Genomic DNA, 230,686 nt, shown 5'->3' on the forward strand with positions numbered 1-230,686 from the left:
TTCCGGCCTTTTCAGGGGGGAGCTTTCCCTGGCCTGCTAATCTGACAGCGTTTACATAATGCTGATCATGGATCAGTTCCAATTCTTCATCGGTGGCCATTCTGGGCTTGATAATTTGATCATCACTGATGGCATGGTGTTTTTTTAGCAAATCCAGAGTGAGTTTAAGACGTTTTTGATTGAACGGATGCTCATCGTTGAATTTATAGGTGAGGAGTTCATCCGAATAGATAAAAAGGGATGCATCATTCATGGGAAATCCCCGGCAGACTAGGCCATAAAACGGTATAGCCTTCTTTCTTCAAATCCTCCACCACCATAAATGGATTCATCGTCTGCACACGAATTACAAGAATCTTATAATCGGTCCCATCTTTATCCGGGTAAACGAGAGTGCTCAGGATATTCGAATTGCGCCTTTTGAAAATATGGGCAATATCATGAAGGGTACCTGCCTTATCCGGGATTTTGATTTCGATTTGGGAACCGGGCTGATTGACTCCTGTCAACTCAACGTATGAATGAAGTAAATCAGAACCGGTTATGATGCCGACTAACTTCCTTCCTTTTAAAATTGGAAGGCAGCTGATATTGTTATCACAAAAAACAGCCCCGATTTCTTCCACGAAATCTAACGGGTGACCTGTGATTATATCCGTTCTCATGATGCTCGATAGTGGTTTTTGTAAATCACTTTTGTATTCTGCGGTGCGGAATATAGAAGGGGCAGCATCCCGTATATCACGGTCGCTGACTAATCCCACAAGTTGAAAGCTGTCATCGACAATGGGGATATGGCGAATGCGTTTCTCCTTGATGATCATGACAGCGCTATGGATTGTATCCGTTGGAGTGAGGGTGATGATATCCTCATTCATTATTGTTTCAACAATCATTTTCCTTCCTCCTCTTTTTCACCTCTTTAATACATATACCGATTCATGAAACGCAATTGGTCGAATTTCTGGATGGATTCGGGCGGTACTCTTTTGCCAATACGGGCCATCAGGCAGTTGGCAGGGTGGGAACTGATTTCAGGATCATCCGTTGCAAAGTAGACCAAGCCGCCGGCACTCATCATTTTTTCCATGACTTTGCGATAGTCCCAAATATTCAGCCCTGTCCCTTTCAAGTCCCAATGCCAATAGTATTCAGTGGTGATGATGATGAAGTCTTCAACCGAATCGTCTTCCATGGAAAGGCGGATTAAGTTCTTCCCGACGGAAGCACCCCGGTATTTAGGGATGACCTCGATTGCACCAAGCTCAATCAGATCCTTCATCTCGATTTCCGACCAGCGCTCCAAGGGATCGGGATATAAATAAGTTACATAACCCACGATCGTTTCATTTTCACGGGCGATGAAGATCCTGCCCTCAGGCAAGTCTGCAATCTCTATTAACGCTTTATGCTGCAAAGCAGGCTGGCGAAAGGCGACCAAGTCTTCGTGAAACTCATAAGCGGACATCTTTTCGCCGTTTAACGGCCCCTCGATGATGAGCGTTCCGCTTAATGTCTGCAGTTCCTTGGTATAAAAGGTCTTATTATATTCCATTCTTTCACCACCCTCATTATATAGTAATCTTACACTCTCGCATTCCGAAGCATAAGGAGCATTGCTTTTAAAACTGAACTCAATCGAAGCCTACATTAATTATACTTAAAAACAAGTGGCATAATTCAGAAAGTTCAAGGCATATATGAATCTTTTGTTACAGTACTTCTCATATACCCGCCATCGCTATGATGTCATCTTAACTATACCAATATACCTGTGTTTTTCAAAATTAGGCCAAGAAGGAATTTCCCTATTATGGAAGGTTTTAATATTTTAAAAATTGAGATAATTGGTTTCTTATACTATAATGAAAATATAGAGCCGAATAAAGGGGGAGTTTGTCGTATGAATGTGAAAGCGCTGCCAGTAGTGGAAGGTAATTTTAATTTAAAGAATTACGATGAGAAATACAATAAGTTTGACTGGTCTGAGACGGAAAAGGAATTCTCCTGGTCTGAAACCGGTAAAGTGAATCTTGCGTATGAAGCCATTGACCGCCATGTCGAAACATACAAAAAGAACAAAGTCGCCCTTTATTACAAAGACGATAAAAGAAATGAAAAGTATACATTCAAGGAAATGAAAGATTATACGAACCAAGCGGCCAATGTGTTCAAGAACATTGCCAATGTGGAAAAGGGTGATCGTGTTTTCATCTTCATGCCACGCTCCCCGGAGCTTTATTTTGCATTGTTGGGTGCGATTAAAACGGGGGCGGTCGTAGGTCCGTTGTTCGAAGCCTTCATGGAAGGCGCGATAAGGGATCGCCTTGAAGATAGTGAGGCAAGTGTGATAGTGACGACCCCGGAGCTTTTGCCGCGGGTCCCGGTAGAGGAATTACCCCATTTAAAACATATTTTCTTAGTGGGGGAAAATGTAAAAGAAGAAGGAAAGTATCATCACTTCAACAAAAAATTAAAAGAAGCGGACAAAAAATTCGAAATTGAATGGGTGGATCGGAATGACGGTTTGATTCTTCACTATACTTCCGGTTCCACGGGAAAACCAAAAGGCGTGCTTCACGTTCATAATGCGATGATCCAGCATTATCAAACGGCAAGATGGGTCCTTGATTTGCAGGAAGAGGATGTGTATTGGTGCACAGCGGATCCTGGATGGGTGACAGGGACGTCTTACGGTATCTTTGGACCGTGGCTGACAGGCACCTCGAATGTCATTGTAGGCGGGCGATTCAAGCCTGAATCCTGGTACAAGACCTTGGAAGACTTCGGTGTCACTGTATGGTATAGTGCCCCGACTGCCTTCAGGATGCTGATGGGCGCAGGTGACGAAATCGTTAAACGGTACGATTTGAGTTCTCTCCGCCATGTTTTAAGTGTCGGTGAACCGTTGAACCCGGAAGTGGTGCGCTGGGGAATGAAGGTATTCAATCACCGTATCCATGATACATGGTGGATGACGGAGACCGGGGCTCAGGTAATCTGCAATTATCCTTGCCTGGAAATCAAACCGGGCTCGATGGGTAAACCGATTCCGGGTGTGAAAGCGGCAATAGTGGATGATCAGGGCAACGAGCTTCCTCCGCATAGAATGGGGAACCTTGCCATCAAGAAAGGATGGCCTTCGATGATGAAGACCATCTGGAAGAATGAATCAAAATATGAATCTTATTTTATGCCGGGTGATTGGTATGTTTCCGGAGATTCCGCTTATATGGATGAAGAGGGGTATTTCTGGTTCCAAGGCCGGGTTGATGATGTCATCATGACGGCAGGGGAAAGAGTCGGACCTTTCGAAGTGGAAAGCAAGTTGGTCGAGCATCCAGCCGTAGCTGAAGCGGGGGTCATCGGTAAGCCGGACCCAGTTCGGGGAGAAATAATCAAAGCGTTTATCGCCCTCCGTGACGGATACGATGCAAACGATGAGCTGATTGAAGAAATTCGTCAATTTGTAAAGAATGGTCTCGCAGCACATGCGGCGCCGCGTGAAATTGAATTCAGGGATAAGCTTCCTAAAACAAGGAGCGGAAAAATCATGCGCCGTGTCTTGAAAGCTTGGGAACTGGATCTGCCAACTGGTGATTTATCATCGATGGAGGATTGAAAAGCTGAGTCATACTGATTATTGAGAAGGTAAAAAGGCATCCATGTCAATGCATGGATGCCTTTTTTGGAGTTTGGGTCATTCGCCAAACTAGTGTGGGAGATTAAAATGAAACAGGCTGCCGGGTCATCCCCGACAGCCTGTTTTACTTCAAAAGAGTGTCATTCTTCCACTTCTTCAGCTTTATCCGTGTCTTGTTCTTTATCGTTGACTGTATTCTGATCTTTGTTGGTTTCCGGATCTTCTTTATCTGTATTGTCTTTGTTTTGCTCTTCGTCTTGAGCTGGCTCTTTATCTTGCTCTTTTTCTATTACTTTATCTTGCTCTTTTTCTATTACTTTTTCCTTTTCTGGTGTAACGTTCACTTCTTTTGAGTCTGGTTTTTTATCTTCGTTAGTTATTTTATCTTTTCCTTGAGCATCTTTATTTTTTGTGGAATCTTCTTTTGAACCTTTCTTTGTTGCGCCGCTTTCAACACGTTGAGAAGGGGCGGATTCTTTACCGACTATGTCCACGGCCGTTACATAATAAGAACCGCCTGAGCCGACTTTGTAAACAAGATTCTCCCCAGCATTGATGCTCGCCACTTTTTTGCCGTCTTTATAGACACGATAACCGACGACATCACCTTCATGATGCAGCCCCCATGTAATCCTATCGTTACTTTTTGTTATGGATAGGGCATCCGGTGCTTTGCCATTATCATTCAATTTCGCTGTCGCCCCGACGACATTTCCCGATTTTTCGCCTCCAGGAATCACGGATCCCGGATCATCGACATATTTCAATCCGATATCTCCAAAGGAATCGGGATTCAACATGAACCCGCCGCTTGTGAATTCGCCTGGCGTTTGCGGAAGGGCTGCGTAGCGTTTGCTGCCGACTGATACATATTGTCCATTTATGAAACTATCATCTGCCTTGGATGGAGCATATTTGGCGATGAATAAATCTGATTTTACAAGCCCGGCCTTTTGGCATGAACTTGAAGGCAGCAGTCCTGAAACGCCACAGAAGGAACGGCTGACAATTCCGCCCGGCATTTCAAAGCGTTTATCGGGGTCGATGAGTTTAGGATCGACTTTGTATGCGGCATTGATCAAATCTGCCCAATAATACATATTTCGTTTATTATATTCCAGACCATTATAGGTCCCTTGCAAGGATTTCGGTGTGTCATAACCCAGCCATGTACCGAATGATACATTAGGGTTGGTTGCGACGAACCAAGCGTCCCAATAGTTTTGGGAAGTTCCGGTCTTACCTGCCCAATCACTTGAGAAAGCAAGTCGGTTCCTGACCGAAGCGGCCGTCCCGCTGTTCACGACATCACGCATCATATCAAGCGTCAGGTAAGCGGCTTGTGGAGAAAATACTTCCACTGGTTTCGCTTTATGCTGATAGATGACCTTGCCATCTTTCGATACGATTTTATCGATCATATAAGCATCGATGAAATCACCTGAGTTGGCAAATGTGCCGAATGCATTGACGTTTTCTTCAACGGTAACACCTTTTGACATAGCTCCCAATGACATGGAAGGGTTAGAGTAATCTTCTTTCGTCACTGTTGTAAAGCCCATTTTTTCCAAATAGGAAGCTGGACCATGGTTGATTATTTTCATGTAAAAGAGCGCAGCCGGAATATTATAGGAATTCTTCAGGGCTTCACGAGCTGTCGTTACCCCTGTATAGCTTCCGCCGCCATAGTTCCCTGGTCGCCACATTTTTCCTGCTGGAATGGAAATGGGGACGTTGGCCGATACGCTTCCAGGTGAGATCTTTCCTATCTCAATACCTGGGCCATATACGAGCAGCGGCTTCATCGTTGATCCGTTCGATCGCAGTGATGCGGTTGCATGGTTCGTCTGTTCCCGCTTGAAATCACGGCCACCTACGAAACTGATGATTTTTCCTGTTTTATTTTCGATTAGAATAGCTCCGGCTTCAACGGGCTCACTTACCGTTTTCATTGCTTTTGTATCCGGATCGACGACTTGTGCCGTTTTATCGTATCCGTAATTCGGATAGTTTTTCGTTACTTCCTGCATCTTGTCATAAATCTTTTTATCGATTGTCGTATAAATCTGATAGCCGTTTTGACGTAGCTTACGATCGGCAAGTGCTAGATATTGATTTTTTAAATCATCATTCTTTAAGTCTTTTTCTTCATATCCGTCTTCTTTTGCCAGACTGACAGATAGGATTTCGATGGAGCGTTTTTCTATTTCATAGGTGAGCCATGGGTATTTCTCGGATGGCAGCTCCTTTTTACCGATAAAGTCTTTTGTTATGTCGTATGCGGTTGCTTTATCATATTCTTCTTTTGTTATGTATCCATTACTATACATCCGCTTTAAAACGGTTTTCATCCGGTTGATGCCGGGTTCTTGATTTTCTTTCAGTTTCCCTTTCTGGGTATATGGTGTATAACCGAAAGGACTTTGCGGCAATCCAGCAATAAAGGCTGATTGGGGCAGTGTCAGATCTTTGGCCTCCACACCAAAAATACCTTCAGCAGCGGACTCGACACCAGCGATGTTACGACCGGAAGAATTTCGTCCCAAAGTGGAGACGTTTAAGTAGGTTTCCAAAATCTCTTCCTTTTCAAAGAATTTTTCGACCCGGAGCGCAAGAAGGATTTCTTTTGCTTTCCGTTCAAATGATACTTCGTTAGTCAGGACCTGGTTTTTAATGAGCTGCTGTGTTAATGTACTTCCCCCCGATTGGACGGATGCATTCGAAAATTCCTGGTAAATGGCCCGAAGGATTGCTTTCGGGACAACCCCGTCATGTTCATAAAAATACTCATCTTCGGTAGCGATGACGGCATTTTTAAGATGCTCGGAAACTTTATCGATGGACACCTCTTCACGCTCAAGGTCACTCTTAAGCTTGCCCAAATATACTTTATCAGCAAAGTATACTTCAGAGGTCTCTTCATAATTGTAGATGTCTTTTTTCAAATCTTCTTTCGAGCGTACCGGCTCATCATTGACGAGGGCAGCGAAATAGCCGGCTCCTACGCCGCCGGCGAATGAGAATCCTAGAATCCCGACAATAATGAGGATCAGCGTTAAATTCCAAATGACTTGGTAGGTAACCCGCGCGTTCTTATGTGTTTTTTCATTTTGGAAAAAACGGGTCAGCTGCTTCCATACTTTTTGAAATCTATCTTTTTGATTATTATTCATCGTATCATACCCCCTGAAATCACATATATTATAGCATATAACAGGTAGGGGAAAGGGCATCTTTCTTATTTTTCTAGAATCTGTAAGGGGGATGTTGACAAGAATTCCTATGTATGATAAAAGTTTATTAACAACAATAAATTGATTAAATGATCGCGATGATAGGACCCAGTAGTCAGACTATCCCTGTTTCAGAGAGCCGGTGGTTAGTGGAAATCGGTACAAATGGTTTGATGAATTACTTCCTGGAGCATTTGCTGTGAAATGATTAGTAGCAGGAAACGGCTGACGACCGTTATTCGTCTTGAGCGGAGGGCATATTATGTCCTCAAGTTGGGTGGTACCGCGAATTTATTCGTCCCTTCATATTTATGAAGGGGCGTTTTTGTGTGCTTTTTGCGGGGTTTTTCTAAGATGGAGGAGGAATATTTAATGGAATTGCTTAATGACCTCGAGTGGAGAGGGATTATTTATCAACAAACGGATGAAGAAGGTTTTAAGAACCTTTTAGAAAAAGAGAAAATTTCTTTATACTGTGGTGTAGATCCAACTGCGGATAGTATGCATATCGGACACCTATTGCCATTCTTGACGATGCGCCGTTTCCAGCAGCATGGCCATCGCCCCATTGTGCTAGTAGGCGGTGCGACTGGGCTTATCGGTGATCCAAGCGGTAAAAAAGAGGAACGCCAGCTGCAAACGTTGGAAAAAGTGCTCTATAATGCCGACTGCCTAAAAGGGCAGCTATCCCACATCTTTGAATTCGATGGTGAAAATGGTGCGGTCATGGTCAATAACTATGACTGGATAGGTAAAATCGATATGGTTACGTTCTTGCGAGATTACGGGAAATACATCGGCATTAACTACATGCTTGCAAAAGATACGGTTGCTTCCCGCTTGGATACGGGAATTTCCTTTACTGAATTTGCGTACACGATCTTACAAGGAATTGATTTCAGTCATTTATACAGCAATTACGACTGTAAATTGCAAATTGGCGGCAGTGATCAATGGGGCAACATTACGACCGGCCTTGAAATGATCCGGAAATCCAATGATGAGGATGCAAAAGCGTTCGGCATGACGATTCCGCTCGTAACGAAAGCGGACGGAACGAAATTCGGTAAAACGGAAGGCGGGGCTATCTGGCTTGATCCGGAAAAAACGACTCCTTACGAATTTTACCAATTCTGGATTAACACAGCGGATGCTGATGTCGTAAAATACTTGAAATTCTTCACATTCCTATCACGTGAGGCGATTGAAGAGTTAGAGCAATCCGTACAGTCCGAACCGCATTTGCGTAAAGCGCAAAAAGCTTTAGGGGAAGAAATGACCCGTTTGATTCATGGTCAGGAAGCTCTTGACCAAGCAATCAAAATCTCTGCCGCCCTATTCAGCGGTGAGGTGAAGAATTTAAGTGCAGCGGAAATCAAATTGGGCTTTAAAGATGTCCCTTCCTTCGATCGTGAAAGCAAGGAAGACATCGGTTTGGTCGATTTAATTGTTGAAGCGAAAATTTCGCCATCAAAGCGTCAAGCCCGTGAAGATATTCAAAATGGGGCAATCTCCATAAATGGGGAGAAAGTGACTGACCTGCAATATGTAGTGACTGAAGCTGCCAAGATTGAAGGGGAGTTCATCCTCGTTCGTCGCGGCAAGAAGAAATACACATTAGTGAAATGATTGTTCAAAGCCCGGCTGAATCCCAGCCGGGCTTTGTCATGCGCTAAAGTGTTTACACGCGAAAAAAAACCCCATCCAAGGATGGGGTTTTCGAAGTTATTAACGAGAGTAGAACTCAACGATAAGAGCTTCGTTAATTTCAGCAGGCAATTCAGAACGTTCTGGTAAACGAGTGAAAGTACCTTCTAATTTCTCAGCATCGAAAGTAAGGAAATCAGGAACGAAGTTAGTTGCTTCAACTGATTCTTTAATGATTGAGAAGTTGCGTGATTTTTCACGAACTGAGATAGTTTGTCCAAGAGACACTTTGTAAGATGGAATGTCTACGCGGCTTCCGTCTACAGTGATGTGACCGTGGTTAACAAGTTGACGTGCTTGACGACGTGTACGAGCTAAACCAAGACGGTAAACTAGGTTGTCAAGACGTGATTCAAGAAGAACCATGAAGTTTTCACCATGTACACCTTTAAGTTTGCCAGCACGGTCGAACATTGAACGGAATTGACGTTCAGTGATTCCGTACATGTGACGAAGTTTTTGTTTCTCTTGTAGTTGCATTCCGTATTCAGAAATTTTTCTACGTTGGTTAGGACCATGTTGTCCTGGAGCATAAGGGCGTTTTTCTAATTCTTTACCAGTACCTGTTAGGGAAATTCCTAAACGACGGGATAGTTTCCAGCTTGGGCCAGTATAACGAGCCATAGGATGACTCCTCCTTTAAATGTTTTTATTTTGGTAAAATAAAAACCGTGTGAATGTACGATCATGACCATTTTGTTTTCATGTACCTTCGCCCTAGCAGCAGAGAGTTACGAGATACACCTCTGTATTGAGGAACAAAATGAGAACATAAAGGCTGTCACATAGGCTGCAATATTTTACACAAGGAGTATTGTATAATATTCTGCTCATTGAGTCAAGGACAGTTACGATTAATTAACGGAAAAGGTGAAAGAGAATAGTAGACGGGAAAATACAATATATTTATATTGCCATGAATCAAGGGGGGACAGGGGACATGTACATGGGGTCCTGTAATGTTCAAAAGGGAGCAGGCGAGGATTGCCGCTCCCTTGAACTTTATAAATGTCTGGAAAGGATATCAGCGAACTTCTCCAGTCCTTGCTGATCGATTTCGTCAAATCGGTCCGTGACCGGGCTGTCGATATCGAGTACTCCGATCAATTTGCCATCCTTCATGAGCGGTATGACAATTTCAGATCTTGATGCCGCATCGCAGGCGATATGTCCAGGGAATTGGTGGACATCCTCGATGCGCAAGGTTTTTTCAGTTGCCGCTGAAGTCCCGCATACACCCTTACCCATTGGGATGCGGACACAGGCTGGAAGTCCCTGGAAGGGTCCCAGTATTAATTGGCCTTCCTCGTATAAATAAAAGCCAACCCAATTAATCTCATCGAGAAACTGATTAAGTAAAGCTGCCGCATTGCTTAAATTGGCTATCCGGTTGGTTTCATCCTCGATTAAGGCTGAAAGTTGTTTTTGGACCAGCTCATAATTTTTTTCTTTTTTTCCTTGATACATTTCGACATTAAACAAAAGCGTTCACCTGTCTTCCGCATTTTTTTACAGCACTTTCTAATCATGTTGCTTCATTGTTGGGAAATTGTCGAGAACTTACTAAAGGATTCAGGCTCTTCCTTGCAGAAATAGTCCACAAGACTTGTCTCAAAGAAAGCGAGGGATTGCCTAAATGAATCGCCAGACGCCAACGAAACAAGCCATTGTGGAAGCTGCACTGCATTTATTTCATTTAAAGGGCTATCATGCGACATCCATACGGGATATAGCGAATAAAGCGAAAGTGAACGCTGCCAATATTGCCTACTATTTCAAGAATAAGCAGGGATTGCTTGAATTCTGTTTCACTTCCTATTTAGAAGAGTATATCCTGGTCCTTGAGACGAACATGACACTGCTGGAGCTTAAAGGCCCGCAGCATTGCTTGATGAATCTAGTAAAGGATATTCTCACTTTCCAGAGGGAAAACTTCCTGGCTGCACGGTTCATATATGGGGAATCTTCACTCGATTCCAATTTGAACCGGGAAATTCATTCGACTTATTTTACAAAGGAAAAATTTTATTTTCAATATGTTTTGGAACAAGGGATTAAGAGCAGGAGTTTCCAGCAGGTCTCCATTCCCATGTATATGCTGCAGTTGAAGGGCCTGCTGACAGCTCCTGTCCTGCATACCCATTATGCGATGGATGTGCTGCATGTGTTCCCGCAGGAAGCCTATTACACGAATATTTATGCCAATGAAGTCGGGCGTTTCCTGCAAGATACCCTTTTCATTGCAGAAGACCTGCAGCCACTGTTAGCGGGCCGGCCTGTGTATACATGAGCTACCCATTGAAAGCTGTAATCAGTGCCTGATAGCCCTGACCCAAATCTTTAGCCTGATGGGCATCGGAACCGTAAATGAGCGGAATGCCGAGATCGAATGCACGTTTGGCAAACCGTTCTGGAGGATAGGGCTCACCGCAAAGCGGCTTTACAAGTCCGGCTCCATTATAATCAAGTTCATACTTTTGTTCCTTGATCATGTCCAGCACCTTGTAAACGCGGTCGTCAAAACTTAATGCTGGTGGATATCGATGCTGGAATTTATGGACAAGCGTAATATGCCCGATCCGTTTAGGTTTATAAATGCCTAAATCAGCTTTTATCGATTTTTCCAGTGTATCAAAATATTTGGCATACACCGATTCGATTGAACCTAGTTCATTTACGATTTCACCAAACCCATTTTCGCTGAAATCGAGGCAATGCCAACTGCTTTGATGCTTGATGAAGTGGACGGAAAGTATACTATCATCAAGGAATTCTCCGATTTCGTCGAGGAATTCTTTTGTTTCTTTTTCATAACCCTCTATAAAGTCAACCTCTAGACCACTTTTGATCAGGATTTTGTCTTTATAGCTTTCTTTCAGTACGCGGAGCTCCTGAAAGTAATCCAGGAGCAGGGCAGCGTCCATACCGCTGTCTTTTTCAGGCGTAGGATCTTGAAAATCTCGTGGCAAGGGAGCATGTTCCGTAAATGTGATTTCCTTTAATCCTAGCTCGATTCCCCGCGTAATATATTCATCGAATCTATCCGTAGAGCCGTGAGGGCAAAACGGAGTATGCACATGACCGTCAACTTTCATGGTCCTTCCCTCCCAAAAAACAGGTATTTGTAGCAATTTTCTACAAAAAAATCATTTTTGTCGTCAAAAATTATTGCTAACATGGTATCATAAAAGCATTAAATTTAACATTTTATAATTGATATATAAACGAGCAAGACTGTAAGGACTAGAACAGGGGGCTTACCATGGAGTACATACTTGGGGTAATTGTATTAATTTTGATTTTCATCATTTGGGGTTATTTTTTCAAAAAGAGATATTTTAAAGAAATCGATAAACTGGAATCCTGGAAAATAAGCATCATGCACCGCCCCGTGCTGGAAGAGCTTTCTAAAGTCAAACAATTGAACATGACAGGTGAAACAGAAGAAATGTTCGAAAACTGGCGCATTGAATGGGACGCTATCATTACGGACCATATGCCTGAAGTCGAAGTGCTTTTATTCGATGCCGAGGAATTCGTCGATAAATACCGTTTCAGCCGATCAAAAGAGGTACAGCGCAAAATTACAGTCAAGCTGAATGAAGTCGAGGAAATGATCAAAAAGATCCTTTACGAATTGAATGAACTCGTAGGCAGTGAGGAAAAGAATCGATTGGAAATTGAGGATATTAAGGAATCCTACCGACAATTGAAGAAATCCCTGCTTGCGCACAGGCATAATTACGGGAAAGCGGCTGATAAGCTGGAAAATTCCTTGGATGAAGTATTGCTGATCCTTCAGAAGTATGAAGAAGAGACTGTGAACGGGAATTATTTGAATGCGAGGGAGCTTGTCCTTTCCATTAAGGAAAAATTGGCGGTCTTGTCCGTTAAAATGGAAATGCTCCCAAAATTATTGGTTGAAAGTCAATCCGAGCTTCATTCCCAGCTTCATGAATTGAAGGATGGGTATGAGGAGATGTCAGGTCAGGGGTATATGCTGAGCCATATCCAATTCGAGCAGGAAATATCACGGCTTGAGGAAGAACTGGACCTATATAAAACTCAGTTGGATAATGCCGAAACGGAAGCTGTGGATAAAGGCATTAAAGATATGCACGAAAGCATTGAGGTGCTTTATGACCTTTTGGAGAAAGAAGTGCTTTCAAAACAGTATGTCTTGAAAAATGATGAAGTCCTCAGGAAAACGATAAGTGACCTTGAATATGAAAACGATAAACTTAAAGTAGAAACCATCCATGTTCAACATACGTATCATCTAACGGAAAATGAGCTCGATGCACAACGGAAAATGGAAAAGCAGATTGCCCAGATTTCGAAACGCCATCAATTGCTCGTCTTGAAGATGGAGGATAATGTGATGGCAAGCTCGCTTATCAGCGAAGAGATGCAGGGACTGGCTGTGCAGTTGAAAGAATTAAAGGAAAATCAGAAAGACTTTACCGTTAAATTACAGGCTTTACGAAAAGATGAAATGGATGCCAGGGATTCACTGGCCGAATTGAAACGCAAAATGGTCGATACTGGCCGTTTAATTGCAAAAAGCAATATTCCAGGTCTTCCCGAAGACTATAAAATGGTGCTTCAGGATGCCAAAGAAAGCATGGATGACGTTCAGGGGAAACTTGAAGAAAAACCGCTTGAGATGGCCGCTGTTTATATTTATTTAGAAAAAGCGGTCCAACAGGTGAATAAGGTCCACGAAAAAGCCCATGAATTGATCGAGCATATGTATTTGGCCGAAAAAGTGATTCAATTCGGAAATCGTTATCGCAGCAGTCACGAAATAGTTGCCGAGAGTCTCAGGGAAGCGGAAGCGAAATTCCGAAGCTATGAATATCAAGCTGCATTGGAAACGGCCGCCACGGCGATTGAAAAGGTCGACCCGGGAAGTTTAAGTAAAATTGGAGCGAACATAGAAGAAGTCCTATCCTGAAAACCCGCCATGGCGGGTTTTTTCTTTTACCGGATCCTAAATTAGTTTACTTCCGATAGCGTGGGAAGTTGAATATTCTGCAAGAATCCAAAGGAGGCAGGTCTCCTTTCATCCATGGTCCAGTGTTTTACATTCTCTTTCAATTTCAATTATGTTAATATTAGAAGTTGCAACAGCAACATTTGAAATGACATTTAAGAAGTATGACCATATAGATACAAAAACATGGAAGGTGAACCCATGATTTATTTTGACAATAGTGCAACAACTAAACCATATCCCGAAGTGATCGAATCGTTCATGAAGGTTACTTCGGACTATTTTGGGAACCCCTCTTCGCTGCATGGACTTGGGGTCCAATCCGAAAAACTGCTTTCTGCTGCAAGAAAGCAGATCGCTGATTTATTAAAGGTCAAGAGTTCGGAAATATATTTCACTTCCGGGGGGACGGAAGGGAATAATCTCGCCATTAAAGGAGCCGCCCACTCCCAGGGAAATCGGGGCAAACACATAATCACGACAGCGATCGAACATCCTTCTGTAGAAGATGCATGCCAATCATTGACGAAAATGGGTTATGAGATCACATATCTCCCCGTTAACGAATTTGGGCAAATTAATCTAACTGATCTTAAGCATGCATTGAGGGAAGATACCATTTTGGTTTCCGTCATGCATGTAAATAATGAAGTTGGTTCGATACAGCCGATTGCTGATATTGGAAAATTGTTAAAGCAATACCCACACGTACTCTTTCATGTGGATAATGTGCAGGGAGCAGGCAAAGTTCCTTTATCCTTACGTGATGCCAATGTGGATTTATGTACAATTTCGGGACACAAGGTTCATGGCTTGAAGGGGACGGGCATCCTTTATGTTCGTGAAGGCGTTCGGGTCGATCCGCTTTTTCACGGTGGCAATCAAGAAACGAAAATCAGGAGCGGCACCGAAAATGTTGCGGGAATCGTCGCTCTTTCCAAGGCTTTACGCATTAGTATGAACAATCAATTGCTGTATCATGATAAGCTGCAGCAAATCAAAAGTTATTTATATAAAGGTTTGAAGGAAATGGACGGGGTGCTGGTTAACAGTCCTGAAGCGGGAGCGCCCCATATTGTGAATTTTTCCGTTCCGGGACTTAAATCAGAGGTATTGCTTCATGCACTTGAATCGGAAGGAATATATGTTTCGACGACTAGTGCCTGTTCCTCGAAAAAAAGGACGGTAAGCAAAACGGTGGATGCGATGTTCCATAATCAAGCTCGCTCCGAAAGTGTCATCCGAATCAGTACTACCTATGGCAATGAGATGGAAGAAGCGAAGAAAGTTCTGGCGGCGATACAGAAAATAGTCGCTAATTTAGAAAAAATAATGAGGGTTGCAAAATGAAATTTGATCATATAATTATCCGTTATGGAGAAATCTCCACGAAAAAAAGAAACCGTAAAGGCTTTGTAGACAAAATGAAGGCACATATCCGCTGGAGTTTAAAGGATATTGAAGGCGTAGTGCTTACGGCCAACCGGGAGCGGATGTACGTTCTCCTGAACGGTGTGGACCATAAGCCTGTCATTGACCGATTGAAAGGCATTTTTGGAATCCAGTCTTTAAGCCCTGCGATAAAAATAGAGCGTGATCTTGAAGTGATGAAAACGGCAGCATTATATTACCTTAATCATACCCTTGAAGATGTAAACACGTTCAAAATCACGACAAAACGCGCAGATAAGGATTTTCCATATAATACAGATGAAATTAACAGGGCACTTGGCGGGCATTTGCTTCGGAATACAGAAGATTTAAAAGTGGATGTAAAGAACCCTGATTTGAACTTGCTAGTGGAAGTGAGACGCGAAGCCGTGTATTTGACGGGTGAAATCATCCAGGGGGCAGGAGGACTTCCTTTTGGTTCTAGCGGAAAGGCAATGCTGATGCTCTCAGGCGGGATTGATAGCCCTGTTGCGGGATTCCTTTCGATGAAACGCGGATTGGACGTAGAAGCGATCCATTTTTATAGCCCACCTTTCACAAGTGAACGTTCACGTCAAAAGGTCATTGATCTGGCGGGCAAGCTAGCAGAAATAAATGGAAGCATGAAAGTGCATATCGTTCCATTTACGGAAATTCAATTATTGATTCAAAAACAGATCCCGGAAAATTACTCAATGACTACAACTCGTCGTTTAATGATGCGGGTCGCCGATCAAATCCGTGAAAAAGAAGAAGCTATGGCACTGATAACAGGTGAAAGCCTTGGGCAGGTTGCGAGCCAGACCATGAGCAGCATGTTTGCCATCAATGAGGTGACGAATACACCGATCCTGCGCCCGCTGATTACCATGGATAAAACGGAAATCATCAAAATTGCAAGAGAGCTTGATACTTTTGAAATATCCAATCTGCCGTACGAAGATTGTTGCACGGTCTTTACGCCGGCAAGCCCAAAAACGAAACCCAAACGTGAAAAAGTCAATTACTATGAGAGCTTCGTCGACTTTGAATCTTTGATTGAAAAAGCGGTCTCCGAAACAGAAATATTGACGGTTAAACCGGGTCAGACATTCGATGAGGAAGAAGCGATGGAAGACTTATTTTAATATCCTGTAATTACCAATAAAATAGTGCGAATGAAGCCATGTGTTTTAACACACTCTATAATCACAAGGAGGTGAAAAACACATGGCAAACAACAACAGCTCAAACGAATTATTGGTACCTGGAGTGGAACAAGCTCTAGAGCAAATGAAATATGAAATCGCTTCTGAATTCGGCGTACAACTTGGTGCCGACACAACATCTCGCGCTAACGGTTCAGTTGGTGGAGAAATCACAAAACGCCTTGTTCAAATGGCTGAACAACAATTAGGCGGAGGATTCAAAAGATAATTTAATAAATATGGCTACAGAGAGCGGGTTCTTACACCCGCTCTCTTTATTTATTTGTAAAAATAAATGGATATATCAGAGAAGTATCTTGTATAATGAGTAGGTACTAAGAGTTCATAATTGGAGGGGAAGAAAATGAAGCGTGAAGATTTATTGGCTCCGGAACATTACAACTTAGTGAGTGAAATGGAACGTTATGCAAAAAATCCAGAAAAAGTTGCTGTACTTTGGGAGAACGAAACCGGAGATAAAAAACAACTTACATATGAGAATTTATTAAAGAGTGCAAATAAAATTGGAAATGCCTTCAAGAAAAAAGGACTGGGTAAAGGTGATACGGTCCTTATCATAATCCCTCGTTTGGTGGAAGCTTATCAAGTGTATTTAGCCGCATTGAAAATTGGCATGATTGTCATACCTTGTTCTGAAATGCTTCGTGCGAAGGACCTGCAGTATCGGGTCAACCACGGCGATGTAAAAGGAATTGTCAGTTATCATGAATATACCGAAGAATTGAATGAAATAGAGGGAGCGGAAAGCCTCCTGAAATTTTCGATCGGAAAACGGATGGAAAATTGGCTGGATTTGAATGAGCTTGCCGATGATGAATCCGATCAGCTGCCGATGGCCGACACGAAGAGTGAGGATATGGCGTTCTTATCGTATACTTCCGGCACGACAGGCAATCCAAAAGGGGTCGTCCATACACACGGATGGGCATATGCCCATTTGAAAACGTCTGCTGCAAACTGGCTGGGCATCAGCGAAGGGGATGTGGTTTGGGCAACAGCAGGCCCAGGGTGGCAAAAGTGGATATGGAGTCCTTTCCTGGCTGTTCTGGGAACGGGAGCGACCGGTCTTGCCTATCATGGGAAGTTCGAGGCGAAAAAATATCTTCAGTTGCTACAGGACTATAAAGTGAATGCGTTATGCTGCACACCAACAGAGTATCGATTGATGGCAAAGGTGAATAATCTTGATGACTATGATTTATCCCATCTTCATAGTGCTGTATCAGCGGGGGAACCTTTAAATCAAAAAGTGTACGAGGTCTTTAAAAACCATTTCCATATTGAAGTGCGCGATGGATATGGACAGACCGAAAATACCTTGTTGGTAGGTGTAACAAAAGGCATGGAAATTAAATTGGGCTCCATGGGCAAACCGACTCCGGGGAACCATGTGGAAATCATTGATGATTTCGGTAAACCCTGTGCTCCTGGCGTAGTGGGGGATATTGCCGTACATGTCGATACACCCGCTCTCTTTAAAGAATATTTTAAAGATCCCGAGCGGACATCGAAGCAATTCCGTGGGGACTATTATATCACCGGCGATCAAGCGAAAAAGGACGAAGATGGTTATTTCTGGTTTGAGGGTCGTTCTGATGATATCATCATCAGCTCGGGATATACCATTGGACCGTTTGAAGTGGAGGATGCACTCGTTAAACATCCATATGTGAAAGAGTGTGCCGTTATAGCAAGTCCTGATGAAATAAGGGGAAATGTGGTCAAGGCGTATGTCGTCTTGATGGAGGATATCGATCCGAACAGCCAAGACTTGATCAAGACGCTCCAATCGCACGTGAAAGAATTGACTGCTCCATATAAATATCCAAGGAAAATCGAATTTTTAAAAGAGCTGCCCAAAACGACATCGGGTAAAATCAAACGGGTCGATTTACGGAAAAGGGAAGAAGCACTCTTTAACAATTAATCGAACGCATTAACGTCAGCCCCCGGCTGGCGTTTTTTTTAACAGGGGCTGCTTAAAATCATAAATATGGGAATTCGTGAAATGAGATGGTAAACTTACTGCATATCTGAATAGCAAGAATCATTTTATAAGGAGTGTAAAGCCGGAATGGGAACGTTATGGTTCAATGGGTCGATTTATACGATGATTAAAGAAAAGGATCAAGTGGAGGCGCTCTACACTGAAAAGGGGGTAATTGTTGATACCGGAAGCATTGACTATTTAAAAAATGAATATGCCGGCAATATTTCCAGGGAAATCGACTTAAAAGGACAAACCATGCTGCCGGGGTTAGTGGATAGTCACCTACATTTGGTCGGGCATGGTGAAAGACTGCTTCGTCTTGACCTCTCCTTGATGGATAGCAGGGAAGCCATCATGGATGCCTTGAAGGAAAAGTGTTCTAAGACCTCGGCTGGAAAGTGGATTGTCGCCGAGGGCTGGAATGAAAATGAATGGCCCAGTCCCGAATTGATATTACGGGATGAGCTTGACGCGATATCGACGGAACATCCCATCATATTGAAAAGGATCTGCCGTCATGCCTTGGTGGTCAATTCCCGTGCCCTTTTGGAAGCGGGTATTAAAGAAGGTATAAAAGAACCGTCTGGCGGGGTGATCTGCCGTTATCCTGATGGACGGCTAAATGGTTTATTTAAAGAAAGCCAGGCGCAGAACCTGATTTTAGACAGCCTTCCTGGCATTGACCAAGACTATATCGAAACCGCACTCACAGAGGCCATAGAAGACGCATATAGGCTAGGTTTGACTGGAGGGCATACGGAAGACCTCCATTACTATAATGGCTTCATGCCGACATACCAGGCGTTTAAATCGGTAATCGAGGACAGGGAAATGGCCTTTCGCGCCAATTTGCTCGTCCATCACGAAGCGTTTGAAGAAATGCTGGCAGCAGGCGGCCGTTATCAAGAAGGTACGCAATATATCAAATTCGATAGCATGAAGATATTTACTGACGGCTCCTTAGGCGGACGCACAGCCCTGTTGAGCGAGCCTTATGTAGATCAACAGAATACGAATGGTGTCGCGATATTCACTGAAAATGAGCTTCAGGAATGGGTGGGAAAAGCAAGGGATGCCGGAATGCCGATTGCTGTCCATGCCATTGGCGATCTCGCTTTTGAATACGTCTTGAATGCGATTGAAGCCCTCCCCGTGAAAGAGGGACAGAGGGACCGGCTCATCCATGCGCAGATCGTCCGGCCGGAGCTGTTGGAGCGGGCAGCAAAGCTGCCGGTCATCTTTGATATCCAACCGGGTTTCGTCCCGTCCGATTTTCCGTGGGTGGAAGAAAAGGTTCCAGCCAATTTATTGGAATCCTCCTATGCCTGGAAAACCTATTTGAATTTGGGCATCATTTGTGCGGGCGGGTCAGATGCGCCCATTGAGCCATTAAATCCAATTTTGGGTATTCATGCAGCTGTCACAAGAACGAAAATCAACAGTGAGGACAGTACCGTATATGGCTTGGACGAAAGGCTTTCCGTTTATGAGGCCTTCGCACTTTATACAAAAGGGAGTGCTGCGGCAATCGGCCAGGAAAAACGCCGCGGTCAGATCATCAAAGGGTATGATGCCGATTTTACCGTGTTTAATCTGGATGTCTTTGCTGTTGCGCCGGATGATCTCCTAAAAGCTGAGGCGGTCATGACGGTCATCGATGACAGAATCATGTATGATAATAATTAACGGTTGCAAAAAAAGAAATGGATATACAAAATAGTTAAATGGAATTCGGTTAAAGGAATGTAAATGGAAAGAAGGCAGGTTATGAAAGTGGATGAACAAAAAGAAGGGGCGATCTATGCAGCCCTTTCTTACATGATGTGGGGAGTCGTGCCGATTTACTGGAAGTTCCTACAGGGAGTCGGTGCTACGGAAATTTTAGCTCAGAGGGTATTATGGTCTTTCGTTTTCATGTTGGTTTTATTGATGTTCATGAAAAAATGGCAAGCGTTTCTTGATTATGTCAAAATCATTTTGCGAAATCCCAAACTCTTTGCAGCATTACTAACGGCGTCACTGCTCGTTACTGCTAATTGGGGTGTGTTCATCTGGGCCGTTAACTCAGGACGGATCCTCGACACGAGCCTTGGATATTATATCAACCCGCTAGTCAGTGTACTATTGGGTGTGATAGTCTTAAAAGAAAAATTGAGCGGAGCACAAATCATATCGTTCCTGCTTGCAGGAATCGGAGTCTTGATCCTTGGCATTCATTTCGGTACGATCCCGTGGGTCTCTCTTGTTTTGGCCATGACCTTTGGATTATATGGTCTGGCAAAAAAAATGATCAAGGCCGAGTCGGCGATCGGGCTGACGCTCGAAACGATGATGGTAACGCCTCTGGCCCTGGGTTACCTGATATACTTGATGAACCAATCAGAAATGCAATTCTTTACAGCGGGAAGCACAAGCTTGCTGTTGGTGGGCGGTGGGATTGTCACGGCCTTGCCACTTTTATATTTTGCAAAAGGGGCGGAGAAGATCCCGTTATCGATGCTGGGAATTTTTCAGTATATCGCTCCGACCTTATCCTTATTGATCGGGGTATTCGTCTATCATGAAAGTTTTACCAAAGCGCATCTTTTAGCGTTTTTATTCATATGGTCAGCCTTGGCGGTTTATACGCTATCCATTACGAAATGGGGTCAGGCAAGTGCCCGAAGGTTTAAAGGCAAAGGGAATATTGGTGCGTGAATAAGAAAAAATGCTTGGGAGATCTCTCCCAAGCATTTTTTTATGCCGGTATATAATAAAACGGTTTTACGGCATAGGGGAAATGCCAGGGTCATGAAAGGTAAATCTTCGGACCTATTTCAGAAACAATACAATTGGAAAGGCTGACAGGACTGTGAACGGGCATTGCACGAGGGTTATTTTCCAGGAATTGGCTATAGAAGGAACTATCCAAGTTAATGATATGCGTTGTCAGGAATGCCGATATGGTGGCGTTCGGCTTTCTATTGCTATTTAATTCATCGATGATTCCCTGTGCAGTGGTAATCCCGATCCCGTGTCCATAAAAGAGGTTGTTCCCTAATAATATGGCATTTTCACCTTGCCATTCAGGAGTTTCCAAGTCGTGATCAGGGTTTTCGAAGTAAACGCAATCCCCTGGTAAATAATCCGTTCCTTGATGAATATCAAGAGCCATATTGCTTGGAGGGCGAAAGTTATATAGAAATACGTTTGAAAAAAGATAGTCAAAATTCCTAGGACCGATTAAATCCAAAATGGCCTTTAAAAAAGTGACGACTATCGCTGTACCGCATTCGAAGGCGTAAAGCCTTCCATTCAAGAAAATGTCCAGGAGTGCGGCATGAGGGGGAATCCCTGGCTGAAGGGTAAATGTGCCATCCTTTGAAACGCGCCAATATTGTTCATTGCTTGCCGATTCATCAAGCGTGGAAAATTCTGGACTGCTTTTATCTAACGAAATGGCGGCCTCGATGACTCGGTGCCTCAGTTGTATATCGAAATTAAGGTATCCGAAGTTCCGGTATTCAAAAACGTTAGAATCTTCCGCCAGCAATTGGAGAATTTCAAGCGATGTATCAGATGCTACACCTGGTTGGATTTGACTGACATCTAACCATTTGTGATTAATCTTTATCATGATCATATCCACCTTTTGTTTATGAAATGAAGGGTTTATAAAACCAGTACACAAAAAAGTCTACAGGTAATGCTCATTATATGAATGCATGCAAAGAAATGACCATTTGGAGCATTTCAGGCATCATGGCAACCGAGAATGATTGGTATGGCAAGAGGGATGATCATTTTGCTTACAATGATTATCATTTTCCAAAAAGATGTTTTGGTGGCTGTGCTAAACATTTAGGAGGAATACCTTTCCAATTAGGGAGAAGGAGCAAATTAGTATTCCCTTTTCTGAATGAATTGATATAATGAGAGAGAAAAGTTCATATGTGCGAGAAATGTAGGGGGGCCAGTAAAGCTGGCTGAGATTGCGTCCTTTAGATGCTGACTCTTTGAACCTGATCTGGATGATGCCAGCGGAGGGAACATATTATTACTGACTTTCTGTTTTGTATGTTAACGTCCGAATTCATCTTCGGGCGTTTTTTGTATTTTTATAGACCCTGGCGCCCCATTATGGTTCCGGCATATGGATCTTATATGATGTGTAGGAGGATAATAACTTGAATAAATTTTTACCACTGTTGACTTCGTTGTACCTTTTGGCTGGATGCGGTGCAGGCGGAACTAATGAAAAAGAAGAAGCATCTAAAAATGAAGGCAATAAAGAATTAAAAAAGGTATCGGTCGTGCTCGATTGGACACCGAATACAAACCATACAGGTTTGTATGTAGCCAAGGAAAAAGGATATTTTAAAGAACAAGGTCTGGATGTGGATATTATCATGCCAGGTGAAGCTGGAGCTGATAAGCTTGTCGCTTCAGGGAAATCCGAATTTGGCGTGGGCTACCAGGAGGGCATTACGCAGGCCCGCGTGCAAGGCGTCCCGATTGTTTCGGTAGCTGCTGTTATCCAGCACAATACATCTGGATTTGCTTCACCTGAGGCAAAAAACATTAAAACACCCAAGGATTTTGAAGGGAAAACATATGGTGGCTGGGGGTCTCCGGTTGAAAAGGCCATCATTGATTCACTCATGAAAGAAGAAAATGCGGATGTAAATAAAGTGGATATAGTGAATACAGGAGACACGGATTTTTTCACTTCGGTTAAAAGGGATATAGATTTTGCCTGGATATATTATGGGTGGACAGGTATTGAGGCTGAGTTGCGAAATGAAAAGCTTAATATGGTTTACTTAACCGAATACTCGGATAAGCTCGATTACTATACACCTGTTTTGACAACGAATGAAAAGATGATAAAAGAGGATCCCGAGACTGTTAAAGCATTCGTTCATGCAGCTTCGAAAGGGTACCAGTTTGCGATAAAGAACCCTGGTGATGCAGCAGACATGCTAATTAAGTCTGCCCCGGATCTTGATGCAAAACTAGTGAAGAAAAGCCAGGAGTGGCTTGCAGCTAAGTATCAGGATGATGCTCCGCGTTGGGGTGAACAAAAGCTTGAAATTTGGAAGAATTACAGTGATTGGATGACGGAAAATAAGCTTCTTGAAGGTGATTTCAATCCTGAAAAAGCATTTACCAATGAATTTTTACCAAAATAGGAGGAAATACAATGGCCAATTCATTAATTAGTATACAAATCATTCCTAAAGGGGATGTCATCCCTTTGGTCGACGAAGCAATCAAGATCATTGATGAATCAGGTGTCAAGTATGAGGTTCACCCGCTTGAAACGACAATGGAGGGTGAGCTTTCCGAACTTTTTGCCGTGATAGAAAAAATGAATGTAAGAATGATTGAATTAGGCTCGCCGAATGTCATATCCCAAGTGAAAATATTATTTCAGCCGAGCGGAATTACGATGGATACGTTAACGGAGAAATATCGGGCATGACCGGAAGGGGAATTTGGAAGAAGGGGGCTCCCTTCTTTCTTTTATTATTGTTGCTGATAATATGGGAGTCAGTGACAGTCTTATTAAAGGTTGAAAAATGGCTGCTTCCCGCTCCGTCGGCCATTTTCATTGAAGGAATTGAGTCGTCCCAGAATCTTTTTGGTCACCTTACATCAACAACTGAGCTTGCGTTATCGGGTTTTTTTATTGGAAGCTGCATTGGATTATTAATCGCGGCAATCCTACATCTGTTTCCAGGCGTGAAGGACGCGGTTTACCCTCTGCTCATACTATCACAAAATATACCTATCATAGTTTTGGCACCGCTTTTAGTAATTTGGTTTGGCTTTGGCATGATGCCTAAGTTAATCGTCATTTCGCTAGTATGTTTTTTTCCGGTTGCGGTTGCTTCATTGGACGGTTTTCGCCAGACACCATACGAACTCAAGCATTATTTCAAGATGATGGGAGCGGGAAAAAACCAGTTATTTTGGAAGCTTGAACTTCCTCACTCGATCCCGTTCATTTTCTCGGGCCTGAAAATTTCGGCCACCTATAGTGTAATGGGTGCGGTTATTTCGGAATGGCTTGGGGCAAAGTCGGGGATTGGTGTTTATATGACGCTCGCTTCCTCTGCGTTCAGGACAGATCGGGTGTTTGTTGCCATTTTCATCATTATGGGAATGAGCTTGCTCTTTTTTGGGATCATCACCTTCCTCGAGAAACACTTAGTTTCATGGAAGATAAAGGAGGGTGCAAAGGATGAAGCTGGAAATTAAAGATGTCTCCTATTCTTTCGATGGTAAACAGAATATTTTAGAGAATATGGATTTCCATGTGGGAGATGGGGAATTTGTCACAATCCTTGGGCCATCCGGCAGTGGTAAAAGTACATTGTTCCACTTGATAGGCGGTATTTTGAAGCCGGATCATGGCAACATTTCGCTGGACGGTAAAAAGATAAATGGCTTAAAGGGCCATATAAGCTATATGCCGCAGCAGCCTTCCCTTTTACCTTGGAGAACGGTATTGGAAAATGTTTTGCTTGGAAGCGAGCTTGCTGGGATCAGAGATAAAGAAAAGGCAAAAGCCCTTTTGGTGAAAGCTGGATTAGCAGAGTACGAGAAAGCATATCCGCATGAATTATCTGGAGGCATGAAGCAAAGGGCCGCATTCATTCGGAGTATCTTAAGTCAACAGGACTTGATGTGCCTGGACGAACCCTTTTCTGCCTTGGATGAACTGACAAGATTGCAAATGCAAAAATGGCTGCTGTCCGTTTGGGAAGAAAATCGGAGGTCGGTGCTTTTTGTTACGCATAGCATCGATGAAGCCGTTTTCCTTTCAGATAGAATATATGTGTTATCAGCAAAACCCGCTGCTGTCATCAAAGAAGTGGCAGTGCCATTTCCAAGGCCAAGAAGTGAAGAACAGCTGCTTAGTGATGAATTTTTCCATTTGAAGAGAGAATTATATGCAGCACTAAAGCCAACTGTTTCGACTTAATTAAGGAGGCGACTAAACTTGAGAATCATCGACAGCCATATCCATTTGGATAGGTATGAAGAAAGTGAGCAGAAGCAGATTCTAACTGATATGGACAAGGTTCATGTGGAATCGTTACTGACTGTTTCCATGAATTTGACCTCTTCCATTAACAATTATCAGCTTTCACGCAAAGATTCACGAATTAAGCCTGCCTTCGGTTTTCATCCAGAGCAGCCCCTCCCGAGTAATGAAGAAGTGGACGAATTATTGAACTGGATAAGGGTGCATGTGCACAATATGTTTGCTATAGGTGAGGTTGGGCTGCCCTATTACTTAAGGCAGGAAAATCCCGATATTGATCACTCAGCGTATATAGAGATACTGGAGAGGTTCCTGGCTTTAGCTAAAGAGGTTGAAAAGCCGGTTATTCTTCATGCCGTCCATGATGATGCACCTATCGTTTGCGATCTTTTGGAAAAACATCAAATCACAAAGGCACACTTTCATTGGTTTAAAGGTGATATCCGGACAATCGAACGAATGGCCGAAAAGGGCTACAGCATTTCGATTACACCTGATGTTTGTTATGAGAGGGAAATACAGGAATTGGTTTCGGCATACCCACTTAAGCTGATGATGATTGAAACGGATGGCCCATGGCCGTTTGAAGGAGTTTTCAAAGGTAAATGGACCCATCCCGGCATGATGCATGACAGTGTGCGTCAAATCGCTTCGGTTAAAAGATTGCCTGTTGAGGATGTCTATGAAATCCTTTATCAAAATACCAAAGATTTTTATCATATATAAAGGTACCGGATATCATATCCGGTACCTTTAGTTCGTTATAGAAAGGTCCTTTTAACCTTTTCCCAAAAGGAATTGTCTTTTAGCTTGACGGTCTTGATGACTTTACCGCTTAACCGGACCTTTACCTTTTCGACATGGTTGATGCTTAATGCTTCATTGTCCATTCCGATGATCGGATAGCTTGGCCCGTTTTGTTCAAGGTGGACGGTCAACGTCTTGTCTCCGCTCAGGATGAATGAAGAACCCAGGGTCCGATAGGTATTGTTATTGATGGAAGCAAGCTCACTCACTTGAAAGCAAGGGAGAAGGGGATCCACAACGGCCCCATTGACCGATTTATTATAGGCGGTGCTTCCGGTCGGAGTCGCAATGATGATACCGTCCCCGCGAAAAGTTTCAAAATGGAGTTGATCAATGAAAATATCCATGATGAACGTTTTGGTGATGGAAGACCGGATACTTAGTTCATTGAGGGCATAAAAGGAGGGCTGATCGTCCAATTGGATTTCGATGGTTGGATATTTACGCACCTCGATTTGCTCTCTTGTCATGGCATCGATCATTTTATCCGTGTCTTCCAAGTGGAAATCGCAATACATATTCAAGTTGCCTGTGGTGGAAATACCCGCATATAAACAGTCATCCCTGAATCCAGTTTTACGGGCTGCCTGTAAGAATGTGCCGTCATCACCGATGCTAACGATGATATTCGCTTTTGTGAAATCTTGGATGACTTCATACGAATGTTGCTTCGCCAAGCCTGATAAGTATTCGACCTTGTTAAGCATCTCTGCATTCGGAGCATGGAAAAAATAAATATTCCTTCGAGTGTTCATCATGTTCCCCCCTAGTATGAATAGTGATGAAAAGGCTTACTTTTTCCGCGACAAAGGAAAGCGAAAGTACAAAAGCGGCTACACTTCGTACACGTTTATGTGATTTATTTTAGCATGAATAAAGCACTTTTGTTATTCCTTTGAGGAAGGGTATCGAAAAGAAAGAATGTACACTCTTGCATGAATAAACGATGCTATTTTTTTTTTTTTTTTTCATGAGGGAGCAAACTTTTCTGCATCTATGAATTGTAACTTGAAAATAATATTTTTTCGCTGTATATAATGTTTCCCCCTAGAATGTGCAGTGATGAAAGGTCTTACTTTTTCCTGTTTAGGTAAATGCAGATCATGCAAAATGCACCAATTCATTTCCAATTTGAGGATTATTTGCTACAATTTTATATGTCTTGTTTTATCATGGAATGAAACATTTTTGTATGCAGTTCGTATGGTAAGAAGGATACATATATTTAAGGGGGAAAACAGATGAATGGAAAGCGTTGGGCAGCACTTGGAATTGCAGCCGTTTTATTTTTTGTTTCCATTGCTGTAGGGGTGTCTACGACTCTATTTACAGCGGATACGGAAAATATCATTGATGGATTATTTGCTTCCGAAAGTGCATTTTACGAGGAAGTCATAGAAGGCGATGATTTAACTAATGTCATTGCCGTATTTGATGTAGAGGGCACGATTCAAGATACAGGAGAAGCTTCATTACTGAGTTCGACAACATATAATCACCGTGCCTTCATGGATAAGTTGAAGATGGCAGAGGAAAATGATGATATCAAAGGAATCATACTAAGGGTGAATTCTCCAGGCGGCGGAGTCGTCGAAAGTGCGGAGATCCATGACAAGATCCTTGATATTAAAAAAGTGAAAAAACCTGTATATGTTTCAATGGGGTCGGTGGCGGCTTCCGGTGGATATTATATTTCTGCACCAGCCGATAAGATATACGCTAGCCCAGAAACGATGACGGGTTCACTTGGTGTCATCATGCAGGGGTATAATTACGAAAAGTTAGCCAAGAAGTATGGTGTTGAGTTCGAAACCATCAAAAGCGGACCACACAAAGATATAATGAGTCCGACCCGGGAAATGACTGGAGATGAACGTGAAATCCTCCAAGACATGATTGATAATTCTTATGATCAATTTGTAAAAATCATTGCAGACGGACGCGGTATGACAGAGAAGGAAGTAAGGGAAATCGCCGATGGCCGCATCTATGATGGGCGTCAGGCTAAAGAAAACCATCTAATAGATGATTTCGGCCATTTGGATGATGTAATTGCCGCGATGAAAACGGATATCGGTAATAAAGATGCACAAGTTATCCGTTATACAGATGAGGCAGGTTTCGGTTCATTATTCAGTATGGGAGCGCAAAAAATGTTGGGAAATGATGTGGAAACGGCAGTCTTGACAAAAATCCTTTCCTCTTCAAATTCTCCACGCTTAATGTATTTGTATGCGGAATAGGGGGGCTGAAGGATGACGGAACGAAATGAAAACAATGAACAAATCGCTTCATCCAATCTAAGGGCAGATCAAGGGGTTCCCGTTCAGCAGGAATTTACACCAGCCAAGAAGGCAGTGGATGATGGCGAAGTCATGAAAGTGCATTTTGCTGGTTTTTGGATGAGGTTTTGGGCCTATTTAGCCGATCTGCTGGTTATCGGAAGTTTGAACCGGATTTTGATTCATCCCATCTTCAAATTTTATGAAGGGACAGATGATCTTTGGTTTTCCGCAGAGGGTTTCTTAACAGGGATCGTATTTTTCTTATACTTTGTTTTGATGACCAAATTCTTGAACCAAACCCTTGGCAAGATGATTTTTGGACTGAAAGTCGTTGCATTGAAGGAAGGGGCAAAAACCATTACATGGGGTACGGTATTGTTCAGGGAGTTGGTTGGCCGCTATATTTCAAAAGTCACTTGGATTGGCTATCTCTTGGCAGGCCTATTACCGAAGAAACAGGCTTTGCATGATGTTTTTGCTGACACGGGTGTTGTTTTGATCAGAAGGTGATTTTCTTCCATTAATAAATCTGTAAGAGCGGATATTCGCTTTTGCAGGTTTATTTTTTTTGCATATGCCGATAATGATAGCTTGAAGGGGTGTGGGTGCATGAAGTGGCTTTTGTTGATTATGGGTATCCTCATTTTGGTGCTGCTTATTGTTGTTTTTACTAAAGTAAGATTGTCCATCGACTACAAACGTGTCCAAACGAATGACCGAATACATATTAAATTATCAGCTTGGTATGGGCTTTTTCACTATACATTCAAGGTTCCGGTCATCAAAATGGAAGCTGACTCGGCAACTGTAGTAGTAAAGGAAGAGCAAGAAATGAACGGAAAAACCGAAAAGAAAGAAAAGAAAAAAATCACACCCGAAGATATGCGTGACGGATTCGCAGACAGTCTGGAAATGCTTCAGCATATTGTCGGATTTCATAGGATCGTCCGTCAATTCGCAGGGAAAGTCCAAGTCAAAAAGTTCACCTGGCATAGTATGGTCGGTACTAAAAACGCTGCACACACCGGTGTTTTAACAGGAGCATGCTGGGCACTTAAAGGTTCAATCATCGGTTTGCTGACAACCTATTTCAACTTCCGGATCATGCCCTCATATTCCATTACACCCGACTTTCAGAGATGGCAGGCCAATACGTCGATTTCCTGCATATTACAATTTAGAATCGGGCAGGCTATGGTGACTGGAATAAAACTGCTTCGTTATTGGAAAGGCGGAAAGCCGCGTTTCAAGTCCAGGAAATTAGCGAAGCTATCAGGTGATTCCAATAAACAATCGTTCTAGAGTGGAGGAATTTAAATGTCAGATCATCCGATCCAAGGTTTAATGAAAGAAGCGATGGAAAATCTGAAAGAAATGGTCGATGTGAACACGATCATCGGAGATCCGGTGGAAACTCCGGATGGAAGTGTCATTTTAACCGTTTCCAAAGTTGGATTTGGTTTTGCAGCCGGTGGCAGCGAATTTGTTATGGATGGAAACCATCAAGGACAGCAAGGTGTTTCCAAGCAGCCTTTTGGAGGCGGTAGCGGCGGTGGGGTTTCCATAACACCAATTGCCTTTTTGATTGTCGGTTCCCATGGCGTGAAAATGATTCATCTGGATGAAGGGACGCACCTTCTCGAAAGAATGATGGATTTAGCTCCACAAGTCGTCGATAAGATTCAGTCCATGCTATCCAAGAAAGACAGTAATCAAAATCAAGGCAGTAATCAAGGCGGCAGTCAACCAGCTGTAAAGAGGTACCAAGAACCTAAACAGGATATAGATTTCTAACAGCGACTCGGCATCCGCCGAGTTTTCTTTTTGCTGCAGTCTGCATTACACCATAAAAAGCTTGGATGTCATTGCAAGCACCATTCACATTTCCCAATTCAATTAATTGCAAAATTCCGGTAAAACAAATATTATTATGCTTGTACATATAGCAGAAAAGGGAGGAATTATTAATGGCTTCAGTTACATTTAAAAACAACCCGATCACTTTAGTGGGACCAGAACTAAAAGTTGGGGACAAAGCACCGGATTTTACAGTATTGGCTAATGACTTATCACCGGTTACATTAAGCGACTCCAAAGGTTCTGTCCGCATTATCAGCGTGGTTCCATCCGTGGATACAGGTGTATGTGATGCACAGACACGTAAATTCAATGAAGAAGCGGCAAAATTGGATAATGTGAAAGTACTGACGATCAGTAACGATCTTCCTTTCGCGCAAAAACGCTGGTGTGCTGCTAGTGGCTTGGACAATGTTCAAGTTCTTTCCGATCACCGTGACCTTTCATTCGGTGAAGCATATGGTGTCGTCATGCAGGAACTTCGTCTATTGGCTCGCTCTGTATTCGTAGTGAACAGCTCTGATGAAATCACATATGTAGAATATGTGAGTGAAGGTACCAACCATCCAAATTACGAAGGTGCAATCGAAGCGGCTAAAGCGGCAAAATAAGATGCGAACTCTAAGAAACCGGGCACAAAGTGCCCGGTTTTTTGTTTTTAAGAGTGCATTGTGTTGTATTATTTTTTGACAGGTTCATTTTATTATATGCTGGATTTTGTTATGGCTCCAAAATCGGACCATTTAGTGGTAAAACAATCTTGCCAGACCACTCTTGACCATTAGGTGTACCAACTTTTATGTCAATTTCATTAGGCCACGACGGCATTTGTCGTCCTGGAAAAAACCCCGCTTGTTGCCCAGCTCGATATCCATCTCGATACCCTTGTCGATACCCTTGCCGAAATCCTTGTCTAAAACCTTGTTGAAATCCTTGTTGTTGCCTGTTGAATTCATCTGCTGACTGTGTATCATGTTGCTGATTTATCGGATTAACCGGCCCATGATAGTATTGATATTCATTATCCATATGATCACCACCTCCTGTATGGTATTCTGTTTGGGAATTCATTGAGCCTTTCCAAGCAATAAAAAATACAGGGCAACAACCCTGTATTTCAGTTTGTAGACAAAAGGGCTTCGGAAAACGTAACTGTGATAAAATGATGTTCCCGAACCAACTGACCCAAAGCAATATCTTCAACTCCTCGGGTATGGTTTATATCTAAATTTTATAACAAAGATGATTGGAGAGGAGGCTCCCAGACCGCCCGCGGAAAGCGAGTGCCTGGAGCGGAAATCAACGTCCAAATTGTACACCTTGTATTTCATTTACCTTTTAATTACTCATGGTTAAAAATTTTGAAAAAAGTGGCGCGCGAGAGATTCCTTATATACGGACTTTCATATAGGAAAACAGTACGTTAAACAAACGAAGGTTGATAAGTAGGGCGTCCGGCTTGTATCTCTTTCTTCTTACCTTTAAAATAGGGACAGAAGCAAACAGGAGGAATTAATAAGTGAAGTCTACCCCAGTTGAACAATTATTTTATGAATTTGATGAAACAGCCCAAATATTGCAAAGTGAACTATCATGTACGTATCTGGATGCCCTAGGTGAAACGGGCGAGAATTTCTTCCAAGGGAAAGTCCTGCAGGAGGAAATCAGTGAAGTATCGAAGAAAAGGTTAGTGAAGCATTATGCAGATTTTTCACCTGAGAAATATGAGAAGGAAGCAATTCGTAAAGCGTACCAGCTTGCTATTTTAAAAGGCATGCAGCAGAGTGTTCAACCGAATCATCATATGACCCCGGATGCAGTCGGCATGTTCGTCAGCTATTTAGTCGGTAAATTCACCAAGGATCAAAAAGAGTTAGTCATGCTCGATCCGGCCATCGGAACGGGGAACTTACTATTTGCGATCTTGAATCAACTTACAGATAAAAGCATCGCATCATATGGTGTCGAGATTGATGAAACCTTGATCAGGCTTGCTTATGCAGGTGCCAACCTGCAAGAACATCCGATGCAATTTTTCAACCAGGACAGCTTGGAGCCGCTTTTCATCGATCCTTCGGATGTTGTGGTCAGTGATTTGCCGATTGGTTATTACCCGAATGATGTGCGTTCAGCTGAATATGAATTGAAGGCCGATAATGGACATTCGTATGCACACCATTTGTTTATTGAGCAAAGTGTTAAACATGTCAAGGATGGCGGACACCTATTCTTCATTGTCCCGAATAACTTGTTCGTCTCGGAGGAAGCGCCGAAACTCAATGATTTCCTGAAGAAGCATACACATATCCAAGGGATGGTGCAACTGCCGCTTTCCATGTTTAAAAGTGAAGCGGCTGCGAAAAGCATCCTGATTCTTCAAAAGAAAAAAGAGGGTATCGAAGCCCCGAAGAAGGCACTGCTCGTACAACTCCCGAAGCTTTCGGATTTTGAAGCGACAAGGTCTGTCATGCAACAGATGGATGACTGGTTTAAAGAGGAAAAATAGTCTTTGAAAGCTGATGCCATAGGCATTGGCTTTCATTTTTTTTTGAAAGAGTGTTTTTTTTCATTTTTCATTATATTTGGTTGAATCCGCTTGCCATGATAAGATTGTACTATACACTGCACGGTCGTTGGAATGAACAATGGAAGTACTATCTTAGAGTAAAGGAGCAGGATGGATGTCGAAAATCATGGCTATTAATGCTGGCAGCTCATCATTGAAGTTTCAACTTTTTGTGATGCCAAGTGAAAACGTAATTACAAAGGGTCTTGTAGAACGGATCGGCTTGAAAAATTCCACATTCACTTTGAGCGTCGAAGGCGAAAATGTATCTGAAACGGTGCATATACCCAATCATGATGTGGCTGTAAGGCTTTTGTTGAAAAAGCTGATTGACCATCGCATCATTGACTCCTTTGAAGAGATAGATGGCGTAGGGCATCGGGTTGTGCATGGTGGTGAGGTATTCAGTGACTCCGTCTTGATTACGGAGGACGTACTCAAGGAAATCGAAAAGCTTTCCGAGTTGGCACCCCTTCATAATCCCGCCAATATCACGGGAATAAAAGCCTTCAGGCAAATACTTGGTGATGTTCCTGCGGTTGCCGTATTCGATACTGCTTTTCATCAAACGATGGAAGCGGGTTCATATTTGTACAGCTTACCCTTTGAATATTATGAAAACTATGGAATAAGGAAGTATGGGTTTCATGGCACTTCTCATAAATATGTGTCACAGCGGGCTGCCGAAATGATTGGCCGCCCAATAGAACAGCTTCGCTTGTTATCCTGCCATTTAGGGAATGGTGCAAGCATTACTGCCATAAAGGGCGGTAAATCGATTGATACATCAATGGGATTTACACCATTGGCGGGTGTTACAATGGGAACGCGTTCAGGCAACATCGACCCTGCGCTGATTCCTTATATCATGGAGAAGACGGGAAAAACAGCAGATGAAGTGCTGGATGTCCTGAATAAGAAAAGCGGAATTCTAGCCCTTTCCGGATTTTCCAGCGACCTGCGCGATATTCAGGTTGAAGCGGATAAAGGCAATGAGCGTGCTGAACTCGCACTTGAAGTGTTTGCAGATCGGATTCATAAGTACATAGGCTCCTATTCAGCTAAAATGGGAGGTGTGGATGGCATCATTTTTACAGCGGGCATCGGTGAAAACAGTCAAACCATTAGGGGGAAAATCTTGGAGGGACTTGAATTCATGGGGGTATATTGGGATAAGGATCTCAATCGCACTTTGGGTAAGGAAGCGTTCATCAATACACCATATTCCCCCGTGAAAGTTATGGTCATCCCAACTAATGAAGAAATCATGATTGTCAGGGATACCATGAAAATAGCTTTGGAAAACATGACTTCCTGATTTTTTTATTAGGATCTCCTTACCTATCAATCCTCTGGTAAGGGGGTCTTTTCTATGAATGCAGCGATTCAAATGATTTCCCCCCCAATAGCCGTCCTCTTATGGCTTTTCTTTATGGATATCTTTCATGAAACCCATCCTCTTGAACTCTGGATCCCCATCATCTATTCTTGAAAAGCCGTCCTCTATGGTATACTTAAGGGAGAATCCACCAATTCTGTACATAGGAGGCTTGATGCATGGAATTCACGAATCGGGAAATGGAAATTTGGAATGAAATTAGTGAATGGCAGGAAAATCTTTATCAGTATGAGCCAACGGATCTGGCTGCATTGTATGATAAATGGTTAGAGCAGGGGTTTGCCCTGCTTCCGGAAAACGTCCAACAACAGTTTTTTGAAAAGCTGGATACCTGGCTTTTTCATTTGCATGCCATGGTTCAGAGCTCACAAGTTCAAATAGATGCAAGAGAGCGGACTTTAGCATCTGCGCGTGTGTTTAATGAAGATATCGTAACGCTGAGTGACTTGAATCTCTTATCGATCGATCAGTTGAATTACATAGCCAACCAGCATATCGCTAAGCATCGCTTATATTCATTTGCACAAGGTGGGATAAGCGGATCGGGAGGCCTTCTCCTGCTAGGGAGTGATATTCCGGCCATGACGGTCATCAATGTCAGGACGGTACAGCTGATTGCGATGTCTTATGGTGTTGAGGTGAATACACCTTTTGAAATGATGATGGCTCTTAAGGTATTCAATGCAGGAGCGATGCCAAAGAGACTCCAAGGAATAGCCTGGGAAGAATTGATTCGGGAAGTCCAGAACGCAGAAGATGACTACTTTTATTTAGGAATCGAGGAACTCACGAATCCAAGCTGGATGGAACAGCCGCTGAAGCAGCTGTTGAAAGCCGTATCCATTACTGTCTTTCGAAAAAAACTGTTTCGGGGCATACCGTTCATCAGCATGGCCATCGGGGCTGGGTCCAATTATCAAATGACCCGGAGTGTCAGTGAATTTGCCCAGAAATTCTATCAATATAGGTATTTACAGGAGAAGAAGGCTGATGAATAATGAGTGTCAAGAATCATAAAAAAGCCATCACCGAGGCAGTTCGCTGCAAGGTGATAACCGTTAGCGATACGCGTAATGAAGAAACGGATAAAAGCGGAGCACTGATGATGGAATTATTGAAAACGAATGGGCATGAAGTGACGGAATATGAAATAGTAAAAGATGAGCGGGAAGCGATTCAAGATGCGGTCACTTCTGGCTGCCAAAGCAGTAAGGTCGATGTCATATTAACAAATGGAGGCACTGGCATTGCTAAAAGGGATGTAACGATCGAGGCGGTCAAAGAATTGATGACCAAGGAAATTCCCGGTTTTGGCGAGATTTTCCGAATGCTCAGCTATCAAGAGGATATCGGGTCGGCCGCCATTCTATCCAGGGCTAATGCCGGAGTCGTGAACAACAAAGCGGTTTTTTCCACCCCAGGCTCATCAGGGGCGGTTCGGCTTGCAATGAATAAATTGATTCTCCCGGAATTGGGACATGTCGTTGGTGAACTTCGGAAGGATTTATAAGAGGGATGCAAAAAAAGCCACAGTTTAAAACTGTGGCTTTTTTTGCATGGAATAGGCCTTAATTATGCATCTTTTCACTCACGGCTTGATTGGCACGATACCAAAGCCATAAATCATTGATGATGGAAGCCAGATCGGCAATTTCGGAATTGAGCTGGCATGATTTGGTGAAATTACTCTCATCGGATAGCTGAAACTGCTTTCGGTTAATGGTGGATTCCAGTTCCTTGATGCGGTCGGGGATGCTCCCCCGGATATTCTCCCAATGTACGAGTATTTGCTGTTGCTCGCCTTTTGTATATTCATCCCACTCCAGGTTGAAATCAGGAATGGGGATGCCAAGCCGTTCATCATAAGTAAATAGTTCTTTCATATTCCCTCCATTATTCGATTATTAATACTCCTAGTTTACTATATTCTTGCGGAAGCATCCAATGTGTGAATTTCCTTAAAATATTAACGGATTTTTTAGCGAAATCTTTAAAATACCCCTTGTATTCCTTTAATAAAGATGATAAAGTACTAATCATAGATTGAATAAAAATAACAAACGATGAATTTTTATTCATACGAAAGGACGATGAAAATGAAAAATCAAAAAGTTGTTTTAGCATATTCCGGAGGTTTGGATACTTCCGTTGCAATTAAATGGTTACAAGATCAAGGGTACGAAGTTGTGGCATGCTGCTTGGATGTCGGTGAAGGGAAAGATTTGGACTTCATTAAAGAAAAAGCGATTACTGTCGGTGCGGTAAGTTCTTATGTAATTGATGCGAAGGACGAATTCGCTGATGAATACGCGCTGACGGCTCTTCAAGCACATACTTTGTATGAAGGGAAATATCCTTTGGTATCAGCTTTATCACGTCCGCTGATCGCTAAGAAATTAGTGGAAGTGGCTGAAGCGGAAAACGCGGTAGCCGTTGCGCACGGTTGTACGGGAAAAGGAAATGACCAAGTGCGTTTCGAAGTATCCATCTCGGCATTGAATCCTAATTTACAAGTTCTTGCACCTGTTCGTGACTGGAAATGGTCCCGTGAAGAGGAGATTGAATATGCAGCGAAAAATGGCATTCCTGTTCCGATCGGCTTGGCAAGTCCATTCTCGATTGACCAAAACCTTTGGGGAAGAAGTAACGAATGTGGAATCCTGGAAGATCCATGGGCAGCTCCACCGGAAGAAGCGTATGATTTGACTGCAAGCCTTGAAAATACCCCAGATACTGCTGATATCATTGAAATTGGTTTTGAACAAGGTGTGCCGGTTACATTGAATGACAAAAACTATAAATTGGCTGACATGATTGTTGAATTGAATCAGATTGCCGGTAAACACGGAGTTGGACGTATCGACCACGTGGAAAATAGATTAGTTGGAATCAAATCACGTGAAGTCTATGAAGCACCCGGTGCGATGACATTGATAGCTGCACATAAGGAACTTGAAGATATCACGCTTGTAAAAGAATTGGCTCACTTCAAACCGGTGATCGAGAAGAAAATGACTGAATTGATATATGAAGGACTTTGGTTCTCCCCGCTTCAAAAAGCATTGGCTGCTTTCCTGAAAGAAACACAAGTGAATGTAACGGGTACAGTCCGTGTGAAACTATTCAAAGGTCATGCGATTGTTGAAGGAAGAAAATCAGAGTACTCCCTATATGACGAAAAATTGGCTACCTATACAAAAGCTGACGAATTCGATCATGATGCAGCAGTTGGTTTCATTAAGTTATGGGGACTTCCAACGAAAGTGAACAGCATGGTCAATAGCAAGAAGGTGACAGTGTGAGCAGCAAGCTTTGGGGAGGAAGATTCACGAAATCTGCCGAAGAATGGGTAGATGAATTTGGAGCTTCCATTTCCTTTGACCAGGAACTTGTGCTTGAAGATATTCAAGGGAGTTTAGCTCATGTAACCATGTTAAAGCAATGCAGCATTTTACCTGAAGAAGATGCGGATCAGATCATTGCAGGTCTGAAAAGTTTACAGGGAAAAGCTGAGAAGGGTGAATTGACTTTTAAGGTTGAGATGGAAGATATCCATCTTAACCTGGAAAGTATGCTCATAAGCGAAATCGGTCCAGTTGGCGGAAAGCTTCATACAGGAAGAAGTCGTAATGACCAAGTTGCAACCGATCTTCATCTGTATATGCGGAATCAAACGAAAGTGATTCTGGAACTCATCAATGACCTGCAAATAGCGATTTTGGGACAATCCAAGAAAAATGTGGAAACGCTAATTCCAGGTTATACACATTTGCAGCGTGCACAGCCCATTTCATTTGCCCACCATTTAATGGCTTATTTTTGGATGCTTGAGCGTGATAAGCAGCGCTTCACCGAGAGTTTCAAAAGGATCAATGTTTCTCCATTGGGTGCTGGGGCATTAGCTGGGACGACTTTCCCGATTGACCGTGCGCTCAGTGCCGAGCTATTGGGGTTTGAAGGAATTTACGAAAACAGCCTTGATGCGGTAAGTGATCGTGACTTTGCCATTGAATTCATGAGCAACAGTGCGACGATGATGATGCATTTATCCCGTTTCAGCGAAGAAATCATCCTTTGGTCAAGCCAGGAATTCCAATTCGTTGAATTGGATGATGCGTTTTCAACGGGAAGCAGCATCATGCCGCAAAAGAAAAACCCTGATATGGCGGAATTGATCCGTGGTAAAACAGGACGGGTTTATGGTAATTTAACGGGGTTATTGACTGTCTTGAAAGGACTGCCGCTTGCTTATAACAAAGATATGCAAGAAGATAAAGAAGGCGTTTTTGATACGGTTAAGACCATTGTTGGTTCACTTAAAATATTTGCCGGCATGATTTCGACAATGAAAGTGAAAACGGACGTCATGGAAAAAGCAACAAGAAATGACTTCTCGAATGCGACGGAATTAGCTGATTACCTAGCTTCAAAGGGAATGCCTTTCCGTAAGGCGCACGAAGTGGTCGGGAAACTTGTATTGTTCTGTGTCCAGAAGGGCTGCTATTTAGTGGACCTAAGCATTGAGCAATTCCAGGAAGCTTCCGAGTTGTTTGAACATGATATTTACGATGCATTAAACCCATACGAAGCCGTTAAACGCCGTAACAGTGCGGGCGGTACAGGTTTTGCCCAAGTGTTGCTCGCGATTGAAAAAGCGGAAAAACTTGTAAGTGAATAATCATAAAAAGCTCGTTCACCAATTTGGCGAACGAGCTTTTTATGATTATTTTTTACAATTCGTACGCACGACCATTACATCACAGTTTGAATGGCGAACGATGCCTTCCGACACGCTGCCGATAAGGAAACGTTCGACTGCGTTAAGGCCTGTTGCACCGCAAACAATTAAATCGATAGAATGTTTTTTCGCTAAATCCCTTGGAATTTGAACTTTAGGAGAACCATATGCAACTTCTGTTTGGACCTTTGCAATCCCGGATGCAATGGCTTCCGTTTTATACTTGTCCAATAGCTCATTGGCAAAGGTTTCAGAGTGATCACGGATAGTCATATCATAAGCTTCGACAGTGGGGAAATTCCTTGTATCCACGATATGTGTGAGCACAAGGGTAGCGTCACTGAGTTTTGCTAAATAGATTGCCTTTTTTAAGGCCCACTCTGCTTCTTCCGAGCCGTCCACTGCTACAAGAATATTTTTATAATCTATACTATTCAAGTGAATCTCCTCCTTCTATTTCATTCCTATTATACAATGATTTACCTAATGGATCTGATTTCAATTGTAACAAATTAGCGAATGTTTTAGCCAATGATCTGGAAATCGCAACATGAAAAAAATGATTCTAACCTTATTATGATGAAAAGATAACCACAATCATTGCATGAACGAAACTCTCGACTTTTTTACCTTATTTGTTCATTTATGGTAAATTTAATGGGGGAGGGGATTTTTTAATTTGAGTGTCTCAAGAATATTAAACTATGCATTATATTTATACGTGCTTTTGTATGCTTTGATCTATTTTATTTATATTTTTTACATCAATGCTGTACATGCTTCGATCAGTTTAATGAGTATATCAGCAATGCTGCTTCCATTTGTTCTTTTACTATTTTTCAATGGATTTCATGGAAATATACCGATCAGCATAATAAAAGGAAAATCAAAATTAGATTTATAGTCATATCGATCCTTGGCTTTTCTCTTTTATTTTATTGTGTTTTTTTGTTAGGGGTAAATGAAAATGAATCAAGGTTCACCACTGAAAGATGGTTAAATGATGATGAAGGAAGAGTATATCTGGTTGATGACTTAATGAATGAACATGAATTGATAGGCATGACAAAAGAAGAAGTGATCACGCTTTTGGGGTCCCCAACAGAAACGGAATATTTTAAAGAGAAAGATAATGTTGTTTATTTTCTTGGTGCCGAGAGGGGACTCATAAGAATAGATAGTGAATGGCTGGTCATTTGGTTTGACGGCCGTGATAAAGCAGTGAAGTATGAACTGCGGACAGATTAGTTGAAATGAATATTGAATAAATACCCCCGTCTTAAATGAAGGCGGGGGTATCTGGGTTTAGTTACATAAAATGGTAAAAGCGTGATTACTTTATGATTTGCAGGCTCTTCGGGAATTTGGTCAAAATCTCACAGCCAGTATCGGTGATCAATAGATCATCTTCAATTCTGACGCCTGCAACATTCGGAACATATATGCCCGGTTCGATCGTATAAACCATTCCGGATTGAAGCTCGAGGGAATTCGTTTCAGTCAAGGATGGGTATTCATGGACGCTGATCCCAAGTCCGTGGCCGAGCCTGTGCGGGAAGAATTCACCATATCCTTTATCCCTGATGATGTTTCTGGCAGTCAAGTCTATCTCGGAACAGGATACACCAGGTTTACTGGCTCTAACGGCAGCTTCTTGTGCCTTAAGTACAGTTTCATATATTTCTGCCTGTTTATCATTGATATCTCCGTAAGCGACCGTTCTAGTGATGTCAGAGCAGTATCCTTCATGAACGACGCCCAGGTCAAAAAGGACAAGGTCACCGCGCTGAACTTTCGTATTCCCAGGTGTGCCATGTGGGGAAGCGCCATTTTTACCGGTCAGGACCATGGTGGAGAAAGACATTTGGCTGACTCCGGCCTTTTTCAATTCGAATTCTATCGCTGCAAGGATTTCCATTTCCGTTTTACCTTCATGAATTTCGCTGACACCCACTTCAATCGCAAAGTCGGCAAGGCGGCAAGCTTCACGGATTTTGACCATTTCATCTTCCGATTTGATCATTCGCATCCTTTGAAGTTTTTCTTCTGCGGAAACGAGCTTTGGTGCTCCGAAGTATTGTTGGACCTTTTCATAGCGTTCTACATTCATATGCTCTTTTTCAATGGCCATTGTATTAATGCTTAACCCGCGATTCCCCACTGCTTGCTTAACTTTTTCCCATGGATTTTCAATGTCGGTGTAACCGATGATATCTCCAGCCCATCCAGCCTGTTTAGCATCCGGAACTTCCATCTGCGGGCAGACAAGGATTGGGTCGGCATTTGCAAAAATGGCAAGTGCTAGCAGTCTTTCGTGAGGATCACTAAAAAAACCGCTCAAATAGAAGATGCTCTCTGTAGATGTAAGTAAAGCGGCTTCCGTTTCATTGGCCTGTAGCCAATTTTGTAGTTCTCTCAAACGTTCATTCATGACGATACCTCCATTAATAAGATATAATTACCTTAGCAATATTTATAAGTATAGTAAATGGGAAAGGCCTGATAAGGCCATTTAAAAAGTGAGTAAGGGAAGGGAGCATCAAAAATGAAAGTATCTTTTCATGGACATGCAGTTGTAAAAGTCGAAACGAAGGGTAAAACGATTTTATTCGATCCGTTCATTACTGGAAACGCTTTGACCGATTTGAAGGTGGAAGATGTGAAACCGGATGTGATCATCTTAACACATGGTCATAATGACCACGTCGGTGACACGGTTGAATTGGCCAAGAGGCATGATGCACTTGTCATTGGCATAGCAGAGATTGCCGACTACCTGGGTGCTCAAGGGATTAGGACTCACGGGATGAGCATCGGCGGAGCTTTCGAGTTTGAATTTGGAAAAGTGAAATTGACGCCTGCTTTCCATGGAACGGGATTCGTTAACGGGGATGGACAAATCGTGTATTTGGGAATGCCTGCTGGCGTGTTGCTTACGATAGAAGGGAAAACGATCTATCATGCGGGGGATACATCTGTATATTCCGATATGAAACTGATCGGGGAGCGACATCCGATTGACTTGGCATTTTTGCCAATCGGCGACAATTACACCATGGGTCCGGAAGATGCCGCACTTGCAGCGAAATTCCTTCAAGCCAAACAAGTCGTGCCGATTCATTACAATACTTTCCCTGTCATCAAACAGGATCCTAACAAATTCATCGACCTGCTTGAAGAGGGAAATGGACTGATCATGGAAGCCGGGGATGAAATAGAATTTTAATAAGAGCGGGAGCCTACAGGGGCTCCCGTTATTTATGTGATGGAAGCCTCAGCCGGATAGTCGGCCGATATGACGGATTCCCCTGTATTATTGCCTTTTACTTATCTAATTACTTAATGAGGCATCGGAAAGTTAAGTCTCGTTAAGTATAAGTAGTCAAGTCTTTTTTCCTTTCACAGGCATAAAATGAATAGATGAGAAAAAAGGGGGGATTGGATGAAACAGAGGTTATTACTGTGTTTGCTTTTATGCGGTGTGATGCTGTATTATGCCGTGCCGCGCTTGTCGTTGGAAAGTGGCGGTCTGGAGAGTCTGTTTGCTGGGTCCTGGCTGTTGTTTGCCTTGTTGGCGGTGGCTGGCAACTTGACGGGGATACTATATTCCCCGAAAAAACAAAAGGTAAATCGCCTGCCGGAATACAAAAGGTTGCGCCAATACTAGTAGTTGTTTGATAAACTAGGCTCTTTGACCTTATAATGGGGAATAGGAATACCGTGAAAAGGGTGAAGCGCTTGGCTACAAAGCATGAACAAATATTAAAACATATCGATGGGCTCCCTGTTGGCGAGAAGATTTCCGTCCGTCAAATTGCGAAAGCATTGAATGTTAGTGAAGGTACGGCATATCGGGCAATTAAAGAGGCGGAGAACCAGGGCTACGTAAGCTCGATTGAGCGGGTAGGCACGATTCGTATTGAGAAAAAGAAAAAAGAGAATATTGAAAAGCTCACTTTCGCAGAGGTAGTTAATATCGTCGACGGACAAGTTCTTGGTGGGAAAACGGGACTTCATAAGACATTAAATAAATTCGTCATCGGGGCGATGAAGCTGGATGCCATGATGAGATATACGGGTGCAGGCAATCTGCTGATCGTCGGGAACCGTACCCAGGCCCATGAGCACGCGTTAAAAGCGGGTGCAGCGGTGCTGATTACCGGGGGATTCGATACGGAAGAGCCCGTTAAAAGGTTAGCCGATGAATTGGAGATGCCAGTCATTTCAACGAGTTACGATACCTTTACCGTCGCAACGATGATCAATCGGGCGATCTATGACCAATTGATCAAAAAGGAGATCTTGCTCGTGGAGGATATTTTGACACCCGTACAGGAAACGACCTTTTTAACAGTGGGTGACCGGGTCCAGACTTGGCATGAACTGAACCAGGAATCCGGACATAGCCGTTTCCCTGTTGTCGATGACAATATGAAGGTTCAAGGAATGGTCACATCAAAAGATATCATGGGTCAGGAAGAGTTGACGCTCATTGATAAGGTGATGACGAAAAACCCGATGACCGTAGGGGATAAAATGAGTGTTGCATCTTCTGCACATATGATGGTTTGGGAAGGCATTGAGTTGATTCCGGTCGTGAATGACAGTCATATCCTGAAGGGAATCGTGAGCAGGCAGGATGTGTTGAAGGCCCTGCAAATGAGTCAAAGGCAGCCTCAGGTCGGAGAAACGATCGACGATACGATCACGAGTCAGCTTGTGATGACTTCGAATCGTGGCAAGGGCGAGGAAGTGTATAACTATGGCGTCACTCCGCAGATGACCAATTACCTTGGAACCATTTCAAGCGGTGTGTTCACAACATTGGTTACGGACTCAGCGAACAGGGCACTCCGAAGCTATAAGCGCGGTGACTTGGTCGTGGAAAATATGACGATTTATTTCATCAAGCCAGTCCAGATTGACAGTACGCTTGAAATCCATCCGCGTGTCCTTGATGTAGGACGTAAATTCGGAAAAGTGGATGTCGAAGTGTTTAACCAAGGCAAACTAGTCGGCAAGGCGATGTTAACTTGCCAATTGCTTGATAGATCATGAAAAAAATCAAAAAGGATAATCGAAATTCGATTATCCTTTTTGATTTGCGGCTTCTTCAATTGCATGCGGCAGGTAAAATCTATACATTTTATAGCCTCCCCAAATGCTGAATAGACCAACGGAGATGAAAACGGCAGAAATGATATAAGTGGTGGTCGTGTGGAATAGAAAAAGCTGATTGATTCCGAATAGTGCGACAAACGCTCCAAGGGCAATGGAAGACTTCCCTGAAATCCACTTTTTCTCCATTGGCATTTTGGTTCGGACCATTTTAATTTTATAAAACAGATAGACCCCTAATGATAGAACGATCAAGGTGACAAGAATAGGCATTGTTTAAAATTCCCCCAATTTAACATATGTACCTTTTTATTGTAGCGGGAAATGAAAGAGAATGCCACAGTAAACAAGATGACTCTTCCTATTTCCGCAATTTTTTGATTAAATGAAATATATCATCTTTATTAGGCTCGATAATACATATGTTGAGGGGAGATCAATATGAAAGCTGAAATTTTAGCAGATATAAAGCGTTATGATACTATCATTCTCCATCGTCATGTCCGTCCAGATCCGGATGCTTATGGTTCACAGGGTGGATTGGCGGAAATCCTGAAGGCATCTTTCCCTGAAAAGCGCATTTTTACGGTTGGGAAAGAAGAACCGTCATTGAATTATTTAAGAAGGCTCGATGTGATTTCGGATGAAACATATCAAGGTGCATTGGTCATCGTTTGTGATACGGCAAATACGGACCGGATTTGTGATGCGCGTTATAAGACGGGGGATAAACTGATTAAGATTGACCATCATCCTAATGAAGATCCATATGGGGATATGCGCTGGGTCGATACATCAGCAAGTTCCGCAAGTGAAATGATTTATGACTTTTACCAGTTCGGTAAAGAACAAGGCTTGAAGATGAGTGATGAAGCGGCACGTCTTCTATATGCAGGCATCGTTGGCGATACAGGTCGTTTCCTATTCCAAAGTACGACTGAAAAGACATTTGCCTATGTCAGTGAATTGATTCACTATTCGTTCTCCCGCCCGCAGTTATATCAGGAGATGTATGACGTCAATGAAAGCATTGTCCGGTTGAATGGCTATGTGCTGCAGCATTTTGAAATCCTACCATACGGCACGGGGAAAATGATCATCACCAAAGATATTCTTGAAAAGTTCAATGCTTCGACATCTGAGGCATCTCAGCTCGTTTCCTCGCTCGGTTCAATTAAAAATGTTAAGTCTTGGGTCTTTTTCATTGAAGAGGATAAAGAAATCCGAGTCCGTTTCCGTTCTAAAGGGCCAATCATCAATACGATTGCCCGTAAATATAACGGCGGTGGCCATCCGCTTGCAGCAGGGGCTTCGATCTTTTCTTGGGATGAAGTGGATAATATCCTTGCCGATTTGGAAGAGTTGAATAAAGCGAATTAGAGTATGGTATACGATTTTTGTTAAAATGACTTGAAGACCAAATCAAAGTGATTTGGTCTTTTATCTTTGCGAAATTAAGGATTGTCAGAAATCGTTTTATCACGAATTTCTCTTTACTTTTATTTCTATGTTCATTTTCGTATAAAACATGATTTCCACGACTTCAAGATCATAACGCTTTTTATTGATGATCAGTTTTTTATTTTCGATGGATTTTATCAATAGCATCTTTCCGTTATATACACTGACGACATCTTTGGCGAGAAGAGAGGAAAGGTCGTCCTCTATCACATCCTCCGCTTCAGCAATACTCAACTGATCGAGACTGTATGTTTTTCCATTCGTTATCGTCACTTCGACTTCTTGAATCGTTAAGATCTCTTCGTTTTGCTGGTTCAATTTTTTATAATCCTGCTCCCAAATTGCGATTTCCCCGTTTAAATCCTTGATCTCTTCTCTTTGTTCGTGAATGGTCCTGATCTGCTTCTCTTGCTGGACCCCATGCATATAAAAGAACATCACCCAGCTGATCAGTCCGCCAAGCGCAGCTCCGGCAAAAAAACGCTGCCAGGTGGGTGCCCGGTGATAGGGGGGAATCCTCATGATGATATATGCTCCTGAGTAAACCAGTTTATGATCAGTGCTCCTGTCTGTGCTCCGCCAAGTGCAGATAGAATCAAAAGGACTTGCTTGACTATATCCTTCGTTTCTCCGTGGAAAATGCCGCGTTCGAAATTATAGACCATATCAAAGGTACCCCCGATGGCAGCGACAATCGCCCATATACGCAGGCTGTCCGATAGCCGGAACACAGTCGTCATCGGGGCTTGTCCAGTAAAAAAAGCGGCGAGGCCCCCGATTATCGAACCGCCAAGCAAAACGCCAAGCGATATGAAAAAGCTGTTGAGAAAGGCTGGAACAAAGGCTTCATTCATATATCATCATCCTTTTTTGCTTGATATTCTTCTATTCCATTTATATGGGAAGTGCAGAGGTATTATGATAGTCGGCTGAAATCAGGATGTTAAATTGCATTGGTAATGAGAACATATTTTCTTTTTTTGAAATAAACACTATAATGAAAAGAAACATGCCTTACAAAGGTGGGAGAAAAAACGTGTATACTCATCTCCATATTCAGAGCGGATACAGCTTGCTGACAAGTACGGTTAAAATCACTGAACTTGTGGCCAAAGCGAAAGAGGATGGCTGTGAAAGTCTTGCCTTAACCGATCGAAATGTTATGTACGGTTCGGTCTATTTTTATAAAGAATGCAAGAGACAGGGAATAAAGCCAATCATCGGCATCCTTGCAGATGTCCTTGATGAACAGGAATCGGCACATGGCCTTCTTTTATTGGCAAAAAACCTGCAAGGATATCAAAACCTGCTTAAAATAAGCAGTGCCATAAAAACGAAATCCCCGTCAGGCATTCCAATGAACTGGCTTAAAGCCTATTCCAGTGGCTTGATTGCAATCACACCGGGTGCGGAGGGGCAAATAGAAACACTTTTGAGAGAAGAAAATCCTGAAGAAGCCAAACTGGCAGCAGGGCGTTTCCTGCATATTTTTGGTCATGATAACTTTTTTGTATCCATACAGAGACTTTCGATTGCGGATGAGGAGAAACGTAACGAAGCCATTAGCCAGTTGGCGAGAGATTTAGAGATAAAGATTGTCGCTACGAATCCGGTCTATTATTTGAACGAAAGCGATGCACTCGCTCAAGAAGTCCTTCTGGCAATAGGAAATGGAGACAAGCTGGCGGATGAGGCGCATACGGTTCTTGAATCCAATCAATTTTATTTGAAAAGCCGGGCTCAGATGGCTGAACTATTCCATGACAGACCTGATGAACTCGAAAATACACTTCATCTAGCCGCGCAATGCAATCTGGAAATTCCGTTTCATCGTTCACTGCTGCCTAAGTATCCTACTGAAGAAGGAATAACAGCAGAGGAAATGCTCGAAGCCGTCTGTTTCCAAGGGTTGAAGAAAAGAATGCCGGAGCCATCCATTCAATATGAAGAGCGCCTTCGGTATGAATTGGATGTCATTGCCAAGATGAAATTCAGCGATTACTTTTTAATCGTTTGGGATTTCATGAAATTCGCTAAGGACCACCAAATCCTGACTGGACCTGGAAGGGGATCGGCCGCCGGATCGATGGTCGCTTATGTGCTGTCGATAACGGATGTCGATCCAATCGAACATTCCTTGCTGTTCGAGCGTTTCCTGAATCCTGAACGTGTCTCGATGCCGGATATCGACATTGATTTTCCGGATAACCGCCGTGAAGAAGTGATTGCCTATGTCGCGAAGAAATACGGGGAACTTCATGTAGCACAAATCATTACGTTCGGAACATTAGCTGCCAAAGCTGCCTTAAGGGACACAGGACGTGTTTTCGGCTTGAATTCAAAGGAACAGGAAGCGGTATCAAAAATGATTCCAGGCCGTCTGGGCATCACGCTTCCTGAGGCATACAAGGAATCGAAAAGGCTGAGGGAGTTCGTTAATGAGAGTGACCTTAATCAAAAACTTTTTCAAACGGCGTTATTGCTTGAAGGGCTGCCCCGACATGCTTCGACACATGCGGCAGGCGTCGTCATCAGCGATCAGGCACTCACCGAGCATATCCCGATTCAGGGAGGGCATGACGGTATCCATCTGACTCAATACCCAATGGACCTCCTCGAAGAACTGGGACTGCTTAAAATGGATTTTCTTGGACTCCGTAATTTGACGCTCATCGATAATATCTTAAAGAATATCCATAAAGGAACCGGGAAAAAGCTGGACCTGTCCCATATCCCAATGGATGACCCCGAGACGTTAGCCCTTTTAGGTAGAGGTGAAACAACTGGCGTGTTTCAATTTGAATCAGATGGCATCCGAAAGGTTTTGATCAAGCTGAAACCGAACCGATTCGAGGATATCGTTGCGGTCAATGCCCTATATCGTCCAGGTCCGATGGAAAATATACCGCTGTTCATCGAGCGGAAACATGGACTGGCCCCCATCGATTACCTGCACCAGGATTTGAAGGATATTCTTGAGCCTACATACGGAGTCATCGTTTATCAAGAACAAATCATGCAAATTGCTTCCCGCCTAGCCGGATTTTCACTTGGCGAAGCTGATCTGCTCCGCCGTGCCGTTTCGAAGAAGAAGAAGGATGTGCTGGATCAAGAGCGGCAGCATTTTGTGAGCGGCTCGTTGAAACAAGGGTATTCCGAAAGAACGGCAGATGAGATTTATTCCTTGATCGTCCGCTTCGCTAACTATGGATTCAACCGAAGCCATGCGGTGGCGTATAGTATCATCGCTTATCAGCTGGGTTACTTGAAAACCCACCATCCGGAATATTTCATGGCAGCACTCATGACGTCGGTCGTCGGGAATGATGAAAAGATTTCCCAATATATCCGTGAGGCAAAAAAGAAAGGGATAACGGTTTTGACACCCTCGATTAACCGGAGCGGATACCCGTTTTTACCAGAAAAGGAAGGGATCCGTTTTAGCCTTGGGGCCATAAAAGGAATAGGCGGTACGGTTTTAAAAGAAATCTTTGCTGCGAGACGGCAAAAGAAGTTCGCTGATTTATTCGATTTCTGTTTACGCGTTTCAGGAAAAATCGTAAATAGAAAAGTGTTGGAGGCGCTTGTGCATTCAGGTGCATTTGATGAATTCGGTGAAGACCGGGCAACATTGTTGGCGAGTTTGGACGTAGCGATCAGCCATACGGAATTGGTTAATCCAGATGATGATCTATTCGATATGTTTTCGGACGGCGAGTTTTCACTCAAACCGAAATACAACAGGGTCGAGCCTATTCCAATCGAGCACAAACTCTCATTGGAAAAAAGCGCCTTGGGGCTTTATCTATCGAATCATCCGGTGACCAGCTACAGGGAACTTTTTCAGTACTTCGGATGTTTGACCATAGACGAAGCGACCAATAAAAAGGAATCGAAAGTCTTACTTGGCGCATACATTACGTCGGTTAAAACCATAAGGACAAAAAAGGGCGATGTGATGGCTTTTTTGAGCGTTAGTGATGAAGAGGGAGACATTGAAGCGGTCGTTTTTCCAAATGTTTATAAAAACCACTCTGCCGACTTGAATAATGGACAACTCGTTATGCTGCAAGGGACATTTGAAGAACGGGATGGAAAAACACAGCTTCTGATCAGGAACGTATACCCGCTTGAAAAAGTGAAACAGATGAAAGAGGAAAAAAACGGAACGATATTCCTGAAAATTGAGGCTGGCAAGCAAACGAAGGAAACACTGCAAAAAATAAAAAAAATTTTAATGCAGCATAGCGGTGAAACCAAGGTGATGCTTTTTTACGAGAGGGAAAACCGCTATGTACAGCTATCTTATTGGGATTGGGTCAATCCTACAGATAGTCTGATGCAGGCACTATTTGACATGGTCGGAAAAGGGAATGTGGTTTACAAGAGCGAATAACTGTTTTACAACTTTAATAGTTATGTTATATTGAAAACAGGCCGCTGTGGTCTGACCACTAGATTTCAGCATATATGATTTGGGTTACCCAATTTGTTTTAGGAGTGAAACTATGACATTAAGAGAAGAAGCATTACATATGCATCGCTTGAATCAAGGAAAATTAGAAACAGTTTCGAAAGTACCGGTAAGGAATGCAGTGGATTTAAGCCTGGCTTATTCTCCTGGTGTCGCAGAACCTTGTAAAGAAATTTACGATAAGCCGGAAACCGTTTATGACTATACAATGAAAGGGAATACTGTTGCAGTTATTTCTGATGGAACGGCTGTGTTGGGACTTGGAAACATCGGTCCTGAAGCTGCTATGCCGGTTATGGAAGGAAAAGCCGTTTTATTTAAAAGCTTCGCTGGAGTGGACGCTTTCCCTATCTGTTTAAAAACGACGGATGTGGACAAAATTGTAGAGACCGTTAAATTACTCGAACCGACTTTCGGTGGAGTGAACTTAGAGGACATTGCCGCACCAAATTGTTTTGAAATTGAAGAACGTCTTAAGAAAGAAATGAATATCCCTGTTTTTCATGATGATCAGCATGGTACAGCCATTGTGACTGTTGCCGGTCTTGTAAATGCATTACGACTTGTGAATAAATCAATGTCAGAAATTAAAGTGGTAGCGAATGGGGCAGGCGCTGCGGGCATTGCCATCATTAAATTGCTTTATAGCTATGGAGTTCGTGACATAATCATGTGTGATACGAAGGGTGCCATTTATGAGGGCCGTTCGACAGGTATGAATGATATAAAAGAACAAGTGGCGAAAGTGACCAATCGAAATAAGATTTCAGGACCTTTGGAAACTGTCATTCAAGACGCTGATGTATTTATAGGTGTTTCTGCTGCAGGTGCATTGACCAAAGAAATGGTTTCTTCGATGAATCGGGATGCAATCATTTTTGCGATGGCTAATCCAGATCCGGAAATCATGCCGGTAGATGCGAAAGCAGCGGGTGCCAAGGTTGTTGGAACAGGTCGTTCGGATTTCCCGAATCAGGTCAATAACGTCCTTGCTTTCCCAGGGATTTTCCGTGGAGCGTTAGATGTACGTGCGACTCATATCAATGAAAAAATGAAGGTTGCTGCAGTACAAGCCATTGCCAGTTTAATACAGGAACATGAGTTAAATGAAGACTACGTTATCCCTGCTCCATTTGATGAGAGGGTAGCGCCTGCCGTTGCGGCGGCTGTTGCCAAGGCAGCGATGGAAACGGGAGTGGCTAGAATTAATGTGGATCCCGAGGAAATTAAAGAAAAAACCAGGAAATTAGCGATCATTGGAAAAAGTGAGGAATAATTAATTTGGCAGGTCGTACTTCTTCATCCAAAATTTATCTCGATGTCGTTGAGAGCCTGCGCAGCATGATTGAAGCGGACAGCCTCTTGCCGGGAGATAAAATCCCATCAGAACGGGAGTTATCGGATCGTTTTAATGTTGGTCGTTCCTCTGTCCGTGAAGCATTGCGTGCCTTAGAGCTATTAGGATTAATAGAAACAAGGCGTGGTGAAGGGACGTTTATCAGGGATTTCCAGGAGCATAAGCTAGTCGAGCTTCTGGGAACCTTTTTTTTGCAAGATAAAAAGGTTCAAGAAGATTTGGCTGAAACGAAAAGGCTGATTGAAATTGACTGTTTGCGGATCGTCGCCTTCTTCGCTAAGGCTGAGGACATCAAATGTTTAATGGGCTGGGTCAATGAGGATGAATTTCATGATGATGATTTCTTCTTAAGAATTGCCATATTGAATCGTAATCGATTGCTGGAAAGAATTTGGCGTATTGTCAACAGCTATGCTAGAACATCAGAGATGGAACAGGGTAATGTGAAAAAAGAAGACTATCTGGCACTTCTTACATATTTGCTCGAACGGGATGAAGAAAAAGCCATCGAAACGTATCTTATTAGAATTAGAAATATGTCGAAGGACGAATGACACCTTTTTACACGATACTAATTTTATTTCTGATATAGTTTGTACCAAGTATCATAAAATAGATAATTGGTGGTAAAGGGAGGATTAAGCTTGCTTAAAGAGCTATTTGCGAAGTCTAAGAAGAAATATGCAACAGTTCCTTTTGATCGGGAGAAACAAGATGTACCAGAAGGAATCATGACAAAATGCTCCGGCTGTAAAAAAATCATGTATACAAAAGAATTAGTGAAAAACAAGAAAGTCTGTCTGCATTGTGGGTTCCATCATCCGATGTCTTCCCATGAGCGTATCGAATGTTTATTCGACGCCGGCAGCTTTAATGAATTTGATAAAGAAATGATTTCAGTTAACCCACTTGAATTTCCGGATTACTTGGATAAATTGGAAAAAGATAAAAAGAAAGCCAAGATTAATGAGGCAGTTGTTACAGGAGTAGGAAGCATCAATGGGTACCAAGTTTCAACAGCCATCATGGATTCGAATTTCCGGATGGGAAGCATGGGATCCGTTGTTGGGGAAAAAATCACCCGTGCCATTGAACGTGCAGGCGAATTGAAGATTCCGTTTATCATTTTTACGGCTTCAGGCGGCGCTCGGATGCAGGAGGGTGTTTTAAGCTTGATGCAGATGGCAAAGACAAGTGCAGCACTTAAGATGTTCAGCAATGAAGGCGGACTGATCATATCAATGATGACTCATCCTACCACAGGTGGGGTTTCGGCAAGTTTCGCGTCACTTGGTGATATTAATCTAGCCGAACCTGGAGCCCTTATTGGTTTTGCGGGACGAAGAATCATTGAACAGACGATTCATGAAGAACTTCCTGAAGATTTCCAAACGGCTGAATTCTTGATGAAGCACGGCCAATTGGATGCAGTCGTCAACCGTACGGAAATGAAAGAAACCTTGACGACAATCCTTAAAATCCATGCCCCGGGTGGTGAATGGTCATGATTTACGAATTAGAGTTCGAGCGTCCCGTTACGGACCTGAGAAATAAGATTAAAGAACTTAAGGCAATTTCGAAGGATGCCGACGTAGACCTTACAGTTGAAATCGAAACGTTGGAAAAGCGTTTAGAGAAGCTGGAAGTGGATATTTATAACCATTTAAAACCGTGGGATCGCGTTCAGATTGCCCGGCATCCAGCCCGTCCGACGACGCTTGATTACATTCCGCTATTATTCAATGAGTTCATGGAGTTTCATGGTGATCGTTATTATGGGGATGATGAAGCAATTGTGGCTGGAATCGCAGAGTTTGATGGACTTGCCGTGACTGTCATCGGTCATCAACGAGGTAAGGATACGAAGGAAAACATCCGTCGCAACTTTGGCATGCCCCATCCGGAAGGCTATCGAAAAGCTTTGCGTCTGATGAAACAGGCGGAAAAATTCAATCGGCCTATCATTTGTTTCATTGATACAAAGGGAGCTTTCCCGGGTAAAGCTGCTGAAGAGCGCGGGCAAAGTGAAGCCATTGCGAAAAACCTTTTCGAAATGGCAGGGTTGAAGGTGCCGGTCATCAGTATCGTCATCGGTGAAGGCGGAAGCGGCGGTGCATTGGCACTTGGCGTTGGAGACCGAATTTTCATGCTTGAGAATTCAACATATTCGGTCATTTCCCCTGAAGGGGCTGCAGCCTTGCTGTGGAAGGATGCTTCTCAGGCCAAGAGGGCTGCAGAAACAATGAAAATCACGGCTCCCGACTTAAATCGCTTAGGAGTCATCGATGAGATCATTCCAGAAGTGAGAGGCGGCGCCCACCGTGATGCAAATGTACAGGCAGAAGCCATCAAGGAAATCCTTAAACGTTCATTCAATGAACTTCTGCCATTGAATAGTGATGACCTCATCAACCAGCGTTACATGAAATTCAAGAAAATCGGTGAATATGAATTTGCAAAACAACCTGAGGGCGAACCTAAGGAAGAAGTGGAACAGCATTCATAAACACATTTAGCAAAAGGAAAAACGTGCTGCCTGGGGCAACACGTTTTTTCATCCTTTCATTGAAGCAAGAGTATTCATTACAGAACGAGTGAAGAATATGGTTTGTGTGAAGAATGTAAACTTTTACGCCGTTTTACTTCAATTTCTGAAGAGAATCGGTTAGGCTTATAACATCAAGTGAGTATAAGTGAAACAGTTATTGCTTATTGAAGCTTGAAAAAGGGTACAATGATATAATGAAGCTTATAATTGATTAGTGCTGTAGAGAGGTGACATTTATGAAAAGAATTGGTGTATTGACAAGTGGAGGAGATTCTCCAGGCATGAATGCGGCAGTCCGAGCTGTTGTTCGGAAAGCGATTTTTCATGAAATGGAGGTCTTCGGAATTTATCATGGCTATCAGGGTTTGATAAATGGCAATATAAAGAAGCTTGAACTTGGGTCGGTCGGCGATATCATTCATCGAGGCGGCACAATGTTACATACGGCTCGCTGTCCGGAATTCAAGACGGAGGAAGGCCAGCTGAAAGCGATTGAACAATTGAATAAACTTGGTATCGAGGGCATTGTCATAATAGGTGGCGATGGTTCTTACCGCGGAGCGAAAGCTTTAACGGAAAGGGGCTTCCCTTGTATCGGCGTTCCTGGAACGATTGATAATGACATACCGGGTACGGACTTTACGATTGGTTTCGATACGGCACTGAATACGGTCATCGATGCTATCGATAAAATTCGGGATACGGCAACTTCCCATGAAAGGACTTATGTGGTTGAAGTGATGGGAAGAGATGCCGGCGATATCGCGCTTTGGGCTGGATTGGCTGGCGGAGCTGAAACGATTCTTTGTCCCGAATATGAATACGATATAGAAGAACTGATTGGGAAGCTGAATCGCGGACATGACCGTGGGAAAAAGCATAGTATCATCATTGTAGCTGAAGGTGTTGGAAGTGCCGTTGATATTTCCAGGAAAATTGAGGCGAAGGCAGGATTTGAAACCCGTGTAACGGTCCTGGGCCATGTTCAGCGCGGAGGATCTCCTTCTGCAAATGACCGGGTATTGGCAAGCCGACTTGGAGCAAAAGCTGTTGAATTGCTTCTTGAAGGCAAAGGGGGCAGGGCTGTTGGGATAGAACAAAATCGACTGGTTGATTATGATATCATCGAAGCTCTTGCCAAACCTCATACAATCGACCAAAAAATGTATGATTTATCCTCAGAGCTATCCATTTAATCAGTATTGATCAATGATAGGAACTGCTCTGGATGAAATTTAGTATTTGAAAGATGAGACTAAAACACTACGCCCCTGTCTTCAAAAGGTGGACAGGCGGCGAGTTTTCCTTAGAGGAGGATGACACTATGCGTAAAACCAAGATTGTTTGTACGATTGGCCCTGCAAGTGAAAGCATAGAAAAACTGGTTCAATTAATAGAAGCGGGGATGAACGTGGCCCGGCTTAACTTTTCTCATGGAAATCATGAAGAACATGCCGCTAGAATCCGCAATATCAGGGAAGCAAGTGAAAAAGCGGGTAAACAGGTCGCTATCCTGTTGGATACAAAAGGACCTGAAATACGGACAAATAATATGGAAAATGATTCCATTGAGCTGATGGCAGGCAATGAAGTCATTATTTCCATGAATGAAGTCCTGGGAACCCCTGAAAAATTCTCCATTACCTATGAAGGGCTTCTGCATGATGTCCACCCGGGATCTAAAATCCTTTTGGATGATGGATTGATCGGTCTTGAAGTGTTGAAGATTGATGAGGTAAGAAAAGAAATCCGTACCAAAATATTGAATAGCGGTACACTTAAGAACAAAAAAGGCGTGAATGTTCCAGGTGTTTCGGTTAACCTGCCAGGCATAACTGAGAAAGATGAACAAGATATCCTTTTTGGGATCGAACAGGGTATCGACTTCATTGCTGCCTCATTTGTACGTAGGGCTTCCGATGTGCTTGAAGTGCGTGAATTATTGCAGCAAAATGGAGCGGAACATATTCAAATCATCCCTAAAATCGAAAATCAAGAGGGCGTAGACCGGCTTGATGAAATCTTGGAAGTTTCTGATGGTTTGATGGTAGCCCGTGGCGACTTGGGAGTGGAAATTCCTGCTGAAGAAGTGCCATTAGTCCAAAAACAAATGATCAAAAAATGTAATAATGCCGGGAAACCTGTCATAACGGCTACACAAATGCTCGATTCGATGCAGCGTAACCCAAGGCCAACCCGTGCAGAAGCAAGTGATGTCGCCAATGCCATATTTGATGGAACGGATGCCATCATGCTTTCTGGTGAAACAGCTGCTGGTACCTATCCTGTCGAAGCTGTGCAAACGATGCATAATATTGCTTCACGTGCTGAAACTGCGCTTGATTATCGGGATATATTATCAGTCAGAAGCAAAGTGAACCGTCATAATGTCACGGATGCAATTGGTCAATCCGTTGCCCACACCGCGCTTAATCTTAATGCCGGAGCAATCATCACCCCTACAGAAAGTGGCCATACGGCACGAATGATTTCTAAATACCGCCCTAAAGCACCGATCATTGCCGTTACATCCAATGATCATGTTTCAAGACGGCTTGCATTGGCTTGGGGAGTCTATCCGCAGATTGGTCCTAAAGCGACGACTACCGATGAAATGCTTCAAACCGCAATAGATGAAAGCTTGCATTCCGGCTTAGTGTCCCATGGGGATTTGGTCGTCATAACAGCCGGTGTGCCTGTAGGTGAAACAGGTACGACTAACTTGATGAAAATTCATGTGTTGGGAGAAGTTCTTTTGAAGGCTCAAGGAATCGGCAGGAAGTCTTCGAAAGGTGAAGTGGTTGTTGCCAAGAATGCCAAGGAAGCTTTGGAAAAAGTGACGGCAGGCTCTGTATTGGTTACAATCGGTTCGGACCGCGATATGATGCCAGCGATTGAAAAGTGTGCGGCATTGATTACGGAAGAAGGCGGTTTGACAAGCCATGCCGCTGTCGTAGGAGTCACATTGGGCATTCCGGTCATCGTGGGTGCAGAGGACGCAACAAAAATTTTCACGGATGGGCAAAGAATAACAGTCGATGCAGGTCGTGGAGTCATTTATGATGGACATGCCAACGTTTTGTAAAACGAAATTTTGGCTGATTCCGTGCCAATGAGGTAAGATGGATGTACCGCACCAGAAATGGGCTGTGCAGGAGGAATGTAGATGAAATATTTTTTATTGTTTATCATTGCGATGCCGGTCGTTGAAATCATTGTCCTATTGCTGTCAGGCAATATGATTGGTTTTTGGCCAACGCTGTTCCTGATTGTAGCCACAGGTTTAATCGGAGCTTATTTGGCTAAACGGCAAGGGATGGAAACATGGAAAAAGGCACAGGAACAGATTCGTTATGGAATGATGCCTGGAAATGAAATCATTGATGGAATCTGTATCTTTATCGGAGCTGCACTGTTGCTGTCCCCTGGGCTCATCTCGGATATCATGGGATTGATCCTTGTGCTTCCGCCAACCCGGAATCTCCTCAAACCGATAGTTATCCGGTTTATCATGAACAGGATGAATAAAGGGAAAGTTACCATCATTCGGCATAAATAATACAAGGCTGTCTAAGGGCTCAAGCTTTTAGGCAGCCTTTTTGGTTTGGATAAAAAAAGAATTCATCAAAAGCATCCAAGGGTAATCATTGGATGTTTTTTTTGCATTTAATTGAAATGGGACAAGACATTGGGCAATTTAATGTATTTGGATTTTAACTGTTTCACCATTAAAAGATGATTTCAAGAGGTTGAAACAGTGTATAATAACAGAATTTTTGAATTTTTTATCCCGTGAAAACATTGATAAATTAGGCTTTTCCATTAAATAATTCTTTTTTTGAGATTTTTTAGAAAAAACTGGTGACAAATTTATACAACGTGTTATATAATACAAACAGGAAATAAAACAACTGTATTATAACATAGGATATTTGGAAAGGGTGTGGAGAGGCAACATGATTACGGGAGCAAAAGGCTTACAAATTACAGGCAACATTAAGCCTGGATATGAACAAATACTTACAACGGAAGCTCTTCAATTCATCGAAAGAATTGAACGGCATTTCGGTGAAAGAAGGAGAGAACTTCTAGAACGGCGTAAAATCGTTCAGGAAGAGCTGAATAAAGGTAAGCTGCCTGATTTCCTTGAGGAAACGAAGCATATTCGTGAAAGTGATTGGACGATTGCGCCCCTTCCGAATGACTTGCAGGACCGCAGGGTTGAAATCACTGGACCAGTTGACCGTAAGATGATCATTAATGCCATGAACTCGGGTGCCAATGTATTCATGGCTGACTTTGAAGACGCCAACTCACCAACTTGGGAGAACTGCATTGATGGTCAACTGAATTTGCGCGATGCCATCCGTGGTACCATTTCATTTAAAAATCCAAATGGTAAAGTGTATGAATTAAATGAAAAGACGGCTGTTCTAAAGGTAAGGCCACGCGGCTGGCATTTAGAGGAAAAACATATCATGTTAGATGGACAGCCTATATCAGCCAGCATTTTTGACTTTGGACTGTACTTTTATCACAACGCAAAAGCATTGGTCGAACAACAAAGCGGTCCATACTTCTACTTACCAAAAATGGAAAGTCATCTGGAAGCAAGATTATGGAATGAAATATTCGTGTATGCACAAAACGATTTGAGAATTCCGCAAGGAACCATCAAGGCAACGGTCTTGATAGAAACGATTCTTGCCGCATTCGAAATGGACGAAATTCTGTACGAGCTGAAAGAACATTCGGCAGGCCTGAACTGTGGCCGCTGGGATTATATCTTCAGTTTCCTGAAAAAATTCCGTCACTCGGATGATGTGATCTTCCCTGACCGGTTACAGGTCACGATGACCGTCCCGAACATGAGAGCTTATTCCTTATTGGCAATCAAAACATGCCACACCCGTAATGCTCCGGCAATCGGCGGGATGGCAGCGCAAATTCCAGTTAAAAATGACCCGATTAAGAACGATGAGGCTTTTGCGAAAGTCCGGGCAGATAAAGAACGCGAAGCAAGAGACGGTCATGATGGAACATGGGTTGCCCACCCAGGTATGGTAAGAACGGCAAAAGAAGTTTTTGACCTGCTTGTTCCAAAACCGAATCAAATTTTCCGCAAACGGGAAGATGTCCATGTAACAGCCCAAGAGTTGCTGGCTGTACCCGAAGGAACGATTACAGAGGCAGGATTAAGGACTAACATTAACGTAGGCATCCAATATATTGCCTCCTGGTTAAGTGGCAGAGGGGCAGCACCCATTAATAACTTAATGGAAGATGCAGCAACCGCTGAAATTTCAAGAGCTCAAGTCTGGCAATGGATCCGTCATCCTAAAGGCATTCTCGAAGATGGCAGGAAAATAACCGAAGAATTATTCCATCAAATCAAGGAAGAAGAATTAGCTGTCATTAAATCGGAAGTGGGGGAAGAAACTTTCAAATCAGGAAAGTTTGAAGAGTCTACTAAACTATTCGAAGAATTGATAGAAGCGGATGACTTTGCAGATTTCTTAACCAATCCGGCATACGAACAATTATCATAATATTTAAAATATTAAATATAAATTAGGAGGAAAATATAATGATGAATGAAAGAGCGCAACAATTAAAACAAAGCTGGGAAAATGACTCACGGTGGACTGGGATTAAACGTCCATATACGGCGGAAGAAGTTATTAAATTAAGAGGTTCTATCGATATTGAACAGACCTTGGCACGCCGTGGTTCTGAAAAACTATGGAATCTATTAAATACAGAGGATTTCATCAACGCATTGGGAGCATTGACTGGTAACCAAGCAATGCAGCAGGTGAAAGCTGGTTTAAAAGCAATTTACCTAAGCGGCTGGCAAGTGGCTGCCGATGCTAACATTGCAGGGCAAATGTACCCCGACCAAAGTTTATATCCAGCCAATTCCGTGCCGCAAGTGGTTAAACGCATTAATCAGACACTTCAGCGCGCAGATCAAATCAGCTTTGCTGAAGGAAAAAGTGATATCGATTGGTTCGCTCCTATCGTAGCGGATGCTGAAGCCGGCTTTGGCGGTTCCCTTAATGTCTTCGAATTAATGAAAGGCATGATCGAAGCTGGAGCGGCAGGCGTTCACTTTGAAGATCAGCTTTCTTCCGAGAAAAAATGTGGCCACCTAGGCGGTAAAGTTCTTCTGCCAACCCAAACGGCAGTACGTAATTTAGTTTCCGCCCGATTGGCAGCAGACGTAATGGGTACACCGACTATCTTAATTGCCCGGACGGATGCTGATGCTGCAGATTTGATCACCGATGATATCGATCCGGTCGATGCACCATTCATCACTGGCGAAAGGACTCCAGAAGGATTCTACCGTACCAAAGCAGGTCTTGACCAAGCGATTGCAAGAGGCCTTGCTTATGCACCGTATGCCGATCTTATCTGGTGTGAGACTTCTGAACCTAATCTAGCGGATGCTCGCCGCTTTGCCGAAGCGATCCATGCAGAGTTCCCGGGTAAACTCCTTGCTTATAATTGTTCGCCATCATTTAACTGGAAAGCGAAATTAAGTGATGAAGAAATTGCGAGCTATCAAGTTGAATTAGGTAAATTGGGTTATAGATTCCAATTTGTTACCCTTGCAGGATTCCACTCATTGAATCATAGCATGTTCAATCTTGCCCTTGGTTATAAAGACCGCGGCATGGCTGCATACTCAGAACTTCAACAAGCGGAATTCGCCAGTGAATCCGATGGCTACACAGCAACACGTCATCAGCGTGAAGTGGGAACAGGTTATTTTGATGAAGTGGCACAGGTCGTTTCTGGTGGTACATCATCCACTACAGCACTTGCAGGTTCTACTGAAACAGAACAATTCGAGACGTCAAAATAATTTTAGCTTGAAACCAAAAATCCGCCTCGTACCCGAGGCGGATTTTTATATGGAGATGGGAGAATGCTATAAGGTATAAAGATAGCGGGATTACTTATGTGGTTTTCTTTGTATCCGGACCGATGATGAAAGCCCATATGGCCTTGAAGACATTGGCACGCTGAAGTGTATTGAATATGACAAGAACGACAGGACCTGCGATCAGACCTAGGAAACCAATCAATTTGAAGCCGATGAACAAGGCGATGAGAGTGGCAAGCGGATCCAAACCAATACTGGAAGAAAGAACTTTTGGCTCTATTAACTGACGCTGGACAACAACGATTATGTAAAGGACGGACAAACCGATTGCGAGACTTGTATTTCCAGCGATGAATTCAAAGATGATCCAAGGAATGAAAATGGTTCCTGTCCCTAAATAGGGGATGATATCGACCAATCCGCATATCAGGGCAATGGTAATTGAATAATTCACCCCTAAAATGAGAAATCCGATTAGAATCGTAACGGTCGTCAATGAAACAAGAGTGAATTGTGCACGGATAAAACCAAACAAAGCACGTTTTAAATCCCTGAATAAACGCTTGGCACCTGCAAAAATCTTATCAGGCAACACTTTTCCGGTCATGCGCCCAAAGGTATCCCAATCTTTACTGATGAAGAATGTGCCCAGTAGGGTAAAGAGGAGTGCCGTTGCTGTAGTGGGAAACCATCCGATGATTGTCGGAATGTTCTTCAAGAACGCTTGAATGAAGCCGCTTACTCCGGTAGTGATGGATTCACCGATATTTTGGATATTCTTGAGGACTGTATCTTGCTGTTCGATATCCAAATTATTGAACATGGCAGCTATTTGATTATATAAAGGGATGACGGTGGACGCGATGTATGTTTCTATATAGTCCACGATAGTCTCAATGTGCTTTGGTATGACTCCGGCAAGGTAATTGGTCCCTGATATGATCTCGGTAACCAGTAAGGTGATAAGACCCGCAAATAAAAGGAAAATGAGTAAAAGGGAAACGAATACAGCCAATCCTCTTGGCAGCCTTCCTTTCCTTTCGAAAAAAGTGACCAGAGGGTTCATCAAGAAAGCGATTATCAAGGCAATGATGAATGGATATGTATATTTAGATAAATAAAACAAGGCAATTCCACCTAAGATTATCCCTCCGACGACCAGTAAAGAACGAATGAAACGATTTATATATACTGGATTCAAGACATATCCTCCTTCAATCATAAAGTTTGTATTATAATTGTAACGAGTATGGAAAAGAAAGGAAAGATTCTTTCGTCTTTCGCTTAAATTTTTTCCGATGATGCATTGCTCCAGAATTCGATCTTTTCTCAGGAAAGAGGGGAGTTTGTTATGTTAAAATAACAAAAATGACGAAAGAAGGTGAAGGGAGAATGATAAACGGTCCTGTTGTATTTTTAATTTTACTTGCAGCAATCGGTTGGTTTGGCAAAAATACGTCACTGATCATGGCTGCGGGTTTTCTTTTAAGCATGAAACTGATCGGCCTCGATACTAAAGTGTTTCCGTATCTGGAAGCGAAGGGAATAAACTTGGGCGTTACGATCATTACGATCTCCGTACTCATACCCATAGCGAATGGGACGATAGGTTTCAAAGAGCTCGGTGACGCCATTAAATCTCCTTATGCCTGGATTGCGCTTGCATCTGGTATAGCGGTTGCACTCATAGCGAAAAATGGGATTACCCTCCTATCACATGATCCGCACATTACCACGGCTCTTGTTTTTGGGACGATTCTTGCGGTCGCATTATTCAAAGGTGTGGCTGTCGGTCCGTTAATCGGGGCGGGAATTGCTTATTTATGCATGCAGATCTTCAATTTTTTTAAATGAAGCGTTGGCAAATGATAGATGGGGTCGTCAATCTTGAGAATAAAATTTTCTATCTAATGTTTCATTTATTCTGCTTTGTGGCATTTTTTCAAAATCCCATAAAAAAAAGCAAGAGAATATGTAGCTAATTTTTCTAATAAAATAATAATTTTTTCACATTTTAGGTGCTTTTCATTCCCAAAAAAGTGTTTATTGTTTATAATAATCATGTAACTGCTCTGATTTATTAAAAAGGGATTCAGAATATCATTGATATTTTGAGGAATCTTAAAAAAAAGATGTAGTTATTGAGCAAGCGCTCACTAGGAATAGCTACAAGCATTATTTTTAGATTTTCTTATTAAAGATTATCGTACATTTTACTATTGTTGGGGTCATATTCTGTGAACGCTTCCAATACAAGATGTATGTCTTCTGCTAAAAAATAGATGGTTGTATATAATAGCTAATTCCTTGGAAGCGCTATATTTATACGCAATGAGCAAGGGCATAGGGGAATACTTAGGAAAAGGAGAGATTTAGTATGACAGCAACAAAAGGTCTTGAAGGTGTGGTAGCAACAACTTCATCAGTAAGCTCCATTATCGATGATACATTAACGTATGTAGGATATGACATCGATGATTTGGCTGCAAACGCAACATTCGAGGAAGTAATCTATCTTTTATGGCACGGAGCTCTTCCGAACAAAAGCCAACTAGAAGAATTAACTAAACAACTTGCTGAAAATGCTGAAATTCCAGCTGAAGTGGTTAATCACTTTAAAACATACCCAATTGATAAAGTACATCCAATGGGAGCTCTTCGCACAGCAGTATCTCTTCTTGGTCTTTATGATGAAGAAGCAGATGTAATGAGTGAAGACGCTAACTATCGTAAAGCAATCCGCATCCAAGCAAAAATCCCTACATTGGTAACCACTTTCGCTCGCACCCGTCAAGGTAAAGAAGCGGTTGCGCCACGTACAGATTTAAGCTTTGCTGCTAACTTCTTATATATGTTAAGCGGTAATGAACCAACGGCAATCGAAGAAGAAGCATTCAACAAAGCATTGGTTCTTCATGCTGACCATGAATTGAACGCTTCCACATTCACTGCACGCGTTTGTGTGGCTACTTTAGCTGATATCTATTCTGGCGTAACTTCTGCCATCGGCGCTTTAAAAGGCCCACTTCACGGCGGAGCTAACGAACAAGTCATGAAAATGCTTACAGAAATTGGTACAGTGGATAACGTTGAGCCATATATCAACGAAAAATTAGCCAATAAAGAAAAAATCATGGGCTTTGGCCACCGTGTATACCGTAAAGGTGATCCACGTGCTAAACACCTTAAAGAAATGTCTCAAAAACTGACTGAACTTACTGGACAACCGCAATATTATGATATGTCCATCAAAATTAATGAAATCGTAACTGGTCAAAAAAATCTTCCGCCGAACGTGGATTTCTATTCTGCTTCCGTATACCATAGTTTAGGTATCGAGCATGACCTATTTACACCAATCTTTGCTGTAAGCCGTGCTTCAGGCTGGATTGCTCATATCCTTGAGCAATATTCAAACAACCGCCTTATCCGTCCGCGTGCAGAGTACGTTGGACCAGGTATGCAAAAATACGTACCGATCGAAAAACGCTAATTAAAAGTTTTTCGAGAAAATATTTTTTATTTCAACGAATTTGTAGTAAATTAATAGATGTGAGTAAAAAGGGTTAGTGGTTCTGCCTCAATTAATGGCAGGCCATCTAACCTTTGAATTTGAATCGGAGGTAAGAGACATGACACAAAGCCAAAAAATCACAGTTACTAACGGTGCTCTTAACGTACCAAACAACCCAATCGTTCCTTATATTGAGGGAGACGGAATCGGTCCTGATATCTGGGCAGCAGCTTCTCGCGTTTTAGACGCAGCAGTTGAAAAAGCTTACAATGGCGAAAAGAAAATCGAATGGAAAGAAGTTTTAGCTGGACAAAAAGCATTTGACCAAACAGGCGAATGGCTTCCACAAGAAACTCTTGATGTCATTAACGAATATCTAATCGCTATTAAAGGACCCCTTACAACTCCAATCGGTGGCGGTATCCGCTCATTGAACGTTGCATTGCGTCAAGTATTGGACTTATTCGTATGTCTACGTCCAGTACGTTACTTCGATGGTGTACCTTCACCAGTTAAACGTCCAGAAGACACTGACATGGTCATCTTCCGTGAAAACACTGAAGATATCTATGCTGGTATCGAATATGCAAAAGGTTCTGACGAAGCTAAGAAATTAATCGACTTCCTACAAACTGAATTCGGAGTTAAAAACATTCGTTTCCCTGAAACTTCAGGTATCGGAATTAAACCGATTTCTGAAGAAGGAACAAAACGTCTTGTTCGCTCTGCACTTAACTATGCGATCAAAGAAGGCCGTAAATCATTAACGCTTGTTCATAAAGGTAACATCATGAAATTCACGGAAGGCGCATTCAAAACTTGGGGTTATGAAGTTGCAGAACAAGAATTCGCTGAAAAAGTGTTTACATGGAACCAATATGACAAAATTAAAGATGCTGAAGGCACTGAAGCTGCTAACAAAGCACAATCTGATGCTGAAGCTGAAGGCAAAATCATCGTTAAGGATTCCATTGCTGATATCTTCTTACAACAAATCCTGACTCGTCCTAAAGAGTTTGATGTTGTTGCAACAATGAACTTGAACGGAGATTACATTTCTGATGCATTAGCTGCACAAGTTGGCGGAATCGGTATCGCTCCAGGAGCAAACATCAACTACGAAACTGGACATGCCATTTTCGAAGCAACTCACGGAACGGCTCCTAAATATGCTGGTCTTGATAAAGTTAACCCATCTTCAGTACTTCTTTCAGGCGTTCTTTTACTTGAGCACCTTGGCTGGAACGAAGCTGCAGATAGCATCACGAAATCAGTGGAACAAACAATCGCTTCAAAAGTTGTTACATACGACTTTGCCCGCCTAATGGAAGGTGCAACAGAAGTTAAATGTTCTGAGTTCGCTGACGAGCTTATCAAAAACCTTAAATAATAATTGCTTACATGCTTTCTGGAAAATTGCCTTAACGGGCTTCTTTCCAGGAGGCTTATATTATATGTGCATGAAAATGTTTAAAGTATTCCAAAAGTATTTACATATTTTAAGGAGGAAATTAACATGTCTAAACGAAAAAAAATCACAGTGGTTGGTGCCGGCTTCACTGGTGCTACAGCAGCATTCCTAGCAGCTCAAAAAGAACTTGGTGATATCGTTTTAGTTGATATTCCACAAGCTGAAAACCCTACAAAAGGCAAAGCTCTTGATATGGCGGAAGCAGGCCCGGTTCTAGGATTTGATGCTAACATCATCGGTACATCCGACTATAAGGATACAGCTGACTCCGACGTAGTGATCATCACTGCCGGTATTGCTCGCAAACCTGGCATGAGCCGTGACGACTTAGTGCAAACTAACCAAAAAGTTATGAAATCAGTAACTAAAGAAGTGGTTAAATATTCCCCGAACACGACAATCATCGTATTGACCAACCCAGTTGATGCAATGACTTACACTGTTTACAAAGAATCAGGTTTCCCTAAAGAACGCGTAATAGGACAATCAGGTGTTCTTGATACAGCTCGATTCCGTACTTTCGTAGCTCAAGAATTAAACTTATCCGTCAAAGATGTTACTGGTTTCGTACTTGGTGGACACGGTGACGATATGGTTCCTCTTGTACGTTACTCATATGCTGGCGGAATTCCTTTGGAAACATTGATCCCTCAAGATTGTTTAGAAGCAATCGTGGCTCGTACTCGTACTGGCGGCGGAGAGATCGTAAACCTTCTTGGGAACGGAAGCGCATATTATGCACCAGCTGCGTCTCTAGTGGAAATGGCTGAAGCGATCCTTAAAGACCAACGTCGCGTTCTTCCATCCATCGCTTATCTTGAAGGCGAATACGGATTCGAAGGAATCTACCTTGGAGTGCCAACTGTACTGGGTGCGAACGGTATTGAACAAATCATCGAACTTGAATTGACTGAAGACGAAAAAGCGGCACTTTCAAAATCAGTTGAATCTGTTAAAGCAGTAATGCAAGTTCTTCAATAAGGGATAGTGAAAACAATCTCTTGATCAGACTGCCCGGATACTGGAAGGGAAGGCCAAGGCCCCTTTCCAGTATCCGGGCAGTTTTTTTATCGGCTTAAAAAGGCGGCGGGAACCACTCTAGCGAGGTACTGAATGTAGGAATAACTTTCTATGTGTTTTTTTTATGTGTAAATTTCATATAATATTCTTTATAATGGAAGTGGATGAGTAGACTGAATTTGGTCTATGGGGTAATACATAATTCAGGAGGATCTAATGTCAAAGAAAATTCTCGTAGTGGATGATGAACAATCAATAGTTACCTTACTTCAGTACAATTTAGAACAAGCGGGCTATTCGGTGATTACGGCCTTGGATGGGGAACAAGGGCTCCAGGCTGCTGTGGATATACGCCCCGATTTAGTGGTATTGGATTTGATGCTGCCTAAAATGGATGGGCTTGAAGTATGCAAGGAGCTTCGCCAGCAAAAAATCAATATACCGATCTTGATGCTGACGGCAAAGGACGATGAATTTGACAAAGTGCTGGGACTTGAACTTGGAGCGGATGATTACTTGACCAAACCATTCAGTCCACGGGAGGTAGTGGCCCGGATTAAAGCCATATTAAGAAGATCCCAGTTTCAATCGAACGGCAGTGACTCAAGTCAGGATCAGGAAGATGGTCTCTTGAAATTAGGGGAATTGAAGGTATTCCCGGAACGATACGAAGCATTCTTTGATGAACAGCAATTAGAATTGACTCCAAAGGAATTTGAATTACTTTTATACTTGGCGAAGAATAAAGGAAGAGTGCTGACGAGGGACCAACTGCTCAGTGCGGTATGGAATTATGATTTCGCGGGAGATTCACGAATCGTCGATGTGCATATTAGCCATCTGCGTGAAAAAATAGAGAAGGATACAAAAAAACCTCTATATATTAAAACGATAAGGGGCTTGGGGTATAAGCTTGAGGAGCCTAAAAAAGAATGACGACCTACCGTAAAAAGCTCTTATATACCCTCATCACGCTCGTGATGGTCGTCCTGATGGCCGTGGGCTTTTTATTAGGACATTTGTTCAAAAGTTATTATATTAAAACGTTCAATGAGCGTATACAGAACGAAACATTTTTCATTTCTACATATATTCAAGAGCATGGGGGGATCGTGTCTTTTTTGGAAAAAGGCAAGACGGCAAAACTGACACCCCTTTTAGATTCGAACTTAACCATACTCTCCACGAATGGGGAAATATTATACGATTCGACATCATCCAATGAAATACTTAAAAGTCATGCCAATGTCCTTCGAAAAATAACTTTGGAAAAAGGGCTTAAGCATGGGGAAGGGTATGAAGTGGTTGAAGGGGAATCGGACCTCCATTATTATTGGAAGACGGTTGAAAAGGATGGCGAGATTGAAGGTTTTGTCGTTCATAGCAATGAAATAGAGGCCATCAATCAAGTGAATAAACAAATGTGGCAAATATTGATCATTTGTTTAGGAGTCGCCCTGATCATCATTCTCATGCTTGCGAGTAAAATCACTTCATATTATACCCGTCCGATCGAGGAAGCGACGATGGCAGCCATTGAACTGGCAAAAGGGAATTATGGAACTCGGACATTCGGGCGACATTCAGATGAAACGGGAATGCTGACAACTTCCTTGAACATATTGGCGAGGAATCTTCAGGAAACAGAGATAGCGAGGGAAATGAATCAGGATCGTTTGGAAACACTTGTTGAAAATATCGGTAGTGGAGTCTTGCTGATAGACAGTAAAGGGTATACCACCTTAATCAACCGTGAATTCAAGAAAAGCTTCCATGTAAACGCCGCTACGTTTTTGTTTCAGGAATATTACTCGGTCATTAAAGACCAGGAAGTGATTGCCATCATCGAAGAGATCTTTCGAACGGAAAAAACGATAAAACGCCAGGTGAAGATACCACTTGCCATCGAACGTAAACATTTTGAAATTTACGGGGCTCCAATCATCGGGAATCATGATGAATGGAAGGGGATTCTCCTCATTTTCCATGATATCACCGAATTGAAAAGGCTCGAACAGATGCGGAAGGATTTCGTGGCTAATGTGTCCCATGAATTGAGAACCCCGATTACATCTATTAAAGGCTTTTCAGAAACTTTGTTGGATGGGGCTTTAAAAGACGAAAAGACCTTAAAGCACTTTTTATCGATTATCCTGAAAGAAAGTGATCGGCTGCAAGAACTTATTCAGGAGCTTCTGAATTTATCTAAAATGGAGCAACAGGAATTCGTTTTGAACGCAGGCGTCGTGGATATTACGAAAGTGCTTGGCGAAATCCAAGAAATGCTTATTGGGAAGCTGAGGGAAAAAGAAGTCTCGCTTGAAATTAAAGCATCACGGGAACCGGTATTCATTGAAGGGGAATCTGACAGGATCAAACAGGTTTTCATTAATTTGATAACCAACGCATTGACCTATACACCTAATGGCGGGAGTGTCACCGTGAACATCTTGGAGAAAGAACAGACGGTTGATATTGCGGTTCAAGATAGCGGAATCGGCATCGAAGAAAAAGAACTGCCGAGGATCTTTGAACGGTTTTACCGGATCGATAAGGCAAGGAGCCGCGATTCAGGAGGAACTGGCATTGGACTTGCGATCGTCAAGCATATAATAGAAGTCCATAAAGGTAAAATCAACGTGGAGAGCACACCTGGAACGGGGACGACTTTTACAGTCACTTTAAATAAAAGCTTAAAAGGAAAAATGTAGTGGGTTTGTCAATTTACATTTCCTTTACAATTTCTTAAAACCCGCTTCATAATGCAGGGGTACAATGGTTGTACAACCCCTCATCCAAGGAGTTAAACATCGACAGAGACACATAGTCTCTGTCTTTTATTTTTGGCTATATTCCCCGGGAACCATTCCTCTATCCTATTTTCTTAGGAAAATATTTGATTTTTATGAAACTTTAGGCCCTTTCTTGCGTAAATAAGATATAACACAGCAAAGAAGGGGTGATACATATCGTTAGCTTAAAAAGGATATATACGATCACGGGACTAGTCTTTCTTATTTTAATTTTGGGTGTAGTTGCGATATCGACCTGGTACACGGTTGATGAATCCGATCAAGCTGTCATAATGACGTTTGGTGAGGTGGAGCAGACGATAACAGAACCGGGGCTTCACTTTAAACTGCCTTGGCCGATCCAAACGGTCGAGAAATTATCGAAAGAAACATTCAGTCTTAAATTTGGATATAAGGAAGAGGATGGAGAGGTGACGGATTACCCGAGTGAGACCAAAATGATTACGGGTGATGAAAATATTGTGCTGGCAGATCTAGTGGTGCAGTGGAAAATAACAGACCCTCCAAAATATCTGTACAATGCAGATGATCCTGAGAAAATTTTATATGATACGACGTCAGCCGCGTTACGGAGCATTATCGGCAGTACGAAAATCGATGATGCACTTACATCTGGAAAAGCGCAAATTGAAGCGGATGTAAGGGATTTGTTGTCACAGCTAATGGAAAAATATGATGTTGGGATTTCCATATCAGCGGTTAAACTCCAGGATGTGGAGCTACCGAATGAAGAAGTTCGGAAAGCATTTACCAATGTAACGGATGCCCGTGAAACGGCTAATACGAAAGTCAACGAAGCGGATAAATATGAAAATAAACGGATGAATGAAGCGGAAGGGGAAAAAGACGCCATCATTTCACAGGCTAATGGGGATAAAGCTGCCCGGACGGAAGCTGCCCGTGGGGATGTTGCGGTCTTTGAAAAATTACTCAGTGAGTATAAGGGCAATAAGGGGATTACGAAGGACCGCCTTATTATTGAGACCCTCGAAGGAGTATTGCCGAATGCGGAGATTTATATCATGAATGATGATGGAAACACAATGAAGTACTTGCCGCTTCGCCCGCTTGAAAAGGAAGAAACGAAAAAAACGCCTGCTCCTGATGAAGCCGCTACACCTGAAGAAGGAACGAAAAAAGGGAATGCATCGGAAGAAAAAGCGACAGGGGAAGGGGGCGTTAAACAATGAGCGGAAAAATAGTAGATTTCTCTGAGCTTAAAAAAGGTGATTTTCATTGGAGAGGCTATGTGAAATTTGGCATTTTCTTGATTATTTTCATCGCGTTGCTGCTAATCATCTTCACCAATGTATATATCGTCAAAGAGGGCGAATATAAAGTCGTCCGTCAATTCGGAGAGGTGGTAAGGATTGATAAGTCCCCGGGATTAAAGGCGAAGGTGCCATTCATTCAGAGTGTGATGACCTTGCCGAAGTATCAGATGAGTTCTGATGTATCTGAAGCGGAAATCAATACGAAAGATAAAAAGCGGATGTTGATCGATAACTATGCAGTATGGAGAATAGAAGATCCGAAGAAATTGATTACAAATGCAAGGACGCTCGAGAATGCCGAAACGAAAATGGAAGAGTTCATCTATTCGGCAGTTCGTTCAGAGCTTGGACAGCTGAATTATGATGAAATCATCAATGATGAGAAGTCATCCAGGGGAAGTCTAAACGACCGCATAACGGATAAAGTCAACGATCTGCTGCAAAAGGACAGTTATGGCATCAGCTTGACGGATGTCCGGATAAAGCGGACCGACCTGCCCGCCGAAAACGAAGCATCCGTCTTCAAGAGGATGATTTCCGAGCGGGAATCGAAAGCGCAAGAGTACCTATCCAAAGGTGATGCGAAGAAAAACCGTATCATTGCGGATACTGATCGGAAAGTGAAAGAATTGCTATCAACTGCAGAAGCTGATGCAGAAGTGATCAGGGCTGAAGGAGAAGGGGAAGCAGCGAAAATCTATAATAAGTCGTTTTCCAAAGACCCCGAATTCTATAAACTATACCGGACTCTTGAATCCTATAAAAAAACCATTGGAGATCAAACGGTCATCATCCTGCCGTCGGATTCCCCTTATGCCAGCTTGTTAATGGGAAATACTAAATAACCGCGTCGCCGTCATTTTTCTTTCCGCTTCTACTCATGGTAGAATAGAGAAAGAAAATGAACGGCTTTTTGCGTTTTTAAATAGAAGCTAAAACTACATAAACCTGTATTGACTGGAGGAAGACGGATTTGGATAAAAAGTTAGTACTCATAGATGGAAATAGCATTGCTTACCGTGCATTTTTTGCGCTTCCGCTCTTGAATAATGATAAAGGGGTCCATACGAATTCCGTGTACGGATTCACCATGATGCTCAACCGCATCCTTGAAGAAGAAAAGCCAACGCACATACTTGTTGCATTTGATGCGGGTAAAACGACATTCAGGCATGCGTCATTTAAAGAATATAAGGGAGGACGCCAAAAAACGCCGCCTGAATTATCCGAGCAATTTCCATTCATTCGCGAGCTGCTTGATTGTTTTCAAATAAAAAGGTATGAACTGGAGAACTACGAAGCCGATGATATTATCGGTACGCTTTCTTTACAAGCTGAAAAAGATGGTTTTGAAGTGAAGGTCATTTCCGGTGATAAGGATTTAACACAATTATCCTCCCCTAGTACGACGGTTTCCATCACGAAAAAGGGGATTACTGAAATTGAGGAATACACTCCAAAGCATATACATGAAAAATACGGTCTATCCCCCTTGCAGATCATTGACTTAAAAGGGCTGATGGGAGATGCCTCAGACAATATTCCCGGCATACCGGGTGTTGGTGAAAAGACTGCACTTAAGTTATTGCATCAATTTGAAACGGTGGAAAACCTTCTGCAGTCGATCGATGAGGTAAGCGGACAAAAATTGAAAGAAAAAATAGAAGAACATAAAGACCTGGCCCTATTAAGTAAAGAGCTGGCTACAATTACGAGGGAAGCTCCGCTTGAGGTTTCTGTAAATGAGACCGAGTACAGTGGCATAGATCAGGATCGAGTCATCTCATTCTATAAAGAGCTTGGCTTTTCGACTTTGCTCGATAAATTGGATGTAACGGAAAGTGAACCTCTTGAACAGGAAAAGATAGAGGTTCACACGGGTGAAATGACAGAAGGAATGTTTACAAATGAAAGTGCTTTATATGTTGAGACTTTAGAAGATAATTATCATCGTGCAGATATTATCGGGATTGCCATCAGTAATGAACAAGGTCATTTTTACTTCCATGGAGATGATGCCTTGAGTTCCGCGGCATTTAAAACTTGGGCAGAGGATGAAACAAAAAAGAAAACGGTTTTCGATGCGAAGCGTACGGTTGTGGCACTCCGTCATCGAGGCGTCGAAATAAAAGGCATCGATTTTGATGTGTTTTTGGCTTCCTATATCCTGGATCCGGCAGAGTCAGTGGACGAAGTGGCCGAAATCACGAAAACTCAAGGTACAATCCGTCTTGAAACCGATGATGTTTTTTATGGGAAAGGTGCAAAACGCAAGATACCTGAGCAAGCTGAACTAAGTGAGCATATCGCCAGAAAATCAAAGGCGATCCTTTCTCTTAAAGAACCGATGATCGATAAGCTGCAAGAGTTCGAGCAATATCATCTATTAACGGAACTGGAGCTTCCACTGTCGATCATCCTGGCGAATATGGAATGGCAGGGCATCAAGGTGGATATAGGCCGGCTTAAAAACATGGGGCAGGAATTAGCCATTCGTTTAAGAACCATCGAAGCGCGAATTTTTGATTTGGCTGGAGAGGCTTTCAATATCAATTCACCTAAACAGCTTGGGGCCATCCTTTTTGAAAAGTTGGAGCTTCCGGTCATGAAGAAAACTAAAACAGGTTATTCGACTTCAGCCGATGTGCTGGAAAAACTGGAGAGCCAGCATGATATCGTTAAGGAAATATTACTTTACCGCCAGCTTGGTAAGTTGCAATCGACTTATATTGAAGGCTTGCTTAAAGTGGTCAATGGTAAATCGGACAAGGTTCACACCCGGTTCAACCAAGCATTGACCCAGACCGGCCGGTTAAGTTCTACGGACCCCAATCTGCAGAATATCCCGATCAGACTGGAAGAAGGCAGGAAAATCAGGCAGGCATTCATTCCTTCCGAAAAGGATTGGATCATTTTTGCTGCTGACTATTCTCAAATCGAGTTACGCGTGCTGGCGCATATCGCCAATGACAGCGGATTGGTGGAAGCATTCCAGGCCGGGATGGACATCCATACAAGGACAGCTATGGATGTGTTCCATGTATCGGCGGAGGAAGTCACTTCGAACATGAGGCGCCAAGCCAAAGCGGTCAACTTCGGAATCGTTTATGGTATAAGTGATTACGGGCTATCTCAAAGTCTTGGTATCACGAGAAAAGAAGCTGGAGAGTTCATCGAGAAGTATTTAAGGAGCTTTCCTGGTGTTCAGGAATATATGGAAGAAAGCATACATGAAGCCCGTCAAAAAGGGTATAGCACGACCCTGATGCAAAGAAGGCGATATATACCTGAGATTACAAGCAGGAATTTCAACATCAGGAGCTTTGCCGAACGGACAGCGATGAACACGCCGATTCAAGGCAGTGCCGCGGATATCATCAAGCTTGCGATGATAAATATGAATAAGCGCCTGAAAAGTGAAGGGCTGAAAACGAGAATGCTTCTTCAGGTGCATGATGAATTGATTTTTGAAACTCCTCCTGAGGAACTCGAAATCCTTAAGGTGATCGTTCCTGAGGAAATGGAAAATGCCATTGAATTGAACGTGCCCCTTAAGGTGGATTATGCTTTCGGGCCGACATGGTTTGATGCCAAATAATAAAAGATAGGTGATTGCAATGCCAGAACTTCCAGAAGTGGAAACAGTCAGAAGAACGTTAGAGCAGCTCGTACTCGGAAAAGAGATCAAGGAAGTGTCCGTCTTCTGGCCAAAGATCATTAAAGCTCCTGAGCCTGTCGAACAGTTTCAGGATGCTTTAAGGGGTCAGACAATACAGAGTATAGGCCGTCGGGGAAAGTTCCTCATTTTCACATTGGATGATTATTCGATGGTTTCGCATTTAAGGATGGAAGGGAAATACGGGGTGCATCCAAAAGAAGAGCCTTACGATAAGCATACCCATGTAATCTTCACTTTCACGGATGGCAGTGAACTTCGTTACAGGGATGTCCGGAAATTCGGTACGATGCATCTGTTTGCAAAAGGGGAAGAACTTGAGCGGTTGCCGCTATTGCATTTAGGGCCTGAACCGTTATCTGAAGATTTTACTGTCGAGGGGCTTAGTGCGAAATTGGCAAGAACCAACAGGAAAATCAAGCCGGTTCTCCTTGATCAAACGGTTGTCGTTGGGATTGGGAATATATATGTGGACGAGTCGTTATTCCGTTCTGGTATCCATCCGGAGAGAATCGCTTCTTCACTAACATTGCAGGAAATAAAAACGTTGCATGCAGAAATCATTGCAACGTTAGCTGAAGCGGTGGAAAAAGGCGGAAGCACGATTCGTTCATACCTCAACTCTCAAGGGCAAATCGGCATGTTTCAGTTGGAACTGAATGTCTATGGACGAAAGGGCGAGAACTGCAAAACATGCGGCACGCCACTTGAAAAACTGGTTGTTGGAGGACGCGGCACACATATTTGCCCGTTGTGCCAGCCGCTTATTTAGCTAATGTTTTTTCAAACACATCGGATGGGCTCCTTCCATATACTAGGGTAGCAACGAGAAGGGAAGGAGTAATATTCCGATGTGGCTACAAATTATTTTTCTTGCTTTTGCAGTTAGTATTGACGGGTTTGGCGTAGGTTTGACATTCGGTATGCGGAAGATGAAAATCCCCTTAAAGTCAATAGCGGTCATCTCATTTTGTTCTGCATTGAGTTTAGGTATAGCGATGGTCATCGGACAATTCATCAGCCAGCTCATATCTATCGGGGCGGCTGAAAAAACGGGGGGCATCATCCTCATCTTTCTTGGTGCCTGGATGGTATACCAGTATTTTAAGCCTGAAAAAGATCTGAAAGATGATAGATACCATGAAAAGATCATCTTTAATTTTGAAATTAAATCACTTGGGGTAGTCATTAATATTTTACAAAAACCATTGAATGCCGATTTTGATAAATCAGGTACGATCACCGGTATTGAAGCGCTTGTTCTGGGGTTTGCACTTTCGCTGGATGCGTTCGGAGCTGGAGTCGGAGCGGCTATGATCGGGATTTCACCGATTATCCTCGCAGGATGCATCGCTGTTATGAGTTCGATTTTCATTTGGAGCGGAATTCAAAGCGGGAAATTGCTTTCAAATAATAAAGTTGTCCAGCATTTGACCTTTCTTCCAGGTGTACTATTGATCATCATCGGTTTATTCAAGTTATGATACGTGGTTTAAAAGGGGGAGCTTATGGGACAAATCATCGGAATCACCGGAGGCATCGCCAGTGGGAAAAGCAGTGTCAGCCTCTATTTACAGGAACTGGGATTCACGATTGTGGATGCAGATCTGGCTTCCCGTGCTGTCGTTGAGCCAGGTGAAGAAGCCTATCATCAAGTTGTGAAGGCATTTGGTGAAGATATCTTATTGAAGGATGGGAATATAGACCGCGCAAAGCTTGGGTCGATAATATTTCATGATCAGGAAAAGAGATTGCTATTGAATGGCATCGTGCATCCTGCCGTCAGGAATTGGATGCGCCTCAAGACGGAAGAGGCACTCGCTTCAGGGGAAGAAACTGTGTTCATGGATATTCCGCTCCTATTTGAAAGTAAGCTGACATTCATGGTGGAAAAGACGCTTTTGATATATGTGGATGAGCAAGTTCAACTGAAACGATTAATGAACAGGAATGGTCTTTCGGAGACGGAGGCACTTGCCAGGATCCATTCGCAAATGCCCTTGGCCGATAAAAAGGCTTTAGCGGATGCCGTCATCGACAATAATGGGGACATTAATGATACGAAGAAGCAAGTGAAGGCCATACTTAGCGATTGGCATGTAATATAATTGTGATAAAAGGAAGAAACCTCAGGGTTTCTTCCTTTTATGTTGAAAAAATAAGAACAATCCGCATTTTTATTAGCACAATTCAACTGAATTATGTTATACTAATTACATAAGAAAGGTAATAAGTATAACATTAATATTTTTTGGAGGGTCCGAACAATGAATTCAAGAATAGCGATTAACGGATTTGGGAGAATTGGAAGAATGGTTTTCCGAAAGGCCATATTAGATGAGAGTTTGGACATTGTTGCCATTAATGCAAGCTATCCTGCTGAAACTTTAGCCCACTTACTAAAATATGATACGATACATGGTAAATTCGACGGTATCATTATAGCGGAAGATGATTCACTTGTAGTGAATGGCCGCCGAGTAAAACTAATAAATAACCGCGATCCAAAGCTATTGCCTTGGAAAGAGATGAACATAGATATTGTAATTGAAGCTACGGGTAAATTTAATGACCGTTCTAAAGCGGCTCTTCATTTAGAAGCAGGGGCAAAAAGAGTGATTTTATCTGCGCCGGGTAAAAATGAAGACGTTACCATTGTCATGGGCGTCAATCAGGAAGTGCTGGAAATCGACAAGCATTTTGTCATATCCAATGCATCTTGTACAACTAACTGTCTTGGACCGGTTGCAAAAGTGCTTGATGAAAAATTCGGCATAAACAACGGTTTAATGACAACGATACATTCTTATACAAACGATCAAAATAATATCGATAACCCGCACAAAGACTTAAGACGAGCCCGTGCCGCTGCGGAAAGCATCATTCCTACCACCACAGGGGCTGCAAAAGCCATCTCCCTGGTGTTGCCTCAATTAAAAGGCAAACTTCATGGAATGGCGATACGCGTACCGACACCTAACGTATCTCTAGTCGATCTTGTTGTGGACCTAAACCGTGATGTCACGATTGATGAAGTGAACCAAGCGTTCATCGACGCTTCGGAAAATGAACTTAAAGGAATCATGGAATTCACGCTGGAACCTTTAGTTTCCAGCGATTTCAAAACTAATCCTCACTCTGCCATCATCGATGGTTTGACAACGATGATGATTGGGAACAGGAAAGTGAAAGTCCTGGCTTGGTATGATAATGAGTGGGGTTACTCCAACCGGGTAGTGGACCTTGTGAAATTAGTTGCGTCCGAGTTGAAAAAAACTTCAGAAGTCGAGTTAACAGTAAAATAATGAAAATAAACGGGCCTGCTAAATTTTTTTTAGCGGGCTCAGTTTGTAGACAAAAAGGTTCAAAATGGTGATTCCGAAACCTTTTTGATTTTTTATTGGATTTGAAGCAGTTATAGAGAATAGTTGACCCATCGCATATCATGTTTTTCTTTTGTATCTGCAGCAACTGCTTCTGGTTTTCCAATTTTCTCAATCACTTGTTCAACCAGAGGCTGATATGACTATCATCCGTATTTCCGGGTGTTACTATCGTCCTCAACACAAATCCATAACGGTTTGTTGCCGCATGAACCGAATAGGCAAACTTGTTTTTGTCGTTCATCTTTCACATAGTAGCTACTCACAGGATCAGTTGAATTGTCCTTAATCTCCTTGGTTTTCTTCCTTAAATAGACTGTGAGAGTTCCATCTTACTGTTAAAACAAAGTTGATTGGAGCGGGTGTACGAGACTCCTGCGGGAAAAGCGCGTCCAAGGGAGACCTCTCAGGCGCAATGGCGCCGAGGGCGGACCGCCCGCGGAAAGCGAGTGCCCTACGTTCCAATCAACGGCCAAATATTAAAAATCTAAAAAAACAGTAAGCAAACTCAATTATTATCGAGTTTGTTTACTGTCTGGGTCTGCTAAAATTTTTTAGCGGGCTATTTTTCATTCATTGATCAATCAATTCTGGCGGTTTTAAGGCGCTGAATAAACCGGAAAACAGTAATTTTCCTCCCATTTGACCCTTCACTATATCCCTATTACATTTAAAGTTTATCTTTCCTAAAATTCAATTTGGAGTTGCAAAAAAAATTCAAACCATATATACTATGAATCGTGAACTTCTTCAAAAGCGGTTTGCATGATGGCTACTTAAAGGGTTAGGACCTCTTTGGACTAACTTTCCCCCGTGGTAGTTATCAGACTTAATTTTTAATCATGGTAAGGGGGAAGCTTAATATGGAAACAGCTTACACTATGGAAACTATGGGTAGACATGTCATTTCTGAACTTTGGGGTTGTGACTTTGAAAAACTGAACAATATCGATTTAATTGAAAAGATTTTTGTTGATGCTGCTTTGAAATCAGGTGCAGAGGTACGAGAAGTTGCCTTTCACAAGTTTGCTCCACAAGGAGTTAGCGGGGTTGTCATCATTTCTGAATCACACTTAACGATTCACAGTTTTCCAGAACACGGCTATGCTAGCATTGATGTCTATACATGCGGTAACTTGGATCCGAATATTGCGGCAGATTATATTGCAGAAGCTTTGAACGCGCAAACACGTGAAAACATAGAATTACCACGTGGATTAGGTCCTGTACAAATGAAAAAAGCCAATATAAGTGCCCTATAAAAAACACGTATACACAGAGATGCCATGGGTGCATCTCTTTTTTAATTCAGCAATCTTGCTCCAATTTATAGGGTAAGATAACCATGAACACAAAGACTTTGATAAAGGTGCTTCAAGTGCATGACAAAAAGTGCATACTGCTGGAAGTTACACTTTTTACTTGTACTGGCCGTTCCTTTTAATATAAGATTAAGGTAGAAAAGTAATTCCTTGGGGAACATTTAGATAGGGGAGTCCTACATAAAATACGGAGCTGATAATGATGAAATGCCCATCATGTCAATATAACGGAACAAGAGTGCTCGATTCCAGGCCAGTCGATGAAAGTAAATCGATTCGACGACGCCGTGAATGTGAGGCATGTGGTTTTCGATTCACGACATTTGAAAAGGTGGAGGAAACACCTCTTATTGTAGTGAAAAAGGGCGGGACACGGGAAGAGTTCAGTCGTGATAAAATCCTGCGTGGCTTAATCAGGGCTTGCGAAAAACGTCCGGTTCCCTTGAAAGAACTAGAGCAAATTACCAGTTATGTAGAAAAAGAACTGCGCAATCAGGGCATAGCGGAAGTGAAAAGCGACAGTGTCGGCGAAATGGTGATGGATAAGCTGGCAGAAGTCGATGAGGTGGCCTATGTTCGGTTCGCATCCGTCTATCGGCAATTTAAAGACATCAATGTCTTTATCGATGAATTGAAAGATTTAATAAATAAAGAAAGAAAGTAGAGCTGAAGATTTACTTTGGCTCTTTTTTCACTACATCTTTTGAAAGGTTTGAATGGAGATGTCAATGCATTGGCAAGAATTGCTCCCAGCGGATTCATATTTGGTCTCATCTGCGGGGCTGCTTCATGATTATGATCGGAAAATACTGACCCGACTATATCAACCTCTTATTGGACCTATCTGTATCAGCCTTTATATGACGTTATGGAGTGAGTTGGAGGAAAACAGGCTATGGTCGGAAACCTCCTCACACTATCAATTAATGAATACCATCGGCCTTAAGTTAGGTGATATTTACGAAGCACGGCTTTTACTTGAGGGAATCGGTTTGTTGAATGTATATAAGAAATCGGAGAATGACACGAAGGAATTTATCTATGAGTTAAACCCGCCGCTTTCCCCCCAGCAGTTTTTCACGGATGGAATGCTGAATATCTACTTATACAAAAAGATCGGTAAAGTACAATTCAACCGGTTGAAGAGATTCTTTTGTGATGATCATATTTTAACGGATCAATATGAAAGTGTGACTAAATCTTTTGCGGAGGTATTCTCATCAGATCACTTGGACTCTTTATATGTAACGGATGAAGCGAAAAATGAATGGAAACCGATCCCTGAACAGCAATTCATCGATCGGGCGGATGGCGTCGAACCAACGGGGTTTGACAACTTATTTGATTTTGAACTTTTATTTGCCGGGATGAAATCCTCGATCGTACCGAAAAAGGCCTTTACCCCGAAAATAAAAAGTACGATTGCCAAGCTTGCTTTTTTATATGGCATTGATCCGCTTGAAATGCAAAAACTAGTAATGGATGCCGTTTCATTGGATGATGAGATCGATGAGGAATTGCTTAGGAAGGCGGCCAGGGACTGGTATCAGATCGAACGGCAGGCCGATATGCCTTCCCTTGTCAATCGTGTGCAGCCGATCCGTGAACGGACACAAAAAGAAGAACCGAAAACGCAGGAACAAGAGCTCATCCGTCATTTGGAGACGATTTCTCCAAGAGAGCGGCTGATGCAATTGTCAGGCGGTGCTGAGCCATCAAGCGGTGATTTGAAAGTGGTGGAGGGCGTGATGATCAATCAAAAGCTGAATCCGGGTGTCGTCAATGTCTTGATTGAATATGTCATGCTCAAAACGGATATGAAGTTCACGAAGGGCTATGTGGAAAAGCTGGCAGGCCATTGGGCACGGCTGAAGGTCTCCACGGTCATCGAGGCGATGGAACTGGCTAAAAATGAACACCGGAAATATCAGGACTGGGCTCAGGGAAGCAGGAATGTTGCGAAGGGCGGCCGGAAAAAGACGATACGGGAAGAAGTGGTTCCGGAGTGGCTTGAGAAAAAAGAAGAAGCACAGCAGGAGCAGACTGCGGATCAACCTGAATTGAATGCCCAGAAACGTGAGCTTCAGGAGAAATGGAAGCAGTGGAAAGCTGGAGGTGAAATGAACGATGGAAAAGATTAATAGATCCCTTAATAAATTGGCCAATACAAACCAATTTCAAGAGCGTTATGAAAAGCTGAAGCAGGAGATTTTTGAAGACGAACAGGTGCGGTTATTTTTGAATGCCAACAGTTCGACTGTCACGAAGGAAATGATAGACAAAAACTTGGGGAAGCTTTATGAGTTCACTTCACAAAGCAATAAGTGTGATAAATGTCCAAGCTTGGATGGCTGCATCAATATGATGCATGGGTATTATCCTAAATTGGTCGTTCAAGGGAAGGCCTTGAATCTGAATTATGAAATCTGCCCGCGGAAATTCGCAGAGGATGAAAAGCGAAAACGGGAAAAATTGATCCGTAGCCTTTACGTGCCGAAGGATATTTTAAAGGCGACCATCGAGGACTTCACTCAAACGGATGATGAAAACAAACGCTTGAGTGTTTTAAGTAAGGCGATGTCGTTCATTATGGAGTATGAGCCGGGTAAAAGGCAAAAAGGCTTATATATATACGGGAAATTCGGTGTTGGGAAAACCTATTTATTAGGTGCGATTGCCAATGAACTTGCAGAAAGGCAAATTTCCTCCCTTATTGTCTATGTGCCTGACTACTTGAGGGAACTTAAAGGGTCGATAGGTGATAATACGGTCAATGAAAAAATTGAGATGGTGAAAACGGCACCTGTCCTCATGCTGGATGATATTGGAGCGGAGTCCATGACGAGCTGGGGACGCGATGAGGTTTTTGGTCCGATTTTGCAATTTAGGATGCTGGAAAACTTGCCGACGTTTTTCACTTCGAATTTTGACATGAATGGCTTGGAGAATCACCTAACCTTTTCACAGCGTGGTGAGAAGGAAGAAGTGAAGGCGGCCAGGGTACTGGAACGAATTCAATATTTAGCGGAGCCCGTCAAGCTGGATGGCGTGAATCGGAGAAGATAAAGGAAAGTGGTCTCTTAATGGAGGTCACTTTTTTCTGATTACAAGGTCCATCCTACTTCTAAACACGTCCCCATCCCCATATACATGAAAAAAGAAGCAAGGGGGAAGGGGGGATGTCGTAGTGCAAATTTCGTTTCAAAACGATTCAGAGGCTTTGAAATTACTGAATTTCGTTTCTGCCCATCCGCTAGGGGCAGAATTTCAACCATACATTCGATTTCTTCCGCAACAAGGCATGCATGTGGATATGACGGAGTCTTCAGGTGATAAATGGCTAATTCTGCTTCGTGATGCATTTCATTCTTTTTTATTGGAAGAAAAGACGCTTCCTGTTCTGGAGCAAATAATAGTCGGTAAATTTTTTTATAGGGAACGGGAAGAAATTGAAGCCATCACTGAGATTGCTTCATCCATCATTGAAGGGGAACGTGCAAGGAATCAAGAAGAAGTATTCAGTACGGAGAAACGATTGATTGAGGAAGGACTACAAAGCATTTTGGCGGGGAAGGTATCTTTTTCATTCGATTCTTTTACGACCTTCCGTTTAAAATCATTTCAGCACACTTTGGAAAAGTATGTCGTCAAGGCGATTGATGAATACAAGTTGGAACAGGATTATCAAAATTTCATTGCCACTCTCCGTGATTGCCTTCAGGGGCAGGAGTCGAAATTAAGAAAGCTTCACCTCGTCAATCGGGATGGTTTTCACTTCTATGATCAGAAATTCAGCAAGCTCGACCGTCCAAAAATCAATAGTATGATCGACAGGAGGCTTCTTGCCAAAAGTTCACTTTTTCTAGATACGGTGATACTTGCCCCACTTTTATCGATTGCTCCTGAAAACTTGTGTATCTATACCGATGACAAGGAAGAAGGGCTGATCCAGACCATTTCAAGGATTTTCGAAGAACGGGCAACCATCTTGCCACTTTCGTCTTTTTCTAATGCATTTGAATGATCTTTCTTGTAAAAAAGAAAATTAACCTTGATTTTCACCGTATAACAAATTATAATTTCCTACATACTATTAAAAAACAAAAAGTTATGATGAGGACAAGGGTATTCTAGTCGCCGATTATCAGAGAGGGAAGCCAACAGGCTGTAAGCTTCCTATTCGCATGGAACACTTACCACCTTTAAACTTCGGCTCGGAAAGCAAGCATTCTGCGAATATGAGCTGACGGGAAGCTGCCGTTACCAAGTTACAAGTGCCGTTTTGCCGTGAAAAGCAAGATGGAACGAGGGTGGAACCGCGGGTTAATGATATTTATTACTAAGCTCGTCCCTGTTTTATACAGGGGCGGGCTTTTTGTGTTGTAATGGAATCAAAAACCCTTAATTTGTTTGAACAATAAGAAGGAGTGAAACTGTATGTCTGAATTACTGAAAATATCTTTTCCTGACGGAGCGGTCAAGGAGTTTGCTAAGGGCACTACAACTGAAGACATCGCTGCATCCATCAGTCCTGGTTTAAGGAAAAAATCCATTGCCGGAAAATTCAATGGTGAATTATATGATTTGAAACGCCCGATTGAACAAGACGGTACAATCGAAATCGTTACACAGGACGCAGCCGATGCTCTTGAAATATTACGTCACAGTACAGCACACTTGATGGCACAAGCGATCAAACGTTTGTACAAAAATGCTAAATTCGGTGTAGGGCCAGTCATCGAGGGCGGTTTTTACTACGATATTGATCTAGAAGAATCATTGACTCCCGATGACCTTCCATTGATTGAAAAAGAAATGAAGAAAATCGTCAATGAAAACTTGGAAATTTCCCGTATCGAAGTGAGTCGTGATGAGGCCATTTCCCGTTTTAAAGAAATAGGCGACGAGTATAAACTGGAGTTGATCGATGCGATCCCTGCCGATCAGCAAGTAACGCTCTATGAGCAAGGGGAATTCTTTGACCTTTGCCGTGGAATTCACGTTCCATCAACTGGGAAAATCAAAGAATTCAAGCTTTTGAGCATCGCTGGTGCATACTGGAGAGGCGATAGCAAAAACAAAATGCTTCAGCGCATTTATGGTACGGCTTTTTATAAGAAAGAAGATTTATCCGAACACTTACGTTTCCTTGAAGAAGCCAAGGAACGTGACCACCGTAAAATCGGCAAGGAATTGAACTTGTTCATGAGCTCACAAAAAGTGGGGCAAGGGTTGCCGATGTGGTTACCAAAAGGCGCGACAATCCGCCGGACAATCGAAAGGTATATCGTGGATAAAGAAGAACGCCTGGGTTATGACCATGTCTACACACCTGTAATGGGAAGCGTGGACCTTTATAAAACATCTGGACACTGGGATCATTACCAGGACGACATGTTCCCTGTCATGGAGATGGAAAACGAACAGCTTGTCCTGCGTCCGATGAACTGTCCGCATCACATGATGGTATATAAAAACAGTATCCACAGCTACCGCGAACTGCCAATCCGGATTGCCGAGCTTGGCTTGATGCACCGCTATGAAATGTCAGGTGCCCTTTCCGGCCTTCAGCGCGTACGTGGGATGACATTGAATGATGCGCACATATTCGTCCGTCCCGACCAAATCAAAGAAGAGTTCAAGCGTGTTGTTAACCTGGTCCTGGAAGTTTATAAAGATTTCGATATCAAGGATTATTCATTCCGTCTGTCATATCGCGATCCGCAGGATACAGAAAAATACTTTGATGATGATGCCATGTGGGAAAAAGCCCAAAGCATGTTAAAAGGTGCTATGGATGAACTTGGTCTGGATTACTTTGAAGCGGAAGGTGAAGCGGCATTCTACGGTCCTAAGCTTGATGTTCAGGTGCGTACTGCCTTAGGAAAAGATGAAACGCTATCCACTGTTCAGCTTGATTTCTTGCTTCCTGAACGTTTTGATCTTAATTACGTCGGTGAAGACGGCAAGCAGCACCGCCCGGTAGTAATCCACCGCGGGGTCGTTTCCACAATGGAACGTTTTGTCGCTTACTTGATCGAAGAATACAAGGGGGCATTCCCGACTTGGCTGGCACCCATCCAAGCACAAGTGATTCCGGTCTCACCTGAAGTGCACTTGGATTATGCGAAAGAAGTCCAGGAAAAACTTAAAGCGCAAGGCATTCGTGTCGATCTGGATACACGTGACGAGAAGATCGGTTATAAAATCCGTGAAGCGCAAATGCAAAAAATCCCGTACATGCTGGTTGTTGGAGACAATGAAGCCAAAGAAGGCAGCGTGAACGTACGTAAATACGGTGAACAAAAATCGGAAACGATCGCATTTGAAGATTTTGTTTCAGCGATTAAAGCGGAAGTAAGCCGCTAACAGCAATGGAGGGGCACATATTATTGTGTCCCTCTTATTAATTAAGGCATGATAAAATGAAACCATCATGTGAATATATGTACAGCAATGAAAAGGAGGGTCAGCATGAAAAAGAAATTCACTTATCTATTCGGGCCAACATTCCTTGCCATCATCATCTTATTGTTATTGGATGATTATCGGCAGTATGCCATTGTCCCGGTCCTGCTTTTTTGGATAGCCCTATTTTCTTGGGACAACATTGAGAAAAAGAAAAAGGCGAAAGAAAACTCTTGATTTTTGATGGCTTCGATCAGTATGGCCTGTAACCAAAGGGGGAGTGGGAGAAATGGAAATTCGAAAGGCTTCAAGGGAAGACGCGGGTAAATTGGCAGCTCTATTCAATCATGTTGAAGATTCCGGATATATGCTGTTCAACCCTGGGGAAAGAAAAGCGACGGGGAAGCAAATGGAAAAGCAACTGGAGCAAATCGAAAAAAATCCCCTTTCTGTTTTCCTCGTTGCTGCGAGCGGCCATGATTTGAATGGTTACCTAATATTATTGGGCAATCAATTGGGCCGAACCAGACATTCAGCCAAAATCGTCATCGGCATTGCCGAACAGGATAGAGGAAAAGGCATCGGTACGAAGTTATTTCAGAAAATGGAGGAGCATGCACGGACAAACGAAATCAGGCGCCTGGAATTGTCCGTAATTGCAACCAACGCTCCTGCGCTTTCCTTATATGAAAAGATGGGTTTTGAAAAAGAAGGAATAAAGCGGGAATCGCTGTTTTTTGGTGGAAAGTATCATGATGAATATTTTTTGTCCAAATTACTTTAAAAAAACGTATTGTCAAATAACAGAATGTCTGATAATATTAATTTTGTTGGAAAAACGAATAAATTAGCATTTGACAAGTCATCAGTGTTTATGATATATTTCTAAAGTGAATTGAATACGTGTTTGAGGAAAAGAAGAAGCACCCGCTTCTCACCTGGTTGACGCAAGCAATGCAGTTAACAGGTCATGATTTGATTATTTGGATCTTTCTGAATGAGTCTATCAGTGTGGGTGCAGCATGCATCCACACTTTTTTATTATGATTATATCCTGTAAGCGAGTTGTGAGCGTGACCGAATTGATTCAAATATTCGTATTCGCCAATATCTTTGGAGGTGGCTAACTATTAGTAAAGACGCGATGGTAAACGAGGGCATCCGAGCCCGTGAAGTTCGTCTTATTGACCAAAACGGAGAACAACTTGGAATTAAAACGAAATTCGAAGCATTGGAAATTGCCGCTCGTGTAAATCTTGATCTAGTTTTAGTTGCTGCAAATGCAAAGCCTCCGGTAGCCCGGATCATGGACTACGGAAAACACCGCTTCGAGCAGCAAAAGAAAGACAAGGAAGCACGTAAAAATCAAAAAGTCATCAGTCTGAAAGAGGTTCGTCTGAGCCCGACGATTGAAGAACATGATTTCAATACGAAGCTTCGCAACGGAATTAAATTCCTTGAAAAAGGCGATAAAGTAAAAGCTTCTATCCGATTCAAAGGACGTGCCATTACGCATAAGGAAATTGGTCAACGTGTACTCGTTCGTTTTTCTGAAGCATGTAAAGAAGTGGCTACAATCGAGCAACACCCAAAAATGGACGGACGCAGCATGTTCATTATCTTAGCACCGAAAAACGAAAAGTAATTGTAAAGTAATTTGTAATGAGGAGGAATACCTTATGCCTAAAATGAAAACTCACCGCGGATCTGCTAAACGTTTCAAAAAGACTGGATCCGGCAAACTTAAGCGTTCTAACGCTTACACAAGCCATTTATTTGCTAACAAATCTACTAAGCAAAAGCGTAAGCTTCGCAAAGCTAGCCTTGTAAGCAAAGGTGACTTCAAACGTATTCGTCATATGCTAGACAACATTAAATAAGTTCGATTTATCGAGTTAAATAGGAGGGAAATAACATGCCACGTGTAAAAGGCGGTACTGTTACTCGCAAACGTCGTAAAAAGGTAATAAAATTAGCTAAAGGTTACTATGGCGCGAAACATATTCTTTTCAAAGTAGCTAACCAACAAGTAATGAAGTCAGGAAACTATGCTTTCCGTGACCGTCGTCAAAAGAAACGTGATTTCCGCAAACTTTGGATCACTCGTATCAACGCTGCAGCACGCATCAACGGTCTTTCTTACAGCCGTTTAATGCATGGTCTAAAGCTTGCTGGTATCGAAGTGAACCGCAAAATGCTTGCTGATCTTGCTGTTGCTGACGAACAAGCTTTTGCTCAATTAGCAACTGCTGCTAAACAACAATTAGACAAATAAGTCTGACTGATATCAGCCACTCTCTTTTCAAGAGGGTGGCTTTTTACATTTAAAGGAGGGAATGAGGATGCAAGGAGTATGGTTCATTGTTGTTTATATGATCATCACGAACATCATGGGATTTGCCATAATGGGAGTCGACAAAAGGAAAGCGCGTAATGGGGAGTACCGGATCAGCGAAAAGAAACTTTGGTTTTGGGCGGTCATAGGTGGAGGGACAGGATCCTTTCTGGGGATGAAGCATTTCCGCCATAAGACGAAGCATGGCGCTTTTAAATGGGGCCTGCCTATATTGATGATTCTTCAAATAGGCTTATTGATCAAGATATTCATTCAATGGTAATATGTAGCCCGTATAATGTATATGCTTGTAGAAGCAGCAAAGAGTAGCTGGAGGGAGAGCATGAATGATAAACTGACACTTGTGATGAGCTACATTCAATCCGGAAGCGTGTTTGCACCACTTATCTTTATCACTTTTCATTTATTAAGGCAATTTTTATTCATTCCCGTCATTGTGGTTTGCATGTCTGGCGGAGTATTATTCGGGGCCGCTTTTGGGACCATCTATTCGGTAATCGGTTTGACGTTGTCCAGTATGGCCTTTTATTTCGTGATAGGCAAATTTCCGAAAACAAAGGAAAGGCTGCTGCGGCTTAAGAATAAGTTGTTTGGAAACCGAAAGCTAAACAGCCGGCAAATTGCAGTACTGAGATTAATACCATTCATACATTTTTACTTATTATCGCTTTGCTTATTGGAATCCAATAAAGGGTTGAAAAATTACTTTTATCTATCTTTCATGACTAATATCCCTGTAGCATTCGTATACACGGTTTTTGGCCACTATATTGCCGATTTCAGTCCAACACTGATCGTCATTATTTTATTATCATTAACCTTATTACTATATTTATTGAGAGAGAAGCAGACGGTCGTTCCCTGGAAGGAATTTTTCCGTTCCCATGATTAATATAGAGCCTTGAGTTCATTTTTCTCAAGGCTCTTTGTTGTGCGTGATATTTTTCATTTTTGCAAAAATTCCTTAACCGGGCTTTTCCAATCAATGACGGCATCCGGATATTGTTTTTTTATCGCTTCCTCGATTTTTAAAAAGTCATTTCGCTTCAAGCCTTTCAGGCCCGCAACTTTTTTAGGCCATATGAAGATGGATATGACCTCGAAGGAGCGCTCCGTCGTCCCTAAATACTTTTCCCCTTCAAACATCACCCCGTTGTACGTCAATAAAAAATTCTTTCGTATATTGGCTGTATCGTCGAGCAGAAAGAACTTTTTCTGTTCATGTGCCAGCTCTAATTTTCTTTTCGGGTTAAATAGGTATTTGATGACTGTATATATTAAGAAGATGATAAGAGCCAAAAGAATGAACCGCATGATCAATACCATGGAGCTACCTCCCTAAACAGAGTGATTCCCTTCATTTACGTATGGGTTTTTAATAAGTTTCATTTATTTGATATAATTTAAAGGAAGACGATAGAAAGTAGTGATGAAAATGAACATAGGTAAATTAATGGACATGCAGGCAGCGTTAGATGAGCATATACAATCAAAGCATGATTTGGGTGCTGAAGACTTGGTCGAACGGAAGATACTTGCTCTATTGGTGGAGCTTGGGGAGTTGGCTAATGAAACGAGATGTTTTAAATTTTGGAGTCTCAAAGGCCCCTCTGATAAAGAAACGATTTTGGCTGAATACGTGGATGGGATTCATTTCATTTTGTCACTCGGGATCGAACTGGGATTTGAACCTGAAGTTCCATCCGCCCTCAAGATGCCTCAGGAGGATTTGACGGCTCAATTTACTGCTATTTACGGCTACATCAGTGAATTTCGCACGCAATTGACAGAGTCATCTTTCCAAAAGGTTTTTGCTGAGTATTTACATTTAGGGGAGTTGCTTGGATTTTCAGCAGTGGATGTCGAAAAAGCATATGTAAGCAAAAATGAAGTAAACTACGAACGGCAAAAGCAAGGCTACTGATTGTTGATTGTTTATGCAATCGATTTTCTGTATAATTATTCTTGTAATGTAAGTAATAGGGAGGTAGAGGAATGACTCAATTAGACGAAACGTTAAGAATGCTGCGGGACTTAACGGATGCTAAAGGCATTGCAGGAAATGAAAGTGAAGTAAGAAAAGTGATGACCGAATACATAGCACCATTTGCCGATGAAATATCAACAGATGGCCTGGGAAGTTTGATTGCCAAGAAAACGGGTGATGAAAACGGACCGAAAATTGTCGTTACTGGGCATATGGACGAAGTCGGATTCATGATTACCCAAATTGATGATAAAGGATTTTTGCGTTTTCAGCCGGTAGGGGGCTGGTGGTCACAGGTCATGCTGGCCCAACGTGTGACGATCGTTACAAGTAAAGGTGATGTAACTGGCATTATCGGTTCCAAGCCGCCACATATCCTGTCAGCGGAAGCGAGGAAAAAGCCGATTGATATTAAGGATATGTTTATTGATATTGGTGCAGCAAGCAAAGAAGAGGTTAAGGAATGGGGCGTCAAGCCAGGGGATATGGTCGTACCATATTTTGAATTCACGGTCATGAATAATGAAAAGATGCTGCTGGCCAAAGCCTGGGACAATCGAATTGGCTGTGCAATTGCCATTGATGTACTTAAACAGCTGAAAGATAGCGACCATCCTAATGTAGTTTATGGAATTGGCGCGGTGCAGGAAGAGGTCGGGTTGCGTGGCTCTAAAACATCCACATTCAAAATTCAGCCGGATATCGGTTTTGCCGTCGATGTCGGCATAGCTGGTGATACACCGGGGGTATCCGATAAAGAAGCGATGAGTAAGATGGGGGAAGGTCCGCAAATCGTCATATATGATGCGTCGATGGTAGCACATAAGGGATTACGCGATTTCGTTACCGACACGGCTGATGAAATGGAAATTCCTTATCAATATGAATCGATTCCAGGTGGTGGGACGGATGCAGGCTCCATCCATTTAACGGCAAATGGAGTACCTGCCCTGGCGATCACGATTGCAACCCGCTACATTCATTCACATGCAGCAATGCTTCACCGGGACGATTATGAGAATGCTGTTAAGCTTATTGTCGAAGTGATCAAACGCCTCGACCGTGAAGCGGTTGATCGGATCATTTACGAGTGATATAGTGAAAGTTAAAAATGGAGAGGCCTAATTAGGTCCTCTCCATTTTTTCTTTTCCTTATTTCTATTTATCTTCTACGATTATATAGACAGCTCTGATGGGCCCATGGACGCCGACGACAAGGTCCATTTCAATATCGGCGGAATTGCTCGGTCCTGTTATGAAATTAATGCAGGAAGGAACGACTTCGCCACGGGTAATTTTTGAACGGATGGCCGCAGCAGCCTGGGTCATTCGCGGAACGATGGTGCTTTTTGGAATGATGGAAACATGGCAGGAAGGAAGGAAGCTGATGGAACGGCCGTGGTCCTTATCGCTGAACAAGACGACGGTCGCTGATTCTGCCAATGTCATTTCACTGAATGTGATTCCGATATTGGCACTCTCGGCTTTCTCGATATTTTCTTTCCCTGCTTGGTGATCCCAAACATGGACATCTTTTTCCTTTAGGATATCATCTAACTGATAGGCAGAAAATCGATCGTCCTTAGGGATGATCAAGGGTCCGTTTCCAAGTTCCTCGATAACCTGTTTCAAACACTGCATCACTTGCCTGGAGTCGGTAAGGTGAAACTGAGTATGTACCCTTTTGCACTGCTCCTCCAATTCCTCGACAAGATCATTTGGTGTCGCATGTTTCAAAACTTCTTTTTGGGGGGCATGCTTCCATACCGGAACGGAAATGCCTTCCTTAATAGGAGCCCTTCCCAGGTTTTTGGCAATATTGTTTAAAAACGTCTCTTCATTGTGGATGGTTCCATTCATGATGGTTTCCCTCCTTTTTCCCGATTTTTGAACCAGTCCCGAAAGCTTTCTTTTCCAGGAGCAGGGAACTCGCGGCTTTCTGTCCAAGTTTTGAGTGGCCCAGGTCCCTTTGAAATGAAATCCCCCGTTTTAAAAGGAGACATAGCTGATGGGGCCATTTTGGAACCGAACTTATAAAGCATAGGCGATGCCGCACCGATTCCGAAGGCTTTCATGGCCATCTTTTCTGAAAATGGAGCCATTTTTTCCTTTTCAACGATGACTTCACGATGCTTCCTCAGTAAATCGTGAAGAGGAATCTTTACCGGACAGGCATCTGTACATGCTGCACAAAGAGTTGAGGCATATGGAAGCTCCTTGAAATCATCATACCCTCCGAGCAAGGGGGAAAGCACAGCACCGATTGGTCCCGGATATATTGAACCATATGAATGGCCGCCAACCTGGCGATAGACCGGGCATACATTTATACAGGCAGCACAGCGAATGCATTGAAGAACGGATTGAAACTCAGTTCCCAAGATGGAGGAACGTCCATTATCTACAATCACAAGGTGAAATTCCTCGGGTCCGTCTGCATCGCCTTCATCACGTGGGCCGGTAAGTGCGGTGATGTAACTGGTCAATCTTTGGCCGACAGCGCTTCTTGTCAATAAGCTGACAAGGACTTCGAATTCATCGAATGTAGGCACAAGCCGTTCCATTCCCATCACGGTGATTTGCGTTTTCGGGAGGGCAGTGACCAAATCGGCGTTTCCTTCATTCGTCACCAAACCGATCGAGCCCGTTTCCGCAATTGCAAAATTACAGCCGGTTATGCCCACATCGGCGCTTAAGAAGTCTTTCCGCAGAATGCCCCGGACATGGGCAGTAAGCTCTTCCGGTTTTTCGGTTTGCGTGTAGGCGAGCTTCTCTTTAAAAACATCCCTTATCTGTTCTTTATTTTTATGGAGAGCAGGTGCGACGATATGGGAAGGGGGATCATGATCATCCACTTGTAAAATGTATTCACCAAGGTCCGTTTCGACGACATCGAGGCCAACCGCTTCAAGAGTTGCGTTTAAATTGATCTCTTCCGTGACCATCGATTTGGATTTCACGACTTTTTTGGCATTCTTCTTTACAATGACATCCTTGATGTATCCGCTTGCTTCTTCAGCCGTTTCAGCGAAGAAGACATGACCGCCCCTTTTCGAAACATTTTCTGCAAGCTGATGCAAATAGAAATCAAGGTTACTGAGCACATGCTGCCGGATTTCTTCACCAAGGGAACGCCAATCCTCCCAGTTTCCCAATTCATCAACGGCCGTCAGCCGCCGTCCGTGTAATCGTTCCTGGGCACTCGATACTGCCAATCGCATAAAATCATTATGTATTCCTTCATCCACCCGGTCTTTAAACTTGGCAGAGCTGGTTTTCATAGCCATCGTTTTTCCCTCCTCACTTTCTTTAAATACTATTCAGGACTTCCGCAATATGGAGCACTTTCACCGGTTGCCCCTTCCTTTGGATCCGTCCGCCGATATTCATCAAACATCCTGCATCCCCACCAATTAAAAAATCGGCCCCGGTCGCTTCAATATTGCAGACTTTCTCCTCCACCATTTGCCCGGAAATGTCCCCCATCTTAACCGAAAAGGTTCCCCCGAACCCGCAGCAATTCTGAGCATCGGGAAGAGGTGTCATTTCCAGACCCTTAACATGGCTTAACAAAATGGCAGGTGCTTCATTCACCTTAAGCAGCCGTGTCATATGGCATGAAGTATGATAAGTAGCCTTTCCCTTAAGGGTAGCTCCGACGTCGGTTACTTTTAAGACATCCACGATGAATTGGGTCAATTCATATGTTTTAGCCGCTAATGAAGCTGCTTTGTTTTCCCATTCGGCATCGCCTTTGAAAAGGACCGGATATTCTTTGAACATCGCTGCACAGGAACCGGAAGGGGTTACGATGTATTCAGCATCCGCGAACGTTTTAATCATCTTTTTCATAGCTTCCTTCGAATCCTTCGTATACCCGCTATTATATGCCGGCTGTCCGCAGCATATCTGGGATTCCGGGAAATCAATCTCACAGCCTAATCTCTCGAGCAGCTCCACTGTCGCCTTGCCGACATTGGATTGAAACAAATCAACCAAACAGGTTGCAAAGAGAGTAACTTTCAATCTGAACTCCTCCTTTAAAAAAATAGGTTAACAGGTCATCTGATGACTAAAAAATAGAAAAAGGAAATGGTTAAGAGAATATACCAATTTCCAAGATTTTTAAATGAAGTAATCGTTTTCAAAATAATATATCAATTTTATCTTTGTTTGTATAGGGTATTTTTCAAATTTAAAGGAAGGTCAACGATTCTTTTGCTGATTTTTTTGGATGACCCGGTTCAGTGATTCCTCGACGCTTTGAAGGTGAAACAGCATGGCATTGCGGGCTCCGGCTTCATCTTGTGCCACGATTGCATCATATATCCGGGCATGCTGCTGGTAAAGCTGCTTAAGTGTCATCTCTTCGGAATAAAGAGCAATCCGCCGGATATCACGCATCTTTTCCGTCATTAACTCTGAAACGTGGTTCATCAATGTTATCAGCAGCTCATTTTGGGAGGCATTTGCCACTGCGACATGGAAGGCGATATCCGCTTTATCACTAAGTTCTTCATCGTAGGATACCTTCTCAATATCAGAAAGCCTTTCTTTGAGGTCGATAAGGTCTTCTTCCGTTCTTTTCTTAGCTGCCACCTCTGCCGTGCCGGACTCAAGGATTTTCCGAACTTCCAGCAAATGCTGGATATTGTCTTGATCCATCAAAAGGGCAGCGGACAAGGGATGATTCATGATAGTAGGGTCGAAGGTTTTAACGAATGTTCCTTCCCCTTGTTTTATTTCAATGAGGCCCATTGAACTTAATGCACTTAATGCCTCACGGATGGCCGGGCGCCCAACTTGGAAATTTTCCGCAAGCTGCTGAATGGAATCCAATTGTTCACCTGGTTTCAGGATACCGGACCGAATCATTTCATAAAGTTCATCGCTGACTTCTTCATAAATTTTTTTCGGCTTTATTTTTTTATATACCAAGGGTAGCACCTCTATTTTCTATGAGTTTCTCTGGTTAATATTATATAACACAAATGATCTTTCACACTTCCAGAAGGTTAAAAATCAACAAAAAATAAAAAAAAAATCTTGATTTTATATTTTTAATCATTTAATTTTAATGAATACTCATCAAGTCATCAGATGACTTTGAATATTTAGATATGTAAGGGTTTTCAGTTGGTGGTAGATTTCTGAAATTTTAAAAAATTTATAGTAAATGGAGTCGAAATGAATGACATGGACACAAAACTTTACGCCGATCAACGATAATTTAGTTTTATCATCTCTTGTCGCACTCATCCCAATTATTTACTTTTTCTGGGCACTTACCATCAAACGGATGAAAGGGTACATTGCTGGTATAACCACGTTGCTTGTAGCAATTGCAGTGGCCGTATTGTTATATGGAATGCCGGCAGGAAAAGCGGTGATGTCTGCTTCACAAGGAGCGGTATATGGGCTGCTCCCAATCGGATGGATAATCATCACTTCAGTATTTTTGTACAAAATGACTGTTAAAAGCGGGCAATTCAATATTATTCGCTCTTCTGTGCTTTCGCTTACCGAAGACCGCCGCCTTCAGGCATTATTGGTGGCATTTTCTTTCGGGGCCTTTTTAGAAGGTGCCGCGGGATTTGGAGCACCGGTCGCCATTTCAGCCGCGCTTTTGGTTGGTCTCGGTTTTAACCCGCTATATGCTGCCGGGATTTGTTTGATCGCGAACACCGCACCGGTAGCATTCGGGGCGGTTGGCATACCGATCATCGCCATGGAAGGCCCAACTGGCATAGCCGCCATGGAGATTTCAAAAATGGTCGGCCGTCAATTGCCATTCCTTTCGGTTTTCATTCCGCTTTATCTTATTTTGATAATGACTGGATGGAAAAGATCGCTCGAAGTCTTGCCGGCAATTTTGGTTTCCGGATTTTCCTTTGCCATCACCCAGTACTTAAGCTCAAATTTCCTTGGGCCTGAATTACCGGACATCCTTTCTGCGTTAGTGTCACTATTTGCATTGGCGATTTTCCTTAAATTCTGGAAACCTAAAACGATCTTTCGCTTTGCATCCGAGGAAACGGCAGCAGCTGTCGAACCTTTGGATGATACAGCCGAAGCGGAAACAACGTACACGAAATGGCAGATTTTCCATGCTTGGTCACCATTCCTTCTGTTAACGCTTTTCATATCAATATGGGGGATGAACCCAATTAAGCCTGCGCTCTCCGGACATTATGAAGGCAACAATGTGTTACTTGGCGGAATCAATGAAATCGGGAAACTATTAACCTTCCAAATCGACGTGCCAGGTTTGCATAATGAGATAATTGGAAGCAACGGATTGCCGATTGCGGCTTTCTATAAAATAGAACTGCTTGGAGCAGCCGGAACTGCCATTTTGCTGGCAGCCATCGTTACGAAGTTCATCGCACATATGTCTGCAAAAGACTTTTTTAGCACCTTTGCGGAAGCGATGAATGAGTTGGCAAAACCAATCTTGATGATTTCATCCGTGGTGGCTTTTGCCTACATAACGAATGCTTCAGGCATGTCGACAACATTAGGGATGACCCTTGCAAAATCGGGGGATTTGTTTCCGTTCTTCGCACCGGTTCTCGGCTGGCTGGGTGTGTTCATTACCGGGTCGGATACATCAGCCAACCTCTTATTTGGCAGTCTTCAGAAAGTTACCGCACTTAAAGTGGGGATGGAGCCGGTCCTGGCGCTTGCGGCGAACTCATCCGGAGGGGTCACCGGAAAGATGATTTCACCACAATCGATAGCGATTGCTTGTGCCGCCGTTGGATTGGCCGGCAGGGAATCAGAATTATTGAGATTCACGCTCAAACATAGTTTATTCTTGTTGCTGCTTGTTTGCGTGATTACCTTCTTGCAAAATGGCGTCCTTTCCTGGATGATTCCATAAGTAGAAAGAGGCTCCCTTTCGAAAGGGAGCCTCGAAGTATTTTCCAAGCCCATTTAATAAAGGAGGACATATAATGCAATTGGCTGCCGTGGCAGAAAAATTGGTTCATGAGGTTCGAAAACTGATTGATGAGGAAATCATCATTATTGATCATGCTGGCACGATTATCGCAAGTACCGATGGCAGCCGTATTGGATCTTATCATGAAGGAGCCATCCACGCTTTCAACAATCGTGAGAAATTGATCATCAACAAACAGGATGAACGAAGTTGGAAAGGGGTGAAGGCAGGAATAAATCTACCTATTTTCTTTAATCAGGAAGCCGTTTGTGTAATTGGAATCACGGGAGACCCCAAACATGTTTCCCCCTATGCAGAACTTTTAAAAAAGATGACGGAGATGTTCATTCAGGAAAGCTATCATATCGAACAAGCAGAATCCCAATCACGTCTGATGGAATTCTTTGTATTTGAATGGCATCAGCTGCAGACGTTCAATGAGTCATTCCTTCAGAAGGCTAAGTTGCTTGGGATCGATGTTCATTCAGACCGGATCATAACCCTTGGTGAATTTAAGACTGAAAAAATCATCGAACCTCATGTGTGGAGAACGCTTCAGATATACATAAAACAGCAGCATCCCAAGGACATCGTGGTCCGTTGGGGGAGGAACCAATTCGTCATTCTTTCGATAGCCGATTTTATCGGTTCAAAAATCCAACAATTAAAGAAATTAAGTAAACTGATAAGAAATCTGGAAGAGAGTTCGGGTTATAAAGTGAGCGCAGGGGTTAGTTCACGTGCACCGGGATCCGCATTCAGGCAAGCATTTTTTAAAGCGGAACGTTCCTTGAAAATCGCGTTACCTTCATCGGGAATAATATTTGACGAAGACTTGAAGCTTGAGGTCCTGCTTGATGAAGTTACCCCTGAAACAAGACTTGATTATTTATCCCGGACTATTCAGGATTTGCTTCCTAATGAGGAGCTGCTTAAAACCCTTTCCATGTATTTTGCAAGTGATCTATCTTTGAAGGAAACCGCTGCAGCCCTGCATATCCATATCAATACCCTCCATTACAGGCTCAAGCGCATAGAAGAAATGACCCAGTTGAATCCTAGGAAGCTAGCCGATTTGGTCACTATGTATCTAGCACTAAGAGTATTGGATAAACATACAAATTAATTCTATGGAAAGCTGTAAATTCTATATGTTCATACATAGAAGGTTGAATGTTATTTTCTTATACTTAAATCATATAAAAAATATCGAATTCCATTTGTTTATATGAGGAGGATATACATGTTAACAAAGCAGGTTAAGCAACTACTTCTTACCATCGTTGGTCAGGAGAATTACGATGACTCGAAAGTTGAATGTCTTGTCTATTCATATGATGCCACGCCAGGGTTTCAAGCGATGCCGGATGCTGTCATTAAACCGGGCTGCACAGCTGAAGTCGCAGCCATCGTAAAAGTTTGCAATGAATACCATGTTCCGATCGTTCCACGCGGGTCGGGGACGAATTTGAGCGGGGGCACCTGCCCGACAGAGGGGGGGCTTGTCCTTTTATTCAATCGAATGAATTCATTACTCGAAATAGATGAGGAAAATTTAACGGCGACCGTACAACCTGGGCTCATCACATTGGACTTGATTTCAGCAGTTGAAGAGAAGGGCTTGTTTTATCCGCCCGATCCAAGTTCGATGAAGATCTCCACGATTGGCGGCAACATTAATGAAAACTCTGGTGGACTGCGTGGGTTAAAGTACGGAGTCACCCGTGATTATGTCATCGGGCTTGAAGTGGTCCTTCCGAATGGGGACATCATCCGAACAGGGGGCAAGCTTGCCAAAGATGTAGCAGGATATGATTTAACGAAGCTTTTTGTCGGTTCAGAGGGGACGCTGGGCATTGTTACGGAAGCGATCTTAAAACTGATTCCAATCCCGGAAACCACAAAGACGATGCTAGCCCTATATCAAGATCTGGATGCTGCAGCCCAGTCAGTGGCCAAGATCATTTCAAATAAAATCATTCCCGTCACACTGGAATTTCTGGATCGGCCGACGTTGATCGTGGTTGAGGACTTCGCGAAAATCGGTTTGCCCACCAATGTGGAGGCGGTCCTGCTGATAGAACAGGATGGTCCGCCGGAAGTGGTGGAACGTGATATGAAAAGGATGGCCGATATCTGCCTAGAGGAAAAGGCGGTTTCCGTGGAAATTGCCGAAACGGAATCTGACGCGATTGCCTTGAAAACGGCAAGACGGACAGCCCTTTCCGCACTGGCACGCCTCAAGCCGACGACCATTTTGGAAGATGCCACCGTTCCCCGGTCGGAAATTGCCAAAATGGTTAGGGCGATTAATGAGATTGCAAGCAAGCATAACGTGGACATTTGCACTTTCGGTCATGCGGGTGATGGGAACCTGCATCCAACGTGCATTACCGACGCTCGTGACCATGATGAAATGGAGAGAGTGGAGCTCGCCTTTGCCGACATTTTTGCCGTGGCTATCGACCTTGGCGGGACGATTACCGGTGAACATGGTGTAGGAGCGATGAAGGCCCCTTATCTTGAATGGAAGCTGAAGAAAGAAGGGATTGCCGCCATGAGAGCGATTAAACAAGCATTCGATCCCAATAACATCATGAATCCGGGTAAAGTATTTGCCAAGGAAAGCAGGAAAAGGGTGGTGGTATCTTCATGACGACAGCTCAGGAAAGGGAAACCATTGCCCAACAATTCGCGGGAAAAATGAATGAAGATGAATTGTTGAATTGTATGCGCTGCGGTTTTTGCTTACCCCATTGCCCGACATACATGGAATCGGGGTTAAAGGAATCCCATTCACCAAGAGGCAGGATTGCACTTATGAAAGCGGTGGCCGATGGTGTGATTGCACCCGATGAGGATGTTGAACGTTCTTTGAGTCTCTGTCTCGGCTGCAGGGCTTGTGAGCCTGTCTGTCCTTCAGGTGTGAAATATGGACATCTTCTAGAAGAAGCAAGGGATATCATCCATCAGAATAAGAAACACAGTCTCCCTGTAAAAACGATTCGCAAGGCCGTTTTTAGTGGATTATTCCCGCATCAGGAGCGGATGCAGGCCATGACGAGTTTGCTTGGCTTCTATCAGAGATCAGGACTCCAATATGTGGCCCGTAAAACGGGAGTCCTGAACATGCTTCCTGATAATTTGGCAACCATGGAAAAAGTGCTGCCGAAGGTCCCAAAAAAATCAGAGATGAAAAATAGGCCAACTGAGCTGCCTGCAATCGGAACAGCACTCAAAAAGGTGGCTTTCTTTTCCGGCTGCTTGATGGATACGATGTTTTTGGAAACGAACAAGGCTACACTAAAGCTTCTTCAGCTTGCTGGATGTGAAATCGTTATTCCGAAATCCCAGGCTTGTTGCGGGGCACTGCATGGGCACAGTGGTGAAAAAGAAGGGGCAAAGCAACTGGCCAGGCGTAATATTGAAGCTTTTGAAGCGGACGAAGTGGATTATATTATTACAAATGCCGGCGGTTGCGGAGCTTTTCTCATAGACTATGACCATTTGCTCCAAGATGAGCCGGAATGGAACGACCGGGCAATCGCATTTAAAAATAAGTTGAAAGATATAAGCGAGATCCTTGTGGACTTGCGTTTTCAGGAAAAAGTCCGTCTGAAACTGCCAGCACAATCAGTAACCTTTCAGGATTCCTGTCACTTACGGAATGTGATGAATACCTCCATGGCTCCGCGAATTCTCCTTCAATCGATAGAAGGAATCGATTTCAGGGAAATGAAGGATGCGGATCGGTGCTGCGGCTCGGCAGGGATTTATAATATTGTTGAATCAGAGATGTCCATGAATATCCTCGACACTAAAATGGAGCACACTAAATCGACACAGGCCGATATCGTTGTCACGGCAAATCCTGGCTGTCTGTTACAAATGCAATTGGGGATCGAGAGGGAAAACCTGGGGGCATGTACCAAAGCGGTGCATATAGTGGACCTGCTAGTGGAGGCCGTGGGTTTATAATAGAAGAAAAAAGATTAGATGAAAATAATGAAATGGGATTATTCGGATAAACATTACATTTTTAAAAATGGGGGAACCCTTATAATACCTGGATTTCATTTGAAAAATTGTTCTGTGCTGAGAACAAATTGTAATGATATAACATAAATGAAATATTGATTTCTCGTTTACTTAGGTGTATGGCGGGTAGAGTTTATATATAGCATCACTAAACCAGTCAACAAAACCTAAGGAGGAATGTAAAATGAATAAAACAGTATATGGAGTATATGAATCAAATGCAGAAGTGATCCAAGCAATCAATGCACTTAAGGCCAAGGGCTTTGAAGGGGACGATATTACGGTCGTCGCAGACAAGGAAGAAACATTGGATTTCACGAACCAGCAACGCGAAACGGATGTTCATACAATGACGAATGTTCCTAACGACGAATCATTCATGGACAAGGTGGCACGCTTCCTCATGCCGGAAGATACGGCAGACCTTTCAACAAGATTGGCGAATGCTGGTCTTTCGAATAGTGAAGCGGCTGAATATGTCTTTGATGTAGAAAACGGAAAAGTCCTGGTTCTGGTCGAAGAAGGTGAAGGGCACCTGGGGACGGCAAGAGATAAATTCACGACAGGAACAATGGACACTGCCGGTACAAGGCTGGATACGAACTCCGCCAACCCGCTTTATAACGGGACTGAAAAAACCGATGCACTGAATAAAGAAGATGTTTATGGAGTGAACGGGCAAGGCCGTGAATTGCCTGAAGATGAAAGGACGCTTAAACTTCGGGAAGAACAACTGAACATTGACAAAGAAAGAGTTCAGACAGGTGAAGTGGTCATTAATAAAGAAGTCAATGAACAACATAAAACGATAAATGTTCCTGTTGAACACGAAGAAGTGACGGTCGATCATAGATCGGTTTCAGGACGTGAAGAGAATCTGGAAACTGGAAGCATTGAAGATGGGGAAACACTACGTATCCCAGTAGTTGAAGAAAAATTGGAAGTTTCGAAAAAACCTGTTGTCACAGATGAAATTGTCATCAGGAAACATGCTGTACAAGAAACGGAACAAGTTCAGGATACCCTTAAAAAGGAAGATATCAAGCTTGATAGTACAGATGAATCGATCGTAAATGAGAAAAAGGCAACTGAACGAAGAAGCGACCGCTTCTAAGAAGTGATGGAAATGGCCTGCAGTTTTTAAAACTGCAGGCTTCTTTCTATTTTAAAGCCTGATAGAGGTTCGAACTTAGGGGAGGAGAACCTTTGAATGCCATTTTTTGTTTAATTAGCACCCATCGGGGTATAAATACAGATAAGAAGAAATATCGGAATAATAGGAGGAAGATGCATGGGAAAAACATTATATGGTGTTTTTAATTCGGAAGAAGAAGTAATCCAGGCTATACAATCCTTCAAGGAAAAAGGAGTCCATGAGGGAGAAATAACCGTAATGGCTGATAAGAAAGAAGATTTGGGTTTCGTCAATGAAAAGCGGGATCCGGATGTAGACGTCGTTACTAACTCGAACGACGATTCCTTCATTGATAAGATGAAACACTTTTTCCTGAACGAGGGTTCTGGAGATATAAGGAACCGACTAGGTGACTTAGGGCTTGCCGATAGTGAAGCCACCGCTTATATAAACGAAGTGGAAGCTGGAAAATTCCTGATTCTTTTAGATGAATCGGAAACTTTAACACAACGAGAAGGCGTAACTTCCAACGGCATGCAGGGTGCAGACGAACTACCTGCAGAGAATCCGCTTAAAACAGGGGTGGTGAACAATCCGGACCCGAACCTTTTTCCTGAAACAACTGCGAATGCATTTCAAACAAGGGAAGTGGAAGCACAGCCAGGAAGAAGCGAAGAACTTCACGGAAATTCTGCCAACATCTTTGATAAGGAAGAGCTGGATACGAAGCGAGCCCAAGAAAGGGAAATCAGGGGGAACTCCACCGAAAAGTATAAGGAACAAAAGCCAGGGGATCATAAGTCTCTGGATCCTCAAGGAGCACTGGATCGGACCTTAAGCCCGAATGCTAATAATGGGCAGCAAGAGAAAGAGGACATTTTGAAGGATGAATACATTAAAAATCGAATTAATACCGATAATCTATAATACGCAAAATAGCAGCCTGCACAAGGCTGTTATTTCAGTTTGTAGACAAAAGGGATTCTAAAAAGTGGAACGGGTATGCGAGACCCCGCAGGCGCCGAGTAGGCTCCCGGACCGCCCGCGGAAAGTCAGTGCCTGGAGGCAACGTTCGAATTGTACAAACCCTTAAAAAACTGTAGATAATTTTAATCTGAAACCTTTTAGGCAAAGGGTTCCCTCGTTTATTAGTCAGGAATTCTCAATAGACTATTTGCTTGTTTATTGATAAAGCCGCAAGGTATAATTACAAAGGAATTTTATTATAAGTAAAGTAACAAGGAGGGGGAAAAACATGGAAAAAAACATATATGGTGTTTTTGACTCTAATCCGGAACTACTTGCTGCAATTCAAGATTTACAAGCAAAAGGCGTGACTGGCTCCCAAATGACAGTAGCAGCTGATATAAAAAATGATGTGCAGCTTGGAAATGAACATACGGATATCCTGATCATCGCCAATCAGGATAAGGAGGATACTCTTTTTTTAAAAATCTTCCACTACTTCACTGATGAAGGATCTGGAGATTTACGCAGCTTTTTCACGAAATACGGCTACTCTTTTGCTGAGACAAAAGCGATGCTTAAAGAAGTGGGTGCTAAGAAATTCATTCTTCTTATCGATGAAGAAGTCTCTATCGAAGAATTGAAGGCTGGCGCCGGTAAAGTGGTACCAATGAAGAAGTAAGCTAACTAAAAAAATAACAGCCTTTGAGGGCTGTTATTTTTTTAATCCTGCTTCGAGGGCAGTGATCATTTCTTGTTTTTCCTGTTCAGATGAATTTTGCCAGATGACCTCGAATAATACTCCCAATCCAGGAAGCATTTTTTCCTCGCCATTCTGTATGGCATCGACAATCGTGTCTTCTAGCTGCTCTTGCGAATTTCCAGATACATTTTGGATAATCGCATTACGTAGGTTTAAATTCACAATTATTCCTCCTCTAACACATAATGACTGACATTAATAGCATTTCACAAACTCGTATGCAATATGTATGTGAATTGCGTTATAATAGGAAAATCAGTGTTAAGTTAAAGGAGCGTTTACCCTTGAAATATATCGAATCGGTAAAAAACCCGCAAGTGAAGCAATGGAAAAAGCTATTGACGAAAAAAGAACGAGATAAAACAGGCAAATATTTAGTCGAGGGTTTTCACCTAGTTGAAGAAGCCTTAAAAGAAGATATCGTCATGGAAGTGATCGTCAATGAAGAAACTGAAATGCCAGCCCATTTTAAGCTGGAAGGTACAGAAGTCATCTATGTGAAAAATGATATTATGAAAGCGATATGCGATACCGAAGCCCCACAGGGAATTGCAGCTGTTTGTGAACAGAAATCAACGAGCATGACGTCCATTAATCCGGATAAACTATTGTTGATCGATGCCGTCCAGGATCCGGGGAATATTGGAACGATGATCAGGACAGCGGATGCAGCTGGAATCGATGCGGTCATTCTTGGCGAAGGGTGTGCCGACTTGTATAATCCCAAAGTGGTACGTTCGACACAAGGGAGCCTATTCCATATGCCTGTCATTAAAGGGAACCTTTCCGAAATCATCGATGAGCTGAAGCAAATCGGCACACCGGTCTATGGCACGGCATTAGAAGGAGCATCCCCATTTGAAGAAGTGGAAAAGTCTTCCCGATTTGCCCTGCTGGTCGGCAATGAAGGCCAAGGAGTATCGAAGGAATTACTGGAGAAAACGACTAAAAACCTTTATATTCCCATCTACGGAAAAAGCGAATCTCTGAATGTGGGGATCGCTGCCGGGATTTTAATGTACCATTTACGAAAATCGATTTGAAACGGCCGTGGAATTATAATATAATAAAACAGAATTTTATATTGAAACAACGATGACAAAGAATAGTAACTTAAGTTATCCATATCCAGGGAAAAAATGCCTTGACTGAAAGCATTTTTATGGCACTGCTTAAGGGAATTCACCTTTCGAGTTGGCATTGGGAAGACAGAATGTCCGAAAAATGTTCCGGTGAAGAGCCGTTATTTTTAATGAAGTGAGTGCAGAAGTTTATTTGTTCATGCACTAATAAGGGTGGTACCGCGATACATAAACCTCGTCCCTTTAGGGATTGGGGTTTTTTTGTGTTCATTTTTACAAAAGGAAAATAAAGGAGGAAGACATGATGCAGGAACGTTTACTAGAACTGCAGGAAGAAGCGTTGCAAAAAGTTGCCGCCGCTTCCGAATTAAAGGAACTGAATGAAGTACGTGTCGCTTATTTAGGGAAAAAAGGACCAATCACTGAGGTATTGCGCGGCATGGGTAAATTATCTGCCGAAGAACGTCCGAAAATCGGGGCACTAGCCAATGATGTTCGGGAAGCGATCGCAACAAAGATCGAGGAGAAACAAAAAGCACTTGAAACTGCGGCGGTCAATGCTAAGCTAGCAACTGAAACGGTTGACGTCACACTTCCAGGACGTCCGGTTAACAAGGGGAATCTTCACCCATTAACACGTGTCGTGGAGGAAATCGAAGACTTATTCATCGGAATGGGTTATACGGTTGCAGAAGGTCCCGAAGTTGAAAGCGACTACTACAACTTCGAGGCACTTAACTTGCCAAAAAGCCATCCGGCACGTGATATGCAGGACTCCTTCTACATCACGGATGAAATCCTGATGCGTACGCACACTTCACCGGTTCAAGCCAGAACGATGGAAAAACATAAAGGTCAAGGTCCTGTTAAAATTATCTGCCCGGGTAAAGTATATCGCCGTGATAACGATGATGCGACACACTCCCATCAATTCCAGCAAATTGAGGGCTTGGTCATCGATGAGAACATCAGCATGAGCGACCTGAAAGGAACGCTTGACGTATTTGCGAAAAAAGTATTCGGGCAAGACCGTGAAATCCGTCTTCGTCCAAGTTTCTTCCCATTTACGGAGCCTTCCGTCGAAGTGGATATTTCTTGTAAAATTTGCGGTGGTAAAGGCTGCAGCGTATGTAAACAAACAGGCTGGATCGAAGTGCTTGGCGGCGGGATCGTTCATCCGAACGTCCTTGAAATGGCTGGCTTCGATTCCAAGAAATACTCTGGATTCGCATTTGGAATTGGCGTAGAACGGATTGCCATGTTGAAATACGGTGTGGACGATATCCGTCATTTCTATACGAATGATGTTCGATTCTTAAAACAATTCAACCATCACGAAGCATAAATTTTTATTTTAAAAAGGAGGACCTACCATGTTTGTGTCATATAAATGGTTACAAGATTATGTTGACCTTTCAGGCATCAATGCGACGGAGCTAGCAGACAAAATCACGAAAAGCGGCATTGAGGTTGAAGGGGTAGAAAAGAAAAGTGAAGGGCTTAAAGGAGTCGTCATCGGGCATGTCATTGAACGTGAACAGCATCCAAATGCGGATAAGTTGAATAAATGCCAAGTTGATATCGGGGCCGAAAATCCCGTTCAAATCATCTGTGGGGCACCGAATGTCGATAAAGGCCAAAAAGTCGCAGTCGCTACTGTTGGCGCAGTCCTTCCAGGTAATTTCAAAATCAAGAAAGCGAAACTTCGCGGAGAAGAATCGCACGGGATGATTTGCTCGCTTCAAGAATTGGGCTTCGAATCCAAGCTCGTGTCCAAGGATTATGCTACAGGCATCTTCGTCTTCCCTAATGATGTGGAAGTGGGGAATGATGCATTGGAGGAACTCGGATTAAGTGATGAAGTGCTGGAACTTGGACTGACTCCAAACCGTTCTGATGCATTAAGCATGCTTGGTGTTGCATACGAAGTGGGTGCCATTTTAGGCCGGGAAGTGAAATGGCCGGTTGTCGAGAAAGAAGAGGCAGCTGAAAAAGCTTCTGATTATATCAGTGTCAAAGTGGAAGCGAAAGAAGATAACCCGATATACATTGCAAAAATCATTAAAGATGTTAAAGTCGGCCCCTCACCGCTTTGGATGCAGACTCGGCTAATGTCTGCAGGTATCCGACCTCATAATAATGTGGTCGATATCACGAACTACATTTTGCTTGAATATGGTCAACCGCTACATGCCTTTGATTATGACCGCTTTGGTTCAAAGGAAATCGTCATCCGCAGAGCGAAAGATGCAGAAAAAATCGTAACGTTGGATGAAGCTGAACGCACTTTGACACCAGACCATTTAGTGATCACAAATGGCAGCGAGCCTGTTGCAATAGCTGGTGTAATGGGCGGAGCGGATTCCGAAGTGAAAAATGATACAACGAACATCATTATTGAAAGTGCATATTTTGCAGGTACAGTAGTTCGTAAAGCTTCTAAAGACCATGGCTTACGCAGTGAAGCAAGTGCCCGTTTTGAAAAAGGCGTCGATCCGGCCCGTGTACGTGAAGCTGGAGAACGTGCAGCACAATTGATTGCACAATATGCTGGCGGAACAGTCTTACAAGGAGCGGCAGAAGTGGATGAATTGACAATGGAACCTGCGGTCATTAGCATCACACTTGAAAAAATCAACACACTTCTTGGAACAAGCATGACCGTGTCAGTTGTGGAGTCCATCTTCAAACGCCTTCAATTCGGCGTCGAACTTGACAATGAAACGTTCACCATCACTGTCCCGACGCGCCGTGGTGATATTACGATTGAAGCTGATTTAGTTGAAGAGGCTGCACGTTTATATGGATATGATAACATTCCCGCTACACTGCCGATCGGTTCTTCTACTCCAGGCCAATTGACTGACTATCAAATTAAACGGCGGAAAGCACGCCGTACACTTGAAGGCGCAGGCCTTTATCAAGCGGTGACCTATTCACTGACAAGCCAGGAAAAAGCGTCCCAATTCGCATTGGAAGCTAGAGAATCCATTCGTTTAGCAATGCCAATGAGTGAAGAACGGAGCCAATTGCGTTTGAGCATCGTTCCTCAATTGCTGGAAGTCGTGAAATATAACAATGCCCGCCAAATTGATTCACTAGCCCTGTATGAAATCGGTTCGGTTTTCTTTAAGCAGGACGAACAAGAACTTCCTGAAGAAAAAGAACATATTGCTGGAGCCATCACAGGCCTATGGGAGTCGCACCTATGGCAAGGTGAAAAGAAACCAGTGGATTTCTTTGTAGCCAAAGGCGTGATCGAAGCGTTATTCGATACACTTGGATTAGCTGATCAAATCAGTTACCGCCAAGCGGAAATCAACGACATGCATCCAGGACGGACAGCGGAAGTACTTTTGAATGGTGATGTGATTGGCTTTATCGGCCAAGTGCACCCAACCGTCCAAAAAGACTTGGATATTAAAGAAACATACATTTTCGAACTTTCCTTAAAAGCATTGGCCGAAGCCGAAGTAGCGCCGATTGCCTACAAAACCATTCCGCGCTATCCATCAACAACACGCGATATCGCGCTCGTTGTGGACCAAGCTACGAAAGCCGGGGACATTCAGGATATTATTGAAGAAGCTGGTGGCAAACTACTGAAAGAAGTAAGCATCTTCGACTTATACGAGGGTGACAGAATGGAGGAAGGCAAGAAATCCATTGCCTACTCACTGAAATACTTCGATCCGGAACGTACCCTAACGGACGAGGACATTACAAAAGCACATGAAAAAGTGCTTGAAGCCGTCAAAGAAAAAGCTGGCGCAGAACTAAGAGGATAAAACCAAAAAGACAGCTCCCTGAATCCAGGGAAGCTGTCTTTTTATGAACTTACGAGAAAAACGCCTAAATTCAGTAAAATGTGCAAATTCACGAGTAAATGGCGTGAATTCACGAGTAAAGTGCGGAAACTCACGAGTAAAACGCGTAAAGTCACGAGTAAAACGCGTAAACTCACGAGAAAAACGCGCAAACTCACGAGTAAAGTGCGCAAACTCACGAGTAAATCACGTAAACTCACGAGTAAAAGGCGCAAACTCACAAGAAAATGTGCACATTCACGAGTAAATCAAGTTCTTCATTAAACAAAAAAAGGCGGCTGTACCCGGAAGGTCAGCCGCTTTCCCTTATTTATGATATTTCTGTTGATATAATCGCTTCGCTTTTTCTGTATTGGCGAAGTGGGTTTTCGTGAATTCGTTTAATGAATCGATTCCTTTCTCATGAATCAATCTTGCGGCCGCTTCATCGACTGCAAAGCCGGCACCTTTAGGGATTTTGAATCCGGCTTTTTCACTCAGCAAATCAAAGCGTTTGACGAATGCATATCGGGCCAGGATGGAAGCGGCTGCCACTCCAAGGTGTATGCCTTCCGCTTTTGTGCATAAATAGGTGGCATTGGCTTGAAATAGTTCTTGGCCTTTTAGGTAATTGAAAAATACATCTGGTTGAGCGAATTGATCAATAAGGACCGCTTCCGCTTCTTCCGGCTGGATTTTTTGTATGAGATTCTTGATCGCCTGGTTATGGAGGATTGCCTTCATTTTTCCTTGTGACATTCCCTTTGCCTGCAGCGTATTATATTTCGGGTTGTCGCATGTGAGCAGGCTGAATGGCACCACATCCTTAATCTGTTTGGCAATTTCGATGATTTGTGGATCCTTCAGATTTTTGGAATCCTGGACACCAAGTTCCTTCAACAGGGCGAGTTGCTCCTTTTTTGCATATACGGCCACTACGGTGATCGGACCGAAATAGTCTCCTGTTCCGACTTCATCGGAACCAATCACTGACATGGTTCCGATATTTGCAGGTGGTGAATAGCGGTGGACGTTTACTGATGCAGATGAAGCCGTTTTTTTCTTTGGGGCCGCAGCAGTGGTATTTTGTTGCCATTTTACCGCTTCCTGTTCGGCATTCTTACCCTGAAAGAGTACCTTTCCGGATTTATAGGCAGTCACCGTACATAGCGGCGGTTTTGCGGAAAAGATGCTCCCCGGCGGCAGCTTGGCGGCCAAGGATGAAGAATAATGGGATTTCATCGCCTTTATTTGTTCAGGGCTGATAAGTAAAACAACATGGGACATAATGGGTAAACTCCTAACTTCATTTTATTTTTTAGGTAATCTTCTTCCTTAAATCGTTTTTTTTTGACAAATTATTGTATTTTTTATGCAAGAAATGACGCTGTACTCTCTTTCGTGACGAAAAACTTCATGATATGATAGAATTAGGATTGTTTAGATTGGGGGCATCATTTTGTCAGACGATAAACGAAATAAAACAACAGTTGATATATACGGACAACCATACACAATCGTCGGTACAGAAAGCGCGAGTCATATGCGCCTGGTCGCTTCGATGGTTGACGAAAAAATGAGAGAGATCAGGATGAAAAATCCATATTTGGATACAAGTAAGCTAGCGGTACTAACGGCCGTGAATACGATCCACGAATATATAAAATTAAAAGATGAACTAGACCAGCTTCAACTGGAATTAAAGAGAGAGAAGGACTGAGTACATGCTTGATTTAGCAATTCTGGCCATTCTTTTAATCGGTTTATTAATCGGTTTAAAGCGTGGCTTCATTTTACAAACGGTTCATATGACTGGGTTCATAGTAGCCTTCATCGTCGCCTATGTATTTTACGGAGATCTTGCTCCCAATTTGAAATTGTGGATTCCGTTTCCGACTATGGGTGATTCCTCGACCATTAATATGTTTTTCGATACAGTCGGGCTGGACACGGCGTATTACAATGCGATTGCCTTTGCAATCATTTTCTTTGCTGCCAAGATTCTTTGGCAAATGATCGGATCCATGCTGAATTTCATTACCCATCTTCCGATTTTAAAACAGCTGAATCGCTGGGGTGGAGGGATATTGGGCTTTATCGAAGTCTATCTTATCATGTTTATTATATTATATATAGCTGCCATGCTGCCAATGGATTCCATCCAGAAACCATTAACGGGATCTTTTCTGGCAGAATCGATCGTGAAACATACACCGTTCCTTTCCGAGCAAGTGAAGGAACTTTGGTTTCATGATTTAAAACAATCTTAATGTCAGTATACGAGGGCCTGCCTCCCTTTCTCAAAGTCCTAGATTCCTATACTTTGAATGGGGGAGGCCCCTTTTTATGTAGCAGCATGTAACTTCCCCTGATTGAATCGAAAGTTAAGAATCGGACTGCTTGTACTTTAACTCCAAGAAAGGTATCTTTAAGAAAGTGAACATGGGACACCCTACTAATTTTTTCGGCGGTGAATGAAATGACGATTAATAAAAAAGATATCATTAAATTATTAGAAAAAATCGCAATATATATGGAATTAAAAGGAGAGAATCCGTTCAAGGTTTCAGCTTTCCGAAAGGCAGCAGGCGCCTTGGAAACGGATGACCGGAGCCTGACGGCCATCGAAGACTTTACCGCTTTAAATGGAATCGGGAAAGGAACGGCATCCGTCATCGAAGAGTATATGAATGAGGGGAAATCGACTGTACTTGAAGAGCTTCAGGAGCAGGTGCCAAAAGGTCTGATTCCGCTCTTGCAGCTTCAAGGTTTGGGCGGGAAGAAAATTGCCAAGCTTCATAAAGAGCTGCATGTAAACGATGTGAATGATCTTAAACTCGCCTGTGAAGAAGGCAGGGTCGCGGCGCTTGCCGGTTTCGGCAAAAAAACGGAAGAGAAGATCCTGTCTGCTATTGCCGAGGCAGGTTCAAGGCCTGATCGGCTGCCCCTTGCCTTCATGAGGCCGATTGCGGATGATATTGAAACGGCCCTTGCTAACATGGAATACATCATCCGTTCTTCTAGAGCCGGCAGCATCCGGCGTATGAGGGAAACGATTAAGGACCTCGATTTCATCATCTCGACAGATCATCCCGAAGAAGTTAAGGATCAACTGCTCGCATTAAAGGGCATAAAGCAAGTGATTGCAGCGGGTGATACAAAAGTATCGGTCGTGCTAGATTATGAATATGATATTTCCGTCGATTTCCGGATCGTGAAGGATAAGGAATTCATAACGACACTCCATCATTTTACCGGTTCGAAAGATCACAATGTGCGGATGCGCCAGCTGGCTAAAGATCGCGGTGAGAAAATCAGCGAATATGGGGTGGAAGTGGCTGAAACCGGTGAGGTATTGACGTTTGAAACGGAAGAACGTTTTTATAATCATTTTGGTCTTCCTTTCATTCCCCCAGAACTGCGTGAAGACGGAACGGAAGTGGAGCATTATGATGCAAATGAACCTCTCATATCTTTGGAGGCCATCAAAGGTGACCTGCACATGCATACCACATGGAGTGATGGGGCTCATACCATTGAAGAAATGATTGAAGCGTGCCGTGCAAAAGGTTATCGATATATGGCCATAACCGATCATTCGCAATATTTGAAAGTTGCGAACGGCTTGACCGTGGAACGTTTACGTGAACAAAAACGGATCATCCATGAACTGAATGAAAAATACGATGATTTTACCGTTCTTTCGGGGATTGAAATGGATATACTTCCTGATGGGACACTTGATTATGACGATGAGCTGCTTGCAGAGATGGATTTGGTTATCGCATCGATCCACTCAAGCTTTTCACAGCCGCGGGAAACGATCATGGAGCGCTTAAAAACGGCTCTGAATAATCCGCATGTTGACATAATCGCCCATCCAACGGGAAGGATTATCGGCAGACGCGCCGGATATGATGTCGATATAGAGATGCTGATCGAACTGGCACGCGAAACGAATACCGCCTTGGAATTGAATGCGAATCCGAACCGATTGGATTTGGCACCTCCCCATCTGCGCAAGGCACAGGAAGCAGGCGTTCCGATTGTTATCAATACAGATGCCCACAGCATCGATATGCTTGATCATATGCCTGTTGGGGTCTCGTCGGCCAAAAAGGGCTGGATTAAAGAATCAACGGTTCTTAATGCAAGGGATACGGATGGATTATTAGCGTTTTTAAAGAGAAATGATTAACTATTTGCCCATAAATAAGGAGGAGCTTTAACTCCATGCATAATAAAGCTTTAAAGACATTGGAATTTCATAAAATAAAAGAACAATTAATCTCACACGCATCCTCTTCCATAGGAAAAGAGAAGGCACAGCACTTGATGCCTTCTACTGATTTTGAAGAGGTGTCGAGATGGCAGGAAGAAACAGATGAGTCAGCAAAAATCGTCCGCTTGAAAGGTAACTTGCCATTGGGCGGGATTTTTGATATCCGTCCTCATGCAAAAAGGGCACAGATTGGCGGAATGCTCTCACCTATGGAATTGATGGAACTTGCGAGTACGATTCGAGCCGGCAGGATTCTCAGCCGTTTCTTCGAAGAACTTGCAGAACAGGAAATTGAAGTTCCGCTTTTAGCCGAATATATCGATTCCCTTCATCCATTGATTGATTTGCAGCAGGAAATTACGTATGCAGTAAGCGAGCATGGCGAAGTGATGGATTCTGCTAGCGATAAGCTCCGTACCCTAAGAAACCAAATTCGGACGAACGAAAGCCGTGTCCGGGAAAAACTGGAAAGCATGATCCGTTCTTCCAATGCATCAAAGATGTTATCGGATGCCATCATCACCATCCGGAATGACCGTTTTGTCATCCCGGTAAAACAGGAATACCGCAGTGTGTATGGCGGGATCATTCATGATCAATCCTCATCTGGGCAGACATTGTTCATTGAACCGCAAGCAATCGTTCAACTGAATAATGTCCTGCAGGAAACCCGAGTGAAGGAAACGCAGGAAATAGAACGGATCTTGGTCGAACTTTCGGAAAAGGTAGGTGCGTTCACCCCTGAATTGCTTCATAATGTCAAAGTCCTTGCACAAATCGATTTTCTTGTCGCCAAGGCAAAGTATGCAAAAGCGATAAAAGGGTCCAAACCGATTCTGAATAATGAGGGACGCGTGAAATTATTCAAAGCGAAACACCCGCTCATTCCGAGTGATGTTGTCGTGGCCAATGACATTTTCCTTGGTGATGAATTTACGACAATCGTCATCACCGGACCGAATACAGGAGGTAAAACGGTTACCCTGAAAACAATTGGCCTCTGTACATTAATGGCCCAGTCAGGTCTGCAAATCCCTGCGCTTGATGGTTCCGAAACGGCAGTGTTTTCCTCTGTTTATGCCGATATTGGCGATGAACAGTCGATTGAACAAAGCTTAAGTACATTCTCTTCGCATATGGTCAATATTGTCGATATCCTTAAGAATGTCGATTATGATAGCTTAGTTTTATTCGATGAGCTTGGAGCGGGAACTGACCCTCAGGAAGGTGCCGCTTTGGCCATTTCCATTTTGGATGAAGTGTATAAACGCGGTGCACGTGTGATTGCCACGACACATTACCCGGAATTAAAAGCTTATGGATATGATCGGGAAGGCGTCATTAATGCAAGCGTTGAATTTAATGTGGAAACATTGAGTCCCACCTATAAACTTTTGATCGGTGTACCGGGACGGAGTAATGCGTTTGAAATTTCCAAGCGCCTTGGTTTGGAAGAAAGCGTGATAAGCAGCGCCCGCAGCCATATTGGTGAGGATACGAATAAAGTTGAGAATATGATAGCGTCCCTTGAAGACAGCCGCAAGAAGGCCGAAGAAGAGGAGCAGGAAGCCAAGAATCACCTGAAACAGGCGGAAATTCTTCATAAAGACCTTCAAAGGCAAATTGGTGAATACCATGAAGAACGGGATGCTATGGTTGAAAAGGCAGCAAAAGAGGCAGCGGCAATCGTTGAAAATGCACAAAAAGAAGCGGAAGCGATTATAGCTGACTTACGTAAACTGCGACTCGAAAAGCATGCCGATGTTAAAGAACATGAACTGATTGATGCCAAAAAACGGCTCGAAGAAGCAGCGCCTAAAGTGAAAAAAACATCAAATAAAGTGGCGAGGCCTCTGGATAAAAGCTTGAAACCTGGTGATGAAGTAAAGGTCGTAAGTTTTGGTCAAAAAGGTCATTTGATCGAGAAGGTATCAAGTAATGAATGGCAGGTTCAGATCGGCATCATGAAAATGAAGGTGAAGGAGTCTGACCTAGAATTCATCAAGGCCACGAAAGTAAAAGAAATAAAGCCGCTTACTACGATAAAAGGTCGCGATTATCATGTTAGCGTGGAACTTGACCTACGTGGTGAACGCTTTGAAAATGCAATATCAAGAGTGGAAAAGTACGTTGATGATGCTCTTTTGGCCGGTTATTCCAGTGTCTCCATCATTCATGGTAAAGGAACGGGCGCTCTCCGGTCCGGGGTCCAGGAATACTTGAAAAATCACCGCTCTGTCAAAAGGATTCGCTTCGGCGAAGCCGGTGAAGGCGGAACAGGTGTTACGGTGGTGGAATTTAAATAAAGGAAAGTGGTCATTCCGGCTAACTGCCAAGCCGGGTGGCTAGTTACCATTCGGGAGTTGGACCATGGAGAACATGTGGGAAAATGAATATGTATATATAGCTGCTCGTTACAGTGTCGTCATTCTTTGCATGATTGTTTTTTTAGCCATTTTTGAACTTGTCACAAAGTACAAGAACTGGGAGGAAATCAAACAGGGAAACCTTTCTGTCGCGTTGGCAACAGGTGGTAAAATATTTGGAATCGCCTATGTATTCCAACAGTCCATCCTCCATCAGAATTCGCTGCTTACCATGATTGGCTGGGGCGTATACGGATTTATCCTTCTGTTGATCGGTTATTTCATTTTTGAATTTATGACTCCTGGATTTAAAATAGATGAAGAGATACAAAAAGATAATCGGGCAGTAGGATTCCTATCGATGATCATTTCAATCGCATTATCTTTTGTCATCGGCGCAGGAATTTCTTAATGCCCTTCATGAGAGGGAGAAAACTGTGGAGAAGCTTGCAAAAGTCTTAATTGTTTGTTGCGGAATCTTTTTTCTGTTAGGAATTTTTTATATGATATTCTTCAATTGAAGCGGCCATTGTGCCGCTTCTTTTATTTGAATTCCATTTTAAAAAAGGAGGTGGTGTGTAAAGTGAAACTTTCGAAACCAAGGTTATGCTGCAAATCTAATTCGTAACATATTGAAATGGGACTTTTCTTCAAGTTTGTTTACAGTCTATAAGGAGTAAAACACTCCTTTTTTTGTTTTCCTTTTTAAGTGTTTCCAATCCTCTCTTGTACTCTCGTAGGATATATGGACCACCTTAACGCTCATCATCAGCCTTTATGCTTATTTTTCTGAATTTAAGCAATTGTAAGAAAATCCCGATTGTATTATAATGATAAAGAGTATTGAGAATATTCAGAAGGAGGGGGCAAATGAGCAATAAGCCATGGCAAGCTATTTATCCAGAACAGATACCAGCGGTTTTGTCGTACGAAGATAAACCTCTTTATTCTTTTTTGAAGGAATCAGCCGAAGAATTCCCTGATAAAGTATCGATTCATTTCCAGGGAAAAGAATTAACTTTCCAGGAAGTATATGAATCTGCTTTAAAGTTCGCAGCGTATTTAAAAAGTATCGGTCTTCAAAAAGGAGAACGCGTTGCCGTCATGCTTCCGAACTGCCCTCAGGGTGTCATAAGCTTTTTTGGGATATTGATGGCTGGCGGTGTCGTGGTTCAAACGAATCCAACCTATACTGAACGTGAATTAGAGTATCAAATGAAAGATTCAGGAGCTAAAATAATTTTAGCGATGGATATTTTATTTCCCCGTGTCACTGCAGTCGCTTCAAGAACGGATATAGAACATATAATTGTAACCGCTATCAAGGAATATTTACCTTTTCCGAAAAATCTTATCTATCCTTTTATTCAAAAAAAGCAATACGGCATTGTCATCAATGTGGAGCATGCGGGCAATCATCATTTATTTTCCGAAATCATGAAACAAAAGGTCCCTGAAGAAGTCGCTGAGCCGATCGATGTGAATAATGACCTTGCACTTTTGCAATATACTGGCGGGACAACAGGCTTTCCCAAAGGGGTCATGCTTACCCATAAGAACTTGCTGGCAAATACAAAAATGTGCAATGCATGGCTTTATAAAAATAAGCGCGGTGAGGAAAGGATCCTTGCGATTCTCCCATTCTTCCATGTGTACGGTATGACGACAGTCTTGGTTCTTTCCGTCATGGAAGGGAACACCATGATCATCATGCCGAAGTTTGATGTTGAAGCGACGCTTAAAACCATCCAAAAACAGAAACCGACCATGTTTCCAGGAGCGCCAACGATGTATATCGGCCTCTTGAACCATCCGGATATCGCTAAGTATGACCTTTCTTCCATCAATGCCTGCATAAGCGGTTCTGCACCATTACCTTTAGAGGTTCAAGAGCAGTTTGAGAAAATTACCGGCGGGAAGCTGGTTGAAGGCTTTGGACTGTCGGAAACCTCACCGGTAACCCATGCTAATTTCATTTGGGATCAGCCGCGTGTAAAAGGAAGCATTGGATTGCCATGGCCAGATACCGACTCGGTGATTCTGTCCCTGGAAACGGGCGAAGAGCTACCTCCGAATGAAATTGGTGAGATTGCCATAAAAGGACCTCAGGTAATGCAAGGTTACTGGAACCGTCCGGATGAAACGGAAAGCACTTTTAAAGATGGGTGGCTACTAACAGGCGACCTGGGTTACATGGATGAGCGGGGGTTCTTTTATGTAGTTGAGAGGAAAAAGGATACAATCATTGCTGGTGGTTTCAATATATACCCACGTGAGGTGGAAGAGGTACTATACGAGCATGAGGCCGTACAGGAGGTTGTTGTGGCAGGTATCCCTGACCCATATCGCGGTGAGACCGTCAAAGCCTACGTCGTACTGAAAAAAAATGCCAGGGTGACTGAAGATGAATTGAATGATTTTGCTAGAAAAAGCCTGGCTTCCTATAAGGTACCGCGCAGCTATGAATTTAGGGAGGAACTTCCTAAAACGACGATAGGAAAGATCCTGAGAAGAGTCCTTATCGAGGAAGAAAAGAAAAAAATATCGGAGGAAAGAAAAGAAGCGTAAACAAGCAACCCCTTCATACGGAGCAGCGGAATAGGGCTCCGTGTTTTGCAGAACGACTGGACAACCTATGGATTGGGGCTGTACAATGAACATAAGTGGAATGTCAGGACTCTTAGAAGTTTTTGCTTGACAGTAAAGGGTCGTCATTCTATGATAGAAATATGAATGATGATTCATTCATTTTCTGAAAGGGGACATCCAGTGAAACGCAACAGACCAAAGTATAACCAAATTATTGATGCGGCCGTTATCGTCATTGCCCAAAACGGTTACTATCAAGCCCAAGTATCCAAAATCGCCAAGCAGGCAGGCGTAGCGGATGGCACCATATATCTTTATTTTAAAAATAAAGAAGATATCTTAATATCATTATTCCATGAAAAGATGGGCTATTTTGTGGAACAGATCGAAGAAGAACTAAAAGGAAAGACCACAGCTTCGGATAAACTGCATGTGCTCATCCAAAAACATTTTCAAAACCTTTCAGAAGACGTGAATTTAGCAATTGTCACTCAGTTGGAATTAAGACAGTCGAATAAAGAATTACGCCTAAGGATTAATGATGTGTTAAGAGGATATTTAAATTTAATCGATCAGATCATTAAAGAAGGAAAAGAGAACGGCGAATTTTTGCCTGATTTAAATAATTTACTTGCCAGGCAGATGATTTTTGGAACGATTGACGAAACAGTGACGACTTGGGTCATGAATGAGCAAAAGTATTCGCTCCCAGACCTTGCACCAGACGTTCACCGCCTTCTAATTGGCGGCTGTGGCTTGAAAAGTTAACGATTTTAATAGAGGATGGCTAGCCATCCTCGAAAGAATCGGTTAATATGCTTTCCGGCTTACCGGGAAGTGATACATATAGAATTTTCGAAAAAGTTTGACTAGATGCCAGGAGGGATAGATATGGAATACCTTAAGCTTTCTGTCGAAAATCATGTAGCATTTATAACGATTGATCATGCACCAGCAAATGCGCTTTCCACGGCAATCATCGGAGAGCTGTCACAGGCCTTTGATCAAATTGAGCAAGACGAAGCCGTACGGGTTGTCCTTCTTCATGGTGAAGGAAGATTTTTCTCTGCAGGAGCAGACATTAAAGAGTTTACGGAAGTGACAAACGGTAAGGCTTTCGAGAAGCTGACCAAGAATGGTCAATCTGTATTCGAGAAAATCGAATCTTTTCCAAAGCCGGTCATTGCAGCCATCCATGGTGCGGCGCTTGGCGGAGGATTGGAGCTGGCCATGTCCTGTCACATCCGTTTGGTAACCGAAAAGGCTAAACTAGGTTTGCCTGAACTGCAGTTGGGCTTAATCCCTGGATTTGCTGGCACCCAGCGTCTTCCTCGTTATGTGGGTATGGCAAAGGCCGCTGAAATGCTGTTTACAAGTGAACCGATTACAGGTATCCAAGCTGTGCAATGCGGATTGGCCAACCATGCTTTCCCGGATGAAGAACTGATTCCAAAAGCGAAGGAACTAGCCAATAAAATTGCCAAGAAAAGCCCTCTGGCTTTAAAGGCGGCTATAGAATTATTAAATTATTCCAAGCATGATTCCTACTATAAAGGTGTGGAAAGGGAAGCCGACCTCTTTGGCAAAGCTTTCGATACTGCTGACGCAAAAGAAGGAATTGGCGCTTTCATGGAAAAAAGAGAAGCTGTATTCACAGGGAAATAAATAACTATTTTTATATATCATGCAGGATTTTGATGAAATTTGAAGAATACAATAATATATATCAATAAAATTCATAATCTTCAAAACTCAAATCATTCGGGAGGTATTATCGTGAACATTTATGTACTGCTGAAAAGAACATTTGATACAGAAGAAAAAATTACACTATCCAACGGGAAAATTAATGAGGATGGAGCAGAATTCATCATTAATCCATACGATGAATATGCTGTTGAAGAAGCAATCCAGGTGCGAGATGCACAAGGCGGCGAAGTAACGGTTATTTCTGTCGGAACCGAAGAGGCTGAAAAGCAATTACGCACAGCGCTTGCAATGGGGGCTGACAAAGCCGTATTGATAAATATTGAGGACGACATAGAAAATGGCGATCAATTCACGACTGCCAAAATTATAGGCGAATACTTAAAAGGTAAAAATGCCGATCTAATCATTGCAGGGAACGTTGCAATCGATGGCGGTTCTGGTCAAGTGGGTCCACGAGTTGCCGAGATTTTAGAAATTCCTTATATTACAACCATTACTAAACTGGACATTGCAAATGGAAATGTAAGCGTTATCCGGGATGTCGAAGGGGACTCTGAAACGATCGAAGCATCTCTTCCATTGTTAGTGACAGCTCAACAAGGGTTAAATGAGCCACGTTATCCTTCTTTGCCGGGAATCATGAAAGCGAAGAAAAAACCGCTTGAAGAATTGGAATTGGATGACCTGGATTTGGAAGAGGAAGATGTTGAAGCAAAAACAAAAACGATTGAAATCTACCTTCCTGCGAAAAAAGAAGCTGGAAAAGTATTGAACGGCGAAATCGGTGCCCAAGTCAGCGAACTTGTTCAATTATTACGCAGCGAAGCAAAAGTGATTTAATCGAAACGGTACTTTTAAAACAACAACACACGACAAATAGATAAAATAGAGCACAGGAGGTTTTTATAAATGGCTAGAAAGTTTCTTGTATTGGGCGAAGTTCGCGACGGTTCACTAAGAAATGTATCATTTGAAGCTATCGGTGCGGCTAAACTTGCTGCAGATGGCGGGGAAATCGTAGGTGTTTTAGTTGGTGACAGTGTTCAAAATTTCGGAAATGAATTGATCCAGTATGGTGCAGACCGGGTTGTTGCAGTCGAAAATGATCTATTGAAACAATATACTTCAGATGGTTATGCGCAAGGCTTGCTTGCCGTCATCGAGCAGGAAAAGCCAGAAGGGATTTTCTTTGGACATACGGCTCTGGGAAAAGACCTTGCACCTAAATTGGCTGGAAAGCTTGAATCAGGATTGATTTCCGACGTTACATCCATTGAAGAAGAAGGCGGAAATATCGTTTTCACCCGCCCGATATATTCTGGTAAAGCATTTGAAAAGAAAATTGTTACAGATGGCGTGATATTCGCGACAATCCGTCCGAACAATATTGAACCGTTAGCGAAAGATGAGTCCCGCTCTGGTGATGTTTCTGCATTAAGTGTGGATATTAAGGATTTACGCACAATCATCAAAGATGTTGTTAGAAAAGCTAGTGAAGGGGTCGACCTTTCAGAAGCAAAAGTAATCATCGCAGGTGGCCGTGGCGTGAAAAGTGAAGATGGTTTTGAACCATTGAAGGAACTGGCACAAGTACTGGGCGGAGCGGTAGGTGCTTCCCGCGGTGCATGTGATGCGGACTATTGCGATTACTCTTTGCAAATCGGGCAAACGGGTAAAGTCGTTACACCAGACCTTTATATCGCCTGCGGTATTTCTGGAGCGATACAGCATTTAGCGGGGATGTCCAACTCCAAGGTTATCGTTGCCATCAACAAAGACCCTGAAGCTAACATATTCAATATAGCTGATTATGGAATTGTCGGAGATCTTTTCGAAGTCGTTCCATTACTTACGGAAGAATTCAAAAAACTAAAAGTTAACGCTTAAAAGAAATAAATTCTGATGAGGGGCAAGACATTTGGCATAAGCCGATACATGTCTTGCCCCTTCATTTTTTTTGGCTTTTAGGCAAGGTTTGAGCCTGCATATTTACTCTTTTTTTGGACATCCTACCACTGAAGCAAAATATTAGCATCGTTTCTAGCAATAATGGTATACTGTCTTTAGTTATTTGAGTAATTTTGAGGAGGAAATATATATGGCTATTGTAAATGCAACTGACCGAACTTTCACAACAGATACTAGCGAAGGTGTAGTCCTTGTAGATTTTTGGGCACCATGGTGCGGACCTTGTAAAATGATCGCTCCTGTTCTTCAAGAGCTTGATACTGAAATTGGCGATACAGCGAAAATCGTAAAAGTGGATGTAGATGAAAACCAAGAAACAGCTGGGAAATTCGGTGTGATGAGCATCCCGACATTAATCGTTCTTAAAGACGGTGAAGTGGTGGATAAAGTTGTTGGTTTCCAACCTAAAGAAGCACTTGCTGAACTTATTGCAAAACACGCGTAATAGTAAGTTAGCTAAAAAAAGCTTCAAGTCTGCGGACTTGAAGCTTTTTTCGCTATCTTGATATATAATAATTGTAAAATGGGAGAACAGGAGGCTGAATGCATGAACCAACAAATAAAGAATAAACTTGCCCTTCTTCCCGATCAACCTGGTTGTTATTTAATGAAAGATCGTCAGGGAACGATCATATATGTAGGCAAAGCGAAAGTGTTGAAAAATCGTGTCCGTTCTTATTTCACGGGTTCTCATGATGGAAAAACATTTCGGCTTGTGAATGAGATAGAGGATTTTGAATACATCGTCACCTCTTCCAATATCGAGGCCCTTATTTTAGAGCTGAACTTAATCAAAAAACATGATCCAAAATATAATGTCATGCTTAAGGATGATAAGACGTACCCTTTCATCAAGCTGACGGCGGAACGTCATCCACGTCTAATCATTACGCGAAAAGTAAAAAAAGATAAAGGGAAATACTTCGGACCATATCCAAATGCTTTTGCAGCTAACGAAACGAAAAAATTGCTCGACCGCATCTATCCTCTTAGAAAATGCAATACCTTACCTGATCGCGTTTGTCTTTATTATCACCTTGGCCAGTGCCTGGCCCCATGTGTTTATGATGTTGAGGAACAGGAATATAAGAAAATGGTGGATGATATCAACCGCTTCTTGAACGGTGGACATACTGAGATAAAAAAAGAACTGACTGAAAAAATGCTGGAGGCATCGGAAAATCTCGATTTCGAGAGGGCCAAGGAGTTCCGTGACAAAATTGCCCACATCGATATTACGATGGAGAAGCAGAAAATGATGACGACTGATTTCATCGACAGGGATGTATTTGGGTTTGCCTATGATAAAGGCTGGATGTGCGTTCAGGTATTTTTTGTCCGACAGGGTAAATTGATAGAAAGAGATGTTTCACTTTTTCCTGTCTATGATGAACCGGAACAGGAATTACTTACATTCCTCGGTCAGTTTTACGAGATTACCAACCACTTTAAACCAAAGGAAATCTTGCTGCCTGAGTCAGTGGATGCCGAAATGGCCGAGGGGCTCCTTGGTGTCAAAACGATTCACCCGAAACGGGGATCGAAAAAAGACATGCTTAAATTAGCGAATAAAAATGCCTCCATCGCCCTTCAGGAAAAATTCTCCTTGATTGAACGGGATGAAGAAAGAACCATCAATGCGGTGGAAAACCTCGGGAACCAATTAGGCATCTACACCCCGCACCGAATTGAAGCTTTCGATAACTCCAATATTCAGGGAAGTGACCCTGTTTCCGCTTTAGTCGTGTTCATTGATGGGAAACCGGAAAAAAGGGAGTACCGTAAATATAAGATCAAGACGGTCCAGGGACCTGATGATTATGAATCGATGCGTGAAGTGGTCAGAAGAAGGTATTCACGAGTATTGAAAGAAGGGCTGCCACTTCCGGACTTAATCATCATCGATGGTGGAAAGGGCCATGTGGAAGCCGTTCGGGATATATTGGAGAATGAATTGGGCCTTGATATTCCACTATCAGGTCTCATAAAGGATGAAAAGCATAGGACCTCGCAGTTGATGATTGGAAATCCGCTTGAACTCGTACCACTTGATTCACGTAGCCAGGAATTTTACTTATTGCAAAGAATTCAGGATGAGGTGCATAGGTTCGCGATTACGTTTCATCGGCAGCTACGCGGGAAAAATGCGGTTCACTCCCAGCTAGATGATATTCCAGGTGTTGGGGAAAAGCGAAGGAAGCAATTGTTAAGGCATTTTGGGTCATTGAAGAAAATCAAAGAGGCAACGGCCGAGGAAATTATGGAAGCGGGCATGCCAAAAGGGGTAGCCGAGGGAATCGTAAGAAAATTACAAGAATAATCTTGCTACCGACTATTCCCTATGCTATGATTAAAAAGAATTTTTAACTAGACAACTTAAAAGTGCTGATAGAGGTGCGGAATTCAAGAGTAAAAACCTGGAGAAGTATGAGCTTCCATGAAAGGTTTTGAAAGGGGATGACGCCGAAGGAAGACAAGACTCATACCTTGTTTTTCTGGTCTGACATTTAATAAATGGCGGATTGTCAGGGTTAATACCCTGGAGAGCTATCTCACTGTGTTTACAGTATTAGATATGTGATCACAGCAATGAGATATTTCTCATTGCTTTTTTTATTGCCTAAAAAGGTAGAGAGGGTGCATTAGGATGGCATTAATCGTTCAAAAATTCGGCGGAACATCTGTCGGAAGCGTAGAAAAAATCAAAAATGTTGCCAATCGGGTAATCGAGGAAGTGGAGAATGGAAATGGTGTGGTAGTCGTTGTTTCAGCTATGGGGAAAACCACAGATCAATTGGTTTCCATGGCCCAAGATATTTCCGGAACCCCGAGCAAGAGGGAAATGGATATGCTATTGACGACGGGGGAACAGATCACGATATCCCTGTTAACGATGGCATTGATTGAAAAAGGACATGAAGCCATTTCGTACACAGGCTGGCAGGCAGGTATGCAAACGGAATCCGTTCATGGGAATGCCAGGATTTTAAACATCGATGCTACAAGGATTCAAGCCCAGCTCCAGGAAAAGAAAATTGTGGTCGTAGCCGGTTTCCAGGGGAGCGATGCAAATGGGGAAATCACTACCTTAGGGCGGGGTGGTTCCGATACGACGGCGGTTGCCATCGCTGCAGCGCTGAATGCGGATAGATGCGATATTTATACGGATGTAACGGGTGTTTTCACTACGGATCCACGCTACATAAAAGGTGCGCGAAAACTTCAATCCATTTCTTACGATGAGATGCTGGAACTAGCAAACCTGGGGGCGGGCGTCCTACATCCAAGGGCTGTCGAATATGCAAAGAATTATCAAATCCCGCTTGAAGTCCGTTCGAGCATGGAGAGAGAATCAGGAACGATCATAGAGGAGGAAGCAACTATGGAAGAAAACTTAATTGTACGGGGCATTGCTTTTGAAGACAGTATTACTAGGGTCACAATTTATGGTTTGCCCCAATCACTTGGTGCATTATCCACAATTTTCACGACACTTGCGAAAAACCGGATTAATGTGGACATCATCATTCAAAGCATGACTGCCGAGGATACGACCAATCTATCATTTTCCACAAAAAGTGAAGATACGGAAGCGGCATTGATCGTGCTGGAAAACAATAAAGAACGATTGGCATTCGACCGAATCGAAACGGAGGGTGGGTTGGCCAAAGTGTCCATCGTCGGATCTGGTATGGTATCCAATCCAGGAGTGGCTGCCGAGATGTTTGAAGTGATGGCCAATACAGGCATTCAAGTGAAAATGGTCAGCACATCGGAAATTAAAGTCTCGACTGTCGTCAATGAAAAGGAAATGGTGAAGGCGGTCGAATCTCTTCATGAAGCATTTAAACTTGGGCAGCATGCAAATGTGCTAGCTTGAGTGTAAGGAGTCCAATAAAAAAACAGACTTCCGGTAAAAAGGGTAAGTCTGTTTTAAGGGCTTAATAGATTGGATCTCTGGGATCCCATTGGATGGTGAATATCACTTTTTTTGCGCGGCGTTTGATTTCTTCCGTTGATTCGCTGAGGAATTTTTTTTGCAGTGTAAACTGCTCGGCAAGGAAACCGGCTTCAAGTTGGAAGTGACAATCAGGGTGTAAATCCAGGCGGCGGCTGATTATTTCACCCGTCAGGGATAATTCCATCTCGTGTTTCGTATACTTCATGATTTCCAGATTGCCCCATCCAGCGCTCTGGAAAAATTCAATCACTTCCTGATCGCCATTCAATGGGAATTTTCTTGCTAATTGTTTACCTGCCCAATAGAGGATTTGATTAGAGTCTTTTCCGAGAATATCGTTCAATAGAACTTCTCTGATTAATTCGTATCCGAAAGCTGGAACTTGGAATTCTTCAGTTTGAATTTCTTCAGCTTGAATCTCTTCTTCTATCGCAGCAGCAATATTTTTTTTCATAGTTTATCGCCTCTTTCTGTAAATCTATTATAAACGTATTTCTTTTGCAAATTATACTGTTTTTTATTTATTTAAATAACAATTGGAAAAAAATGAGAAATTATACCGAGATATTAATAGTTAAATTTGAAATTTCTTCAAAATATCATCTTGACAAACAAAAAATATCCAATTTGATCCAATAAAATCTATTCTGAAAAAGAGATTTCTTGTATCCGTTTTCTTGACGCACATAGAAGTCAGGAGTAAAATGGACATGTCACATAATTGTAAAGGAAGTATAGAGGAGTTTTTTTGACTCTATACTGTATTTTCACGCGGAGATAAAAGGTAGCCACCAGTTTATCTTTGCATGATTTTTCACAAATTAAGGGGGGGCACTTAGTGGCAAAAAATCGTGAGTTTGGGAATCGCAGGCTTCATTCACTTCTAGGAGTAATTCCAATTGGTCTATTCCTAATTTTTCATTTATCGGTAAACTTTATGGCAACAAAAGGAGAAGAGACTTTTAATGGGGCAGTTCATTTAATTGAGTATACGCCCGTGAAGATTTTGGTAGAATGGGTCGTCATCTATCTACCGCTCATTTTCCATGCTGTGTACGGAATTTATATTGCCTTTACAGCAAAAAACAATTTAGGCAGATTTAGTTTCTTCCGTAACTGGATGTTCATGCTGCAACGTCTAACTGGAATCATAACGTTGATTTTCCTTGTTTGGCATATATGGGCAACTAGAATTCAAGCAGCTATGGGTGCTGAAGTTAACTTTGACATGATGGCTGAAATTTTCTCTAGTCCATTTATGATTGTGTTCTATATTGTTGGTATTATCTCGGCAATTTTCCACTTTGCTAATGGATTATGGTCATTTGCAGTGAGCTGGGGTCTTACAGTTTCACCTAAATCGCAAAAAATCATGACTTACTTTACATTGATCGTTTTCGTTCTTCTTTCTTATATCGGAATTAGCGCAATTTTCGCTTTCGTATAAGAAGATAGAGTTCATTTATAAGTATTAGGAAAAACATAGCTTGGCTAATGGAAATAAGGGAGTGACAGAATTGGGTAAAGGTAAAATAGTTATCGTTGGTGGAGGTCTAGCTGGATTAATGGCTACGATCAAAGCAGCAGAGCTGGGACAACAGGTTGATTTATTTTCTTTAGTGCCTGTTAAACGCTCTCACTCAGTTTGTGCCCAAGGCGGAATCAATGGGGCAGTAAATACAAAAGGTGAAGGGGATTCTCCATATATCCACTTCGACGATACAGTTTATGGCGGAGATTTCTTGGCTAACCAACCGCCGGTTAAAGCGATGTGCGAAGCAGCACCATCTATCATCCATATGTTTGACCGTATGGGTGTTATGTTCAACCGTACTCCGGAAGGTCTTCTTGATTTCCGTCGTTTCGGTGGTACTCAACATAGCCGTACAGCATTTGCTGGTGCAACGACTGGTCAACAATTACTTTACGCATTGGACGAGCAGGTTCGCCGTTATGAAGTTGAAGGCCTTGTAACGAAATATGAAGGCTGGGAATTCCTTGGAGCTGTTATCGATGATGAACAAACAGCACGTGGTATCGTAGCTCAAAACCTGACTTCAATGGAAATCAAATCATTCCCTGGCGACGCAGTCATCATGGCGAGCGGTGGCCCTGGAATCATTTTCGGTAAATCAACTAACTCAATGATCAATACAGGCTCAGCAGCTTCCATCGTTTATCAACAAGGTGTAAATTATGCAAATGGTGAGTTCATTCAAATTCACCCGACTGCAATCCCTGGAGATGACAAACTTCGTCTAATGAGTGAATCCGCTCGTGGTGAAGGTGGACGTATCTGGACATATAAAGACGGAAAACCTTGGTATTTCCTTGAAGAAAAATACCCTGCTTATGGTAATCTAGTACCTCGTGATATCGCGACTCGTGAAATCTTCGACGTATGCATGAACATGAAGCTTGGCATTAATGGAGAAAACATGGTTTACCTGGATCTATCACATAAAGATCCTAAATTACTTGATATAAAACTTGGCGGAATCATTGAAATCTACGAGAAATTCATGGGTGAAGATCCACGTAAAGTTCCAATGAAAATTTTCCCTGCCGTTCACTATTCCATGGGCGGACTTTGGGTGGATTATGACCAAATGACTAACATCAAAGGTTTATTCGCTGCTGGTGAGTGTGACTACTCTCAACATGGCGGTAACCGTCTTGGTGCGAACTCACTTCTTTCTGCAATCTATGGTGGTTCAGTCGCTGGACCGAATGCCGTTAAATATATTGAAGGTCTTGATAAAACTTCAGAATCCATTTCTTCTTCGTTGTTTGAAGGGTACGAAAAACAAGAACAGGAAAAATGGAATGAAGTCATGTCCCTTGATGGTAACGAAAATGCGTACGTTCTTCACAAAGAACTTGGTGAGTGGATGACACAGCATGTTACTGTAGTTCGTTACAATGACAAGCTGAAAGAAACGGATAACAAGATTCTTGAACTGATGGAACGTTACAAGAAAATTAACATCAATGACACGGCAAAATGGAGTAACCAAGGAGCTGCATTCACTAGACAGCTGCAAAATATGATGCAATTGGCTCGTGTAATCACAATTGGTGCGTTAAACCGTGACGAAAGCCGCGGAGCGCATTACAAACCTGATTTCCCAGAACGTAATGATGAGGAATTCATGAAAACAACTATGGCAACATTCAAAGGCATGGATCAAGCACCTGAATTCCATTATGAAGATATTGATGTATCACTGATCGCACCGCGTAAACGTGATTACACAACGAAACACTAAAGAGGGGGAGCAAAAAAATGGTTGAAACTAAATCTGAGACTAAAACAGTCCGTTTTATAATCACTCGTCAAGATACACCGGATTCAGCTCCTTATGATGAGGAATTCGAATTAGCGTATCGCCCGAATATGAACGTAATTTCCGCTCTAATGGAAATTCGTCGTAATCCGGTAACTGTACAAGGCAAGCACACTACAGCAATCGCTTGGGACATGAACTGTCTTGAAGAGGTTTGTGGTGCTTGTTCAATGGTTATCAATGGTAAACCAAGACAATCATGTACAGCTCTTATCGATCAATTGGAGCAACCGGTTCGTCTAGCTCCAATGCGTACATTCCCTATCGTTCGTGACCTACAAGTCGATCGCAGCCGTATGTTCGACTCATTGAAAAAGGTAAAAGCATGGATTCCAATCGATGGAACGTACAATCTTGGACCAGGACCGCGTATGCCAGAAAAGAAACGTCAATGGGCTTACGAGTTATCTAAATGTATGACTTGCGGTGTTTGTTTGGAGGCATGTCCGAACGTAAACAGCAATTCAGACTTCATGGGGCCACAACCATTATCACAAGTTCGTTTATTCAACGCACATCCAACGGGTGCAATGAACAAAGCTGAACGTTTAAATACAATCATGGGTGATGGAGGACTTGCAAACTGCGGTAACTCACAAAACTGTGTGCAGTCTTGCCCTAAAGGCATTCCATTAACAACTTCGATTGCAGCATTGAACCGTGATACTACGATCCAACAATTCCGTAACTTCTTCGGAAGCGACGAAGTTTAATAATGAAAATGAAAGAACCCGTATCTTAGGATATGGGTTCTTTTTGTTTTACATTCGTAGAGAATGGCAAATCCTTAAAAGGTTGATAAATTTGCATGCACCCTGAAAAACCAGGATCGAAGTGTGATTGGTTTGGGCAAATGAGTTTGTTGTAACCCAACGTCCTTACGCAAAGGCTGAAGGATTTGATTAATAAAGTGAGCAATAAGCAAATTAACCTGCTTTCAATAGAAAATCCTTTTCAATATCGTTGTTTTCTTATAAAATGAGTGAATAGTCATTCAATTCAGAAAGGGTGTGCACAAGATGGGCAGGATATCATATATCGATAATATAACGGAGTGGATCAATGATTTTTCTTTTAAACATGAGATTAAGGTCCGTTTTTCAGAAACTGATATGTTTGGGCACTTGAATAACACGATTCCTTTTACTTATTTTGAGGAAGCTCGGATTGAGTATTTCAACAGTATGGGGTTCATGAAGGACTGGACCTCGGCTGAATGCAGTGAGATGCCGGTTGTTGCCAATTTACAGTGTGATTACCTGAAGCAGGTGTTCTTCAATGACCAATTGACGATTCATGTGAAAGCTGACCATATCGGAAACTCTTCAGTAGACATACATTATATGGGAACCAAACAAGATGGTTCAATTTGTTTAACGGGTAGGGGAACGATTGTCCAAGTTTCCAAAGCCACCGGAAAGCCGATACCTTGGACGGAAGAGATGAAGCGATCGATGTGGCAAACAGAGCTCGAACATTCCTGAAAATATTTTCATTTTAGACAAGTAAAAGAGTCACTCCCTTGCCCTGGCCGACATACTATATCTTGACTAAATAGACACCCACTCCGGGTTTTATGCTGGTGAAGGCAAGGAGGGTAACATTACTTGAAGGAGAACGAATTCACTCATAAGCCACTACTCACCAAAAGAGAAAAAGAAGTATTTGAGTTACTAGTACAAGACAAAACAACAAAAGAAATCGCAGGTGAATTGTTTATTAGCGAAAAAACAGTTCGAAACCATATTTCGAATGCGATGCAGAAGCTTGGAGTAAAAGGACGTTCGCAGGCAGTCATAGAACTCCTTCGTATGGGAGAACTTAAGCTTTAATGTGTTGACATTTAATACGTAAGCCTTATAAATATTTTCACTCCCGTTCGTTGGCAGCATATAAGGAAGGCCAAAACAATTTGGTTGTTTTGACTTCTTTGGATGCTGCTTATTTTTATGAAGGGGGTTTCATTATGGATTCCGGATAATCATTCTTGAAAATCATTTCACTTTCATCCAAAATGGTAGTATGATAAGTTTCATGAAGTGGGGAGCTGTGTGTATGGATGAAGAGAAGCAGGTTGCATATGTAGCCGATATCGAGAGGGAATTACGCTATGTATCGACATGGCTTAAGCAAAGGGGAAGAGAAATTCTCAAAGATTATAAAATCACCATTCCTCAATTCGTGGCTTTGCAATGGCTTTTTGAATCAGGCGACATGACGATTGGCGAATTGTCCACAAAGATGTTTCTTGCCTTCAGCACAACGACTGATCTGATTGACCGCATGGAGAAACATCAGCTTGTCCAGCGTGTCAAGGATGATAAGGACCGGCGCGTGGTTCGAATTCACCTTCTTGAAGAAGGTGAACGGATTATTGAAGAAGTGATTAATAAACGACAACAGTACTTGAGTGGGGTATTAGTCAATTTCAACGAATCTGACATCGTGTCCCTGCAAGGTATTCTAGCAAAACTACATCAAGAAATGAAAGAAAAATGAGGCGAGTTTTTTGAAACAACCGATAGGAATCATTGATTCAGGGGTAGGCGGCTTGACAGTAGCTAAAGAAGTCATGCGTCAGCTTCCAAATGAAAATATTATATACTTAGGTGATACAGCAAGATGCCCTTATGGGCCTAGGACCAAAAAAGATGTCCAGACCTTCACATGGCAAATGACGAGGTTTTTGATGAAGAAGGATATAAAAATGCTGATCATCGCCTGCAATACAGCTACTGCAGCTGTTTTGGATGAAATCAGGGCATTACTTCCGATTCCTGTATTAGGCGTCATTCATCCTGGGGCAAGGGCGGCGTTGAAAGTTTCCAATTCCTTGCATATTGGCATTATTGGTACGGAAGGCACAGTAAAAAGCAAAGCGTATGACGATGCACTTGCCTCCATCAATTCCGATGTGAAAGTAGATAGTTTAGCATGTCCGAAATTTGTCCCTATCGTAGAAAGCGGCGAGTTTCAAGGGAAGATAGTCAATAGGGTCGTGGCACAAACCTTGAGTCCGTTGAAGAAAACGAAGATCGACACATTAATCCTTGGCTGTACCCATTATCCACTGCTGGGGCCTGTAATCTCAACCTATATGGGGGATGAAGTACAAGTCATTTCCTCTGGGGAAGAGACGGCCCGAGAGGCAAGTGTCATTTTGGATTACTATAAATTAATCAATAAAAGCAAGCTTCGTCCAGTTCATCGCTTTTATACAACCGGTTCAAGAGATATGTTCGGTTCCATCGCGGAGAGCTGGCTCGGTATTCATATCAATACAATCGAAACAATTAAAATTGATCACTTATAAGGCTTCCATATGGAAGCCTTTTTTCTGAGGGAAAAAATGGGGAATCCTGCCGTTATGTATATAGCTACAAGCCTGGATGGATATATCGCTAGGGAAGATGGAAGCATAGATTGGCTTGAAGAGACAGAAGGGGACAATGAGTACGGCGATTTCTATAAAAATATCGATACGGTGATTATGGGAAATACGACATATCAACAGATTCATACAATGGCAGAAGAATTTCCCTATCAAGATAAAGCCTGCTATGTCTTTTCAAAGGGAAAGAAGAACATGTGGAGTTTGTGATTGGAGTTGTGGGTGATTTCATTGGAAAACTGAAAGGCGGATCAAGGATCTGGCTTGTAGGCGGTGCGGAGTTAGTGTCGGATTTCATGAAGAAATCGCTGGTGGATGAAGTGATCCTGTCCATCATACCGATTATCTTGGGGAATGGGATTCGTTTGTTCCAAGCAGGAAGTCCCGAAATCCAAATAAGCTGACAAAGATGCAGCAGTACAGGTAAATTGCCCAGCTCCATTATCGGAGTGAAAAATAATTGGTCTATTTTCGCTTAGGGCTCGTATAAATAGGAGTACAAACTGTCCTAGGAGTGATTTTATGTCCAATAAATCAAAAGTAACAATGGCTGTGACCATTCTGGCATCTTCTTTTTGGCTTTCAGGCTGCGGGTTATTTGGCGGTGAAGAGAAAAAGGAAATTGATCCACCAAAGGATGTTTCATTAGTCGAGGATGAATCTTCATTAAAAGAAACAGAAACGAATGGTGAAGAAAAGCCTGCAACAGATGGAGAAGAAGGCGCTGTTGAGTCGAAAACAGTGAAGACAGAGTTATATTTAATTGATAAAAGTGGATATGTGGTTCCACAGACATTGGAACTTCCTAAATCGGAGGCCGTAGCTAAACAGGCCCTTGATTACCTTGTCGCTAACGGACCAGTCACGGATAAACTTCCTAATGGATTCAGGGCCGTCATTCCTGCCGATACCCAAATAAGCGTGAACATTAAAGAAGGAGTGGCTGTTGCGGACTTTTCGCCGGAGTTCAAAAACTATCAAAAAGAGGATGAACTCAAAATCCTTCAAGCCATTACATGGACTCTGACACAATTCGACTCGGTCGATAAAATCCAAATGAGAATAAATGGGGAAGATATTTCCGAAATGCCGGTCAATGGCACACCGATAGATGAGAATATCTCAAGGTCTTCAGGAATCAATATCGATACGAGTGACGTGGTCGACATTTCGAATTCCAAAGCACTGACCGTTTATTATGTAGGCGGTGACGAGGAGCACACCTATTATGTTCCGGTGACACGCAGGATCAGCGAAACGGTGTCTGATAATGTAACGGCAGTCATACAGGAATTAACGAAGAGTCCTTCGGGTTCTAACCTGCAAACAGGGTTCATGAGTGATGTAGCTTTACTTGACGAGCCTAAAGTGGCAGAAGGTAAGGTCAGCCTCAATTTTAACGAAAATATCCTTGGAAGCTTTAAAGAGAAAAAGGTATCACAAGAAGTACTTGATGCATTGGTCCTTTCGTTAACGGAACAGAAAGGAATTGAAAGCGTTGAAGTACAAGTGCAGGGCAGCGCCGATGTTCTTAATGAAGAAGGAAAGAAATTATCCGAACCAGTGGTCCGTCCAGAGAAAGTCAACACAGGTAGTTTTTAAAGAGCGATATTATATATAGTAATAGCACAATGAGGCAGCCTGTAGCTGCCTCTTATTTTTTTACCTGTATTAGTTGAAAACTAATACCCCCGCCAAGCAATTTCTCTTATCGTGAGAAGTTTTTACATAAATAAATTTTTAAAAGGGGAAATTACCTTTAATGATGTAATTAATGGGGGGGATATTATGGATCAAAAGGTAATTCAGGCTTTACACATCTATGTTTTAATCATTATGAATACAGGATTCATGGTACATGTCCTGCTCATTCCCAATATCTTATCCGCATCTCAACGCGACGCATGGGTAAGTGTCATAATAAGTGTTGTTCCCTGTATCGTTTGGACGCTATTTATTTTTTATATTTATAAAAAACTAGATACAGAAGATATAATCTCTTTTCTGAAAAAATGGTCTACACCTTTTGTTACATATATTTTCACTATAGCATTTGGATTGTACTTTATAATTAACGCCTTCATTACCGTCAAATTTACAGTGATTTGGGCAAAAGCTAATTATACTCATGACATACCAAACATCGTAGTCGTCAGCATATTCACTTTTATTTGTATTTTTGCAAGTTATAAAGGAATACGCACTATAAGTACTTTGGCTTTCCTGTTTCTTCCGTTGGTCACTTTTTTTGGGATATTTGTGGGGCTGGGGAATACGAGTAATAAGAATTACGAATTATTGTTCCCGATATTTGAAAGCGGGTATCACAATACTCTAAATGGAATTCTGTATACGAGTGCAGGATATTTAGAAATTATCGTTTTTTTATTTTTAACTCCTTACTTGAAAAATAAGCTAAAAGCCAAGTGGCTTATACTGGTTGGTATTATCTTAATCATGCTGACGTTAGGACCCCTCATGGGAGCGATTGCAGAATTTGGTTCTGTGGAAGCAGTGAAAATGAGGAATCCAGCTTATGAACAGTGGAAGTTGTTAAGGTTTGGCTATTATATTACTCGACTCGATTTCCTTTCCATTTTCCAATGGCTTTCAGGTGCCATGATTCGAATTAGTTTATGTTTATTTATAGGCTATAAATTAATCTCAAATTCAAAACATCAGAAGTGGATACTGCTTTCGCTATATTTGTTAATTGTTTTTGGAGCGCTAATCCATTGGGATGCTACTTCATTTTTTTATTTTATATACAAGTATTTCTTTCCAATCAGTAGTCTGTTTCTTTTAAGTGCCGCAATTATACTGTTATTTCTTGTTATAAAAAAGGGAAAAGGTAAAGGGAAAGGTGAAACATTATGAAGAAGGGAAAATGGAATGGAACTCCTTCTTGCATTGACCAAATCCAAAAATGGTTCGAACATTCTTCTGATGTTGTTTTAAGAACAAAAACTTTTGATAATGAAGGTCGTTATTTGTTGGGATTTTTATATGCGCCAAACCTAGTGGATATGCAATTTATCAATGAAGTGATACTGCCTACAATATCAAAAGCGGTTCAAGAAAATGGCGAATTAACAATTGATCAATTAAGCAATATTATGGAGATCAGTACGCTTAAAAAGGGCTCCGATTTAAAAGAGGGAGTAGAAAGCATTCTTTTTTCAGGAGACCTAATCATTATTAATGAATCTTCTAATGAAATTTACTATACGCCATTAGCTAATTCCCCTAAGCGTAGTCCGGAAGAGTCCAATATAGAATCTTCCATTAGGGGACCTAGAGATGGATTTGTTGAGAATATATCGGATAACATGTCTTTAATTCGCCAAAGGTTAAAAACGGCATCACTTAAATGTATAGAATATACAATCGGGAAAAGAAGTAAAACTAAAATATTGCTACTTTATATAGATGACATTATTAATCCCTCGATTCTTTTTGATATTAAAAAACGATTGGATTCATTAAAGGTTGATATCATAGTCAGCAGTTACCAGGTTGAAGAACTCCTATATGATAATCAATTTTCCATCTTCCCCTTAATGGATTACGTTGGTCGACCGGATTATGTTGTTGAATCCTTGAATCAAGGGCGCTTTGCCATCCTGGTAGACGGGAATCCCACATGCTTAATCGGGCCAACGAGTATTAATCAGTTACTGTATTCTGCTGATGACGCACATGCAAGCTTTTTTTACATTAGTTTCATGCGCATCATTCGTGTAGTCGCCTTATTTGTAACGGTTACGTTACCGGGGTTTTTTATAGCGTTAGTTTCCTATCAATTCGATCAAATTCCCTTTTCGCTTCTTGCAACGATTTCAATCACTAGACAGGGATTACCCATACCTGCTTCTTTGGAGGCATTCATGATGATCATATTGTTTGAACTATTTAAAGAAGCTGGTCTTCGCCTGCCGAAAGCTGTAGGTCCGACGGTTTCTGTGTTGGGTGGATTGATTATAGGTGATGCAGCGATTCGGGCAGGGCTTACTTCACCCTCCATGCTCGTAATAATAGCTGTCACAGTTCTTTCAAGCTATACCTTAATCAATCAGAATATTGCTGGGAATATCGTTATTATAAGGTTATTCATATTTGCATGTTCAGCGTTTTTAGGCTTGTTTGGATTCTTTATGGGAATATTCCTTATCTTGATTGTTGTGGTTTCCTTGGAAAGTTTCGGCCAGCCTTTTGTGAATCCACTTTCCAAACCAAATAAATCGGATATGTTAAAAGTCTTATTTAAGCTTCCGTATGGGATGTTAAGGCAGCGGAATCAAGCTATACGGTCCAGTGATAATGAACCGCAAAAGGAGTCGAACAAATGAGAAAGCTATTTGCAGTCATGATTATTGGCTGTCAACTTTTACTGACGACAGGATGCTGGGGAATGAAGGAAATTCAAGCTCAAACATATGGATCCGCTCTTGGGATCGATTATAAAGAGGGTGAATTCATCTTATACTTTCAAGCATTAAATTTTGCGGATATAGCAAAACAAGAGGGGGCAACTGCATTACAACAAAAATCTTCTGTTGTCATTGGGAAAGGTAAAGGGGAAAGTATCGAAGAAGCATATACTGAATTAGAACAAAATGCAGCGTTACCACTTTATATCGGGCATATTAACTCCTTCATTTTAAGTGAGAATGTAATCAAAAAGAAAATGAAGGATTTCATTGAATATGTAGGGAAAGAGCCCTTATTGCGATACAATTCTTGGTTGTTTGTTACAAACGAGGATATTAAAAAGGTGTTTGACAGTGATAGTTTCTTTAATCTTCCTAACTTATTCACGATCATTCAAAGGCCAGAGACCCTTATTAATGAGAACTATTTTATTTCCCCGTTAAAATTCAGTGAACTGGTTTCGGAATTTTATCAACCGGTTGGTTCCATTTTAATTCCCTCTATGGTCATAAATGAGCATCATTATTCAGAGGACGGGAAAGAAAAAAAGATACCATCGTTGAATGGCGGCTATGTATTATCAAAACAACAATACAAAGGGTTCGTAAGTAAACAAGATTTGATCGGTTTAAAATGGGTTGAAAACAAGGCGACAGTAATGTTTTTTTCTCTGGACAAACAAAAGGTAAGTGTTGAAATCATGGATCCCAAAACAAACATCATAGTATTGGAACAACAAAAGAAACCTTTGTATGATTTAGAGGTTAGAGCAAATGGAATATTGAAACAAAATATAGATAACTTGGATATGGGAAAAATCGAAAAAAAAGTAGAAATAAAAGTTAAGCAAGATATTTTGAAGACATTGGAGACGGGGGGGGAAATCAATACAGACCTTTTTAACATAAGTGAAAAGGCATACAGATACCATGTCAATAAGTGGGATAATAAAATTATAAATTCCTTTGATAAGACTTCAATAAATAACATAAAAGTTAATATCCATATTGAACATAGTGAAAATTACAAACGTTAGTTTATAAGTTTCGGGTTATTGCAGATGAGGGAGTTGTGTTAGACTTAACTTATCAGGAAAATTCAGCGGCCGTTGTTGATTATGAAAGGCAGCGCTGAATTCATCCGTTTGGCACTGGAGAAGAAGTGGCTTTTACATATAACAAGTTACAGCAAATTCTTGCTTTGCCCCAAAAGGGCTCTCATGCCGATAAAATAAAAAAGGGTGAAATGAAAAAATGAAGACAGTAATCATTGCAACGAAAAATAAAGGGAAAGCCAAGGAATTCGAAAGCTTGTTCTCTGCTAAAGGATATGAAGTCAAAACGCTTCTCGATGTACCGGATGCACCGGATGTGGAGGAAACAGGTACAACCTTTGAAGAAAATGCAATACTGAAAGCAGAGGCCATAGCCCATCAGCTAGGCCACTTTGTCATTGCGGATGATTCCGGATTGATTGTAGATGCATTGGATGGCCGTCCGGGCGTATATTCTGCCCGCTATGCTGGAGAGTCCAAGAGTGATGAAGCGAACACGGAAAAAGTCCTCGGGGAACTGGAAGGCGTCCCGGAAGAGGAAAGAACAGCGAGATTCTATTGCGCCTTGGCCCTCGCGTCACCCAACCAGGAAACGATTACGGTTTCGGGAACGATGGAAGGTTTGATTACAGAACAGCCTTCAGGAACGAATGGATTTGGTTATGATCCAATCTTTTTTGTTAAAGAACAGGGTAAAACAAACGCCGAATTGACAAAAGAGGAAAAAAACCAAATCAGCCACCGTGCCCACGCATTGAGGGCCCTAGATGAAAAACTTGATTTATTTCTAAAAAGGGAAGAAGGAATGTGACGATGAAAGTGCTAATAATGAGTGACAGTCATGGCCTAACTCATGAAATAAGCATGATAATCGACCGTCATAAACAAGAAGTTGCTGCCATGATCCATTGTGGTGATTCAGAATTGGAAAGAAATGATCCCCACATGGCGGACTTCTTAGCTGTTCGTGGGAATTGTGATTATGATTCGGCATATCCGACTGACATTGTGGAGTACATCGCAGGCAAGCGTTTCTTCATTACGCATGGACATCTCTATAACATAAAGATGACCCTGATGAATTTATCTTATAAAAGTGAAGAGGCCGAAGCGGATATTATTTGCTTTGGTCACTCCCACGCTGCAGGTTCCGAATCGATTGACGGCAAGCTCTTCATCAACCCGGGAAGCATACGCCAGCCGCGTGGAAGAAAAGAGAAAACCTATGCCATTTTGGAAATGGGAACAGGCAAACTTGAAATCACCTATTATGACCTTGAAGGAAAAATCGTTGAAGAATTAAGAAATGCTTATCAAATGGAATGAATTCATGTATAATGAACAGGAAGCGTTTTTCCCCGCTTCCTGGTACATAAAAAAAGAAAAAAACTTTTTATGAAAAACCGTTGACTTTCTTTTGATATCCTACTATAATAAGAAGTGTCCTAAGGGAACAGTTAAGGTAATACATAAGTTTTACCGCAACTTATATCATAAATGTCTCAGTAGCTCAGCTGGATAGAGCAACGCCCTTCTAAGGCGTCGGTCGGGAGTTCGAATCTCTCCTGGGACACTAACTTAAAAAAGCCAAAACCTTAAAAGGTTTTGGCTTTTTTACTTTTTGCTTTAAGTGAACGAAAATATGGGATGAATATAGAAAGAATGCCTTTCGATTTGCATCCTTTGAACCATTATTGTCCCGTTTTGACGATAAGAAGTTTTTTATTTCATATTTATCGCAGGTGGATGCTCTTTTTATGTCGAACTTGTTATAAATAAGGAGTTGTTTAAATGAATAAAGATAGATTGTTCAAGTTCATTCAAACTTCCACTCGGGGCAATTTCTTCTCAGTCGAAATATCCGAAGATGGAACTAAAGTAGTCCAATTAGCCAAAGAGTTAGAAAAAGAAGGAAGAATCAAGTTGAGGGAATGCACACGAAAAGATCAAGGTGTTTATCTGGAAGGAATACTTAAGTTTGTGCCTAGCTAATACTTAATGAGCTTTAACGAAGGACTTATACTACGAATTTCATTTGCGCCATGGAAAAAAGGCATCCAACATTGGATGCCTTTTTCTATTTTAATCAAGTCCTATTTAATGTTTGAAGATTTTTTTTAATGGTTTCACGGTTTTTGATTATTGCCGTCTTCAATTCTTCAACGGGTGAACTTTTATCATCTTCTTCACTAAGTTGCTGCACGCTTGATTGGTTTTGTATAAGTATTTCAATCGTATCCTGTAATTCTGGCAGTGATACCTTGAATTGTTCAGATAAATGATGTAATGCCTTATGTAAATCGGGGTTATGGATTGAAGAAACAATCCCTTCATGTTCATCTTTCAATGTTAATCCTCCTCTAAGCTTATTCGCGCTTATATAGCATATTATTGAGGATAGATAATTATACAATGAAGGCTCTATTTCGACATGGGAAATTACACTCATTATTCAATGGATTATACCGGCATAGTGCCATGGAATCATGAACTTGGTTGAAATCAGTAAAAGCTCAATCCCCCGACTCCTTGCTTGCAATGCCTGAATACTTTAGTGTAATTATAAATAAATCAGAAAAAACATTGACATATAGCAAACAAATTAATAATATGTTTATTATATTATAAACTTTATGGGGAAGTGTTTGTTTGATGAAGGACGCTGAAATGTTTTGGAGTGCATCTCAGGATGAGCTTAAACAAGGGTATAGCGAAGAAGGGCATCAATATATTTGTTTACTATGCGGAAATGCAATTGAAAAGGGGATAGTATACCCGAAAGATGGGGTTCTTTATGAAGCTGAGAGGTATATGCGAATTCATATTGAACATGCACACAACTCCGTTTTTGAATACTTGATTGATCTCGATAAAAAACTTACAGGGCTTACTGATCACCAAAATCGTCTCCTTCGCCTTTTTTATCAAGGGAAAAATGATGCTGAGGTTCAGGAGGAAATGGGAATTGGAAGTCCTTCCACAATTCGGAACCATCGCTTTGTGTTAAAAGAGAAAGAGCGTCAGGCTAAGTTGTTTTTAGCGCTGATGGAACTTTTGAAAGATAAAGATGAACATGCACCGGCATTTATCCCCCTTCATCAAAAAGCAAGGATGGTCGATGATCGTTATAACGTTACCGAGGATGAAAAGATGGCTGTACTGAAAAAGTATTTCCCTAAAGGCAGTAAGGATGCATTAAAGTCTTTCCCGCCAAAGGAAAAACAAAGGCTGATCATTCTCCAAGAAATTATGAACCGTTTTGAAAATGAGCGAAAATACGAAGAAAAGGAAATCAATCAAATATTGGGTGCCGTTTATCATGATCATGTTCTTTTGAGGAGATATTTAATAGAATATGGATTCTTGGATAGAAAGCCTGATGGGAGCCAATATTGGCTGAAGAAATGATGACTGGAGGCAAGGAAGATGGATCGTAAAAAAGAATTGAAGCAATTATATAAAGAAACGAAAGTTGAAGCGGGTGTATACCAAATAAGAAATACGGTAAATAATAAAGTCTTTATCGGGAGCACCAGAAATTTAAAGACGTTGAAGGGGAAACAATTTGAATTGGAAATGGGAACAAACACCAATAAAGTGCTGCAAGGTGAGTGGAATCAATATGGGAAAGAGGCTTTTTCTTTTGAAGTACTGGAGGTAATGAAGCCGAAAGAAACAGGAATTTTCGATGCTAAACGGGAATTGAAAAAACTTGAAGAATTGTGGATCGAAAAAATACAGCCATATGAAGAACGGGGATACAATAGAATGAAATCCAACTGACTTTTTTGCAGTTAATCTTTAGAACTTCTTCCGTAATTCCAGCTCTCGATTTAGCGTTTGTGCATCTCATCCCTTTATGGAAATGGGATAAATGAGGTAATATTGAATAGGATGGTAATATATTCAAGTATTTAGCTTAGGAGGTGCTGGGATGGAAAATGAAAATGGATATCTAAGGGCGAAAAAAAGGGTGGAAAACCTTAAGGCGTTCTACATCCATTTAACGGTGTATGTATTGGTGAACGTAATGCTTTTTGCCATTAACCTATTAACGGATCCTGGTTATTGGTGGTTCCTTTATCCCCTTGGAGGGTGGGGGATTGGAGTTCTGATACACGGAATTACTACCTTTGCAGATGGAAACTTCGGGACTGAGTGGGAAGAAAGAAAGATAAAAGAATACATGGAAAAGGATAAAAAGAACGGCTGAATTTGGATATTTTCAAAACCGGGAGTCATTTATGGCTCTTTTTTTATGTGGAAAGATAATTATAGGATCTCACTTGTTGTTAGTTTTTAAATGGTTTAAGCTAGTAATGCGGGACCTGTTTGTAAAACAGAGGGGGAACCTGTGAAGGACCTTCCCTAAATAATTAATAATAGGAGTTGCTAATGAAAAAAATAGGATGGGCCATAACGGGGATAGGGGCAATCATTGCACTGGGTGCCTTGCTTTATCCTCTGAATGTCATTAATAAAACACTATGTATATATTTTTTGCTTGGCGGTGCAGGGCTAATGTTTGTCGGGTCTATGATCAGGGCCTTTTCGCTTCTTAAGAGATGACTGATTAAAGAGTCTTTTAGTTACATAAATGATTGATCAAAAACGTTCAATTAGGGTGATGACATGGAGAAAAACCAATTGAAATATGCCCAGCAGCATCTGGCTAATGAACGCACCTTTTTAGCGTGGATAAGAACGGTGATTGCGATAGTGGGGGTTGGTTTTCTCACGACGAGCCTGCATTTTACGATAGGTGTGCATCGGGATGCCCGGATTGACTTGATCAGTATCGTACTGGGGATGTTTACATGTGCTTTGGGCCTTGTGATTACAGTGCTGGCGACGTTCGGGTATCTGCAGAAGAAGCAACAAATCATTGAAGGGACGTTCCGGCCCTCGAGTGCACACGTAATTCTTATCGCTGTTTTTATGGTCATATTGTTATTGATGATCATTTTATATTTTGTTTTCATAAAAGTTTAAAAAACTGTCCTATCCTAAATAGGTCAGTTTTTTAGTTTCTACTATAATATACTTATTCTTACGTCATTACGGTAAGATTTCTTCCATTAATTAAAATGCAATCAAAAAGACAGAAGCATGACATACTCTGAATTTCATTATGGTCATGAAGGAGTAATAAAAACCTTGTAATAAAAATCATGCAGTATCGTACACCTCAGCCTTAGTGAAATCTAGGGTTTTCAGGAATGATATATCATCGGTCAGGAATAATCGATCAAGATTTCCTTATCATGTCTTATGCCTTCCTGAAAGTATTGTTTATCAGCCGTTTTTTTATTTGTAAATAAACTTCACATCAACAATGCTGGCTTTCACTCCATTGAATTTTGATCACGTTTTAAATATTTGTTTAATTTCCATTTTGTGAGATATGATAAAGGAAACTAAAAGGAGGTCAACAAGATGGTGGATATCAAAAAAGGTGAAAGTTCTTTTTTTGTCGAAGAATCTGGCGAGAAGCTAGCGGAAATCACATTCTTTAAATCAGGTGATGATGTAATCACGGTCGATCATACCGTAGTTTCTGACAAGCTTCGCGGACAAAAGGTAGGAAATGCCCTTGTTGAAAAGGTAATAGGGTTCGCACGTGAGGAAAAACTGAAAATTGTTCCGGTATGTTCGTTCGTTCAAAAACAGTTTGAAAAAAATGCTGAATATGAGGATGTTTTGGCTAAATGAACCAGAGGGCTGGACACAGTGGGATGATATATTTCACCTGTGTTCGGCCCTTTTGCATTCAGGCAGGGGGTGTAAATGGATATGAAAGGATTTTTTCATCAATCAGCCCCCTTCAAGTTCTTCCAGTTTAATAATATATAAAGCGCCTTTCCGTCTAGGGCATTTTTCGCATTAAATATAGGGGAGGTGCCAGGATGGCTATCAAATTACAAACCCTATTGAATCGCGCAAAGGAAAATATGGGAAGCGGTATGAACCCGGTCGTGAACGAAGCGATACTTGAAGTGGTTAAATTGGCTTATGAAGTGGGGATATTTGTTCAAATCACGGCTGGTTATCGAAGTTTCTTGGAACAAAAAGAATTGTATGAACAAGGCAGAACGAACAAATCAAAACCAATCGTGACTTATGCGAGAGCGGGCCAATCCTTGCACAACTATGGACTTGCTGTAGATTTTGTCATTATCAGTGATGACGCTAAGCGGACATTGTGGACAGAGGACGAAAAGTGGACAAGGGTGGCAGCCATAGCAAAATCCCTGGGATTTGTTTGGGGTGGGGATTTTGAATTGTTCCGGGATTTTCCGCATCTTGGAATGTCGGGAGGTTTATCCACGAGAGATCTTCAAAAGGGATTGAGGCCGAATCTTGTATCAAAAGTTACGTTTCCAAACCCTTGTCACAAAGGAGAATGACAGTGGGAAATGAAGCTTAAAGGAAAAATGGATGTTTCCACATGGAGAAAACATTACAAGTGACTTGAATAGTATGGGTAATACATGGATGGATACGTATGTGGAGTTCCAATAATAAGTTATAAAAATAAATGGTGTACCTAACGTTTTAAAAATTAAAAATTGAAATAACTTTATTTTATAGAATGTGGTAATGATAGGTATGTAAGCGTATACAACAAATCTTTCAATTTAGAATTATCAAAAAATTCTCAAAAACCTGTTGACTACTACCGGAAATACGCGTAAGATAATCACAAATACAAGACATCAAACATAAGCGATACGAAAAATAGAATAATGCGAAAAGCATTGAAGAGGATAAGTAGTCTTTTTAAAAGTCATTTACAGAGAGCCGGGTTGCTGAGAACCGGTATTGTCCCGAAAGATGAACTCACCTTGGAGTTTCAGCTTGAACGTCAGACTAGTAGGGCTGAACGGGTGCGTACCAGTACCCGTTACCAAAACAGAGAATAGTGTAAACTATTCAAAGTGCGCATGGAGTTTCATGCGAAAAAGGGTGGTACCGTGGAGTGGCTCATCAAGCCTTTTCACCCCTTTAACTTGCTAAGTGCAAGTACATTTGGGGTGAAAAGGCTTTTTTGTATGCGTAAAAAGCTGAAAATTCTGAATCTTGGGAAAATACTTAGAAGAAAAGCGAAGGAGGTCTTTACGAAATGACACAAAAATCAGTGGTAGCTGATCGGAAAAGTGGAAAGACACATTATAGTGGTGCCGAATTTCTGCTGGATGCATTGAAAAAGGAAAATGTTGAAGTCATCTTTGGTTATCCAGGTGGTTCCGTATTGCCGATTTATGACAAGCTTTACAGTTCAGAGCTTTTTCATATTTTGACAAGACACGAACAAGGTGCCATCCATGCAGCGGAAGGATACGCCAGAATTACCGGCAAGCCGGGGGTTGTCATAGTCACTTCCGGACCAGGGGCAACGAACATTGTGACCGGTTTGGCCGATGCAATGATCGACTCTTTGCCGCTTGTGGTAATTTCGGGTCAGGTAGCCACCAGTGTAATTGGTACAGATGCTTTCCAGGAAGCTGATGTACTGGGGATTACTACACCTATTACAAAACATAACTATCAGGTGAGAAAGCCGGAAGACCTCCCGCGCATTATAAAAGAAGCTTTTTATATCGCTTCAAGCGGCCGGCCCGGCCCAGTATTAATCGATATACCTAAAGATATGGCCATTTTAGAAGGTGTATCGACGGATGTGGAACCAGAAATGGATCTCCCTGGTTATCAGCCGACGACCAAGCCTAATTACTTGCAGATAAGAAAGCTTGTTGAAGCTGTAAGTGGAGCGAAAAGACCGGTCATTCTTGCAGGGGCAGGTGTCCTGCATGCAAAGGCGTCCAATCTATTAAAGGACTATGTTGAGCAGCAAGGCATTCCAGTCGTCCACACTTTATTGGGTCTTGGAGGTTTTCCGGCGGAACATCCTCTCTTTATCGGAATGGGTGGCATGCATGGCTGTTTTGCAGGAAACATGGCGTTATCGAAATGTGATCTATTAATCAATATCGGTGCCAGGTTCGATGATCGATTGACTGGGAATCTAGCGAAGTTCGCACAGCATGCAACAGTGGCCCATATCGATATTGATCCAGCAGAAATAGGTAAAAATGTACCGACGAAAATTCCAGTCGTCGGAAGTGCTAAGGAAGCATTGGCGGAGTTGATTGCACAAAATGGCAAGAAGCCGGAAATTGATGAATGGACCACACAGCTGGCTGCATGGAATGAAGAATTCCCATTGCGTTATACACATGAAGAAGGCGTCCTGAAACCTCAGCGGGTCATCCAGATGCTTCATGAAAAAACGAATGGGGAGGCCATTGTTACGACGGATGTTGGACAGCATCAAATGTGGGCAGCACAATACTATCCGTTTAACAAACCGAATTCATGGGTCACTTCCGGTGGACTGGGGACGATGGGCTTTGGCTTACCTTCGGCTCTCGGAGCGCAACTTGCGAATCCGAAAGCGACGGTGCTTTCGATATCGGGAGATGGAGGATTCCAGATGTGCCTCCAAGAACTTTCGGTCATAGCCGAATTGAATCTGCCGATCAAAATCATCATCGTCAATAATGGGGCACTTGGGATGGTAAGGCAGTGGCAGGAACTCTTTCATGATAAACGTTTCTCACACAGTATTTTTCAATCGCATCCGGACTTCGTGAAATTGGCCGATGCGTATGGAATTCCGGGATACAAAGTGACGACGGAGGAAGAAGCAAGCAACTGCCTGGATGTAGCGTTGAAAACTGATGGTCCCGTGTTGATCGATTTCCGGGTAAAGCAAAATGAAAATGTCTTTCCGATGGTAGCACAAGGAAAAGGGCTTGATGAAATGGAAGGAGTTTAATCAATGAAGGGAATTCTTAGCCTCACCGTGAACAACCGTCCAGGCGTCCTGAATCGGATTACGAACCTGTTCACGAAAAGAAATTATAACATTGAAAGCATGGCTGTCGGGCCCTCCGAGCAGGCCGGCATTTCAAGGATGACCTTTGTGGTCGATGTTGATGACGAAGCTGTCGTTGAACAGATCACCAAGCAATTGAATAAGCAGATCGATGTATTGAAAGTAAATGATATTACGAATCAATCGATTGTGGCGAGGGAACTTGCACTCATTAAAATAATGGTGACTACACAGACCCGAGCCGAGATTTATTCAGTCATCGAACCCTTCCGAGCATCAGTTATTGATGTCAGTAAGGATAGCCTGACAGTTCAAATCACAGGGGAATCGGATAAAATCGAAGCCTTCATTGAACTGATCAAGCCATATGGCATTAAGGAATTGGCAAGGACAGGGACTGCCGCCATCCCGCGTGGAATGCAAATAGCACACGCTAAGAGCGCGACAATCGTATAAACAAAAAACAAAAAAACAAAAAACAAAAAAACAAAAAACAATGAAAAGAAAAGGGAGATGTAATTATTATGGCAAAAGTATATTATAACGCAGAGGCAAACGAGAATTTTTTCAACAATAAAAAGGTAGCGGTCATCGGATATGGTTCACAAGGACACGCACACGCACAAAACCTACGTGACAGCGGTGTAGAAGTAATCATCGGAATCAGGAAAGGTAAATCCTTCGATAAAGCCGTGGAAGACGGGTTCAATGTTTACACAGTTAAAGAAGCCGCTGAACAAGCAGACGTAATCATGAACCTTTTACCGGATGAAACTCAGCCGAAAGTATACCAAGAAGAAATCAAACCGGTCTTGCGTGCTGGTCAAGCGTTAATGTTCGCACACGGATTCAATGTCCATTTCAATCAAATCGTTCCTCCGGCAGACGTAGATGTTTTATTAGTCGCTCCAAAAGGTCCTGGACATCTTGTTCGCCGTACATATGAACAAGGTGCAGGAGTGCCGGCATTGTTTGCCATCTATCAAAATGTTACGGGGGAAGCAAGAGAATTGGCACTTGCGTACGCTCGGGGGATTGGATCTTTAAGAGCTGGCGGTTTGGAAACTACTTTCCAGGAAGAAACGGAAACGGATCTATTTGGAGAGCAAGCCGTACTTTGCGGCGGATTGACTGCCCTTGTGAAAGCTGGATTCGAAACCTTGACAGAAGCTGGATATCAACCGGAAGTAGCATATTTCGAGTGTTTACATGAACTTAAATTAATCATCGACCTTATGTATGAAGGCGGTATGGAAAACATGCGCTATTCCATTTCTGACACAGCTCAGTGGGGAGATTTCGTTTCTGGACCACGCGTTGTGACGGAAACTACGAAAGAGGCCATGAAAGCGATCTTGAAAGACATCCAAGACGGTGAGTTCGCTAAAGGATGGATTTTGGAAAACCAAGCGAACCGTCCAGTCTTCAATGCTATCAATAATCGTGAAAACCAACATCAAATCGAAGTGGTGGGTCGTGAATTAAGAAAAATGATGCCATTCGTAAAACCTCAACAAAAAGAGAAAGAAGTGGTAGCCGTTGCGAAAAATTAATATATTTGAAACCACACTTCGAGATGGGGAGCAATCCGCCGGTGTAAATTTGAATTTTACCGAAAAGCTTGAAATTGCTTATCAGCTTGAAAGATTGGGTGTTGATATTATCGAAGCCGGTTTTCCGGCAGCATCCAAAGGAGATTTTAACTCCGTACAGGAAATCGCGCGCAAAATTAAAAACAGCTCTGTTACGGGGCTGGCGCGTGCTGTAAAAGGAGATATTGATGCAGCTTGGGATTCATTGAGGATCGGTGCAGAACCAAGGTTGCATACGTTCATCGCCACTTCGCCCATTCATCGTGAATATAAGTTGAAAATGTCGAAACAGCAAGTGATTGAAAAGTCCGTTGAGATGGTCAAGTACGGGGCAGCACGTTTCCCGATCGTACAATGGTCTGCAGAAGATGCCAGTCGAACAGAGCTTGACTATTTGGCTGAAATCGTTGAAGCGGTCATTCAAGCTGGTGCCAAGGTCATTAATATTCCAGATACTGTAGGATACGCAGCTCCAATCGAATACGGAAACATTTTCCGGTACCTTCGTGAACATGTTCCTTCTATTGATAAGGTTAGCTTATCTGCACACTGCCATGACGATCTTGGTATGGCAACCGCCAATTCATTGGCCGCCATCGAAGGCGGGGCTACACAAGTCGAAGGTACAATCAATGGCATTGGTGAACGTGCCGGAAATGTGGCACTTGAAGAAGTGGCTATGGCACTCTATATCCGTAAAGATTTCTATCAAGCGGAAACGGGCCTTGTATTGAATGAAATTAAAAGAACCAGTGATTTGGTCAGCCGACTTACCGGAATGCAAGTTCCTGCTAATAAAGCCATAATTGGTGCCAATGCATACGCACATGAATCTGGCATTCACCAAGATGGCATGTTAAAAGAAAAAACGACATACGAAATCATTTCACCTGAACTCGTCGGAGTTTCGTCCAATTCACTTGTTTTAGGGAAGCATTCAGGACGTCATGCTTTCAAAGAAAGATTACAAGAGTTGAATTTTTCGGTTACGGATGAGGAAATGAACTCATTATTCGTTCAATTCAAGGAATTGGCCGATAATAAAAAGACCATGACGGATGAGGATATCGTGGCACTAGTGCTTGAAGAGAAAGCGACGGATATCAGTTTCTATGACCTGATTTCCTTACAGATTTCCCACGGTACACATCAGACGGCAACAGCGACGGTTACACTGAAAAAAGGCGATAATGAAGAGATTCAGGAAGCGGCAACAGGTGCAGGAAGTGTTGAAGCCCTTTATAACACGCTTGAAAGATGTTTGGGTAGCGAAATCAACTTGCTGGACTATCGGATTCAATCGGTAGGTGGCGGAATGGATGCACTTGCCCAAGTTTTTGTGAAAATTGATTTTAATGGTGTGGAAACAAGCGGCCGCGGTCTGGATCAGGACGTCTTGGAAGCATCCGCAAAAGCGTATTTGAACGCTGTGAACCGAGTGATCATCATGAAGGAACTGGAAGAAAAAGCAGTATTACAATAGGAAGGGGAGATTTCGATGAAAAGGAATATTGCGGTGCTTCAAGGAGATGGCATCGGTAGAGAAGTAACAAGAGGCGCTGTAGAAATCCTCGAAGCCGTTGCCCAAAGATATGGACACGATTTTGAATTTCAATATGGTGAGATTGGCGGCGGGGCCATCGATAACACGGGTTCGCCCCTGCCGGATGAAACAGTGGAGATTTGTAAAAACAGCGATGCGGTATTATTAGGGGCCGTAGGAGGACCTAAGTGGGATGCCCAGCCTGCGCACCTAAGACCGGAACGAGGTTTGTTGAAAATCCGAAAAGATTTGAATCTTTATGCTAACATCCGTCCAATCAGCTACTATTCCAGCTTGTCGGAATCTTCTCCTCTTAAAAAGGAATTCATTGAAGATGTGGATTTCGTGATTGTCAGGGAACTAACTGGCGGCCTTTATTTCGGAAAGCCAAGTGAACGCGTTGAAAAAGAGGGCAAAGAGGCGGTTGTCGATACTCTTTTCTATCAGAAAAGCGAAATGAAGCGCATTATTGAACTTGCTTTTGCATTAGCATCGGATCGCAAGAAAAAAGTAACATCCGTGGATAAAGCGAATGTTCTTGAATCCAGCAGGATGTGGCGTGAAACGGCTGAAGAAATCGCCAAGGACTATCCGGATGTAACCCTTGAACACATGCTTGTGGATAATGCAGCCATGCAACTGATCAAAAACCCGAAACAATTTGATATTATCGTGACGGAGAATATGTTCGGTGATATTTTAAGCGATGAAGCATCCGTGTTGACTGGTTCGCTTGGAATGCTACCATCCGCCTCTATATCAACAAAAGGGCCTAACCTATATGAACCGATTCATGGCTCAGCTCCGGATATCGCGGGCAAAAACTTAGCTAACCCAATCGGGACCATTTTATCAGCGGCGTCCATGCTGCGTTTATCCTTTGGCCTGGAAGATGAGGCACATGCCGTTGAGCAGGCAGTGGAAGCGGTCCTTGATTATGGTTTGAGAACAGGCGATATCGCAAATGGCCAACCGAATATTACGTCTACTTCAGAGATGATTGCAGAAATAAAAGCAAATCTTTTAGACCAGGAAGCCATTTCCAACATCATGGGAGCTTACGCATAAACTTCTTTCACGGCCTAACATTAGGCCGTGTTTTTTAAAAAAATACAAGATTGATCGAGGTGGGATAAAGATGGGAAAGTCGATAATAGAGAAAATATGGGATCGCCATATTGTGAATGAAGAGGAAAATAAACCGGATTTAATTTATATAGACCTTCAATATATTCATGAAGTGACCTCTCCGCAAGCATTTGAAGGATTGAGATTAAAAGGACGTACAGTCAGGAGACCCGACCGTACTTTTGCGACAATGGATCATAATGTGCCAACCGTTAATCGTTATTTCATCGAGGATGATATTGCAAGGAAACAATTAGAGGCACTTGACCAAAACTGTAAGGAGTTCGGTATCCGCCTTGCTGATTTAGACAGCCCGGAACAAGGGATCGTTCACGTTATCGGACCGGAATTGGGTCTTACACAGCCAGGGATGACGATTGTCTGCGGTGACAGTCATACTTCCACACATGGTGCGTTTGGATCGATTGCGTTTGGAATCGGTACGAGTGAGGTTGAGCATGTTTTAGCCACACAAACCCTATGGCAAACAAAACCCAAAACATTAAAGCTTGAGGTTAATGGCAAGCTTGGTCACGGCGTGATGGCGAAAGATGTCATTTTATATGTGATTTCTAAATTCGGCGTCGATTTCGGCACGGGACACATCATTGAGTATTGTGGGGAAGTTTTCCGGGATATGTCGATGGAAGAGAGAATGACGGTGTGCAATATGTCGATCGAAGGCGGGGCAAGAGCGGGGCTGGTAGCTCCCGATGAAACAACTTTCTCTTATTTGAAAGGTCGTAAGTATTTGCCAAAAGGAGAAGAGTTCGAGCGATGTGTACAAGACTGGAAGTCACTTTCCAGTGATGAGGATGCTGTATACGACCAGGAAATCATTCTTGATGGCAGCCTGATTTCGCCAATGGTCAGCTGGGGTACAAATCCTGGAATGGCTAGTGGAGTGGACGGTAAAGTACCTACCTTCGCGGAAGATATCATGGATCCAAAGGAATTGAATCGCGCACTTGAGTATATGGGTCTTGAAGAAGGTATGCCGATTACGGATATTCCCGTTCAGCATGTATTCATAGGATCGTGTACCAATTCACGCATTGAGGACTTACGACAGGCTGCAGAAATGATCGAAGGCCAGACTGTTCAAAAAGGAGTTCGGGCGATGGTCGTTCCCGGTTCACAGAGTGTTAAAAGGCAAGCGGAAGATGAAGGGTTGGATGAGATCTTCAAATCTGCGGGCTTTGAATGGCGCGAATCAGGTTGCAGCATGTGCTTGAGTATGAACCCTGATGTGGTTCCAGCCGGTGAGCATTGTGCCTCCACCAGTAATCGGAACTTTGAAGGAAGGCAAGGAGCTGGTGCCAGGACACATCTAGTTAGTCCGGCAATGGCTGCCGCGGCCGCCATTCATGGGAAATTTGTCGATATTAGGAATTTGAAAACGACTGAACAAGTCCATTAAGAATACGAATTAACCGGAGGTGCAGAGAATGGAACCCATTACTATATATAAAGGAAGAGCGGCGGTACTTGACCGTAAAAACGTGGATACGGACCAAATCATTCCAAAGCAATTTTTAAAACGAATTGAGCGAAGTGGATTTGGTGAATTTTTATTCTATAACTGGCGTTTTGATGAAAATGGAAAAGAACGTCCTGAGTTTGAATTGAATCAGCCCCATAATCAAAACGCGTCCATTTTAATAGCCGGTGAAAATTTCGGCTGCGGTTCTTCACGTGAGCATGCCCCATGGTCCTTGAAAGACTACGGATTCGATATCATCATCGCACCGTCCTATGCTGATATCTTTAAAAGTAATTGCATGAAGAATGGCATGGTCCCCATTGCTTTAACCCAAGCTGAAGTGAAGTATTTAATGGAGAGAGTGGCGGCACCTGACTATGAGTTAACGATTGACCTTCCCAATCAGACATTGAAAGATGGTCAAGGGTTTGAAACAAGTTTTGAAATTCATCCATATTGGAAGGAAATGCTCATTAAAGGTTGGGATGAAATTTCCATAACCCTTCAATATGATAAAAAGATTTCCGCCTATGAATCACAAAAAAAGGTTGTATCGAGCATTTAATTGAAGATGGGCATTTTCCCGTCCCCCTTTCATATTTGAAAGGGGGACGGGATTTTTTTATGGGGGAAAGCTTGAAATGGACGGAAAAGGCGTTTATTCTCCCATATAAAATTTTGTGTTTCCTGCTATTACATGCTAAACTGTTTTTCAAAAAGCGAACGGTGAGGCGGAAAATAGGATGGATAATGAGAACAACCAAAAGAAGTCTGGAGAAACCAAGATTATCGCCTTTCCAAATCTCGGTGAAAGGCTGATTGTAAAAGGGCTGGATGAGCTTGGAAACAGAAACTTTAAAGCGGCTGCACAGCTTTTCAGCCAAGCCAGGGAATATGAGTCCGAAAATGATGAGGTTTGCATGGGGCTAGTGGTCTCTCTAGTCGAACTTGAGCACTATGAGGAGTCAAAAGAGTTATGTATAGAGATGCTGAATAAAGGCATCGGCGACTATTTTCAACTTATCAATATCTATTTGATGGTCCTGCTGCAATTGGGCGAACATCAGGAAATGGTCACGACGATCGAATTGCTATTTGAAGAGAGCCAAATTCCCTTTGATAAAGAGGAACATTTCGAAAAGATGCTTCAGTTCAGCAAAAGGGCCCTTGAGGATAAAAAAGAGGAAAAGGAAAGGCAAAATCAGCAGCTTGCAGAAGAATTGCAAGAGGATGATCTCTTTGAAGGGAAAACAGATAATGAAATGTTCTTGGTCATTTCAAAACTCACGAATATCAACATTCGACCATTCATCCCGCAAATCGAAAAATTTCTACAAAGAGACGAGGGACACCCTTTCTTTAAAACGATGCTCCTTAACATCCTTATTGACCAGGAATATGCCGAGGAAGTGACACTAAGGAAATTAAATCAATCGAAGTCGGTCATACCAAGGGAATTGAAAAGTTTGAAGGAGACGGACTTCTATAAGACGGTAACCGGCCTGACAGAAGAGGAAATCAGTCAGGAAAACCCGAGCTTATTTGAAATGGTCCATAGTTTGATCGAACGTCATTCCTTTCTGTTATATCCTTTTGAACCCGGACCTGAAAGCTTGCCGGCTTGGGCAGCTGCCTACCATGCATTAGCGGAGGAATACATGACTGGGGAAGTTTTCGGGAGGGACTTAGCGGACCTTTATCTGGCTGATGAAGAAACAGTTGCGGATATTCTATCCTATTTAAAAGAAATTGAGGAAATTTCTTATCCCATTATTTAAGCTATTGCTGTTGTAACAGATTAAACCTGTGGTATAATGTAGTGGTTGTAATGTATAAATCGTCGAGTTTTGACGATTTCCCAATATTCTTTTGGGTATATTTGAAGGATGACTTGTTAACACTTGCAAAGCATATTCATCCAATGCTTATTATTGAAGTATATAGATTTTTTGGAGGGAAACACATGTCTGTAAAATGGGAAAAACAAGAAGGTAATCAAGGCGTACTAACAATTGAAGTTGACGCTGCAAAAGTAAACGAAGGTTTAGAAGCAGCTTTCAAAAAAGTAGTGAAACAAGTAAATGTACCTGGCTTCCGTAAAGGTAAAATGCCACGTCAAATGTTCGAAAAGAAATTCGGCGTAGAATCACTATACCAAGATGCGCTTGATATCATTCTTCCAGATGCTTATGCAAATGCTGTCGAAGAAGCTGGAATTCAGCCTGTAGATCGTCCAGAAATCGACATCGAGAAAATGGAAAAAGGCGAAAACCTGATCTTCACTGCAACAGTAACGGTTAAGCCTGAAGTTAAATTGGGAGATTACAAAGGTGTTGAAGTTGAAAAATTCAATACTGAAGTAACTGACGAAGATGTTGAAAACGAATTGAAAACATTACAAGAGCGTCAAGCTGAGCTTGTTGTTAAAGAAGAAGGACAAGCTGCTGAAGGCGATACAGTCGTTCTTGACTTTGAAGGATTCGTTGATGGTGAAGCATTCGAAGGCGGAGCTTCAGAAAACCATTCATTGGAAATCGGTTCGAACTCTTTCATTCCAGGATTTGAAGAGCAACTTGTTGGTCTTGAAACTGGCGCTGAAAAAGATATCGAAGTTACTTTCCCTGAAGAATACCATGCTGCTGAACTTGCAGGTAAACCAGCTGTATTCAAAGTGAAAATTCACGAAATCAAAACAAAACAACTTCCTGAGTTGGATGATGAGTTCGCGAAAGATGTCGACGACGAAGTTGAAACTTTGGCTGAACTTAAAGAAAAAACAAAACATAAATTAGAGCATGACAAAAAACACGAAGAAGAAAACTTCATCCAAAACACTGTAATTGGTAAAGCTGTTGAAGGTGCGGAAATGGACGTTCCTGAAGCAATGATTTCAAATGAAGTGGACCGCATGATGAATGAGTTCTCTCAACGCATTCAATCTCAAGGACTTAATTTGGAACTTTACTACCAATTCTCAGGTCAAGACGAAGAAGCTTTAAAAGCACAAATGAAAGAAGAAGCTGAAGGGCAAGTTCGTACAAGCCTTACTCTTGAAGCAATTGCTGAAGTTGAAAAACTTGAAGCGACTGACGAAGATGTGGAAGCTGAACTTGGACAAATGGCTACAATGTACAACATGGAAATTGATGCGATCAAACAAGCTCTTGGAAACTTAGAAGGAATCAAAGGCGATCTTAAAATTAAGAAAGCTATTGACTTCTTGGTAGAAAACAGCAAAACAGTTGACGCAAAATAATTTTTATAAATAAGTAGATTTAAATATTTCCTTTAAAAAAACAAGGCGCGAGTAATCGTGCCTTGTTTTATACATATTGAGAATTAGTGGAAATTTCAAATATCGGTTATTTCCTGATTGATTTTTTTTGGATTTCAGTGTAGATTAGTTCTAATACCGCATATACATATTTATACAGCAAATCCTGATTTTAAAAATCAAAAGTTTTGGGCATACTGGTAAAGGGCAAATACATATTGATTGATTATTGTACTTATTTAACAACTCGGACGCGTGAGCATTTTTGTTACTAAACTTCCAAGAACATGATAAAATGCAAAACATACTAGGAATGTTGGAATGCTTAAGTAGATGTGTGCCTAGTTTTTTCATTCGATTGGGTACCGCTATGTAATAGAGTTGGAAGAGTATTTAAAGGGGTGAACGTACATGTTTAAATTTAATGATGAAAAAGGACAGTTAAAATGTTCTTTTTGCGGTAAAACACAAGAACAAGTTCGTAAACTGGTTGCTGGTCCAGGTGTCTATATTTGTGACGAGTGTATCGAGCTTTGTACGGAGATCGTCGAAGAAGAGCTGGGCACTGATGAAGAAGTGGAATTCAGGGATGTTCCTAAACCTATGGAAATCCGTGAAATTCTTGACGAATATGTGATTGGACAAGAACAGGCGAAGAAATCTTTGGCTGTCGCTGTTTACAACCATTATAAACGTATCAATTCCAATAGCAAAGTCGACGATGTGGAACTTTCTAAAAGTAACATCGCCCTAATCGGACCGACGGGAAGCGGGAAAACCCTTCTTGCGCAAACATTGGCACGATTACTGAATGTTCCTTTTGCCATTGCTGATGCGACTTCATTGACGGAAGCTGGATATGTTGGGGAAGATGTCGAAAACATCCTTCTAAAATTAATCCAAGCAGCTGATTATGATGTGGAAAAAGCGGAAAAAGGCATTATTTATATTGATGAAATCGATAAAGTTGCCCGTAAATCGGAAAATCCTTCCATTACACGTGACGTGTCTGGTGAAGGTGTGCAACAAGCTTTATTGAAAATTCTTGAAGGAACGGTTGCAAGCGTTCCGCCTCAAGGTGGGCGTAAACATCCTCATCAGGAGTTCATCCAAATCGACACGACCAATATTTTGTTCATCTGTGGCGGTGCCTTTGATGGCATCGAACCGATCATCAAACGCCGTCTTGGTCAAAAAGTCATTGGTTTTGGCTCTGACGTGAAGAAGGATGATGTTGCAGAAAAAGAATTGCTTTCCAAAGTCCTTCCTGAAGACTTGCTTCGTTTCGGTTTAATTCCGGAATTCATCGGACGTCTTCCGGTAATTGCGACTCTTGAGCAATTGGATGAAGCTGCTTTGATCGAAATCCTGACAAAACCGAAAAATGCCCTTGTTAAACAATATCAAAAATTGCTTGAACTAGATGATGTTGAATTGGAATTCGAACAGGAAGCGCTTAGTGAAATTGCTAAAAAGGCAATTGAACGTAAAACTGGTGCACGTGGCCTGCGATCCATCATTGAAGGCATCATTCTTGAAGTGATGTTCGATCTGCCTTCACGTGATGATGTTGCAAAATGTGTAATCACAGGCAGCACGATTTCAAAAAATGAATCTCCAAAGCTCGTCCTAAAAGACGGTACTACCATCAAAGGACAAGAAAAGAAGACATCTGCTTAATTAATAGGAAAAGTAAGACTGCCAGTTCATCCTGGCAGTCTTTTTCTTTTGTCTTTTTTTATGTTTATTGAAAAATTGTTGTTCTTAAGGATGAAAACCCCAAAATTTACAACACGAATTTCTTGGATAATATCGCCCTTCCAAAGGAGATACTAACAGAAATGACAAACTAGGAGAGTGCAGGAGGGAATACGATGAATTGGACAGGATTGGCGTTGTTTATCCAGCTGTTTTTTGGGATTATTATTGGATTGTATTTTTTGAACCTATTGAAAGGCCAGCGGACACAAAAAGTTTCCATTGACCGTGATTCACGTAAGGAAATGGACCAATTACGGAAGATGAGATCGATTTCGTTAACTGAGCCATTGGCTGAGAAGGTTAGACCAAGCTCATTTAATGAAATCATCGGTCAGGAAGATGGCATTAAATCTTTAAAGGCTGCTTTATGTGGGCCGAATCCCCAGCATGTGATAGTTTACGGTCCTCCAGGGGTAGGGAAAACAGCAGCGGCCAGACTTGTTTTGGAAGAGGCTAAGAAAAACGGGAAGTCCCCTTTTAAGAATTCGGCAGTGTTTGTTGAATTGGATGCCACCACAGCCAGGTTCGATGAACGGGGGATTGCCGATCCGCTGATTGGTTCGGTGCATGATCCAATTTATCAAGGGGCCGGGGCAATGGGACAGGCTGGCATTCCGCAGCCAAAGCAGGGTGCAGTCAGCAATGCTCATGGAGGCGTATTGTTCATCGACGAAATAGGGGAGCTACATCCAATACAGATGAATAAACTGTTAAAGGTATTGGAGGATCGTAAGGTCTTTCTGGAAAGTGCCTATTATCAAGAGGAAAACCAAAATATTCCCACTCACATCCATGATATTTTTAAAAATGGACTTCCGGCTGACTTTCGATTGATTGGCGCCACAACGAGAACGCCAAATGAAATCGCACCTGCAATACGCTCGAGATGCATAGAGGTATTTTTCCGTGAACTTGATCGGGAAGAAATAATCACCGTGGCAAAAAATGCATCAGATAAAGTGGGAATCACCATCAGTGAAAAAGGCTTGCATTCGATTTCGGATTATGCCCGAAATGGCAGGGAAGCCGTCAACATGATTCAGACTCTTGCAGGAATTTCAATTAATGAAGACAGGACTTTTATCAGAGAAGAAGATATAGATTGGATGGCACATAGCAGCCAACTGACCCAAAGAATGGACAGGAAAATAGAATCGAATTCTAAAATAGGCCTTGTCAACGGTCTTGCAGTCTATGGTCCCAACAGCGGGGCATTGCTTGAAATCGAGGTTACGGTCATGGCCGCCTCTGATGAAAAAGGCTCGATAAATATTACCGGCATCGTTGAAGAAGAAAGTATTGGCGGTGGTAGCGGCAAGTCGATTCGCCGTAAGAGCATGGCAAAAGGTTCGATTGAAAATGTCATTACGGTTTTACGGTCGATGGGAGTGCCTGCCGATCAATTCGATATCCATGTGAATTTCCCGGGCGGAAGTCCTGTAGATGGTCCTTCTGCCGGAATCGCGATGGCAACTGGCATATACTCGGCCATTTATAAAATCCCTGTTGATCACACAATGGCGATGACTGGGGAAATCAGCATTCATGGCGGTGTTAAACCGATTGGCGGTGTCATTCCGAAAATAAAGGCCGCAAAACTTGCCGGCGCAAAGAAAGTAATCATCCCAGCCGATAACATGCAGCCTTTGCTATCTGAAATCAAGGATATAGAAATCATTCCGGTTACGAATGTAAAAGAAGTGCTCGATCAGGCACTAAAAAAGGAAATGATATCGGAACAAATCCTCACATCCTTGGACCTATCGAAAAAAGAAAGTGTATAAACGAAATGCCCCGGCTAAAATAGAACCGGGGCATTTTAAGGACCATATTGGAGTCCGTCTTAAACCTAAAGAAAAAATAAACACGTGTTCAGACGTGCTTTTTTATCTAATATTGGAGATAATAATAGCAGTCGAAACGTGTTAAGGTAAACGAATAGACACTTCTATATAAATAGGATAGAATTGTTAAAAGGTTGAGTACATGGGTAAATAGTTTACAACGACGATACTAATTAGATGGAGGTGTCAGGAAATGACTGATAAAGAAATCATCGTCCCCCTCCTGCCGCTTAGAGGACTGCTTGTATATCCAACGATGGTACTTCATTTAGATGTAGGCCGAGATAAATCGGTACAAGCCCTTGAGAAAGCAATGGTGGAAGACCATCTTATATTTTTGACGACACAACAAGATGTTTCGTTGGACGAACCAGGTGAAGAAGATTTATTTACAATGGGAACTTTAACAAAGGTAAAACAGATGCTGAAGCTTCCGAATGGTACAATCCGGGTGTTGGTGGAAGGATTGAACCGGGCAGAGGTCATTGAATTTTACGATTATGAGACACATTATGGTGCCAAGATTAAAATATATGAAGACAGTGATGAAAAGGATGCTGAACATCAAGCATTAATGCGCACACTATTGGATTATTTTGAACAATACATAAAAATGTCCAAGAAAATAACCGGTGAAACATTTTCTTCCACTTCCGATATTGAAGAGCCTGGGAGATTAGCCGATATAATCGCTTCCCATTTGCCTTTGAAATTGAAGGAAAAGCAAGAAGTGCTCGAGACCATTGATATGAAAAAGCGTTTAAGCCGGGTAATCGAGATCATCAATAACGAGAAAGAAGTTCTTTTCCTCGAGAAAAAGATCGGTCAGCGTGTTAAGCGTTCGATGGAACGGACTCAAAAAGAATATTATTTACGTGAACAAATGAAAGCGATCCAAAAGGAATTGGGCGATAAAGAAGGGAAGACAGGGGAAATTGAAGTCCTCAACGAAAAGATAGAAGAAGCAGATATGCCGGAGCACATCAAAGAAACGGCATTAAAGGAATTGGACCGTTATGAAAAAGTACCGTCCAGCTCAGCCGAGAGTTCTGTCATCCGCAATTATATCGAATGGTTGATCTCGCTTCCTTGGTCCAAAGCTACTAAAGATGACTTGAATATTCACAAAGCTGAAAAAATCCTGAACCGGGACCACCATGGATTGGAAAAGGTGAAAGAGCGGGTGCTTGAGTATTTAGCCGTCCAGCAATTGACCAATTCATTGAAGGGACCTATCCTTTGCTTGGTTGGACCACCAGGTGTCGGGAAAACCAGCCTCGCTAAATCGATCGCGTCATCACTGAATAGGAATTTCGTCCGTATATCTTTAGGCGGGGTGCGTGATGAATCGGAAATCCGCGGACATCGCCGCACATATGTAGGGGCGATGCCGGGACGGATCATCCAAGGCATGAAAAAAGCTGGAACGATCAATCCTGTCTTTTTACTGGACGAAGTGGATAAGATGTCCAATGACTTTAGGGGAGATCCATCTGCAGCGATGCTGGAAGTACTCGATCCTGAGCAAAACCATAATTTCAGTGATCATTATATTGAAGAAACGTATAATCTTTCCAAGGTCATGTTCATTGCGACGGCGAACAATTTGGGATCGATTCCTGGCCCTCTTCGTGATCGTATGGAAATCATTTCGATTGCAGGTTATACTGAGATAGAGAAACTTCACATAGCCAAGGATCACTTACTGACTAGACAGTTGGAAAACCATGGTTTATTGAAGACACAATTGCAAATCCGTGAGGAAGCTCTTACCAAAATCATCCGTTATTATACTCGGGAAGCCGGTGTCCGGAGTCTAGAGCGACAGCTTGCAAGCATTTGTCGTAAGACTGCAAAAATCATCGTGTCCGGAGATAAAAAGCGGGTCGTCATTTCTGAAAAGAATGTCGAGGAGTTTTTAGGGAAAACCATGTTTCATTATGGACAGGCGGAAGTCGAGAACCAAGTCGGTGTTGCTAATGGTTTAGCATACACGTCGGTTGGTGGCGATACGCTGCAAATCGAGGTTTCCTTATCACCAGGTAAAGGCAAGCTTATCCTGACAGGAAAGCTTGGCGATGTAATGAAAGAGTCAGCCCAGGCTGCTTTCAGCTATGTCCGTTCAAAAACCGAGAAACTTCATATTGATACGAACTTCCATGAAAAATATGATATTCATATTCATGTCCCCGAAGGTGCCGTCCCTAAAGATGGCCCATCTGCAGGCATCACGATTGCAACAGCGTTAATATCGGCCCTAACTAATAGGCCGATCAGAAAAGAGGTAGGCATGACAGGCGAAATTACATTACGCGGACGGGTTCTTCCGATCGGCGGGCTTAAAGAAAAATCTTTAGCGGCCCATCGCGCAGGACTTACGAAAATCATCATCCCGCAAAATAACGAAAAGGATATTGATGATATCCCGGAAAGTGTCCGTAAAGCATTAACATTTGTTCCAGTTTCACACGTCGATGAAGTCCTTGAGCATGCATTGGTAGGTGTGAACGAATGAAAGTAACAAGTTCAGATATTGTCATCAGTGCTGTGAAGCCTGAACAATATCCCAATACTCCAATACCGGAATTTGCCTTGGCAGGCCGTTCCAACGTTGGGAAATCCAGTTTCATCAACAAAATGATCAATCGAAAAAACTTGGCGCGGACATCCTCTAAACCGGGTAAGACGCAGACCTTGAATTTTTATATCATAAATGAAGCACTCCATTTTGTGGATGTACCGGGTTATGGTTATGCAAAGGTATCAAAAACGGAGCGCGATGCTTGGGGAAGGATGATCGAAACGTACTTCACTTCCCGTGATCAGCTCCGCGCTGCGCTTCTGATTGTCGATTTGCGTCATCCTCCGACTAAGGATGATATCGCAATGTATGAATTCCTGAAGCATTATGATCTGCCCAGGATCGTCATTGCCACCAAAGCGGATAAAATCCCAAAGGGCAAATGGCAGAAGCACTTGAAGATCACGCGCCAAACGTTGAATATGGAAAGAGAAGATGAATTGCTTCTTTTCTCAGGGGAAACAGGAGAAGGTAAGGAACAAGCATGGGGCGTCCTTAAGAAATATATGTAAAAGAAAAGGGTATTCCGCATCTGGAATACCCTTTTTCATTATGGGATTCACATAAAATGCGAATCGGTCCATATTCACTTTTTTCGAACCAAAAAGAAAATGCCGATCGCCATCAAGGCAAATGGCCAAAACCTTTCGATGTTCGCCGTGCTTGTTTCAACAATCCCGAAAGACGTTGTGATTTTATCATAGAACAAGAAAAGGATCGAGATGATGAGTATTACCATCCCGTGAAACATTCCAGAATTTGTTTTACGTGCCCGAAGAATAAATCCCAGCGAGATGATTAAAATAAAGATACCTATATTGTCCGGCCAAATATCCAGGTTCTCGACAATGTGGAAGTGGGCCCCGAACCCCAGTAAGATGACGCCAGGCAGGATGGACTCATATTCATTACCGCTATAAGCCTGAATCAAGAAGGCGGCACCAACTATACATAATAAAGTGGGCCAGCTAAAAAAGCCTGGAAAGATCTCCATTTGGGAATGTTCAAGAAAAAAATAGAGTCCGAAACCGATTAAAACGATTCCAGGGAAAATACGCTGCGTTTTCATTTTATCCTCCTATCCAATTCGATTACTTGAAGTTTTTTGCCATTTTTGATATGGTACTTTTGTACACAATGTCGAAATATGTATGTAACTTACAAATCCCGCTTAGACACCTTTTGTAGCAATCAGGCGTTTTGGCTGTCTTTTCATGGTAGCATACGTTTTCATAAACTGTTCATATTATTTGCGTGAATCAATTTTAGTACATGGTATAATAAATTTACATGAAAAATTTTGGGGGTGCAAAACAAAAGGATGCATATTCTAGCGGTTGGTATTAATTACAAAACTGCCCCTGTAGAAATTCGGGAAAAACTATCGTTCAGCGAAGCCGAACTTGCCGAGGCAATGAAAGCTCTTAAAAATAAAAAAAGCATCTTGGAAAATATTATTATTTCAACATGTAACAGAACGGAGATATATGCGGTCGGTGACCAGCTTCATACAAGCAGGTATTATATAAAGGAATTTCTTTCGGAATGGTTTAATATCGATAAAGAAGAATTTTCTAAATATCTCTTCATATATGAAGGCGATGGGGCTGTCGAGCATTTATTTTCTGTTACCTGCGGCTTGAATTCCATGATACTGGGAGAAACTCAGATTTTGGGACAAGTACGTTCAAGCTATCTGTTAGGGCAGAAGGAAGATACGATCGGTACCGTTTTTAACCATCTCTTCAAGCAAGCCCTTACATTGGCTAAAAAAGCTCATTCGGAAACCGAAATCAATACCAATGCCGTTTCCGTCAGCTATGCGGCAGTCGAGCTTGCAAAAAAAATCTTTGGAGGCCTGAACGGCAAGAATGTCTTGATTCTTGGGGCCGGTAAGATGGGTGAGCTCGCCATTCAAAATCTTCATAGTAATGGAGCCGACAGCATCACAGTCATTAACCGCACCTTTCAGAAAGCGGTCGACCTGGCGGAAAGATTCAATGGTACAGCAAAACAGCTTCAAGAGCTGCAATGCGCTTTAGTGGAAGCTGATATCCTGATCACTTCCACTGGATCAAAAGATCTTCTCGTAACAAAAGAGATGATGTCATTCGTGAATAAGCTTCGTAAAGGCCGTCCTATTTTCATGGTCGATATCGCAGTGCCGCGTGACCTCGATCCAACATTGGGCGAGCTGGAAAATGTATTCCTGTATGACATTGACGATCTTGAAGGGATCGTACAAGCCAATATCGAAGAACGTAAAAAAGCTGCCGAGAAAATAGAATTGATGATCGAATCTGAAATTGTGGATTTCAATCAATGGATTAATTTGCTTGGTGTGGTGCCAGTCATTTCTTCTTTACGGGAAAAATCCCTTTCGATACAAAAGGAAACGATGGAAAGCATCGAAAGAAAGCTTCCGCATTTAAGCGAACGTGACAAAAAGGTTCTGAACAAGCATACGAAGAGCATCATCAACCAAATGCTAAAAGATCCTATTCTTTATGCAAAAGAGCTTGCAGATGAGCCTAATGCAAAAGAGCAATTAAATAATTTCGTTAAAATCTTCAATTTAGAGGAATTGATAGAAGACCAGCTGGTTGCGGATGATGAAAAAGAACGGAACAGTTCCAAGTCATCCCTATTGAATCCAGTTCCTGTCCAGTAATGAGGTAGATATGGAATTACTAATGACAAGATTGCATGAAGCCACTGTGTTGTTGTATGCCATCAGTATGCTTTTATATTTTATTGACTTCCTTAATAATAACCAGAAGGCTAACAAGGTCGCCTTCTGGTTGCTTTCTATTGTTTGGGTACTGCAAACAATTTTTTTGTTTCTGTATGTAATGAAAACGGGAAGGTTCCCGGTATTGACGATTTTTGAAGGCTTATATTTTTATGCATGGGTCCTCATATCGTTATCTTTGATCATTAACCGATTGCTAAGAGTCGATTTTACGGTCTTTTTTACGAATGTATTAGGTTTCATGGTTATGGCCATCCATACCTTTGCACCTGTTCAGATAGAATCTCAAGTGCTTGCACAGCGTCTGGTTTCAGAGCTATTGCTCATACATATCACTTTTGCCATCCTATCTTATGGGGCATTCACGCTTTCTTTCGTTTTTTCACTACTCTACTTAATTCAATATGATCTGTTGAAACGGAAGAAGTGGGGGAAACGGCTGCTTCGACTCGGCGATTTAACTAAGCTCGAGCAAATGTCCTATGTCCTAGCAGTAATAGGTGTTCCATTATTGGTGGTCTCACTTATCTTGGGGATTCAATGGGCTTATATAAAAGTGCCTGGGGTATCCTGGCTGGATATGAAGATCATCGGCTCATTTATTTTGCTCATCGCATACAGTGTATTTTTATACTTGAAAATTCGGAAACAAATGTATGGAAGGACGCTAGCCTTTCTGAATATTGGATCTTTCATGATTGTGTTAATTAACTTTTTCCTTTTCGGAAGCCTTTCAACATTCCACTTTTGGAATACATAGGAGGAAACTATGAGAAAAATAATTGTCGGTTCTAGACGTAGTAAATTAGCGATCACCCAAACGAACTGGGTTATCGATCAACTTAAAGAGCTTGGGGTTCCATACGAGTTCGAGGTGAAGGAAATTGTCACAAAGGGTGACCAAATCCTTGATGTAACGCTTTCCAAGGTAGGCGGAAAAGGCTTATTCGTTAAAGAAATCGAACAAGCGATGCTGGACAAAGAAATTGATATGGCTGTACATAGTATGAAAGATATGCCGGCAGTGCTTCCTACAGGCTTGACGATTGGGTGCATACCACCGAGGGAGGACCATCGGGATGCCTTGATTTCCAAGAACCATGAAACCCTTTCTGAACTGAAACCCGGTTCCATCATAGGTACAAGCAGCTTGCGCCGTGGCGCTCAAATTTTGGCTAGAAGGCCGGACCTTGAAATTAAATGGATTCGCGGGAATATCGATACCCGTCTGAATAAGCTGAAAACGGAAGATTATGATGCTATCATTTTAGCTGCAGCAGGACTATCAAGAATGGGATGGGAACAGGACATCGTATCGGAATTCTTAGATGAAGATATTTGCATTCCGGCAGTTGGACAAGGAGCACTTTCCATTGAATGCCGCGAAGATGACAAAGATCTGCTGGCAGAACTTGCGAAATTGACCTGTGAAAAAACGAAAAGAACGGTTGAAGCGGAACGTGCCTTTTTGGATAAAATGGAAGGCGGATGCCAGGTTCCGATTGCCGGATTTGCGGTAGCAAAAGATAATGGATCCGTTTCCTTGACGGCTTTGGTCGCTTCTCCTGATGGAAAGGTGATTTATAAAGAAATGGTCGAGGGGGCAGATCCCGTGACGGTTGGGCATGATGCTGCCAAGCAGATTAGTGAAATGGGCGGTAAAGAATTGATCGATCGCGTAAAAGAGGAGCTTGATCAGTAATGAAACCCTTTCAACCTCTTAAGGATTATCGGGTATTAATCACGAGAGGGAAAGGGCAGGCAGATGGTTTAAAAGATTCGATCGAGAAAAATGGCGGAACGCCGCTTCTTGTACCATTGCTTGAGTTCACTCTTCCTGATCATATGGAAGAGGTTCATCAGCGTTTAGGTGAGTTGCTTACCTATGACTGGATCATTCTGACAAGTCAAAATGGGGTGGATTTCTTCTTTAAGCTTCTTGGTAAACAGCCTTTAAAGCTTCCGAAAATAGCCGTTATCGGCTCCAAAACGGAAGCGGCCCTGAAACGGCATGGGTATAAGGCGGATTTCGTGCCAGCTCAGTTTGTTGCTGAAGGGTTTATTTCGGAGTTCATGACCTTGCTTGATCCCGGGTCACGCGTGTTGCTGGCAAAAGGAAATCTCGCCAGGGCGGTTATTGCGGAAGCAATCAATGAAGGTGGAGCATCATGTGATGAAGTGATTATTTATCATACCGTGCTTCCTCGAAGCAGTGAAAAAAAACTCGTGCAACTTATAACGAATCACGAAATCGACATCATAACCTTTACGAGTTCTTCGACGATCCATCATTTTTTGCAGATTATGGAACGCTGTGAGTTGGATACATACATAGACCGGATTATCATCGCATGCATCGGACCGATTGCCGCTAAAACGGCTGAAAAACATGGGCTATCCGTCGATGTTTGTCCAGATGTTTATACGACGGATGCCATGGTTGCTGATTTAATACGCTTCATCGTGAAAAGAAATAATAAGGGAGGAACTTTAAAATGAAAAACATTCCATTCAATCGCCACCGTCGCTTGCGTGCAAGTGCTGGCATGAGGGCTTTAGTCCGTGAAACACAATTGCATAAAGAGGATTTGATCTATCCGATTTTCGTCATCGACGGTGAAAATGTAAAAAATGAAATCAACTCGATGCCGGGTATCTATCAGTTATCCATGGATAATCTGGGAGCGGAAATGGATGAAGTCGTGAGTCTGGGCATAAAGTCAGTCATTTTATTCGGTGTCCCTTTTGATCATGATAAAGACGAACAGGGCACAGGTGCTTTTCACCATAACGGACTTGTGCAAGAGGCAACCCGCTTTATCAAAAAACAATATCCTGAAGTCATTGTCATTGCTGATACCTGCCTTTGTGAGTATACAAGCCATGGACATTGCGGGGTCGTTGAAGGGGAAAAGATCCTGAATGACGCTTCTCTTGACCTTCTTGCCAAAACGGCAATCAGCCAGGCTGAGGCCGGTGCCGATATCATTGCCCCTTCCAATATGATGGACGGTTTCGTTGCGGCCATCCGTGCAGGTCTGGATGAAGCGGGCTATGAAGATATTCCGATCATGTCCTATGCAGTGAAATATGCCTCGGCTTTTTACGGTCCATTCCGTGATGCTGCGAATGGTGCACCACAATTTGGCGACAGGAAAACTTACCAAATGGATCCCGCGAATCGCCTTGAAGCATTCCGTGAAGCTGAATCCGATGTTGCTGAAGGTGCGGATTTCCTAATCGTAAAACCAGCCCTATCCTACATGGACATCATCAGGGACGTTAAGAATAACTTTAATCTCCCGATTGTTTCCTATAATGTCAGCGGTGAATATTCAATGGTTAAGGCAGCTGCCAAAAATGGCTGGATTGATGAAAAAGCGATAGTGATGGAAATGCTGACAGGCTTGAAACGCGCAGGTTCCGACTTGATCATTACGTATTTTTCAAAAGAGGTAGCACGCTGGATAAACGAAGATAATCAAGGATGATGACAAATAAAACCTGTAATGGAAAAGGGGATTGAATCATGCGGTCATATGAAAAATCGAAAAAAGCGTTTGCCGAAGCAAAAAACTTGATGCCAGGCGGCGTGAACAGCCCGGTACGTGCCTTCAAATCTGTGGACATGGATCCAATTTTCATGGAGCGCGGAAAAGGCTCAAAAATGTATGATATCGATGGGAATGAATATATAGACTATGTTCTTTCATGGGGACCGCTTATCCTGGGTCACACGAATGACCGTGTCGTGGAATCTTTGAAAAAGGTAGCGGAATCAGGTACAAGCTTTGGAACCTCTACACTGATTGAGAATGAACTGGCTAAGTTGGTCATTGAACGGGTGCCTTCGATTGAGATGATCCGGATGGTATCTTCAGGAACCGAAGCGACGATGAGTGCCCTAAGATTGGCGCGAGGCTTTACAGGCCGGGATAAAATCCTGAAATTCGAAGGTTCTTATCATGGGCATGGCGATTCATTGCTAATCAAAGCGGGATCCGGTGTTGCAACATTAGGTTTACCCGATAGCCCGGGAGTACCGGAAGGCATTGCGAAAAATACGATTACCGTACCATATAATGATCTTGCTGCAACCAAATATGCGTTTGAACAATTTGGCGAAGACATCGCCTGTATCATCGTAGAACCTGTTGCGGGGAACATGGGCGTCGTTCCGCCACAGCCAGGTTTCCTCGAAGGCTTACGTGAAGTGACGACCCAATACGGGGCTCTATTGATCTTTGACGAAGTGATGACCGGGTTCCGTGTCGGCTATAATTGTGCACAAGGCTATTTTGGCATCGTACCGGACCTGACTTGCCTTGGGAAAGTAATTGGCGGTGGCTTGCCGGTCGGAGCTTTCGGAGGAAAGCGCGAATTCATGGAACGAATCGCCCCGAGTGGGACAATCTATCAAGCGGGAACATTGTCTGGAAACCCTCTGGCCATGACGGCTGGTCTTGAAACGCTGAGCCAATTGACTCCAGAATCTTATGAAGAGTTCACCCGAAAAGGTGATATCCTCGAAAAAGGCATTGGAGAAGCAGCGGAAAAATACGGAGTTCCCCATACATTCAACCGTGCCGGTTCCATGATTGGACTTTTCTTTACAAATGAAGAAGTCGTAAATTATGATACAGCAAAAACATCCGATTTAGAGTTCTTTGCTTCTTACTATAGGGAAATGGCGAATCAAGGCATCTACTTGCCGCCATCCCAGTTTGAAGGTTTATTCCTATCAACAGCACATAGTGATGAAGATATCGAAAAGACCATTGAAGCGGCAGAACAGGCCTTTGCAAAATTAAAAAAATGATGCAAAAAAACTATCTGGCTAATTAAGCAATCATAAATATTAAACAGGCTACCATTTTCCCAAAAACTTTGGGAGAATGGTAGCCTGTTTTTTTGAATTCAATCAGTAAGCGGAAGAATGCTGATTAAAAGTTGAAGGCCGAATAAAAGGGTGATAGGACGGAATAAAAGGTTGAAGGCTGAATTAATAGGGTGGTAGGACGGGATAAAAGGTTGAAGGCCGTATTAATAGGGAGATAGGACAGAATAAAAGGTTGAAGGCCGAAATAATAGGGAGATAGGACAGAATAAAAGGTTGAAGGCCGAAATAATAGGGAGGTAGGACGAATAAATAGATTGAAGGTCGAAATAAAATGGAGATAGGACCGAATAACTGATTTTAGGACCAAATTTAAATGGTTGAAGGCCGATTGATCCAATTCTACATTGATTTTAGCCTGGAAAAGTAGAATCTCCTCCTTTTTAGTGGTTCAGGATAGATCTGGATGGCGGCAAATGGAATTAAGGAATAATCATCTTCCTACCTTCATAGATTGATAATGGTATAGGTACCGTTTCCTGAAGCTGAAAGGAGGAGTTGTCTTGTCGCAAGAAAATGAATCGTATTTACGATTTTCTTTAGAGGAATCCGTTTGGTTCCAGAAGGGACAGGAAGTGGCTGAGCTCTATTCCATTTCCCTGGATCCGAATGTGACGATTCAAGAAAGTGATCAATATGTTTTTATACGAGGCTCGTTAGATTTATGCGGTGAATACAAAGACTCGCAAAATGGTGAGGAAGAGGAGTTTTCACAGACCTTTTTGCCAAAATCCGTTCAAAAGGTCGAGAGGCATCCCAATGGACTTAATGAGTTCACACACCGTTTTCCGGTTGATATAACGATTCCGAATAATCGGATTGCCTCATTAGAGGAGATCGATGTCTCTATTCAAAGCTTTGATTATGCCCTGCCTGAGCTAAACTGTTTGAAATTGCAGGCGGATTTGTTGATAACCGGAATCTATAATGATTCATATGTGGAAGAACGGTTCGATACGGAGCAGGAAGTTGGGGAAACAGAGGGAGAAGAAACGGATGGGGAAAATGAGTCATACATTCCTTATGCGGCTGCAGTGCCGCCAATCCCGGATTTTCAGCCTGTTTTCCGTGATGAGCAGGAGGAAGAGTTATACACGCCTTTTTCTGCAGAGGCAAGGCGAGTATCTGAAGCGAACGAAGAAGAAGAAGAGGAACCAATCTATTTAAGCGATCAGCATAGTGCCCCAGTTTTTGAAATTCCCGTTTCACCATATCCTGAAGAGGAGGAGTGGGAAACGGAAGTGCACAGACAGGAAGATGCTGAAGAGGAAGAAGTGAATTTTATAAGTGATCAGCCTGACTCCACAGAGGAGGTACCTGTGTCATTCGTGGATGAGGAGAAACTGGAGGAAGATGTAAGCAGGCAGGATTCCATAGTGGAGACGGAGACTCCTAGAGTGACTTTGAAAGAAGAAGTGGTAGAAGAGCCTCATCAAGATAGCCCAGTTTCAAATCTTGAAACCGAGGACGTCATCCGGCAGGAAGAAAATGACGTTGTAACGGGACCTATCCTAAATGAACATGTGAAGGTGGAACAGGAAGAGGAGTCCAATTCATCCATAAGCGATTTATTCAAAAAGAGGGAAAGACCAGCGCCCCCAGCCAAGGAAGTCAAAAATTTCAAAGGCAGGAAACAAGCAGCTGAGCGTGATGATAAAGATACGGCTGATCATGATGAAAAGCAGCTTTCCATCATGGATTTATTCGGACGGAAACAAGAAGAAGAATTGGTAAGGATGAAGGTTTGCATTGTCCAGCAAGGGGAAACGATTGATGACTTGGCTCAACGTTATGATGTTACGGTTCAATCCATACTTTTCAGCAATGAATTGGAGTCGAATCAAAACGTCCATGAAGGGCAAGTCATCTATATACCGAAGGCGGTTGCATATAAGAATTGACCAGGACAGAGAGCAGAGCATATGGTCTGCTCCTGTTTTTTACTAGGATAAAGTTGTTGAACGGCGTTAGAGCAGCCTGATTGGCCACTGGACTTTGGTGGCTAGAGGAATCGGGTTGAGTTTTTTTAGAGAAAGTGAGTGAGTCTCGTGAGGGAAAACGAGAATCAGCAGCCTGCTAATCGGGATCTTGACACGGAAACCGTCTTGAAGGAATATGCCATGTATGTACAATACATTGAAGATTTCGGGCGTGTAAAAAAAGTATACACTGATCGCGGTACATTTGCCTTGAAATCGATTTTACCGCATAACGGCATTGATTTTATAAAAAATGTTCAAAAACTGTACCATCGCGGCTATAACCGGATCGTTCCCATTTATCAAACGATGGATCAGCGTTACGCCGTTCTTCATAATGGACGTTTGTATTACCTGATGCCCTGGTTGAATAATGAAGGGGACGGGGAGCGCGTTGAAAAGCATAAGCAAATGTTCAGGGAGCTTGCCCGGATGCATACGCTGTCCGTTAGGGAAATACAGGTGGATCCAGAGGAACGGGAAGCCCATTATGAGCGGACGCTTGATGCCTGGAATAATGAGAAGGACTTTATGGATGAGTATATTGTCAGCTGTGAAAAGAAGTGGTATATGTCTCCAGTCGAAATGACGGTTTGTTCTTTCTACACTGATATTTCACAGGCAATGAAGTACTCGATCAAGAAGTTTGAAACTTGGTATGAAAAAACGAAGGAAAGTGAAAAGGTTCGAACAGTTGTCACGCACGGAAAGGTCTCTTTGAAGCATTTCGTTTATGACGAACGCGGATATGGCTACTTCATCAATTTTGAGAATTCGAATACGGCACCGCCTCATTTCGATTTACTGCCATTTCTCGTTAAGTCGGCCAGGACCTATCCTGTCCAATGCGATGACTGCGTCGACTGGCTATATAACTATTTTCGTTATTTTCCGTTGAAAGAAGAAGAATTGCTGCTCATGCAAAGTTATCTGGCTTTCCCTGGATCAGCTTTGGAATTAGTGAAGGGTTATTCCGATGGCAGGGGACATCGTTCAGAGCTTGATAATGTTACTCAACTGCAGCGGCAATTTTGGCTCCTGAAGAATATTGAGTATATGGTGATGAAAATCGAAGAGATCGAACAGAAGAAAAAGGCGGCTGCCGAGGCTGCCAAAGAAGAGCAATCACCCCCAAGCTAAATATACATGATTGGATAATCTCCAGTCATGTATATTTTTTTGCTGTAAGGGAATAATTAAATCCATTCGAAATACAAAGACATGGCCAAGAAAATAAAGGCGATTAGCAGGAGCATATCGAAGAAAGTAGGGAAGATCAGCGTACGCAATCCTTGGAATACGACAAAGGGGATGATGAACTGCTGGCAAACACCCCTGAATTTTTTCATCCATGGCGGTAAAGTATAGGGGGTATATCTTCGCTTCATATTATTACCTTCCTTTTTAGGGCTTCTTATATTCTATGGGCTGGTAGTGGAAAAGGTGAAAAAACCGTCACATTCACTGTTCCTGGAGGATAAAATAAAGAAAATGGCCGGGCAGCGGGATCGAATGCATGTAATGGAATGCTTCCTAAAGAAAGAAAGCGAAAAGATGATTGACTGGAGCCCCATATTTTTTGTACTATATACTATATGCATTCAGTGATTTTACATATGAATATAAATCAATGCAAAGACCGGAAATAGTAAGATGAAATGCACTTTTCAGAGAGGAAACCAATTGGTGCGAGGTTTCCAGGCAGCAGCATCCGAAGTCGTCCGCGAGCAGTTTTCGTGAAAGATCTTTAGTAGCGAAGGCCGGTGAAGAGCCGTTATCCGATTTGAGAGCCGAAAGAGATTTTTTACTTTTTCGGAAAAAAGGTGGCACCGCGAACAACTTCCTTCGTCCTTTTGTGATGATGGAAGTTTTTTTTATGCCTAAATAAGGAGGAAATGACATGGAAGAGAACCAAATTTCGATGCCGACTAAATATGATCCGCAGACGATAGAGAAAGGCCGCTACAAATGGTGGCTTGATGGGAAGTTTTTCGAAACGACGGGTGACGATAAAAAAGAACCATATACGATTGTCATCCCCCCGCCGAACGTGACTGGTAAGCTGCATCTAGGCCACGCATGGGATACGACACTTCAAGATATATTGACACGCATGAAAAGGATGCAAGGCTATGATGTTTTATGGTTGCCGGGCATGGATCATGCCGGTATCGCCACTCAAGCGAAAGTTGAACAGAAACTTCGTGCGGAAGGCGTGAGCCGTTATGACCTTGGACGTGAAAAGTTCGTGGAAGAGACATGGAAATGGAAAGAGCAATACGCGAGCCATATCCGTGAACAATGGTCAAAGCTGGGTCTTGGACTTGATTATACCCGTGAACGCTTCACTCTTGATGAAGGGCTTTCAAAAGCAGTGCGCGAAGTGTTCGTTTCGCTTTATAAGAAGGACTTGATTTATCGCGGTGAATACATCATCAACTGGGATCCATCAACGAAAACGGCGTTATCCGATATCGAGGTTATTTACAAAGATGTACAGGGCGCATTTTACCATTTGAAATATCCGTTAGTTGACGGATCAGGTGAAATTGAAATAGCCACAACCCGTCCGGAAACGATGCTTGGCGATACTGCGGTTGCTGTACATCCTGAAGATGATCGGTATAAACACTTGATCGGCAAAAAGGTTCGCTTGCCAATTACAGGCCGGGAAATCCCGATTGTCGGTGATGACTATGTCGATATGGAATTCGGTTCAGGCGCGGTTAAAATTACTCCTGCTCATGATCCGAATGACTTCGAAATCGGGAACCGTCACGATTTGGAGCGCATCCTTGTCATGCATGAAGATGGCTCGATGAATGAAAAGGCCGGTAAATATGAAGGCATGGACCGTTTTGAATGCCGTAAACAAATCGTCAAAGACCTTCAGGAAGAAGGAGTACTATTCAAAATCGAAGATCACCTTCACTCAGTCGGTCATTCAGAGAGAAGCGGTGCTGTTGTTGAACCATATCTATCGACTCAATGGTTCGTAAAAATGCAGCCTCTAGCTGATGCATCCGTTGATCTTCAAAAAGGATCCGATGAGGAAAAAGTTCATTTCGTACCGGATCGTTTCGAGAAAACGTATCTCCATTGGATGGAAAATATCCGCGACTGGTGCATTTCCCGTCAGCTTTGGTGGGGTCACCGCATTCCAGCCTGGTACCATAAAGAAACAGGTGAAGTGTATGTAGGACATGAGGAGCCTGCGGATGCTGAAAACTGGGAACAGGATACAGACGTTCTGGATACATGGTTCAGCTCGGCTTTATGGCCGTTCTCGACTATGGGTTGGCCTGACAAAGACAGCGTCGATTTCAAACGATACTACCCAACAGGAGCGCTAGTGACAGGCTATGATATCATTTTCTTCTGGGTTTCACGGATGATTTTCCAAGCACTTGAGTTCACGGGCGAACGTCCATTTGAAGATGTACTGATTCACGGTCTTGTTCGTGACGAACAAGGACGCAAGATGAGTAAATCGCTTGGTAACGGTGTCGATCCGATGGATGTCATCGATCAATACGGTGCCGATTCGCTGCGGTACTTCTTATCAACGGGCAGCTCACCAGGTCAGGACCTTCGTTACAGCACGGAAAAAGTGGAAGCGGTTTGGAACTTCTCCAACAAAATTTGGAACGCATCCCGTTTTGCATTAATGAACATGAATGGCATGACGTATGACGAAATCGATTTAAGCGGTGAAAAATCTGTAGCCGATAAATGGATTTTGACACGTTTGAACGAAACGATTTCAAACGTGACAAGACTCGCTGACCGTTATGAGTTCGGTGAAGTCGGCCGTGTGCTTTACAACTTCATTTGGGATGATTTCTGTGACTGGTATATTGAAATGGCGAAGCTTCCGTTATATGGCGAAGATGAAGCGGCTAAGAAAACGACGCGCTCGATCTTGGCTTATGTACTGGATAATACGATGAGATTGTTGCACCCGTTCATGCCATTCATTACCGAAGAAATCTGGCAGAACCTTCCGCATGAAGGTGAGTCGATCACTGTTGCCGCTTGGCCGGAAGTGAATGAAGGATTGACAGATACAGCTGCAGCCGAGGAAATGAAGCTGCTTGTTGAAATCATCCGCTCCGTCCGTAATATCCGTGCTGAGGTGAACACGCCGCTAAGCAAAAAAATCAATTTGATTTTAAAAGCGAAAGATGAGTCCATCTTAGAAACGTTACAGAAAAACAGCAGTTATATCGAGCGTTTCTGTAATCCTGAACAATTGACGATCGGTATCGAAGTCGAAGAACCTGCTCAAGCCATGACAGCTGTCGTAACTGGCGTAGAACTAATCCTTCCGCTGACAGGGCTGATCAATATCGACGAAGAAGTGAAACGTCTTGAAAAAGAACTCGACAAACTTAATAAAGAAGTTGAACGCGTTCAGAAAAAATTAGGCAATGAGGGCTTCGTTAAAAAGGCGCCGGCAAGCGTCATTGAAGAAGAACGTGCCAAAGAAAAAGACTATAGCGAAAAACGCGACTCTGTGATCCACAGGATCAGCGAACTGAAACAACTGTAAAACAAAAGGATGAACTAGCTAATATGCCGGTTCATCCTTTTTTGTGTTGGACGACATTGATTCGAAAATCAAATGTTCCGTTAGGAGGATAGACTTTCTTTTATGAATGTAAGGTACTCCGATACGATATTGATGTCACTTAGTGCACTTAATGTCCGGCTGCCGACGACATCCTCGATTTCGTTGAGCATGAGGCTGCCATCCTCGGCAAATATGAAATCGATCCCGACCAGACCGAAATCAAACGCTTCGATAACTCTTTCTACAAGGGCTAAATCGGAAGCGGTCAGCTCATATATGGAAGCCGATCCCCCTAGCGTATAATTTGCCTTGAAACTTGAAGCGGATTCCCTAAGTACAGCAGCCTTCACTTTTTTACCAATTACAAAAACGCGGATATCCTTTCCGAATAAGCCGGGTTTTTGGACAATCCAATTTCCGTCATTCAGTTCGGCCAAATCATCGGCATGCTCGATTAAATACACTTGTTTCCCGCCGCGGCCACGTGTTTCTTTAGCAATGAAAGGGAACTCCATGTCATCGGCATTCGGCTTTCCGTTGCAATATATGGTATCGGCCATTGGAATTCCCATCGAGGACAAATATTGATGCGTCCTTGCTTTGTCATTAGCGATTTCCGATACGAATGAGGAGTTAAAGCAGGCAATCCCCATTTGCTCCAGTTGCCTTGTTAGAAAAGGATCGATGGCCCGGACGATAGCAAAGTCTGGCAATACGATTGGCTGAGCTGTATGTTCCACGTACAATTCGTTGGAACGATGACCGATTCTAAGGTCTTCCCGATGGTAAAAGTGTAAATCAAGATCAAGCTTACTGGCTTCGTCAAGCATCCAATCTATGTATCCTTGATTTTTCAAGGCATCCTCACGGTTATAAATCAACCAACCTGCTTGTTTTTTCATCAGATGCACTTCCCTTTCCTAATTTGTTCAAGATATAATCGAACATGCTATCAGCGATGTTGATGCCAGTACATTCATAAATATTTAGTAAATGCGAATTCGAATTCACTTCGCACAAAAGCGGACCCTCTTTACCGAACAACAAATCGACGCCAGCGAAGTCGGCACCTAGTATCTCCGCACAACGGATGGCAAGTTGTGCTTCTTCCCTAGTGGGTGTATAGGGGGCAGCCTGACCACCGGCAGTCATATTAGCTCGGAAGTCGTTCTCGGAATGGCGTTGCATCGCTGCGATGACTTGATTGCCGACGACATTCACACGAATATCCCGTCCTTTACTATGTTCGATGAATTCCTGAATGATAAATGGTTTGTGGCCAAGATTGCGGATGGTCTTTAGTAACTCATCCTCTGTTTGGATCAAATATACTTGTTCCCCAAAAGAACCGTATGCTTCCTTAACGATAAGTGGATACCCAAGTTCAATGCCGATTTGTATGAAGGCATCCATATTGACCCTTTCAATACCTTCGTACGTGAAAGGTGGAAACAAGGTTTTTGGCATCGGTATGCCATGACTGGCCAATGCTTGATGTGTTTTTGCTTTGCTGTCGCAAATGTCGATTGCCGTACTGCTGTTATGTACGGGGATGCCGAGCAATTCCAAATGGCGTGCCAAATGAATGTCTTTATCCATGAACAGAACAAAATCAGGCAGCTTATCAAAGGCTCCTTTAATTAGCGGCACTCCTTTTTCGATTATGGGAATAAGATCTGAATTGCGGATAAGGGTTGCCGTGATTTCTTTCCTTTCAGCCGCCTCTTTAATGAACAAAGCTAAACTGGAAAACTTATCATGCTGTAAATAGCCGTTAACGACAATCCAACAGTGGAAATCTGAAGGTTTCATGGTAAAACACTACCTTTCATCTAGGTTAATCGTTCATATATTGATAAAATAATCTTAACGCATAAGAGCGGTATAAAGAAAGAGGAGGCTCAATGATTAATGGTAACAACCATGAAAGACATCAATCATTTTTTTGAACGGCGCCAAGTTCAATTGGGCATGAATTTTGGCCTATCACGGATGGAAACATTGTTAACTGAATTAGGTGACCCCCATAAGGAGCTAAAGTATATTCACATTGCAGGATCAAACGGGAAAGGATCAACCTTGCAATATATTAAAGAAATCCTTCTTGCTGAAGGGATCCGGGTCGCTTCCTTCACTTCACCATATTTAGTGCGGATGAATGAACAGCTGAAGATAAATGCGGATGAAATAAGTGATAAGGATTTTATCGCTGCCTTCCGCGAGCTGTGGCCGTTCATCCAAGAGATGGACAGTAAGGGGAATGGTCCCACTCAGTTTGAAATATTGACTGCGATGGCATTCTCTTATTTTAGCAAAAAGGAAGTGGATTTGGTTTTGATGGAAACAGGGCTTGGAGGCAGGCTCGATACAACGAATGTCATCCAGCCGTTTCTTTCGATCATTACCTCGATTTCTTTGGAGCATACGAGCATCCTGGGTAACACACTTGGGGAAATTGCTTCAGAGAAGGCAGGCATCATTAAAAGCAGGGCGCCGGTCATCAGCGGAGTCAACGCTAGGGAACCAGCAAAAGTAATCGAAGAAAAAGCATCTTCATTAGGCGTACCCCATTACCAATTAGGCAAAGACTTTCATGTAGGGAATGTGAAGCAAAGTGAGCAAGGACAAAGTTTCTCCTTTTCGCTTGCCGATAGGTCCATCGAAAATGTGGAAATGCAGATGTTGGGACGTCACCAAATCGAGAATGCGGCACTGGCCATTGCTGCTGTCCTAGTAGGAATGGAAAATATCGATGAAAAAAGCATCCTTAAAGGAATAGGGGAGGCGAAATGGGAGGGGCGTTTTGAAAAAATATCGGCTGAGCCGTTGGTGATCATTGATGGTGCACATAATCCTGCCGGCATCGATGTATTGATGGAAACGCTAAAATTGAATTATCCTGAATATAAGTACCGGTTCATATTCAGTTCATTTAAAGATAAAAATTATTCCCAGATGCTTCGTGGACTGGAAACGGAAACGATTGAAATCATCATTACCGAATTCGAACATGAACGGGCGGCGGATGCGCAAACGCTTTATGAAGAATGTCGTCATGAAAATAAAACAATAAACAAGGATTGGCAGACGGCGATAAGGGAAGGCAGAAGAAAAACAGGGGAGAAAGAGGTTCTTGTCATAACAGGTTCCCTTCATTTCCTTTCACTTGTGAGGGGATTTCTATCTGAAAGTTAAAAAATTCAAAGTGGATGATTGATGTGGTACCTCCATAGAGAATGCTTAATGGATAGATGGTGAACTGGTTATTTTTTCTTCTCCATATGCAGAGGCACGATTGGAATTGAACTAGTGATTAATTAACTTACATCAGTAACAGTCTCAAAAAAAAGACCTTTTCAATGGTCCTTTTCCCTTTTTAAGAAGGACAGCTCATTTCTATTTAACAGAGACTTCGAAAAAGAAAAAAACTCTAATAGAGTGATTGATAACAAAACACCACGTATATTTGTTAAAATATGTTTATATATTGATTCTGAATTGTAGTTTGGACTTAACGGCTTTAAGCAGAGCCGGGTAGGGAAAATAAAATATGGGAGGAATGAATAATCATGAAGAACCCAAATGATTATTACAAAGTCGCATATCCTGTGAAAGGAATGGGACATGACCTTAGAGATACAACGAAAGTGAATCGAATCCTCGTGCAATCTGTATAAATGATGGGTATCCATTTCTATCTCTTCGTCCTGGGCTTAATTTTAGGCTCATTCTTTAACGTCGTCGGTTTAAGTGTTCCAGCAAATAATCCATTTGCGAATCGTCGCTCCGCTTGCCCATCTTGTGGGCGCACATTGACCTTCTTCGAGTTGATACCGGTTATTTCTTATATGTTGCAAGACGGAAAATGCCGGGGCTGTAAAGCAAGGATTTCCCCCCTTTATCCGGTAGTGGAATTGCTGACCGGTGTTTTGTTTGCCTCAGCTCCCATATTTCTTGGCTGGTCGGGTGAACTCTGGGTTGCCTGGACATTGATTTCATTATTTATGATCATCTTGGTGTCTGATGTAGCCTATATGCTCATACCTGATAAAATACTGCTTTTCTTTACGGTGATTTTTATGGTTTTAAGGGTTTCATTTCCGCTGTCACCCTGGTGGGATTCAATTTTCGGGGCAGCGGTTGGTTTTAGCCTTCTGCTATTAATCGCTGTTGTGAGTAAGGGGGGCATGGGTGGCGGTGATATTAAGCTCTTTGCAGTGATTGGCTTTGCATTGGGGATGAAGATGGTCCTGTTATCATTTCTTTTTGCGTGCTTTTATGGGGCATTCCTTGGCATCATCGGGTTGCTAACCGGAATTCTAAAAAAGAAAACGCTGATACCTTTCGGTCCGTATATCGTTTTTGGGACATTGACTGCCTATTTTTGGGGCGACTCCATTTTATATTGGTATGTAACTTTTCTAAGATGAGCTTAAAGGACCATCACAGTTCACGGGGAATTTGTCAAAAATCATCTGAACAATGGGGCAGTAGGGAACTATCCCCATGCGGCTGCAAGTGAAGGTGACATGGAAGAGGAATGCATGTAATTGTTGAGAGGCAATATTAAAATGTTATGAACCAGAAGCACCAGTACCTGGAAGGCCCTTTTGTTTAACGGGATATGAATAGGGAAATTTGACGAAACCTATTAATGACAAGACGACAAAAGTCTTGTTATTTTTTTTTACCTCTATGATAGGATGAAAAAAATGACCTGGAGGGGAGGAAAAAAATTGGGCAAGCCGGAACAAAGCAAGGGTGTCACGATTAAAATAAATGGGGAAGAAAAAGTATTTGCCGATAAAAAGATTGAAAGTCAAGAGGCTGCGAGTGAGGAGCAGGAACAGGAACATCCAGATGAGAGTTTCGAATGGATACTCCCTGAGGATTCAAACGAAAACAAGATCGTATTGGTTCCCACACCTCCAAAGAAGAAAATGCCAAAGCTGATCGGTTTTGGTACGAGTTCGCTGAAAAGCTCGGATAAAAGACCGATCAAGACATTCATGATCGCCGTCATTTGTGCTGTTTTTTTTGGGTCGATTCTTGGCTTGATTGCCGTTAAAACGATTACAAAGGAAAAAGCCGCAGTATCTTCGGTCGAGACCACGATTCCAACGGAAGCCACTGTTGAGGATAAAAAAGCGGCAGTGAATGAACCAGGTACCCAGCTGAAGACATTCCTTGTACAGGGAGGTGTATTCAGCAGCGAGGATGCGGCAAGGCAAATACAAAAGAAAATCATTGAAAAGCAGGTTCCAGCTGAAATTTTCAAATTGGAAGACAGCTATTATTTATTCTTGGGATCGGCAGAGAGTCTAGTTGCAAGTAAGGAGCTGGCCTTGTTCTTAAAGTCCTATGATGTGGACGTATATTGGAAGGAAATCAATTTTGAAGCTGCTGGGACAAGCCAGGAAGATGAGAAAACCCTCGACAAGATGAAGGAAGTATATGCTTCATTGGCAGAAACATCTTCAACCAAGCTTCGTGGAAAGGAAGGGACGGTAAACGAAGAAACCCTGAAAAAAAACATGGATGAACTGAAGGCGGGGAAATTATCGTCGGAGTTTTCGAATTTGAACGATGACTTGACTGCTGCGGCAAAGTCGATTGACGAATATGAGACTTCCAAAAAGGAAGAAAAGCTATTCAAGGCTCAAGAAAGTCTTCTTGATTTTTTATTGAATTACCAAAACATATCGAGTTAAGTAAAGAAAAAGGGGAGCTGTCTAATGGGACAAGCTCCCTTTTTGAACTCTCAGGTGACACTTTTTTTATTTTCCGGGAAATACTTACAGATATTTGTCGATTCCTAGTAAACAATAATTGTGGATTGCACCATAATTTGATAGGATAGATATGTATCTCCCTATGTAAAGAAAGGTGACTTTTTTATTATGCAGCCATTGATTTTAGCTTCTTCATCACCACGTCGTAAAGAACTTCTACAATTTCTTCAAATCCCCTTCGAAAGCATGAATTCCAATGTCGATGAAAGTATTGATGAAAACATGTGTCCGGATGCTGCTGTGAAAGAGCTGGCCTCCCGTAAAGCGGAAGCCATCTCAGCAAAATTTCAGGAAAGCTGGGTTATCGGCTCGGATACCGTTGTTGTCCTTGATGGTGAGATATTGGGTAAACCGACAAGCCGGGCGGATGGAAAAAGAATGCTGGAAATGCTATCAGGACGGACACATGAAGTATACACTGGTGTCGCCATCCTATTCGGCAGGCATCGCAGAGTATTCGCAGAAAAAACGGAAGTGACATTTTGGGAATTGCCAGATGCTGAAATCGAACGTTATCTGGATAGCGGTGAACCCTTTGACAAAGCTGGCGGCTATGGGATTCAAGGATACGGATCTCTTCTTGTCGAACAGATCAAAGGCGACTATTTCTCTGTCGTCGGGCTTCCGGTCTCAAGACTGGCCCGGGAACTTAAAGCGATGCAGGCAGACTTAGGATAATGGATTTCCTCTGGCATCTTCCCTTTTCTAAGGAAGGGTGGATCTTTTGAGTGAAAAAATGTTAATACGGGATTACCCGAAAGAAGAGAGGCCGCGCGAAAGGTTTCTGCAGGACGGACCGCAAAGTCTCTCCAATCAAGAATTGCTTGCACTGCTCTTGAGGACGGGATCGAGGGAAGAATCCGTTCTGCAACTATCCGGCAGGCTCATCAATTCCTTCAAGGGCCTGCGCCTGCTAAAAGAAGCTTCAGTGGAAGAACTGACCGTGATGAAAGGGATTGGTGAAGCGAAAGCGATTCAAATCCTGGCCTCTGTCGAACTTGGCAGGAGAATTAATAAATTGAATGATCAAGACCGTTATGTGATTCGATCTCCTGAAGATGGGGCCAATTATTGCATGGAAGAAATGCGGTTTTTGTCACAGGAACATTTCGTCTGTCTCTATTTAAATACGAAAAATCAAGTGCTACAAAAAACTACGGTCTTCATCGGCAGCCTCAATGCCTCAATCGTGCATCCGCGTGAGGTTTTTAAAGAAGCTTTCAGAAGGTCCGCTGCCTCTATCATCTGTCTTCATAACCACCCCTCCGGAGACCCCTCTCCCAGCAGAGAAGATATTGAAGTGACAAAAAGATTAGTCGAATGTGGTAAAATTATCGGGATCGAAGTATTGGACCATATCATTATCGGGGAGCATAAATATGTTAGTTTGAAGGAAAAAGGTTATTTATGACACTATCAAAATTTTTGACGATACGATATAATATTATTTATGATTTTTAAAAGAGGAAACTTTTTCAAAACTCTTATTGTCAAAAAACGACAAATTATTATTTGAACTTATAAAAAGGCATTTTTGTTTACGAAAGGGAGATACCATAATGTTTGGAATTGGCGCTAGAGATATAGGGATTGATTTAGGAACGGCGAATACGCTTGTATATGTAAAAGGAAAAGGGATTGCTGTACGTGAACCATCTGTTGTAGCTGTGCAAACAGATACAAAGCAAATCGTTGCAGTCGGAAACGATGCGAAAAACATGATTGGCCGTACACCTGGTAACGTGGTTGCCCTTCGCCCGATGAAGGATGGGGTAATTGCCGATTATGAAACGACGGCTACCATGATGAAGTACTATATGAAGGAAGCTCAAAAGAAGGGCGTATTCGGCAACAAGCCATATGTCATGATTTGTGTGCCTTCTGGAATTACGGCAGTTGAGCAGCGTGCTGTCATCGATGCAGCTAGACAAGCTGGAGCCCGTGATGCATACCCTATCGAAGAACCGTTTGCAGCAGCGATCGGGGCGGACCTTCCTGTTTGGGAACCTACAGGCAGCATGGTCGTTGATATCGGCGGAGGAACAACGGAAGTGGCAATCATTTCCCTTGGCGGAATCGTAACAAGCCAATCCATCCGTATTGCCGGTGACGAAATGGATGATGCCATCATCGTTTACATCCGTAAGAACTACAATTTGATGATCGGTGAGCGTACTGCTGAAGCGATTAAAATGGAAATTGGTTCTGCTGGAGACACGGAAGGCGTAGAAAACATGGAAATCCGCGGCCGTGACCTATTGACTGGATTACCGAAAACGATCGAGATTACTGCTGAGGAAATATCCAAAGCATTAAGCGACACAGTTTCCGCAATTGTGGATTCCGTGAAAAACACTTTAGAGAAAACACCACCTGAATTAGCCGCTGACATCATGGACAGAGGTATTGTATTGACAGGCGGGGGTGCTTTGCTGCGCAATTTGGATAAAGTCATCAGTGAAGAAACGCAAATGCCGGTGATCATCGCTGAAAATCCGCTGGATTGTGTTGCAATCGGAACGGGTAAAGCGTTGGACCACATTCATTTGTTCAAGACTAAATCAAGAGATTCCCGATAAGCATTACTTCTCAAATAGGGCCGGCTCAACAAAAGGTGCAATTTTGAGCCGGTTTTTCTTATGTTTTGCTGTTTAATTTAACAGTTTTTTGGTCTGGATGAACAAGATAATTAAGTGAATTTTAGACCATTGAGTAAATTTTAGACCATTGAGTAAATTTTTAGATAGAGGTGCAATTATCATGCCACAGTTTTTTAATAAAAAGCTCCTTCTCTTGCTCGTTAGTATTATCGTTCTCGTGGCATTGATCGGTTTTTCATTAAGAGAAAGAGAAGAGTTGACATGGCCGGAGCAATTCCTGAAAGATACGACAGGCTGGGTCGGAAATGTGTTTAATAAGCCGGTATCGGGTATAACAGGTTTTGTAGGGGGCTTAAAAGACCTTCAACATACATACGATGAAAACAAAAAATTGAAAGCCCGCTTGGATGAATATGTATTATTGAAAACCCAAGTCCAAGATTTAAAAGAAGAAAATGAAGAACTTCGCGATAACCTCAAAAAAGAAGATGACCTGCGGAAGTATTCGCCCACTCAGGCGACGGTCATCGGACGTAATCCTGACCGCTGGCATGAAATGCTGACGATTAATAAAGGGAAGCGTAATGGGGTAGAAAAAAATATGGCTGTCATCACTGCCAATGGATTAGTGGGTAAGGTAAAATCCGCGACGGATTTCACCTCTTCGGTTCAACTCTTAAGTTCGATCGATAAAGCCAATCGTGTCTCAGCCATTGTTCAAGGCGATGATAAAGCATATGGCTTGATTGAAGGATTCGATGATAAGAAGAACCTTTTGATGATGAAACGTATTCCTTACGATAAAAAGATCAAGAAAAATTCATTGGTCATCACATCCGGTTATGGAGGGATCTTTCCGAAAGGTCTGCTGATCGGGAAGGTTGTCGATGTCAAAGTGGATCAATATGGGTTGAACCAGACCGCATATATTGAACCTTCGACGGATTTTTATGATATTAACAATGTTATGGTCGTTCAGCGCGAAGTGGACGGTGCACCGGAAGAAAGTGAAGGGGAGGATGAAGCTGAGTGAAATATTTCATCCTTTCTTTTATAGCCTTGGTTTTTTTTGTTTTTGAAAGCATCTTCGCCCAGATGTTCGCTGGAGATGCATTCGGGGCAGATAAAATCCTCGTGCCCCATTTCATGATGGTTTTCGTTTTTTTCCTGACCATGTTCGGGTCCAGGAAAATGGGTATGCTTTATGGAGCAATTCTTGGGTTGACCTATGATGTCGTATATACGGAAATCCTTGGGACTTACATGTTCCTGCTGCCTTTTCTTGCCTATCTGATATCGAAATGCATGAAAATCCTGCAAAATAATATATTGATTGCCTGCCTTACTGCGTTTTTATTCACGGCAGTTTTAGAGGTTGTCATCTTTCAGATGAATATCATCCTATCTTTTGCAGATATGGGATTTGGTGAATTTGCGGAACGAAGATTGCTGCCGACATTATTATTGAATCTCGCATTCATTATTATCAGCTGCTATCCTTTAAAGAGAATGATTGAAATGCTTGATTTACAAGGAGAAACGGAATAACGTTCCTGTGTCTTAAGAAGCAGGAGGAAATGTATTTTCTCTTTTCCGTGTACGTAGAAAAAGGAAATTTGTTTTCCTATGTCGAATTATATTTCATTGAGGTGAAACAAACGTCATGAATAAAAGAATTCAGCAAAATGTCATGATTAAGGGAACAAAAGACGGGTTTATGCTTCATCTCGATGATTCTTGCTCATTTTCCGAGTTATTGAAAGAGTTAGAAGTGAAGCTTTCGGCAAACTATCAGTTTCAAGAAAATGACCCGTCCATTTCCGTTAAAGTACATACAGGGAACCGCTATCTTGATGAACAACAAGAAGAAAAGATTAAAGAGGTCATTCATAAAAAGAAGAAGCTTTTCGTAGATGAGATGATTTCGAATGTCCTGACGAAGGATGAAGCGAAACGATGGAAAGATGAAAACCAAGTGACGACCGTGACCAAGGTGATAAGGTCAGGACAGGTTTTTGAAGTTCCCGGAGACTTACTGCTAATAGGGGATGTCAATCCCGACGGAACGGTTCGTGCGGGTGGCAACATATATATCATGGGACAGCTAAAAGGAATAGCCCATGCCGGATATAAAGGGAATAATGAGGCCATTATAGCTGCCTCTGTCATGAAGCCTGCCCAGCTGCGCATTGCCGGACAAGTGAATTTATCTCCTGACCAATATACGAAATGGGGACATGACTTGGAATGTGCCTTCATGGATGAAGAAGAAAATATCATAATAGAAAAACTGCAAGTCTTAAAGAAATATAGACCTAATTTAAATAGATTAGAAGGGGGTCTCTAATCGTGGGAGAGGCAATAGTTATAACATCCGGTAAGGGTGGTGTCGGGAAAACGACCACATCCGCCAATTTAGGAACATCTTTAGCTCTTCTAGGCAAAAAGGTTTGCTTGATTGATACGGATATTGGTCTTCGGAACTTGGATGTGATCATGGGATTGGAAAATCGCATCATCTATGATTTGGTCGATGTGGTCGAAGGGCGCTGTAAGATACACCAAGCGCTTATTAAAGATAAACATTTCGAGGATTTGCTTTATTTGCTTCCAGCTCCACAAAATAGTGATAAATCAGCGGTGGATGAAGAGCAGATGAGGAAACTCATAAGTGATATGAAGCCTGACTATGATTATATCATCATTGATTGCCCTGCAGGCATTGAACAGGGCTTCAGGAATGCCATAGCTGGGGCAGACAAAGCGATCATCGTTACGACTGCAGAGAGACCGGCTGTCAGGGATGCAGACCGTATCATTGGCCTGCTTGAAAAAGAAGAGCATATTGAACCGCCTCAATTGATCATCAACCGGATTCGTGGCCATTTGCTTCATGAGGATGAAGAAATGGATATCGATGGAGTTGCCGATTTTCTTAAAATTGATTTGATCGGCGTCATTCCTGATGATGACCAAGTCATTGTGGCAGCGAATAAAAAGGAACCCATTGCCTATAATCCGGACAATAGAGTCTCGCTTGCCTATCGGAACATTGCCAGGAGGATCCTTGGTGAATCTGTACCCTTGACTCCAATTGGCGGCGAACCTAAAGGCTTCATGTCCAAATTGAAAAAATTCTTTAGCGTGCGGTAAATCTATATTTCATATTAAGAAGCGGGAGCACTTGATGCCCTCGCTTTTTTTTATGCTGAACATGTAAAATAAAAAAGGCAAGCCATATCCTGGCTTGCCTTATCCATATGCTGAAATCCAACGGGTTATCCGCGTCTTCCGCCTCTTCCGCCGCGTTTTGATTCGGTGCTGCGTTTAAGAGTCGATAAATTTTCTTCACTAGTCTTTAAAAAGCGAACCATTTTATCTTCGAAATTTTCCTTTGGTTGGAAATTACCTTTTGAACGAAAATCTTTAGAACGGCTATCCCCTTGGCGTGGTGGGCGTTTGGTATAAGAAGAGGTTTGCCCTTCGGGTCTATCTATAGCCTTTTTGATGGACAAGGCAGTTTTTCCGTCTTTCTCACTAATCACTTTTACTTCAATTTGGTCGCCTACTTTAAGATGGTCATTTACGTCTTTTACATAGCTATCTGCTACCTCACTGATATGCACAAGACCTGTTGAGCCTCCTGGTAATTCTACGAATGCTCCAAAATTAGTGATACCTGTTACTTTACCTTGTACTTTGCTGCCTATTTCGATTGACATAAAAAAATGTTCCCCCTCAATAATGTTAAAACCACTTTATTATAACAAATTCAGGGGAACAATATCAATTGGATTTTTCCCCAATTATTCGTTTTTCTGAATCGATGCCCAAATCACCTTGGGAATTCATAAGTTTCTGGTTAATTTTTCATCAAAAAAATATTTTTCTGTCAATAAAAATTCAGGGGTGTGCAGAAAGAAATTCTTTTCTCCGGCATAGTCTGGACAAGATACTCATACGTTGTAATATAGCGCTTTGACATGAGCAGGGGGGAGATCTGGAATGGATGATCGCAGGAAAGATATCCGTAATCGTATCGCCAAGAGACGTAAGTTTAAGGATAATCCGGCAGGAAGCAGTAGTTGGACGGAGATCAACAATGAGGAACCATATGGGATTGATTCATATAATGGGTATTCCGAGAAAGATCATCCGCTCTTCAAGAAAGAATATTTTTTCTTTAAAATCCTTGCTAGTGTATGCCTGTTCCTGATTATCGCGGTGATGTTCAAACACCCTTCTGTGCGGCTCGACCCTGCCAGAAGTTTTGTCACGGAGAGCATGAACAAGGAATTTCAGTTCGCTTCAATCTCCAATTGGTACGAAAGTGCATTTGGTAAACCGATCGCTTTCTTACCAAATGAAGCCGGTACGGAAACTGTCGAATCGGGTGAAGGCTATGCAATGCCAGCATCTGCGAAGATTACCCAAACTTTCGAAACGAACGGTGAGGGTATCATATTGGAAACGAGCAAAGGCTCGAAGGTCGAGGCAGTCAATGAAGGGGTAGTCATTTTTGCCGGTGAAAAGGAGGGGATTGGAAAGACGGTCGTCATTCAGCATGCCAACAAAAGTGAATCTTGGTATGGGCAGCTGGAAGAGATTGATGTGAAATTGTATGAGTTCGTTAAAAAGGGCAATGAAGTCGGACAGGTTACAGTAAGTGAAGATGGATCCAAGGGTAGATTTTATTTAGCGATAAAAGAAAATGACGCTTTCGTCGATCCTAAAAAGGTGATTTCCTTTGAGTGAATATGGGAAATTACTGTTTAAAGTCAGGGTGCACCCGACATTGTGGTTTGTCATTGGAATTGCCATCCTCACTGCTCATTTCGTTGAAGTGATGATGCTTCTGCTCATCGTCTTCATTCATGAGATGGGGCATGCCGTTTGTGCCCAGCACTTCAAATGGCGGATAAAGTCAATTCAGCTGCTTCCTTTTGGAGGCGCTGTCGAGACTGAGGAGTATGGTAATAAGAGTTTGAAGGAGGATTTGGCGGTGGTGCTTGCCGGTCCGCTTCAACATGTTTGGCTCATTGGTGCAGCTTTTTTGCTTTATTTCTTTTCAATTATTCCCTATGAGCTGTATCAGCCCTTTTTGTATATGAATCTTATGCTGTTGGTTTTTAATTTGCTGCCTATTTGGCCACTGGATGGGGGACGGCTGCTATTCATCGGTGTTTCCCTATACTGCACCTTTCTTGAAGCGCAGAAACACACACTTCATTTTTCTGCAGTATTCGCTTTCCTGGCTTTTTTGACCTGGCTCATTCTTGATCCGCTCAACTTGAACATCTGGCTCATCATCTTTTTCATAATTCTCTCACTCGTCATGGAATGGCGGCAGCGGTATTATGCGTTTATCCGCTTTCTTTTGCAGCGCCATTACGGGCATACGAATGATTTGGCGAAACTGAAGCCGATCTCGGTAGATTCACAAGAACCGATTTATAAAGTGCTGGAACTGTTCCAACGCGGATGTAAACACCCCGTCATCATCACGAAAAACGGGAAAGAGAGCGGTTCGTTAGATGAAACGGAGATCCTTCATGCCTATTTTTCCGAAAAAATGACAAACGGGAAAATCGGCGACCTATTATATTCTTATTAAATATGTTATCCTTTCTTCAAATTGAGGAGAGGATTTTTTTTGATGAAAAAGATGATCGCGAACCTAGCTTCACGCGAAAAAAGAGTGGCCGTACTTGAGAATGGTGTTTTACGTAAACTTGAAATCATGCCGCCCCACCAGCGCAGTACGGTCGGTAATATTTATCTTGGGAAAGTGACGAAGGTGTTACCGGGTATGGATGCCGTCTTCATTGATTATGGTGCAGAGAAGAATGGTTTTTTACACCGTGACGAGATTCCCTCTTTCCAGCTGACAAAAAAAAGCGATGGGAAAGCATCCATCGGTCAATATGTCCGTCAAGGAGAAAAGCTGCTCGTTCAGGTGACCCGGGATGAAACGGGCACAAAAGGAGCTAAATTGACAGGGCTGATCGAATTTTCAACGGATTCCCTCGTATACATACATGGAATGGATTATGTTGGCGTTTCAAAGAAATTCAAAAACGATGAATTGCATCAGCGGTGGCGGGAAACGGCCTTGCAATATAAAAAGCCTGATGAGGGATTGATTGTCCGCACCTCGATGGAGAACGAAAGCGAAACGGTCTTCCTGGACAGGTTAACCATATTGCGGGAGCTCTTTAAAGGACTTGAACTAAAGGCTGCGTCGGTCAAGGCCCCGACCCTTCTCTATGAGAGGGACACATACCTCGACATGATCATTTCTGAAATGTCGGGAACGGCTACCGGAGAACTTGCCATCGATGATTTCAAGGCCTATCAGGAATTGAAAAAATGGGTACAGGAAAACGGTAAGGAGTGGGAAATATCCCATGAATCGGGTAAGAATATTTTTTCCGAATGGAATGTGGAAGCGCAAGTGGAGAAACTGGCCAAGAAAATTGTCTGGCTTGATAATGGTGGATATTTAATTTTTGAAGAAACGGAAGCTTTCACCGTAATCGATGTCAATTCAGGTAAGTTCACCGGTAAGGTGGCGAAGGAAGCAACATTGTTTGCGGTGAATCAGGCTGCTGCGAAAGAGGTCGCCCGTCAATTGAGATTGAGGAACATCAGCGGAATCATCTTGATAGATTTCATCAATATGGACCAATCGCGACATGCACAAGAAATCATCGACATCGTCAAAAAGGAAGTGGCGAGGGATGAGAAGCGGGTCCAGGTCATCGGCTTTACGGAACTGGGGATTTTACAAATGACGAGAAAGCGAACGTCCCCGTCTTTAAGTGAAATGATGACGGTGCCTTGCCCCGTGTGCAGTGGAATCGGTAAAATCGAGAGCCCTGAAACGGTGGCTTTCCGGTTGGAACGTGACTTGCTGGAACACCGGAAGACGGATGATGAAGCGGTCTGGGTGGAGGTCAGTAAGGCGGTGGCGGACGTGCTGCTTGGTGAAAAGGAATCATACCGGCCGACACTGGAGGATTTGATCGCTAAAAAGTTATTTCTATCTTTAATCCCCGGTTCCAGTAATACCTATTCCATCAAGCGTTTCGGGAGCATTCAGGAAATCGGGCGGGCTTTCGAATGAAGGACGGGAATTCTTACAAATATATTGACAGCCATTCCAGTTTCATGTTAGGATTTTAATGTTATGTTTGTAGCACCCGTGCTACAACCGCTCAACAACAGGTCATAAGCTTTTGCCTTTCTGGTAAAACGCCTGTGATTGGCGAGTCTGAGACATTTAAGGAGGTGCAAGTATGTACGCAATTATCGAAACTGGCGGTAAACAAATTAAAGTAGCAGCTGGCGAAGCGGTTTACATTGAAAAATTAAACGCAGAAGCAGGCGAAACTGTTACATTTGACAAAGTTTTATTCGTAGGTGGCGAAGACGTGAAAGTCGGTGCTCCACTAGTTGAAGGCGCTACTGTAACAGGTACTGTCGAAAAACAAGGTAAGCAAAAGAAAATCACTGTTTTCAAATACAAAGCGAAGAAAAACAATCGTAAAAAACAAGGTCATCGTCAACCATACACAAAAGTTGTTATCGAAGCAATCAACGCGTAAGGGCTGATTCTAGATGATTAAAGTTGTCTTTGACGCTCCGCAGGAACGGATTACTTCGTTCACTTTAAGCGGACATGCTAATTTTGCTAAAAAAGGTTCTGATATCGTTTGTGCAGGTGTATCGGCTGTTTCCTTCGGGGCAGTCAATGCGATCATGTCCTTAACGGACGTAGAGCCTGAGATTGAGCAAGGGAGGGAAGGCGGCTATCTTCGCTGCGTCATTCCGGGGAATCTTTCGCCGGAATCGGAAGAGAAGGTTCAGCTCCTTTTGAACAGTATGCTCATATCGTTGCAAACCATCGAACGTGATTATGGTAAATACATGAAAATTATCCTCAACCAATAGGAGGTGGAACAAATGTTAAGATTAAATCTTCAGTTCTTCGCTTCGAAAAAAGGAGTAGGTTCTACAAAGAACGGACGTGACTCAATCTCTAAGCGTCTTGGCGCTAAACGTGCAGATGGTCAATTCGTTTCTGGTGGTTCTATCCTTTACCGTCAACGCGGAACAAAAATCTATCCTGGTGAGAACGTAGGCCGTGGTGGAGACGATACTCTATACGCTAAAGTAGACGGTGTTGTTAAATTCGAACGTTTCGGACGTGACCGTAAAAAAGTAAGCGTATATCCAGTAGCACAAGAAGCATAATTGGCATCTTTGAACAGAGGCTGACTCAAAAGGGTCTGATTCCTTCTACGAGACACTATATACCGCGTCATTTTTAATAATGGTATGTGATATAGTGAAGAAGGGGTCCGGCCCTTTATTTATACTATAGGAACGATAAATAACCAGCATTTTGCAGGAGACTTTAGTCATTAGTATAAGGAAAACAACCTCTGACTTAAAAAAGGCTCGCCAATCGGCGGGCTTTCTTAAACTTTCAGGGGGAAAATCCAAGATTACTCTTCCATCCCATTTGGTTTAACCAAATAGACAGTCCACTTCAACTATAATATCTCCAATTGGTGCATAAAAAAGGCCCATTCTCTTTTTTAGTTCAAATGGCTCTACCATCGTCCAAAGAACTCAGGGTGTGTGGCTGTATTTTTTGGACGGGGGCTTTCATGTGAAGGCATGTGAATCGAGCTTCATTTCCTGTTTGTTGTTTTTTTGATATACTGTACAAATGGAAGTATTCAACATGATAGAGCTGAAAAAAGTTTCTTTATCATAATTGAAGGTGTTAATAATGGATAAAAATTGGACGACTATTGAAACTCTGCGTCAAACCAGGCATGACTGGCTGAATAAAATTCAAATCATCAAAGGGAATCTGGAGTTGAACAGAATTGATCGTGTCAAGGGAATCATTGATGAAATCATTGTTGAAACCCAGAATGAAGCACGCCTTTCCAGTTTGAATTTACCTAAGTTCACCGAGATGCTGTTGACGTCGAATTGGAATAATGGATCATTTTATTGCGAATATGAAATCATTGATGTTTTTGAAGGCTCTGCTGAGATGGACGTGCTGATGCATCGCTGGACGAACGATTTCTTTAAAATTCTGGATAAGAATCTGGACCCCTATTTTGAAAATATACTAGCTGTTTCTATGTGTAAAAAAGAAGTGAGTGATATGCACTGTTCATTTCATATGCAAGGGAGGTTCATTGATCAATCCGCAGTGATGGAGTTTTTGGGAAGTTCATTAACGGCAGAGCAATCAATTGAAATTCTTGAATGTAATGAGGATGAAATATTTTTAAAGATGGATATTAACTTTTAGAGAAGTATACAGCAAGAAATGACTTGCAGAAAACAAGGAAGTGATAGCATGTTTGTCGATCAAACGAAAGTCTATATAAAAGGCGGAGACGGTGGTAACGGGATAGTTGCTTATCGTCGTGAGAAATTCATACCAAAAGGCGGACCTGCCGGCGGAGATGGCGGCAATGGAGCCAATGTCGTATTTGAAGTGGAAGAGGGCTTGCGTACGTTAATGGATTTCCGTTATCAACGTCACTTTAAGGCACCTCGCGGAGAACATGGCATGTCCAAAAACATGCATGGTGCGGCCGCAAAGGATATGGTCATCAAAGTTCCACCAGGCACGGTTGTCATTGATGAAAAGACGAAGGAAGTCATCGCTGATTTAGTTGAGCACGGGCAGCGCGCCATTATCGCTAAGGGCGGTCGCGGAGGCCGGGGGAATTCCCGTTTTGCTACACCAGCCAATCCTGCACCTGAAATCGCGGAGAACGGCGAACCGGGCCAAGAACGCGATATAATCATGGAATTGAAACTGTTGGCTGATGTCGGTTTGGTTGGTTTCCCAAGTGTAGGGAAATCCACTTTGCTTTCCGTCGTATCCGCAGCAAGACCTAAAATTGCCGAATACCATTTCACGACGATCGTCCCTAACCTCGGAATGGTGGAAACGGAAGATCACCGCAGCTTCGTCATGGCCGATTTACCGGGTCTGATTGAAGGTGCTTCAGAAGGAGTGGGCCTTGGACATCAATTCCTGCGCCATATTGAAAGAACGAGGGTAATCGTTCATGTAATCGATATGTCGGGTCTTGAAGGCAGGGATCCATATGAAGACTACCAAACAATCAATAAAGAGTTGGAAGAGTATAACCTACGCTTGACTGAACGTCCGCAAATCATTGTGGCAAGTAAAATGGATATGCCGGACTCAGCAGATAATTTAGCGGCATTCAAAGAAAAGCTGGAAGAAGATTATCCTGTCTTCCCGATTTCTGCCGTAACGCGTGAAGGGATCCGTGAGCTTCTTTATGCAATTGCTGATAAAATCGAAGAAACGCCTGAGTTCCCTCTTGACCATGAAGAAGAGAATACTGGAATCCACCGGGTTCTTTATAAACATACATCACAGTCTGATGAATTTAATATTGAACGCGAATCCGATGGCAGCTTTGCCGTATCAGGATTCAAGATCGAGCGTTTATTCAAAATGACTGACTTCACCCGTGAAGAGTCCATACGTCGTTTCGCTAGACAGCTTCGTTCATTCGGAGTCGACGAAGGCCTTCGCCAAAAAGGTGCGACAAATGGCGATATCGTCCGTATCCTTGAATATGAATTTGAATTTGTTGATTGATTGGAGACCATGATGGCAGGCAAAAGGAGGCGTGCGGAGTTTGAATAAGTCCGATCAGAAGTTTTTCCTCGTTCGAGAGGATGTCCTTCCCGAAGCGATGAAAAAAACGCTGGATGCAAAAGAAATGATTGAACGGGGAAAAGCAGAATCAGTTTGGGAAGCGGTACAGCGGGTGGACCTAAGCAGGAGTGCTTTTTACAAATACCGTGACACGGTTTTTCCGTTTCATACAATTGTTAAGGAAAAGCTGATTACACTGTTCTTCTATCTCGAAGATCGTTCTGGTACTCTATCGGAGCTCTTACGGCTCGTCGCCTCATCCGGTTGCAACATCATGACTATCCACCAAACGATTCCCTTGCAGGGACGTGCCAATGTTACCCTATCTCTTAACACGGGTGGGATGACAATGGATATTAATGATCTGCTCACTAAACTGCGTAAAATGGAGTTCGTCGAAAAAGTCGAAATTATTGGTAACGGCGCATGAAAACAGCCTGTACATTTTAAATGTACAGGCTGTTTTTATTTGTAAGAGGAAGATTTAACGATTAAGTATTGTAAAAAATCAGAAAATGGCATAACATAAACATTAGATTTTCCGTGAAAAGGAGTTTATAATATGACATCAAAAATTGCATTTCTTGGACCAAAAGCAACGTTCACGGATTTAGCTGTTTCGCGACTATTTCCTAATGATATTAAAATACCGATGAACACGATTCCAGACTGTCTTGATGCTGTCCGGGACGGGGAAGTGAATCACACGCTCGTACCGATCGAGAATGCTTTGGAGGGGTCGGTAAATATAACGATGGATTACTTAGTCCATGAAGTTCCATTACCGATAAAAGGGGAAGTGACGATTCCCATCCAACAGCATTATATGGTGCATCCGGATCATGCATATCCTGGTTTCAAACCGGACATGGTTTATTCGCATTCCCATGCCATCGCTCAATGCCGTAAATTCCTACATAATGAACTTAGGGGTATTCCGTATGAGTATGTCACATCCACAGCAGCCGCTGCGAAGATGGTGATGGAGAATCCCGATATCAATATTGCAGCGATTGCAAATGATATGGCTGCAGCGGAGTATGGTTTGACGATTGTAAAACAAAATATTCATGATTACGAACATAATCACACCAAGTTTATTGTCGTATCCAACAGTGAAGTCGACTATGAAGGGCATCTGACCGTTGAAGGGAACAAGAAAACGACCCTGATGATTCAGCTGCCTGCCGATCATTCAGGTCAGCTGCACCAAGTCCTTTCCGCTTTTTCCTGGAGGAAGCTAAATCTTTCCAAGATAGAATCAAGACCCATGAAAACAGGATTAGGCAATTACTTTTTCATCATCGACATTGAAATGGGCCTTGACGATGTTCTCATTCCAGGAGCGATCTCTGAGCTCGAGGCCCTTGGGTGTACGGTTTCGATCATGGGAAGCTATACATGCTTTAAAGTTCAAAATGGTGTGCCGCAACGATGATTTCCCAGGAATAAAGAACGCTTAAAGCAGAGGTGGAAATTTTCCTTGGGTTCACAAAGTTATCGTTTTCCAAGTGTTGAATGGTACAACCTAAGTTTTTTTTACAATGTAAAAGGGAAATAATGAATAAGAAGGGTGTCCCGGAAGTATTTCCGGGGCATTTTTTTGTGAAGGTTTACGTTAAGGTTTGTATTTCCCTTCTGTACAAGTTCCTAAATTGGTTGGCTGTCATTTTATGAAAATATGGAAATAGGCAAGTAAGGAACAATGAAGGAATGAATTTAATTTTTGGATTTTGAGGATGAGAAGTAAATAAACACCGTTCATGATGAACGCGTATACAATAGGTAAATCCCGGTAGGCTCCCTGTGGAAATAGGCATATGAATACATACCTTGATGACTAATTCAGTGGATGTACCTTAAGAAAAATATCGATTCAGAGAGGGGATGGTGGTCAGCAGAGATGGATAGTCAATTCAAAGAAACTTTCGGTTCTTGGACTCAAGCGATAGGAACTGTCATTTCTGCTATTGCGGGTACGCCATCCAATGTCTTGGGCGAAGAATTTAGTGAAAAGTTGGATTTGATTGGAAATGAACTTCAAGCAACAGGAAATGCCATATTGGCGGACGCAGAAGAAACCTGGTCACTGGATAAATTCGGTAATGTAATACAGGTGATCGGGAATTCGACGGTTATCTTAGGATTAGTTATTGATTACGATGAAATAACGAAACAGGAATTGATCATTAAAGGTAATCTGATTCAAGCCTTAGGCGGAGGTACCGCTGTGGCGGGGGCATTCGAAAATCCGGATGAACCGGAGCAGGCCTTCAATGTTACGGGAAATTTGTTGCAGGCGATTGGGAATTCGATGCAAGCGATAGGTGGAATTGTGGAACTTAAAGATAGCTGTCAGGATAAAGACCAAAAAGAACAAGATAAAGATGCAGACAAAGAGCAGAACATGAAAAACTATCAATATCCATATTTGGAAGATAAGCCTTCGGATGCTGAATTAATACAAGTGATGGGAGGCTGGATACAGGCGGTCGGTTCCATCATTAGTCTTATAGGGCAATTGAGAAGTAACATTGAAGAAAACTCCGAGGATGGCAGCTCCAATGAAAGCAATTCCAATGGTGGAGGGAGCATATAATTATACATGCGCTTTGGAGCCAATAAAAAAAATCCTCAAAAGATCTGGCTTTTGAGGATTTTTCGTTTATTCAATCGACCAAAATGCCGGCATCCCTCAATGCACCCTCCGCTTCGTCAAGCAGCTCTTCAGATGAAGCGCTCAGTGTATGGAGATGAATGCCACTCGTTAGTTCCGATAAAAAAGATGCGTTCGTTTCCGTCACCCTAGAGAGAAATTGCTGGACTTCCTTACGGCTGCTGACCATGATGGAAGCAGTAAGGTCACCGTATACGGGGTGCTCGATTTTGACATCTTTCACCGTGATGCCGATATCCACGAGTAAATATAGCTCTTCCTGGGTCCGGGAAGGATCATGCTGGCAAGCAATGATCCTTTCCGGCTTTTGAGTGCTCCCCGTTTGTAAGTACATATAGCCTTGGCTCGTGGCAATGATAGGTTCATTCCGCGCTTTCAGGAGAGTTATGTCACCAACGATAACCTGCCGGCTTACATTCGTTAATTGCGAAAGCTCGCTACCTGTTACTGGCTGCGCGCTCGTTTGCAATATATGTAAGAGTTTCGTCCGTCTTTCTTCCCCGAGTAATTTCTTTCTTTCCATAATCATTCACCTCTTTATTTACAAAACATTCTACCACAGAATGGAGGGTTTTATCGAATGCCAGCTATTCCTTCGATGCAGTCTGCCAACTTGTGAATGTCATCGGCCGTCGTATTTTTCCCAAAGGAAAAGCGGACGAATTGATGGGCTTCATCTTCGCTTTTCCCGATGGCCATCATGGTTTTTGAAGGATCCTGTTTACCGATTTGACAGGCGCTTCCAGTCGATACAGCGAATCCTTTCTGGTTTAATTCGAGCATGATGTACTGTCCTTGCAATCCAGCAAAGGTCAGCGCCAGAATGTGAGGCAATTGGTTTTTCGCTTCGATGATTTGAAAATCGACTTTCCTTACCGTAAGCTGCTCGATCAATTGCATCCTAAGTATGCAAATCCGTTTCCGTTCATCTTCCATGATATCCCCTAATTTCTTGGCAGCGGTTACGAAGGAAGCTATACCGGGGACGTCCACTGTCCCTGGGCGGAAACCATATTCATGGGTAATATTCGGTACCGGAGCCTTCAACTGATGGATGGATGGGAAAAAGACGGCTCCAGTCCCTTTTGGACCATAAACTTTATGGCTGGAAACTGATAATCCATCACATAAGGCAGATATCTTCCCAAGCGGCAATTTAGCAAATGATTGGACACAATCCACATGTAAAAAAGCCTGGTGTTTTCGAACGGCTTTACTTATTTGCTCAATGGGTTGAATGACCCCGATTTCTGAATTCACATGTTGGACAATGACCAAGCAAGTTTTCTCCGTCAGACATTCCTCCAGATGTTCAATATCAACGCGGCCATCTTCCAAATGCCGTAAATATGTTACATCGAAGCCTTCTTGTTCAAGCTTTGCGACAAAATTGGCAATGGATGCATGTTCAGTTCGGCTAACGATCAAGTGGTTCTGCCAGGATGGTTTTGAAGCGATAAATGTATCTATGGCAAGCATATTGCTTTCTGATCCGCCGCTCGTAAAGATGATTCCTTCCTTTTTTATGTTCAGCATATCTGCGAGTTGCTGCCGTGACATATCCAATAAACGTGCCGCTTCAGAACCAATATCATGCAAACTGCTCGCATTCCCGAAAAACTTCCGGGATGCTTGGCTGAATACTTCGAGTGCCTCATCATCAATCGGCGTTGTAGCTGCATAATCCAAATAAATCAAGAAATCACTTCCATCCTTTAATCTTAAAAAACTCTTGATAATAGTTTAATAATATGTAAATATAGTTGTCAAGACACCTGTAATAAACAGGAGGAATGAAATAATGGTAAAAGCGGAAATCATCGTGATAGGCAGCGGGATTGCTGCCTTGAAAACGGCATTGGAAGCAAGTGAACATAAGCATGTGATACTCATCACAAAATCAGATATCCGTGATAGTAATTCCTATTTGGCTCAAGGTGGGATTGCTGCTGCAATATCTGATCGTGACACAGTATCCTTTCATAAAGAAGATACGCTGACGGCAGGACAGCGATATAACAAGGTGAAGGTAGTGGAAAAACTCGTTGAAGAGGCCCCTTCGATTATAGCTGAACTTATTAGATCCGGTATGCAATTTGACCATGATCATGACGGCACTCTCATGCTTGGCATGGAGGGCGCCCATAGTGAAAGAAGAATCCTTCATAGTCACGGGGATGCTACCGGAAAGTATATCATGGAACATCTAATAGGGTGCTTGAAAAACTCATCGATTACTGTGATCGAGAATGTGGCTGCAGTTGAGTTGATCATCGGGGAAGATGATTCTTGCATAGGCATCAAAACTCTTGATAAGACAGGGGAGCTAGTAACCTATCATGCAGAACAAACGGTTTTGGCAACAGGCGGCTGTGGTTCCCTATACCATTTCACTTCAAATTCACAAACGGTTTCAGGGGATGGAATAGCACTTGCATTCAAGGCTGGGGCAAAAGTTCGTGACATGGAATTCATTCAGTTTCACCCGACACTGCTTTTTATAAATGGTAAAGCGGAAGGGCTGGTTTCAGAAGCGGTCCGCGGGGATGGTGCAAGATTAGTGACTGAAACGGGAAGGTCGATCATGGATGATGTCCATAGCATGAAAGATCTAGCTCCAAGGCATATTGTGGCACAGACGATTTTTTCTTATTTACAGCGCGGTGAAAAGGTATTTTTGGATATTTCGATGATTAAGGATTTTAAAAAACGTTTTCCGACTGTGAGCTCATTATGTGAAAAAAGTGGGCTTGACCTTCAATTCGGGAAAATTCCTGTTGCACCTGGAAACCATTTTCTAATGGGGGGGATTGAAGTGGATGAATGGGGGCAAACCTCTGTACCCTCTCTGTATGCAGTTGGAGAAGTGGCATGCACTGGTGTACATGGGGCGAACCGGTTGGCAAGCAACTCCCTTCTCGAGGGTCTGGTTTTTGGCAATACGCTTGGTCAGCTGCTTGCTAACATGCCAGCAAGGTCGATACCGGAAGAAAAAGAGCTGTCCAAAAGTTCCTGTCAATTTACCTTTTTACCTGATTTCACGACATTGCAGGAAAAATTAATGAGTGAAGCGGGAATCGTTCGAAATGAAGCGGGTTTAACGCGACTGAAGGATTATCTAGAGACATTTAATATCGAAGAATTGCTGCAAATGGAAGTAACTGCATTATCGATAAAAGAAATAACGAAAATCAATGCCATAATCGTGGCGTGGCTGATTGCCGAATCTGCATTGACCAGAACGGAAAGCAGGGGCGGTCATTTCCGCAGTGACTATCCAAGCGAAGATGACTCCCAATGGCTTCAAAATTCGGTTATCCTTGCTCGCACGGATGTGAAAAATCGAGTGAAAGGGAGACGACTAGATGAATATATTGAAGCTTAAGCAGATGCTGCAACAATTTTTAATGGAAGATATAGGTGAATGCGATGTAACGAGTGATACGATTTTTGATCAAGGTGAACAAGGGACCTTGACATTCATCGCAAAAGAAGGCGGGGTCTTTAGTGGAGGTGACGTCATCAAGACGGGGTTTGCATTGTTGGATGAACAAATCGAGGTTTTCCTTTTTGTTCAAGATGGCGAAGTTTTTGCAGAAGGACAGCAGCTTGCAAAAATGACCGGCGATATGGCCTCTCTTTTAAAAGGGGAACGGGTGGTTTTGAATTTAGTGCAGCGTATGTCCGGCATTGCGACACAGGCTCATAAAGCTACCATGATTTTAGCGGGGACGAAGACGAGAGCTTGTGATACGAGGAAAACTACTCCGGGCCTGCGGATGCTTGAAAAATATGCGGTCCGTTCCGGCGGTGCATTCAATCATCGATATGGTCTGTATGATGCCGTGATGATAAAGGACAACCATATTTCTTTCGCTGGGTCCATAACTAAAGCGGTTCAAACGGTAAAATCCAAGCTGGGACATACCACTAAAGTGGAAGTGGAAACGGAAACAATCGAACAGGTGCTTGAAGCAGTGGAAGCCGGTGCCGATATCATCATGTTCGATAACCGGAGCCCCGAAGAAATTAAGCAAATGGTCAAATTGGTTCCTGCCCACATCATAACTGAAGCTTCTGGAGGAATCCATTTAGGCAATCTAGCTTCATATCGGGAAACAGGGGTTGATTATATATCGTTGGGCAGCCTGACACACAGTGTCAAGGCACTTGATATTAGCGCAAAGGTCAAAGAACGTGAGGGGATAATGAAATGAACATATTGGAGATGGCTAGCACAGCAGGAAATGTATTGCCTGAAAAGTATAAAACGATGACAAAGGAAGATATGGAGAATCGGGTTCATGACATTAAGAAACGGTTGGGGAACCGTCTTTATATCCCAGGTCATCATTATCAACGGGAGGAAGTCATTCAATTTTCGGATGTAACGGGAGATTCACTTCAATTGGCCCAACTTTCCGCGCAAAATCGCGAAGCGGATTATATCGTGTTTTGTGGCGTGCATTTCATGGCTGAAACAGCAGATATTTTGACAGAGGAAAGGCAGACCGTTATCCTTCCTGACATGCGTGCAGGCTGTTCCATGGCAGATATGGCGGATATTGAACAAACGGAACGGGCCTGGACAAAGCTTCAGGATTTATTTGGCGATACGATCCTTCCGCTTACTTATGTTAATTCGACTGCGGCCATCAAAGCATTTGTAGGGAAAAATGGCGGGGCGACGGTGACTTCTTCAAATGCACAAGGGATGGTCTCATGGGCCCTCTCGCAAAAAGAACGGATCCTTTTTCTTCCCGATCAGCATCTTGGGAGGAATACAGCCTTTGACCTTGGCATTCCATTGAATGAAATGGCTGTCTGGGATCCTCATAAAGACGAATTGATCTATGAAGGAGAACTCGAAGATCTGAAGGTACTTCTTTGGAAAGGTCATTGTTCGGTGCATGAAAATTTCACTACGTCGAATATTGAAACGCTTCGGGCGGAGCAGCCCGAAATGAATATCATCGTCCATCCCGAATGTCGCCGTGAGGTAGTCGCCGATTCAGATTATGCGGGTTCGACATCGTACATCATAAATATGATCGAAAAGGCTGAACCAGGTAGTTCTTGGGCAATCGGCACGGAAATGAACCTTGTTAAGCGACTTATCGCCAATAATCCTGACAAGAACATCATCTCGTTAAATCCGAATATGTGCCCATGTCTTACGATGAACCGGATTGACCTGCCACATCTGCTTTGGGCGCTTGAATCAATTGAAGAAGGTATAATCATTAATCCGATAAAAGTGGAGAAGAGCATTGCGGATAATGCCATCCTAGCTTTAAACAGAATGCTGGAACGCGTTTGAGTTAGTCTTTTCAATGTTATGGACCCAAGAAAAAAGAGGGGACAGGAACCAATGGGGAATGGAATGGTCTCATCCCCAATCCCTTTCACGATTTTATCAAGGGAATTATTGCCATGATTTTAAAACAAGACCTAGTTATCCTCATGTATTTTTACTGTTTTATATAACTGAAAACTCACTGGATTGAAGAAATTCGCGGCACTCCTGCCGAATAATTGGCTAGCTGAGACCCTACAGACGCTTGGCAGACAGTCGGTGGAAAGGGAGCGGATTTCTGAAATCAACTGCCATTTTTAAAATAAAAAACTGCAAGCAAACTCGCTTTTCTTCGAATTTGTCTACAGTCTGAAAGGGGGCCAAGACCCCCTATTTCTTATGTAATCGAAACATGTAAGAACTTTTAAAGATTACTCGCTTTAAAAGTATTGCCTTCATTCATATCACCGGATTTAAATCCTTTATTGAACCACCGTTTCCTCTGTTCGGAGGTACCGTGCGTAAAGCTGTCTGGAACCACGTACCCTTGAGCCTTTTTTTGGATACGGTCATCTCCCACACCACTTGCTGCATTCATGGCCTCCTCAAGATCGCCTTCTTCAAGCAAATTCTCTCCCTGGACATGATGTGCCCAAACTCCAGCCAAATAATCGGCCTGTAATTCAAGTCGGACAGAATACTTATTATATTCGGTCTCGCTGACCTTTGAACGATCGGGCATTGCCATTTCCGTTGTCCCTAAAAGTGTCTGAACGTGATGTCCGACTTCGTGGGCAATGACATAGGCCATGGCGAAATCCCCGGGTGCCTGGAATTCTTGCTTCAACTCTTGATAAAAGCTGAGATCAATATATAGTTTCATGTCACCTGGACAATAAAATGGCCCAACGGATGAACCTGCCAACCCGCATGCCGATTCGACACTTCCTGAGTATAGGACAAGTTTCGGTTCCTTATATTCCAAGCCATTTTTACGGAATTCATCTGTCCAGACCTGCTCCGTATCTGCAAGGACGACAGATACGAACTGCGCAAGTTCCTTCTCTTCATCGGTTTCCACATAAGTACTGCCGTTGTCCGAATCAGTGGAGTTCAAGCTGCCTAGCAATTCGCTGGGATTACCGCCAAGGAGCGTCACGATCAGGATGATTACCAATCCAACCCCTCCGCCGATCCCAGCCATACCCTTGCCGCTCATCCCTCTTTTGTCCTCGACATTCGAGCTGCCTTGCCTTCCTTTCCATTTCATTATTATTCCTCCCAGAATGTAAGATAAGTGCCTGAAGACAAAGCCTTAGGTCATTTTCTTTCTTATACCCGGATTTCCATGAGTTTAGACAGGAGCTTGAAAGAAGCGTTTCATTCATAATGGCTTCCTAACCTAAAAAAACCACTGTCTCCTTTTCTTGGGATGTATGCAATGGTTCATTTTTAATTATATATTCTTACTCGATCAATCAACCAGAATGGGTTCCAAAGTGGTGGTTCCGAGATGGCATATCGAATATTTCCTCTCTAAAAAAACACCTTTCATGTCCATAAATCATTGATCCAATCATAAAAGTCCTTTTTCAAGCATAAGTTTTCATGATAAAAATAATAGCAATTCACCCACTGCATCATAGAATATATGGACATATGCACAGGAGGGGTTAACAGCGTGAAAATTCATATAGTCCAAAAAGGCGATACACTTTGGAAACTCGCCAAAAAATACGGCGTCAGTTTTGAAGAACTTAAAAAAGTTAACGCGCAATTGAGCAACCCGGATATGATGATGCCCGGAATGAAAATTAAAATACCAGGGACATCCGGAGCTGTAATAAAAGAAACGGCTACACCAAACGTGAATATTCAACCGGGAATGAAAGAATCCCAAGTTCAACCGTATCAGGCTCAGCCTGCACTTATGAAAGAGCAGCCAATCATGCAAAAACAGCCGGTCAAAGAACAGCCGGTCAAAGAGCAGCCGAAATTTCAGCAGCCAATGAAAGAGCAGCCGAAGATTCAACAGCCGGTCAAAGAGCAGCCGAAATTTCAGCAGCCAGTGAAAGAGCAGCCGAAGATTCAACAGCCGGTCAAAGAGCAGCCGAAATTTCAGCAGCCAGTTAAGAAAGAGCAGCCGAAATTTCAGCAGCCAGTTAAGAAAGAGCAGCCGAAATTTCAGCAGCCAGTAAAAGAGCAGCCGAAATTTCAACAGCCAGTTAAGAAAGAACAGCAAATCGTTCAGCCAAAGCCAATAAAAGGAAAGGAAATGATCGTTCCAAAAGAAGTACCGGTACCCATGCCGGTGATTCCGGAAGTTGATATCAATAATTATTATATGGTCAACATGACCAATATGAGTGTGCAAAAGCCTCCTGCACCGCCACCTTTACCAAAGAAAAAGGAAGAGCCGGCAGTCACTAAAAAGAAGAAGAAAAAGCCAGCTGTTCAGCCAGTTCAGGAAGAGCCAGTGGATGATTGTATTCCAGTAACGCCAATCATGCCTGGAAGTGGTTATTGTATTCAGCCGCCACCGTGGGCGCATATGCACATGCAAGGGATGCAAGCCCCATATCAAGACGCTCAAGGGTATCAGGCGGCTCAGGAACCACAAGGTTATTACATGATGGAAGAAAGCTCTGATTTTTGGGAAGAATCTCCTGACATGCAAACGATGGGTCAAGGATTCGTTCAAGGAGCAAGTATGAATCCACCAAGCCAGCAACATTATCCATATCAAGCCTCAGCACCCGTTCCGCACCATTTCTATGGGGGGATGAATCAACAGGCTCAAGTAGCAGGTTCATATATGCAACAAGATTATGAGTCACCAGCCGAATCGCCATCTTCATACAATAACAATAACTACCCTCAGCAGTATGCCCAGACTGCTGGTGAAGAAGATTGCGGTTGTAATAAGGGGCTACTTGGAACCTATGGGCCGGAAGTGAAGGGGCAGTATCAAGCAAACAAAAAAATGGATTCCAATCCAAAACTTCATCCAGATTATCACCAATATCAATCCGTACAATCACAGCAGCAACATCAAGGGCAGTATCCAGGGGTACCAGCTAAAGAGTCTCAGATGGGAAAAGAGATGCAATATCAATATGAATCAGAGTCAGCAGAATCGCCTCAAGCGCAACCATATGAAGGATTCATGATGATGGGCGGTCAAAACGGAGGCCAGCCGGGCATGATGATGGGTGGTCAAAATGGAGGCCAGCCGGGCATGATGATGGGCGGTCAAAACGGAGGCCAGCCGGGCATGATGATAGGCGGTCAAAATGGAGATCAGCCAGGCATGATGATGGGCGGTCAAAATGGAGGTCCTCCAGGCATGATGACGGGCGGTCAAAATGGAGGTCCTCCGGGCATGATGATGGGTAGCCAAAATGGAGGCCCTCCAGGCATGATGATGGGCGGTCAAAACGGAGGCCAGCCGGGCATGATGATGGGCGGTCAAAACGGAGGCCCTCCAGGCATGATGATGGGCGGTCAAAACGGAGGCCCTCCAGGCATGATGATGGGCGGTCAAAACGGAGGCCCTCCAGGCATGATGATGGGCGGCCAAAACGGAGGCCCTCCAGGCATGATGATGGGCGGTCAAAATGGAGGCCCTCCAGGCATGATGATGGGCGGTCAAAATGGAGGCCAGCCGGGCATGATGATGGGTAGCCAAAATGGAGGTCCTCCAGGCATGATGACGGGCGGCCAAAATGGAGGTCCTCCAGGCATGATGATGGGCGGTCAAAATGGAGGTCCTCCAGGCATGATGATGGGCGGTCAAAATGGAGGCCCTCCAGGCATGATGATGGGTGGCCAAAATGGAGGCCAGCCGGGCATGATGATGGGCGGCCAAAACGGAGGTCAACTGGATATGATGGGTGGCCAAAATGGAGGCCCTCCAGGCATGATGATGGGCGGCCAAAACGGAGGTCAACCGGATATGATGGGTGGCCAAAGTGGAGGCCCTCCAGGCATGATGATGGGTGGCCAAAATGGAGGTCAACCGGATATGATGGGTGGCCAAAGTGGAGGCCCTCCAGGCATGATGATGGGTGGCCAAAATGGAGGTCAACCGGATATGATGGGCGGTCAAAACGGAGGTCTACCAGGCATGATGGGTGGTCAAAACGGAAGTCAGCCGTGGATGATGGGTGGTCAAAACGGAAGTCAGCCGTGGATGATGGGTGGTCAAAACGGAAGCCAGCCGTGGATGATGGGCAGTCAAAACGGAAGTCAGCGGAGCATGATGCCGGGACAGTTTGGCGGTCACCCGGAAGCTATGTTACCTGGACAAATGGGAGGCCAGCCTGGCCAATTCGGGGGCGTTCGTGCGCCTGAAACATTTGGGATACCGACATATGTAGATGAAAGCGATGACTACTAATTATCAAGGAGACAGTGTTTTTAACACTCGTCTCCTCTCTTATTTAAATCGTAAGCCAAAGAATGTCCAACATCTTCAAAGTAGTGTCTATTTAATAACTTTTGACAAGGGCCACCCAATAATCCTTAAAGGATTCGACAGTTTTGAAAAATGGGATCGGCAAAGAGAATTGACTACTTTGTTAAAACAAAAGGGATTCCATCAAACTTATTATATTCATCAGAATTTAATGCCCTTTCAATTTAAAGGGAAATGGTATGGCAGCATGGACTATTTCCAGCCGAATAAGAAAAAATTTCGATTTTCCAATCATAAAGACCGATTGGAGGGGATTCAGTTACTGGAAAGCTTTCATGATGTGTCGGAACACCTCTCCATTAACGCACCTGTTTTCAATCAATCAAAAAAATGGAAAGAGCGTTTATCACTATTTAAAAAGAACTTTTCTTATGTTCGCCAATATGTTTCCGAAGATACAATAAAAGAATGGATTAGATGGGGTGAGTGGGCACTAGAGGGTTTTGAAAAAAATCAATCTTTATGGAATGAAGAAAAGAAAGTCATCATCCATGGTGATTGTGCCCACCATAATTTCTTGCGGAGAGCAGACGGCACATTGACCTTAATCGATTTTGACCTAATGGCAAGTGCTCCAAGGTGCATTGACTATTTACAGTATGCGAATCGAATTTCGCATCATTTGGAAGATGCAGCCACTACGCTGTGGGAAGTGCCGCAATTGCAAAGGTATCAATCAGACCTGGCCTTTTTATATGCTTTAACTTATCCAACGGATATTTTCCGTGAATGGAATCGCCTTAATAAAAGTTCTTCCCAGCTTCATTCGGTCTGGAAAATGACTGTGGAAGGTTTTTCGGAGCGGATGCAGATGAATGAAAAATTGGAGAAAAAGATTTCTTCCCTAAATAGGAAATAAAACGGGCTTTTGGCCGTAACTTTACAGAGTACATTTCCCGTTCGACACCCATGCTAATTATGAGCGGAATATAGCTCATTCTATCGCAATGGGAGGGTTATTGGTGCAGAAAATAAAATGGGCACTGCCGCTTTACACGGTATTAGCCGCCGTCAGTTTGGTTGGATGTGCTAATAATGATACAGCGGAGAACGAAAATATCACGAATGATACAGGGTACCATTCAACTGAAAAAGATGTATTGGTACGAAACATCAATTATCGGAATATGGCCCAAGGTCTATACGATAAAGATGATGCGTACAGTGAACGTGACCGTAATTACCATGGCCATGAAAGTAAACCGCTTAGGGCACGATCATCTTATTATAATTCTTATGAAGGCACTTTAGCTGACAAAGTTAATGGGGTCGCCAATGAAGTGGGGTCGGTCACCGATGCCAGGACAATCATCATGAAAGACGAAATGCTGGTTGCCTTGCTGCTTGACGACTACAGTCAAGCAAAAGATGTTAAAGAAAGGATCAAGAAGGAAATCGGCCCCCTTTCTAATGGTCGAACCATACATGTCACCACCGATGAAGGTGTTTATTTTAGGACGATGACACTTGATAACAATCTTCGTGATGGCGATACGAGGGAAATGGTCATTCAGGATGCCAATGACATGTTCGATAACCTTAACATTCACGAAGACCACTTAAAGTAATTCGTGAGCTGACCCGATCAGGAGTCAGCTCTTTTTGATTTTTTTCTGGTTAATAATCCTTATTTGGGGTCAAACTATTTAAAAAGTAAACGCCTTAAGAGGTGAGTAAATTGACTAATCAACTAAGAATCCAATTTTTCATGATCCTATTCATATTGCCATTTTGCTTAACCGTTTTTGCTGAAGAACCGGTTCAAAAGGAAAATGAACCAATTGAAAGGAAGGTCATCCTTCAGCGTATGTATCTGGATGGCGAGTTAAGTGAGGAGAAATTGACAGAAAAAATTTGGTCGATGGAAGACTTTTGGTCAAAATATCAAGGATGGAAAGTAGTCGATCAAAATGAAGAGCAGATTGTCCTTAAGAAAATAGAAAATGACATATCTCCGCTTTTAAAAGCGAATGGATACCTTGGGATGAGGGAAGATGGTACGTTATCCATTTTTATAGGAAGGCCGGAGCACGCCAAGATCATTCATACTTTCTACCAAATAGACGTTGGTAAACTTGAAGTATACAAGCAGGAGGAACTGCAAAAAGGGATACCGATCATGAATAAAGACCAATATAAACAGCTCATTAAAGAATATGAGCCATATTCGGTAAACTAGGATGGGATGATATCCCATCCTTCAGACTGTAAACAAACCCGATAATAAGGGAGTTTGTCTACAGTTTTTTTAGTATTTACAATTTGACCGTTGATTTCCACTGCAGGTACTCGCTTTCCGCGGGCGGTCCGGGAGCCTCCTCGGCGCTTTTACGCCTGTGGGGTCTCCCTTGGACGCGTATTTCCCGCAGGAGTCTCGCACCTTCCGTTTCAATCAACTTTTGTTTTAAGAATGATAGTAGCACCCGGAAATCCCTGTGAATAGACTTTGCCGATTATGAAATAACTTTTAATGAACAACCCTCCCTTTTTATGATAAAATGAGAGGTACAGCAAAATCAGGGAGAGAATTAATTTGTATGATTATATAAAAGGCAAGGTCGATTATATTGGACCTGAATACATAGTTGTGGAAAATGGGGGGATCGGATATCAAGTGATGACACCGAATCCTTTTATTTTTTCCGCTCAATACCAGAAAGAGATCCAAGTTTTTTTGTATCATTATGTGCGTGAGGATATGGCTGCATTTTACGGTTTCCAGACTCGTCAAGAAAAGGCATTATTCACAAAACTTTTGAATGTAACTGGAATCGGGCCGAAGGGTGCACTAGCCATATTAGCATCAGGCCAGGTTGATCAGGTGGTGCAGGCGATCGAAAATGAAGATGAGTCGTTCTTGGTGAAATTCCCGGGAGTCGGTAAGAAAACGGCACGGCAAATGATTCTCGATCTAAAAGGGAAACTTGAGAACATTATTCCGGATGCTTTTCCAAGCTTGTTTAACGAAGGCATCACGGCTGCACTCAGTCCAAATGGTTATTCGGAGGAATTGGATGAAGCCATTCTTGCCTTGAAGGCTCTTGGTTATTCTGAAAAGGAAATCCAAAAGGTTGCCAAGAAATTGCAGACGGAAGATATGACGACCGAGCAATATATTAAGAAAGCATTGCAAATGATGTTAAGATAAGGAGTGGCGCAATGGAGGAGAGAATATTCAATCAGGAAGCCGATTTGAACGAACTATCCTTTGAACAAAGCCTGCGGCCCCAAAACTTAAAGCAATATATTGGACAGGATAAAGTTAAAGCGAATTTGAGTGTTTACATTGAAGCGGCAAGGATGCGTGAAGAAACGCTCGATCATGTACTATTATATGGACCACCCGGTCTTGGAAAGACGACGCTTGCCGTCATCATCGCCAATGAAATGGGTGTCAATATCCGCACGACTTCCGGTCCCGCCATTGAGCGGCCGGGGGATCTGGCGGCCATTTTGAGTGCACTTGAACCCGGTGATGTATTATTCATTGATGAGATTCACCGTCTTCCTCGTGTTGTCGAAGAAGTGCTATATCCGGCTATGGAAGACTTCTGTCTGGATATTGTAGTCGGTAAGGGACCGGAAGCCCGTTCGATCAGAATCGACTTGCCGCCGTTCACCCTCGTGGGGGCCACGACACGTGCAGGCTCACTGTCTGCACCGCTCAGGGACCGTTTTGGCGTTTTGAGCCGTCTTGAATATTATACGGAAAACCATTTGACTGATATCATCATCCGTACATCAAGAATCATGGATACGGAAATGGATGATCAAGCAGCTAGCGAACTTGCTAGAAGGTCAAGGGGCACCCCGAGAATTGCTAATCGGCTATTACGGAGGGTCAGGGATTTCGCCCAAGTACGCGGTGATGGTACGATTACGGCCGAGCTTGCCGATTATGCGCTTGAATTAATGCAGGTCGACCGTTTAGGACTCGATCATATTGACCATAAATTACTTAAAGGGATCATTGAAAAATTCCGTGGTGGCCCCGTGGGTCTGGAAACGATTGCCGCAACGATTGGCGAAGAGGCACATACGATCGAAGATGTGTATGAACCATATCTGTTACAAGTCGGTTTTCTTCAGCGGACCCCTAGAGGCCGGATGGCAACACAGCTGGTTTATGAGCATTTCGGCATGGAGATGCCTGAATGATGAATATACCAAAAATGGTCATGATGCTTGGTGTGATTATATTCGTGATTGGTTTTGCGATGAAATACATTCATCTCGGCAAACTGCCGGGAGATATTTTGCTGAAAAAGGGGAATACGACGTTTTACTTTCCTATCGTCACATCAATCATCGTCAGTGTTGTGTTGTCCGCCATTTTTTATTTGATTGGCCGTTTTAAATAAATATTACAGCTTGAAAGACAGGTTAGGAAGTGGAACAGATGAAATTGGATATGTTTGATTTTCATTTACCGGAGGAATTGATTGCCCAAGTTCCTTTGGAGGATAGGGAAGCAAGTAGATTGATGGTGTTGGACAAAGGAACCGGTAAGCTCCAGCATGATGTATTCAGCCATATCACGGAATATATCAAGCCGGGAGATTGCTTGGTTTTGAATGATACGAAGGTGCTGCCGGCCCGACTGTACGGCAGTAAGGAAGAAACAGGTGCAAAAATCGAGGTATTGCTGCTTAAGCAAGAGCATGATGATGTATGGGAAACGCTTGTGAAGCCAGCCAAAAGGATTAGAGAAGGCTCGACAATCATTTTTGGCGATGGTAAGCTGAGTGCCGTCTGCACAGGTGTACTTGAGCATGGAGGCCGAATCCTTGAATTTAAATATGAAGGCATATTTTATGAAATACTAGAAAAGCTTGGCGAAATGCCATTACCTCCATATATCAAGGAACAACTCGACGATCAGGACCGTTATCAAACGGTATATGCACGTGAACGGGGATCTGCAGCGGCACCAACCGCAGGCCTGCATTTTACGGAGGATTTGCTCGAGAAACTTAAAGGGATGGGTGTCCACATCGCTTTCATCACGCTTCATGTAGGGCTTGGTACGTTCCGTCCAGTCAGTGTCGACGATATTGACAGCCACGAAATGCATTCGGAGTTTTATCAAATGACGGAAGGCACAGCCAGGTTACTGAATGATGTGAAAGAAAAAGGCGGGAAAATCATCACGGTCGGCACAACGTCCACAAGGACATTGGAAACGATTGCGTCCCGTAATGATGGGGTGTTCAAGGAAGAGAATGGCTGGACGAGCATCTTCATCTATCCTGGATATGAGTTCAAAGGGATCGATGCGATGATAACGAACTTCCATTTACCGAAATCGACTTTAATCATGCTTATTTCTGCACTTGCAGGCAGGGAGCATGTCCTTCATGCCTATGAAACGGCCGTGGAAGAAAAATATAGGTTCTTTAGTTTTGGAGATGCAATGTTAATTAAGTAATATAAGAGTGAGAAGCTCTTGAAGGGAGTTATTGCGTTGACTGCAATACGATATGAGTTAATCAAAACATGTAAACAGACAGGGGCACGGCTAGGCCGGGTTCATACGCCGCATGGTTCTTTTGACACGCCGGCATTCATGCCGGTTGGAACGATGGCTACTGTCAAAACGATGTCCCCGGAAGATTTGAAACAAATGGGGGCAGGCATCATCCTGAGCAATACGTACCACTTATGGCTGCGTCCGGGGCATGAAATCATCAAGGAAGCTGGCGGATTGCATAAGTTCATGAACTGGGATCGGGCGATCTTGACGGACTCTGGCGGCTTTCAAGTCTTCAGTTTGAGCGAGTTCCGTAAAATTGAAGAAGAGGGCGTACATTTTAGAAACCATCTGAATGGCGATAAATTATTTTTATCTCCGGAAAAAGCGATGGAAATACAAAATGCACTTGGCTCCGATATTATGATGGCATTCGATGAATGTCCGCCATTTCCGGCGACTGAAGAGTATATGAAGAAGTCGGTTGAACGGACATCACGCTGGGCAGAACGCTGTTTGAATGCCCATGAGCGTCCAAATGACCAAGGGCTGTTCGGGATCGTTCAAGGCGGGGAGTTTGAAAATCTTCGCAAACAAAGTGCAAAAGACCTTGTCTCCCTTGACTTCCCGGGTTATGCTATTGGAGGATTATCCGTAGGGGAACCGAAGGATATCATGAACCGCGTTCTTGAGTTTACAAGTCCGCTGCTGCCAACTGACAAACCGCGTTACCTGATGGGAGTCGGTTCGCCGGATTCATTGATCGATGGTGCACTCCGCGGAGTCGATATGTTTGACTGTGTATTGCCGACGCGAATTGCGCGTAATGGTACGCTGATGACGAGCAATGGGCGGCTGGTTGTGAAAAATGCGAAATATGCACGTGATTTTGGTCCAATCGATGAAAATTGCGATTGCCATGTTTGCAAGAATTATAGCCGGGCATATATCCGCCATTTGATTAAATGTGAAGAAACCTTTGGGATTCGTCTTACGACTTATCATAACCTTCATTTTCTGTTAAACTTGATGGAACAGGTCAGACAAGCTATTCGAGAAGATCGTCTTGGAGACTTTAGGGAAGAGTTTTTTGAGCAATATGGTTTCAATGAACCTAATGCGAGAAACTTCTAATTCCATAAATATTTTAATGTATGAAAGGAGTGAATTTTACAAATGGGTAATTTAACACAAATACTTCCGTTGATCTTAATGTTCGTATTGTTCTATTTCTTATTGATCCGTCCGCAGCAAAAACGCCAAAAGGCTACGCAAAACATGCAAAGCAGTTTGAAAAAAGGTGATAAAGTTGCTACTATCGGCGGCATGCACGGAACAATCGATGCGATCGATGAATTGCAAATCGTCATTAAATCACCAGACGGTACAAAACTAACTTTCGACCGTGCGGCAATCCGTGAAATTAAGGAAAGCGCACCAAATAAAGAAGCAACTTTATAAGACAAACGAAAACCGGGCCATGTGCCCGGTTTTTTGCTGTGCTTTTTTAATTGGTACGTTGTTCGGAACTCATGTTGACCCCAAGCACGCCACCCATCATGGCCGTAATGACAAAACAGCCATAGTATATCCATTGCTTGATGGTGAAGAGCGCATCGTGACCTAAATATTGAAATAGGAACACGACCAACAGATAAAGCAGCCCAGTACTACCGCCTAAGAATAGTCCTTGCTTTTTCCCTTTGCCTCCTGAGATGAATCCACCAATGAACAGTGATAAAAAGGACACGATCATGATCACGTATGTCAGGGATGATTCCGTCAGTGAAGTGAAACGTAGAAGGATGGAAACGATTAAACTTGCAATCATCACTATGGCAAAGATGGAGCCTACGCCATAAATTACGGCGACACTCATTTTTTTAGTTTCGATTGGTATTCCTCCTTTTTAAAAGGCTGATACGTATAGCCTGTTTATGTGTTTGTACAAGCATATTCCCCGTATCGAACCTTTAGACCAGGTTTAAGAAGCTTCCCGCAAAATTAGCAAAGATTATGGAGTAATTTTTCAGTTCCCAAGCCATGCTATGGATGAAGGAAGTGTTATTGAAGTGGATATCTATCTAGGGATTATTTTCCGAACGACGGTAATCTATCTAGTCATCTGGTTCCTTTTTAGAATGATGGGTAAGCGGGAAGTTGGGGAACTGAGCGTTCTTGATTTAGTGGTATCCATCATGATAGGGGACATTGCTGTGCTATCCTTTGAAGATTTGGAAAAACCGTTTATCCGACAGACTATCCCAATGTTTGTCCTTGCGATCCTCCAAATTACATTGGCATTTGCCTCATTGAAAAGTGTCAAATTTCGCTATTTCATGGACGGTAAGCCGCAGATCATCATTAATCAGGGGAAAATAGATGAAAAAGCGATGCGCAGACAACGATATAATTTTGATGACTTATTGACCCAGCTTCGTGAACAAGGAATTATTGATATGAACGAAGTTCAATTTGCCATCCTTGAAACTTCAGGAAGGCTCTCAGTGATTAAAAAATGCGACGAAGAAAGGTCGGAAAGTGAGGTACCATTTCCGCTAATTGTCGACGGAGAGATACAGGAAGAAAATCTTGATAAAATTGGGAAAAACCATTTTTGGCTCCGGCATCAGTTGAAAAAATTGGGAGAAACGAATATTAAAGAGATTTCGATTTGCGGGTACATAGATGGCCAATTTTACATTGATAAAAATGAAGTGAAGAAATGACCGAAGCCTTTGAATGCTTCGGTTCATTTTATTTCCAAGCCAATTTTGATAAAAAGCCTCCCACTACAGGTATCCGGATTAGATCCGCCTTTTTTATGCTGCCGGTCATGAGCAGGAAAAATGTGAACAGCAGGATAACGACCGTCACGGAAAGCAAAAGCCGTATGCCAAGAGGCTGTGAGGAGAGCGGGAATTGATAAAGATAATAACCGCCCCATCCGGAAATTAAAGCAAGGACCAAAGCTGACATATAGCTGCGGAAATGAAGCGTGAAAGGGACGACCTTCAGCACGGTTGAAAAATGCAGGAAGGTAACGAGCATCGTACCGACGGCTATCCCGATTGCGGCTCCCATGATCCCGAAGCTTTCCTTTGACGCCAGCAGCCAAATCACACCGATTTTAAGGATGTTCCCAGCCAGGCTGTTGAACATTGCGGCCTTTGCAAGATCCAGTGCTTGCAGCATGGATTGCAGCGGATATTGAAAGTAATAAAGGATGAAAAAAGGTGCCAGGAATTTAATGAAAACAGCAGCATGCGATGAGCCATACATGACTTGTAAAATCGGTTCGGCAAAGATAAACAGAATGACGATAGCTAAACAGCCAGTGATAAAGGTGATTTTCAGGGCCTGCTGAAGCCTGTGTTCAACGAGTAAAAAGTTTCCGGTCGTACGGGCTTCGCTCACTGCCGGGACAAGAGCCGTCGCCAAAGAGGATGTAACGAATGATGGAAGCATGAGTAAAGGCAGTGCGTATCCTGTTAACTCCCCGTATTGACTGGTGGCTGCACTTGCGGTGACGCCGGCGATTGCCAAACTCTGAGCGACCACTATCGGTTCGAAAAACCACGAAACTGATCCAATGATCCTGCTTCCGGTGGAAGGAAGGGCAATCCCCATCAATTCGGTGAGCGTTCCTTTTCCGGATTTGACATTCTTGAAGAAACCTTTCCGGAACTTAAAATGTTTCTTTAATTTAAAACTAGTCAATAAGTAGAAGAGAGATACAAGCTCTCCGATAATAGAAGCGAACATCGCCCCGGCTGCAGCGTATTCGATTCCATATGGTAAAAAGGCCTTCGTCAGGACGGCTATGAACGTGATTCGCGCCACCTGCTCGATAACTTGTGAGAAAGCGAAGGGCTTCATATTTTGCTTGCCTTGGAAATAACCGCGCAGTACGGATGAAATGGCGATGATCGGTACGATAGGAGCAATCGCCATGAGCGGCCATACCGTCCGTTCGTCAGTGAATAGATATTCTGAGAGCACCGGCGCGAAAAGCAGCATTGCGGGAGTGAAAATCATCGATAGCGTAAAGGTGCAGGCCAAAGAGACGACAAGGATTTTCTTTATTTTCCGTTCATCACCTCTGGCATTTGCCTCTGCCACGTATTTGGAAATGGCGATAGGCAGGCCTAACTGGGTAATGTTTACGACGAGAAATAGGGTCGGTAAAGCCATCATATATAAACCAACGCCCTCTTCGCCGATGAAGCGGGCGATGACAATGCGGTTAATGAAACCAAGAACCCTTGTTATCAGGCTTGCGATTAATAAAATCAGCGTCCCTTTTAAAAATTTGGACATTGAACTCCCTCCCTTCTCAAAAAAGCGGTTATGCTATACAATTATCTATATGCTTGTACTTGGACAAAGCATGACAAAAGTGTTTGTTTGCGTTCTAACAAATGATTGAAACCCTTCTAAGAAAATGCGCATTCATTTGAGAATCATTTTTACTGGAGGCAAAGTGATGGCGAAAAAGAATCATCCCTATCAAAGGTATTATCTAAAGGTACGCCCATTTTTGAAGAGCAAGCGTGAGGAATTCGAAATGGTCGGATTGAATGCCGTAACAGAGGAAGACATATGGGGAACCTTGACCAAAAATAAATGGAAGCGTCCGCAGGAAAACATTCACCTTCATGAACTTGTCGCAGATATCGTGACATTTTCAAGCAACCAGTTCATGACCTTCCAAATGGTCGAAGCATATAAATCACCAAACCTATTTGAGCCGCTTTCTGAAGAGGAACTGAAGGAACTTTTAAAAGAATGATGCAAAGATATACTTAAATTGACAGCTGTTTGTATATGACTCATAATGGATATGGTTATGCTTTTTTTGGGAAAAAGTATGGGAAGCTGTGTCTTTTTTCTCTAGAAGCAAAGGGTATGCAGTTATCATATGAACTTTTTTAAAACTTCAGGAACAGGCGTATTATAGAAAGGGGCCTACTACATAATGGTAAAAAGAGGCAGGATCGTTGCATTTTTTCTAATTGCACTTTTGATTTTCGCAGCGATGGGATCGACTTCAAAAGGAATCCTAAAGGATATCAAGCTGGGTCTTGATCTTCAAGGCGGTTTTGAAGTGTTATATGAAGTAAAACCGCTGTCTGGGGAAAAGATCACCCCGGATGTTTTACGGGCTACAGTAAGCTCGCTTGAGCGGCGTGTCAATGTTTTGGGCGTTAGCGAACCTAACATTCAAATCGAAGGGAAAGACCGGATCCGCGTTCAATTGGCTGGAGTCAAAGACCAAAACAACGCTCGGGAAATCCTTTCGACACAAGCTAAATTATCCTTCCGTGATTATAACGATAAGGAAATGATGACAGGTGCTGACCTGAAAGAAGGCGGCGCGAAACAAACGTTCCAAGATAATAAACCGGTTGTCGAAGTCACATTGAAAGATGTGAATAAATTTAAGGATATCACCCAAAAAATTTCCTCGATGGAAAGTCCGACTAATGTCCTTGCAATCTGGTTGGATTTCGAAGAAGGAAAAGATTCCATTAAGGATACAGCTTCACAAGACAATATGATTTCAGCTCCAGCTGTCAGTGAAGTTTTCAATACGAAGAAGGTATATATTACCGGTCAATTCACGGTGGAAGAAGCGAAAGAGCTTGCAGCCCTTCTGAATGCAGGTGCACTGCCAGTAGATTTAACAGAAAAGTACTCCACTTCTGTAGGTGCCCAATTTGGCGCGGGTGCGCTGAATGATACCATTTTTGCGGGAATCATCGGGATTGCACTTGTTTTTATTTTCATGCTTGTGTATTACCGCTTCCCGGGATTCATTGCAGTCGTCACTTTAAGCATATACATTTTCTTGACGCTATTAGTGTTTGATTGGATGAATGCAGTCCTTACGCTGCCTGGTATTGCGGCATTGGTACTCGGGGTCGGGATGGCTGTCGATGCCAACATCATAACCTACGAGCGAATCAGGGATGAGCTGAAACTTGGCCGTTCAGTTAAAGCAGCTTATAAAGAAGGTACGAAAAATTCACTTGCTACGATCACGGATGCGAACTTAACGACCTTGCTGGCTGCGGCCGTTCTGTTCTATTATGGAACAAGCTCGGTTAAAGGGTTTGCAACAACTTTGATCATTTCGATTTTAATGAGTTTCATTACAGCCGTCTATGGTACACGTCTTTTCATGAGCCTGTGGGTGAATAGCGGGTTCCTGGACAAACGTACATCATGGTTTGGCGTGAAGAAGAAATACATTCACGATTTATCCGAGAAAATTGAATTAATGTCATTGCCAACGCGCTTTGATAAAATCGATTTCGTCAAACATCGGAAAGTTTTTTATGGCATTTCAATCGGTGTCACGATTATCGGGATCATTTTCCTGCTCGTCTTCAGATTGAATCTAGGGATTGATTTCACGAGCGGTACCAGAATTGAGATTGCGTCCAAAGATGTCTTGACGACTCAGCAAGTCAAAACCGAAATGAGCAAGGTCGGTATTGATAAGGATGACATCAAGGATGTCAGGCTCGCTGGAAAAGAAAATAAAAATGCTGTCGTTCGGACAGTCGGTGTCCTTGATAAACAGGAAATCGCTGAATTGAAGGACCATTTCAAGGAAGATTATGGAGCAGAACCGAATGTCAGCACCGTTTCGCCGACAGTCGGGAAAGAACTTGCGAAAAATGCCATGTTTGCGTTAGCGATTGCATCAATAGGAATCATATTGTATGTATCGATACGATTTGAATGGCGAATGGCTGTACCGGCCGTCGTAGCGCTAATACATGACGCATTCTTCATCATAACGGTTTTCAGCTTACTTCGGCTTGAAGTGGATATCACCTTCATTGCTGCGGTTCTGACGATCGTCGGTTATTCGATCAATGATACGATCGTAACCTTTGATCGCATTCGTGAAAACTTACGCTTCAGTCGTAAAGTCAAAACCGTCGAAGAGCTTGAGAACATTGTAAACATCAGTATCAGGCAAACTTTGACGAGATCCATTAACACAGTATTGACCGTTCTCATTACGGTTATCGCGTTGGCGATTTTCGGCAGTGAAGCTATCCGAAACTTCTCCATTGCACTGTTTATCGGTTTAATATGCGGCGTGTATTCATCACTATTGATCGCTTCCCAATTCTGGCTTGATTTGAAAATCAGGGAATTGAAGAAGAAAGGTCCGCTGAATACCGCAAAAGAGAAGAAACAAAGTCTTGAAGGACAAGTTTAATAGGTGAGAGGGGGCTGGCATGATGCCAGCCTTCTTTTTGTGAGACTAACTTGCTGAATAGGGAATTACAGCCATTTTTGAGTTTAAAATAAATTGAAACCGTTATTGCCGTTTTGTATAATGAGTAAGTTGAGGGGTGAATTAATGTTAAAGCCAAAAACTCGGTGGAACCTGCGAACTGCCGATGAAAACAAAGTTGCTGCACTAGCTGAAGAGCTCCATATCACACCTTTGGTTGCAGCGTTGCTTGTGAATCGAGGCCTGGATACGATTGAAAGTGCCCGATCATTTTTATTTGTAAAAAATCAAACTTTTCATGATCCATTTTTATTGAAAGATATGGATAAAGCAGTATATAGAATAAGAGAAGCCATTCAAAATGGAGAAAAAATACGTATATTCGGTGATTATGACGCGGATGGCGTGACATCGACCACAGTGATGATGACGGCACTAACGAGATTGGGGGCCGATGTGGATTTTTATATCCCGAATCGGTTTACCGAGGGGTATGGACCGAATCCAATGGCGTTCCGCCTTGCAGCTGAGCAAGGGGTGAAGGTATTGATAACCGTCGATACAGGAATTTCTGCAATCGATGAAGCGAAGCTTGCCGGAGAGCTTGGAATGGATTATATTTTGACCGACCACCATGAACCGGGACCGGAATTGCCTGAAGCATTGGCAATCATCCATCCTAAACTAGAGGGCAGTTCCTATCCATTTAAAGACCTTGCGGGAGTAGGGGTCGCCTTTAAGCTGGCACACGCCTTGCTTGGAGAATTGCCTGAAGATTTGCTTGAAATAGCGGCAATTGGCACCATAGCGGATTTAGTGCCTTTACAAGGGGAGAACCGCGTCATTGCTGCAAAAGGCATCGAGCAGTTACGTTTGACCCGCCGTCCGGGACTTGTTGCATTAATGAAAGTGGCGAATGTTCAGCAGGAAGCATTGAATGAAGAATCGATCGGCTTTGCGATGGCACCACGGATCAATGCTGTCGGACGTCTTGGAGATGCCGACCCCGCTGTGGATTTATTGATGTCTGCAAGCTTGGAAGAAGCGACGGAACTCGCCAATGAAATCAATGATATCAATAAAGAGCGGCAGGCTATGGTTGCAGAGATGGCGGAAGAAGCGATTTCTGAAGTTGAGGAAAACTTCCCGCCGGATTCGAATGGTGTGCTCATCATCGGCAGGGAAGGCTGGAACGCCGGTGTTGTGGGTATTGTGGCCTCTAAACTGGTTGAACGCTTTTACCGGCCCACGATTGTATTGAGCTATGACCGGGAAAAGGGATACGCTAAAGGTTCTGCCCGGAGTATCGCCGGTTTCGATCTTTTTGAAAGTCTGTCCACCTGCCGTGAATTACTGCCTCATTTTGGTGGCCATCCTATGGCTGCTGGAATGACATTGAAAATTGAAGATGTTCAGGAGCTTAGGGACCGCATGAACTTGATTGCGAAGGAACAACTGAATGAAGAGGACTTCACACCCATTACAAATTTGGACGGTGCTACGACTTTAGCTGAAGTTTCCGTTCAAACGATTCAGGAGATGAGCCTGCTAGCGCCATTCGGGGTTACGAATCCTAAGCCGAAGATTTTGATAGATTCCGTACAACTTTCAAGCGCCCGTAAAATTGGTGCCAACCAAAATCACTTGAAGGTCCAGCTGGAAGATGGCGAAAATCATAAACTTGATGGCGTAGGCTTCGGTCTCGGTCATTTTGTGGATGAATTAGCTCCGCACGCTGAAGTCTCGGTGATTGGAGAGCTTTCCATCAATGAGTGGAATAATATGAAAAAGCCCCAGATCTTTGTCCAGGATGTCTCTGTGAACCATTGGCAGTTATTCGATTACCGCGGCAAGGGCCAGGCAGAGAAGTGGCTTGCCGACATTCCGGCACAAAACCGAAAAATCGTCATTTTCTCGGAAGATATTTATAGCAGATATCCATTTTTACAAAACCATCCGGATCTTGTTCATATCAAGAATGAACAGGATGCAGATCAGCTCGACTGCCTCGAAGGACATGTGGTTTTTATGGACATGCCACCGTTAAGGGAATATTTGAAACGGGTCATTGCCAATAAGAATCCATCGCGTATCTACGCTCACCTTTCACATGAACAGGACCATTTCTTAAGTACGATGCCAACAAGGGACCATTTTAAATGGTTTTACGCCTTCCTTGCCAAAAAGGGTCCGCTCGATGTGAAAAGATATGGTGATGACCTTGCCAAATACCGCGGCTGGTCAAGGGATACCGTGGATTTCATTTCTAAGGTGTTTTTTGAGCTTGATTTTGTTACAATAGAGAATGGGTTAATTATGCTTACAACCAATGCGAAAAAACGCGATCTCAGTGAATCTGAATCGTATATAAGAAAGAAAGAGCAATTTGAGCTTGAACAAGAGCTAGTTTATTCTTCCTATCAGCAATTATTCGATTGGTTCAATCATTATTTAGTCCATGAGGCAACAGACCTTGAGGAGGAAACAAAGCAATGGATTTAAAGCAATATGTAACAATTGTGCAAGACTGGCCAAAACCGGGTATTGTCTTCAAAGATATTACAACATTAATGGATAACGGCGCAGCTTATAAATACGCAACAGACCAAATCGTCGAGTACGCTCGCGATAAAAATATCGATTTAGTTGTCGGACCGGAAGCACGCGGATTCATTATCGGATGTCCAGTCGCATACTCATTGGAAGTCGGCTTTGCGCCAGTGAGAAAAGAAGGAAAACTTCCACGTGAAACGATAAAAGTCGAATATGGATTAGAATATGGCAAGGATGTTTTGACAATCCATAAAGATGCCATCAAACCGGGACAGCGTATCCTGATTACGGACGATTTACTTGCTACTGGCGGAACAATCGAAGCGACGATCAAATTGGTTGAACAGCTTGGCGGAATTGTAGCCGGGATTGCATTCCTAATTGAATTGACGGACCTGGATGGTAAAGATAAATTAGACGGCTATGATGTCTTGACATTAATGAGCTTTTAATAAAGAAGAGCACTCTGACCAGGGTGCTCTTTCTGTTTTACTCGTTTTAACTGGATTTTGTCGAATTTCCAGTGAAAAAATGCATTATTCTTTATAAAATACACGTTTAACCCTTTACATCCTTGCCTTTTTTTTCGATAATAGTAATAATAAAGAGTTTTTCTGCTAATAAGTTTATTTGCACTTGTATCCGTTTAAGCGGATTTATTTTTTTTCGCAAAAATTGTCACGTTTTGCAGAATAAAGGGAAGTGCTACCAATCATACTCAATCCGGATCATACCGGTGGCAGTTAAAGTGGGGTTAAGGTGATTAAATGGCTAATGATCAAATATTGACTGCCGAGCAGGTTGTAGAACGGGCCAGCTTATATCTTCAGCCGGAAGAAGCTGAATTTATTCATAGAGCGTTTAAGTATGCAGAATATGCTCACCGAGAACAATTCCGTAAATCGGGAGAGCCGTATATTATTCATCCGATTCAAGTGGCGGGCATTCTGGCTGATCTTGAAATGGACCCTGCAACTATTGCGGCAGGTTTTTTACATGATGTTGTTGAAGATACGGAGATCACTCTGAAGGATATTGAAGAAAATTTCAGTCCTGAAGTCGCCATGCTCGTGGATGGCGTGACCAAATTAGGGAAAATCAAGTATAAATCACAGCAAGAGCAGCAGGCGGAAAACCATCGGAAAATGTTCGTGGCGATGGCCCAAGATATCCGGGTAATCTTGATAAAGCTTTCCGACAGACTACACAATATGCGGACATTGAAGCATCTGCCGCAGGAGAAGCAGAGAAGGATATCGAACGAGACGTTGGAAATCTTTGCACCGCTTGCCCATCGTCTTGGTATCAGCACGATTAAATGGGAACTTGAAGATACTGCACTAAGGTATTTGAATCCTCAGCAGTATTACCGAATCGTCAACCTGATGAAGAAAAAGCGTGCAGAACGTGAAGAGTATCTGGAAGAAGTCATTGATGAAGTGCGTAAAAACGTTGAGGAAGTCAACATTAAGGCTGACCTTTCCGGCAGACCGAAACATATATACAGCATTTATCGCAAAATGGCTTTGCAAAATAAGCAGTTCAGTGAAATTTATGATTTGCTTGCAGTTCGGATCGTCGTCAATAGCATAAAAGATTGCTATGCGGTTTTAGGGATCATCCACACATGCTGGAAGCCGATGCCTGGCCGATTTAAAGACTATATCGCGATGCCGAAGCCGAATATGTATCAATCGCTCCATACGACGGTAATCGGTCCGAAAGGCGATCCGCTCGAAGTGCAGATCCGTACTTCCGATATGCATCGCATTGCCGAGTTCGGGGTTGCCGCGCACTGGGCTTATAAAGAAGGAAAAGATGTCGGTGAACAGCCTTCATTAGAAGAAAAATTGACTTGGTTCCGGGAAATTCTTGAATTCCAGGATGACGCGACTAATGCCGAGGAATTCATGGAATCCCTTAAAATAGATCTTTTTTCTGATATGGTATTCATTTTCACACCTAAAGGCGATGTCATCGAACTCCCATCAGGTTCCAACCCAATTGATTTCGCTTACCGGATCCATTCGGAAATTGGAAACAAAACGATTGGTGCCAAAGTTAACGGGAAAATGGTACCGCTGGATTATAAACTGAAAACTGGCGACATCATTGAAATCTTAACATCGAAGCATTCATATGGTCCAAGTCAGGACTGGCTAAAACTCACGCAAACATCTCAAGCTAAAAATAAAATCCGCCAATTTTTCAAAAAGCAGCGCCGGGAAGAAAATATCGAAAAAGGCAAAGAGCTTGTTGAAAAAGAAATCAAGGATATGGAGTTCGATCTGAAGGAAATCCTGACTCCCGAGAACATCAGGCGTGTTGCAGATAAATTCAACTTCCTGAATGAAGAAGATATGTATGCAGCAGTCGGATATAACGGAATAACTGCCCTTCAGGTAGCTAACCGCCTTACCGAAAAATGGCGAAAGCAGAAAATGGTCGAGCAGGAAGCAGATATTTCAGAAGCGGTAGCCGATCTGAAAACCTTCTCCAATTCAACTAAAAAACGTGACTCAGGTGTACAGGTGCCGGGGATTGATAACCTGCTTATCCGTTTATCACGCTGTTGTAACCCAGTTCCTGGAGATGAAATCGTTGGTTATATAACCAAAGGCCGTGGAGTTTCAGTCCATAGACAAGACTGCCCGAACCTGGAAAGCGGGGATTCCGATCATCGCCTGGTACCGGTTGAATGGGAAAGTACAATTAACGAACGCAAGGAATACATCGTTGAAATTGAAATCAGCGGGTATGACCGTCGCGGCTTATTAAACGAAGTGCTGCAGGCAGTCAATGAAACCAAGACCAACATTTCAGCGGTCTCTGGTAAATCCGACAGGAATAAGGTCGCGACCATTCACATGTCGATTTACATTCATAACATTGCCCATTTACAAAAGGTCGTCGACCGTATAAAACAAATTTCAGATGTTTATTCCGTCAGAAGGATAATGAACTAAGGAGTTTTTATTACCATGCGTGTTGTTTTACAACGTTCCAAAGCGGCAAAAGTCGTTGTTGCAGACCAAGTAATCGGGCAAATCGACAGCGGACTCGTTCTACTGGTTGGTATCACCCATGGGGATACAATCGATGACGCCATATATTTGGCCGATAAGATTGTCAATCTCAGGATATTTGAAGATGAAAATGAAAAGATGAACCACTCACTATTGGATGTAGGAGGTTCCATTTTATCAGTTTCGCAATTTACCCTATATGGCGATTGCCGTAAAGGCCGTCGACCGAACTTCATGGACGCCGCCCGTCCTGAAGAGGCGAATGAATTATATGAAGCATTTAACGAGGAACTCCGCAAGAAAGGCGTCCATACGGAAACAGGTCAATTTGGTGCCATGATGGACGTTCAGCTTACTAATGATGGTCCCGTTACATTAATACTTGAAAGCAAAAAATAACCTGCTGCGGCAGGTTTTTTTGTTTGGGTAAATAAATGCCGACGAATGGAAAAGCCAGCTTCGATGGGAAGCTGGCTTGTCTTGTCTTTATTTGAAATACCGCGCCAATCCATTATAGATGGCCGATGTGATCTTTTCTTGATACTCATTCGATGTTAACGTCAATTCTTCAACCGGATTACTTAAATAACCTAGTTCAATAAGTGTAGCTACACGTTTGTTTTCACGGGTAACATGAAAATTCCCGTAACGTGATCCGCGGTTGGGCACCTGCATGGTGGAACCGAGTGAATTGGCCAGTGTAGTGGCCAATGAACGTTGGTAGTCATGATAGTAGTATGTAGTTATCCCGCTGGTGATCTGGTCCTTGGTGCTATCATAATGGAGGCTGATGAAAGCATCCGCGTTATGGATATGTGAAGTGCCGACCCGGGAAGGAAGTGGAACATAGGTATTGCCGCTTCTGGTCAGGATAACTTTTGCTCCTGCCGCCTGAAGTTTGTCCCGCAGCAACTCAGCCGTCCGGATCGTCAGGTTTTTCTCAAGAGTGCCACCGACCCCTACTGTACCACTATCCCTGCCGCCATGGCCGGGATCGATAACGATGGTTTTATCCTTTAAATATTTTTCAACGCCTGGTCGCTGGATCTGTTCGGAATTCCCTTCGATCGTCACGATCCATCCAGCCACATAAGCGGTTTTTCCGCTCTTTAGTTTAATGGAATACCAGTCGCCTTCCTTACCTGATGCGGAGAACGTTTCACCTTCATTGACCTGCTCTACGATCTCCGAGTCGCCATCAGGCTCACTTCTAAGGATCGTTCCGTCATGAATGATGGTTATCTTATTTCCTTTTACATCAATCTTCTTTTCCTTAGTCGTTTGTTCAACATTCTCTTTTTCCAAGTACCAACTCACTACCCAGCCCTTTTTTGTACCGGAAAGCTGGATCTGCGTCATTTTCCCCTTTGTTTGCAAGATGGCATATGTCTCATCCTTGTTCACCGAACCGATGACCTTGCTGCTCAGAGAGGCATCTTTCCGGACATTTAAACCTTCAGCGGTCACCCTTGCAGTCGCGCCTGCCATATTAATTTTCGTATCATCTTCATCTTCGCTTATTTGTATGTAAGGTTCAGCTACCCAACCCCGGACTCCTTGGAAATCAATTTCAGCCCATTCATTTTCAACCCTGTAAACGGTCACTGCCGTATTTTTATTCAGCTTTCCGAGCACGGCACTGCTTTTCGATGGTTCCGAACGGACATTGAGCCGGTCCACCAAAGTGACTCCGGTTTTTACGGATTGATTCGTTTCTTTTTCCTTAGTAGAATCTTTCTTCGCTGCATTCCCAGATGAGGCGGGAAGCTTAAGGTAGTCAGAAGAGACCCAACCTTCGATATTCGCCGTTTTGACCTTTATCCAATTTTCATTCTTTTCGATAATGTCAACAGCTGTTCCTTTACTCAAGGAACCAACCGTTTGAAATGTAGTTCCGGGACCTGTACGGACGCGGACGGAGCTACCGGATATCATACCTTGTCCGGATTCCTTTTTGACCTGATTGGTATCCGACTCCGATTTTCTCTCCACTAACCAATTGGCGACCCATCCTGTTTTGCCGACGCCAATCCGGATTTCAATCCAGTCGCCATCTTCTTTCAGTATTGGATACGATTCCCCTTTTGCCAGTTTTTTTACGATAGGGAAACTGAGACCTGCACCTTCACGGACATTGACCACTTTGGACGTCACGATAATTTCCCCTTCTTCTTTTCCAAAAGCATGATTGACGGGGAACATTGCTGAGATCGTCAGCATCAGGATCAGGCAGAATAAACCCGATTTCTTCTTCATAAGTTGTCTCTCCCTTTTAATGTCTATATGTATGTATTCTCGTTCAATAAAAATTTCCCTCTTTCCCAGTGCAAAAAACATTTTTTTTTGGAAAGAATAAAGCTTATATAACTCGAGGAGGGAACCTACATGAAATTCAGCGAAAAAGATCAAACGAGCTTAAGCGGAGGCAATCAAGTATTAGGTGTCGATTTTCACGATTTCATCCAGAAGGAACAAAGCGCAAACCTTGTTGAATTGGCATCCGAATTCGGAGTCAATGTCCGGACGGTCAAAAATTTGAAAAAACATTTGAACCAATAAAATGCGACAAAATCCTCAGCCTACCTTGACATTTGATGTTAACGTCCGTATGATTATAAAATATCAGACTTATTACTGCAATAACCAATGATGGAGAAGAGTAATTAAGAAACACATGAAAAGAGAGGAAATGCCGAGGCTGAAAGCATTCCACATGATGACTTAATGAAAGAACCCTCCGTAGGCTTCACTCCGAACGGTTTTACTTAATAGGAGATGGACGTAAAACAGGCGTTAACTGTTTTTGAGCGGGGGCACTTATTTTTTGTGCTTCAACTAGGGTGGCACCACGGGATATCCAAACTCTCGTCCCTTGTAACGGATAAGTTACAAGGGGCGGGAGTTTTTTGTTTGGAAAAAATCAGTATAGCGCTGGATAAAGGGCGTTTTGCTTTAAAGGAGGAAACATATATGTCTATTCAGATTCCTAGAGGTACCCAGGATTTATTGCCTGGCCAAACGGAAATTTGGCAGTATATCGAAAAGACAGCGCGTGATATTTGTCACCGTTATCAATATAAAGAAATCCGCACACCGATTTTTGAACACACCGAATTATTTTTACGTGGTGTAGGTGATACAACCGATATCGTACAAAAAGAGATGTATTCATTTCAAGATCGCGGTGAAAGGAATTTAACCCTTCGTCCGGAAGGCACCGCATCAGTTGTTCGGTCATATATCGAGAACAAAATGTTCGGGTGGGCCAATCAACCGGTCAAGCTTTATTATATCGGCCCGATGTTCCGTTACGAACGTCCACAAGCAGGCCGCTTCCGCCAGTTCGTTCAATTCGGCATCGAAGCTTTAGGTAGTAAGGATCCCGGAATCGATGCAGAGGTTCTTTCACTTGCGATGAACCTATACAAAGAACTTGGATTGAAAAAGCTGAAACTTGTGATCAACAGCCTTGGTGATAAGGAAAGCCGGACAGCGCATCGCAATGCTTTAATCAAACATTTCGAACTTCGGATTGGAGAGTTTTGCGGCGATTGTCAGAACCGCCTGGAAAAAAACCCATTGCGTATCCTGGATTGCAAAAAAGATCACGATCATGAATTGATGAACACCGCGCCATCCATCATTGAATATTTAAATGATGAATCCCGTATTTATTTCGAAAAAGTGAAACAGCATCTTACGGATTTGGAAATAGAATTCGTCGAAGATCCTACACTTGTGCGGGGCTTGGATTACTATAATCATACCGCTTTTGAAATCATGAGTGATGCAGAAGGCTTTGGTGCCATTACTACACTTTGCGGAGGCGGCAGATATAACGGGCTGTCTGAAGAACTTGGCGGACCGGAAACACCTGGTATCGGCTTTGCTCTTAGCATTGAACGCCTGATTGCAGCATTACAAGCAGAGAACATCGAGCTTCCGATCAAAAAGGGAATTGACTGCTATCTTGTTTCATTAGGTGAAACAGCCAAGGATTATAATGTCAAACTTGCCCATCAATTGCGGAAGGCCGGTTTTACTGTCGAAAAAGACTATCAAGACCGTAAAGTGAAAGCTCAATTCAAATCAGCCGACCGCCTGGAAGCGAGATATGTGGCGACACTCGGGGAAGATGAATTGGCAAATAATAAAATCAATGTAAAGTTCATGGAAACTGGTGAACAAGTCCAAATGGACCTTGCCACATTCGTTGAACAATTCAAAAAGCTACAGGCTTAAGGGGGAAATACCATGTTTGGCAGAACATACTTCAATGGTGAAGTGACAGAAGCAGCTATTGGTGAAAAAGTAACATTAAAAGGATGGGTACAAAAACGTCGGGATTTGGGCGGGGTAATCTTCATCGACCTGCGTGACAGAAGCGGAATCGTCCAAGTCGTTTTCAATCCGGACATTTCGGCAGACGCATTGGCCACAGCTGAAAAGATCCGTAATGAATACGTCCTTGATATCCAAGGGATAGTCATCAAACGTGATGAAGCCAACTTCAACCCGAATGTAACAACAGGTACCATCGAAGTTCAAGCAGAAAACGTTACAATTTTAAACGAGGCTAAAACCCCTCCATTCATCATTGATGAAAGAACGGATGTTTCAGAAGATATCCGTTTGAAATACCGTTATTTGGACTTGCGTCGTCCGGCGATGTTCGAAACGTTGAAAATGCGTAA

General features: G+C 42.7%; 217 protein-coding genes, 1 tRNA gene, 3 pseudogenes, 2 riboswitches and 7 other annotated features (2 of these 230 cut by a window edge). Of the genes and pseudogenes, 181 read left to right on the top strand and 40 right to left on the bottom strand.

The annotated features are described in order from the left end of the window. The 3 genes in view from QUF94_RS07670 to QUF94_RS07680 are tightly spaced (at most 26 nt apart) and all read right to left on the bottom strand, a layout consistent with a single transcriptional unit that may run on beyond the window. Nucleotides 1–253, bottom strand: partial view of an acetoin utilization protein AcuC gene (locus QUF94_RS07670; protein ID WP_289315330.1) — the beginning only. 929 nt of this gene lie to the left of the window's left edge; only the first 253 of its 1,182 coding nucleotides appear in the window; its start codon is at nucleotides 251–253; its stop codon lies off the left edge, out of view. Beyond that, nucleotides 246–896, bottom strand: a complete 651-nt coding sequence (locus QUF94_RS07675) for an acetoin utilization AcuB family protein (RefSeq protein WP_289315331.1) — start codon at nucleotides 894–896, stop codon at nucleotides 246–248. Before QUF94_RS07675 ends, QUF94_RS07670 begins: the two co-directional genes overlap by 8 nt. A gap of 26 nt (nucleotides 897–922) precedes the next feature. After that, a complete protein-coding gene (locus tag QUF94_RS07680; protein ID WP_289315332.1) occupies nucleotides 923–1,555 on the bottom strand; it encodes a GNAT family N-acetyltransferase in 633 nt (210 codons plus the stop codon). A 348-nt stretch (nucleotides 1,556–1,903) separates the two neighbouring features. Between QUF94_RS07680 and acsA the strand changes: the two genes are divergently transcribed. After that, nucleotides 1,904–3,622: an acetate--CoA ligase gene (gene acsA / locus QUF94_RS07685; RefSeq protein ID WP_289315333.1), complete on the top strand. Its 1,719-nt coding sequence runs from the start codon at nucleotides 1,904–1,906 to the stop codon at nucleotides 3,620–3,622. A 161-nt stretch (nucleotides 3,623–3,783) separates the two neighbouring features. On the opposite strand, the gene QUF94_RS07690 is transcribed toward acsA, so the two are convergent. Further along, nucleotides 3,784–6,816: a transglycosylase domain-containing protein gene (locus QUF94_RS07690; protein WP_289315334.1), complete on the bottom strand. Its 3,033-nt coding sequence runs from the start codon at nucleotides 6,814–6,816 to the stop codon at nucleotides 3,784–3,786. Between the two features lie 149 nt (nucleotides 6,817–6,965). Next, nucleotides 6,966–7,182, top strand: a binding site (T-box leader). A gap of 66 nt (nucleotides 7,183–7,248) precedes the next feature. Here QUF94_RS07690 and tyrS point away from each other — a divergent pair. Beyond that, nucleotides 7,249–8,505 (top strand): tyrosine--tRNA ligase, encoded by a 1,257-nt coding sequence (gene tyrS, locus QUF94_RS07695; RefSeq protein ID WP_289315335.1) that lies wholly within the window; start codon nucleotides 7,249–7,251, stop codon nucleotides 8,503–8,505. A 99-nt stretch (nucleotides 8,506–8,604) separates the two neighbouring features. Here tyrS and rpsD read toward each other — a convergent pair whose 3' ends face one another. Then, nucleotides 8,605–9,207: a 30S ribosomal protein S4 gene (gene rpsD / locus QUF94_RS07700; RefSeq protein ID WP_057276730.1), complete on the bottom strand. Its 603-nt coding sequence runs from the start codon at nucleotides 9,205–9,207 to the stop codon at nucleotides 8,605–8,607. 378 nt (nucleotides 9,208–9,585) lie between these two features. Then, a complete protein-coding gene (locus QUF94_RS07705; protein WP_289315336.1) occupies nucleotides 9,586–10,065 on the bottom strand; it encodes a GAF domain-containing protein in 480 nt (159 codons plus the stop codon). A 154-nt stretch (nucleotides 10,066–10,219) separates the two neighbouring features. Between QUF94_RS07705 and refZ the strand changes: the two genes are divergently transcribed. Continuing rightward, on the top strand, nucleotides 10,220–10,873 hold the full coding sequence (refZ, locus tag QUF94_RS07710; RefSeq protein WP_289315337.1) for a forespore capture DNA-binding protein RefZ: 654 nt from the start codon (nucleotides 10,220–10,222) through the stop codon (nucleotides 10,871–10,873). Between the two features lies 1 nt (nucleotide 10,874). On the opposite strand, the gene hisJ is transcribed toward refZ, so the two are convergent. After that, nucleotides 10,875–11,678: a histidinol-phosphatase HisJ gene (gene hisJ / locus QUF94_RS07715; protein WP_289315338.1), complete on the bottom strand. Its 804-nt coding sequence runs from the start codon at nucleotides 11,676–11,678 to the stop codon at nucleotides 10,875–10,877. A 167-nt stretch (nucleotides 11,679–11,845) separates the two neighbouring features. Here hisJ and ezrA point away from each other — a divergent pair, with 167 nt between their 5' ends. The 7 genes from ezrA (at nucleotide 11,846) to rarD (ending at nucleotide 20,905) form a co-directional block, all read left to right on the top strand. After that, nucleotides 11,846–13,540: a septation ring formation regulator EzrA gene (ezrA, locus tag QUF94_RS07720; protein ID WP_289315339.1), complete on the top strand. Its 1,695-nt coding sequence runs from the start codon at nucleotides 11,846–11,848 to the stop codon at nucleotides 13,538–13,540. A gap of 240 nt (nucleotides 13,541–13,780) precedes the next feature. Continuing rightward, nucleotides 13,781–14,929, top strand: a complete 1,149-nt coding sequence (locus tag QUF94_RS07725) for a cysteine desulfurase family protein (protein WP_289315340.1) — start codon at nucleotides 13,781–13,783, stop codon at nucleotides 14,927–14,929. After that, the gene (gene thiI, locus QUF94_RS07730) at nucleotides 14,926–16,137 is read left to right on the top strand and encodes a tRNA uracil 4-sulfurtransferase ThiI (protein ID WP_289315341.1); all 1,212 of its coding nucleotides are present in this window, start codon (nucleotides 14,926–14,928) and stop codon (nucleotides 16,135–16,137) included. The genes QUF94_RS07725 and thiI overlap by 4 nt, the downstream gene beginning before the upstream one ends. 82 nt (nucleotides 16,138–16,219) lie before the next feature. Beyond that, nucleotides 16,220–16,426: an alpha/beta-type small acid-soluble spore protein gene (locus tag QUF94_RS07735; protein WP_289315342.1), complete on the top strand. Its 207-nt coding sequence runs from the start codon at nucleotides 16,220–16,222 to the stop codon at nucleotides 16,424–16,426. Nucleotides 16,427–16,561: 135 nt separating this feature from the next. Continuing rightward, nucleotides 16,562–18,145 carry an acyl-CoA synthetase MbcS gene (mbcS, locus tag QUF94_RS07740; protein ID WP_289315343.1) on the top strand — a complete coding sequence of 528 codons (1,584 nt, stop codon included), beginning with the start codon at nucleotides 16,562–16,564 and terminating at the stop codon, nucleotides 18,143–18,145. 147 nt (nucleotides 18,146–18,292) lie between these two features. Further along, nucleotides 18,293–19,894, top strand: coding sequence for an amidohydrolase (locus tag QUF94_RS07745; RefSeq protein ID WP_289315344.1), 1,602 nt, complete (start codon nucleotides 18,293–18,295; stop codon nucleotides 19,892–19,894). An 81-nt stretch (nucleotides 19,895–19,975) separates the two neighbouring features. Further along, nucleotides 19,976–20,905: an EamA family transporter RarD gene (gene rarD, locus QUF94_RS07750; RefSeq protein WP_289315345.1), complete on the top strand. Its 930-nt coding sequence runs from the start codon at nucleotides 19,976–19,978 to the stop codon at nucleotides 20,903–20,905. A gap of 91 nt (nucleotides 20,906–20,996) precedes the next feature. Here rarD and QUF94_RS07755 read toward each other — a convergent pair whose 3' ends face one another. Next, a complete protein-coding gene (locus QUF94_RS07755) occupies nucleotides 20,997–21,824 on the bottom strand; it encodes a protein-glutamine gamma-glutamyltransferase (RefSeq protein WP_289315346.1) in 828 nt (275 codons plus the stop codon). 319 nt (nucleotides 21,825–22,143) lie between these two features. Next, a riboswitch (TPP riboswitch) is annotated at nucleotides 22,144–22,253 on the top strand. A gap of 121 nt (nucleotides 22,254–22,374) precedes the next feature. On the opposite strand from QUF94_RS07755, the gene QUF94_RS07760 reads away from it, so the two are divergent. The 5 genes from QUF94_RS07760 to QUF94_RS07780 are packed head-to-tail and all read left to right on the top strand — an operon-like array spanning nucleotide 22,375 to nucleotide 25,967. Next, the gene (locus QUF94_RS07760; RefSeq protein WP_289315347.1) at nucleotides 22,375–23,379 is read left to right on the top strand and encodes an ABC transporter substrate-binding protein; all 1,005 of its coding nucleotides are present in this window, start codon (nucleotides 22,375–22,377) and stop codon (nucleotides 23,377–23,379) included. A gap of 11 nt (nucleotides 23,380–23,390) precedes the next feature. Then, nucleotides 23,391–23,672 carry a thiamine-binding protein gene (locus QUF94_RS07765; protein ID WP_289315348.1) on the top strand — a complete coding sequence of 94 codons (282 nt, stop codon included), beginning with the start codon at nucleotides 23,391–23,393 and terminating at the stop codon, nucleotides 23,670–23,672. Continuing rightward, nucleotides 23,669–24,451, top strand: a complete 783-nt coding sequence (locus QUF94_RS07770; protein WP_289315349.1) for an ABC transporter permease — start codon at nucleotides 23,669–23,671, stop codon at nucleotides 24,449–24,451. Before QUF94_RS07765 ends, QUF94_RS07770 begins: the two co-directional genes overlap by 4 nt. Beyond that, a complete protein-coding gene (locus QUF94_RS07775) occupies nucleotides 24,435–25,178 on the top strand; it encodes an ABC transporter ATP-binding protein (RefSeq protein WP_289315350.1) in 744 nt (247 codons plus the stop codon). Before QUF94_RS07770 ends, QUF94_RS07775 begins: the two co-directional genes overlap by 17 nt. 18 nt (nucleotides 25,179–25,196) lie before the next feature. Beyond that, the gene (locus tag QUF94_RS07780) at nucleotides 25,197–25,967 is read left to right on the top strand and encodes a TatD family hydrolase (RefSeq protein ID WP_289315351.1); all 771 of its coding nucleotides are present in this window, start codon (nucleotides 25,197–25,199) and stop codon (nucleotides 25,965–25,967) included. 35 nt (nucleotides 25,968–26,002) lie between these two features. On the opposite strand, the gene QUF94_RS07785 is transcribed toward QUF94_RS07780, so the two are convergent. Next, nucleotides 26,003–26,803 (bottom strand): NAD kinase, encoded by an 801-nt coding sequence (locus QUF94_RS07785; protein ID WP_289315352.1) that lies wholly within the window; start codon nucleotides 26,801–26,803, stop codon nucleotides 26,003–26,005. 486 nt (nucleotides 26,804–27,289) lie between these two features. Between QUF94_RS07785 and sppA the strand changes: the two genes are divergently transcribed. The 5 genes from sppA to tpx all read left to right on the top strand — a co-directional run bounded on the left by sppA (nucleotide 27,290) and on the right by tpx (nucleotide 30,801). Continuing rightward, the gene (sppA, locus tag QUF94_RS07790) at nucleotides 27,290–28,291 is read left to right on the top strand and encodes a signal peptide peptidase SppA (protein WP_289315353.1); all 1,002 of its coding nucleotides are present in this window, start codon (nucleotides 27,290–27,292) and stop codon (nucleotides 28,289–28,291) included. Nucleotides 28,292–28,303: 12 nt separating this feature from the next. Beyond that, nucleotides 28,304–28,843: an RDD family protein gene (locus QUF94_RS07795; RefSeq protein WP_289315354.1), complete on the top strand. Its 540-nt coding sequence runs from the start codon at nucleotides 28,304–28,306 to the stop codon at nucleotides 28,841–28,843. A gap of 99 nt (nucleotides 28,844–28,942) precedes the next feature. Then, nucleotides 28,943–29,635 (top strand): DUF2953 domain-containing protein, encoded by a 693-nt coding sequence (locus QUF94_RS07800; protein ID WP_289315355.1) that lies wholly within the window; start codon nucleotides 28,943–28,945, stop codon nucleotides 29,633–29,635. A 15-nt stretch (nucleotides 29,636–29,650) separates the two neighbouring features. Then, nucleotides 29,651–30,127, top strand: a complete 477-nt coding sequence (gene ytfJ, locus QUF94_RS07805; protein ID WP_289315356.1) for a GerW family sporulation protein — start codon at nucleotides 29,651–29,653, stop codon at nucleotides 30,125–30,127. Nucleotides 30,128–30,300: 173 nt separating this feature from the next. After that, nucleotides 30,301–30,801, top strand: a complete 501-nt coding sequence (tpx, locus tag QUF94_RS07810; RefSeq protein ID WP_289315357.1) for a thiol peroxidase — start codon at nucleotides 30,301–30,303, stop codon at nucleotides 30,799–30,801. Nucleotides 30,802–30,910: 109 nt separating this feature from the next. Here the strand turns inward: tpx and QUF94_RS07815 are convergent, their stop codons facing one another. Beyond that, nucleotides 30,911–31,261 carry a hypothetical protein gene (locus QUF94_RS07815; protein WP_289315358.1) on the bottom strand — a complete coding sequence of 117 codons (351 nt, stop codon included), beginning with the start codon at nucleotides 31,259–31,261 and terminating at the stop codon, nucleotides 30,911–30,913. A gap of 448 nt (nucleotides 31,262–31,709) precedes the next feature. Between QUF94_RS07815 and QUF94_RS07820 the strand changes: the two genes are divergently transcribed. The 4 genes from QUF94_RS07820 to QUF94_RS07835 all read left to right on the top strand — a co-directional run bounded on the left by QUF94_RS07820 (nucleotide 31,710) and on the right by QUF94_RS07835 (nucleotide 35,665). Further along, a complete protein-coding gene (locus tag QUF94_RS07820) occupies nucleotides 31,710–32,696 on the top strand; it encodes a class I SAM-dependent methyltransferase (protein ID WP_289315359.1) in 987 nt (328 codons plus the stop codon). 175 nt (nucleotides 32,697–32,871) lie between these two features. Then, entirely contained in the window at nucleotides 32,872–34,074 is a 1,203-nt protein-coding gene (locus QUF94_RS07825) for an acetate kinase (protein WP_289315360.1), read from the top strand. A 239-nt stretch (nucleotides 34,075–34,313) separates the two neighbouring features. Further along, the gene (locus QUF94_RS07830; protein WP_289315361.1) at nucleotides 34,314–35,153 is read left to right on the top strand and encodes an EcsC family protein; all 840 of its coding nucleotides are present in this window, start codon (nucleotides 34,314–34,316) and stop codon (nucleotides 35,151–35,153) included. Beyond that, nucleotides 35,153–35,665: a MogA/MoaB family molybdenum cofactor biosynthesis protein gene (locus QUF94_RS07835; protein ID WP_289315362.1), complete on the top strand. Its 513-nt coding sequence runs from the start codon at nucleotides 35,153–35,155 to the stop codon at nucleotides 35,663–35,665. The genes QUF94_RS07830 and QUF94_RS07835 overlap by 1 nt, the downstream gene beginning before the upstream one ends. Before the next feature lie 58 nt (nucleotides 35,666–35,723). Here the strand turns inward: QUF94_RS07835 and QUF94_RS07840 are convergent, their stop codons facing one another. Beyond that, a complete protein-coding gene (locus QUF94_RS07840) occupies nucleotides 35,724–36,038 on the bottom strand; it encodes a hypothetical protein (protein WP_289315363.1) in 315 nt (104 codons plus the stop codon). A gap of 213 nt (nucleotides 36,039–36,251) precedes the next feature. Here QUF94_RS07840 and QUF94_RS07845 point away from each other — a divergent pair, with 213 nt between their 5' ends. Beyond that, nucleotides 36,252–37,457, top strand: coding sequence for an argininosuccinate synthase (locus tag QUF94_RS07845; RefSeq protein ID WP_289315364.1), 1,206 nt, complete (start codon nucleotides 36,252–36,254; stop codon nucleotides 37,455–37,457). Continuing rightward, nucleotides 37,454–38,833, top strand: a complete 1,380-nt coding sequence (gene argH / locus QUF94_RS07850; protein WP_289315365.1) for an argininosuccinate lyase — start codon at nucleotides 37,454–37,456, stop codon at nucleotides 38,831–38,833. Before QUF94_RS07845 ends, argH begins: the two co-directional genes overlap by 4 nt. A 45-nt stretch (nucleotides 38,834–38,878) precedes the next feature. Here argH and QUF94_RS07855 read toward each other — a convergent pair whose 3' ends face one another. Beyond that, on the bottom strand, nucleotides 38,879–39,331 hold the full coding sequence (locus tag QUF94_RS07855) for a universal stress protein (protein ID WP_370016042.1): 453 nt from the start codon (nucleotides 39,329–39,331) through the stop codon (nucleotides 38,879–38,881). 510 nt (nucleotides 39,332–39,841) lie between these two features. Between QUF94_RS07855 and bamE the strand changes: the two genes are divergently transcribed. Next, nucleotides 39,842–40,141 (top strand): outer membrane protein assembly factor BamE domain-containing protein, encoded by a 300-nt coding sequence (gene bamE, locus QUF94_RS07860; RefSeq protein WP_289315366.1) that lies wholly within the window; start codon nucleotides 39,842–39,844, stop codon nucleotides 40,139–40,141. 85 nt (nucleotides 40,142–40,226) lie between these two features. Here bamE and QUF94_RS07865 read toward each other — a convergent pair whose 3' ends face one another. Continuing rightward, nucleotides 40,227–41,324 carry a M24 family metallopeptidase gene (locus tag QUF94_RS07865; RefSeq protein ID WP_289315367.1) on the bottom strand — a complete coding sequence of 366 codons (1,098 nt, stop codon included), beginning with the start codon at nucleotides 41,322–41,324 and terminating at the stop codon, nucleotides 40,227–40,229. A gap of 114 nt (nucleotides 41,325–41,438) precedes the next feature. On the opposite strand from QUF94_RS07865, the gene QUF94_RS07870 reads away from it, so the two are divergent. The 3 genes from QUF94_RS07870 to QUF94_RS07880 all read left to right on the top strand — a co-directional run bounded on the left by QUF94_RS07870 (nucleotide 41,439) and on the right by QUF94_RS07880 (nucleotide 43,951). Continuing rightward, nucleotides 41,439–42,119 (top strand): metal-dependent hydrolase, encoded by a 681-nt coding sequence (locus QUF94_RS07870; RefSeq protein ID WP_289315368.1) that lies wholly within the window; start codon nucleotides 41,439–41,441, stop codon nucleotides 42,117–42,119. 194 nt (nucleotides 42,120–42,313) lie between these two features. Further along, entirely contained in the window at nucleotides 42,314–42,571 is a 258-nt protein-coding gene (locus QUF94_RS07875; protein WP_353957742.1) for a hypothetical protein, read from the top strand. A gap of 60 nt (nucleotides 42,572–42,631) precedes the next feature. Continuing rightward, the gene (locus QUF94_RS07880) at nucleotides 42,632–43,951 is read left to right on the top strand and encodes a DRTGG domain-containing protein (RefSeq protein ID WP_289315370.1); all 1,320 of its coding nucleotides are present in this window, start codon (nucleotides 42,632–42,634) and stop codon (nucleotides 43,949–43,951) included. 30 nt (nucleotides 43,952–43,981) lie between these two features. Here QUF94_RS07880 and QUF94_RS07885 read toward each other — a convergent pair whose 3' ends face one another. Continuing rightward, nucleotides 43,982–44,284 carry a YtpI family protein gene (locus tag QUF94_RS07885; protein ID WP_289315371.1) on the bottom strand — a complete coding sequence of 101 codons (303 nt, stop codon included), beginning with the start codon at nucleotides 44,282–44,284 and terminating at the stop codon, nucleotides 43,982–43,984. A 168-nt stretch (nucleotides 44,285–44,452) separates the two neighbouring features. Between QUF94_RS07885 and QUF94_RS07890 the strand changes: the two genes are divergently transcribed. Then, a complete protein-coding gene (locus tag QUF94_RS07890; protein ID WP_289315372.1) occupies nucleotides 44,453–45,391 on the top strand; it encodes a DHH family phosphoesterase in 939 nt (312 codons plus the stop codon). A gap of 99 nt (nucleotides 45,392–45,490) precedes the next feature. On the opposite strand, the gene ytrI is transcribed toward QUF94_RS07890, so the two are convergent. Together ytrI and ytrH are read right to left on the bottom strand one after the other, a co-directional pair. After that, the gene (ytrI, locus tag QUF94_RS07895; RefSeq protein ID WP_289315373.1) at nucleotides 45,491–45,994 is read right to left on the bottom strand and encodes a sporulation membrane protein YtrI; all 504 of its coding nucleotides are present in this window, start codon (nucleotides 45,992–45,994) and stop codon (nucleotides 45,491–45,493) included. Then, on the bottom strand, nucleotides 45,991–46,326 hold the full coding sequence (gene ytrH, locus QUF94_RS07900; RefSeq protein ID WP_076364742.1) for a sporulation membrane protein YtrH: 336 nt from the start codon (nucleotides 46,324–46,326) through the stop codon (nucleotides 45,991–45,993). Before ytrH ends, ytrI begins: the two co-directional genes overlap by 4 nt. A gap of 182 nt (nucleotides 46,327–46,508) precedes the next feature. Here ytrH and dnaE point away from each other — a divergent pair, with 182 nt between their 5' ends. The 10 genes from dnaE to aceA all read left to right on the top strand — a co-directional run bounded on the left by dnaE (nucleotide 46,509) and on the right by aceA (nucleotide 60,722). After that, complete coding sequence (gene dnaE, locus QUF94_RS07905) at nucleotides 46,509–49,868, top strand: DNA polymerase III subunit alpha (protein ID WP_353957743.1); 3,360 nt, start codon at nucleotides 46,509–46,511, stop codon at nucleotides 49,866–49,868. Nucleotides 49,869–49,980: 112 nt separating this feature from the next. Beyond that, a complete protein-coding gene (gene ystJ / locus QUF94_RS07910) occupies nucleotides 49,981–51,222 on the top strand; it encodes an NADP-dependent malic enzyme (RefSeq protein ID WP_289315375.1) in 1,242 nt (413 codons plus the stop codon). Between the two features lie 5 nt (nucleotides 51,223–51,227). Then, the gene (locus QUF94_RS07915; protein WP_289315376.1) at nucleotides 51,228–51,857 is read left to right on the top strand and encodes a FadR/GntR family transcriptional regulator; all 630 of its coding nucleotides are present in this window, start codon (nucleotides 51,228–51,230) and stop codon (nucleotides 51,855–51,857) included. A gap of 90 nt (nucleotides 51,858–51,947) precedes the next feature. Beyond that, entirely contained in the window at nucleotides 51,948–52,811 is an 864-nt protein-coding gene (gene accD, locus QUF94_RS07920; RefSeq protein ID WP_289315377.1) for an acetyl-CoA carboxylase, carboxyltransferase subunit beta, read from the top strand. Continuing rightward, on the top strand, nucleotides 52,808–53,809 hold the full coding sequence (gene accA, locus QUF94_RS07925) for an acetyl-CoA carboxylase carboxyl transferase subunit alpha (protein ID WP_289315378.1): 1,002 nt from the start codon (nucleotides 52,808–52,810) through the stop codon (nucleotides 53,807–53,809). Before accD ends, accA begins: the two co-directional genes overlap by 4 nt. 278 nt (nucleotides 53,810–54,087) lie before the next feature. Continuing rightward, nucleotides 54,088–55,047 (top strand): 6-phosphofructokinase, encoded by a 960-nt coding sequence (pfkA, locus tag QUF94_RS07930; RefSeq protein WP_289315379.1) that lies wholly within the window; start codon nucleotides 54,088–54,090, stop codon nucleotides 55,045–55,047. Between the two features lie 128 nt (nucleotides 55,048–55,175). Continuing rightward, nucleotides 55,176–56,936, top strand: coding sequence for a pyruvate kinase (pyk, locus tag QUF94_RS07935; protein WP_289315380.1), 1,761 nt, complete (start codon nucleotides 55,176–55,178; stop codon nucleotides 56,934–56,936). An 81-nt stretch (nucleotides 56,937–57,017) separates the two neighbouring features. After that, nucleotides 57,018–57,410: an FxsA family protein gene (locus tag QUF94_RS07940; RefSeq protein ID WP_289315381.1), complete on the top strand. Its 393-nt coding sequence runs from the start codon at nucleotides 57,018–57,020 to the stop codon at nucleotides 57,408–57,410. 397 nt (nucleotides 57,411–57,807) lie between these two features. Continuing rightward, on the top strand, nucleotides 57,808–59,400 hold the full coding sequence (aceB, locus tag QUF94_RS07945; RefSeq protein WP_289315382.1) for a malate synthase A: 1,593 nt from the start codon (nucleotides 57,808–57,810) through the stop codon (nucleotides 59,398–59,400). Nucleotides 59,401–59,438: 38 nt separating this feature from the next. Next, on the top strand, nucleotides 59,439–60,722 hold the full coding sequence (gene aceA, locus QUF94_RS07950) for an isocitrate lyase (protein WP_289315383.1): 1,284 nt from the start codon (nucleotides 59,439–59,441) through the stop codon (nucleotides 60,720–60,722). 94 nt (nucleotides 60,723–60,816) lie between these two features. Here the strand turns inward: aceA and ytvI are convergent, their stop codons facing one another. Further along, a complete protein-coding gene (gene ytvI / locus QUF94_RS07955) occupies nucleotides 60,817–61,944 on the bottom strand; it encodes a sporulation integral membrane protein YtvI (protein ID WP_289315384.1) in 1,128 nt (375 codons plus the stop codon). 191 nt (nucleotides 61,945–62,135) lie between these two features. Between ytvI and QUF94_RS07960 the strand changes: the two genes are divergently transcribed. The 13 genes from QUF94_RS07960 to QUF94_RS08020 all read left to right on the top strand — a co-directional run bounded on the left by QUF94_RS07960 (nucleotide 62,136) and on the right by QUF94_RS08020 (nucleotide 77,816). Next, nucleotides 62,136–62,597, top strand: a complete 462-nt coding sequence (locus QUF94_RS07960) for a DUF441 domain-containing protein (protein WP_289318318.1) — start codon at nucleotides 62,136–62,138, stop codon at nucleotides 62,595–62,597. A gap of 523 nt (nucleotides 62,598–63,120) precedes the next feature. Beyond that, complete coding sequence (gene citZ, locus QUF94_RS07965; protein WP_289315385.1) at nucleotides 63,121–64,236, top strand: citrate synthase; 1,116 nt, start codon at nucleotides 63,121–63,123, stop codon at nucleotides 64,234–64,236. A gap of 94 nt (nucleotides 64,237–64,330) precedes the next feature. Next, complete coding sequence (gene icd, locus QUF94_RS07970) at nucleotides 64,331–65,647, top strand: NADP-dependent isocitrate dehydrogenase (protein WP_289315386.1); 1,317 nt, start codon at nucleotides 64,331–64,333, stop codon at nucleotides 65,645–65,647. A 126-nt stretch (nucleotides 65,648–65,773) separates the two neighbouring features. Then, nucleotides 65,774–66,709: a malate dehydrogenase gene (gene mdh, locus QUF94_RS07975; protein WP_289315387.1), complete on the top strand. Its 936-nt coding sequence runs from the start codon at nucleotides 65,774–65,776 to the stop codon at nucleotides 66,707–66,709. 255 nt (nucleotides 66,710–66,964) lie between these two features. Further along, entirely contained in the window at nucleotides 66,965–67,684 is a 720-nt protein-coding gene (locus QUF94_RS07980; protein ID WP_289315388.1) for a response regulator transcription factor, read from the top strand. Then, entirely contained in the window at nucleotides 67,681–69,459 is a 1,779-nt protein-coding gene (gene pnpS, locus QUF94_RS07985) for a two-component system histidine kinase PnpS (RefSeq protein WP_289315389.1), read from the top strand. The genes QUF94_RS07980 and pnpS overlap by 4 nt, the downstream gene beginning before the upstream one ends. Before the next feature lie 257 nt (nucleotides 69,460–69,716). Further along, nucleotides 69,717–70,751: an FtsH protease activity modulator HflK gene (hflK, locus tag QUF94_RS07990; protein ID WP_289318319.1), complete on the top strand. Its 1,035-nt coding sequence runs from the start codon at nucleotides 69,717–69,719 to the stop codon at nucleotides 70,749–70,751. Next, entirely contained in the window at nucleotides 70,748–71,680 is a 933-nt protein-coding gene (gene hflC / locus QUF94_RS07995; RefSeq protein WP_289315390.1) for a protease modulator HflC, read from the top strand. Before hflK ends, hflC begins: the two co-directional genes overlap by 4 nt. Before the next feature lie 128 nt (nucleotides 71,681–71,808). Continuing rightward, nucleotides 71,809–74,433, top strand: a complete 2,625-nt coding sequence (gene polA, locus QUF94_RS08000; RefSeq protein WP_289315391.1) for a DNA polymerase I — start codon at nucleotides 71,809–71,811, stop codon at nucleotides 74,431–74,433. A 19-nt stretch (nucleotides 74,434–74,452) separates the two neighbouring features. Next, a complete protein-coding gene (gene mutM, locus QUF94_RS08005) occupies nucleotides 74,453–75,283 on the top strand; it encodes a DNA-formamidopyrimidine glycosylase (RefSeq protein ID WP_289315392.1) in 831 nt (276 codons plus the stop codon). A 79-nt stretch (nucleotides 75,284–75,362) separates the two neighbouring features. After that, a complete protein-coding gene (gene ytaF, locus QUF94_RS08010) occupies nucleotides 75,363–75,995 on the top strand; it encodes a sporulation membrane protein YtaF (protein ID WP_289315393.1) in 633 nt (210 codons plus the stop codon). 24 nt (nucleotides 75,996–76,019) lie between these two features. Beyond that, entirely contained in the window at nucleotides 76,020–76,619 is a 600-nt protein-coding gene (coaE, locus tag QUF94_RS08015) for a dephospho-CoA kinase (RefSeq protein ID WP_289315394.1), read from the top strand. 159 nt (nucleotides 76,620–76,778) lie between these two features. Next, complete coding sequence (locus QUF94_RS08020; protein ID WP_289315395.1) at nucleotides 76,779–77,816, top strand: glyceraldehyde-3-phosphate dehydrogenase; 1,038 nt, start codon at nucleotides 76,779–76,781, stop codon at nucleotides 77,814–77,816. 143 nt (nucleotides 77,817–77,959) lie between these two features. Here the strand turns inward: QUF94_RS08020 and QUF94_RS08025 are convergent. Then, nucleotides 77,960–78,202 (bottom strand): annotated as a pseudogene (locus QUF94_RS08025) (IS5/IS1182 family transposase); the annotation flags it as partial. 573 nt (nucleotides 78,203–78,775) lie between these two features. On the opposite strand from QUF94_RS08025, the gene speD reads away from it, so the two are divergent. The 13 genes from speD to QUF94_RS08090 all read left to right on the top strand — a co-directional run bounded on the left by speD (nucleotide 78,776) and on the right by QUF94_RS08090 (nucleotide 88,872). Then, a complete protein-coding gene (speD, locus tag QUF94_RS08030; protein ID WP_034311443.1) occupies nucleotides 78,776–79,156 on the top strand; it encodes an adenosylmethionine decarboxylase in 381 nt (126 codons plus the stop codon). 262 nt (nucleotides 79,157–79,418) lie between these two features. After that, nucleotides 79,419–79,880 carry a transcriptional regulator NrdR gene (nrdR, locus tag QUF94_RS08035; RefSeq protein ID WP_063232877.1) on the top strand — a complete coding sequence of 154 codons (462 nt, stop codon included), beginning with the start codon at nucleotides 79,419–79,421 and terminating at the stop codon, nucleotides 79,878–79,880. Nucleotides 79,881–79,932: 52 nt separating this feature from the next. Continuing rightward, on the top strand, nucleotides 79,933–81,357 hold the full coding sequence (locus QUF94_RS08040) for a replication initiation and membrane attachment family protein (protein ID WP_289315396.1): 1,425 nt from the start codon (nucleotides 79,933–79,935) through the stop codon (nucleotides 81,355–81,357). Beyond that, nucleotides 81,344–82,282: a primosomal protein DnaI gene (gene dnaI / locus QUF94_RS08045; RefSeq protein ID WP_289315397.1), complete on the top strand. Its 939-nt coding sequence runs from the start codon at nucleotides 81,344–81,346 to the stop codon at nucleotides 82,280–82,282. The genes QUF94_RS08040 and dnaI overlap by 14 nt, the downstream gene beginning before the upstream one ends. Before the next feature lie 121 nt (nucleotides 82,283–82,403). After that, nucleotides 82,404–83,240 (top strand): sporulation protein YtxC, encoded by an 837-nt coding sequence (gene ytxC / locus QUF94_RS08050; protein WP_289315398.1) that lies wholly within the window; start codon nucleotides 82,404–82,406, stop codon nucleotides 83,238–83,240. Nucleotides 83,241–83,653: 413 nt separating this feature from the next. After that, nucleotides 83,654–85,585 carry a threonine--tRNA ligase gene (gene thrS / locus QUF94_RS08055; RefSeq protein ID WP_289315399.1) on the top strand — a complete coding sequence of 644 codons (1,932 nt, stop codon included), beginning with the start codon at nucleotides 83,654–83,656 and terminating at the stop codon, nucleotides 85,583–85,585. 105 nt (nucleotides 85,586–85,690) lie between these two features. Further along, nucleotides 85,691–85,861, top strand: coding sequence for a hypothetical protein (locus QUF94_RS08060; protein ID WP_289315400.1), 171 nt, complete (start codon nucleotides 85,691–85,693; stop codon nucleotides 85,859–85,861). A 52-nt stretch (nucleotides 85,862–85,913) separates the two neighbouring features. Further along, complete coding sequence (locus QUF94_RS08065; RefSeq protein WP_289315401.1) at nucleotides 85,914–86,408, top strand: GNAT family N-acetyltransferase; 495 nt, start codon at nucleotides 85,914–85,916, stop codon at nucleotides 86,406–86,408. Between the two features lie 125 nt (nucleotides 86,409–86,533). Next, nucleotides 86,534–86,670: a sequence feature (ribosomal protein L20 leader region), on the top strand. 98 nt (nucleotides 86,671–86,768) lie between these two features. After that, nucleotides 86,769–87,269 (top strand): translation initiation factor IF-3, encoded by a 501-nt coding sequence (gene infC / locus QUF94_RS08070; RefSeq protein ID WP_034309072.1) that lies wholly within the window; start codon nucleotides 86,769–86,771, stop codon nucleotides 87,267–87,269. A gap of 34 nt (nucleotides 87,270–87,303) precedes the next feature. Then, a complete protein-coding gene (rpmI, locus tag QUF94_RS08075; RefSeq protein WP_034309070.1) occupies nucleotides 87,304–87,504 on the top strand; it encodes a 50S ribosomal protein L35 in 201 nt (66 codons plus the stop codon). A gap of 35 nt (nucleotides 87,505–87,539) precedes the next feature. Next, nucleotides 87,540–87,899, top strand: a complete 360-nt coding sequence (rplT, locus tag QUF94_RS08080; protein ID WP_034309067.1) for a 50S ribosomal protein L20 — start codon at nucleotides 87,540–87,542, stop codon at nucleotides 87,897–87,899. A 67-nt stretch (nucleotides 87,900–87,966) separates the two neighbouring features. Next, nucleotides 87,967–88,242 carry a DUF1294 domain-containing protein gene (locus QUF94_RS08085; protein ID WP_289315402.1) on the top strand — a complete coding sequence of 92 codons (276 nt, stop codon included), beginning with the start codon at nucleotides 87,967–87,969 and terminating at the stop codon, nucleotides 88,240–88,242. Between the two features lie 60 nt (nucleotides 88,243–88,302). Beyond that, complete coding sequence (locus QUF94_RS08090; protein ID WP_289315403.1) at nucleotides 88,303–88,872, top strand: TVP38/TMEM64 family protein; 570 nt, start codon at nucleotides 88,303–88,305, stop codon at nucleotides 88,870–88,872. 53 nt (nucleotides 88,873–88,925) lie between these two features. Here QUF94_RS08090 and QUF94_RS08095 read toward each other — a convergent pair whose 3' ends face one another. After that, nucleotides 88,926–89,306 carry a sigma-w pathway protein ysdB gene (locus QUF94_RS08095; protein WP_101222875.1) on the bottom strand — a complete coding sequence of 127 codons (381 nt, stop codon included), beginning with the start codon at nucleotides 89,304–89,306 and terminating at the stop codon, nucleotides 88,926–88,928. 109 nt (nucleotides 89,307–89,415) lie between these two features. Between QUF94_RS08095 and QUF94_RS08100 the strand changes: the two genes are divergently transcribed. Beyond that, nucleotides 89,416–89,904: a dUTP diphosphatase gene (locus QUF94_RS08100; RefSeq protein WP_289318320.1), complete on the top strand. Its 489-nt coding sequence runs from the start codon at nucleotides 89,416–89,418 to the stop codon at nucleotides 89,902–89,904. A gap of 71 nt (nucleotides 89,905–89,975) precedes the next feature. Further along, nucleotides 89,976–91,061, top strand: coding sequence for a M42 family metallopeptidase (locus QUF94_RS08105; protein WP_289315404.1), 1,086 nt, complete (start codon nucleotides 89,976–89,978; stop codon nucleotides 91,059–91,061). Between the two features lie 64 nt (nucleotides 91,062–91,125). On the opposite strand, the gene QUF94_RS08110 is transcribed toward QUF94_RS08105, so the two are convergent. From QUF94_RS08110 to QUF94_RS08125, 4 genes are all read right to left on the bottom strand, one after another. Then, on the bottom strand, nucleotides 91,126–91,830 hold the full coding sequence (locus QUF94_RS08110) for a LutC/YkgG family protein (RefSeq protein WP_289318321.1): 705 nt from the start codon (nucleotides 91,828–91,830) through the stop codon (nucleotides 91,126–91,128). After that, entirely contained in the window at nucleotides 91,824–93,254 is a 1,431-nt protein-coding gene (locus tag QUF94_RS08115; protein WP_289315405.1) for a LutB/LldF family L-lactate oxidation iron-sulfur protein, read from the bottom strand. Before QUF94_RS08115 ends, QUF94_RS08110 begins: the two co-directional genes overlap by 7 nt. A gap of 22 nt (nucleotides 93,255–93,276) precedes the next feature. Next, nucleotides 93,277–93,993, bottom strand: coding sequence for a (Fe-S)-binding protein (locus tag QUF94_RS08120; protein WP_289315406.1), 717 nt, complete (start codon nucleotides 93,991–93,993; stop codon nucleotides 93,277–93,279). A 180-nt stretch (nucleotides 93,994–94,173) separates the two neighbouring features. Beyond that, nucleotides 94,174–94,905, bottom strand: a complete 732-nt coding sequence (locus tag QUF94_RS08125; RefSeq protein ID WP_289315407.1) for a FadR/GntR family transcriptional regulator — start codon at nucleotides 94,903–94,905, stop codon at nucleotides 94,174–94,176. Nucleotides 94,906–95,158: 253 nt separating this feature from the next. Here QUF94_RS08125 and QUF94_RS08130 point away from each other — a divergent pair, with 253 nt between their 5' ends. From QUF94_RS08130 to QUF94_RS08160, 7 genes are all read left to right on the top strand, one after another. Beyond that, nucleotides 95,159–96,850, top strand: coding sequence for an L-lactate permease (locus QUF94_RS08130; RefSeq protein WP_289315408.1), 1,692 nt, complete (start codon nucleotides 95,159–95,161; stop codon nucleotides 96,848–96,850). A gap of 73 nt (nucleotides 96,851–96,923) precedes the next feature. Beyond that, nucleotides 96,924–98,036 (top strand): PucR family transcriptional regulator, encoded by a 1,113-nt coding sequence (locus tag QUF94_RS08135; RefSeq protein ID WP_289315409.1) that lies wholly within the window; start codon nucleotides 96,924–96,926, stop codon nucleotides 98,034–98,036. Nucleotides 98,037–98,153: 117 nt separating this feature from the next. Beyond that, nucleotides 98,154–99,566 carry a glycolate oxidase subunit GlcD gene (glcD, locus tag QUF94_RS08140; protein ID WP_289315410.1) on the top strand — a complete coding sequence of 471 codons (1,413 nt, stop codon included), beginning with the start codon at nucleotides 98,154–98,156 and terminating at the stop codon, nucleotides 99,564–99,566. Further along, nucleotides 99,563–100,888 carry a (Fe-S)-binding protein gene (locus QUF94_RS08145; RefSeq protein ID WP_289315411.1) on the top strand — a complete coding sequence of 442 codons (1,326 nt, stop codon included), beginning with the start codon at nucleotides 99,563–99,565 and terminating at the stop codon, nucleotides 100,886–100,888. Before glcD ends, QUF94_RS08145 begins: the two co-directional genes overlap by 4 nt. Nucleotides 100,889–101,132: 244 nt before the next feature. After that, nucleotides 101,133–102,062, top strand: coding sequence for a YsnF/AvaK domain-containing protein (locus QUF94_RS08150; protein ID WP_289315412.1), 930 nt, complete (start codon nucleotides 101,133–101,135; stop codon nucleotides 102,060–102,062). A gap of 177 nt (nucleotides 102,063–102,239) precedes the next feature. Further along, the gene (locus QUF94_RS08155; RefSeq protein WP_289315413.1) at nucleotides 102,240–103,010 is read left to right on the top strand and encodes a YflT domain-containing protein; all 771 of its coding nucleotides are present in this window, start codon (nucleotides 102,240–102,242) and stop codon (nucleotides 103,008–103,010) included. A gap of 328 nt (nucleotides 103,011–103,338) precedes the next feature. After that, nucleotides 103,339–103,731, top strand: coding sequence for a general stress protein (locus tag QUF94_RS08160; RefSeq protein WP_289315414.1), 393 nt, complete (start codon nucleotides 103,339–103,341; stop codon nucleotides 103,729–103,731). A 33-nt stretch (nucleotides 103,732–103,764) separates the two neighbouring features. Here QUF94_RS08160 and sspI read toward each other — a convergent pair whose 3' ends face one another. Beyond that, nucleotides 103,765–103,974, bottom strand: coding sequence for a small acid-soluble spore protein SspI (sspI, locus tag QUF94_RS08165; protein ID WP_057911488.1), 210 nt, complete (start codon nucleotides 103,972–103,974; stop codon nucleotides 103,765–103,767). 122 nt (nucleotides 103,975–104,096) lie between these two features. Here sspI and QUF94_RS08170 point away from each other — a divergent pair, with 122 nt between their 5' ends. The 3 genes from QUF94_RS08170 to pheT all read left to right on the top strand — a co-directional run bounded on the left by QUF94_RS08170 (nucleotide 104,097) and on the right by pheT (nucleotide 108,682). Then, entirely contained in the window at nucleotides 104,097–104,855 is a 759-nt protein-coding gene (locus QUF94_RS08170) for a TrmH family RNA methyltransferase (protein WP_289315415.1), read from the top strand. A gap of 43 nt (nucleotides 104,856–104,898) precedes the next feature. After that, nucleotides 104,899–105,140 (top strand) — a binding site (T-box leader). Between the two features lie 58 nt (nucleotides 105,141–105,198). After that, nucleotides 105,199–106,239 carry a phenylalanine--tRNA ligase subunit alpha gene (gene pheS / locus QUF94_RS08175; RefSeq protein ID WP_289315416.1) on the top strand — a complete coding sequence of 347 codons (1,041 nt, stop codon included), beginning with the start codon at nucleotides 105,199–105,201 and terminating at the stop codon, nucleotides 106,237–106,239. Between the two features lie 28 nt (nucleotides 106,240–106,267). Next, nucleotides 106,268–108,682, top strand: coding sequence for a phenylalanine--tRNA ligase subunit beta (gene pheT / locus QUF94_RS08180; RefSeq protein ID WP_289315417.1), 2,415 nt, complete (start codon nucleotides 106,268–106,270; stop codon nucleotides 108,680–108,682). 41 nt (nucleotides 108,683–108,723) lie between these two features. Here pheT and QUF94_RS08185 read toward each other — a convergent pair whose 3' ends face one another. Next, a complete protein-coding gene (locus QUF94_RS08185) occupies nucleotides 108,724–108,942 on the bottom strand; it encodes a hypothetical protein (RefSeq protein ID WP_289315418.1) in 219 nt (72 codons plus the stop codon). An 85-nt stretch (nucleotides 108,943–109,027) separates the two neighbouring features. Next, nucleotides 109,028–109,987, bottom strand: coding sequence for a ribonuclease HIII (gene rnhC / locus QUF94_RS08190; protein ID WP_289315419.1), 960 nt, complete (start codon nucleotides 109,985–109,987; stop codon nucleotides 109,028–109,030). A gap of 172 nt (nucleotides 109,988–110,159) precedes the next feature. On the opposite strand from rnhC, the gene zapA reads away from it, so the two are divergent. The 13 genes from zapA (at nucleotide 110,160) to QUF94_RS08255 (ending at nucleotide 125,495) form a co-directional block, all read left to right on the top strand. Then, complete coding sequence (gene zapA / locus QUF94_RS08195; protein ID WP_048678967.1) at nucleotides 110,160–110,420, top strand: cell division protein ZapA; 261 nt, start codon at nucleotides 110,160–110,162, stop codon at nucleotides 110,418–110,420. Between the two features lie 4 nt (nucleotides 110,421–110,424). Continuing rightward, a complete protein-coding gene (locus tag QUF94_RS08200) occupies nucleotides 110,425–110,970 on the top strand; it encodes a CvpA family protein (protein WP_289315420.1) in 546 nt (181 codons plus the stop codon). Nucleotides 110,971–111,179: 209 nt separating this feature from the next. Then, nucleotides 111,180–112,898, top strand: coding sequence for a DNA polymerase/3'-5' exonuclease PolX (gene polX / locus QUF94_RS08205; RefSeq protein WP_289315421.1), 1,719 nt, complete (start codon nucleotides 111,180–111,182; stop codon nucleotides 112,896–112,898). Nucleotides 112,899–112,933: 35 nt separating this feature from the next. Further along, nucleotides 112,934–115,288 carry an endonuclease MutS2 gene (locus QUF94_RS08210; protein WP_289315422.1) on the top strand — a complete coding sequence of 785 codons (2,355 nt, stop codon included), beginning with the start codon at nucleotides 112,934–112,936 and terminating at the stop codon, nucleotides 115,286–115,288. Between the two features lie 64 nt (nucleotides 115,289–115,352). Continuing rightward, a complete protein-coding gene (locus QUF94_RS08215; protein ID WP_137019456.1) occupies nucleotides 115,353–115,760 on the top strand; it encodes a DUF350 domain-containing protein in 408 nt (135 codons plus the stop codon). Between the two features lie 458 nt (nucleotides 115,761–116,218). Continuing rightward, entirely contained in the window at nucleotides 116,219–117,916 is a 1,698-nt protein-coding gene (locus tag QUF94_RS08220) for an AMP-binding protein (RefSeq protein ID WP_289315423.1), read from the top strand. 201 nt (nucleotides 117,917–118,117) lie between these two features. After that, nucleotides 118,118–118,705 (top strand): fatty acid metabolism transcriptional regulator FadR, encoded by a 588-nt coding sequence (locus QUF94_RS08225; RefSeq protein ID WP_289315424.1) that lies wholly within the window; start codon nucleotides 118,118–118,120, stop codon nucleotides 118,703–118,705. A 123-nt stretch (nucleotides 118,706–118,828) separates the two neighbouring features. Beyond that, complete coding sequence (locus tag QUF94_RS08230; protein WP_289315425.1) at nucleotides 118,829–119,602, top strand: enoyl-CoA hydratase; 774 nt, start codon at nucleotides 118,829–118,831, stop codon at nucleotides 119,600–119,602. Nucleotides 119,603–119,713: 111 nt separating this feature from the next. Beyond that, nucleotides 119,714–120,487: an electron transfer flavoprotein subunit beta/FixA family protein gene (locus tag QUF94_RS08235; protein ID WP_289315426.1), complete on the top strand. Its 774-nt coding sequence runs from the start codon at nucleotides 119,714–119,716 to the stop codon at nucleotides 120,485–120,487. A 69-nt stretch (nucleotides 120,488–120,556) separates the two neighbouring features. Beyond that, entirely contained in the window at nucleotides 120,557–121,534 is a 978-nt protein-coding gene (locus tag QUF94_RS08240; RefSeq protein ID WP_289315427.1) for an electron transfer flavoprotein subunit alpha/FixB family protein, read from the top strand. A 184-nt stretch (nucleotides 121,535–121,718) separates the two neighbouring features. Beyond that, complete coding sequence (trxA, locus tag QUF94_RS08245) at nucleotides 121,719–122,060, top strand: thioredoxin (protein ID WP_289315428.1); 342 nt, start codon at nucleotides 121,719–121,721, stop codon at nucleotides 122,058–122,060. 102 nt (nucleotides 122,061–122,162) lie between these two features. Continuing rightward, nucleotides 122,163–123,935 carry an excinuclease ABC subunit UvrC gene (uvrC, locus tag QUF94_RS08250; RefSeq protein WP_289315429.1) on the top strand — a complete coding sequence of 591 codons (1,773 nt, stop codon included), beginning with the start codon at nucleotides 122,163–122,165 and terminating at the stop codon, nucleotides 123,933–123,935. 61 nt (nucleotides 123,936–123,996) lie between these two features. Then, a riboswitch (Lysine riboswitch) is annotated at nucleotides 123,997–124,173 on the top strand. Nucleotides 124,174–124,262: 89 nt separating this feature from the next. Continuing rightward, the gene (locus QUF94_RS08255; protein WP_289315430.1) at nucleotides 124,263–125,495 is read left to right on the top strand and encodes an aspartate kinase; all 1,233 of its coding nucleotides are present in this window, start codon (nucleotides 124,263–124,265) and stop codon (nucleotides 125,493–125,495) included. Between the two features lie 61 nt (nucleotides 125,496–125,556). Here QUF94_RS08255 and QUF94_RS08260 read toward each other — a convergent pair whose 3' ends face one another. Then, nucleotides 125,557–126,030, bottom strand: a complete 474-nt coding sequence (locus QUF94_RS08260) for a YslB family protein (RefSeq protein WP_289315431.1) — start codon at nucleotides 126,028–126,030, stop codon at nucleotides 125,557–125,559. A 384-nt stretch (nucleotides 126,031–126,414) separates the two neighbouring features. Between QUF94_RS08260 and QUF94_RS08265 the strand changes: the two genes are divergently transcribed. From QUF94_RS08265 to QUF94_RS08340, 16 genes and pseudogenes are all read left to right on the top strand, one after another. Beyond that, nucleotides 126,415–127,023, top strand: coding sequence for a succinate dehydrogenase cytochrome b558 subunit (locus QUF94_RS08265; protein ID WP_289315432.1), 609 nt, complete (start codon nucleotides 126,415–126,417; stop codon nucleotides 127,021–127,023). A 70-nt stretch (nucleotides 127,024–127,093) separates the two neighbouring features. Then, the gene (sdhA, locus tag QUF94_RS08270) at nucleotides 127,094–128,845 is read left to right on the top strand and encodes a succinate dehydrogenase flavoprotein subunit (RefSeq protein ID WP_289315433.1); all 1,752 of its coding nucleotides are present in this window, start codon (nucleotides 127,094–127,096) and stop codon (nucleotides 128,843–128,845) included. 17 nt (nucleotides 128,846–128,862) lie between these two features. Next, nucleotides 128,863–129,636, top strand: a complete 774-nt coding sequence (gene sdhB / locus QUF94_RS08275) for a succinate dehydrogenase iron-sulfur subunit (RefSeq protein ID WP_289315434.1) — start codon at nucleotides 128,863–128,865, stop codon at nucleotides 129,634–129,636. Between the two features lie 306 nt (nucleotides 129,637–129,942). Continuing rightward, on the top strand, nucleotides 129,943–130,407 hold the full coding sequence (locus QUF94_RS08280) for an acyl-CoA thioesterase (RefSeq protein ID WP_289315435.1): 465 nt from the start codon (nucleotides 129,943–129,945) through the stop codon (nucleotides 130,405–130,407). Between the two features lie 123 nt (nucleotides 130,408–130,530). Beyond that, nucleotides 130,531–130,755, top strand: coding sequence for a helix-turn-helix domain-containing protein (locus QUF94_RS08285; RefSeq protein WP_028392149.1), 225 nt, complete (start codon nucleotides 130,531–130,533; stop codon nucleotides 130,753–130,755). Nucleotides 130,756–130,978: 223 nt separating this feature from the next. Next, the gene (locus QUF94_RS08290) at nucleotides 130,979–131,422 is read left to right on the top strand and encodes a MarR family winged helix-turn-helix transcriptional regulator (RefSeq protein WP_289315436.1); all 444 of its coding nucleotides are present in this window, start codon (nucleotides 130,979–130,981) and stop codon (nucleotides 131,420–131,422) included. 10 nt (nucleotides 131,423–131,432) lie between these two features. Next, a complete protein-coding gene (racE, locus tag QUF94_RS08295) occupies nucleotides 131,433–132,236 on the top strand; it encodes a glutamate racemase (protein WP_289315437.1) in 804 nt (267 codons plus the stop codon). A 36-nt stretch (nucleotides 132,237–132,272) separates the two neighbouring features. Next, nucleotides 132,273–132,718: pseudogene (locus QUF94_RS08300) on the top strand (dihydrofolate reductase family protein). Between the two features lie 118 nt (nucleotides 132,719–132,836). After that, a complete protein-coding gene (locus QUF94_RS08305) occupies nucleotides 132,837–133,916 on the top strand; it encodes a GerMN domain-containing protein (RefSeq protein ID WP_289315438.1) in 1,080 nt (359 codons plus the stop codon). Nucleotides 133,917–134,102: 186 nt separating this feature from the next. Beyond that, on the top strand, nucleotides 134,103–135,191 hold the full coding sequence (locus tag QUF94_RS08310; RefSeq protein ID WP_289315439.1) for a GerAB/ArcD/ProY family transporter: 1,089 nt from the start codon (nucleotides 134,103–134,105) through the stop codon (nucleotides 135,189–135,191). Continuing rightward, on the top strand, nucleotides 135,188–136,663 hold the full coding sequence (locus QUF94_RS08315; protein ID WP_289315440.1) for a spore germination protein: 1,476 nt from the start codon (nucleotides 135,188–135,190) through the stop codon (nucleotides 136,661–136,663). The genes QUF94_RS08310 and QUF94_RS08315 overlap by 4 nt, the downstream gene beginning before the upstream one ends. Further along, nucleotides 136,660–137,781 carry a Ger(x)C family spore germination protein gene (locus QUF94_RS08320; protein ID WP_289315441.1) on the top strand — a complete coding sequence of 374 codons (1,122 nt, stop codon included), beginning with the start codon at nucleotides 136,660–136,662 and terminating at the stop codon, nucleotides 137,779–137,781. Before QUF94_RS08315 ends, QUF94_RS08320 begins: the two co-directional genes overlap by 4 nt. A 217-nt stretch (nucleotides 137,782–137,998) precedes the next feature. Next, nucleotides 137,999–138,610, top strand: a complete 612-nt coding sequence (locus QUF94_RS08325) for an XTP/dITP diphosphatase (RefSeq protein ID WP_289315442.1) — start codon at nucleotides 137,999–138,001, stop codon at nucleotides 138,608–138,610. A gap of 2 nt (nucleotides 138,611–138,612) precedes the next feature. Further along, complete coding sequence (locus QUF94_RS08330) at nucleotides 138,613–139,125, top strand: metallophosphoesterase (protein ID WP_289315443.1); 513 nt, start codon at nucleotides 138,613–138,615, stop codon at nucleotides 139,123–139,125. A gap of 173 nt (nucleotides 139,126–139,298) precedes the next feature. Next, nucleotides 139,299–139,372: transfer RNA gene (locus tag QUF94_RS08335), tRNA-Arg, on the top strand. 218 nt (nucleotides 139,373–139,590) lie between these two features. Continuing rightward, nucleotides 139,591–139,791: a hypothetical protein gene (locus tag QUF94_RS08340; protein WP_289315444.1), complete on the top strand. Its 201-nt coding sequence runs from the start codon at nucleotides 139,591–139,593 to the stop codon at nucleotides 139,789–139,791. 94 nt (nucleotides 139,792–139,885) lie between these two features. Here QUF94_RS08340 and QUF94_RS08345 read toward each other — a convergent pair whose 3' ends face one another. After that, nucleotides 139,886–140,146 (bottom strand): hypothetical protein, encoded by a 261-nt coding sequence (locus QUF94_RS08345; RefSeq protein WP_289315445.1) that lies wholly within the window; start codon nucleotides 140,144–140,146, stop codon nucleotides 139,886–139,888. Nucleotides 140,147–140,451: 305 nt separating this feature from the next. On the opposite strand from QUF94_RS08345, the gene QUF94_RS08350 reads away from it, so the two are divergent. From QUF94_RS08350 to yihA, 20 genes are all read left to right on the top strand, one after another. Then, on the top strand, nucleotides 140,452–141,207 hold the full coding sequence (locus tag QUF94_RS08350) for a DUF2087 domain-containing protein (protein WP_289318322.1): 756 nt from the start codon (nucleotides 140,452–140,454) through the stop codon (nucleotides 141,205–141,207). 18 nt (nucleotides 141,208–141,225) lie between these two features. Further along, nucleotides 141,226–141,582, top strand: coding sequence for a GIY-YIG nuclease family protein (locus QUF94_RS08355; RefSeq protein WP_289315446.1), 357 nt, complete (start codon nucleotides 141,226–141,228; stop codon nucleotides 141,580–141,582). Between the two features lie 151 nt (nucleotides 141,583–141,733). Continuing rightward, nucleotides 141,734–142,012 (top strand): 2TM domain-containing protein, encoded by a 279-nt coding sequence (locus QUF94_RS08360; RefSeq protein WP_289315447.1) that lies wholly within the window; start codon nucleotides 141,734–141,736, stop codon nucleotides 142,010–142,012. Between the two features lie 182 nt (nucleotides 142,013–142,194). Beyond that, complete coding sequence (locus QUF94_RS08365; protein WP_289315448.1) at nucleotides 142,195–142,368, top strand: hypothetical protein; 174 nt, start codon at nucleotides 142,195–142,197, stop codon at nucleotides 142,366–142,368. A gap of 63 nt (nucleotides 142,369–142,431) precedes the next feature. After that, nucleotides 142,432–142,791, top strand: coding sequence for a YidH family protein (locus tag QUF94_RS08370; protein ID WP_289315449.1), 360 nt, complete (start codon nucleotides 142,432–142,434; stop codon nucleotides 142,789–142,791). 444 nt (nucleotides 142,792–143,235) lie between these two features. Beyond that, nucleotides 143,236–143,511: a GNAT family N-acetyltransferase gene (locus QUF94_RS08375; protein WP_289315450.1), complete on the top strand. Its 276-nt coding sequence runs from the start codon at nucleotides 143,236–143,238 to the stop codon at nucleotides 143,509–143,511. Nucleotides 143,512–143,705: 194 nt separating this feature from the next. Next, nucleotides 143,706–144,206, top strand: coding sequence for a M15 family metallopeptidase (locus QUF94_RS08380; protein WP_289315451.1), 501 nt, complete (start codon nucleotides 143,706–143,708; stop codon nucleotides 144,204–144,206). Nucleotides 144,207–144,548: 342 nt separating this feature from the next. Then, nucleotides 144,549–144,807, top strand: a binding site (T-box leader). A gap of 115 nt (nucleotides 144,808–144,922) precedes the next feature. Beyond that, nucleotides 144,923–146,638 (top strand): acetolactate synthase large subunit, encoded by a 1,716-nt coding sequence (gene ilvB / locus QUF94_RS08385; protein ID WP_289315452.1) that lies wholly within the window; start codon nucleotides 144,923–144,925, stop codon nucleotides 146,636–146,638. A gap of 3 nt (nucleotides 146,639–146,641) precedes the next feature. After that, nucleotides 146,642–147,154, top strand: a complete 513-nt coding sequence (gene ilvN, locus QUF94_RS08390; RefSeq protein ID WP_289315453.1) for an acetolactate synthase small subunit — start codon at nucleotides 146,642–146,644, stop codon at nucleotides 147,152–147,154. 68 nt (nucleotides 147,155–147,222) lie between these two features. Then, entirely contained in the window at nucleotides 147,223–148,251 is a 1,029-nt protein-coding gene (ilvC, locus tag QUF94_RS08395; protein WP_063575544.1) for a ketol-acid reductoisomerase, read from the top strand. Further along, nucleotides 148,238–149,773 carry a 2-isopropylmalate synthase gene (locus QUF94_RS08400; protein WP_289315454.1) on the top strand — a complete coding sequence of 512 codons (1,536 nt, stop codon included), beginning with the start codon at nucleotides 148,238–148,240 and terminating at the stop codon, nucleotides 149,771–149,773. Before ilvC ends, QUF94_RS08400 begins: the two co-directional genes overlap by 14 nt. 15 nt (nucleotides 149,774–149,788) lie before the next feature. Then, nucleotides 149,789–150,901 (top strand): 3-isopropylmalate dehydrogenase, encoded by a 1,113-nt coding sequence (leuB, locus tag QUF94_RS08405; protein WP_289315455.1) that lies wholly within the window; start codon nucleotides 149,789–149,791, stop codon nucleotides 150,899–150,901. Nucleotides 150,902–150,971: 70 nt separating this feature from the next. Next, the gene (leuC, locus tag QUF94_RS08410; RefSeq protein ID WP_289315456.1) at nucleotides 150,972–152,381 is read left to right on the top strand and encodes a 3-isopropylmalate dehydratase large subunit; all 1,410 of its coding nucleotides are present in this window, start codon (nucleotides 150,972–150,974) and stop codon (nucleotides 152,379–152,381) included. A 28-nt stretch (nucleotides 152,382–152,409) separates the two neighbouring features. Further along, nucleotides 152,410–153,009 (top strand): 3-isopropylmalate dehydratase small subunit, encoded by a 600-nt coding sequence (gene leuD, locus QUF94_RS08415; protein ID WP_289315457.1) that lies wholly within the window; start codon nucleotides 152,410–152,412, stop codon nucleotides 153,007–153,009. A 178-nt stretch (nucleotides 153,010–153,187) separates the two neighbouring features. Next, on the top strand, nucleotides 153,188–154,222 hold the full coding sequence (locus QUF94_RS08420; RefSeq protein WP_289315458.1) for a tetratricopeptide repeat protein: 1,035 nt from the start codon (nucleotides 153,188–153,190) through the stop codon (nucleotides 154,220–154,222). 185 nt (nucleotides 154,223–154,407) lie between these two features. Beyond that, on the top strand, nucleotides 154,408–155,700 hold the full coding sequence (gene tig, locus QUF94_RS08425) for a trigger factor (RefSeq protein ID WP_289315459.1): 1,293 nt from the start codon (nucleotides 154,408–154,410) through the stop codon (nucleotides 155,698–155,700). 429 nt (nucleotides 155,701–156,129) lie between these two features. Continuing rightward, nucleotides 156,130–157,398: an ATP-dependent protease ATP-binding subunit ClpX gene (clpX, locus tag QUF94_RS08430; protein WP_101222811.1), complete on the top strand. Its 1,269-nt coding sequence runs from the start codon at nucleotides 156,130–156,132 to the stop codon at nucleotides 157,396–157,398. A gap of 194 nt (nucleotides 157,399–157,592) precedes the next feature. Beyond that, the gene (lonB, locus tag QUF94_RS08435) at nucleotides 157,593–159,263 is read left to right on the top strand and encodes an ATP-dependent protease LonB (RefSeq protein ID WP_289315460.1); all 1,671 of its coding nucleotides are present in this window, start codon (nucleotides 157,593–157,595) and stop codon (nucleotides 159,261–159,263) included. 253 nt (nucleotides 159,264–159,516) lie between these two features. Further along, nucleotides 159,517–161,838, top strand: coding sequence for an endopeptidase La (gene lon, locus QUF94_RS08440; RefSeq protein ID WP_289315461.1), 2,322 nt, complete (start codon nucleotides 159,517–159,519; stop codon nucleotides 161,836–161,838). Continuing rightward, on the top strand, nucleotides 161,835–162,416 hold the full coding sequence (yihA, locus tag QUF94_RS08445; RefSeq protein ID WP_289315462.1) for a ribosome biogenesis GTP-binding protein YihA/YsxC: 582 nt from the start codon (nucleotides 161,835–161,837) through the stop codon (nucleotides 162,414–162,416). The genes lon and yihA overlap by 4 nt, the downstream gene beginning before the upstream one ends. A gap of 74 nt (nucleotides 162,417–162,490) precedes the next feature. Here the strand turns inward: yihA and QUF94_RS08450 are convergent, their stop codons facing one another. Then, nucleotides 162,491–162,973, bottom strand: coding sequence for a LiaI-LiaF-like domain-containing protein (locus QUF94_RS08450; RefSeq protein ID WP_289315463.1), 483 nt, complete (start codon nucleotides 162,971–162,973; stop codon nucleotides 162,491–162,493). Nucleotides 162,974–163,225: 252 nt separating this feature from the next. On the opposite strand from QUF94_RS08450, the gene hemA reads away from it, so the two are divergent. The 8 genes from hemA to ysxE all read left to right on the top strand — a co-directional run bounded on the left by hemA (nucleotide 163,226) and on the right by ysxE (nucleotide 172,672). After that, entirely contained in the window at nucleotides 163,226–164,575 is a 1,350-nt protein-coding gene (gene hemA, locus QUF94_RS08455; protein ID WP_289315464.1) for a glutamyl-tRNA reductase, read from the top strand. Nucleotides 164,576–164,585: 10 nt separating this feature from the next. After that, nucleotides 164,586–165,416 (top strand): cytochrome C assembly family protein, encoded by an 831-nt coding sequence (locus QUF94_RS08460; protein ID WP_289315465.1) that lies wholly within the window; start codon nucleotides 164,586–164,588, stop codon nucleotides 165,414–165,416. A 9-nt stretch (nucleotides 165,417–165,425) separates the two neighbouring features. Then, nucleotides 165,426–166,358 (top strand): hydroxymethylbilane synthase, encoded by a 933-nt coding sequence (gene hemC / locus QUF94_RS08465; protein WP_289315466.1) that lies wholly within the window; start codon nucleotides 165,426–165,428, stop codon nucleotides 166,356–166,358. Then, nucleotides 166,358–167,155 (top strand): uroporphyrinogen-III synthase, encoded by a 798-nt coding sequence (locus tag QUF94_RS08470; RefSeq protein WP_289315467.1) that lies wholly within the window; start codon nucleotides 166,358–166,360, stop codon nucleotides 167,153–167,155. The genes hemC and QUF94_RS08470 overlap by 1 nt, the downstream gene beginning before the upstream one ends. Then, nucleotides 167,152–168,147 (top strand): porphobilinogen synthase, encoded by a 996-nt coding sequence (hemB, locus tag QUF94_RS08475; RefSeq protein WP_289315468.1) that lies wholly within the window; start codon nucleotides 167,152–167,154, stop codon nucleotides 168,145–168,147. The genes QUF94_RS08470 and hemB overlap by 4 nt, the downstream gene beginning before the upstream one ends. A gap of 38 nt (nucleotides 168,148–168,185) precedes the next feature. Further along, on the top strand, nucleotides 168,186–169,475 hold the full coding sequence (hemL, locus tag QUF94_RS08480; RefSeq protein ID WP_289315469.1) for a glutamate-1-semialdehyde 2,1-aminomutase: 1,290 nt from the start codon (nucleotides 168,186–168,188) through the stop codon (nucleotides 169,473–169,475). A gap of 581 nt (nucleotides 169,476–170,056) precedes the next feature. After that, nucleotides 170,057–171,454, top strand: coding sequence for a stage VI sporulation protein D (spoVID, locus tag QUF94_RS08485; RefSeq protein ID WP_289315470.1), 1,398 nt, complete (start codon nucleotides 170,057–170,059; stop codon nucleotides 171,452–171,454). A 138-nt stretch (nucleotides 171,455–171,592) separates the two neighbouring features. Continuing rightward, nucleotides 171,593–172,672, top strand: a complete 1,080-nt coding sequence (gene ysxE / locus QUF94_RS08490; protein WP_353957744.1) for a spore coat protein YsxE — start codon at nucleotides 171,593–171,595, stop codon at nucleotides 172,670–172,672. A 56-nt stretch (nucleotides 172,673–172,728) separates the two neighbouring features. On the opposite strand, the gene QUF94_RS08495 is transcribed toward ysxE, so the two are convergent. Next, nucleotides 172,729–172,920: a hypothetical protein gene (locus tag QUF94_RS08495; protein WP_289315471.1), complete on the bottom strand. Its 192-nt coding sequence runs from the start codon at nucleotides 172,918–172,920 to the stop codon at nucleotides 172,729–172,731. Between the two features lie 238 nt (nucleotides 172,921–173,158). Then, nucleotides 173,159–173,388, top strand: a binding site (T-box leader). 44 nt (nucleotides 173,389–173,432) lie between these two features. Between QUF94_RS08495 and QUF94_RS08500 the strand changes: the two genes are divergently transcribed. Continuing rightward, the gene (locus tag QUF94_RS08500) at nucleotides 173,433–176,084 is read left to right on the top strand and encodes a valine--tRNA ligase (RefSeq protein WP_289315472.1); all 2,652 of its coding nucleotides are present in this window, start codon (nucleotides 173,433–173,435) and stop codon (nucleotides 176,082–176,084) included. 80 nt (nucleotides 176,085–176,164) lie between these two features. Here the strand turns inward: QUF94_RS08500 and QUF94_RS08505 are convergent, their stop codons facing one another. Both QUF94_RS08505 and QUF94_RS08510 read right to left on the bottom strand, forming a co-directional pair. Beyond that, the gene (locus tag QUF94_RS08505) at nucleotides 176,165–177,007 is read right to left on the bottom strand and encodes an ATP-grasp domain-containing protein (protein WP_289315473.1); all 843 of its coding nucleotides are present in this window, start codon (nucleotides 177,005–177,007) and stop codon (nucleotides 176,165–176,167) included. Next, entirely contained in the window at nucleotides 176,976–177,917 is a 942-nt protein-coding gene (locus QUF94_RS08510) for an ATP-grasp domain-containing protein (protein WP_289315474.1), read from the bottom strand. The genes QUF94_RS08505 and QUF94_RS08510 overlap by 32 nt, the downstream gene beginning before the upstream one ends. A gap of 99 nt (nucleotides 177,918–178,016) precedes the next feature. Between QUF94_RS08510 and QUF94_RS08515 the strand changes: the two genes are divergently transcribed. From QUF94_RS08515 to minD, 10 genes are all read left to right on the top strand, one after another. Beyond that, a complete protein-coding gene (locus QUF94_RS08515; protein WP_289315475.1) occupies nucleotides 178,017–179,300 on the top strand; it encodes a bifunctional folylpolyglutamate synthase/dihydrofolate synthase in 1,284 nt (427 codons plus the stop codon). A gap of 482 nt (nucleotides 179,301–179,782) precedes the next feature. Beyond that, nucleotides 179,783–180,535 (top strand): prepilin peptidase, encoded by a 753-nt coding sequence (locus QUF94_RS08520; RefSeq protein ID WP_289315476.1) that lies wholly within the window; start codon nucleotides 179,783–179,785, stop codon nucleotides 180,533–180,535. 306 nt (nucleotides 180,536–180,841) lie between these two features. After that, nucleotides 180,842–181,816 carry a hypothetical protein gene (locus tag QUF94_RS08525; protein ID WP_289315477.1) on the top strand — a complete coding sequence of 325 codons (975 nt, stop codon included), beginning with the start codon at nucleotides 180,842–180,844 and terminating at the stop codon, nucleotides 181,814–181,816. Between the two features lie 189 nt (nucleotides 181,817–182,005). Then, complete coding sequence (locus QUF94_RS08530; protein ID WP_289315478.1) at nucleotides 182,006–182,575, top strand: Maf family protein; 570 nt, start codon at nucleotides 182,006–182,008, stop codon at nucleotides 182,573–182,575. A 58-nt stretch (nucleotides 182,576–182,633) separates the two neighbouring features. Then, nucleotides 182,634–183,308: a RadC family protein gene (radC, locus tag QUF94_RS08535; protein ID WP_289318324.1), complete on the top strand. Its 675-nt coding sequence runs from the start codon at nucleotides 182,634–182,636 to the stop codon at nucleotides 183,306–183,308. 148 nt (nucleotides 183,309–183,456) lie between these two features. Continuing rightward, nucleotides 183,457–184,476, top strand: a complete 1,020-nt coding sequence (locus QUF94_RS08540) for a rod shape-determining protein (protein WP_034308871.1) — start codon at nucleotides 183,457–183,459, stop codon at nucleotides 184,474–184,476. A 181-nt stretch (nucleotides 184,477–184,657) separates the two neighbouring features. Continuing rightward, nucleotides 184,658–185,530 carry a rod shape-determining protein MreC gene (gene mreC / locus QUF94_RS08545; RefSeq protein WP_289315479.1) on the top strand — a complete coding sequence of 291 codons (873 nt, stop codon included), beginning with the start codon at nucleotides 184,658–184,660 and terminating at the stop codon, nucleotides 185,528–185,530. Then, nucleotides 185,527–186,045, top strand: coding sequence for a rod shape-determining protein MreD (mreD, locus tag QUF94_RS08550; RefSeq protein WP_289315480.1), 519 nt, complete (start codon nucleotides 185,527–185,529; stop codon nucleotides 186,043–186,045). The genes mreC and mreD overlap by 4 nt, the downstream gene beginning before the upstream one ends. Before the next feature lie 115 nt (nucleotides 186,046–186,160). Then, complete coding sequence (gene minC / locus QUF94_RS08555; RefSeq protein WP_063232834.1) at nucleotides 186,161–186,844, top strand: septum site-determining protein MinC; 684 nt, start codon at nucleotides 186,161–186,163, stop codon at nucleotides 186,842–186,844. A gap of 2 nt (nucleotides 186,845–186,846) precedes the next feature. Continuing rightward, nucleotides 186,847–187,650: a septum site-determining protein MinD gene (gene minD, locus QUF94_RS08560; RefSeq protein WP_289315481.1), complete on the top strand. Its 804-nt coding sequence runs from the start codon at nucleotides 186,847–186,849 to the stop codon at nucleotides 187,648–187,650. A gap of 125 nt (nucleotides 187,651–187,775) precedes the next feature. Here the strand turns inward: minD and QUF94_RS08565 are convergent, their stop codons facing one another. After that, a complete protein-coding gene (locus QUF94_RS08565) occupies nucleotides 187,776–188,219 on the bottom strand; it encodes a S1 domain-containing RNA-binding protein (protein ID WP_034308861.1) in 444 nt (147 codons plus the stop codon). 283 nt (nucleotides 188,220–188,502) lie between these two features. Between QUF94_RS08565 and QUF94_RS08570 the strand changes: the two genes are divergently transcribed. The 11 genes from QUF94_RS08570 to QUF94_RS08620 all read left to right on the top strand — a co-directional run bounded on the left by QUF94_RS08570 (nucleotide 188,503) and on the right by QUF94_RS08620 (nucleotide 197,834). Further along, the gene (locus QUF94_RS08570; protein WP_289315482.1) at nucleotides 188,503–189,252 is read left to right on the top strand and encodes a M23 family metallopeptidase; all 750 of its coding nucleotides are present in this window, start codon (nucleotides 188,503–188,505) and stop codon (nucleotides 189,250–189,252) included. Then, a complete protein-coding gene (locus QUF94_RS08575) occupies nucleotides 189,245–190,111 on the top strand; it encodes a M50 family metallopeptidase (protein WP_289315483.1) in 867 nt (288 codons plus the stop codon). The genes QUF94_RS08570 and QUF94_RS08575 overlap by 8 nt, the downstream gene beginning before the upstream one ends. Before the next feature lie 42 nt (nucleotides 190,112–190,153). Beyond that, nucleotides 190,154–191,623: an Rne/Rng family ribonuclease gene (locus tag QUF94_RS08580; RefSeq protein WP_289315484.1), complete on the top strand. Its 1,470-nt coding sequence runs from the start codon at nucleotides 190,154–190,156 to the stop codon at nucleotides 191,621–191,623. A gap of 75 nt (nucleotides 191,624–191,698) precedes the next feature. Further along, nucleotides 191,699–191,782 (top strand) — a sequence feature (ribosomal protein L21 leader region). Nucleotides 191,783–191,795: 13 nt separating this feature from the next. After that, the gene (gene rplU, locus QUF94_RS08585; RefSeq protein WP_034308849.1) at nucleotides 191,796–192,104 is read left to right on the top strand and encodes a 50S ribosomal protein L21; all 309 of its coding nucleotides are present in this window, start codon (nucleotides 191,796–191,798) and stop codon (nucleotides 192,102–192,104) included. A gap of 13 nt (nucleotides 192,105–192,117) precedes the next feature. After that, nucleotides 192,118–192,450, top strand: a complete 333-nt coding sequence (locus QUF94_RS08590; protein ID WP_061464244.1) for a ribosomal-processing cysteine protease Prp — start codon at nucleotides 192,118–192,120, stop codon at nucleotides 192,448–192,450. A gap of 12 nt (nucleotides 192,451–192,462) precedes the next feature. Further along, nucleotides 192,463–192,753 carry a 50S ribosomal protein L27 gene (gene rpmA, locus QUF94_RS08595; protein WP_061143474.1) on the top strand — a complete coding sequence of 97 codons (291 nt, stop codon included), beginning with the start codon at nucleotides 192,463–192,465 and terminating at the stop codon, nucleotides 192,751–192,753. A gap of 544 nt (nucleotides 192,754–193,297) precedes the next feature. Beyond that, the gene (locus tag QUF94_RS08600) at nucleotides 193,298–193,837 is read left to right on the top strand and encodes a Spo0B domain-containing protein (protein WP_289315485.1); all 540 of its coding nucleotides are present in this window, start codon (nucleotides 193,298–193,300) and stop codon (nucleotides 193,835–193,837) included. Between the two features lie 48 nt (nucleotides 193,838–193,885). Continuing rightward, a complete protein-coding gene (obgE, locus tag QUF94_RS08605; protein WP_289315486.1) occupies nucleotides 193,886–195,175 on the top strand; it encodes a GTPase ObgE in 1,290 nt (429 codons plus the stop codon). 40 nt (nucleotides 195,176–195,215) lie between these two features. Then, nucleotides 195,216–195,665, top strand: coding sequence for an ACT domain-containing protein (locus QUF94_RS08610; protein ID WP_289315487.1), 450 nt, complete (start codon nucleotides 195,216–195,218; stop codon nucleotides 195,663–195,665). Between the two features lie 132 nt (nucleotides 195,666–195,797). Then, the gene (pheA, locus tag QUF94_RS08615) at nucleotides 195,798–196,673 is read left to right on the top strand and encodes a prephenate dehydratase (RefSeq protein WP_289315488.1); all 876 of its coding nucleotides are present in this window, start codon (nucleotides 195,798–195,800) and stop codon (nucleotides 196,671–196,673) included. A gap of 414 nt (nucleotides 196,674–197,087) precedes the next feature. Next, entirely contained in the window at nucleotides 197,088–197,834 is a 747-nt protein-coding gene (locus tag QUF94_RS08620) for a DUF6944 family repetitive protein (protein ID WP_289315489.1), read from the top strand. Nucleotides 197,835–197,904: 70 nt separating this feature from the next. On the opposite strand, the gene QUF94_RS08625 is transcribed toward QUF94_RS08620, so the two are convergent. From QUF94_RS08625 to QUF94_RS08630, 3 genes are read right to left on the bottom strand one after another with little or no spacing between them, the layout of a single operon-like run. Further along, nucleotides 197,905–198,381, bottom strand: coding sequence for a transcription repressor NadR (locus QUF94_RS08625; protein WP_421156102.1), 477 nt, complete (start codon nucleotides 198,379–198,381; stop codon nucleotides 197,905–197,907). After that, nucleotides 198,350–198,472, bottom strand: coding sequence for a hypothetical protein (locus QUF94_RS29050; RefSeq protein WP_483313643.1), 123 nt, complete (start codon nucleotides 198,470–198,472; stop codon nucleotides 198,350–198,352). The genes QUF94_RS08625 and QUF94_RS29050 overlap by 32 nt, the downstream gene beginning before the upstream one ends. A gap of 13 nt (nucleotides 198,473–198,485) precedes the next feature. Continuing rightward, nucleotides 198,486–199,610 (bottom strand): IscS subfamily cysteine desulfurase, encoded by a 1,125-nt coding sequence (locus QUF94_RS08630; protein ID WP_289315490.1) that lies wholly within the window; start codon nucleotides 199,608–199,610, stop codon nucleotides 198,486–198,488. A 103-nt stretch (nucleotides 199,611–199,713) separates the two neighbouring features. Between QUF94_RS08630 and nadB the strand changes: the two genes are divergently transcribed. Genes nadB through nadA form a run of 3 tightly spaced genes read left to right on the top strand, consistent with a single transcriptional unit; the run spans nucleotide 199,714 to nucleotide 203,232 of the window. Then, nucleotides 199,714–201,297, top strand: a complete 1,584-nt coding sequence (gene nadB / locus QUF94_RS08635; RefSeq protein ID WP_289315491.1) for an L-aspartate oxidase — start codon at nucleotides 199,714–199,716, stop codon at nucleotides 201,295–201,297. Then, nucleotides 201,278–202,129 carry a carboxylating nicotinate-nucleotide diphosphorylase gene (gene nadC, locus QUF94_RS08640; protein WP_289315492.1) on the top strand — a complete coding sequence of 284 codons (852 nt, stop codon included), beginning with the start codon at nucleotides 201,278–201,280 and terminating at the stop codon, nucleotides 202,127–202,129. The genes nadB and nadC overlap by 20 nt, the downstream gene beginning before the upstream one ends. After that, nucleotides 202,126–203,232: a quinolinate synthase NadA gene (nadA, locus tag QUF94_RS08645; protein WP_289315493.1), complete on the top strand. Its 1,107-nt coding sequence runs from the start codon at nucleotides 202,126–202,128 to the stop codon at nucleotides 203,230–203,232. The genes nadC and nadA overlap by 4 nt, the downstream gene beginning before the upstream one ends. Before the next feature lie 400 nt (nucleotides 203,233–203,632). Here the strand turns inward: nadA and ypfJ are convergent, their stop codons facing one another. Continuing rightward, the gene (gene ypfJ / locus QUF94_RS08650) at nucleotides 203,633–204,478 is read right to left on the bottom strand and encodes a KPN_02809 family neutral zinc metallopeptidase (protein WP_289315494.1); all 846 of its coding nucleotides are present in this window, start codon (nucleotides 204,476–204,478) and stop codon (nucleotides 203,633–203,635) included. A 411-nt stretch (nucleotides 204,479–204,889) separates the two neighbouring features. Here ypfJ and safA point away from each other — a divergent pair. The 10 genes and pseudogenes from safA to yajC form a co-directional block, all read left to right on the top strand. Then, nucleotides 204,890–205,034, top strand: a pseudogene (safA, locus tag QUF94_RS29055) (SafA/ExsA family spore coat assembly protein); the annotation flags it as partial. Between the two features lie 2,802 nt (nucleotides 205,035–207,836). Beyond that, entirely contained in the window at nucleotides 207,837–208,544 is a 708-nt protein-coding gene (locus QUF94_RS08660; protein ID WP_289315496.1) for a phosphotransferase, read from the top strand. A gap of 103 nt (nucleotides 208,545–208,647) precedes the next feature. Continuing rightward, nucleotides 208,648–209,253: a YhcN/YlaJ family sporulation lipoprotein gene (locus QUF94_RS08665; protein WP_289315497.1), complete on the top strand. Its 606-nt coding sequence runs from the start codon at nucleotides 208,648–208,650 to the stop codon at nucleotides 209,251–209,253. A 101-nt stretch (nucleotides 209,254–209,354) separates the two neighbouring features. Beyond that, nucleotides 209,355–209,864 carry an intercompartmental signaling factor BofC gene (locus QUF94_RS08670; protein ID WP_289315498.1) on the top strand — a complete coding sequence of 170 codons (510 nt, stop codon included), beginning with the start codon at nucleotides 209,355–209,357 and terminating at the stop codon, nucleotides 209,862–209,864. Between the two features lie 354 nt (nucleotides 209,865–210,218). After that, a complete protein-coding gene (gene ruvA, locus QUF94_RS08675) occupies nucleotides 210,219–210,833 on the top strand; it encodes a Holliday junction branch migration protein RuvA (RefSeq protein ID WP_289315499.1) in 615 nt (204 codons plus the stop codon). A gap of 11 nt (nucleotides 210,834–210,844) precedes the next feature. Then, nucleotides 210,845–211,843, top strand: a complete 999-nt coding sequence (gene ruvB, locus QUF94_RS08680; RefSeq protein ID WP_289315500.1) for a Holliday junction branch migration DNA helicase RuvB — start codon at nucleotides 210,845–210,847, stop codon at nucleotides 211,841–211,843. Beyond that, nucleotides 211,840–212,046 carry a DUF2905 domain-containing protein gene (locus tag QUF94_RS08685; protein WP_289315501.1) on the top strand — a complete coding sequence of 69 codons (207 nt, stop codon included), beginning with the start codon at nucleotides 211,840–211,842 and terminating at the stop codon, nucleotides 212,044–212,046. The genes ruvB and QUF94_RS08685 overlap by 4 nt, the downstream gene beginning before the upstream one ends. A 38-nt stretch (nucleotides 212,047–212,084) precedes the next feature. Continuing rightward, nucleotides 212,085–213,113: a tRNA preQ1(34) S-adenosylmethionine ribosyltransferase-isomerase QueA gene (queA, locus tag QUF94_RS08690; protein ID WP_289315502.1), complete on the top strand. Its 1,029-nt coding sequence runs from the start codon at nucleotides 212,085–212,087 to the stop codon at nucleotides 213,111–213,113. A 36-nt stretch (nucleotides 213,114–213,149) separates the two neighbouring features. Then, entirely contained in the window at nucleotides 213,150–214,289 is a 1,140-nt protein-coding gene (tgt, locus tag QUF94_RS08695; protein WP_289315503.1) for a tRNA guanosine(34) transglycosylase Tgt, read from the top strand. A gap of 42 nt (nucleotides 214,290–214,331) precedes the next feature. Beyond that, nucleotides 214,332–214,616: a preprotein translocase subunit YajC gene (gene yajC / locus QUF94_RS08700; RefSeq protein ID WP_289315504.1), complete on the top strand. Its 285-nt coding sequence runs from the start codon at nucleotides 214,332–214,334 to the stop codon at nucleotides 214,614–214,616. A 46-nt stretch (nucleotides 214,617–214,662) separates the two neighbouring features. Here the strand turns inward: yajC and QUF94_RS08705 are convergent, their stop codons facing one another. Continuing rightward, the gene (locus tag QUF94_RS08705) at nucleotides 214,663–215,034 is read right to left on the bottom strand and encodes a TIGR04086 family membrane protein (protein ID WP_289315505.1); all 372 of its coding nucleotides are present in this window, start codon (nucleotides 215,032–215,034) and stop codon (nucleotides 214,663–214,665) included. Between the two features lie 169 nt (nucleotides 215,035–215,203). On the opposite strand from QUF94_RS08705, the gene QUF94_RS08710 reads away from it, so the two are divergent. After that, nucleotides 215,204–215,884: a DUF421 domain-containing protein gene (locus QUF94_RS08710; protein ID WP_289315506.1), complete on the top strand. Its 681-nt coding sequence runs from the start codon at nucleotides 215,204–215,206 to the stop codon at nucleotides 215,882–215,884. A 28-nt stretch (nucleotides 215,885–215,912) separates the two neighbouring features. On the opposite strand, the gene spoVB is transcribed toward QUF94_RS08710, so the two are convergent. Continuing rightward, nucleotides 215,913–217,475, bottom strand: coding sequence for a stage V sporulation protein B (spoVB, locus tag QUF94_RS08715; RefSeq protein WP_289315507.1), 1,563 nt, complete (start codon nucleotides 217,473–217,475; stop codon nucleotides 215,913–215,915). Nucleotides 217,476–217,641: 166 nt separating this feature from the next. Between spoVB and QUF94_RS08720 the strand changes: the two genes are divergently transcribed. The 6 genes from QUF94_RS08720 (at nucleotide 217,642) to dtd (ending at nucleotide 226,391) form a co-directional block, all read left to right on the top strand. Then, on the top strand, nucleotides 217,642–217,947 hold the full coding sequence (locus tag QUF94_RS08720) for a post-transcriptional regulator (protein WP_289315508.1): 306 nt from the start codon (nucleotides 217,642–217,644) through the stop codon (nucleotides 217,945–217,947). 186 nt (nucleotides 217,948–218,133) lie between these two features. Further along, nucleotides 218,134–220,395: a protein translocase subunit SecDF gene (gene secDF, locus QUF94_RS08725; RefSeq protein ID WP_289315509.1), complete on the top strand. Its 2,262-nt coding sequence runs from the start codon at nucleotides 218,134–218,136 to the stop codon at nucleotides 220,393–220,395. Nucleotides 220,396–220,539: 144 nt separating this feature from the next. Then, complete coding sequence (gene recJ / locus QUF94_RS08730; RefSeq protein WP_289315510.1) at nucleotides 220,540–222,915, top strand: single-stranded-DNA-specific exonuclease RecJ; 2,376 nt, start codon at nucleotides 220,540–220,542, stop codon at nucleotides 222,913–222,915. Then, on the top strand, nucleotides 222,906–223,418 hold the full coding sequence (locus QUF94_RS08735) for an adenine phosphoribosyltransferase (RefSeq protein WP_061464220.1): 513 nt from the start codon (nucleotides 222,906–222,908) through the stop codon (nucleotides 223,416–223,418). Before recJ ends, QUF94_RS08735 begins: the two co-directional genes overlap by 10 nt. Before the next feature lie 315 nt (nucleotides 223,419–223,733). Beyond that, the gene (locus QUF94_RS08740; RefSeq protein WP_289315511.1) at nucleotides 223,734–225,932 is read left to right on the top strand and encodes a RelA/SpoT family protein; all 2,199 of its coding nucleotides are present in this window, start codon (nucleotides 223,734–223,736) and stop codon (nucleotides 225,930–225,932) included. Between the two features lie 15 nt (nucleotides 225,933–225,947). Further along, a complete protein-coding gene (gene dtd, locus QUF94_RS08745; protein WP_289315512.1) occupies nucleotides 225,948–226,391 on the top strand; it encodes a D-aminoacyl-tRNA deacylase in 444 nt (147 codons plus the stop codon). An 87-nt stretch (nucleotides 226,392–226,478) separates the two neighbouring features. On the opposite strand, the gene QUF94_RS08750 is transcribed toward dtd, so the two are convergent. Beyond that, nucleotides 226,479–228,248: an N-acetylmuramoyl-L-alanine amidase family protein gene (locus QUF94_RS08750; protein WP_289315513.1), complete on the bottom strand. Its 1,770-nt coding sequence runs from the start codon at nucleotides 228,246–228,248 to the stop codon at nucleotides 226,479–226,481. Nucleotides 228,249–228,377: 129 nt separating this feature from the next. Here QUF94_RS08750 and QUF94_RS08755 point away from each other — a divergent pair, with 129 nt between their 5' ends. The 3 genes from QUF94_RS08755 to aspS form a co-directional block, all read left to right on the top strand. After that, nucleotides 228,378–228,551 (top strand): hypothetical protein, encoded by a 174-nt coding sequence (locus QUF94_RS08755; protein WP_289315514.1) that lies wholly within the window; start codon nucleotides 228,378–228,380, stop codon nucleotides 228,549–228,551. A gap of 78 nt (nucleotides 228,552–228,629) precedes the next feature. Then, nucleotides 228,630–228,868 (top strand) — a binding site (T-box leader). Nucleotides 228,869–228,962: 94 nt separating this feature from the next. Then, on the top strand, nucleotides 228,963–230,234 hold the full coding sequence (gene hisS / locus QUF94_RS08760; protein WP_289315515.1) for a histidine--tRNA ligase: 1,272 nt from the start codon (nucleotides 228,963–228,965) through the stop codon (nucleotides 230,232–230,234). A gap of 12 nt (nucleotides 230,235–230,246) precedes the next feature. After that, nucleotides 230,247–230,686 carry the 5' end (the start) of an aspartate--tRNA ligase gene (aspS, locus tag QUF94_RS08765; protein WP_289315516.1) on the top strand. The gene runs 1,330 nt beyond the window's last position, so the window shows 440 of its 1,770 coding nt (coding positions 1–440); it begins with the start codon at nucleotides 230,247–230,249; its stop codon lies beyond the right edge, outside the window.

It is taken from the genome of Peribacillus sp. NJ4 (genome assembly GCF_030348345.1).
In the GTDB taxonomy this organism is placed as follows: domain Bacteria; phylum Bacillota; class Bacilli; order Bacillales; family DSM-1321; genus Peribacillus.

Excerpts from the sequence above, each read along its gene's own strand:
- QUF94_RS07675 (WP_289315331.1), bottom strand. The coding sequence starts at position 896 with ATGATTGTTGAAACAATAATGAATGAGGATATCATCACCCTCACTCCA.
- QUF94_RS07680 (WP_289315332.1), bottom strand. The coding sequence starts at position 1,555 with ATGGAATATAATAAGACCTTTTATACCAAGGAACTGCAGACATTAAGC.
- acsA (WP_289315333.1), top strand. The coding sequence starts at position 1,904 with ATGAATGTGAAAGCGCTGCCAGTAGTGGAAGGTAATTTTAATTTAAAG.
- QUF94_RS07690 (WP_289315334.1), bottom strand. The coding sequence starts at position 6,816 with ATGAATAATAATCAAAAAGATAGATTTCAAAAAGTATGGAAGCAGCTG.
- tyrS (WP_289315335.1), top strand. The coding sequence starts at position 7,249 with ATGGAATTGCTTAATGACCTCGAGTGGAGAGGGATTATTTATCAACAA.
- rpsD (WP_057276730.1), bottom strand. The coding sequence starts at position 9,207 with ATGGCTCGTTATACTGGCCCAAGCTGGAAACTATCCCGTCGTTTAGGA.
- refZ (WP_289315337.1), top strand. The coding sequence starts at position 10,220 with ATGAATCGCCAGACGCCAACGAAACAAGCCATTGTGGAAGCTGCACTG.
- hisJ (WP_289315338.1), bottom strand. The coding sequence starts at position 11,678 with ATGAAAGTTGACGGTCATGTGCATACTCCGTTTTGCCCTCACGGCTCT.
- ezrA (WP_289315339.1), top strand. The coding sequence starts at position 11,846 with ATGGAGTACATACTTGGGGTAATTGTATTAATTTTGATTTTCATCATT.
- QUF94_RS07725 (WP_289315340.1), top strand. The coding sequence starts at position 13,781 with ATGATTTATTTTGACAATAGTGCAACAACTAAACCATATCCCGAAGTG.
- thiI (WP_289315341.1), top strand. The coding sequence starts at position 14,926 with ATGAAATTTGATCATATAATTATCCGTTATGGAGAAATCTCCACGAAA.
- QUF94_RS07735 (WP_289315342.1), top strand. The coding sequence starts at position 16,220 with ATGGCAAACAACAACAGCTCAAACGAATTATTGGTACCTGGAGTGGAA.
- mbcS (WP_289315343.1), top strand. The coding sequence starts at position 16,562 with ATGAAGCGTGAAGATTTATTGGCTCCGGAACATTACAACTTAGTGAGT.
- QUF94_RS07745 (WP_289315344.1), top strand. The coding sequence starts at position 18,293 with ATGGGAACGTTATGGTTCAATGGGTCGATTTATACGATGATTAAAGAA.
- rarD (WP_289315345.1), top strand. The coding sequence starts at position 19,976 with ATGAAAGTGGATGAACAAAAAGAAGGGGCGATCTATGCAGCCCTTTCT.
- QUF94_RS07755 (WP_289315346.1), bottom strand. The coding sequence starts at position 21,824 with ATGATAAAGATTAATCACAAATGGTTAGATGTCAGTCAAATCCAACCA.
- QUF94_RS07765 (WP_289315348.1), top strand. The coding sequence starts at position 23,391 with ATGGCCAATTCATTAATTAGTATACAAATCATTCCTAAAGGGGATGTC.
- QUF94_RS07770 (WP_289315349.1), top strand. The coding sequence starts at position 23,669 with ATGACCGGAAGGGGAATTTGGAAGAAGGGGGCTCCCTTCTTTCTTTTA.
- QUF94_RS07775 (WP_289315350.1), top strand. The coding sequence starts at position 24,435 with ATGAAGCTGGAAATTAAAGATGTCTCCTATTCTTTCGATGGTAAACAG.
- QUF94_RS07785 (WP_289315352.1), bottom strand. The coding sequence starts at position 26,803 with ATGAACACTCGAAGGAATATTTATTTTTTCCATGCTCCGAATGCAGAG.
- sppA (WP_289315353.1), top strand. The coding sequence starts at position 27,290 with ATGAATGGAAAGCGTTGGGCAGCACTTGGAATTGCAGCCGTTTTATTT.
- QUF94_RS07795 (WP_289315354.1), top strand. The coding sequence starts at position 28,304 with ATGACGGAACGAAATGAAAACAATGAACAAATCGCTTCATCCAATCTA.
- QUF94_RS07800 (WP_289315355.1), top strand. The coding sequence starts at position 28,943 with ATGAAGTGGCTTTTGTTGATTATGGGTATCCTCATTTTGGTGCTGCTT.
- ytfJ (WP_289315356.1), top strand. The coding sequence starts at position 29,651 with ATGTCAGATCATCCGATCCAAGGTTTAATGAAAGAAGCGATGGAAAAT.
- tpx (WP_289315357.1), top strand. The coding sequence starts at position 30,301 with ATGGCTTCAGTTACATTTAAAAACAACCCGATCACTTTAGTGGGACCA.
- QUF94_RS07815 (WP_289315358.1), bottom strand. The coding sequence starts at position 31,261 with ATGAATTCCCAAACAGAATACCATACAGGAGGTGGTGATCATATGGAT.
- QUF94_RS07825 (WP_289315360.1), top strand. The coding sequence starts at position 32,872 with ATGTCGAAAATCATGGCTATTAATGCTGGCAGCTCATCATTGAAGTTT.
- QUF94_RS07830 (WP_289315361.1), top strand. The coding sequence starts at position 34,314 with ATGGAATTCACGAATCGGGAAATGGAAATTTGGAATGAAATTAGTGAA.
- QUF94_RS07835 (WP_289315362.1), top strand. The coding sequence starts at position 35,153 with ATGAGTGTCAAGAATCATAAAAAAGCCATCACCGAGGCAGTTCGCTGC.
- QUF94_RS07840 (WP_289315363.1), bottom strand. The coding sequence starts at position 36,038 with ATGAAAGAACTATTTACTTATGATGAACGGCTTGGCATCCCCATTCCT.
- QUF94_RS07845 (WP_289315364.1), top strand. The coding sequence starts at position 36,252 with ATGAAAAATCAAAAAGTTGTTTTAGCATATTCCGGAGGTTTGGATACT.
- QUF94_RS07865 (WP_289315367.1), bottom strand. The coding sequence starts at position 41,324 with ATGAATGAACGTTTGAGAGAACTACAAAATTGGCTACAGGCCAATGAA.
- QUF94_RS07870 (WP_289315368.1), top strand. The coding sequence starts at position 41,439 with ATGAAAGTATCTTTTCATGGACATGCAGTTGTAAAAGTCGAAACGAAG.
- QUF94_RS07875 (WP_353957742.1), top strand. The coding sequence starts at position 42,314 with ATGAGAAAAAAGGGGGGATTGGATGAAACAGAGGTTATTACTGTGTTT.
- QUF94_RS07885 (WP_289315371.1), bottom strand. The coding sequence starts at position 44,284 with ATGCCTATTCTTGTCACCTTGATCGTTCTATCATTAGGGGTCTATCTG.
- QUF94_RS07890 (WP_289315372.1), top strand. The coding sequence starts at position 44,453 with ATGAAAGCTGAAATTTTAGCAGATATAAAGCGTTATGATACTATCATT.
- ytrI (WP_289315373.1), bottom strand. The coding sequence starts at position 45,994 with ATGAGGATTCCCCCCTATCACCGGGCACCCACCTGGCAGCGTTTTTTT.
- ytrH (WP_076364742.1), bottom strand. The coding sequence starts at position 46,326 with ATGAATGAAGCCTTTGTTCCAGCCTTTCTCAACAGCTTTTTCATATCG.
- ystJ (WP_289315375.1), top strand. The coding sequence starts at position 49,981 with ATGACATTAAGAGAAGAAGCATTACATATGCATCGCTTGAATCAAGGA.
- accA (WP_289315378.1), top strand. The coding sequence starts at position 52,808 with ATGATTTACGAATTAGAGTTCGAGCGTCCCGTTACGGACCTGAGAAAT.
- pfkA (WP_289315379.1), top strand. The coding sequence starts at position 54,088 with ATGAAAAGAATTGGTGTATTGACAAGTGGAGGAGATTCTCCAGGCATG.
- pyk (WP_289315380.1), top strand. The coding sequence starts at position 55,176 with ATGCGTAAAACCAAGATTGTTTGTACGATTGGCCCTGCAAGTGAAAGC.
- QUF94_RS07940 (WP_289315381.1), top strand. The coding sequence starts at position 57,018 with ATGAAATATTTTTTATTGTTTATCATTGCGATGCCGGTCGTTGAAATC.
- aceB (WP_289315382.1), top strand. The coding sequence starts at position 57,808 with ATGATTACGGGAGCAAAAGGCTTACAAATTACAGGCAACATTAAGCCT.
- aceA (WP_289315383.1), top strand. The coding sequence starts at position 59,439 with ATGATGAATGAAAGAGCGCAACAATTAAAACAAAGCTGGGAAAATGAC.
- QUF94_RS07960 (WP_289318318.1), top strand. The coding sequence starts at position 62,136 with ATGATAAACGGTCCTGTTGTATTTTTAATTTTACTTGCAGCAATCGGT.
- citZ (WP_289315385.1), top strand. The coding sequence starts at position 63,121 with ATGACAGCAACAAAAGGTCTTGAAGGTGTGGTAGCAACAACTTCATCA.
- icd (WP_289315386.1), top strand. The coding sequence starts at position 64,331 with ATGGCAGGCCATCTAACCTTTGAATTTGAATCGGAGGTAAGAGACATG.
- mdh (WP_289315387.1), top strand. The coding sequence starts at position 65,774 with ATGTCTAAACGAAAAAAAATCACAGTGGTTGGTGCCGGCTTCACTGGT.
- QUF94_RS07980 (WP_289315388.1), top strand. The coding sequence starts at position 66,965 with ATGTCAAAGAAAATTCTCGTAGTGGATGATGAACAATCAATAGTTACC.
- pnpS (WP_289315389.1), top strand. The coding sequence starts at position 67,681 with ATGACGACCTACCGTAAAAAGCTCTTATATACCCTCATCACGCTCGTG.
- hflC (WP_289315390.1), top strand. The coding sequence starts at position 70,748 with ATGAGCGGAAAAATAGTAGATTTCTCTGAGCTTAAAAAAGGTGATTTT.
- mutM (WP_289315392.1), top strand. The coding sequence starts at position 74,453 with ATGCCAGAACTTCCAGAAGTGGAAACAGTCAGAAGAACGTTAGAGCAG.
- ytaF (WP_289315393.1), top strand. The coding sequence starts at position 75,363 with ATGTGGCTACAAATTATTTTTCTTGCTTTTGCAGTTAGTATTGACGGG.
- coaE (WP_289315394.1), top strand. The coding sequence starts at position 76,020 with ATGGGACAAATCATCGGAATCACCGGAGGCATCGCCAGTGGGAAAAGC.
- QUF94_RS08020 (WP_289315395.1), top strand. The coding sequence starts at position 76,779 with ATGAATTCAAGAATAGCGATTAACGGATTTGGGAGAATTGGAAGAATG.
- speD (WP_034311443.1), top strand. The coding sequence starts at position 78,776 with ATGGAAACTATGGGTAGACATGTCATTTCTGAACTTTGGGGTTGTGAC.
- nrdR (WP_063232877.1), top strand. The coding sequence starts at position 79,419 with ATGAAATGCCCATCATGTCAATATAACGGAACAAGAGTGCTCGATTCC.
- QUF94_RS08040 (WP_289315396.1), top strand. The coding sequence starts at position 79,933 with ATGGAGATGTCAATGCATTGGCAAGAATTGCTCCCAGCGGATTCATAT.
- dnaI (WP_289315397.1), top strand. The coding sequence starts at position 81,344 with ATGGAAAAGATTAATAGATCCCTTAATAAATTGGCCAATACAAACCAA.
- thrS (WP_289315399.1), top strand. The coding sequence starts at position 83,654 with ATGTCTGAATTACTGAAAATATCTTTTCCTGACGGAGCGGTCAAGGAG.
- QUF94_RS08060 (WP_289315400.1), top strand. The coding sequence starts at position 85,691 with ATGAAAAAGAAATTCACTTATCTATTCGGGCCAACATTCCTTGCCATC.
- QUF94_RS08065 (WP_289315401.1), top strand. The coding sequence starts at position 85,914 with ATGGAAATTCGAAAGGCTTCAAGGGAAGACGCGGGTAAATTGGCAGCT.
- infC (WP_034309072.1), top strand. The coding sequence starts at position 86,769 with ATGGTAAACGAGGGCATCCGAGCCCGTGAAGTTCGTCTTATTGACCAA.
- rpmI (WP_034309070.1), top strand. The coding sequence starts at position 87,304 with ATGCCTAAAATGAAAACTCACCGCGGATCTGCTAAACGTTTCAAAAAG.
- rplT (WP_034309067.1), top strand. The coding sequence starts at position 87,540 with ATGCCACGTGTAAAAGGCGGTACTGTTACTCGCAAACGTCGTAAAAAG.
- QUF94_RS08085 (WP_289315402.1), top strand. The coding sequence starts at position 87,967 with ATGCAAGGAGTATGGTTCATTGTTGTTTATATGATCATCACGAACATC.
- QUF94_RS08090 (WP_289315403.1), top strand. The coding sequence starts at position 88,303 with ATGAATGATAAACTGACACTTGTGATGAGCTACATTCAATCCGGAAGC.
- QUF94_RS08095 (WP_101222875.1), bottom strand. The coding sequence starts at position 89,306 with ATGGTATTGATCATGCGGTTCATTCTTTTGGCTCTTATCATCTTCTTA.
- QUF94_RS08100 (WP_289318320.1), top strand. The coding sequence starts at position 89,416 with ATGAACATAGGTAAATTAATGGACATGCAGGCAGCGTTAGATGAGCAT.
- QUF94_RS08105 (WP_289315404.1), top strand. The coding sequence starts at position 89,976 with ATGACTCAATTAGACGAAACGTTAAGAATGCTGCGGGACTTAACGGAT.
- QUF94_RS08115 (WP_289315405.1), bottom strand. The coding sequence starts at position 93,254 with ATGGCTATGAAAACCAGCTCTGCCAAGTTTAAAGACCGGGTGGATGAA.
- QUF94_RS08130 (WP_289315408.1), top strand. The coding sequence starts at position 95,159 with ATGACATGGACACAAAACTTTACGCCGATCAACGATAATTTAGTTTTA.
- QUF94_RS08135 (WP_289315409.1), top strand. The coding sequence starts at position 96,924 with ATGCAATTGGCTGCCGTGGCAGAAAAATTGGTTCATGAGGTTCGAAAA.
- glcD (WP_289315410.1), top strand. The coding sequence starts at position 98,154 with ATGTTAACAAAGCAGGTTAAGCAACTACTTCTTACCATCGTTGGTCAG.
- QUF94_RS08145 (WP_289315411.1), top strand. The coding sequence starts at position 99,563 with ATGACGACAGCTCAGGAAAGGGAAACCATTGCCCAACAATTCGCGGGA.
- QUF94_RS08150 (WP_289315412.1), top strand. The coding sequence starts at position 101,133 with ATGAATAAAACAGTATATGGAGTATATGAATCAAATGCAGAAGTGATC.
- QUF94_RS08155 (WP_289315413.1), top strand. The coding sequence starts at position 102,240 with ATGGGAAAAACATTATATGGTGTTTTTAATTCGGAAGAAGAAGTAATC.
- QUF94_RS08160 (WP_289315414.1), top strand. The coding sequence starts at position 103,339 with ATGGAAAAAAACATATATGGTGTTTTTGACTCTAATCCGGAACTACTT.
- pheS (WP_289315416.1), top strand. The coding sequence starts at position 105,199 with ATGCAGGAACGTTTACTAGAACTGCAGGAAGAAGCGTTGCAAAAAGTT.
- pheT (WP_289315417.1), top strand. The coding sequence starts at position 106,268 with ATGTTTGTGTCATATAAATGGTTACAAGATTATGTTGACCTTTCAGGC.
- rnhC (WP_289315419.1), bottom strand. The coding sequence starts at position 109,987 with ATGTCCCATGTTGTTTTACTTATCAGCCCTGAACAAATAAAGGCGATG.
- QUF94_RS08200 (WP_289315420.1), top strand. The coding sequence starts at position 110,425 with ATGCTTGATTTAGCAATTCTGGCCATTCTTTTAATCGGTTTATTAATC.
- polX (WP_289315421.1), top strand. The coding sequence starts at position 111,180 with ATGACGATTAATAAAAAAGATATCATTAAATTATTAGAAAAAATCGCA.
- QUF94_RS08210 (WP_289315422.1), top strand. The coding sequence starts at position 112,934 with ATGCATAATAAAGCTTTAAAGACATTGGAATTTCATAAAATAAAAGAA.
- QUF94_RS08215 (WP_137019456.1), top strand. The coding sequence starts at position 115,353 with ATGGAGAACATGTGGGAAAATGAATATGTATATATAGCTGCTCGTTAC.
- QUF94_RS08220 (WP_289315423.1), top strand. The coding sequence starts at position 116,219 with ATGAGCAATAAGCCATGGCAAGCTATTTATCCAGAACAGATACCAGCG.
- QUF94_RS08230 (WP_289315425.1), top strand. The coding sequence starts at position 118,829 with ATGGAATACCTTAAGCTTTCTGTCGAAAATCATGTAGCATTTATAACG.
- QUF94_RS08240 (WP_289315427.1), top strand. The coding sequence starts at position 120,557 with ATGGCTAGAAAGTTTCTTGTATTGGGCGAAGTTCGCGACGGTTCACTA.
- uvrC (WP_289315429.1), top strand. The coding sequence starts at position 122,163 with ATGAACCAACAAATAAAGAATAAACTTGCCCTTCTTCCCGATCAACCT.
- QUF94_RS08255 (WP_289315430.1), top strand. The coding sequence starts at position 124,263 with ATGGCATTAATCGTTCAAAAATTCGGCGGAACATCTGTCGGAAGCGTA.
- QUF94_RS08260 (WP_289315431.1), bottom strand. The coding sequence starts at position 126,030 with ATGAAAAAAAATATTGCTGCTGCGATAGAAGAAGAGATTCAAGCTGAA.
- sdhB (WP_289315434.1), top strand. The coding sequence starts at position 128,863 with ATGGTTGAAACTAAATCTGAGACTAAAACAGTCCGTTTTATAATCACT.
- QUF94_RS08280 (WP_289315435.1), top strand. The coding sequence starts at position 129,943 with ATGGGCAGGATATCATATATCGATAATATAACGGAGTGGATCAATGAT.
- QUF94_RS08290 (WP_289315436.1), top strand. The coding sequence starts at position 130,979 with ATGGATGAAGAGAAGCAGGTTGCATATGTAGCCGATATCGAGAGGGAA.
- QUF94_RS08305 (WP_289315438.1), top strand. The coding sequence starts at position 132,837 with ATGTCCAATAAATCAAAAGTAACAATGGCTGTGACCATTCTGGCATCT.
- QUF94_RS08310 (WP_289315439.1), top strand. The coding sequence starts at position 134,103 with ATGGATCAAAAGGTAATTCAGGCTTTACACATCTATGTTTTAATCATT.
- QUF94_RS08315 (WP_289315440.1), top strand. The coding sequence starts at position 135,188 with ATGAAGAAGGGAAAATGGAATGGAACTCCTTCTTGCATTGACCAAATC.
- QUF94_RS08320 (WP_289315441.1), top strand. The coding sequence starts at position 136,660 with ATGAGAAAGCTATTTGCAGTCATGATTATTGGCTGTCAACTTTTACTG.
- QUF94_RS08325 (WP_289315442.1), top strand. The coding sequence starts at position 137,999 with ATGAAGACAGTAATCATTGCAACGAAAAATAAAGGGAAAGCCAAGGAA.
- QUF94_RS08330 (WP_289315443.1), top strand. The coding sequence starts at position 138,613 with ATGAAAGTGCTAATAATGAGTGACAGTCATGGCCTAACTCATGAAATA.
- QUF94_RS08340 (WP_289315444.1), top strand. The coding sequence starts at position 139,591 with ATGAATAAAGATAGATTGTTCAAGTTCATTCAAACTTCCACTCGGGGC.
- QUF94_RS08350 (WP_289318322.1), top strand. The coding sequence starts at position 140,452 with ATGAAGGACGCTGAAATGTTTTGGAGTGCATCTCAGGATGAGCTTAAA.
- QUF94_RS08355 (WP_289315446.1), top strand. The coding sequence starts at position 141,226 with ATGGATCGTAAAAAAGAATTGAAGCAATTATATAAAGAAACGAAAGTT.
- QUF94_RS08360 (WP_289315447.1), top strand. The coding sequence starts at position 141,734 with ATGGAAAATGAAAATGGATATCTAAGGGCGAAAAAAAGGGTGGAAAAC.
- QUF94_RS08365 (WP_289315448.1), top strand. The coding sequence starts at position 142,195 with ATGAAAAAAATAGGATGGGCCATAACGGGGATAGGGGCAATCATTGCA.
- QUF94_RS08370 (WP_289315449.1), top strand. The coding sequence starts at position 142,432 with ATGGAGAAAAACCAATTGAAATATGCCCAGCAGCATCTGGCTAATGAA.
- QUF94_RS08375 (WP_289315450.1), top strand. The coding sequence starts at position 143,236 with ATGGTGGATATCAAAAAAGGTGAAAGTTCTTTTTTTGTCGAAGAATCT.
- QUF94_RS08380 (WP_289315451.1), top strand. The coding sequence starts at position 143,706 with ATGGCTATCAAATTACAAACCCTATTGAATCGCGCAAAGGAAAATATG.
- ilvB (WP_289315452.1), top strand. The coding sequence starts at position 144,923 with ATGACACAAAAATCAGTGGTAGCTGATCGGAAAAGTGGAAAGACACAT.
- ilvN (WP_289315453.1), top strand. The coding sequence starts at position 146,642 with ATGAAGGGAATTCTTAGCCTCACCGTGAACAACCGTCCAGGCGTCCTG.
- ilvC (WP_063575544.1), top strand. The coding sequence starts at position 147,223 with ATGGCAAAAGTATATTATAACGCAGAGGCAAACGAGAATTTTTTCAAC.
- leuB (WP_289315455.1), top strand. The coding sequence starts at position 149,789 with ATGAAAAGGAATATTGCGGTGCTTCAAGGAGATGGCATCGGTAGAGAA.
- leuC (WP_289315456.1), top strand. The coding sequence starts at position 150,972 with ATGGGAAAGTCGATAATAGAGAAAATATGGGATCGCCATATTGTGAAT.
- leuD (WP_289315457.1), top strand. The coding sequence starts at position 152,410 with ATGGAACCCATTACTATATATAAAGGAAGAGCGGCGGTACTTGACCGT.
- QUF94_RS08420 (WP_289315458.1), top strand. The coding sequence starts at position 153,188 with ATGGATAATGAGAACAACCAAAAGAAGTCTGGAGAAACCAAGATTATC.
- tig (WP_289315459.1), top strand. The coding sequence starts at position 154,408 with ATGTCTGTAAAATGGGAAAAACAAGAAGGTAATCAAGGCGTACTAACA.
- clpX (WP_101222811.1), top strand. The coding sequence starts at position 156,130 with ATGTTTAAATTTAATGATGAAAAAGGACAGTTAAAATGTTCTTTTTGC.
- lonB (WP_289315460.1), top strand. The coding sequence starts at position 157,593 with ATGAATTGGACAGGATTGGCGTTGTTTATCCAGCTGTTTTTTGGGATT.
- lon (WP_289315461.1), top strand. The coding sequence starts at position 159,517 with ATGACTGATAAAGAAATCATCGTCCCCCTCCTGCCGCTTAGAGGACTG.
- yihA (WP_289315462.1), top strand. The coding sequence starts at position 161,835 with ATGAAAGTAACAAGTTCAGATATTGTCATCAGTGCTGTGAAGCCTGAA.
- QUF94_RS08450 (WP_289315463.1), bottom strand. The coding sequence starts at position 162,973 with ATGAAAACGCAGCGTATTTTCCCTGGAATCGTTTTAATCGGTTTCGGA.
- hemA (WP_289315464.1), top strand. The coding sequence starts at position 163,226 with ATGCATATTCTAGCGGTTGGTATTAATTACAAAACTGCCCCTGTAGAA.
- QUF94_RS08460 (WP_289315465.1), top strand. The coding sequence starts at position 164,586 with ATGGAATTACTAATGACAAGATTGCATGAAGCCACTGTGTTGTTGTAT.
- hemC (WP_289315466.1), top strand. The coding sequence starts at position 165,426 with ATGAGAAAAATAATTGTCGGTTCTAGACGTAGTAAATTAGCGATCACC.
- QUF94_RS08470 (WP_289315467.1), top strand. The coding sequence starts at position 166,358 with ATGAAACCCTTTCAACCTCTTAAGGATTATCGGGTATTAATCACGAGA.
- hemB (WP_289315468.1), top strand. The coding sequence starts at position 167,152 with ATGAAAAACATTCCATTCAATCGCCACCGTCGCTTGCGTGCAAGTGCT.
- hemL (WP_289315469.1), top strand. The coding sequence starts at position 168,186 with ATGCGGTCATATGAAAAATCGAAAAAAGCGTTTGCCGAAGCAAAAAAC.
- QUF94_RS08495 (WP_289315471.1), bottom strand. The coding sequence starts at position 172,920 with ATGAAGCGAAGATATACCCCCTATACTTTACCGCCATGGATGAAAAAA.
- QUF94_RS08500 (WP_289315472.1), top strand. The coding sequence starts at position 173,433 with ATGGAAGAGAACCAAATTTCGATGCCGACTAAATATGATCCGCAGACG.
- QUF94_RS08505 (WP_289315473.1), bottom strand. The coding sequence starts at position 177,007 with ATGAAAAAACAAGCAGGTTGGTTGATTTATAACCGTGAGGATGCCTTG.
- QUF94_RS08510 (WP_289315474.1), bottom strand. The coding sequence starts at position 177,917 with ATGAAACCTTCAGATTTCCACTGTTGGATTGTCGTTAACGGCTATTTA.
- QUF94_RS08515 (WP_289315475.1), top strand. The coding sequence starts at position 178,017 with ATGGTAACAACCATGAAAGACATCAATCATTTTTTTGAACGGCGCCAA.
- QUF94_RS08520 (WP_289315476.1), top strand. The coding sequence starts at position 179,783 with ATGATGGGTATCCATTTCTATCTCTTCGTCCTGGGCTTAATTTTAGGC.
- QUF94_RS08530 (WP_289315478.1), top strand. The coding sequence starts at position 182,006 with ATGCAGCCATTGATTTTAGCTTCTTCATCACCACGTCGTAAAGAACTT.
- radC (WP_289318324.1), top strand. The coding sequence starts at position 182,634 with ATGTTAATACGGGATTACCCGAAAGAAGAGAGGCCGCGCGAAAGGTTT.
- QUF94_RS08540 (WP_034308871.1), top strand. The coding sequence starts at position 183,457 with ATGTTTGGAATTGGCGCTAGAGATATAGGGATTGATTTAGGAACGGCG.
- mreC (WP_289315479.1), top strand. The coding sequence starts at position 184,658 with ATGCCACAGTTTTTTAATAAAAAGCTCCTTCTCTTGCTCGTTAGTATT.
- minC (WP_063232834.1), top strand. The coding sequence starts at position 186,161 with ATGAATAAAAGAATTCAGCAAAATGTCATGATTAAGGGAACAAAAGAC.
- QUF94_RS08565 (WP_034308861.1), bottom strand. The coding sequence starts at position 188,219 with ATGTCAATCGAAATAGGCAGCAAAGTACAAGGTAAAGTAACAGGTATC.
- QUF94_RS08570 (WP_289315482.1), top strand. The coding sequence starts at position 188,503 with ATGGATGATCGCAGGAAAGATATCCGTAATCGTATCGCCAAGAGACGT.
- QUF94_RS08580 (WP_289315484.1), top strand. The coding sequence starts at position 190,154 with ATGAAAAAGATGATCGCGAACCTAGCTTCACGCGAAAAAAGAGTGGCC.
- rplU (WP_034308849.1), top strand. The coding sequence starts at position 191,796 with ATGTACGCAATTATCGAAACTGGCGGTAAACAAATTAAAGTAGCAGCT.
- QUF94_RS08590 (WP_061464244.1), top strand. The coding sequence starts at position 192,118 with ATGATTAAAGTTGTCTTTGACGCTCCGCAGGAACGGATTACTTCGTTC.
- rpmA (WP_061143474.1), top strand. The coding sequence starts at position 192,463 with ATGTTAAGATTAAATCTTCAGTTCTTCGCTTCGAAAAAAGGAGTAGGT.
- QUF94_RS08600 (WP_289315485.1), top strand. The coding sequence starts at position 193,298 with ATGGATAAAAATTGGACGACTATTGAAACTCTGCGTCAAACCAGGCAT.
- obgE (WP_289315486.1), top strand. The coding sequence starts at position 193,886 with ATGTTTGTCGATCAAACGAAAGTCTATATAAAAGGCGGAGACGGTGGT.
- pheA (WP_289315488.1), top strand. The coding sequence starts at position 195,798 with ATGACATCAAAAATTGCATTTCTTGGACCAAAAGCAACGTTCACGGAT.
- QUF94_RS08620 (WP_289315489.1), top strand. The coding sequence starts at position 197,088 with ATGTACCTTAAGAAAAATATCGATTCAGAGAGGGGATGGTGGTCAGCA.
- nadB (WP_289315491.1), top strand. The coding sequence starts at position 199,714 with ATGGTAAAAGCGGAAATCATCGTGATAGGCAGCGGGATTGCTGCCTTG.
- nadC (WP_289315492.1), top strand. The coding sequence starts at position 201,278 with ATGAATATATTGAAGCTTAAGCAGATGCTGCAACAATTTTTAATGGAA.
- nadA (WP_289315493.1), top strand. The coding sequence starts at position 202,126 with ATGAACATATTGGAGATGGCTAGCACAGCAGGAAATGTATTGCCTGAA.
- ypfJ (WP_289315494.1), bottom strand. The coding sequence starts at position 204,478 with ATGAAATGGAAAGGAAGGCAAGGCAGCTCGAATGTCGAGGACAAAAGA.
- QUF94_RS08660 (WP_289315496.1), top strand. The coding sequence starts at position 207,837 with ATGCCCTTTCAATTTAAAGGGAAATGGTATGGCAGCATGGACTATTTC.
- ruvB (WP_289315500.1), top strand. The coding sequence starts at position 210,845 with ATGGAGGAGAGAATATTCAATCAGGAAGCCGATTTGAACGAACTATCC.
- QUF94_RS08685 (WP_289315501.1), top strand. The coding sequence starts at position 211,840 with ATGATGAATATACCAAAAATGGTCATGATGCTTGGTGTGATTATATTC.
- queA (WP_289315502.1), top strand. The coding sequence starts at position 212,085 with ATGAAATTGGATATGTTTGATTTTCATTTACCGGAGGAATTGATTGCC.
- yajC (WP_289315504.1), top strand. The coding sequence starts at position 214,332 with ATGGGTAATTTAACACAAATACTTCCGTTGATCTTAATGTTCGTATTG.
- QUF94_RS08705 (WP_289315505.1), bottom strand. The coding sequence starts at position 215,034 with ATGAGTGTCGCCGTAATTTATGGCGTAGGCTCCATCTTTGCCATAGTG.
- QUF94_RS08710 (WP_289315506.1), top strand. The coding sequence starts at position 215,204 with ATGGATGAAGGAAGTGTTATTGAAGTGGATATCTATCTAGGGATTATT.
- spoVB (WP_289315507.1), bottom strand. The coding sequence starts at position 217,475 with ATGTCCAAATTTTTAAAAGGGACGCTGATTTTATTAATCGCAAGCCTG.
- QUF94_RS08720 (WP_289315508.1), top strand. The coding sequence starts at position 217,642 with ATGGCGAAAAAGAATCATCCCTATCAAAGGTATTATCTAAAGGTACGC.
- secDF (WP_289315509.1), top strand. The coding sequence starts at position 218,134 with ATGGTAAAAAGAGGCAGGATCGTTGCATTTTTTCTAATTGCACTTTTG.
- recJ (WP_289315510.1), top strand. The coding sequence starts at position 220,540 with ATGTTAAAGCCAAAAACTCGGTGGAACCTGCGAACTGCCGATGAAAAC.
- QUF94_RS08735 (WP_061464220.1), top strand. The coding sequence starts at position 222,906 with ATGGATTTAAAGCAATATGTAACAATTGTGCAAGACTGGCCAAAACCG.
- QUF94_RS08740 (WP_289315511.1), top strand. The coding sequence starts at position 223,734 with ATGGCTAATGATCAAATATTGACTGCCGAGCAGGTTGTAGAACGGGCC.
- dtd (WP_289315512.1), top strand. The coding sequence starts at position 225,948 with ATGCGTGTTGTTTTACAACGTTCCAAAGCGGCAAAAGTCGTTGTTGCA.
- QUF94_RS08750 (WP_289315513.1), bottom strand. The coding sequence starts at position 228,248 with ATGAAGAAGAAATCGGGTTTATTCTGCCTGATCCTGATGCTGACGATC.
- QUF94_RS08755 (WP_289315514.1), top strand. The coding sequence starts at position 228,378 with ATGAAATTCAGCGAAAAAGATCAAACGAGCTTAAGCGGAGGCAATCAA.
- hisS (WP_289315515.1), top strand. The coding sequence starts at position 228,963 with ATGTCTATTCAGATTCCTAGAGGTACCCAGGATTTATTGCCTGGCCAA.